This window comes from Pseudomonas sp. FP215, assembly GCF_030687795.1.
Lineage (GTDB): Bacteria > Pseudomonadota > Gammaproteobacteria > Pseudomonadales > Pseudomonadaceae > Aquipseudomonas > Aquipseudomonas salmasensis.
This window is the reverse complement of the sequence record NZ_CP117447.1, coordinates 2922783-3153468: the sequence shown is the minus strand read 5'-3', so window position 1 is coordinate 3153468 and position 230686 is coordinate 2922783. Positions and strand designations below refer to the sequence as shown.

The following is a 230686-nucleotide window of genomic DNA, read 5'->3' as shown; positions in this document are numbered from 1 at the left end:
AAACACCGTGCCGTGGCCCAGGGTGCTGGCCACATCGATATTGCCGCCTGACTGCTTGGCAAAGCCGAATACCTGCGACAGGCCAAGGCCCGTGCCTTTGCCCACGGCCTTGGTGGTGAAGAACGGCTCGAAGATGCGCTCGAAGGTATCGCTGGGAATCCCGGTGCCGGTATCGGCCAGGGAGATCGCGATGTAGGGCATGCACGACTCGGCATCCCCGCGGATACGTGGCAGCGTTTGCTGCCCGGCGACCTTCAGAGTCAGGGTACCCTGGCCGTCCATCGCATCGCGGGCGTTGAGGGCGATGTTGATCAGCGCGGTTTCGAACTGGCTGGGGTCGATGCGCGCATAGCAGGGCTGATCAGGCAATTGCACCTGCACATGAATGCGCGCGCCGGTGACGCTTTCGAGCATCTCGCCGATGTTCTGCACGCGCTGGCCGACATCGAACACCTGCGGGTTCAACGGTTGGCGACGGGCAAAGGCGAGCAGTTGGCTGGTGAGCTTGCTGGCCCGCTCCACGGTGTCGGACACCGCGCACATATAACGTTGCCGACGCTCTTCGGACAGGCCCGGTTGGCGCAGGAAATCCACGGATGAGCGGATAATGGTCAGCAGGTTGTTGAAGTCATGGGCGACGCCACCGGTCAGTTGGCCGATGGCCTCAAGTTTTTGTGACTGGCGCAGTGCAGCTTCGGCTTCGGCCAGCGCACGGGTACGCTCATTCACGCGCTGCTCGAGGTTGGCATTGAGTTCCGCATAGGCGGCCAGGCCCTTACGCACGGCGGCGTCGGCGCGCACGCGCTCGATGTGCGCCCAGGAACGCTCGGTGACTTCGCCCAACAGCGCGATGTCGTAGGACGACCAAAAACGCGGCACTTTGTCGTGTACGGCCATCAGGGCGGTGAGCCGCCCGTCTTTGATCAAGGGCATGCAAATAGTGGCTGTCACACCGAGCGCCTGGAAGCTTGCGGCATCATGGGGCGGCAACTCGATCAGGTTATTGCGTATCACCAGTGGCTCGCCGGCACGCAAGCAGTTGACGGCGCACTCGCCAAACGCCGCCAGGCTGTAATGGCCGATGATGCTCGGCGAGCCTTGCGCCGACCAGTCGCCGCGAATGGAGAAGCCGTCTTGATCTTCGTCCATGTCGGCGTAGGCGCAGATGGATACCTGCAGGTGCTGGGCCAACAAACGGGTGGTCGACGTCATGATGGTTTCGGCGTCGGTGGCGTTGGTCACGCAGTTGCTAATGGCGTCCAGCACTTCAAGACGACGGGCCAGGAACACCGTGGCAGTGGTTTCGGTCACCGTGTCGAGCAGACCGACCACCACGCCCTGGGCGTTGCGAATCGGGCTGTAGCAAAAGGTGAAATAGGCTTGTTCCGGCGCTTCGTTGCGTTGGATCAACAGCGGGAAGTTTTCGATATAGGTGGCGTGCCCGTCGAACGCAGCGTCGGCGATAGGGCTGATATCGTCCCACACCTCGTGCCAGATCTCGTTGAACGGGCGGCCCAAAGCGTCGGGTTTGCTGCCCAGGATCGGCGTGAACGCGTCGTTGTAGAGGGTAATCAACTGAGGCCCCCAGACGATGGCCTGGGGGAAACTTGACGCGAAGGACAGCGCAACGGTTGTCTTCAACACATCGGGCCAGTGCTCAAGCGGCCCCAGGGGCGTATTGGCCCAATCATGCTGACGAACCCGCTCTGCCATTTCGCTGCTGCCTTGCAGCCAATTCATCATTGGGTTCACACCTTGCTTGCCACGCATTGTTTAGCTTTGAAGAGTCACACCGACTAGCAACAGACCGGAATGACCGCATTCAGTTCAGCGCGATTATCTCCCTGATAGCACTTTGATTTCATTGTCTATTTGCACGCCGTCATCATTGGCCGGGTTGGGCCGGCGCCCAACCTTCATTGCGTGCCGAATAACCCCGTCCAATAGATGCCCGCGTCACTCTTGGGGTCCATCGCGTAGGCGGCGCCCAAATCGCGAAATTGCGGGTTCATCAGGGTGGCGCAGTGGCCGGGGCTGGCGAGCCAACCGTCGACGACCTTGCGCGGCGTGTCGAGGCCGGCGGCGATGGTTTCGCCGATGTTCTTCGCGATATACCCGGCCAGTTCGGCGCGGTCACCGGGTGTACGCCCGTCGTGGTCCAGGTGGTCGAAGAAGTTGCCGTTGGCCATGTTGCGCGTGTGGCTGTTGGCCGCGCTGGCCAGCGTGTCGTTCCACGACAGCGGTGTGGTCGCGGTGAACGCCTGGCTGCCGCACTGGCGCGGCTCGGCACGCGCGGTGTTGATCAGGTCGAGCAGTTTTCTCCCTTCGGTCTGCCAGTCGCCCAGGCCACTGGTCAGCAGCGGGCGGGCCAGCACGATGCGCCAGTCCTGGCCGCTGTTGCTGACGCCGATGTCGACAAATTGCGGATCGAGCACTACGCGGCAGAAGCTCTCGCGTACCGCTTTCATCGCAGCCTCGGCGTCTTTGGGCCCGGACAGGCTGATGGCCTGCACGTTCACCATTGGGTACGCAGCCCGCGCCAGCGACTGCTGCAAATCGCCGACATTGGAGGCCGGCAATACCAGCCGTGTGTCGCTGGCCAGCGGTGGCAGCTCCTGGGAGCCCTGGTCACCGCAGCGTTGTACCTGGCTGCGGTATTGGTTGATCTGTTGGACTAACTGACTTTCTTCATTCGCCATCGCGCTGGCGCAGAACACCGTAGTGGCGGCCAGCGTCGTAAGACCCATCATCAATGACAGAACGCGCATGGACGTTACCCTTGAGCTTGAAAGTGCCCATGATGCGCGATCCAGGTGCATCCATGCACCCGTTGGTCCGAACTTTTTTGCTCAGTTCTTGAATGCCGAGTGTTTCGCGCCCTGATCGCAGAGGGCAAACACCACCACCAACAAGGCAGAAATCGCCAGGATCACCACCACACCATCGGTGGAGTGGGTGGCCGAGGCCGCTACCATCGACAGTGCGCCCAGCGGTGCCAGGCCACCAGCAATGGCGGTGCCGATTTCGCGCCCGGTGCCAAAGCCCGAAGACCGCGTTTGCGTCGGGAACTGCCGGCTCAGGAACGAGCCCTGGGGCGCAAACATCATCGGCGCGAGGATCCCGGTGCCCACACCGATGGCGAGGTAGATCATCAGGCTTTCACCACTGTTGAGCAGGGCCAGGAACGGGTAGGCGAACAACAGCGAGCACAGCCCGCCGAGCATCAGTACGGTCTTGCTGCTCCACTTGTCACACAGCCAGCCAAAGCAGGGCACGGCGACGATGGCCACTAGGCTGGCGATGGTCACCGACAGCGAGGTGACATGCACATCCACGCCTTTGAACTGTGTCAGGTACGCCAGGGAGAAGGTCTTGAAGATGTAGCTCAGGGCGTTGTAGCCAATCGCGACAAAAAACACCACGGCGAGGCCCTTGAGGTCGTTCTTGAACAAGGCTTTGAGGGGGGATGGCTTGGCCTTGGCTTTTTCCGTGCTCAGCGCTTCGAACTGCGGAGTTTCGGGAATGCTGTTGCGCACCCACAGGCCGACGCCCACCAGCACGATGCTGCAGATAAACGGAATGCGCCAGCCGCCAGCCAGCAGGAACTCGTTGCCGTTGATGGTCAGCAGGTAAATGGTCAGCGAGGACAGCAACAGGCCCAGGTTCAGGCCCAATGCCGGCCAGGCGCCCTGGCTGCCACGCTTGCCCTGGGAGGCGTGTTCGTAGGAGGTGACCGCCGCGCCCGACAGCTCGGCTCCTGCGCCCAGGCCCTGGATGATGCGGATAAACACCAGCAGGATCGGCGCCCATATGCCGATGGAGGCGTAGCTGGGGATCAAGCCGATTAAGGTGGTGCACACGCCCATCAGGCAGAAGGTCAGCACCAGCACTTGCTTGCGCCCGAACTTGTCGCCCAGGTAACCAAACAGGATGCCGCCGAAAGGGCGGGCGATAAAGCCGATGGCAAAGGTCGAAAAGGCCATCAGCGTGGCAGTCTTCGGGTCGCTGTTATCGAAGAAGATCTTCGAAAACACAATCGCCGCCATGGTGGCGTACAGGTAAAAGTCGTACCACTCCAGCATCGAGCCGAAGATGGTGGCGGCGGCGACTTTGCGCAGGCGCTTGCGGGTTTGTTCGGGCGTTTCGGTACCGGGGATGGAGGCGGATGCCGACATGCTGGACTTCCTTCTGGGTCTTTGTAGTTATTGTTGGGTGAACGGGCGGTGCGGTCTTACTGGGGGTGGAACAGGCGGTCGGCGATCATCGCGCCGATGGGCATGGCTGAGGTGGCGGCCGGCGAGGGCGCATTGCACACATGCAGCATTCGTGAGGTTTGGGCGAACAGAAAGTCGTGCACCAAGCTGCCGTCGCGCATCACTGCCTGGGCACGGATACCGGCCTCGTAGGGCAGCAGGTCATCGAGGGTCAGGGACGGGCAGTACTTGCGGCACTGCTCCAGGTAGCCGGACTTGAATAAGGAGTTCTTCATCTCGGTGGTGCCCGAACCGAGGTTTTGCCAGAGGGTTTTCCAGAAACCCGGGAAGCTGGCGTACTGCGCCACGTCGCGCCAGTTCACCGAGAACTTGCGGTAGTTCTCGCGGCCAAGGCCCAGCACGGCATTCGGGCCGACGGTGACGCTGCCGTCGATCATGCGGGTCAGGTGTACGCCGAGGAAGGGCAGCTCCGGGTCGGGGATCGGGTAGATCAGATGGTTGACGATGTTGTTCTTTGCGGCAGGCAGGCGGAAGTATTCGCCACGAAACGGGATGATCTGATGCTCGATGCGGATACCGGCCAGGCGCGCCAGGCGGTCTGACTGCAGGCCGGCGCACACCACCAAATGGCGGGCCTGCCAGGCCTCGCCCTCGGTGTTGACGGTGACCGTATCGGTGTTTTCGTGGATGGCAGTGACGGTGCGTTCCAGGCAGATCTGCCCACCGTTGCGACGAATCACCTGGGCCATGGTCTCGCACACCTGGCGGTAATCCACAATCCCGGTGGCATCGAGAAACAAGCCGCCGAGGCCGACGATGTTCGGTTCACGCTGGCACAGTTGTTCGGCATTCAAGCGCTCGACCTGCATGCCATTGAGCTGGGCACGGGCGTACAGCGCTTCCATGCGTTGCATTTCCAGCGGGCTTGAGGCCACCAGCAGCTTGCCGCACACCTCGAATTTGATCCCGTGTTCGCGGCAGAACTGCTTGGTGGCTTCGGCGCCGCGCTTGCACAAATCGGCCTTGAGGCTGCCGGGCGCGTAGTAGATGCCGGCATGGATCACGCCGCTGTTGTGGCCGGTCTGGTGTTTGGCCAGCACCGACTCTTTTTCCAGGATCACCAGCGACGCGCCAGGTTGGCGCTCGAGCAGTTCCATGGCGGTGGCCAGGCCGACGATGCCGCCGCCGATAATGCAAAAGTCATGAATCATTGCAGGGTTACCTAAGGCTGAACATTTCAGTCTGCTTATCAGGTTGTCAGACTAATGTTTTTGTTAAAAAAATGGCGTGTCCGGGGACACGCTGCAAACAGAACGGATCAATTCGTGGTCGGTAATTCCAGTTGCAGGCGCCGCGCCGCGGCACGCAGGTGCGCCTCGGCACAGGCAGCAGCACATTGGGCGTCGCCATCGGCAATGGCCTGGTAGAGCTGTTGGTGTTCCTGGGTCGCGTCGGCCGAACCGGTGGCAAAGCGCGAGGCCGAGTTTTCCCACGCGGTTTTACGCGCGCTGGCCAACTGGCTCCTGAGGAAGTCATGGAAGGCCACGAAGTAGTCATTCTTGCTGGCGTCGGCAATGGCGCGGTGGAATTCCACATCGGCCAGGGCTGCGGCTTCAAAGTTGTCGCGCTTGTCCTGCATGGCCTGCAACGCGCTTTTCATGCGTTGCAGGTCGGCGCTGTCGCGGCGCTGGGCGGCAATCGAAGCGGCCTGGGTTTCGATCCACAGGCGCACTTCGAACATCTGCGCCAGGTCAGGTCGTCGACCGTTGGGCTGCGGAAACCGAAACACCGTGCCCGCAGGGGTCTGCGAAATAAACGAGCCCAGGCCACGGCGGGCGGTGAGCACACCGTCGGCCTTGAGCTGGGCAATGGCTTCACGCACCACGGAACGGCTGACGTTGAGTTGTTCGGCCAGTTGCTGTTCGGTCGGCAGGCGCGACTCCGGGGCCAGTTGGCCGGATTCGATTTCTGCGCGAATGGCGCTGACAACCCGTACGACGAGCGAATCGGGGCGCTGGAGTTCAAGCATGGGAAAACCTTGGTGATCAGGTTGTCAGACAATAGTCGTTACGATTTTGGCTTGTCAATATTTGTCTGCTTCGCGCTGCTCGGCCTTTGCGCACGTTTCCAGGCGATCAGTGCGGCCACCAGCAGCAAACCCGTTGCCATGGCGAAGGTCGCGTGCAAGCCGGCAGCCACCGCCTGTGGCGCGGCGTGACTGACATCCGGTGTGGTGCGGGCAAACACTGCGCCGAGGGCCGATGCGCCGAAAATCAGACCCAGGTTGCGCGACAGATTCAGCAGGCCGGACACTGTGCCTCGGCGGGTCGCCTGTATGTCGCTCATCACTGCCGTGTTGTTGGCCGCCTGGAACAGGCTGTAGCCGGCCGTCAACACGATCAGGGCCGCGAGATAAATGCCAAGCCCGGACACCTGCGACAGCAATAAGGCCCCGCAGAGCATCACGCTCAGCCCCATGAGGGTCAGGCGTTGGCTGCCGAGGCGATCGGTCAGGTAACCCGCCGGTACACCGGTAACCGCTGCGACCGCTGGCCCCACGGCCATGGCCAAGCCCATCCAGGCGGGATCGAGGCCCAGGCCACGCGACAGATAGAACGGGCCCACCACAAACGTGGCCATGATCACCGCCGACACCAGCGCACTCATGGCCAAGCCGGCGCGCAATGGCGCATCGCGCAGGGGCGCCCAGAATGTATCGCCTGGCGAAGTTTCGCGGCGGTCAGCATCCACCGGCAAATAACGGTAGGCGAGGGCGGCAGCCACGCCCGCCAAGGGCAGGCCGATCAAAAACAGCGCGCGCCAGCTCCACAGGCTGAGCAATACCCCGCCGACACTCGGCCCCATGGCCGTGCCAAGTGCTGACATGGTGCCGAGCAGGCCCATGACTCGGCCGGTATTTTCTTTAGTGACGGTGTCACCCACCATGCCCAGGGTCATCGCCATCATGATCGCCGCGCCCAGGCCCTGGAATGCCCGTGCGCCGATCAGCCAGGGCAGGGTTGGCGCGGCGGCACACCCGGCGCAGGCCAGGGCAAACACCAGCAAGCCGGCCAGCAGCAAGCGCCGGCGCCCCAGACGGTCGCCCAGGCGCCCGGCGCGGACGATCACGGCGGTGATGGCCAGCAGGTAGGCCAGCACCACCCACTGCACGGCATGAAACGATGCCCCGAAGGCGTGCGCCAGGCTGGGCAGGCCAACATTCGCGATGCTGGTGCCCAGGGCGGCCAGCAACATGGACAACGACAAAGCGACCAGGCCGCCGCGTGTGGAGGTTTGCATGCGCGTTTCCTTGAATGAATGCACCTGTCACAAATCTACGGCGTCGCCTAATATGGCGGAAGACGCATGGGTTGCAGGTTATAGCTGCACCAAACGCCTGATTAAGGAGCGCGCATGCCCGACCTCAATTTACTCATCACCCTGGACGTGCTGCTTGCCGAAGGCAGCGTCGCTCGCGCTGCCCAGCGCTTGCGCCTGAGCCCTTCGGCCATGAGCCGGGCCCTGGCGCGTTTGCGTGCGGCCACTGGCGATCCGTTGCTGGTGCGTGCCGGTCGCGGCCTGGTGCCGACGCCCCGGGCGTTGCAGCTGCGCGAGCAAGTCAGCCAACTGGTGCAGGACGCCCACGCCGTATTGCGCCCGGCGCACTCCTTGGACTTGGGGGCGGTGGTGCGCACCTTCACCCTGCGCACCAGTGAGGAGTTCGTCGAGCGCTTCGGCCCCGCATTGCTGGCGCGTATCGCCCAGGAGGCACCCGGCGTGCGCTTGCGTTTCGTGCACAAGAGCGACAAGCACAGTGCGTTGCTGCGCGACGGTGGTGTCGACCTGGAAACCGGTGTGGTCGATGTCGGCGCCAGCCCCGAGGTGCTGACCCAGGCGCTGTTTCGTGACCGCCTGGTGGGCGTGGTGCGCGAGGGCCATCCTCTGAGTCGCGGCCCTTTGAGCGCCGCGCGTTTCGCCCAGGGACAACACGTCTATGTGTCGCGGCGCGGGCAGGACCGTGGCCAGATCGACGATGCTTTGGAGGCGCAAGGTCTGGTTCGGCAGGTCAGCATCGTGGTCGCCGGTTTCAACACGGCCATCGCCCTGGCGCGGAGCACCGACCTGATCGCCAGTGTGCCTGAGCGCTATATCAGCGTGCCGCCTCGAGGCTTGCACTGCTTTGAGCTGCCGGTGACGTTGCCGCCGTTTACCGTGGCGATGCTGTGGCACCCGCGACAGGACGCCGACCTGGCCCATCGCTGGCTGCGCACCTGTTTGCGCGAGGTGTGCGGGCCATGAGCGGCCCGCAACAGGTACAATCGCCGCTGCCTTGACGCGAAACCCCAGGAATTTGCATGTTCAGCCTTACCCGCTACACCACACCGTGCCCCGAACCGATCAACAGCCAGATCCTGCAGATGGTGGTGGACAACCTCACCGACATCAGCAGCGTGGCGCTGGCACCGAGCAACCTGCTGTACAACATCTACCAGTACGCCATCGGGTTTGAGGTGCACCTGTACCTTGAGGCGTTGAATGGTGAAAAGGGCATCGCGGTGGAGTTGGTCGTGGCGATGGAAGACGACGCCGTGGTGGGCTTTTGCCTGTATCTGCCGGTGAAGGATGATCCGTACGCGTGTGGCATCGCGTTTATGGCGGTGCGGGCCGGCTTTCGTCGCCAGGGTGTGGCGCGCAGCATGCTGGACGAGGTGTTGGTGCGTTATCCCCACGCCGAACTGGCCTGTGCGGTAGAGAAGGTTGCGGTGTTCGAAGCCATGGGTTTCCAGGTGCGCGGTGCGCGGGGTACCCAGGTCGTGATGAACACCCGCAACTACGCCACCGAAGGGCTGATGGGCGTGTTGGATGTGGCCTCGATCTACAGCTCGCTGGAAGTGCGGCAGATCCACACCTACCTGCTGCAAAAACACGGCAAGCGCGCCATGGTCGACGCAGAGAAACAGCGCGATCGGCACCTGGACCAGTTGGCGCGCAAGGCGCAACTGTTCGTCCAGAGCCGTCTGCCTACGGCCTGACCCGCCTGACCATCCCAAGGATAGTCTCCAGCAGCTCCTGCTGAGCTTCCTCGCGGCTGATTTCACCATTGGCCGCCGCGTGGGACAGCGCTTCCGCCGCGCCGAGCATGGCGCGCAACCCAGCCTGGGAAATACTGCCGCCGGCGGTGAAGGGCGACAATGTGTCCCGGCATTTATCGAGGAAGATCGCCTCGTATTCACGCTTGGACGCTTCCAACTCCGGCGAACCGCTCAAGGCGGCAATCACGCCGGGGATTTCCCGACCTTGCAGCAACACACAATCGACATACGACGACGCGATGACCCACGCACGGTCCTCAAGGGTCGCGTTGCTGGTGGAGATGGCATTGGCAAACACCTGGTCCTGGCGCTCGTCGAAGTCTGCATACAGCGCGGCCAGCAACCCCGCACGCGTCGCGAAGTGGTCGTACACCACCGGTTTAGTGACACCCGCCAGCTCGGCCAGGCGGCCCAAGGTCAGGGCGTCGGTGCCTTCGTCACGCACCAATTGCCAGGCCACGTCGAGTAACTGACGCAGGCGACCTTCACGGGACAAACGACGACGTGGGGCAGGGGATTCACTGCTTGACATGCTTATATACCAAAAGTAACTTAATCGACGTAACTTACTAAAAGTAGATTAAGCCGAAACGGAGTCAAAGTCATGCACGCACTGATCGTTGTTGCCCATCACGACCCGCAATCCCTCACCCATAGCGTGGCCGCCGAGGTAGCAGCGGGCTTGAACGCCAATGGCCACACCTTTGAAATGGCCGACCTTGCGGCTGAAGGGTTCGACCCACGCTACACCGCCGCCGACCATCGGGTGCACCGTACTCGGGCGGTGCCACCCGCTGACGTGCTGGCCGAACAGGCCCGTATTGATCGCGCCGACGCACTGGTGCTGGTATTCCCTATCTACTGGTGGTCGATGCCCGCGTTGCTCAAGGGCTGGGTCGACCGCGTATTCGTCAATGGCTGGGCGATTGATTACGGCCCCGATACACCGGTGCAGAAGAAACTCAGGCATTTGCACGTGCATGTGCTGGCCCTGGGAGCGGCTGACGAAAGCGCCTTCGAACGACACGGTTATGCCAAGGCCATGAACACCCAGATCGACTACGGCATCTTTGATTATTGCGGGGCGCGGGTACTCACCTCCGCGTTGTTGCTGGACTCGGAAAGTGGCACGGCCCAGGCGCATTTGCACAAGGCCCGGGCTGTGGGGCAGGGGTTGTTCGAGCGAGAAGCAGTGGCGGGATAATTCAGACGTCGCGAAACAGGTCGTGGGCGTCCAGCAAGCGGTAGGCAATCTCTGGGTTTTTCTCCAGGCCACGGCGAATGGATGCGGGGATGGACTGGCGGGTCTTGCGACACATGCCCGGCAGTTCGTCGATGACGATCTGGATCCCGCGCATGCTCTTGACCTCGGTATGCCCTGGCGCGATGTGTACGCGGATGCCCAACTGGTCGTACATCCGCTGTTGCAGGTGTTCGAGGTCTTGCAGGCTCTTGAGGTTTTCCAGGCGCTCCAGCAGGATTTTTTCCTGCTGGCGCGTCAGTTGGAGAATGCGCAGGTCAGCGCCGGGCGCTTCCAGCAGTTGTTCACGGTTGCAGACACAGGCGCCGGGTGGGCAGGGTTGGCGAAGGGTCATTGACGCTCCCGGCAGGTTGTAGGAGCGAGCTTGCTCGCGAAAAACTCACAGGCGCCGCATTCATTCAGCAAACGCGCGTTTTCGTTAACGTTTTTCGCGAGCAAGCTCGCTCCTACAGGTTTGTGTGTCAGTCGTTTAGGTGGACGCCCAGGCTAGCCAGGGCTTTCCAGTAGTCAGGGTAGGTCTTGGCCACGCAGTCCGGGTCTTGAATGCGAATGCCCGAGACTTTCAGCCCCGCCAGGGCAAAGCACATGGCGATGCGATGGTCGGCATGGGTGTCGATCAGTGCGGTGCAAGCGGTGCCAGCCAGGGCCGGGTCGCTGGCGACCAGCAGGTCATCGCCCTCGATGGTCGCCAGGCCCGGGCGAATTTCGTTGAGGCCATCGTGCAGCGCCTGCACGCGGTCACATTCCTTGACGCGCAGGTTCGCCAGTTCAGTAAAACGCACCGGCGTGCTGTTGAATGCGGCGAGCACCGCCAGGGTCGGGATCGCATCCTGCATTTGCGAGCCCACCACCGTGGCCTGCATGTTCGGGAACTGCGCGATCACGGCCTGGGCCTTGGCGTCGGGCTGGGTGAAGTCCTGCGCGGCTACACCGATGTCGATACGGCCACCGGTCAGTACTTCTGCAGCCCACAAATACGTGGCGGCGGACGCATCGGGTTCGATCAGGTAATCATGGGCGGTATAGCCGGTGGGGGCCACGCGCCAGGTGGTGTCGTCCACGGCGTCCACCTGGGCCCCGAACGCACGCATGCAATCGAGGGTCAGGTCCACGTAGCCACGGGCACCGATGTCCTTGCCGGTCAGCGCCACTTCAATCGGCGCTTCTCCGCACGCGGCGAGCATCAGCAGGGCCGATACGTACTGGCTGGACAAGCCACCATCAATCTCGAAACGCTTGGCCTGGACTTTGCCCACGCCGTGCACGGTTACCGGTGGGCAACCGGTCGGGCTGTCGACCTGAATGCCGTTCTGGCCCAGGGTAGCCAGCAGCGGGCCAATCGGGCGTTTTTGCATGTACTCGTCGCCGTCCAGTACCACGGTGCCTTGCACGGTGGCCACGGCAGCCGTGAGAAAGCGCATGGCGGTGCCAGCGTTGCCGAGGAACAACGGTTGTGTCGGTAACTGCAGCGAGCCTTGGCTGGTGACCACAAAGGTGGTGTCGTCCGGCTCGTCGATGGTGACGCCCATCTGCCGCAGGGCGACCGACATGTGGCGCGTGTCATCGCTTTTGAGCGCACCGCTCAAACGGCTGGTGCCCTTGGCCAATGCCGCCAGCAACAGCGCACGGTTGGTAATGGATTTGGAGCCGGGGGGCGCGACCTTGCCAGTGAGGGGGAAGTTGGGCGGTGTAACGGTCACGGTTTTCTGCGAACTCAAGGTACAAGGCTCCTGGTCAAGGCGAGGTGGCGTGGAGTGGCCGACATGCGGACCCGAATCATCAGGCAAACACGCCATGCTTGTCGAGTGAACGGGTGATCTGCGTGATGTATTGGAGTGCGCTCCGGCCTAAATGTGGGGGGGCCTAACTGTAGGAGCGAGCTTGCTCGCGAAAAACGCCAACGATAAAGCGGGCTTCCTGAATGAACGCGGCGCCTGGAAGTTTTTCGCGAGCAAGCTCGCTCCTACAAAAAAGGTTTGCCTGCCTTAACGCTGGCTCAGCCAGTAGTCATGCAGCGCCCGCGCAGCCGGTTCGATCTCGCTGACCCGCTGTTGATGGGCGTTTACATCCAGGTCTGCCGGCAGTTCGAAGTTGTCCTGCTCGGCGCACCAGGAAATCCGCTCCAGTTGCCCGGCTTGTGCAGCGGGCAATGGCGGCCAGTCGGCGATCGCCACGCCGCGCAAATAACCAAAGCACCATTCCTCGGCAAGGGTCACCGCCTGGTCTTGATGTTCTGTTTCATCGAAACGGGCTTTGAATGCCTGGGCATCAATGGCCAATTGTGCGGCCAGGGTATTCATATGGCGTACACACAGCTCGAGAAAAGCCTGGGCCTCGTCCATGTTGTCCCATTCAGGGTTTTGCCCACCCCAGATCGCCGGGAACCACTCGGCTACATCCACCTTGGCCGGGCTGGAAACCAGGGCGGTGAAATAACCGTCGAGTTCGGCCATGTTCAGCACCGAGTGGTCTTCGCCATATTTGAGCAAGGTGGCATCAATGAATTCGAAATCGGTGGGAGCGAGGGGGTGGGCGTGCATGGCATATCCTTAAAACGTCGAGCGCCGCTGACAGCGCGGCTTAAAGCGCAAAGGATGGCGTGTGCGCGGGGTTTTATCCAGCGGCTTTTCCTGCGCCGGTGCCAGTCCCGCTTTTGGCCGATGCGCCGTGGCGCACCCTTGATATAGTCTGGGCTTTCTCAATCGCCAGTCAGGGACCACTGCCATGTCCGAATACCAAGCCTTCGTTGTCGAACTCAGCGGCAACGTTGCCCATGTGCAGATCAATCGCCCGGAAAAGATCAACGCCATGAACGCGGCGTTCTGGACCGAAATCATCGACATCTTCCAATGGGTCGACGAGACCGACGCCGTGCGTGCCGTGGTACTCAGCGGGGCCGGCAAGCACTTTTCCTCAGGCATCGACCTGATGATGCTGGCCTCGATCGCCAATGATTTTGGCAAGGACGTGGGGCGCAATGCGCGCCTGCTGCGCCGCAAGATCCTCGAGCTGCAAGCCTCGTTCAACGCCGTGGACACTTGCCGCAAGCCCGTGCTGGCGGCGATCCAGGGCTACTGCATCGGCGGCGCCATCGACCTGATCAGTGCCTGCGACATGCGCTATGCCGCCGAGGATGCGCAATTCTCGATCAAGGAAATCGATATCGGCATGGCTGCCGACGTCGGCACCTTGCAACGCCTGCCGCGCATTATCGGCGACGGCATGCTGCGTGAACTGGCCTACACCGGCCGTCAGTTCGGCGCCGAAGAAGCGCGCAGCATCGGCCTGGTCAACCGCGTGTTTGCCGATCATGAAAGCCTGCTGGCGGGCGTCATGGACCTCGCCCAGCAAATCGCCGTCAAGTCGCCGATTGCCGTGACTGGCACCAAGGCCATGATCAGCTACATGCGTGACCACACAGTCAATGACGGCCTGGAATACGTTGCCACCTGGAACTCGGCTATGTTGCAATCCAACGACCTGCGCGTGGCCATCGCGGCCCACATGAGTAAGCAGAAACCCGAATTCGTGGATTGACCGACATGACCCCAGGCTGGATTACGACAACGCTGCTGGACAACGACGCCCCTGGCGGCTGGGCCGTCGCCCGCAGCCGCGAAGGCTTTTTACACGACACCAACGGCCCGCTGTTCCCGCGCGAATGGCTCAAGCGCCAGGACCTGTCGGTGTTTGCCGAACACGGCATCGGCCACCTCGACGGCGAGCCGGTGTACCTGCTGGAACTCAACGCGCCGGCAGAGGTGCCAGGGTGCAGTTGGCAGGGCTTGCGCGGTTTTATGCTGCAAGGCGATCACACCCTGTACAAGGTGCTGGGCTACGCCGCGCAGATCGGTACCTGGGCGCGGGAACATCGTTTTTGTGGCAGTTGCGGCCAGGCGATGACGCAGGTGCCGAGGGAGCGGGCGATGTATTGCCAGGCCTGCGACCTGCGCAGCTACCCGCGTATCTCGCCGAGCATGATCGTGCTGGTGACCCGTGGCGATGAGATCCTGCTGGCGCGTTCGCCGCGTTTCGTCACGGGGGTCTACAGCACCCTGGCCGGTTTTGCCGAACCGGGTGAATCCGCCGAAGACTGCCTGATCCGTGAGGTGCGCGAAGAGGTGCAGGTGGAGGTCAAGAACATCCAGTACATGGGCAGCCAATGCTGGCCGTTCCCTCACTCGATGATGCTGGGCTTTCATGCCGAATACGCCGGGGGCGATATCGTGCCCCAGGCTGATGAAATCGAAGACGCGCAGTGGTTCAATATCCACGAGCTGCCGCCGTTGCCGGCGTCACGCTCGATTGCGCGTTACCTCATCGACCTCTACGTGGCCCGCCGCTTAGGCCACGCTGAACCAGTGCTGCCAGGCTAGGCGCACGGTCAGGCCCAGCACTACGGTGATAAACACCGGGCGAATGAATTTGGCGCCGCCGCTGATCGCGCTGCGTGCGCCAAAGAACGCGCCACACATCACCGACACCCCCATCGCCAGGCCGACAATCCAGTCCACCGAACCATTGATGATGAACACCGTCAGCGCCGCCGCGTTGCTGACGAAGTTCATGCTGCGCGCCACGCCGCTGGCCTTCACCAGGTCGATGGGGTGCAGCAGCATCGTGCTGACCGTCCAGAACGCCCCCGTGCCGGGCCCGGCCACGCCGTCGTAGAAGCCCAGGCCAAAGCCCTGGGTGGCTTGCCATTTCTTCTTGATCGGTGCCTCGGCATCCAGTGGTGCCTTGGGCGTGCCCCCAAACAGCAGGTACACACCGCAGGCGAAGACGATCACCGGGAGCATCTTGTTCAGGGTTTCGGCGGGCAAGTAATGGGCGACGACTGCGCCGGTCAGCGCACCGATCAAGGTACCGACGATGGCGTTCACCCATTGGCGTGGGTGGAACAGCTTGCGGCGGTAGAAGGTAAAGCTGGCGGTGGCCGAGCCGAAGGTGGAGCTGAGTTTGTTGGTGCCCAGTACCAGATGCGGCGGCATGCCAGCGGTGAGCAGGGCAGGCGTGGTCAACAAACCGCCACCGCCAGCGATGGCATCGATAAAACCGGCGATAAAAGCGACAACGGCCAGGATGGCCAGGGTGGTGAGGTCAACGCTGAGTTCGAAAGGCATGGGCAGGGCTTATTGTTGGAGGGCCGCAGAAGGCCAGCATCTTACTGCGATGTGACTCAAATGTGGGAGGGGGCAGGCCTCTCCCACATTTTTTACCGGGCCCGCCTGGTTATTTGTGCGCGCCCAGCCATTCCACGGCCGTGCGCCAGATGCAGATACCCAGGAAGTAGGCCGACATCAGCGACCACAGGCCAAATGTCCAAGGGTTGGTGTTGGGGTAGTCCACCACCATCAGGAAGCTGCACAACAGCCAGATGGTCGTCACTGCGATGTTGATTGGCATGAAGCGCTTGACCCGGAACGGGTGCAAAAACTTCATCGGCGTCACGGTCAACAGCGCCAGGCCGATCACGGTCAGCAAGGTGACCCAGGCATCCGGCTGGATGATATAGACGCACAGGGCAACGACGTTCCAGGCGGCAGGGAAGCCGACGAAGTAGTTGTCCTTGCTCTTCATGTTCACGTTGCAAAAGCAGAACAGTGACGACACCAGGATCACCGACACTGCAAACAGATGGGTGAAATCGGGCAGGTCGATGTAGCGGTAGATAAACAGTGCCGGGATGAATACGTAGGTGAGGTAGTCGATCACCAGGTCCAGCACCGAGCCGTCAAAGCTGGGCAGCACCGTGCTGACATTCACCCGTCGCGCCAGCGAGCCGTCGACGCCATCCACCACCAGCGCCAGGCCCAGCCACAGCAGGCACGCCTTGGGGGAGTTTTCCAGCAGCGCCAGGGTGGCCAAAAAGGCCAGTACCACACCGGTGGCGGTAAAGCCGTGGGCGCCCCAGGCTTTGAGTCTGGCTACATGCAGGGTCGATATCACGGGCGGTTCTCCAAAAGGTCAAACGGGGCAGCCGACGACGTAGCGCCGTCGAGTCTGGCCAGGGAATGCAGGTATCGACCGGGAAGGGGAGGATAAGGTTCACCGCCCGGCGTATCCGTTAGCGTAGCAAGCGTAGGACATTTGGGCATCAGCCCTGACGGAACACCAGTGCCTTTAACCCGCTCTGGGGGTCGATATCAGGAAATTCCGGTGGGTTTTCCAGCCGCTGCACAAAGCGCAGGCCCGGTGCTTCGCGGGTCACGCCGTCGATCAGGAAATCTTCGCCGAAGGCCGGATCGTTCATGCATGCCAGCACGGTGCCTTGGGCACTGAGCAAGTCCGGCAGGCGGCGCAGCACGCGCTGGTAATCCTTGGTCAGTAGGAAACTGCCTTTCTGGAAGGAGGGCGGGTCGATGATCACCAGGTCGTAAGGGCCATTGTTCGTCACCTTGGCCCAGGACTTGAACAGGTCGTGGCCCAGGAAGCTCACCCGGCTCAGGTCATGCCCATTCAGGCGATGGTTGTCGCGGCCACGGCTGAGGGCACCACGGGCCATGTCCAGGTTCACCACATGGTCGGCGCCGCCTTCGATGGCCGCCACGGAAAAACCGCAGGTATAGGCGAACAGGTTGAGCACACGCTGGCCTTTGGCCTGTTCGCGCACCCAGTTGCGCCCGTAACGCATGTCGAGGAACAGCCCACTGTTCTGTTTTTTGCCCAGGTCGATCAGGTAGCGCAGGCCGCCCTCGGTGATGGTCAGCTCGTCGATGGCGTCGCCCACCAGCCATTCGGTGGTGCTTTGCGGCAGGTAGCGGTGTTGCAGGGCCACGGTGTGTACGCCGAAGCGACTCCACTCGATCTGCATCAGGGTGTGCTTGAGGGCTTGCAGGTGCTCGGTTTCTTTGAACAGGGCGACCAGCACGACCCCTTGCAGCCAGTCCACGGTGAGTTGCTCCAGGCCTGGCCAGCAGCGGCCACGGCCATGGAACAGGCGCCGGGTTTCCGCAGGCGCGTCAGCCAGGGCAATGAGCAGGTGGGCGTGCAGGGTAGCGAGGGCGTCTGGGGTCATCGTTAAGCGTCGGTCATCGGGCGGGCGGCATTTTAAACACAATTGGGTGAGAGGGGGCTGGTCTGTGAAGGGGGATGATGCCCTGCGATCCAACTGTGGGAGCTGGCTTGCCTGCGATGGCGGCCTGATTGCCGACGCCTATTTACCTGGCACCCCGCGATCCAAATGTGGGAGCTGGCTTGCCTGCGATAGCGGCCTGACAGCCAACACAGGTGGACAGTGTGCATATCCGTTCCTGCGGTAACGGCCACCTAGGGTTCCGCTCTGACAGCCAGCCCTTTCAAGGTCTTTTCGTTTTGGCAGCCTTGATTACCCTGTCCGTTGAAACATGCGCATTCACCGCCTTGCCTTGCACCCATGTCTTGGGTTTAGGCACCTTGGGGCCGCGGGGGCTTTTCGCAACTTGTTTGGGTTGGATGTTTCTGGCCAGCTCCAACAAACGCTGGGCCAACTTTTCCACAGGGATGGCGGGAAGATATTCCGAGGGCAGTGCAATCTGCATTCCCTCATAACCACTCCTGACCTGGACCGCCAAGTGATAGATCGAGGCTTCCCAGCCATCAGGCTGGGTCTCCCGATGGGCTTGCTCCACGCTTCGCTTGAGTACGGCCAGGACGTTGTAGGCCAACACTGCCGTAGTGAACCCGAGCAAAGCAGCCTTTGGGCTGCCGAGAGTTTCGATTTCACTTTCCAGGATCGCTTCCAGTCGCTGGAACATACCTTCAATGCTCCAGCGGCGGCGATAGAGTTGCGCGATCTGCTCAGCGCTGACGCTTTCAGGCAGGTTGCTCCAGAACATCAAGCTGCTGTCACCCGAGTCTGTTGGCGAATGAAGCGTCAGTTCGACGCGCCGACATTGGTAACCGCCTCTGACCTGGATGATCTGCTCACGCACAGAGCCTGTTTCCACAGGCACGGGTTCTTGCCACTCACCCTCTTGAATCAGGCGTGGATGTTTGGCTTGCTGGCGAATGACAAAGGACGTCTGGACCTGCTCACAAGCTTCCATTACCGGAAGCGTGCAGTAGAGTCGGTCAGCCAGCCACACCTGGCCAGGTTCAGCATTAGCCAACAGAGGCAACACGCAAACACGCTCGCTGGCGTAGGCATCCTCACATGCCTGAAGGTCGATGACCTGATCGAGATCGGGATCGTAGACCACTACCGAAAAACCGGGACGAGCCGCACCTCGCTCCTGGCGTAAAGCCCCCAGACGCTTCTCAGTGGATGCCAGGTGATTGCCGTCTACCACGCGAACCTGCCAGTCCGGCAGCATCGTCGTGCAGCCCAGTTCTTTGATGGTTGGAGTCAGTCGTTGCGCACTACCGGTGACCAGAGCGCGCAATAGCGCGGGTTCTGTACGACTGATTTTGTCGTAAAGCGCCGCCAAGCTGACAGGGAGATCTTCCAGTTGCCGCGCAGCGGCGTGCAGGGATGGCTTCAAGCCCAATGAAACAAGGGACATCAGCTTGATTATGGTCGAGAACAGTAGTTCACGAGAATACTGCCGTTGCCGATGTTCTTCGAAGACCTGATCGACCCACTCAGGGGCAATAGCTTGTTCCAGCGCCAATTTGGCCATGACGCTGGCAGGTGCTTTTTTCTCGAAACGCGCTAGAACATCGGCCCACATCGTTTGGGATCCCTGAATGAAATTTCAGGGGATTTTACCGAAGACCTTGAAAGGGATGGCTCTGACAGCGGGTCACTTTTGGAAAAGAGCCCCAAAAGTAACCAAAAGGGCTCTTGCCCCACCACTCGGCACCTCGCTTAGGCTCGGTGTGCCCGTAATCCGCCAGTGATTTGGGGGGCCGCCGCCACGCGCCATCCATGGCGCGGGGCGGCTAAACCGGCATCCCTGCCGGTTTACCCCCCAAATCCCTGTCGAATTCCGGCCAGCGTGGTTTAACGGGGCGCCTGAGATCAAGATCAAAAGCAGATCAAGATCAAGAGCGGCTCGCTTCGCATCGTGGTTACATCGCAGGCAAGGCACAGCGTTTGCGATGTGGGTCAGCGCGTAGCAATCAGCGCCGGTCCGAATGACTCTTTCAGGAAAACCGGGGCGATATAGCGTTCGTAATGGGCCTCGGACAGCAGAAAGAACTCTCGGTCTATCGCATCGCGCAGGTCCGCCAGGTGGCGTTCGCGAAACTCGGGCAGCAACGCCAAGCCATACGCATCCAGCTTGGAGATCACCCGTGCACCCCGGGCAATCAGTTGGTATGCCCAGCAATACGGCGACTGGTGCGGCACAAAGCGAATCTTGCGCGCTTCCAGTTGCTGACGCAGGCGCTGCGGATCGAAGACTTCCAGCTTGCTGGCCATCACCTGTACCAGCAACTGCTCCAGGCGCAGCCACACCGCTTGTTTTTCTACGGCGCTATAGCCATTCCACTGGATCACTTCATGGTGATAACGCTTGCAGCCCCGGCAGACCAGGTCACCGTAGACGGTGGAGCACAGGCCGACGCAAGGGGTCTTGATGGTTTGGTTGGGCATAAAGGCAATTTGCAAAAGTTTGAAGAACACCGCGGCCCCCATGTAGGAGCGAGCTTGCTCGCGAAGACCCCAAGGGCACCGCGTTCATTCAGGATGCACGCGTTATCGTTGACGTTCTTCGCGAGCAAGCTCGCTCCTACAGAGGTTATGTCAGTCCCAGCTCAGCGCGCCGCCGGTCTGGTATTCGATCACTCGGGTCTCGAAGAAGTTTTTCTCTTTCTTCAAGTCCATGATCTCGCTCATCCAAGGGAACGGGTTGGTGGTCCCTGGGTACTCTTCCTTCAAGCCAATCTGCGACAGGCGACGGTTAGCGATGAACTTGAGGTAATCCTCCATCATCGCCGCATTCATGCCCAGCACCCCACGCGGCATGGTGTCGCGAGCGTATTCGATCTCCAGCTGCGTACCCTGCAGAATCATCTGGGTCGCTTCTTCTTTCATCTCGGCATCCCACAGGTGTGGGTTTTCGATTTTGATCTGGTTGATCACGTCGATACCGAAGTTCAGGTGCATCGACTCATCGCGCAGGATGTACTGGAACTGCTCGGCCACGCCGGTCATTTTGTTGCGGCGGCCCATGGACAAAATCTGGGTGAAGCCACAGTAGAAGAAGATGCCTTCCAGCACGCAGTAGTAGGCGACCAGGTTGCGCAGCAGTTCTTTGTCGGTGTCGACGGTGCCGGTTTCGAACTTTGGATCGGAGATCGAGCGGGTGTACTTCAGGCCCCAGGCGGCTTTTTTAGCGACCGATGGAATCTCGTGGTACATGTTGAAGATCTCGCCTTCATCCATGGCCAGCGATTCGATGCAGTACTGGTAGGCGTGGGTGTGGATCGCCTCTTCGAAGGCCTGGCGCAGGATGTACTGGCGGCACTCGGGGTTGGTGATCAGGCGGTACACGGCCAGCACCAGGTTGTTGGCCACCAGGGAGTCGGCGGTGGAGAAGAAGCCCAGGTTGCGCATGACGATACGGCGTTCGTCGTCGGTCAGGCCTTCGGGGTTTTTCCACAGGGCGATGTCGGCGGTCATGTTGACCTCTTGCGGCATCCAGTGGTTGGCGCAGCCGTCGAGGTACTTCTGCCAGGCCCAGTCGTACTTGAAGGGCACAAGCTGGTTGAGGTCGGCGCGGCAGTTGATCATGCGCTTTTCGTCAACGGCGACGCGGGCGGAGGCGCCTTCGAGTTCGGCGAGGCCTTCGGCGACGTCGAGTTTGTCCAGGGCAGCCTTGGCGCGCACGATGGCGGCGGAGTCGTTGGCGGTGACGGCGCGGGCTTCCACGGCGGCAGCGGCGCCGGCACCGTCGAGGCGGTCCATGTTGGCTTCGGTGGCGTGGCCGGCGTTGGCGCCTTTGATCACCGCTGCACCGGTGTCTTCGTTGTCGACTTCATCCCAACTCAGCATGGAAATACTCCTTCCTGGTACTCGAAAAATAAATGTTTTTGCAGGCTACAAGGCATTGAAATACTGCGCGTAGTGTGGTCGGTAAATACCGATGCTGCACACTATGTAGTGGTCTGATCTGTTTGTGGGCACACTATATGGGGTGTAACAAAGTTGGTCAACGCACAAGATGTGCGGTCATAGGTCGCTGCCACACACAAATTCAGCCGTGGGCGGGTCATGAAACATCACTCTGCATATGTCTTTATCGAATAAATAAATAGATATTTATTCCTTTTAATATTTTATCCGGCAGCGCATTTTGAGGGCCTGCGCATTCGTGCGGATTGACCCAACAGCCAAAAGGAAAGCCGACATGACCATCAAAGCGATCAACGTGCGCAACCAGTTCAAAGGCGTGATCAAGGAGATTCTGCTGGGGGAAGTGGTGTCGGAAATCGACGTGCAGACCGCCTCGGGCATTGTGACGTCGGTGATCACCACGCGCTCGGTGCGTGACCTGGAATTGAAAGTGGGCAGTGAGGTGATTGCCTTTGTGAAGTCCACAGAAGTGTCCATTGCCAAGTTGTGAACGCCCAACAGGGTCAGGGAAAGGCGTGGGGCAGTGCCCTCAGTCAACTCGATTGAAAATTTCCCTGACCTGATCCTCGGGCATGACACCTTTGCCCGTTCCCTCGATCAGCTCGAACGTGCCATCAGCATTCAGCGTGATGCCCAGGGAGCTGGCCAGCGTGACGCTGACGCCGGGCCGTGCTTGAAGCAGTGTCCTGAGCGGTTGTTCGCCCTGCAACGATTGCCCGATGGTGGTGGTCATGCCTTGCAGCGAATCTGAATTGACCCCGCCTACCAGGATGACCCGCCCACCTTTGTTCAGTGATGCGTTCAATCGATCCAGCAACGCTTGGGTATTGCCGCCCCGCAGTCCCAACTCCAGGTTGCTGCCGGTCAGGTGCATCAGCGTACGGGTCTGGTAACGTGCACCGTCCCAGTCGGTGAGCACCGCAATGGCCGAGCAGTCGGTCAGGCTGCGGGTGGAGAGCACGTCGTTGCCGCTCGTGAGTGTCGTGGCTTCACCCATCGCCACCTGCACGGTATTGGCGGCTTTCAGCTTGGCGGTGCGCCGCAACCAGCCCAGGGTAAGCCTGGCCGCGTCGGCCCTGGCCAGGTCTGCGGCCGGATGCACCTGGTTGCCAGGCAACGGTGAAACACGATGGGGGCGCAAGGCCACATCCGGTTTCACGATGGCGTTGGCTTGCTGCAGCCGGTACACCACTTCGCGCTGCTGCTCAGGGTTCATGCCCTTGCAGTGGCGCTTCAATTCGTCGATGTCGGCTTTGCTAAAACCTGAGCGCTGCAGTTGCTTGAAGGCTTTTTTGAGCGGAGCCAGCGCGACGAAGTCGGCCTTAAGGGCCTGTACAGCATGGTTGGTACTCAGAAACTGGCGATACCCTTGCGCAAGGCTCATCTCTAGAGGCCCGCATTTCTTGAACCTGATATCCCGGGTTTGCGTTTTATCCAGTGGTGCGTAATAGAACTCGGCAGTGTCAGCCTCTACCACCAGGTAGCGCTGGCTGGCGCTGGTGACGACCACGCCTCTGAGCTGGCGCTGATCATTGCTGGCGTTGGTGATGCTGCCGAGTTTGACCACCCGAGTATCGTTAGCAAGCGTGCCGGCGCTATCGCTTGTGTAAAAGCCGAAATCGGGGTCGTCAATGAGCTGGCCGTGCACGTGCGCCTTGTAAGTGATGCGTTCGCCGTTGGCGACGGGCACCAATTGGAGCCCGGTGTCGCCTTTGACTATTGTGTGCAGGCGTTTTTCATAGACCACCGTGCGCTCGCGCGTGAACAGCCCGGCCTTGGACGGGAACAACCGCACGTGCTCCAGGGCCTGCAGGCGTTCTTGGGGTTTGGGCAGGTCGGAGATAAGTTTAACGAAACACTCGTCCTGGATGCCGCGTCGCACCCGCCCACTCGCAGCGGGCGCAGGGCAAAGCGCCTCAAAGCCCTCCAAGGGCTTGGCGTGTTCTGCTGCTTGCAGGTCGGTCAGCTCGCCAGGTCTTGTATTGAGGTAGCGATACACCCGACCACGGTCCACCAGGTCATAGCCATTGGCGCGCGGCAGGGTATAGGCACTGGGGCTCAACGGGTGTTCGATGACCATTGCCTGCCGGCCGTCGCTGAACAGCTGCCGGGTCAGGGGGATCGTGGCCGGTTGCTCAAAAGCAGGCTCCTTCACGGTACCGCCCACGATGGCAAACAGCTCATTGAGCGCGCCATCCAGTGCGGCAGTGCTGCCGTGTTTGCGCTCGGCCTGCGTGTCACCCGTGATCGATTGCTCGACACCCACTTCGGCTTCTACAAGGCCGGCGGCGGCCGCGACACCGACCACGACCGGCTCGCCAATCACTGCGAACTTGGCCGCCAGGCCTGCGGCTACGGTCAAATCGTTAAGCCAGGTATCGCGGGTGACCTCGCTGTTGGACTTGATCATGACGTCTGCATCGCGGGACATGCGTTCGCGGGTGGCGTCTTTGATCACGCTGAACACGTCGCCGTGAATGCGCACATTGGCGCTGTCGATAACGGTCCCTTCCAGGGTGTCCCAGTAGCCGCTGGCCAAGTAGCGAATGGCGCTGTCCGCGCCTTTGTTCGAGCGCGAATCGCCAGTGATGAAGGATTTGAAATCGCTCCAGAACCCCAAGTCGCTGTCTTGTCGGTCCCTGAGGGCGAAGTGCGATTGCAGCGCCTTGCGCGTCTCGGCATGTCGGCCTTGCTCGGCCACCCATTGGTCCATCGCGTCCAGGGAATCAAAGCGCAGGAAAGCGGGCTTGTGCCCCGGCATATACAGGACTTGCACGCCGTCTCGACGATCACGTAATTGCCCGTGGCTGCCGTAGTCAGTGGCGGTGAAACGCAGGATGTCGTGAGCGGGGCGCCCGTTGATGTCAAACACGTGAACCCGTGTGCGGCCTTCTACCGGCGCTGTCGCTCGTAGTTGTTCGACGCTCAGGGCTTGGTTTTCATCCAGGGGCAGGTTGGCGGCGGCGCCCATCACCAGGCGGTAATCATCGCGGGTAAAGCGCTGCTCGGCCGGCATGTTCAGGCGTTCGGCGGGTGAGGCGCGCTCGTAGGCCTTGAGCTGTTTACGGGCCTGATAAATGAACTCACCTTTCAAGGCGGTGCGGTAGTCATCGCCATGGTCGCGCCAGAAGCGTTCGAGCTTTTGAGTCATGTGTGCCTGAAAGTCGGTTTTCCAGCTTTCATGCATCAGCTGGGAAGGCGCCAGCGCAAACTGGTTATGGGCGCCATAGCCGCCTTGGGTACTTTGCCCGCGGCCGACCGTGTACAGGCCGGCCTGTTGGTCAAGCACGCCGGGCAGTGCGTCGTGTTCGCTGAAGTTGCTCAACAACGCGTCCGGCAGTGCCTGGGAAACCGTGGGTTCTTCCCCCAGATGTTCCCAGTCGGTGACGGTATTGGCACTTTGTGCTTGCTGGAAGCGATTGAGGAAGATGGTGTCGGCATCGACCTTGCGCCCGGTCAACTTGAACACCAGCGCCTCGGCCCATTGCTTGGCTTCGTCGCGCACCCTGGGCAGCGCAGTGTGCGTGGCCTGCAACAGCTGCCGGTAGAGGGCTTTCTGGTGGTCTACCGATGTACTGCGGTTTTGCCTCAACGCCGGTTTGCGTGGCGGTTGCAGAGGCTCCACCGAGTAGGCCGGCAAGACCTGCGGGGTATCGCCGGCGATGGGTTTGAAATCCCAGGCAATGAGGGGGAGTGGGCGTGGCGGCAGAATCATCGACGGGCGGCTCCGGGAGAATTTCAATGGCACAGCGGGCAGCTAAGCCCGGTATGTGCGGAAAATCTCCCGTGCGGTTCCGACCGACGTCAGCGGTTTTGTAAGCTGATCTGCATGCGCTGCACGCCTTCCTCCAGCATCGCCCGTGGGCAACCGAAGTTCAGGCGCACGAATTGCTGGCTGTCATCGCCAAATTCGATCCCAGCGCTCAGGCCCACCTTGGCCTGCTCCAGAAAGAACTGCTGCGGGTCATCAAGACCCAGGGCGCTGCAATCGAGCCACGCCAGGAAGGTACCCTGTGGCGCATGCATCACCACGCCGGGCAGGCGGGTTTCTACCGCGTCGAGCAGGTAGTCGCGGTTGGCTTGCAGGTACTGCACCAGCGCGCTGAGCCACTCGGTGCATTCGCTGTAGGCGGCGCGGGTAGCTTCCAGGCCCAGGGGGCTGACGCTGTCGACCATGCCGCAGCGCGCCTGATTGAAACGCTCGCGCACCTCGGCGTTCTGGACCACGGCGAAGCAGGTCTTCAAGCCGGCCACGTTATACGCCTTGCTCGCTGACATCAGCGTGATGGTGCGCTGGGCGATCTCGGGGCTGAGGCTGGCGGTGGGGATGTGGCGACGGCCGTCGAAGCACAGCTCGGCGTGGATTTCGTCGCTGATGATCAATGCGCCGGTGTCCAGGCAGGCATTGGCCACCGCCAGCAGCTCTTCACGGGCAAACACCTTGCCGATGGGGTTGTGCGGGTTGCTCAGCAACAGCGCCCCGGCCCCGCTCAAGGCTTGGCGCATGGCCGGCAGCGGTGTGCGGTACTCGCCATCGATCAAGTGGAACGGTACTTCGATGCGTGGCAGGTTCCAGTTGCCGGGCGCCAGGCGAATCGGCCGATAGTTGGGGGTTTGCAGTACCACCGCCTGGCCGGGCTGGACGAAAGCGTGCAGGGCCATATTGAAGCCAGGCTCGACGCCGGGCAGAAACAGCAGTTCTTCAGGCTGTACGCGCCAGGCGTACTTGGCCCACAAGTCGGCAACGATCGCGTCGCGCACGTCCGGGCCGGCCAGGCTGTAGCCGAGAATCTGCTGGTCGAGGCGCGCGTGCAGGGCTTGCAAGATGGCGGGCGGCGCGGCGATGTCCATGTCGGCGATCCACATCGGCAGGACGTCTTGCGGGTAACGGCTCCACTTGGTACTGCCGGTATCGAAGCGTGGGTGGATCGTGTCGAAATCAAAGCTCATGGACAGGCTCGTATCAGGGCGGCGGTAAAAGAATGGCGCCGATTTTAGCGCCATTAATTTTATAGGCCAGAGCTGATTGCCGCCTTGCGCAGCGGTGTGCGTTCCATGACCGACAAGTTCTGTAATAAAAACGCCATTGCGCTGGGGATTGAATCGGCTAGGAGCTATTTTGGTGCATCTCAATAATCAGAGTAGCCATGGATGAAATACCAACCCTTCAGTCACACTTTGATTGCGACCGCGCTGGTCTTGACGGTCAACGGTGTGCACGCAGCTTCCCAAGCCCCGGTTGCGGGTGAAAATGGCATGGTGGTCACGGCCCAGCACCTGGCAACCCACGTGGGTGTCGATGTGCTCAAGGCCGGCGGCAACGCGGTCGATGCGGCGGTGGCGGTAGGTTACGCACTGGCGGTGGTGTATCCGGCGGCGGGCAACCTGGGCGGCGGTGGTTTCATGACCGTGCAACTGGCGGACGGGCGCAAGACCTTCCTCGACTTCCGCGAAAAAGCCCCGCTGGCGGCGACGGCCGACATGTACCTCGACAAGGCCGGCAATGTGGTCGAAGGCCTCAGCGCCAAAGGCCATTTGGCGGTCGGCGTACCGGGCACGGTGTCTGGCATGGAGCTGGCCCTGAGCAAGTACGGCACCCTCAAGCGCGCGCAAGTGATTGCCCCGGCGATCAAGCTGGCGGAAAACGGCTTTGCGCTGGAGCAGGGCGATATCGACCTGTTGCACACCGCCACCGGTGAGTTCGAAAAAGACCAGGACATGCGCGGGATCTTCCTGCATAACGGCAAACCGATGCAGGTGGGCCAGAAGCTGGTGCAGAAGGACCTGGCCAAGACCCTTAAGGAAATCTCGGCCAAGGGCACCGACGGCTTCTATAAAGGCTGGGTCGCCAAGGCGGTGGTCGATTCCAGCCAGGCCGGCAAAGGCATCATCACGCAGGCCGACCTCGACGCCTACAAAACCCGCGAACTGGCCCCCATCGAGTGCGACTACCGTGGCTACCATGTGGTCTCGGCGCCGCCACCCAGCTCGGGCGGTGTGGTGATCTGCCAGATCATGAACATCCTCGAAGGCTACCCGATGGCCGATCTGGGCTATCACTCGGCCCAGGGCCTGCACTACCAGATCGAAGCGATGCGCCATGCCTACGTGGACCGCAACAGCTACCTGGGCGATCCGGACTTCGTTAAGAACCCCATCGAGCATCTGCTGGACAAGAACTACGCGGCCAAGCTACGCGCTGCCATCGAGCCGCAGAAGGCCGGTGACTCCCAGGCGATCAAGCCAGGTGTGTCGCCCCACGAAGGCAATAACACCACCCACTATTCCATCGTCGACAAGTGGGGCAACGCGGTCTCGGTGACCTATACCCTCAACGACTGGTTTGGCGCCGGGGTGATGGCCAGCAAGACCGGGGTGATTCTCAACGATGAAATGGATGACTTCACCGTCAAGGTCGGCGTACCGAATATGTACGGGCTGGTGCAGGGCGAAGCCAACGCCATCGCACCGGGCAAGGCGCCGTTGTCCTCGATGAGCCCGACCATCGTCACCAAGGACGGCAAGGCGGTAATGGTCGTTGGCACACCGGGGGGCAGCCGCATTATCACCGCGACCTTGCTGACCATCCTGAATGTCATCGACTACAAGATGAACATCCAGGAAGCCGTGGACGCACCGCGCTTCCACCAGCAATGGATGCCGGAAACCACCAACCTTGAGACCTTTGCCGTCAGCCCGGACACCCAGAAGATCCTTGAAAGCTGGGGCCACAAATTCGCCGGCCCGCAAGATGCCAACCACCTGGCCGCCATCCTGGTTGGCGCGCCTTCCCTGGAGGGCAAGCCGGTGGGTAACAACCGTTTCTATGGGGCCAATGACCCGCGGCGCAACACGGGCTTGTCGTTGGGTTACTAAGGAACTGGCATTGTCTCTGTAGGAGCGAGCTTGCTCGCGAAGCACTCACAGGCGCCGCGGTTACCCAGAAAACACGCGTTATCGTTGAGGTTTTTCGCGAGCAAGCTCGCTCCTACAGAGGGCAGGGTAGATCAGAAGGTGTGCTGCAGCTCCCCCGACATCGACGCCTGGAGCCGCCGCTCCACAATCGGGCTTTTGCCCGCTTTATCCGCCAGGTATTGCACATCCAGCAAGGTCGAGAACTGCGTGTGTTCGTTGATCGGCACGCTCCATGAAAGGTTTATGCCATTGCTGATATTGCCGGCACTTGCCTTGTATTCCTTGAAGCGGCTGCGGGTGGCCTGGTCGGTAGTCACGCCGTACCAGGTTTGCAGGTAGTTGCGGTCACCGAAGTGGCTGTTGATGGCGGCATCGATGGAGCCGTAGCGGCCTTCATACAGATGGGTACCCAGGCTCAACTCCAGATGGGTAAAAGCCTTGCCGGTTTCCTTGTGTTTATCTTCTTCAAGCGCATGTTCCAGGGTGGCGCCGATGATCACACTGTCGAGGTTGTAGGCGGCACTCACTCCCAATTGCGGACGCGACTTGATCTGGCCCATACCTTTGAGGCGTTTGGAGCCGGCCTGCATGCTTTCATTTTTATCCTTGCGCGAACCGCTTGCGCCAACGTATGCGCTGAAGCTCAGGGCATTACCTTCGTAACCCCAGCCCAGGCCCGTATCAGTATCGAGGAAGACGCCCCAGGGGCTGATGATTTTGCCGCCGAGTACAGGTGCCGTCATACGTTCGTCGCTGCCACTGTAGCGGGGTGCGTTGGCCATGCCGGCCTTGAGGCTGTATTGCCAGTCTTCGGCAAGCGCCGTATCGGCGGCGGCGAGCAGGCACAGTGAGGTCAATGACAGGCACAGGTTTTTTGAGTGCATCAGGGTGTTTTCCTGGTTAGAGGTTCAAGGGTGTGTGGGGGGAATGGGTGCGTTTGAACGAGTAGCCCGAAGCGCTCAGGCCGTTGACCTGGCGGCTGACGGTATCGCCCAGGCCGTAGCCGTTGCCGGCCAGCACCGCATGGGCGTTGTCGATGGGCAGCAGGATGTAGTCGGTCAGCGGCTCGCCGTGCAATTGGCCGCGAATCACCAGGAAGCCGTCCTCCTGACGCACGCTGATGCCACTCAATGGCGCGTCGGGTTCATGGCTGCTGAGCACCTGATAGGTGCCGACCGTGTTGGCCCAGGCGGCGGGCAAGGGTGGTGGCTCGATGCGTTCACCGATGGCAATGCGTTGGCCGTGGCTGCGCGCGGTGAGCATTTGGCGGCCTTGTACCTGGATCACATCCAACTGCACGCGGCCCAACTCGCCCAGGTCCTTGCGCCAGAAGCCGAGGATCTTTTTCTGCGCGCGCAGCCAGCCTTGCTCATCACGTAACAGCTCGAAATCGTAGCCGGCCAGTTCGCCGGTCAAGCGCGCATGCTCATCCCTGATGCGGAACACGCCCCAGGCGGTCGCATAGAAACCAGCCAGGCGCTTGCGATCCACCGCCGCCGGCACATGGCGCAGCTTGAGGCCGTGGCTCGGGGCCTGGCAGTCATCGGCGCACACGGGCTGGCCGGTCTGTGCCTGGAGCATCAGGCGCAGGCTGTCGGTGGTCAGTGACACCACCATGTCTTCGGCGTTGCTGTCGTTGGCCATGATGATCACCGCCAGCTGCTGATTCGGTAGCAGGGTCAATTGGGCGACGAAGTCATCGCCGCCACCGCTGTGCTGGTAGGTACGCACGCCGGGGCCGATGGGCTCGTCACCGCAGGGCGCCAGAAACCAGCCCAGGCCGATCTGGCAGTCGAAATCCAGGGCGTTGCCGGTGTTTTGCTGGGTAAACATGGCGTCGATAGAAGCGCTGCCGAGGACCTGGCTGCCCTTGTAGGTGCCGTTGGCAAACAGCATGCGCACGTAGCGGCTGAGGTCTTTGGGGCTGGTCCACAGGCCACCGGCGGCGAGGTCACGCACTTGGGCGTCGGTGCTGGCCTTGCCGTCTTCGTAACCATGGGCGCGAAAGCCCATTTGCGCACCGGTGCCCACGAAGCTGGACTGGTTCATTCGCAGGGGCGTGAGCAGGCTGCTTTGCAACTGGGCTTCAAAGCTTTTACCGCTGCTGCGCTCGATGGCCGCGCCCACCAGTGAATAACCAAGGTTGGAGTACGCCACCTGGGACCCCGGCAGACTGCTCAGCCACACACCCGACACACGCATCGGCATTTGCCCCATGGCGTAAGTGCTGCGCAGGTCGCGCAGGTGCTCGCTGGGCAAGCCGGATTGATGGCTGAGCAAGCGCCGCAAAGTGATCGCTCGATCCGCCTCGGCCTGGTCGCTGTGAAAGCGTGAACGTACGTAGAACTCACGCAGGGTCTGCTGGATCGGCGCATCCAGCGCCAGGTGGTGCTGCTCCACCAGCTGCAGCGCCGCCGTGGCGCTCAGCAGTTTGGAAATGCCACCGGCGCGAAACGCGGTATTGGGCGTGACCGGCACCCCCTGGTCTTTGTCAGCCAGGCCAAAGCCACGGGCCCAGATCAGCTCCTGGCCATTGACCAGCGCAATCGACAAACCTGCCACATTGTCCCGCGCCATCTCCCGGGGAATGCGGGTTTGCAGGTAGCGGATGATTGCGCCGTAATCGCCTTTTTGAATCGGCGGCGGGACAGGCGGTTGCGAGTGGCAACCGATACTGCCCATCAGGCAACCCAATAGCGGAATACCGCGCAACCTGCGAAACATCAAGAGCACCCGAATGATGATTTGGATGCTGGAATGCTAGGGCGGCGGGGGCTTGGAATCTTTGAGTGCTTTGTCGGGAAACTGTCAAAGACTGTTAACGGCCCACTGTAGGAGCGAGCTCGCTCGCGAAAAACGCACAGGCGCCGCGTTTATCCAGAAAGCACGCGTTATCGTTGACGTTTTTCGCGAGCAAGCTCGCTCCTACAGAATCAGGGCATCAACGTGGCGATCAGCGCGCGAATGGTTCCTGGCAGCGCTTCCAGCTCACGTACCAGAATGCTGCGCTCGCGAATCGCCCAGGGTTCGTCGAGCTTTACGGTCACCAACTGCATGGTGCGGCTGTGGCGCAGGGCGGCGGACTCGGGAATGATGCCGATGCCCACGCCGGCCTCGACCATCCGGCAGATCGCCTCGAAGCTCGAGACCTGGATACGCAGCGACAATTGCTTGCCAAGGCGCTCGACGTGTTCGCGCAGGAAACTCAACAGCGTGCTGCCTTCATGCAGGCCGATATGCTGATACGCCAGGGTCTGCTCAAGGGTCACCGAAGGCTGGTCGGCCAACGGATGCCCGACGGGTACCATCAGCACCAGTTCATCGGTGCTGAAATGCAACACCTGCAGGCCGGAGGCTTCTACGGGGCCGGCGATGATGCCCATGTCACTGGTGCCATCGAGCACACCGCGCACAATGTCCCGGGAGAGGCGTTCCTGCAGGTCGACGGTGACGCCTGGGCGCTGCGACAGAAAGCCAGCCAGGACTTCCGGCAAAAACTCGGTGACCGCCGTGGTGTTGGCGAAGATACGGATATGCCCGGCCGAATCCACGCCGTATTGGGTGAACTCGCTTTTGAGGTAATCCACCTGGCGCATGATCAACCGCGCATGGTGCAACAGGCGCTCGCCTGCCGGGGTGATCTCCACGCCCCGGCTGTCGCGGTACAACAGGCGCGTGTCGAGCTGGCCTTCCAGGGCTTTGATCCGCGCACTGGCGGCAGCCGGCGACAGGAAGGCGCGCTTGGCACCCTGGGTAAGGCTGGGGGATTCGGCGATATGGATAAACAGGCGCAGGTCGGCGAGATCGAAGTGCATGCAAGGCTCCCGAAGAACAGGTTTCCTGTGGGAGCTGGCTTGCCTGCGATAGCGGTGTGTCAGTGAGCATCTTCGTCACTGACACGCCGCTATCGCAAGCAAGCCAGCTCCCACATTGGTTCACGGTGTGGCTGTAAGCGTTCAGCATAACCGAACGCTGGTTTATTGAAATGCAAATTCTCAGAACGGGCAGGCCCTTGCATGATCCACGGCAGTCACCCACTGCCTGAGGACCTGCACCCGATGAGCGCTACTGATTGGATCGGCCGAAGTGAGACCGCCCACGACCACCTGAGCCATAACCTGCTCAAGCGTATCGCCGCCACGTTCGGTGAAGCCGTGCCCGCCGATGGCGACGCGGTGCCTGCGTTGTGGCAATGGTGTTTCTTCCAGGACCCGTTGCCCGAATCGGCCCTGGGCAGCGACGGTCACCCGGCACGCGGCGGGTTCCTGCCGCCGGCCGATAACCGCAATCGCATGTGGGCCGGTGGGCGCCTTGAGTTTTTGCACTCGCTGCGGGCTGGCGAGGCGGCCACGCGCGTATCCACCATCACCCAGGTCGAAGAAAAAACTGGGCGCACCGGTTCACTGTTATTCGTCACCGTGCGCCATGACTATTCCCAGGACGGGCGCCTGGCCATCCGCGAGGAGCAGGACATCGTCTACCGCGAACCCACGCCACCCAAGGTGGGCAGCGGCGACGCGCTGGCCCAAGGCGAATGGACAGAGGCCGTCGAGCCGACGCCAACCCTGTTGTTCCGCTACAGCGCCGTCACGTTCAACGGCCACCGCATCCATTACGACTACCCCTATGTCACCGGCACCGAAGGCTATGCCGGCCTGGTGGTGCATGGCCCGCTGATCGCCACCTTGAGCCTGCGTGCGTTCTGCCGGGCGCACCCCGAAGCGACCCTGCGCCGCTTTGCCTATCGCGGTGTGCGCCCACTGATTGCGCCACAGCCTTTTGAGGTGGGCGGGCGCATCACCGCAACCGGCGTCGCAGACCTCTGGGCCGGCAACACTGAAGGCCTGGCGCAGACCGCTCAGGTGCATTTCGAATAACCCAATAACAACAGGCGGAGAGCCGTTAATGAATGCCCATGACACTGAAGAACTCAACGCCATCCGCGACGGCGTGCGTGCCTTGTGCGCCGAATTCGATGCCGCTTACTGGCGCAAGATCGATGAAGAAAAGGGCTTCCCCGAAGCCTTCGTCAAGGCGCTGACCGACGCTGGTTGGCTGTCGGCGATGATCCCCGAGGAATACGGCGGTTCCGGCCTGGGCCTGGCCGAAGCCTCGGTGATCCTTGAGGAAGTCAACCGCTGCGGCGGCAACTCGGGCACCGTGCATGGCCAGATGTACAACATGTTCACCCTGCTGCGTCACGGCAGCGAGGCGCAAAAACGCTTCTACCTGCCCAAGCTGGCCAGTGGTGAATTGCGCCTGCAGTCGATGGCCGTCACCGAACCCACTACCGGCACCGACACCACCAAGATCAAGACCACGGCGATCAAGCGCGGCGACAAGTACGTGATCAACGGTCAGAAAGTCTGGATCTCGCGGGTGCAGCATTCCGACCTGATGATCCTGCTGGCACGCACCACGCCCTTGGCCCAAGTGCAGAAAAAATCCGAAGGCATGTCGATCTTCCTGGTGGACCTGCGCCAGGCCATCGGCAACGGCCTGACCGTGCAGCCCATTGCCAATATGGTCAACCACGAGACCAACGAGCTGTTCTTCGACAACCTGGAGCTGCCCCTGGACAGCCTGATTGGCGAGGAGGGCAAGGGCTTCAAATACATCCTCGATGGCCTGAATGCCGAGCGCACCCTGATTGCCGCCGAGTGCATCGGTGACGGCCGCTGGTTTATTGAAAAGGCCAGCGCCTATGCCCGCGACCGTGTGGTGTTTGGCCGGCCCATCGGGCAGAACCAGGGCGTGCAGTTCCCGATTGCCGAGGCGCATATCGAGATTGAATCGGCGGACCTGATGCGCTGGCGCGCCTGTGAGGAATACGACAGCGGCAAGAACGCCGGAGCCAGTGCCAACATGGCCAAGTACCTGGCGGCGAAGGCGTCCTGGGAAGCGGCCAACGCCTGCCTGCAAACCCACGGCGGCTTCGGCTTTGCCTGCGAGTACGACGTGGAGCGTAAATTCCGCGAGACCCGCCTGTACCAGGTGGCACCGATCTCCACCAACCTGATCCTGTCCTACGTGGCCGAGCATTTGCTCGAACTGCCGCGCAGCTTCTGAGGGCCTTGAGCATGCATCATACCCAAGCCCTGTGCCGATTCCTGGCTGAGCTGACTTACGCGCAGTTGCCCGAGCACGTACTGGCGCGCACCGAAGAGCTGTACCTGGATTGGCTCGCGTCCGCCTTGGCCAGCCAGGGCGCGCACCCGATTCCCCTGTTTGAACGCTACGCACAGAAGATGGGCCCGAGCAGCGGCCCGGCCGAGGTGATCGTCAACGGCACCGGCACCAGCGCGTATTTTGCCGCCCTGGTCAACGCCGCCTCCTCACATCTGGTGGAGCAGGATGACCTGCACAACAGCTCCGTGCTGCACCCGGCCACCGTGGTGTTTCCCGCCGCGTTGGCCGCTGCCCAGGACCTCGGCAAGTCTGGCCGTGAACTGTTGCTGGCCTCGGTGGCCGGCTATGAGGCGGGGATTCGCATCGGTGAGTTCATGGGCCGTTCCCACTACCGCATCTTCCACACCACGGCCACGGTCGGCACCCTGGCGGCGGCGGTCGCGGTGGGCAAGTTGCTCGACTTCAACGAAGAGCAATTCATCAACCTGCTCGGCAGCGCCGGCACCCAGGCCGCCGGGCTGTGGGAGTTTCTGCGCGATGCCGCCGACTCCAAGCAACTGCACACGGCCAAGGCGGCGGCGGACGGCTTGCTGGCGGCTTACCTGACGGCCGATGGGCTGACCGGCGCGCGCAATATCCTTGAAGGCGACCAGGGTTTGGCGGCGGGCATGTCCAGTGATGCGCAGCCGGGCAAATTGTCTGCCGACCTGGGCAGCCGCTGGGCACTGGTAGAGACCTCGTTCAAGTTCCACGCCTCCTGCCGCCACACCCATCCCGCTGCCGATGCGCTATTGGACGTGATGCAGCGTGAAGGCTTGAGCGCTGCACAGATTTCCCAGGTGCAAACCCACGTGCACCAAGGCGCCATCGACGTACTCGGCCGAGTGACAGTGCCAGCCACGGTGCACCAGGCCAAATTCTCCATGGGCACCGTACTCGGCCTGATCGCCGTGCATGGCAAGGCCGGGTTGCCTGAATTCCATGAGCTGGCGTTGAGCGATCCTGCGGTCGCGGCGTTTCGCGACAAGGTCAGCATGAGCCTGGACCCCGAAGTCGACAGCGCCTACCCACAACGCTGGCTGGGCCGCGTCACCGTCACCACCACCGATGGCCGCACGCTGCACGGTGCCATTGATGAACCCAAGGGCGACCCGGGCAACACCCTGAGCCGTGCCGAGCTGGCGGACAAGTTCCAGCGCCTGGCCCACTTCAGCGGCGCCCGCACCCCGGCCCAGGCCAACCGCCTGATCGAGCAGGTATGGAACCTGCGCACTACCGCGTCAATGGCCCATTGGCTTGGAGGAATTTGTGATGACTGAACAACGACCGCTGGACGGCATCACCGTCGTCAGCCTGGAACACGCGATTGCCGCGCCATTCTGTACGCGCCAACTGGCCGACCTGGGTGCCCGGGTCATCAAGGTGGAGCGCCCCGGCACCGGCGACTTTGCCCGTGGCTATGACGAGCGGGTACGTGGCCTGGCGTCGCATTTCGTCTGGACCAACCGCTCCAAGGAAAGCCTGACCCTGGACCTCAAGCAGGACGAGGCGGGTGCCATTCTGGATGCGCTGCTGGCCGACGCCGATGTGCTGGTGCAGAACCTTGCCCCCGGCGCGGCGGCGCGCATGGGCTTATCGTTCGAGGCGCTGCACGCGCGCTTTCCACGGCTGATCGTCTGCGATATTTCCGGCTACGGCGAAGGCGGGCCCTACGAGAAAAAGAAAGCCTACGACCTGTTGATCCAGAGCGAGGGCGGCTTTCTCTCGGTGACCGGTGGCCCAGGTGAAGAACAGATGGCCAAGGCCGGTTGCTCCATCGCGGACATCTCCGCCGGCATGTACGCCTACAGCGGCATTCTGTCGGCGCTGCTGCTGCGCGGCAAAACCGGCCAGGGCAGCCGCATCGATGTGAGCATGCTCGAAAGCCTGGTGGAGTGGATGGGTTACCCGATGTACTACGCCTTTGACGGCGCGCCGCCGCCACCGCGTGCGGGTGCCGCGCATTCGACGATTTACCCTTACGGGCCGTTTCCCACTGGTGGCGGCGGCACGGTGATGCTCGGCTTGCAGAACGAGCGCGAATGGGCGGCGTTCTGCGACAAAGTGCTGCTCAGCCCGTCGCTGGCCACGGACGAGCGCTTCAGCGCCAACTTCAAGCGCTCGGCCAACCGTGAGGTGCTGCGCCAGATCATCGTGGAGCGCTTTGCCCCTCTGGACGTCGAGGCGGTGATCCAGCGCCTGGAAGACGCGCAGATTGCCAGTGCGCGGGTCAACGACATGCAAGGCGTGTGGGACCACCCACAACTCAAGGCCCGCGACCGCTGGCGCGAAGTCGACAGCCCGGCGGGGCCGTTGCCGTCGCTGCTGCCACCGGCGCGTAACGCTGCGTTTACCCCGCGCATGGACGGCGTGCCAGCGCTGGGGCAACACAGCCAAGGCATCCTCGATCAGCTGGGTTACTCCGTTGAGGCCATTAACAGCCTGCGCGAGCGCGGCGTTATCTAATCAGGAATCAAGTGATGCCAAAGCCATTAGTACGTTCTGCGCTGTTTGTGCCGGGCAGCCGCCCGGAGCGGTTTGCCAAGGCCCTGGCCAGCGGCGCCGACGCAGTGATTGTGGATTTCGAAGACGCGGTGGAAGAGCCGCTCAAGCGTCAGGCTCGGGATAATCTGGGCGTATTTTTGCATGCGCATGCCGAAGCCCAGGTGTGGGTACGCATCAACGCGCCCCAGCATGCCGAGCATTTTGCCGATGTCGCCTTCTGCAAGGCCCATGCAAATGTGGCGGGGGTGTTGCTGCCCAAGGTCGAAAGCGCGGCCCAGGTGGCGGTGGTGGCCGCGACCGGCAAGGCTATCTGGCCGATTATCGAAAGCGCACGCGGTTTGCTGGCACTGGCGCAGATTGCCCAGGCGCCCCAGGTGGAACGCCTGTCGTTCGGCGGCTTGGACCTGGCGCTGGACCTCAACCTGAGCAGTCACTCCCGCGCGGCCGAATTGGCCCTCGACCAGGCGCGCCTGGCGCTGATCGTGCATTCGCGCGCCGCGGGCCTGGCGCCGCCGCTGGACGGCGTGCACCCGGCCATCGACGACCTCGAAGGCCTGCACCGCTCGATCCGGCACGCTTATGAAATGGGCTTTGCCGGGGCGTTGTGCATTCATCCCAAGCAAGTCGCGGTGATCCATGCCGCGCTGGCGCCGAGCGCTGAAGAGCTGGCCTGGGCCAGGCGGGTGGTGGAGGCGGGTGCCCATGGGGCAGGGGCTTATCAGATTGACGGGCAGATGGTGGATGCGCCGGTACTGCTGCGCGCGCAACGGCTGCTGGCCGCGCAACTGTAACTGACAAAACCGGGAACAAAATGTGGGAGCTGGCTTGCCTGCGAAGACGGCCTCACAGTCGACACCGTAATGCCGAGTACATATCCATTCCTGCGGTAACGGCCACTTAGGGTTCCGCCCCAACGGCGGCTCACTTTTGAAAAGCGCAAAAGTAAGCAAAACGCTCTTGCCCCACCACTCGGCACCTCGCTTAGGCTCGGTGTGCCCGAACGCAGGCTTGAATCCGTGGGCCGCCGCCACGCGCCATCCATGGCGCGGGGCGGCTAACCCGGCGTCCTGCCGGGTTACCCACGAATTCAAGCCTGCGTTCGGCCAGCGTGGTTTAACGGGGCGCCTGAGATCAAGATCAAAAGCAGAGCAAGATCAAGAGCGGCTCGCTTCGCATCGTGGTTACCGTCTGCTGTTGCAACCGCCAAAGTTGCGCAGATACCTATGGCTATCGCAGGCAACCCAGCTCCCACACTGGACGCGTTCGGCCAGGCCGAACGCAGGTATCTAAAATTCGAAATTCACGACACGCGTTACATCAGGCACCTTGCCTTACAACACAACAATAAGAAGGTGATTCCCATGCTCAAGCTTTCCCGGGCGCTGCTGTGCGCCGCCACCTTGTTTACCGCGGGCCTGGCCCAGGCGGCAGACCCGATTGTGATCAAGTTCGCCCACGTGGTTGCCGAGAACACCCCTAAAGGCCAGGGCGCGTTGCTGTTTAAAAAACTTGCTGAAGAGCGCCTGCCCGGCAAGGTCAAGGTCGAGGTGTACCCGAACTCGTCGCTGTTTGGCGATGGCAAGGAAATGGAAGCGTTGCTGCTGGGCGACGTGCAAATGCTCGCGCCGTCCCTGGCCAAGTTCGAGCATTACACCAAGCAAGTGCAGATCTACGACTTGCCGTTCCTGTTCAACGATCTGGCCGCCGTCGACCGTTTCCAGGCCGCTGAGGGCAAGCAACTGCTGACCTCGATGCAGGATAAGAACATCCTCGGTCTGGCCTATTGGCACAACGGCCTCAAGCAACTCTCCGCCAACAAGGCCCTGCATGAACCCAAGGACGCCCGTGGCCTGAAGTTCCGCGTGCAGGCTTCCAGTGTGCTCGAAGAGCAGTTCAAGGCGATCCGTGCCAACCCGCGCAAGATGAGCTTTGCCGAGGTTTACCAAGGCCTGCAGACCGGCACCGTGAATGGCACCGAGAACACCTGGTCCAACTATGAAAGCCAGAAGGTCAACGAAGTGCAGAAGTACTTCACCGAGTCCAACCATGGCCTGATCGACTACATGGTGATCACCAACGCAAAATTCTGGAACGGCCTGGCGCCGGATGTGCGCAGCACCCTGGAGCAGATCATGGCCGAGGTCACCGTGGAGGTGAACAAGCAGGCCGAGGCGCTGAACCAGTCGGCTAAGCAGAAAATCATCGACGCCAAGACCAGCGAAATCATCGAACTGACCCCCGCGCAACGTGCGCTGTGGCGCGAAGCCATGCGCCCGGTGTGGCAGAAGTTCGAGGGCGAGATTGGGGCTGACCTGATCAAGGCGGCGGACCAGTCCAACCAGTAATCCCAGGGCACACCGAGATCCAATGTGGGAGCGGGCTTGCTCGCGAAAGCGGTGGGTCAGTCACCAGTGTTATCAACTGACAGACTGTATTCGCGAGCAAGCCCGCTCCCACATGTCGAACCGGTTTTCGCCCTGTGCCTTGCATAACCCATCCCTTTTTCGCGAGGTTTTGCCATGCAAACGCTAAGGCGCGTCTGGGAGCACCTGGAGGAAGGCTTCATTGCGTTCCTGCTGGCCGCCATGACCCTGGTGACATTCGTCTACGTCATGCTCAACAACGTCTACACCCTGTTCTTTGACCTGGCCGACAAATGGGCCTGGAGCAGCCCCTTCTTCAATGCCCTGGGCGACGGCACCATGACGTTGGCCCAAGAGATGACCTGGAGCGTGGCGCTGACCAAGGCCATGTTCGGCTGGTTGATTTTCTTCGGCATTTCCTACGGCGTGCGCACCGCAGGCCACCTGGGCGTGGACGCGCTGGTGCGGCTGACCCGGCGCCCGGTGCAACGCCTGCTCGGCATGCTCGCGTGCCTGTGCTGCCTGGCCTATGCCGGGCTGTTCATGGTGGCCAGCTACAAGTGGGTGAGTGCGGTGATGACCGCGCATATCGGCGCCGAAGACCTCGACCAGTTCGGCATCGATGTCGGCGACATCGTGGTGATCGTGCCCATTGGCTTTGCCTTGGTCTTGATCCGCTACCTGGAAATTTTCTACCGCATTTTTACCCACCGCCAGGTCGGGTTGGGGTTGGCCGACGAGGCCGGTGAGGCCAGCAAGTTGGCCGGCAGCCATGAGGAGCGTCACTGATGGCCGTGCTCTGTCTGTTTCTGCTGTTGTTCGTGTTCATGTTCCTGGGCGTGCCGATTGCGATTGCCCTGGGGCTGTCCGGTGCGGTGTCTATCCTGATGTTCAGCCAGGACTCGGTGAGTTCCCTGGCGATCAAGCTGTTTGAAACCAGCGACGCCTACACCTTCCTGGCGATTCCGTTTTTCCTGTTGTCCGGTGCCTTCATGACCACCGGCGGCGTGGCCCAACGGCTGATCGACTTTGCCAACGCCTGTGTCGGGCATATCCGCGGTGGCCTGGCGATTGCGGCGGTGCTGGCGTGCATGCTGTTTGCGGCGCTGTCCGGCTCGTCACCGGCCACGGTGGCGGCAGTGGGCTCGATTGCCGTGGCAGGCATGGTGCGTTCCGGTTACCCGAAGGAGTTTGGGGCGGGCATCATCTGTAACGCCGGGACCTTGGGCATTCTGATTCCGCCGTCGATCGTGATGGTGGTGTATTCGGCGGCGACCGAAACCTCGGTGGGCAAGCTGTTCATGGCCGGGGTGATTCCGGGCTTGCTGCTGGGCCTGATGTTGATGATTGCGATCTACATTGTCGCCCGCATCAAGAAGCTGCCGGCACAACCCCGGGCGACGTTCCGTGAGTGGCTGAGTTGCGCACGCCGGGCATTCTGGGGTTTGTTGCTGCTGGTGATCATCCTTGGGGGCATTTACAGCGGCATGTTCACCCCGACCGAAGCGGCGGCGGTGGCGGCGGTGTATTCGGCGTTTGTCGCGCTGTTCGTCTACAAGGATATGAAGCTGCGCGACTGCCCCAAGGTGCTGCTGGAATCCGGGCGATTGTCGATCATGCTGATGTTCATCATCGCCAACGCCATGCTGTTTGCCCACGTGCTGACCACCGAGCAGATCCCCCAGCAAATTACTGCTTGGGTGATCTCCGAAGGGCTGACGCCGATTGGCTTTTTGATCATGGTCAACGTGGTGCTGCTGATTGCCGGCAGCTTTATGGAGCCTTCGGCCATTGTGCTGATCCTGGCGCCGATCTTTTTCCCGATTGCGATGAAGCTGGGTATTGATCCGATTCACCTGGGCATCGTGATGGTGGTGAACATGGAAATCGGCCTGGTGCACCCGCCGGTGGGGCTGAACCTGTTCGTGACCTCGGCGGTGACGGGGCTGACCCTGGGGCAGACCATTCGTGCGGCGATGCCGTGGCTGATGATCCTGTTGGTGTTCCTGATCATGGTCACCTACCTGCCGTTCATTTCCCTCGCGCTGCCGCAGTGGCTGGGGATGTGAGGCCGCTGGACGGTGGGAGAGGGCAGCCCTCCCACCGTTGAGGGGCGTCAGACCTTGAACTGACGCAAAAGCCCATCAAGCTGTTCACTCAAGCCACGCAACTGCGCACTCGCCACGCTGGACTGCTCCGCCGCCAGCGCGGTGCTGTGGGACAGCCCGGCCGCTTGGGTGACGTTCTGGTTGATGTCTTCCACCACGTGGGCCTGTTGCAGGGTGGCGCTGGCAATCGAGGCGTTCAGGCCGTTGAGATTGTGCAGCGCCTGGCCGATGGCGGTGAGGCTTGCGCCCGCCTGGCCGGCTTGTTCAATAGTCAGTTGCGAGGCGCTGTGGCTGTCGCTGATCACCTTGACCGCCGCTTCCGAATGGCCTTGCAGGCGCTCGATCATCACCTGGATCTCGGCGGTGGATTTCTGCGTGCGCTGGGCCAGCAGGCGCACCTCGTCGGCGACCACCGCAAACCCACGGCCTTGCTCACCGGCGCGGGCGGCTTCGATGGCGGCATTGAGGGCGAGCAGGTTGGTTTGGTCGGCAATGGAGCGGATCACTTCCAGTACGCCGCCGATCTGCGTGCTTTCGCTGGAGAGCGTGCGGATCACCTCCACAGCCTGGCTGATAGTGGTGGAGAGCTGGTCGATCTGCTGCAAGCTACCGTCGATATTGACCTGGCCCTGTTGTGCCTGGGCCTGGGCATCGCGCATTTCGCTGGCAGCGTGCTCGGCATTCTTGGCCACGTCCTGCACGCCGTAGGTGACTTCGTTGATGGCGGTGGCCACCAGTTCCATCTGCTGCGATTGCTGCTGGCTGCGGTCATGGGCCTGGCTGGCGTTGTGGCCCAGCTCGGTGGACGACTGGCCCAGGGCGTTCGCGCACACCTGCAACTGGCCGACCACCTGGCGCAGCTTGGCGGTGAAGCTATTGAAGTGCTGGGCCAGTTGCGTCAATTCATCACGGCCGTGGGTGTCGAGGCTGTGGGTCAGGTCGCTTTCGCCGCTGGCGATATTGCCCATGGCATTCACCGCCGCCTGCAACGGCTGCACGATGCTGCGGGCAATCAGCACCACCAGCACGGCCATCATCAACGCAATGCCCAGGCCAATGGCCGAGGCTTTCCACACCTGGCCCCTGAATTCGGCCTGCACATCGTCCACGTAGACGCCGGAGCCGATAATCCAGCCCCAGGGTTCGAACAGTTGGATGTACGAGGTTTTCTCTACCGGCGCTTCGGCGCCGGGCTTCGGCCAGCGGTAGTTGACGATGCCGGCGCCCTTGGCCTTGGCCAGGCTCACGAATTCGTTGAACACGGCGAAACCGTCCGGGTCGCGAATCGCCGAAAGGTTCTGGCCGTCGAGCTTGGGGTTGGCCGCGTGCATGATCATCACGGGGGTGAGGTCGTTGATCCAGAAGTAATCATCGTGGTCATAACGCAGGCCGCGCACCGCGCTCAAGGCCTGTTGTTGCGCGGCGTCGCGGGTCAGTACGCCGGTTTTCTCCAGGTTCTGGTAATACCCGAGTACGCCACTGGCGGTCTGCACCACGTGCTGGGTCTGCTGGCGCTTGGCCTGGTAGAGGTCGCCGTGGATCTGGTTGAGCATCAACAGCCCCAAGGCCAGCAGCATCAACACGGCGACTATCAGGATCAGCCAAAGGCGGCGGCTGATCGACATGCTGCGCAAACTGTTCATCGTCCTGTCACTCCCTGCTCTTTATAATTGTGGTGCTGCTTCGAGATTTCCGGCGTGTCTGATAGGCTTTCGGCCCGGAATCGAAAAACCTGAGTACTGCCTGATTTTTCACGGAATTTTTGCAGACCGGCGTTGAGAATCAACCGCGGGCGCTTGTGTGCGCTCGTCGTCAGTGAACTTAAAAAAGACTAAGAGGCATGCCCCGTGCATGACCTTTGGAGACAGCATGGATTTTTGGACCGCCATACAGGCATTGATTCTCGGCATCGTCGAGGGGCTTACGGAGTTCTTGCCGATCTCGAGCACCGGCCACCAGATCATCGTCGCCGACCTGATCAATTTTGGCGGCGAGCGTTTCGAAGCCTTCAATATCATCATCCAGCTGGGCGCGATCCTGGCGGTAGTCTGGGAGTTTCGCCGCAAGATCTTTGACGTGGTCATCGGCCTGCCGACCCAACCCAAAGCCCGGCGTTTCACGGTCAACCTGATCATTGCCGTATTGCCGGCAGTGGTACTTGGGGTGATCTTCGCCGACCTGATCAAGCACTACCTGTTCAACCCGATCACCGTGGCCACGGCGCTGGTGGTGGGCGGCGTGATCATGTTGTGGGCTGAACGCCGCCAACATGCGGTGCGGGCTGAGAGCGTCGATGACATCACCTGGAAAGACGCCCTGAAAGTCGGCCTGGCCCAGTGCCTGGCGATGATCCCCGGCACCTCGCGCTCTGGTGCGACGATCATCGGCGGGCTGTTGTTCGGCCTGTCACGCAAGACCGCCACCGAGTTCTCGTTCTTCCTGGCGATGCCGACCATGGTCGGTGCGGCGGTGTACTCGGGCTATAAATACCGTGACCTGTTCCAGCCGGCGGACCTGCCGGTATTCGCCATTGGCTTTGTCACCTCGTTCATCTTCGCGATGATCGCGGTCAAGGCCCTGCTCAAGTTCATCGCCAGCCACAGCTATGCGGCGTTTGCCTGGTACCGGATTGCCTTCGGCCTGGTGATCCTGGCGACCTGGCAATTCGGCTGGATCGACTGGACTGCGGTCAAGCCATGAGCATCCAGCACCCACGCCTGAAGGCGCTGATCTTTGTGCTGCTGTGTGCCGCGCCGCTGCTGGGCTCGGCCTTGCTGTGGTATCGCGGCGAAACGGTCATCCCATTGATGGCTTACGGCGTGGTCAGTGTAGTGGCGTTCTTCCTGTACTGGAGCGATAAGCGCAAAGCACAGACTGAAGGCTGGCGCACCCCGGAAAACATCCTGCATGCGGTGGAGCTAGCGGGCGGTTGGCCGGGGGCGTTGATCGCCCAGCAGGTGTTCCGGCACAAGACGCGCAAGGTGTCTTACCAGGTGCTGTTCTGGGTGATTGTGCTGTTGCACCAAGTGTTCTGGCTGGACCAGTTGTTCCTCGGTGGCACCTTGCTGTCAATCCTCTAGCCGCAAGCCAATCTGCGTGCGCTTGGGCAGCTTGCTCACCACCAACTGGTGGGAGCGCTGCAACAGGTCGCGCAGTTCCTCTGCGCCCAAAGGGTAGGGCGTGTTCATGATGACCCACTGCGCCCTCGCCAGGTAAGGCGCCGGGTGAATGCCCGGCCGGTCGACGTGGCCCAGGAACAGCTCCTTGTCGACCTTGAAGGCCAGCGATTCACCGCGCAGGTTCTGCAAGGCGAACATCTTGTTGCCGGCAATCGAAAACACCCTCACGCCGCCCCATTTATAGTCTTCCCGTGCGCCTGGCAGGCTCAGGCAGAAACCTGCGACTTGTTCTTCTGTCATGCTCATAACAGCCGATCTCCACAGCCTTTGAAGCCTTCTTCCAGATAGTCGATCCAGGCCCGGATGGCCGGCAGCACACCGCGCCGGTGCGGGTACACCGCCTGCAGCCAGCCGCCCGGCAATGACCATTGCGGCAGCAGTTGCACCAGCCGGCCACTGGCCAATTCTTCTTCGCAGTACATCATCGGCAGTATCGTAAAGCCCACGCCCATGATGGCGCTGGCCTTGCGCACGATAAAGTCTTCGATGCCCAGGCGCGCTTCCATCACCAGCTCATGGGTATTGCCCTGGGGATCAATGATGCGTTGATGCACCATTCGGTCTGCCTCGAGTGCGCCGAGTATGGGCAACTGCTTGAGGTCTTCCAGGGTTTCGACTTGCCGATCACGCATGAACGCGGGGCTGGCCACCAGCACGGTGTGCGCCCGGCGCAGGCGTTTGGTCACCAGCAACGGGTCCTCATCGCCGTGTTCGCGCACGCGCAGTGCCACGTCAATGCCTTCGGCTACCAGGTCGACGCGGCGGTTCACCAGGGTCATGTCCAACTGCACCAACGGGTGGGCGGCCAGAAAACCGGCCACCAACTCCGGCAGGATGTGTTGAGCCAGGCCCACCGGGCAACTGACCCGCAGCCGCCCGCGCGGTTCGCTGGACATGCTGGCCACGGCCTCGTCGGCCATTTCCGCTTCCAGCAACATGGCCTGGCAGTGGCGCAAGTAGCGCTCACCCACGGCGGTAAGGGTCAGTTGCCGGGTGGTGCGTTGCAGCAGGCGTGCACCCAGGCGGTCTTCCAGCTCGGCAATGCGCCGTGACAGCCTGGATTTGGGAATCCCGAGTAGCCGGCCAGCGGCAGCAAAACCGCCGGCTTCGACGACTTTGGCGAAATAGTAGAGGTCGTTGAGGTCTTGCATGGTGGGCCTATTGTCCTGTCAGTGGGACAAACTATCGCATTTCAGATGGCTTATCGATCATTGGTTTCATGCGTAGCATCACCACCATCTGATCGCCACTGTCGATCCCACCTCGGAGATCCATCATGAAACTCTTGCACATCGATTCCAGCATCCTCGGCGACAACTCGGCCTCCCGTCAGCTCAGCGCGGGTGTGGTCAAGGCATGGCGAGCCGCCCAGCCGGGCGTGGAAGTGACTTACCGTGACCTCGCCAGCGAAGGCATCAACCATTTCTCCGGCGCTACCCTGGGTGCATTGGGCACTGCCGCCGAACTGCGCGATGCGGCGCAAAAGCACGAGGCTGAACTGAGTGCATCGTCGCTGGCTGAATTCCTCGCCGCCGATGCCGTGGTAGTCGGTGCGCCGATGTACAACTTCACCATCCCCACCCAGTTGAAAGCCTGGATCGATCGCATCGCGGTAGCCGGCCAGACCTTCCGTTACACCGAAGCCGGCCCTGAAGGCCTGTGCGGCAACAAGAAGGTCATTATTGTCTCCACCGCCGGCGGCCTGCATGCCGACCAAGCTTCGGGCGCTGCCCACGAAGGCTACTTGAAGCTGCTGTTCGGTTTCCTCGGCATCACCGACATCGAGATCGTTCGCGCCGAAGGCCTGGCCTACGGTGATGAAGTGCGCAGCAAAGCCATGAGCGACGCCAACGTGCGCATCAACGAGCAACTGTTCGCCGCTGCGTAAGGCTTATGTAAATTTGCTCTGTCCTCGGTTTCATTCTGAAACCGAGCGCCTAAACTCTGTATTCTGATCGCCTGAGCGCGAGCGGAGTACGGAGTTTTTTCGTTGTGGCCCAGGTTATGCAGACATCCATTCGATACCCTGGGCTTTTTATTCGACAGGCCGGTTCTTGTGCAGCAAAGGTGGACATCCCCATGATGCGTCTTTGTGCTGTTTTGGTTCTTTCGCTGTTGGGCGGCCTGGTTTCAGTGCACGCCGCGCCGGCACCGCACCCCCATTGGAGCGTGGGGTTTCATCGCATGAGTTTTCTCGACCCGCTGGATGCGCAGCCGATGAAAGCCATCGCGTTCTACCCCTCCACCGATGCCGAGCGCTCCACCGCGCTGGGCGCCTACCATGTGGCGGCCAGCGAAGATGCCAAGGTGGCGATCGGGCGATTCCCGATGCTGATGTTGTCCCACGGCAATACCGGCACGCCGCTGGCCCTGCATGACCTGGCCACCGCCTTGGCACGCAAGGGCTTTGTGGTGGTGGCGGTGCTGCATCCCGGGGACAACTACAAGGACCACAGCCGTCTGGGCACTGTGAGCAATTTATATGGTCGGCCGATCCAGATCTCCCAGGCGATCACCGCCGCCTTGGCCGAGCCGATGCTGTCGCCCTTTGTGGATATCGATCAGATCGGCGTCATCGGTTATTCCGCCGGTGGCGAGACGGCATTGATCCTGGCCGGCGCCAAGCCTGATTTCGAACGTCTGCGCCGCTACTGCCAGGAGCGCCCCGAAGACCGCGATGCGTGCACCACCAAGGGCGAACTGGTGGTCGACCGCGACGATTTGCAACCCCAGGCCGACCCGCGCATCCATGCCTTGATGCTGATGGCGCCGCTGAGCTTGATGTTTGGCCGCCACACCCTGGCGGACGTGCATGTGCCGGTGCTGCTTTACAGTGGCGATGGCGACCAGTTGGTGGCCGTGGACAAGAACGCCGCCGCCCTGGCGCGCAAGTTGCCGCAGCCACCGGATTTCAAACTGTTGGCCGGGGCCGGGCACTTCGTGTTCATGGCGCCGTGTGACAGTGATCAATTGGCGAGCATGCCGGCCATTTGCACAGATGCCGATGGCGTCGATCGCGAAGGTATCCACCGTGATCTGGTCTCCGAGGCCGGGCGTTTTTTCAGCCATACCCTGGGTGAGGCCACCCGCGCCGGCTTGCAGACCGCTGATCAGTAGGCGCGACGCCTGAGCAATACGGTCAGGCCGAGCGCGCTGACCGACAGTAAGGCCGCGCAGAAGAAGATCCAGCCATAGCCGAGGTTCAACGCCACGGCGCCCATCAACGGCCCGGCAATCGCCAGGGCCAGGTCGAAAAACACCGCATAGGCGCTCAGCCCCGCGCCGCGGCTGCTGTCCGGCACTTGCTTGATCGCTTCCACGCCGAGCGCCGGGTACACCAACGACAAGCCAAAGCCGGTCAACCCGGCGCCGATCAAGGCCACGCCGGTAGACGGCGCCAGCCACAACAGCGTCAGGCCCAGGGTTTCGATCAGCATGCAGGCGATGGCGGCGGTGAACCCGCCAAACCGGCTGATGGCTGAGATAAACACCAGGCGCGAGAGAATAAAGCACACACCAAATACCGTCAGGCAATACGCCGCACCGGTCCAGCCACGATTGAGGTAATACAGGGTGATGAAGGTCGTCAGCGTGCCGTAGCCAATCGAAGCCAGGCACAGGCTGGCGCCGAATGGCGCGATACGCCCGAACACCGCCCAAAACGGCAGCCGCTCGCCACGCACCACTGGCACCGAGGGTTTATTGCGGATCAGCACCAGGCCCAACGCCGCCAACACCGCCAGGGCGAGACCGAGGCTGGTGTAGCCGTAGTCAGCCACCATCACCACGCCAAGGGGCGCACCAATGGCGATTGCGCCATAAGAGGCGATGCCATTCCAGGAGATCGAGCGAGCGGTGTGCTCAGCGCCCACGGCGCCCATGCACCAACTGATGGTCCCCACGCCAATCAGGCCCTGGGCTACGCCCAGCAGCAGGCGACCGGCGATCAGAATACCCAGGCTCACGCTCGGTAGGCTTTCCAGCAGCGTGGCGATGAAGGTCAGTACACCGCTGATCAGAATGCCGGCCAGGCCCAGTACGATTGCGCGCTTGGTACCGACGTTATCTGACATGCGCCCGGCCATCGGGCGGCTGAGCAGCGTGGCCAGGTATTGCGAGCCGATGGTCACCCCGGCAATCACGGCGCTGAAGCCCAATTGTTCGTGCACATAGCCAGGAATCACCGCGATCGGCAGGCCGATGCAGATAAAGGCAATGAAGGTGTAGAAGACGATGGAAACGATCTGCAGGGTGATCGACAAGGAGGAGGGGGCGGCAGGCATGAATACTCAATCGCTGGCGGGCGGTAAAGCATCATGGCATATCCCGCCTCCCTGTAGGAGCGAGGGACGCCTACCGTAGATCCCTGCGGGAGCGGGCTTGCCCGCTAAGGCGGTGTGTCAGTCAGTGAATCCATAGCTGAACCACCGCTTTCGCAGGCAAGCCAGCTCCCACATGGGTTATGCATGGCCCACAAAATCAGCGCCTGGCACAGTTCCCTGTGGGCTTGCCCGCGAAGGCGGTGTGTCAGTCAGTGAATCTGTAGCTGAACCACCGCTATCGCAGGCAAGCCAGCTCCCACATTGGTTATGTATTGCCCACAGAATCAGAGCCCGGCGCAGATCCCTTGTGGGAGCGGGCTTGCCCGCGAAGGCGGTGTGTCAGTCAGTGAATCTATAGCTGAACCACCGCTTTCGCAGGCAAGCCAGCTCCCACATGGGTTATGTATTGCCCACAGAATCGGAGCCCGGCGCAGATCCCTTGTGGGAGCGGGCTTGCTCGCGAAGGCGGCGTGTCAGTCAGTGAATCTTCAACTGAACCACCGCTTTCGCAGGCAAGCCAGCTCCCACATTGGTTATGTATTGCGTACAGAATCAGAGCCCGGCGCAGATCCCCTGTGGGAGCGGGCTTGCCCGCGAAGGCGGTGTGTCAGTCAGTGAATCTGTAGCTGAACCACCGCTTTCGCAGGCAAGCCAGCTCCCACACTGGTTATGCATGGCCCACAAAATCAGCGTCTGGCACAGTTCCTTGTGGGAGCGGGCTTGCCCGCGAAGGCGGTGTGTCAGTCGGTGAATCTATAGCTGAACCACCACTATCGCAGGCAAGCCAGCTCCCACATTGGTTATGTATTGCCCACAGAATCAGCGCCCGGCACAGTGCGGATGCAAAAAAGCCCTGTCACAGGGACAGGGCTTTTGCTTGCAGCTAAGTGCTGTTCTTAGAACACCACACCCTGGCTGCGCAGGTAGTCGTCATAGGTGCCGCTGAAGTCGATCACGCCGCTAGGGCTTAACTCGATAATGCGGGTGGCCAGGGACGATACGAACTCACGGTCGTGGCTGACGAAGATCAGCGTGCCCGGGTAGTTCTCCAGCGCCAGATTCAGCGCTTCGATGGATTCCATGTCCAAGTGGTTGGTCGGTTCGTCCATGATCAGCACGTTCGGCTTTTGCAGGATCAGCTTGCCGAACAGCATGCGACCTTGTTCACCACCGGAGATCACTTTGACCGACTTCTGGATTTCGTCGTTGGAGAACAACATACGGCCCAGGGTGCCGCGAATCATTTGCTCGCCTTGGGTCCATTGGCCCATCCAGTCGAACAGGCTCACGTCGTCTTCGAAGTCGTGGGCGTGGTCCTGGGCGTAGTAGCCCAGCTCGGCGGCGTCGGTCCACTTGATGCTGCCGGCGTCCGGGGTCAGTTCGTTGACCAGGGTGCGCAGCAGGGTGGTCTTGCCGATACCGTTGGGGCCGATGATCGCCACGCGCTCGCCGGCTTCAACCTGGAAGCTGAAATCCTTGAACAGCGGCTTGCCGTCGAAACCCTTGGCCATCTTCTCGACCATGACCGCCTGGCGGTGCAGCTTTTTGTTCTGCTCGAAACGGATGAACGGGCTCACACGGCTCGACGGCTTGACTTCGGCCAGCTGGATCTTGTCGATCGCCTTGGCACGGGAGGTGGCCTGCTTGGCTTTCGAGGCGTTGGCCGAGAAGCGGCTGACGAAGGATTGCAGTTCGGAGATCTGCGCTTTCTTCTTGGCATTGTCCGACAGCAATTGCTCGCGGGACTGGGTCGCCACGGTCATGTACTCGTCGTAGTTGCCCGGGAACAGGCGCAGCTCGCCGTAGTCCAGGTCAGCCATGTGGGTGCACACGCTGTTCAGGAAGTGACGGTCGTGAGAGATGATGATCATCAGGCTGGAGCGCTGGGTCAGGATGTTTTCCAGCCAGCGGATGGTGTTGATGTCCAAGTGGTTGGTCGGTTCGTCGAGCAACAGCACTTCAGGATCCGAGAACAGCGCCTGGGCCAGCAATACGCGCAGCTTCCAGCCTGGGGACACTTCGCTCATCGGGCCGAAATGCTGTTCCAGGGGAATACCCAGGCCCAGCAGCAGCTCACCGGCGCGGGATTCGGCGGTGTAGCCGTCCATCTCGGCGAACTCGGTTTCCAGCTCGGCCACGGCCATGCCGTCTTCTTCGCTCATTTCCGGCAGCGAGTAGATGCGATCGCGCTCGGCCTTGACCTTCCACAGCTCCTCGTGGCCCATGATCACGGTGTCGAGCACGGTGAATTCTTCGTAGGCGAACTGGTCCTGGCGCAGTTTACCCAGGCGTACATTCGGCTCGAGCATGACCTGGCCGCCGGACGGGTCGAGGTCGCCACCGAGGATTTTCATGAAGGTCGACTTGCCGCAACCGTTGGCACCGATCAAACCATAGCGGTTGCCGGCGCCGAACTTGACCGAGACGTTCTCGAAGAGCGGCTTGGCGCCGAACTGCATGGTGATGTTAGCTGTGGAGATCAATTACTTTACCTATCAATGGGTTGCGAGCGTGACGGCAGGTGCCTTCAGGCATGCGTCAACAGCGACATCAAGGCGCGAAACCCGGTCGCTGAACACAAAATTTGGGATGTGTGTTGGAATTTGGCGCGCATTGTCGCATATGTCAGGCGACAGTTGTATGGCGAGCGAAGGATGGTTTTGCCAAGGTCTCCGGCATGGCCAGCCACAACAGCATCAAGGCAGCGGCTGCAACCGCCGCCAACGTCAGGAACGCCGCGTTGTAGCCAGCCTGCTGCACCACGAAACCGGCCAGGCTGCTACTGAGCGCCGCGCCGAGGCCAAATACGGTGGAGAGGGCGCCCAGGCTGACGTTGAAGCGCCCGGTGCCTTGGGTCAGGTCTTTGACGATCACTGGGAACAGGGCGCCGAAAATGCCGGCGCCGATACCGTCGAGCATCTGCACGGCCACCAGCCAGTAGGGGTCGCTGGACAAGGTATAGAGCACGCCACGCAGCGGCAGTATCAGGAAACCTGCAAGCAACAGCGGCTTGCGCCCCCAGACATCGGCCTTGAGCCCGACCAGCCAGGCCATCGGCACCATCACCAACTGCGCGGCGACAATGCAGGCTGAAGTCAGCGGGGTGGCCATCTGCAGATTGATCTGCGCAAGTTTCTGGCTGACCAGCGGCAGCATCGCGGCGTTGGCCAGGTGAAACAGTGCGCAGCAGATGGCGAACAAAAACAGCGGCTGGTTGGTCAGCAATGCTTTCAGGCCCGAGGGCTGTTCATGGTCGGTGTGATGGGCCGGATCGAAACCACGGGCGACCTCATGATCAATCGCCTTGGCCGGCACGCAACTGACCGCAATGACACTGGCGACCGCCATAAAGGCCATCAGGTAGAACACCACCACCGGCCCGAACAGGTACGCCAACCCGCCGGCCAGCAACGCGGCCACGGCATTACCCGCGTGGTTGAAGGTCTCGTTGCGCCCGGTACGCCGGGTGAAGGCGCGGGGCCCGGTAATCCCCAGCGAGATGGCGGAAATTGCCGGGGCAAAGACAGACGCAGCTACGGCGCTGGCGGCCTGGGTCAACGCCACCCAGCCAAATGAGCTGACGAAGGACAGCATCAGGCAACTGCCCGTCACCAGCAGCGCAGCAATGGCCACCACCGCGCGTTTGCTGCGAGTGCGGTCGATCAGCGCACCAGCGGGGCCTTGGGTCAGCAAGGCCGCGATGCCTGCCAGGGTCATGACCACGCCAATGCTGGCCGGCTCCCATTGATGCACGGCCAGCAGATAGATTGCCAGGTACGGTCCGAGACCGTCGCGCACATCGGCGAGAAAGAAGTTCAGGCTGTCCAGGGATAAAGCGATGCGCAGGTCTGAATGACGGGCCACGGTGCGGACCTTCAAGAGCGGCGCTCAGGGGCTGAACGCGCATTGGGTTAGTGACCTGTGGGCTGGGTGATAAGTTTCGCGGTCGGGGAGGCTTTCCTCCTGCGTGCATTTAACTTACTTTCCAAAGCCCCCTGTAATGAGTTTCTGGAGAAGCAATGGACATGCCCTCAGCGCAAGAGGCGATTACCAGCAACAAAAATGCCTGGGATGAATCTGCCGGGTTACACAAAGATACCGCGACCTGGACGGCACTGCTGACCGCGGTAGCCGAGCCTGATTTTTCCTGCCTTGACCCGACCATTACCACCTTGCTGCAAGAGGTGGGCGTGGTGGGCAAGGACGTGGTGCAGTTGTGCTGCAACAACGGGCGCGAAAGCCTATCGCTGTATGGCTTGGGCGCGCGTTCGGTGGTGGGGGTCGATCAATCCCGGGCGTTTCTTGAACAGGCGCGGGAATTGGCCGAGGTCTCGCCCCATAGCCCTGAGTTCATTGAGACCGATATCCACCATTTGCCCGAGCGTTTGCAGGCACGGTTCGATATTGCCCTGGTGACCATTGGCGTGCTGGGCTGGATGCCGGATGTGGCGCTGTTCATGCGCCAGGTTGCCAGTGTGCTGAAGCCCGGGGGCACGCTGGTCATGTACGAAACCCATCCCTTTCTCGAGGTGTTTGACCCCTGTGGGGCCAACCCGATGCAGCCTGCCAGTTCTTACTTTCAGCGCGAGCCCTTTGTACTGCAGGAGGCAATTGTCTATGAAGGGAAGGATGAACGGCCCGGGCCGACCTCCTATTGGTACGTACATACCCTGGGCAGCGTGGTCAGCGGGGCTATCGCAGCGCAGTTGCAGATCGCCCATTTGCAGGAATACCCGCATTGCAACCGGGAAGAACTTTACGAACAGTATGAGCATCAGGCCGCGCAACTGCCCTTGTGTTTTACCCTGACAGCGACCAAACGTGATGGCTGATCAAGGTTTGCGCAGGCAAAAAAAGGCCCGCGAGGAGAGGGCGGGCCAAGGGATTCACTGGAGTAGGTAGGCTTCACCCTATAGGTGGAAAAGTGAAGGCCTTGTGAAAATGCCGTGATCAAATCGGATGACGTGTAGGAGCGAGCTTGCTCGCGAAGAACGCTAACGATTACGCGTGTTGCCTGAATGAACGCAGCGTCTGTGAGTTTTTCGCGAGCAAGCTCGCTCCTACAGAGGGGCATTCATGAGCGCCGTACGAAGGTGCGCATGGTTTGCCCAGGGCCGGTGCTGAACACGGTGGGCCTGGGCATGCCTTCATCCGCTGCGATAAATACGAAATCATCGCCGTCGAGCCGGTAACTGGCGGGGAGCTGCTTGCCTGCGTCTTCGCCAATGGCATCTGTCCAGGTAATGCTTTTGGGCGTGGTACTGGCGTCCAGCTCGAACCGACCCGCCAATAATAGTTCGCCACTGACCGTGGTCACTTCGAAGCGATCCCCTGCAATGGTCGTGATCGCGCCTGGCGCGCTGTGGGCATCCACGGGGTTACGCACGCCACTGTCTTCAAGGGCTGTTTGTTCCCAAGTGCCTTGCAATGCGTGAAAGTCCGAGGCTGAAAGCGGTGACATGCAAACTCCTTATTGCTGTTCAAAAAAATGTTCAATTGTATTAAGGCTGACACTGTCCCAGAGGTAGGCGAAATTTTTTTCTTTATAAGACAGGTATTTGACAGCTTTTTCATGTTGTATTGACTACGCTTGCAACCAGATCAGTCTGACATGGCTGTGTCATTTGGCTTACTCACCGAAATGAATCCGAAATAATCCCTAAGTCTGTGGGATATTTCAGGGGGCGGAGTGGTCACATCGCCATTGGTCTGCCGTATCCAGGGCGTTGTCCCTGATTTTTGAAGTCTTTTAGACTTCTGAGAATGATGGCCTTTTAGTATTATTTTAAGGTGTTCTTATTTTGAATCGTACTTCCCCGCTTCCGCCTTCCGCAGCGTCTGATGAAATTGATTTGTTTGAATTGTTTCACGCCATCTGGCGACAAAAAAAGCTGGTGGTCGGGTGTACGCTTCTGGCCGGGGTATTAGGCGCAGGTTATGCCTTCCTGGCACCCAAGACGTATGAAGTCAGCAGTGTGTTGCGGCCTGCGGCAATCAACGAGCTAGACGCCTTGAACCGTTCGGAAGTGTATAAGTTGCCGCCTGCCGATGCGTTGCTCAAAGTGGGCGCACAGCTGGACTCTTATGATGCGCGCCTGGGGTTCTTCAAGGACCATGAGGAGTTGTTCAAGGCGTTCAAGAAACCGGGGCAAACCCTTGAGCAGAGCTTTGAGGCGTTCAACCGCAATTCGGTCAATCTGATTTTGCCCGATCCGAAGAAATCCGATTCGTTGAGCAGCTATATTCGTCTGGAGCTGCAATACCCGACCGACGTCGACGGTGTTGCGATTCTCAACGGTTTTGTGGACTACGCCATTGCCGCCGAGCGTCAGCAGGTGGGTGCTGACCTGAAGGTGATCGTCAATAACCGTTTGAGCGAGCTCAAGGGCAAGATCGACGCCGCCCGCGCCAACTACGATACCGATAAAGAATCCAAGATCGCCAAGCTGCTGGAAGCCGACCGGCTCAAGCGTGCTCAACTGCAGGATGAACTGAGCGCTTTGCGCCTGCAGATGAAGATGGAACGCACCAACCGCCTGGCCGAGTTGGCCGAAGCCATCAGCATTGCCAAGTCCATGGGCATCCGTACACCGACAACGCCGTCCTCTATGGCCGACTCCACCCGCACGGGTTCGAGCCAGGTCATGCGTACCGAGGTGAACAACCAGAAGATCCCGCTGTATTTCATGGGGACCGAGGCATTGGAAGCCGAGCGCGCTGCATTGCAACAGCGTACCAGCGATGACTTTACCAACCCGCGCATTGCCGAGATCGGCAAAGAGCTGCAACTGCTGGAAAGCAACCGCGAGGTTGAGGTGCTGCGCAAGCGTGGCAATGAAGACATCTTCTTGCAGGACGTCGAGCCGCTTCGCGCTGAGGTCGCCAGGTTGCGTGGTTTGAACATCGACATGAGCAACCTCAAGCTGGTGACGATTGACCGTCGAGCCCAGGAGCCTCTGTCGCCGATCAAGCCGAAGAAGCCGCTGGTCATCGCGTTGAGCCTCGTCGGCGGCCTGTTGCTGGGCCTGATGATTGCGCTGATCCGCTACTTCGTTCGCAGCCGCACCCAGGCCGTCCCCTATACGGCATTAGGCGATCGCCGCGAGGGTAACGATTCGCCGCTGTAACCCTGCAAACGGCCTCAAACAGGCAGGCTTAAGGGCCTGCCTGCTCCTACCCCCAGCACACTCAGTAGACAGCTTTTCACAATTCTTAGTTAACCTTTGGTTACAAAGTGTGGCTAAATAACTGCCAATGGTGGCACGCAGGCGGTTATCCCGCCGGCCGTGTTGCCTGTATGTGAATTGTGATTTCAGGTGCTGCTTAACCATCCTCGGCCGTTGTGGGCCCGCAGGAGCAGCCTGTTCTCTCCCTGACGTGTGACGAATCCCTTGAAACTCATCATTGTTGCTCTCTACGTTGCTTCCATTGCGTATGTACACCTGCGCGGTCGGGTGCGACACAAGCTGGGTCGCCAGCTTAGCGATCACTCGACGTTCCTGGCGCCGATCAACTGTTTCCTGTACCTGTTCTCCAAGCAGCCCAGCCGTCCCTATCTCTCACCCAGCGACTTTCCGGACCTGAGCCCGTTGCAGGAGCACTGGGAAGAGATCCGCGAAGAAGGCCAGAACCTGATGCGAGCGGGGGAGATCAAGCGCTCGGAGCAATATAACGACGTAGGCTTCAACTCGTTCTTCAAGACTGGCTGGAAGCGCTTCTACCTCAAGTGGTACGGCGACAGTCACCCGTCGGCGATGAAGCTGTGCCCACGCACCACCGAACTGGTGCAGAGCATCGGCTCGATCAAGGCGGCGATGTTCGCCGAGCTGCCTCCGGGCTCCAAGCTGGTGCGTCACCGTGACCCGTACGCAGGCTCCTACCGTTATCACCTGGGGCTGGATACGCCTAATGACCCAGGCTGCTATATCAACGTGGATGGTGAAAACTATTACTGGCGCGACGGTGAGCCGGTGATGTTTGACGAGACTTACATTCACTACGCGGAAAACACCACCCAACAGAACCGCATCATTCTGTTCTGCGACATTGAACGGCCGATGAAATACCGTTGGGCGGCAGCGTTCAACCGTTGGTTCAGCCGCAATGTAATGGCGGCCGCGGGTTCGCCCAACGACGAGGGCGACAAGACCGGCGGCCTCAACCGGGCCTTCACCCGCCTTTACAAGATTCGCTTGCGTGGCAAAGAGCTCAAAAAGCGTAATCGCACGCGCTACTACCTGGAAAAGTGGGCGATCTTTGCCGGTCTGGCGCTGATCTTCATTCTTATCTGACCTGGCTCAGGGCGCGGATCACTCAGGGGGTTGCGCGCTCAGCTTGTCCCACATCTTTTTGCTGATCTTCTGCCGATTGGCATAACCGGCCCACGGGTCGTCCTTCAACGCTTGTAGCCGCTGATGCAGGTTCGCCACTGTCCACTGCTGGGCGCCGCGCAACCCCTTCAACTCCTCTCGACTCACCGGCACCGACACTGGCAAGCCAGGGCGTGCCCGCACTGAATACGCCGCCACAGTACTGGCGCCACGGGCGTTGCGCAGGTAATCGATAAAGATCTTGCCCACGCGGTTCTTGGGGCCGCTGGTGGCGGTAAAGCGTTCGGGCAGTTGGCGGGTCATGAATTGGGCAATGGCTTTGGCAAATGCCTTGACGGTGTCCCAGCCATCGCGTCGGGCCAACGGCACGATCAAATGCAGGCCCTTGCCGCCGCTGGTTTTGACGAAAGCTTGCAAGCCCAGTTCATCGAGTACCGACAGGGTCAGTTGGGCGGCTTCCAGCATGGCTTTCCAGGGCAGGGCCGGGTCCGGGTCGAGATCGAGAACAAACAGGTCAGGCGTTTCGATCTTGTCTGCGGTGGCCCCCCAGGTGTGAAACTCGATCGTACCCATTTGCACGGCGCCGACCAGGGCATCCACGCTGTCTATTTCCATCAGGCGCGCATGACCTGGATCCAGCGCCGGGTCCAATTGCTTGATGTGCGGGATTGCCATGCGCTCTGAGTGCTTCTGGAAGAACTGCTCACCTTCAATACCTTCCGGCGCCCGCAACAATGACACGGCACGTCCACGCAGGAAGGGCAGTATCCATTCACTGATATCGGTGTAGAACTGCGCCAGTTGCTGTTTTTGCGTGCCGCTGTGCTTGTCGATAATGCGATCGGGGTGAGTGATTTTCACGTTCTTCACCGTTGCCTGGGCTTTACCGGCTTTCGATGCCCCGGATGCCTTGACCGACTTGGCCGCACGCGGCTGTTCATGAATGATCTGCGAGGCTGGCTTGTCGGTACGCAGGCCCACAAACGCGGCCTGGCGCACCACGCCTTCACGGGTCCACTCGGCAAATTGCACTTCGCCTACCAGGCTCGGCTCAACCCAGTGCACGCCACGGGCCTGGGCACGGGTCAGCGGCTTTTGCAGTGGCGAGTCCTTGCGCTCAAGCGGGGTGAGCTGGGCATAGATACTTTTCAACGCCGCCTGATCAAAGCCCGTGCCTACGCGCCCGGAATAGACCAGGCCGGTGTCATCGTTGACCGCCAGCAGCAGCGCACCAAAGCCGCTGCGCGAACCTTGGGGGCGGGTGTAGCCGACGATCACGAATTCCTGGCGTAGACGGCATTTGAGCTTGATCCAGTTGTCACTGCGCCGCGACACATAGGGGCTGCCGGCACGCTTGCCGATCACACCTTCGAGCGCCAGGTCACAGGCGCTTTCGAAAATATCGCGCTGGCTGGCGGCAAAGGCTTCGGAAAAGCGCAGCAGTTTGCTTCGGCTGCCGGACAGTGCGGATTTAAGCGCAGCACGACGCTCTTCGACCGGGTCTTCGCGTTGGTCGCGACCGTTCAAGAACGGGGCATCGAACAGGTAATAGACGATGTCCAGGCTGCGGCCGATATCGAACGCGTTTTGCAGCGCCTGGAAATCCGGCAGCCCGTCGCCATTGAGGCTGACCACTTCGCCATCGAGCCAACTGTCCTTGAGCTTGAGGGCTTGCAAGGCTTTGCACTGACGCGGCAGGCGCTCGGTCCAGTCGTGGCCGTTGCGGGTGAACAGCCGTACTTCACCGTCGCGAATGCGCGCCATGATGCGGTAGCCATCGAACTTGATCTCGTAGCGCCAATCACCTTCGGGCGCCCGGTCCACCAGGGTTGCCAATTGAGGGGCGAACTCATCCGGCAGGGCAGCGGTACGCTTGGGCGCTTTGGCTTTTGGCGCGGCCTTGGGTTTGGCCTTGGCCTTGGCCGTGGCTTTTGGCTTACCCACCACCGCATCGCTGAGCACGCTGGCGGGTTCGGCCTCGACAATATCGAATTCAGCCGCCGGGCGCGCTTGCTGATCGTTTTCCTTGATCAACAGCCATTGCTCCTTGTCGCCGCTGCCCTTGAGCCGGGTTCGTACCAGAGCCCAGTCACCGGAGAGCTTCTCACCGATCAGGGTGAATTTGAGTTTGCCCGCCGCATAGGCCTTGCGCGGGTCATCGTGGGGTTGCCAGATGCCTCGGTCCCACACGATTACATCCCCCGCACCGTATTGGCCGGCGGGAATGCTGCCCTCGAAACTGCCGTAGCTCAGTGGGTGGTCTTCCACATGCACCGCGAGGCGTTTCTGGCTCGGGTCCAGGCTCGGGCCCTTGGGCACCGCCCAGCTCAACAGCACGCCATCAAGTTCCAGGCGAAAGTCGTAATGCAGGTTGCGCGCATCGTGCTTTTGAATCACAAAGCTTAGGGCCGAGGCTTTACGTTTGCTGGGTGAGCTGCCGGCGGGTTCGGCGGTGATCTTGAAATCACGCTTGCGGTTGTACTCGCTCAGGGGCTTTGCCATGTTGTGCTCCCGTCAATGGCAGGCTCAAGAGGCCTTGTTATTGGACTTTTTCGCGGTGCTCTTTTTCGCCGCAGGTTTACCCGCCAGGCTGCGTTTGAGCAGTTCGGTCAGGTCGATGACATCGGCGGACTTGCGCTCTTCACCGCCTTCGGCCGTTTCCACGTCTTCGATCTTGCCGGCCTTGGCCTTTTTCGCTACCAGTGCCCGGATCTTGTCCTGGAAGCTGTCACGGTATTCATCGGGCTGCCAGTCGGCGCTCATGTCTTCCACCAGGCGCTTGGCCATGTCCAATTCACCTTTGGCCAGGGTCGGTTTTGTCACATCGCTGCCCAGTTCCAGTTCATCCAGGCTGCGCACTTCGGCGGGCCAGCGCAGCATGACCAGCACCAGGGCCGACTCCAGCGGCATCAACGCAGCCAGGTGTTGCTTGGTGTGCAGCACCACGTTGGCTAGCGCGACCTTGCCGGTTTTTTTCAGCGCTTCGCGCAGCAGGGCATAGACCTTGCCGCCGCGTTTATCCGGAGCGAGGAAGTAGGGGGTGTCGATGTTTTGCAGGGGGATCTGGTCGCTGGCGACGAAGGCGATGATTTCGATGGTCTGGGTGGACTTGGGGTGGGCCGAGCGAATCTCGTCTTCGCTGAGCACCACGTAGCGTCCTTTTTCAAAGGCCACGCCCTTGACGATATTTTCCTTGGTGACTTCCTTGCCGGTGGTTTTATTGATGCGTTTGTAGCCCACCGGGTCCATGCTGCGCTTGTCCAGCCAGTCAAAGTCGACGCCTTGTGAAGAGGTCGCCGAGACCAGCGATACCGGGATGTGAACCAAGCCAAAACTGATGGCGCCTTTCCAGATTGCCCGTGGCATAGGTGTGATTCCTCAACGAAGAGCCTGTGTGCTGGTGACTCGCAGCGCAGGGCAAAAGTTTCGGCGGATAGATGCTCGGACAGATCGTGTTACACCTGATGAGAAACTATTTAGTGTCACAACCCGAACCCACGGCGTAGCGTGTTATCGAAAGCACGTAGTACCTGGCATAGAGAGGTTTGGCCATGAACCCTTGTGTACGTCATCTTGCAGCACTGGCGCTGGGCCTGGCCCTTGCGCCGTTGGCCCAGGCGCAAAACCTGCCGGGCCGCAGCAGCGACCACGGCCCTATTCACCGGGCCAACCCCAATAGCATGCAGGGCACCCAGCCCAATGCACCGGCGGTTCGCAGTATCCAGCCTGTCCCGGCCAACCCGCGGCCGACGCTGGAAAACGGCGGCATCGGCAACCGCTACCCCAAGCAGGAGGCGGCACCCAGCCGTCCGGCCACCGCACCCAAAGCGCCCACCTATGATGCCAACGGCAATCGCCGCTAAGGATTTCGCCTTATGTTCGTACGTAAAACCCTGCTAGCCGCCCTGTGCGCCGCCGCGTTACTGCCGTTGAGCGCGGTGTATGCCGCCGATAGCCAACAGTTCCCCAGCGAGCAAGGCAGCATCACCGCAACACCGATCGCCAAGGGCCTGGACCATCCGTGGGCGTTGGCGTTTCTGCCCGACCAGCAAGGTTTTCTGGTGACCGAACGGCCTGGAAACCTGCGCTTTGTCAGCCCGGACGGCAAGCTGTCTGCACCCTTGAAGGGCGTGCCGCAGGTATGCGCCAAAGGGCAGGGCGGGTTGCTGGATGTGGTGCTGTCACCAGACTTCAAGCAGGACCGCCTGGTGTACCTGTCGTACGCCGAAGGCGGTGGCGAGGGCGGCAAGGCTGGCACTGCCGTAGGGCGTGGGCGCTTGGCAACTGACCTGAGCGGCTTGGAGGACTTTAAGGTGATTCTGCGCCAGGAGCCCAAGCTGTCTACCGGCAACCATTTCGGCTCGCGCCTGGCCTTTGACCGGGACGGCTACCTGTTCGTGACCCTGGGTGAAAACAACGACCGCCCCACGGCCCAGGACCTGGACAAGTTGCAAGGCAAAGTGGTGCGCATCTACCCGGATGGGCGCGTGCCGGATGACAACCCCTTTGTCGGTCAACCCGGCGTGCGTCCCGAGATCTGGTCCTACGGGCAGCGCAACCCGCAAGGGCTGGCCCTGAACCCGTGGAGCGGCACGATCTGGGAAAATGAACACGGGCCCCGTGGCGGCGACGAAGTCAATATCATCGAGCGCGGCAAGAACTACGGCTGGCCGTTGGCGACCCATGGCATCAACTATTCCCTGCTGCCGATTCCCGAAGCCAAGGGCAAAACGGCAGAGGGCACAGTGGCGCCCCATCATGTGTGGGAGAAGTCGCCGGGCATCAGTGGCATGGCGTTCTATGACGGCGACCGGTTCAAGGCCTGGCAGCACAACCTGTTTATCGGTGCGCTAGTCAGCCAGGAGCTGATTCGGTTGCAGTTCGAGGGCGACAAGGTGGTCCACGAAGAACGCTTGCTGGGCGAATTGAAAGCGCGGATTCGCGATGTGCGACAGGGGCCGGATGGGTTTCTGTATGTGCTGACGGATGAGGATGACGGCGTGTTGTATCGGGTGGGGCTGAATCAGGATTAATTGTAGGAGCGAGCTTGCTCGCGAAAAACGTCAACGATAACGCGGGCTTCCTGAATCAACGCGGCGCCTGCGAGTTTTTCGCGAGCAAGCTCGCTCCTACAAATAGGGTTATAGCCCCAGTTCTGACAGGCCCGGATGCCCATCCGGGCGCCGGCCCAGCGGCCAATGGAATTTGCGCTCGCTCTCCTTGATCGGCATATCGTTGATGCAGGCAAAGCGGTTGGCCATCAAGCCGTTCTCATCGAACTCCCAGTTTTCATTGCCGTACGAGCGAAACCAGTTACCCGAATCATCGTGCCATTCATAGGCGTAGCGCACGGCGATGCGGCTATCGGTAAAAGCCCACAGTTCTTTGATCAGTCGATAATCCAGCTCCTTGGCCCATTTACGGGTCAGGAACTGCTTGGCTTCTTCGCGGTTATGGGCAAATTCAGCGCGGTTACGCCAGTTCGTATCCAGGGTGTAGGCCAGGGACACGCGCTGCGGGTCGCGGGAGTTCCAGCCGTCTTCGGCCAGGCGGACTTTTTCGATGGCAGACGTGCGGGTAAACGGCGGCAGGGGCGGACGGACTTCTTTTTGGGCTGACATGGGCTACTCCTCAAAGCAATAAAGGTTGGGTTTAAAGTTGCCTGGGCTGTGGGTTTACAGTTGCAGTAAGGTTTGCGCCATGCATTGCGCATTATCGGCAGCTGTTGAATCACCCATGACCAGGGCAACGGTAATGGCGCCATCGATCAGGATCAGCAGTTGCGCGGCCTGCTGCTCCGGGTCGGGTGTGCCATTTGCTTGGCACAGTTCAAGTGCGTACTCGAACAGTTTGCGTTTATGGGCCTTGGCCAACAGGCGCACCGGGTCTTGGGCGTCGCCAGTTTCGCCACTGGTATTGATAAAAGCGCAGCCGCGAAAGTCTGCCGAGCCGAACCAGCGCTTGAGCGCGCTGAACAGCCCCAGCAGGCGCTCGCCGCTGTCGTCACTGCGTTCCACTTCGCTGCGCAGCCACTGCATCCAGCGTTCGTCGCGGCGTTGCAGGGCGGCCACCACTAACTCATCCTTGTTGGCGAAGTAGCGGTAGATACTTTTTCTCGACACACCGGCGGTTTTCACCAGTAAGTCCATGCCGGTGGCAGCGATGCCGTGGCGATAGATCAACTTCTCGGTGACGTCGAGGATGATGTCGCGGGTTTCATTCTGGGTTATATCGTTCATGTCGGGTACAGTAGAACGATCGTTCTTCATGGTCAACAGGGTTTTTTAAATTACCCACCGCGAGACCTGAGCAGCCTCATGGTGTAAGCTTTGGGCCTCTTCGGATTCGACCCATTGCGAGCCCTATGCCGTCGTTCTTCAAACGCTCCCTGTTGCCCAAGCTGCGCGGTTTTCCGTTGTCCAACGAGGCCATTGAGGTGCTGCCCAGCGCCGACGCCTATCGTCGCTGCCTGCTGGAGAAAATCGCCCAGGCCACGCGGCGTATCTACATCGTTGCCTTGTACTTGCAGCAGGACGAGGCGGGGCAGGAAATCTACGACGCGCTACACGCCGCCAAGGCCGCACGGCCTGAACTGGACATCGTGGTGATGGTGGATTGGCTGCGCGCCCAGCGCGGGTTGATCGGCGCGGGCAAGCAACCGGGCAACAGCGCCTGGTACCAGGCGATGACCCAGCGCCACGCCACCGAAGTGCCGGTGTACGGCGTGCCGGTGCAAACCCGCGAGCTGTTCGGCGTGTTGCACCTCAAGGGTTTCGTGATCGATGACAGTGTGCTCTACAGCGGCGCCAGCCTGAACAATGTGTACCTGCACAAGTTCGACAAATACCGCTTCGACCGTTACCACCTGATCCATAGCCAACCCTTGGCCGATTCGATGCAGCACCTGGTGGAACACGGCCTGGTAGCGTCCAAGGCCGTGCATCGCCTGGACCTGCCGAACCCGCCCACCACCCGCAGCTTGCGCAACGACATCGGCGACCTGCGCAGCCGTCTCAAGCATGCGACCTACGACACCACGGCCGGGCTATTGCCCAACGGCCATCTGTCGGTCAGCCCCTTGCTGGGCGTCGGCAAGAACAACCCGTTGAGCCGGGTGATCCTCGAACTGATCGCCAGCGCCCAGCAGCAACTGACTATTTGCACGCCGTATTTCAACCTGCCATTGCCGGTGACCCGTGAGATCAACCGCGCCCTGGCACGCGGCGTGAAGATCGACATCGTGGTGGGCGACAAGACCGCCAACGACTTCTACATTCCGCCCACCGAGCCTTTCAAGGTGATTGCGGCGTTGCCGTACCTGTACGAGATCAGCCTGCGACGCTTTGCCAAGCGGCACCAGCCGATGATCAACAGCGGCCAGTTGAACCTGCACTTATGGCGCGACGGCGATAACACCTACCACCTCAAGGGCATGTGGGTGGATGAGCGCTACACCTTGCTCACCGGCAACAACCTCAACCCTCGGGCATTTCGCCTTGATCTGGAAAATGGCTTGCTGATCGACGACCCTCAAGGCCAATGGCTGGAGCCGCGAAGCGCCGAGCTTGCGAATATTTTCCAGCACACCACGCGTATCCAGGGTTACCAGCAATTGCAGACGCTGGTGGATTACCCGCCCGCTGTCGGCAAGTTCCTGCGGCGTGTCAGCCGGGTGCGGATCGAGCGCTTGCTGTATCGCATTCTCTAGCTGAGCAACGTGCCCGCAAAAAAACACCCAGCCCCTTCGACAGGGACTGGGTATTTTTTTGTGCGCGGCAGTTAGTTCAAACCCAGCTTGCCGCGCAGGGTCGAGAGGTCTTCGGCCAGGGTGTTGACCGGGCCGACCAACGCCTTGCGGTCGTTGTCCTTGACCTTGTCATAGGTCTCAAAGCCGCCGTCCTTGGTTTTGTACTTGGCCAGGATCTTGTCGACGCTGGCAAAGTTCTTGTCGACTTTGGCCAGGAAGGCCTGGTCCTGCTGCCCGATCTGGCCACGGAACAGGTCGACGATTTTTTTCGCGCCGTCGATGTTGCCCTGGAAGTCGTACAGGTCGGTATGGCTGTAACGGTCTTCCTCACCGGAGATTTTGGTGGCCGCGACTTCTTCCAGCAACGCAGCGGCACCACCGACGACTTTCTCCGGCGGGAAAGTCAGGCCATCGACGCGGGTCTTGAGGTCATTCACATCGGCGTTGAGCTTGGCGGTCAGCGCTTGCAGGCCCTGGGTCGAGTTCTGCGAGAACAGCGCATATTCAATGCGGTGAAAGCCGGTGAAGTCTTCCGCCGTCACGCCTTTTTCATGGTCGTCGACACGCGAATCGATGGACGCGTCGAGGTCGCTGAACAACTCGGCGATCGGCTCGATGGACTCATAGTGCACGCGAGTCGGCGCATAGAGCTTCTTGGCCGTGGCCAGGTCGCCCTTATTGATGGCGTCGGTGAACGCCTGGGTCTGGGTGACCAGTTCGCCGATTTCTTCGGTGACGTAGATCTTGTAATCCGACACCGGGCCCACCAGGTCCAACGGCGCAGTACCGGCGAAGCTTGCCAGTGGCGAAAGGCTGAGTAACAACAACGCGATAGACGACTTCTTCATGGGAGACATTCCGCTCTGGTGTGTTTTAGGTCTTGGCAGGTTCGTGAGGGTGCGTTGCAGCCAGCAGCGTGCGCCCGATGAAATCCTTGGGCCCGGTGACCCCGGGCAAGGTGAAGAAATACCCGCCACCCACGGGCTTGAGGTACTCCTCCAGCGGCTCGCCGTTGAGCCGGGTTTGCACGCTGATAAAGCCTTTCTCCAGGTCAGCCTGGTAGCAGATGAACAACAAGCCCATGTCCAGTTGACCGTTTTTGTTGACGCCGTTGGAGTAGTTGAACGGCCGCCGCAGGATCAGGTTGGCCTGGGTCTGCGGGGTGCGCGGGTTGGCCAGGCGGATGTGGGCATCGAGCTTGGTCAACTTGCCTTCAGGGTCCTTGCTGTAGTCCGGGACCTGGGTTTCATGCTGGCCGTCCATGGGCGCACCCGTGGGTTTGACACGGCCGATGATGCTTTCCTGTTCTTGCAGCGGGGTGCGATCCCAGCGCTCGACAAAGTTACGGATGATGCGCACGGCCTGGTAACTGCCATGGGCGGCCCAGGCCGGTTCGTCGCTGGTGGGCTGTACCCAGACGATCTGGTCCATGGCCTTGTCATCGTTGGAATTGGGGTTGGCCGAGCCATCGCGAAAGCCCAGGAAGTTGCGCGCACTCTGCGCCGGTTCACCGGGTTTAGTCGGTGCCTGGGGCGGCACGCTGCCTTCTTGCTTCCAGCGCACCAGCAGCAGGTCGGGCAGGTTTTTGACGATGTCGCGCAGGGCGTGGATATTGGTGTCCGGCGTGTTGGAGCTGAACTGCAGGCTCAGGTCGCCATGGCACTGCGCGGGCTCCAGCGCATCGTTGGGAAAACCGACCATGCGGCTCAGGCGCTTGGGTTTGGCTGCCGCGAGGCCGAAGCGTTCGTCGAACAATGACTCGCCGACCGACACGGTGATGGTCAGGTTATCTGGCGTGACCACCGGGCCAAGGATGCCGGAATCGGTAGGCGGTAATTTCGGGTCGACCTGGGGCACGGTGCCGCCGGTCATCAGGAACGCGATGCGCTCGTTGAGGGTGCGGAACAGGCGTTCCAGGTCTTCGCGGTCGCTGGCCAGCACATCGAACGCCACGACCATGCCGCAGGCCGGGCGCGGGGTGACGATGCCGCTTTGGTGCTTGCCAAAAAACGCCTGGTGGTCCTGGGTTTTGTCACTGCGCGGTGCGGTGGTGACTTGCTCAGCCGCTGCAGCCATCGCCGGGCAGCTCAGGCTGCTGCCGGCAATCGCAGCGCCGGTGGCCGCCATGCCCAACAGGACGCGGCGACGTTGGAGGTCAAACTGTTCTGTATCACTCATGTATGCGGTCGTCTTCACTGCAGGCCGGAAAGGCCAAGGGCGGGGTCGATTCCATCGAGTGCAACGGCCAGTGCCTTGGCCTTGTCGGCGATCTGCTTGCGCTGATCAGCTGTAATCTTGTCGTAGCTGGGGTAGCGGTCATTCACCTTGAGCCCGTTGAGTTCGGCGTCGAAGGCGCTGAGCGCGCTGTCGATAGTGGGGAGCATGTCGGCGGCGGACTTGCCCAGCAACGGGCGCATCAGGTCGACCACTTTGTGCGCGACCTCCAGGTTGGCGGCAAAGCCGTTCAAGTCGATGTGGCTGTAGCGTTCTTCTTCACCGCTCGCCGCACGCACGTCCGCCAGGCTGTTGAGGTTGCGTACCACAATGCTCACCAGTTGCTCCGGTGGCAGGGACTGGGCCAGTAACTGTTGCTTGAGCGTGGTGACGTCGGTAACCAGGCGTTGGGCGACCGGCGCCAGGCCATCGAGGCTGTGTTGTTGGAACAGGCTGTATTCGAGGCGGTGGAAGCCGCTGAAGGCGGGGTCTTGCTCGCGCTGTTCAAAATAATCGGCGCGGGCGTTGATCGCGTTATCCAATTCGGCCAGGCGCTGGGACGCCGGCGCCAAGCGCTGATACGCCTCGCGAGCCGGTACATACAGCGCCTGTGCCTGGGCCAGGTCACCAGCGGCGATGGCCTGTTGCAGGGCCGTCACGGCCTTGACCAGCGCACCGCCTTGGCCGCTCAGGTACACGCGAAACTCCGACAACGGGCCGATAAAGGCCACCATCGACGGCTTGGCCTTGGCCTGGGCGTCAGACTCTGCCGTGGGCGTGACATGCAAGGTGCCGCGCGGGTTGCTCAGCAGGCCACAGGTAATGGCGTAGTCGCCGGGCAGCAGGTTGGCGTTGATCACCTGGCTCAGGCCCGGGGCAATGTTTTCCCGTTCTTCGACCACCAGCACGCCGTCGAGGATTTCCCACTCCACCGCGCGGTCGGAACGGTTGATGATGCGAAAGCTGGCATGCCCGGCCGGTACCGTCAGGGCGTTAGGCTCGCAGGCGTGGCCGTGGATGGTCACCGCGATTTCATTGTGGTTGGCCTGGCGCTTGCCGGCGGCCAATTGCGAGGCGTAGTAGAACAGGCCACCGGCGGCGATCATCACCACCACCGAGCCGGCCACGCCCCAGCGCAGGGTGCGGGACGGCGGGGCCGATTGAGGGGTTGGGTTGGACAAGAGACGGTCCTTACTGGCTGGAAACGGAAGAAGTGTTGGCAACGGGCTGGGTAGGAGGCGAGGGCAGGAAGAACATCACCAGGGCCACCACCAGGTAAATCAGATAGGCGCCCAGGGTGCTGATGGTCGGCGCCTCCTGGTAACCGAACATGCCGGCCAGTACCGACCCTAGCGGGCCGTCCATGGGCAACGCGGTGCTGAAGTCGAACAGCACGGTCTGCCAGTGATTCCACACGCCGGCTTCATGCAGGGCTTGCACCGAGTTGGCGAGAATGCCGGCAGCGACCACCAGGATGAACAGGCCGGTCCAGCGGAAAAATGCGCCGAGGTTCAGGCGCATGCTGCCGGAATAAATCAGCAAACCCACGACGATGGCCAACATCAGGCCGAGCAGGGCGCCCACCGGAGCACCTGGGCCTTCGCTCTGCTGAAACACGGCCAACAGGAAGAACACCGTCTCCAGCCCTTCGCGGGCCACGGCGAAAAACACCATGGCGATCAGGGCGAACACCTGATGCCTGGAGCCGGCCAGTGCATGGTCTAGGGACTCATGCAGCGAGTGCTTAATCGAGCGCGCCACCTTGCGCATCCAGAACACCATGGAACTGAGGATGCCCACGGCGACCAGCCCGACGACACCTTCAAACAATTCCTGCTGCTTTTGCGGGAATTCCGCACTGACCAACTCCAGGCCACCGCCCACCAGCAGCGCCAGCGCCGCCGCAAGGAACACGCCGATCCACACTGCGGGCATCCACTGGCCACGCCCGGTCTGTTGCAGGTAACTGGCGATAATGCCAACGATCAATGCCGCTTCAATGCCTTCGCGCAGCATGATTAAAAAAGGAACGAGCATCGGGCACCCGGGCGCAACTAGTTAGGGAGCTAAGTTGTAACATAATGATACTCATTGCTAAACAAGAAATATTGACCTTTGCTGAACGTGGGCTGAACAGTGGTGGCGAAGCGCAACCGCCCTTATGATGCAGGCCAACCACACCGCAGCTGGACAGCTCAACGCCCCATGTCGGAAAAAGACACCATCTCCATCCACCTCGTGCGCGAAGCGCTGGTGCACAGTTGCGCGCCGGGAGCGGCCACCGTTGAGGCATTGAGTAAAGTCGGGATTGCCCCGGCGTTGCTTGAGCAGCCCGACGCTCGCGTGGCGGCCACCGCCTATGCACGCCTGTGGCGTTTGCTGGCGCGGCGCAGGGATGATGAATTCTTTGGCATGGACCCGCGCAAGCTCAAATCCGGCAGCCTGGCGTTCCTGTGTCGCGCCGCCATGGCGCAACCCAGCCTGGCGGCCGGCCTGGAAACCGGCTTGGGGTTTCTCTCGCTGATGCTGGAGCACCTGCCAGCCCAGCTGGTGCGCCAACAGAGCCTGGCGGAAATTGTCCTGCTTGAGCCTGATGAGCCCAAGCGTGCGTTTACCTACTTCACCTATTGGATGATCGTCCACGGCGTCGCCTGCTGGCTGGCCGGGCGGCGAATTCCGATCCTCGCCATTGAGCTGCGTTGCGCGCAGCCGGACTTCTGTGACGATTATCAGGTGATGTTTTCTGACAACCTGCGCTTTGATCGGCCACGCACCCGCATGATCTTTTCTGCCGAATGCCTGGACTTGCCGATCAAGCGCAGCCCGCAGGAGCTCCAACGTTTCCTGGCCCATGCACCGGCTAACATCCTGGTCAAATACCGCGACCCCGAAAGCCTCGCCACGCGCATCAAGAACGACCTTCGGCAGATGCCCCCCGACACCTGGCCGGAAACCGAGGGGCTTGCCGCCAGGTTGTGTATTTCTGCGTCCACACTACGCCGCCGTTTGGCGGAAGAAGGGCAGACCTATCAGGGCCTCAAGGACAGCGTGCGCAAGGAACTGGCGATTGTGTGGCTGGCTGAACCGCAAATCAGCTTTGCGGAAATTGCCACGCGGTTGGGGTTTGCCGATGCGAGTTCGTTTTATAAGGCGTTTCGTAAGTGGTCTGGATCGAATCCCGGGCATTATCGGAGTTTGATTTTGAACGAGCCGAGTCGACTCTAACTTCCGTCATGCGGGATTAGGACAGTTCTCACTTATTCCTTCACCCAAGTATGACAGAACGCTCCTTCTATATTTTAGGACGTGGCTGGCATATTTAGCGCTTGATTTCGTGCACCGTAAGCAACGTGTTCCCACCCGCATTAGTGGGTGCTTGATATCTGCTGGGTTGATATCGAGTGTCGTGTGCTGGCAGCCGTTGCTTAACTGTGAGGTGCGCTTATGGGGAAATAAAAGATCAGATATTTCGAGTGGGTATTTATTTACTATTTGCTGATTTGAGGTGAAGTCATGAAAGGTCTTATTGCGTTGCCGTGTCTCGCGTTAATGCTTTTGTCTGCTCAAGTATCGGCCTTGTGTCTGTATATAAGTGATAGCTATAGCGGGCTTTTGCCGCCTGGTGTCGAAACGACAGTGTATGGTCCGTTCACCATAACTTCCGCGAATGAATGTGCGGGTGCGACTATTGACGCCTCAGCTTCCACGGGAGGAGGGCGGGCGCCACAGTTGATTATCCAAAAGCAGTTGGGAGCCTCTTGGCAATCTGTTGCGACAAGCTTTGGGAGCAGCGCTTCATACTCTGGATCGTTTGGTACCTATCGAGTCGCTATGTTCAATTCCGACCCTGATGTGAAATCCTACTCAGGCATCGCCAAATACGGCCGCTGAAGGCCTGCATTGGCAGTGCGTTAAGATCCTCCTTAGCGCACTGCCCAAACGACTTGGATTCAAGCTTGCTCATGAATCTTTAAATCACTTCTGGAAGAATTGACGAAGTAGGTCAATGCACCTATCGCGTGATTGGCATCTATCATGCCCCGCCGCCACCTCAAAGTATCTTCTTTCACGTCTGCAGGATTATTTTCAAGGAAATCATTGTAGTCCTCAAGCCGCTCATTAAACAAAGCAATGGCGTTAAATTTAACGTCTGTGTCTGTAGGAAGACCATCTGCACCACTCGCCAAATTGCCTTCGGCGAATATTACAAATGCATGTATATCTATCATTTCATTGTCGAATAATCGTCGCGCTACTTTTCTGAGGTCATCTGAACTTATGGCTGTCATGTCAAAGCCCTTTAGATATTCTTTCAGGTCGGCGATTTTTTTTGCCTCACCAAGATTTAGTGTGTCAGCTGCTACGGACTCCTCAGTGATCGTGAACTCATTCGTTATTTGCTCAGGGTTTTTAATAACGTAAGCGTTGGTTGCCTTGGTATACCTCATCTGCTCAGCAGTCAACATGATAGCCATGTCGCCTTCCTCCATTAGTAAGTGGCACTTGGTTGTCGACATATGCGCCAATTACTTTAACGTGGGGGTGCCGTTTGCCTACATGAAAATGCACTGTTGTTTCTGAAGTATTTAAAGCTGGAAGCCAGGTATAGCGCAGTACTAGGAAATTACCTACGAAGGACTTCGAAATTGCCTTACAGAAGTAACTTTCAACATTTTAGGAAGTCCTGGCAAAAAAAAGCCCCACGACCGAATGGACCGCAGGGCTAAAAATTGGCTGGATGCGACCAACCAAAGGAGCTCTTTACCTCACTTGTTGCTGGCGACCACCGTATCCGGCTGCCAACCACCACCCAAGGCCTTGTAGATCGCCACAATGCCGCGATACAGATCCACTTCAGCCTGGGCCTGGGAGTCTTCAGCGGCCAGGCGTTCGCGTTGGGCGTCGAGCAGGACCAGGAAGTCCACCGTGCCTTCGCGGTAGCGGATCGCGGCGAGGTCGGCGGCGGCGCGGCTGGATTCGCTTTGGCGGATCAGCGAGACCAGGCGTTGCTGGCGCTTGCCGTAGTCGCTGAAGGCGTTCTCGGACTCTTCCAGCGCCAGCAACACTTGCTGTTCATAGGTTGCCAAGGCGCCGTCGGCTTCGGCATTCGCGCCACGCAGACGCGCGCGCACGCTGCCCAGGTCAAACGCGGCCCAGGTGATGTTCGGGCCCAGGGACCAGGCATTTGCCGCGGCCGAGCCGATCTGCGAACCGCGCCCGGCGGTGAAGCCGAGGAAGCCGCTGAGGCTCACCCGTGGGAACAGGTCGGCCTTGGCCACGCCAATACGTGCGGTGGCGGCGGCCAGTTTGCGTTCGGCGCTGAGGATGTCCGGGCGTCGTTGCAGCAGTTGCCCCGGGTCGCCAATTGGCAACGCCTTGGCAATCGCTGGCAGGTCTTTCGGGCTCAGGTCCACGCTCAGTTTGTCGGGGCGCTGGCCGAGGAGGGTGGCGATGCGGTTGCGCTCACGCACTTGTTCGGCCTGCAGTTGCGGCACGCTGGCTTCAACCGCTGCCAGGCGCGCGTCGGCGCGTTCGACGTCGAGTTGATCACCCACGCCGGCATCGCGCAGGCTGACGGTGATGGTGCGCGACTCCTGCTGGTTCTTCAGGTTGTCCAGGGCGATGCGTTCACGCAGTTGCGCGCCGCGCAGTTGGCCGTAGGCGTCCACCAGTTCGGCAATCATGGTGACTTGCAGTTGGTACAGGTCGGCTTCGGCCACTTGTTGGTCGGCGTCGCTGGCTTCCAGGTTGCGACGGATACGCCCGAACAAATCCACTTCCCAGGCCATGTCCAGGCCCAGGTCGTAGCGCTCGCTGTTGACGCGTTTGGTGGTCTGGCCGGGAATCTGGCCCTTGCCCACATCGCTGCTGGCGCGGGAGGTGACCACCGGCATGATGTCGTTGGCCGCATCATCACGGATGGCCCGTGCCGCCCGCAGACGGGCGAAGGCCACGCGTAAATCACGGTTGCCGCTCAGGGACTGGGTCACCAACTGGTTGAGGGTCGGGTCGTCGAACTGCTGCCACCAGATGCCTTCGTACTTGGCGTGGTCGTAGCTCTTGGTGTCGGCGGCGGCCGTAATGTTGGCCGCCTCCAGTGCCTGGGTCTTGTAGTCCGGGCCTACGGCACAGGCGGCGAGCGCCAGCACCAGCAGGCTCGGCAGGAATATTTTCACACTCATTGCTGTGTCTCCAGCTTCAAGGCCTTGGCCGCTTTGCGCGCTTCACTGCGCTCGACATAGCGACGGATCAGTACGTAGAACACTGGCGTCAGCAACAGACCGAAGAAGGTCACACCGATCATCCCGGAGAACACCGCCACGCCCATGGCATGGCGCATCTCGGCGCCGGCACCGCTGGAGAGTACCAGTGGCACCACACCCATGATGAACGCGAACGAAGTCATCAGGATCGGCCGCAGACGCAGGCGGCAGGCTTCCAGTACCGCGGCGAGCGGGTCGAGGCCTTCCTGCTGTTTATCCTTGGCGAACTCGACGATCAGGATCGCGTTTTTGCACGCCAGGCCCACCAGTACGATCAGGCCGATCTGGGTGAAGATATTGTTGTCGCCGCCCGAGATGATTACCCCGGTGATGGCCGACAGCAGCGTCATCGGTACGATCAGGATCACCGCCAGCGGCAGGCTCCAGCTTTCGTATTGGGCGGCGAGCACCAGGAACGCCAGCAGTACGCAGAGCGGGAACACGAACAGCGCGGTATTGCCCGAGAGGATTTGCTGATAGGTCAGGTCGGTCCACTCGTAGGTCATGCCGTTGGGCAGTTCATCTTTGAGCAGTTTTTCAATCGCGGCCTGGGCCTGGCCAGAGCTGTAGCCCGGCGCGGCGTTGCCGTTGATTTCTGCGGTGATGAAGCCGTTGTAGTGCATCACGCGATCCGGGCCCGAGGTGTCGCTGACCTTGATAAAGGTCGCCAGCGGGATCATCTCGCCTCTGTTATTGCGCACTTTCAGTTGGCCGATCTGGTCGGCGTCCTGGCGGAACTGTTGCTCAGCCTGCACGTTGACCTGATAGGTGCGCCCGAAGCGGTTAAAGTCGTTGGCATACAACGAGCCCAGGTAGACCTGCAGGGTGTCGAAGATGTCGCTGATCGCCACGCCGTGAGTCTTGGCTTTTTCGCGGTCAATGGCCGCGTCCACTTGCGGCACGTTCACCGTGTAGCTGGTGAACAGGCCGAACAGCTCAGGTACGCCGTGGCTCTTGGCAATCACGTTCTGCACTTCTTTATACAGCTCGTCATAGCCGAGGTTGCCACGGTCTTCGATCTGCAGGCGGAAACCACCGATGGTGCCCAGCCCTTGTACTGGCGGCGGTGGGAAGATCGCCATGTAGGCTTCTTCGATATTGGCGTATTGGCCGTTCAGTGCACCGGCAATCGCACCGGCAGACATGCTTGGGTCTTTGCGCTCATCGAAGGGCTTCAAGGTCACGAACACGATGCCGCTGTTCGGGCTGTTGGTGAACCCGTTGATCGACAGGCCCGGGAAGGCAATCGCAGCTTCCACGCCGGGTTGTTTCAGGGCGATCTCCGACATGCGCTTCATCACGTTTTCGGTACGGTCCAGGCTTGCGGCGTCGGGCAGTTGGGCGAAGGCCACCAGGTATTGCTTGTCTTGGGCCGGTACGAAACCGGTCGGCGTGTGGGCAAACCCGAAGAACGTCAGCACCATCAAACCTGCGTAGACGAACAACGCAATACCGCTGCCGCGAATCACTCTGCGCACGGTGCCTACGTAGCCGTGGCTGGCCTTTTCGAAAAAGCGGTTGAAAGGACGGAACAGCCAGCCACCGAAGACCTTGTCGAGGAACTTGGAGAAACGGTCCTTCGGTGCGTCGTGACCGCGCAGCAACACCGCGGCCAGGGCAGGGGACAGGGTCAGGGAGTTGAACGCCGAGATCACGGTTGAGATCGCGATGGTCAAGGCGAACTGCTTGTAGAACTGCCCGGTCAAGCCACTGATAAAGGCGGCCGGAATGAACACCGCACACAGCACCAGCGCCGTGGCGATGATGGGGCCGGTCACTTCACTCATGGCTTTTTCGGTTGCCGGGAAGGGCTCAAGGCCCAGCTCGATATTGCGCTCGACGTTCTCCACCACCACGATGGCGTCGTCCACCACGATACCGATGGCCAGCACCAGGCCGAACAATGACAGGGCGTTGAGTGAAAACCCGAACAGGTGCATCACCGCAAACGTACCGATCAAGGATACCGGCACCGCCACCAAGGGGATGATCGAGGCGCGCCAGGTCTGCAGGAACAGGATCACCACCAGCACCACGAGGATCAGTGCTTCAAACAGGGTATGCACCACCGCTTCGATGGAACCGCGTACAAAGATGGTCGGGTCATAGGCGATGCGGTAATCCATCCCCGCCGGAAAGCTCTTTTTCAGCTCGGCCATCTTGCTGCGCACATCGTTGGAGATGTCGATGGCATTGGAGCCGGGACGCTGGAAAATCGGAATCGCGACGGCGGGCTGGTTATCGATCAGCGAGCGCAGCGCGTATTGGCTGGAGCCCAGTTCGACCCTGGCGATGTCCTTGAGGCGCGTGATTTCACCGTTGGCGCCGGCGCGAATCACGATGTTCTCGAACTCTTCCTCAGTGACCAGGCGGCCCTGGGTATTGACCGACAACTGGAAGCTGGTGTCACTCGGCGCAGGCTGGGCGCCCAGGGCACCGGCTGCCACCTGGCGGTTCTGCTCGCGGATCGCCGTGACCACATCGGTGGCGGTCAGGTTGCGCGAAGCGGTTTTGTTCGGGTCGAGCCACACGCGCAGGGAGTAGTCGCCCATGCCGAACAACTGCACATCACCGACGCCGCCCAGGCGGGCCAGTTCATCCTTGATATTGAGGATCGCGTAGTTGGACAGGTACAGCATGTCGTAACGCTGATCCGGGGAGGTCAAGTGCACCACCATGGTCAGGTCGGGGGAGGCCTTGTCCACGGTAATACCGATACGCGTCACTTCCTCCGGCAGCTTGGGCTGGGTGCGCGTTACGCGGTTTTGCACCTGCACCTGCGCGTTGTCCAGGTCGGTGCCCAGGGCGAAGGTGATGGTCAGGGTCAGCTTGCCGTCGGCAGTGGACTGCGAAGACATGTAGAGCATGTTCTCGACGCCAGTGATGGCTTGCTCCAACGGCGCGGCCACGGTTTCACCGATGACTTTGGGGTTGGCGCCCGGGAAGTTGGCGCGCACCACCACGGTCGGCGGCACCACTTCCGGGTATTCGCTGATCGGCAGTTGGAACAGCGAGATTGCACCGGCGATCAGGATCAACAGCGACAGCACCGCTGCGAAGATCGGCCGTGAAATGAAGAACTTGGAAAAATTCATCTTAAGTATCCCTTAACCGCGTGGAGCCGCGACGCTTGCGAGCTTGGGCGCTGCGGTTTGCGGCGCTACTTGCTCCAGGTTGCTGGCTTCAAGCGCTTGTCGTTGTTGGGCCAAGGCGGCGAGGGTTTCCTTGCTGGCCATCGGGATGGTTTCCGGCGCGACCGGCGAGCCTGGGCGCACACGTTGCAGGCCCTTGACGATCACGGTGTCGTCTTTGGTCAGGCCGCTGCGCACGATGCGCAAGCCTTCGATTTTCGGCCCCAGTTCCACCGCGCGATAAGCCGGCTTGTCGCCGTCCATCACCAGCACGAACTTCTTGCCCAGGTCGGTGCCGACCGCTTCGTCATTGATCAACACGGCCGAATAGGTGCCGCTGCCGACCAGCTTCAAGCGCGCATACAGGCCAGGGGTGTATTCGCCCTTGCTGTTATCGAACACCGCACGGCCACGGATGGTGCCAGTGGCCGGGTTGACCTGGTTGTCGACGAAGTTCATCTGGCCCAGGTGCGGGTTGCCGGTTTCGTTGGACAGGCCCAGGTACACAGGTGTGGTTGCGCCACGCCGGCCTTCACGGGCCAGTTCGGTGTACTTGAGGAATACGCGCTCATCGGCGTCGAAGTAGGCGTAGACCTTGTCGGTGGAGACCACGCTGGTGAGCGCCGTGGTATCGGCGGTCACCAGGTTGCCGGCGGTGATTTCGGCACGGCTGACGCGGCCACTGATGGGCGAGGTCACGCGGGTGAAGCTCAGGTTCAGCTTGGCCAGGTCCAACTGCGCCTGGATCCCGGCCATGGCGGCGCGGGCTTCCTGGGCGGCGGTGGTGCGCGAGTCGGCCAGTTCGGCGGAGATCGCATTGCTCTGGCGCAGGCGCTCGCCACGTTGCGCTTCGTTTTCACTGCGGGTGGCGGCGGCTTTGGTCTGTGCAAGCTGGGCTTCGAGGCGGCGCACTTCGGCCTGGAACGGGCGAGGGTCGATCTGGAACAGCAGGTCGCCTTTCTTCACCAGCGCGCCTTCGGTGAACGCCACCTGGTCAATCTGGCCGGACACTCGCGGACGAATCTGCACGGTTTCCGGCGCTTCAAGGCGCCCGGTGAACTCGTCCCATTCGTTGACCGGTTGTTCCAACACCTTGGCCACGCTGACCTTGGCTGGAGGCATGGCGGCCGCTTGTTCCGGGGTCTTGCCGCACGCGCTCATCACCACCACGGCCAAGATCGCCAGGGGGAAGCGCAAATGTTTGAGTGACTGTTCCATGAGGTGCATCCGCCAATGTATTTGAGATGGGCGGATCATGCGCGGGGAGGCGGTATGTCACGAATCGAATGAAGCAAAGGTAACTATCATTCGGAATGATATAAGCGCGGAGTCAGCCCTCTAGCATGGGGGTTTTGTTAGGGAGCTATCAATGTGATTGATGACAAAAGACTGTTGCTCTGTGTGCAAGGAACTTTACCAGCAACGCGTGGGAGCCTCACGGCGCCTCAAACGCATCGCCCAGAAAGTCGATCAAGGACCGCACCGACGGCATGAGCCCGCGCCTGGAGGGGAACACGGCGGTGATCACGCCTTCAGCGGGTTGCCATTCAGGCAATACGGCAATCAGGCGGCCATCGGCCAACTCGTCTTTCACGACGACTTGGGGCAGGTTGGCGATGCCCACGCCCGCCAGTGCTGCATTTTTCAGGGTCGACATGTCATCACTGACCAGGCGCGGCGTGTGCGCGACCTGGGCCGTCGCGCCGTCCGGCCCGGTCAGGTCCCACAGGTATTGAAGCAACGGGTTGCCCCAATGGATAGTCGCCAGCCCGGCAAGGTCAGCCGGTAGCGAGGGCAGGGGAGCGTCCTGCAAAAAAGTCGCGCTCGCCACCAGCACTTGAGGACTTTTAGCCAGCACTTTCATGACCAGCTCACTGCTTTCCAGCGGCGGGAAACACAGGTTCAAGGCCATGTCATAGCCTTCGCTGATGATGTCGACCTTGCGGTTGAAGCTTTTCACGTTCAGTTCGACGCTGGCGCATTGGGCCATGAATTGGGCGAGCATCGGCGCCACCCAGTAGTTGAGCAGCGCAGTGGTGCAGCTCAAGCGGATCACGCCACGCGGCTCTGATTTGTTGAAGGCAATCACATCTTCGGCCGACTCGGCCTCGCTAATCATCGCTACGCAATGGCGGTAGTAAGCCAAGCCGATATCGGTGACCTGGAACTGGCGCGTCGAACGCTGTATCAGCCGCGCCCCCAGCCTGGCTTCAAGCTGGCTGACTCTGCGGCTCAAGGTCGATTTGGGCAGGTTCAGCGCTCGACCCGCCGCCGCAAAACCGCCGTGCTCGACCACCTTGGCGTAGAGGAAGAGTTCGTTGAGGTCGAACATGGGCAGTGTTCCATTTTTGAGATGGCCAAGCTTAATCCAAATCAGCCCTCACGTTGAACGAATGTCAGCGCACCACAGATCAGCGCGTCAGTTCAGCGTTTGACTGATATCCCGCAGGCGCGCGTCGCTCAGGTTGCCGGTGGATGCCAGCAGGTGCAACTGCGCCATCAGAATCGCATAGCGTTGTTGGGCCAGGCGTTGCTGGGTATCGGTGACTTTCTGTTGGGCATCCAGCACATCGGTGTTGATACGCGAGCCGGCTTCGAAGCCGTGGGTCACGGCGGTAAGGTTGATCTGGCTGGAATTCAACGCCTGCTTGAGTGCCTGGTACTGGCTCATGCCATTGGTGACTTGCAGGTAGGCCTGACGTGCCTTCAGGCCGGCGTTGCGGCGTGCATCTTCGACTTCGTCCGCCGCCTTGCTTTGCAGTGCATGGGCTTCGCGCACGCGGCTGCTGGTGCGGCCACCGCTGTAGAGAGGAACGCTCAGTTTGACCCCGACCACGGTCTGGTTATAGCGGTTTTCCGGCAACGTCACATCGTAGACATCGCCGCCCACAGAGGCGAAGCGGCCATGGGCGGCGATCAGATCCAGGGTCGGCAAATGGCCGGCCCGTTCCTTGTCGATGTCCATTTCGGCCAGGCGCTGGGCAATCTGCGCCGCCTGTACGGCAAGGTTGCCTTGTTGCGCGGTCGTGGCCCAATCATCGATGGCAGCGGGCACCGGGGCGCTGAACTGCGGCTCTTTGCCTGACCACGGGCCCGCCTGTGCGGCAGTCAATTGGGTGAGTGTCTCGTTGGCAATGTCCAGTGCGCCACGGGCGGCAATCTGCTCGGCGAATGCCTGGTCGTACTTGGCCTGCACTTGGGCGAGCGCGTTAGCGGTGGTGGCGCCGTCGGCCAGCAGTCGCTGGCTGCGCGTCTGGCTCTCGCGCAGGGTTTGTAGCTGTTGTGTGCGGGTGTTCAACAGTTCCTGATTGAGTAGTACGTCGAAATAAGCGCGGGCGACGCGCAGCATCAAGGCTTGGCGCGCCTGTTCGGTGTGCAGTTCACTGGCGCTGATCAACAGTTTGCTTTGGTCGTGAGCGATCACATTCTGCCAACGCAGCAGCGGCTGTGTGAGGACCACGGCATAGGCGTTGGTGTTATTGCGAATGCGATGATAGTCGGACGAATCCTCGGCATCGACCCAGGCCGCGCCGCCGGTGACAGACAGGTCCGGCAGCAGGTTGGCACGGCTTTGCGGTTCCTTTTCTGCCGTGGCCAACTGCTGGGCCTGTGCGGCGGCGAACTGCATGTCGTGGGTCAGCGCCTTCTGGTACAGGTGGTACAAGTCATCTGCCGATACCTGGGTGGGCGCGCAGGCGAGTGCCAGCCAATACAGCGGCATGAGCAGCGGGGCGGTGTTGAGATGCAGGCCTGGAATACGCAAGGGGTGTGCTCCACTGAAAGATTTATCGACTGATGTGGCTTCTGCGCATCATCAGCACCATGGGAATCCCGATGGCCATCACCGCTCCCAAGGTGCCGAACAGCATGCTGAACGCCAGCATTTGCCCCTGTTCGCGCGCTTGCAGGTAGGGCATCAGCGCCAGGGCTTGTTGATGGCTCGCCAGGCCCAGGGAAAGAAACAACGGGTCGGTTTCCACACCGCCCCAGCCGCTGGCCACCAGGCTCGATTCGGTGACATGCTCGGAAAGCAGGCGGTAGCGTTCCCACGAGAACCGTGTGAGCAAGGTGGCTGCGATGGCGATGCCAACGCTGCCGCCCAACTGGCGCATCAGGTTGAGTACGCCGGAGGCGCCGGAGATTAATGTCAGCGGCAGGCGACGCATCGCCAGGTTGGTCAGCGGCACGAAGATCATGCCCAGGCCCAGGCCGCGGATCACCAAGGGCCAGTACAGCGAGTCGGGGTTACTGTCGAGGGTGAACTGGGTGTGCAGGAACATCGCATAGCAGTACATGACGATGCCCAGGGTGACGAACACACGCTCGTCGATCTTGTTTTCCTGGGACAGCTTGCCGATCACCAAGGTGCTGATGGCGCTGGCCACCGCCCCGGGGAAAATCACCAACCCGCTCTGGTAAGCGCTCTGCGCCAGCAGGGTCTGCAAGAACAGCGGCACCATGAACAGCGTGCTGTACAGCCCGAAGCCCACGCAAAACGCACAGATGCACCCCATCAGGAACTCGCGGTTCTGGAACAGCGCGACATTGACAATCGGGTTGGCCACACGCCGCTCCCACCAGAAGAAGCCCACCAGGCTGAAGCTGCTGAGCAACAGGCAGGCCACGGTCCAGTTGGACGCCATCCAGTCCCAGTGCTCGCCGCGCTCCAGCAGGATCTGCAGGCTGCCGACGCCCAGGGCCAGCAAGCAGAAGCCGCTGTAGTCGACACTGGAAGGTTTTTGTTCGTTGGGCGAGTCGTTGATACACAGCCAGCACAGCAACAAGGCCACGGCACCGATCGGCAAGTTGATCAAGAAGATCCAATGCCACGACAACGTGTCGATCAGGTAGCCGCCGACGGTCGGACCCAAGGTGGGCCCCATCATTACGCCCACGCCGTAAAGCGCCATGCCGCTGCTGACCTTTTCTTTGGGGAACACGTCGTAGATGATTGCCTGGGAAATCCCCAACAATCCGCCGCCCGCGAGGCCTTGCAGCACCCGGAACGCGACCAGTTGCCAGAGTTCGGCAGACATCGCGCAGCCCAACGATGCCAGTACGAACAGCGCGGTAGAGACGAGGTAATAAGTACGCCGGCCGAACCACGCCGACAGCCAGCCACTGACCGGCAGAATCACCACGTTGGCCACCACATAACCGGTAGAGACCCAGGAGATTTCATCCACCGACGCCCCGTAGGTGCCCATCAGGCTGGGAATCGCTACGTTGACGATGGTGACATCGAGCAACTCCATCATCGAGACCAGCGTGACGGTCAGCGCAATCAGGTAAGGCGACTTCATAGCGTCTGGCCGGTGTCGTCAGGTGCGGCCACTTCGACAAACGCGCTCATGCCCGGGCTCAACAACAACTTGTAGTCATCCGGCACATCGTTGAGCGCGATGCGCACCTGCACGCGCTGCACCACCTTGGTGAAGTTGCCCGTGGCATTCTCCTGGGGCAGCAATGAGAACTTGGCTCCGGTGGCCGGTGCCAGGCTTTCGACGACGCCGTTGAAGGCGTGCCCGGGGAAGGCGTCCACGGTGACGCGGGCATTCTGGCCCACGCGCACGCGCCCCACCTGGGTCTCCTTGAAGTTGGCGGTAATCCATAGTGCGTCGGTGGCGATCAGGCTCATGAGCTTTTGGCCAGCGACCACAAACTGGCCGGGTTCCACCTCTTTTTTCGAGACAATGCTGCGCATCGGCGCGGTCTGGCGGGTGTCGTCGAGCTGGATCCTGGATTGTTCCAACTCAGCTTGCGCGGCCGCGATCCGATAGTCCTGCACCTTGAGTTCGGCCTTGTTGGCCAAGGTACTCTGGGCGGCGGCCTGGGCGTTTTTGCGCGCCACCTCCTGGGCATGACTGAGGGCGTCGAAACGCGCCTTGGCCACTTCCAGGTCCTGGGTGCTCAGCGCGCCTTGGGCGCCGAGGCGACGGGCACGCTGATAGTCATTGCGTGCTTGCTCAAGGTTGGCGCTCGCTTGAGCCAGGGCCGCCTGCGCGGCCTCTCGCATGGCCACCGCGCCGAGCACCTGGCTGTCCAGCGCCCCCGGAACGCCTGCGCGCCCGGCGGCGGCGAGCAGCGCTTGCCACTGTGCTTCACGCTGCTGCAATTGGTAGCGGTACTCGCTGTCACGGATCTGAAACAGCAGGTCGCCGCTTTGTACCCTGACGTTGTCCACCACCGGCACACTGATCACCACGCCCGAAAGCTTGGCCCGTACCGGGATGATCACCCCGTCGAGTTCCGCGTTGTCGGTACTCACGTAGGTGCTGGAATACTGCCAGCGCTGCCAGCCCAGTATCAGCAACCCGCCGACCACGACGGCGCACAGCGTCAGTTTTATCAACTTGCCTTTGGTCATGTGGTACTCCCTTTCGATGCGCGTTTAGGTCAAGCAGGCTCAGAAACGGTGTGGGCCTCCCGCGCAGGGCGACCCACGGTGGGCTGGGCACTTGCGACCAAATAGTCGATTCGCAGACACGGGCGTCCGGGCGAACACTCTTTTATTCACTTTCAGTGGAGCTGAGTGTTCTGCAGGAGGGAGTTGACGTTGTTGCGAATCAGATGCGATGGATGTTGGCGTTTTGCTGTCAGTGCGTCTTGAACGAAACGCTTGTCTTGCGCAAAACCTCAGCGGCAGTGCGCGGCGTCATGCCAATCATGCGGCGCATCATGCGAGCCAGATGCGCCTGGTCGGAGAAACCGCCGTCGGCCGCGGCGTCCGACAACGTCGAACCCCCGGCCAGGGATTTGGAGGCGCGCTCCAATTTGTTCCAGATGATCCACTGAGAGAGGGAAACACCCATCTGGTGGGTGGCGACGCAGCGCAAGCGCGGGCTGGACAACCCCACCGCTTGGGCTGCGCGACTGACGCAACCAGGGCCGTCGCGGTCAAGGCGCAAAATATTCAGCGCTTTGTAGAGCCTGTGGTCGATCGGCGGGGTAATTGCCAGCAGCCGCGAGAGGGCGTCGACAAAGTGCGACAGGGACGTGCTACGGCGAAAACACTCCAGCAGTTCGTCACTGGCCAGGGCGATGCCATCGTCTTGCAGCAACGCATTGAGCGCACGGCCCAACGCCGTGTCCGGGCTGACATACAAAAATGCCACCGGATGACTTTCGGCCACGGCACGGTGTTCGACGTTGGGACCGATGATCACGCCTGCCGCACGGATCACCTTTCCCGGCAGCTCCAGGGTGGCGGGTTGGCCTACGCCGATGCACAGTTGGATGGCGACATGGGAGTGAGCAGTGTTTTGATCCGCACGGCCAATGTAGCCGGCCCATGAGTCGCCAAAGGTAACGCTGCCATCCCACATTTGAAGTCTTCCTTGACGTGTTGGGTGATTGTTCGACGCGTGCAGGGTAGGCCTGGGCGGGTTTGGATTCAAGCGTGGGGCGGGTCGGACGCAAGACAGTCGTCACTCAGAATACGGTTGTGGGCCTCGTCTGCTTTTTTTGACTTTAGTTATCCGACTTAATAGGCGCTGATGCTAATTCTATAATTTTGGGCGCTAACTGGCGCAGAAGGGGATAAGTACAGGTTATGTTGGATTTAAGCTTCAGCAATCCGAGTGAAATCGTCAAGCGCCTCTAGAGCGCTTGGTGCTGGACATGAACACAACTTCAGGATGACGCCGAACCTGTGGCGAGGGAGCTTGCTCCCGCGACGGCCTGACAGCCGACGCCTACCTACCTGACACCCTAACGATCCCACTGTGCGGGCTTGCCCGCGAAGGCGACCTGGCAGTCAACACAGTTGGATTGTGTACATATCCATTGCTGCGGTAACGGCTACTTAGGGTTCCGCCCAACGGCGGGTCACTTTGGAAAAGAGCCGGAATGCCGGCCCAGCCCAAAGTAACCAAAGGGCTCTTGCCCCACCACTCGGCACCTCGCTTAGGCTCGGTGTGCCCGTAATCCGCCAGTGATTTGGGGGGCCGCCGCCACGCGCCATCCATGGCGCGGGGCGGCTAAACCGGCATCCCTGCCGGTTTACCCCCCAAATCCCTGTCGAATTCCGGCCAGCGTGGTTTAACGGGGCGCCTGAGATCAAGATCAAGAGCGGCTCGCTTCGCATCGTGGTTACCGTTGGGTGTGGTCACTCATGGCAGGGAATTTATCGCCTTTATGACCGCATCGGCGATGGTCTTTGTAATAAGCCGACGCTGACGGTGATCAATCTTTGGGCTCAGCCATGTGGGCAGGCTGTTCAGCACGGGCAGAATCGCCGTGAGCGCGCCCTCGCGCAACGGCCCGCCGGGCTGATGGCCCAGTTGGCCGACCACTTTCATGAGTTCCGACTCGTAGGCTAGCCTCAATCGCTCAACGCTCGCCTGCATCGGCGCGCCCAGGCAAGTGGCGTCCATGACCGCCAACTTGAAGTGCCCGGTCATCTGTTCATGCAATTGAAGGTGGCCTTCAATCAGCTTTGCCAGGCGTTGCGCGGGCGTCAATCTACGGGTGTTGATCCGGTCGACGTGCGACAACAGCGCCTGATACAGCTCTGTCAGCCACTCAAACAGCATGGCTTCCTTGCTCTCTACATGGTGATAAATCGCGCCCGGGCTGATGCCGACATGCGCCGCCAATTCGCGCATGCTGACCTGGCTGAAGCTACGCTCCTTGAACAGCTCCAGGGCTCTGCGCTGGAACTCCGAGCGGCTGAGCGCGGGAGCCGTCCTCATGTGTCGAGTGCCTGCTGCTTGGCAATTTCCTGGTTGCGCAGGATGAACCGCTGCAATTTGCCACTGGGGGTCTTGGGCAGTTGCTCAACGAACTCGATTTCCCGTGGGTACGCATGTGCGGCCAGGCGCTGTCGGACATGCAAGCGCAAGACTTCCGCCAACTCGACACTGGGCAGGTACTCGCGGTTGAGCACGACAAACGCTTTGATCAGCTCGGTACGTTGCGGGTCGGGCTTGCCGATCACCGCGGTTTCGACCACTGCCGGGTGTTCGATAAGCGCGCTCTCTACATCGAAAGGCCCCACGCGGTAGCCGGACGTGGTGATCACATCGTCGTTACGGCCGACAAAGCTGATACTGCCGTCCTCATTGAGCTCCACGATATCGCCGCTCAAGTAGTAACGGCCCACAAACGCCTTGGTGGGCATGTGAAGGTAGCCATTGAACCAGCACAGGGGCGAGCGCTCGCGATCCACCGCGAGGACGCCCGGTTGGCCTGTCGGCAACTCCCGCTGCGCATCGTCCAGCACGACAATCCGGTACCCCGGCACCGCATAACCGGCAGAACCCTCACGGACCCGATGGCGTAACCCATGGTGATTGCACAGCACCATGCCGATTTCGGTTTGGCCGTAATGGTCGTGAATGACCACGCCGAGCTGTTCGGCGAACCAACGGATGACTTGCGGGTTGAGCGGTTCGCCGGCGCTGCTGACGATACGCAGTTGGCCACGCACGGCGTCGGCGAACTCGGCCCCGGCATCAATCAGCAGGCGAAAGGCCGTCGGTGAGCCGGCCAGGTTGCTGATCCCGTACTTGGCGATAATCCGGCTGGTGCTTTGTACGGTGAAAGGGCCGTCATGGAACAACGTGGCGCGGCCGCAGGCCAGTGGCCCGGTCACGGCGTAATACAAGCCATAGGCCCAGCCGGGGTCGGCGAGGTTCCAGAAACGGTCGTCTTCGCGCAGGTCGATTGAATCGCGCATATAACTTTTGAAGGCCAGGATGGCGCTCAAAGGCACCTCCAGCGCCTTGGCCGGCCCGGTGGTGCCCGAGGTGCACATCAGCAGGAACGGCGCACGGGCGTCCAGCAGCTCAGGTGTGCAGTCGGGTTGCTGATGCTCCAGCACCTCCCAAAACGCGTAGTCGCTGGGGCGCTGTGGGGTGGCGTCGGTCACGATGACGCGGGGGCAGTCGAGGAGCTCGTCCAGCTTGGGACGGTTGTGGGCGTCGGTCACGATCCAGCGCGCGTTGGAACAGTCCAGTCGCTGTTCAATGGCCTTGGGGCCGAACGCGGTAAAGAGCGGTTGGTAGACCGCCCCGATGCGCCAGGTTCCCAGGAGGGCAATCACCAATTCAACCGTGCGTGGCATCAGGCCGGCAACCCGATCCCCCGGCTGCACGCCATGGGCGCGCAGGAAGTTGCCGAAGCGCGCCGCGTGCGCCTGCAGTTCGCTGAAGGTGTACTGCGTGGCGCGGCCATCGCGCGTTTCGCAATACAACGCCACGGCATTGCCCTGGGCGTGCCGGTCGCAGCATTCAATGCAAGCATTCAAGGCGCCGAGTTCGCCGTGCAAGTCCTGGGCAGCCAGGTGTAGATAATCGAAGGATGAGACTGCTGAGTCGTAATCGCGCATAACGTACCTGATTATTATTGTTGGAATTTGTGCTGTGCCCACGCAGGTTGCGCGGGCGCTTGGATGTTGCTAGTGGTCCATCATTTGGGCCGCTTGCTGGGTCGCGTGGCTGGTCCGCGTGGCCAGCTTGCGCACTTCGTCGGCGACCACCGCAAACCCGCGACCGGCTTCGCCAGCTCGCGCCGCTTCGATGGCGGCATTCAATGCCAACAGGTTGGTCTGGCTGGCAATGCCCTGAATGGTGGCGACAATCTGCGTCAGCTTGGTGAGGGTTTCCTGCATCACCTGGTGTTGTTGCGCCTGCGCCTCGCGCATCGCACTTTCTTCATGGTGGGCATGGATATCGGTGATGGCACCCACCACCCGTTGCGGCGCGCCGTCCGGTGCGCGGCGGGTTTGCCCACGGCCGCGAAACCAGCGGTAAGTGCCATTGGTGTGTTTGAGTCGATACTCCACATCGAACGGAGTTTTGCCGCTGCGGTCGTCCACATGGGCGACGAACGCGCCGATGGCCCGTGCGCTATCCTCGGGATGCAAGCGCGAGGTCCAGCTTTCCAGGGTGTTGGGGAACTCCTCCACCGTGTTGCACCCCAGCAGCCGACGCATCTGCGAAGACCACCAAATGGTGTTGTTCGGGTTCGCTGGGTCACCGGCCACCACCTCGATATCCCAGAGCCCGTCGTGCAGCATTTCTCGAGAAATATCGAAACGTGTGGCCGCCAGTTCGAGCGCCTCGTGGTGCAGGTACTGTTCATGAATGTCACGCACGGTTCCCCCCATGGCAAGCGCTGTGCCCTGCGCATCGCGTCGGGCGGCCCCGTTGATCCGGCACCAGCGATAGTCATTGCCGAATGCCGACTTCATCCGCACGTCGAGCGCAAAGGCTGTACGCCCGCTGCGATCGGCAAGGTGCCGGGCGAGCGCCGCCCGATGCGCGGGCTGGTCATCCGGGTGCAGTTGTTCGCTCCAGCCGCCAAGCTGGTCAATCGCCTGGGCCAGGTTCGACGCAGACCCCGTCCACGTCATCGCAGCACCCGGTGCGGGGGCGGCGGCGCCATCCAGTTCCAGCTCCCAGAACCGTTCACCTGCACCCTGTGTGATCAGCGCCCAGCGCGCCTCCCACTGCAGCACCAGCTGGTCACGGCGGGCCAGGCGCTCTTCCAGTTGGCGGGTGTTCAGCGTCTGTGCGCGGGCCTGCTCCTTGAGGGTTCGCCGTTCTTGCAGCAGTTGCTCGGCGCTTGCCAGGATGCGGCGCAACAACGGGTGGCTTGACGACAGCGGTATACCTGGCTGGTCAGGCTGCTCCAGTCGGTCGGCGAGCGGCGCCAATACGCGGCGGGTGGTTCGGCTGAAAAAGAGCATGGGGCACCTCTACCTCGGTCAAGTGGGGTCAGCCTGCAAGGACGGCGTCTGCGCCGATAAGGCCAGGGAATCAAAGGTTGTCGCCCCCGGCAGGGCCTGCCAGGCCGAGGGGCCGGCGGCGATTTCCTGAGTACTCAGCAGGCAATTGTCGAGTGCGCGCTGCAGCGCTTGGGTGTCCAGGCCCTGGCCGATGAAGACCAGCTCCTGCCGGCAATCGCCGACAATGCTGTCCCACTTGGCCATGATGCTCTGCAACCGATATTCATCCTGTGGCCATTGCGACTGCTCGATGAAGTTCCACCAGTGCCCGACGTAGTCCCACTGGAACTGCCTGCCGCTTTGCACCAGCAGGCCGGTTTCCAAGTGCCTGCTGGCGAGCCAGAAGTAGCCTTTGCTGCGCAACAGGCGCCCGTTGTGCCAGGGCTGCTGGAGAAAATCGAGTAATCGCTGTGGGTGAAACGGGGCACGCTCGCGGTACACCCAGGAGGTCACGCCATAGGTGTCCGATTCAGAGGCCGGCGCGTCGTCGGCCTGCATTTTTTTCATCCAGCCGGGCGAGGCCGCAAGGCTAGGCAAATCAAACAGGTGAGTACCGAGGATGGCGGATAACTCCACGTTACCCTGAGCCATCGGGATGATCCGCGCGCTTGGGTTAAGGCCGGCGAGGATCGCGTGCACGGCCTGGTAGCCGGGCTCGTCGATCAGGTCCAGTTTGTTGACGAGAATGACGTTGGCGTATTCCACTTGCTCGATCAGCAGGTCGGTCAGATGGCGCGTGGGGGCGTCCTCGCGGGCCACCATGCCCGGCGATTCGAGCAATGCTTCAAAGCGACTGCCATCGACCACCGTCACCAAGGTGTCGAGCCGCGCCAGTTCGCTGAGGCTGAAGCCCTGCGCGTCAAGGAAGGCGAACGTCTCGGCTACCGGCATCGGCTCGGAGATCCCCGTGGACTCGATCAGCAAGTAGTCGAAACGTTGCTGGCGCGCCAGGGCGCTGATCTGCTCGAGCAAATCGGCGCGCAGCGTGCAGCAGATGCAGCCATTGCTCATCTCGATCAACTCATCGCGACCCCGGTGCAGCGCCACGTCGCGCTGCACCTGCTCGGCATCGATGTTGACCTCGCTCATATCATTGACGATGACCGCTACGCGCAGGCCGTCGCGATTGCGCAGGATATGGTTGAGCAGGGTGGTTTTGCCGGCGCCGAGGAAGCCGGAAAGCACCGTCACCGGCAGTCGGCCTGTCAGGGCGCCGCCCATCATGCGTTCACCGTGCTATCGGCGTGGTCCAGGTAGCTTTCGAACAGGTCGACCACCACGAACCCCTCATCTGCTGCGTCGCCCCAGAGCTCTTTCACGCGAAACTCGACGTGGTAGGTCGGCTGATGCGCCGCGCTCAGATCACCGTGGCCGATCGCGTCGGGGAAGGGCCACTTTTGCGTGGTGCGGTGCACAACCACGCCTTCTTTGCCGCGCACATAGGCCGGCATGCGGGTATGCCCGGCCACATACTCGTCTCGCACCACCACCCGGTCGCCCACCTCAAAGGGCGCGCGGCCGGTGATTGCTTGGCGCCCACTGGCATGCGCGGGGTTCGCCAGCTTGAAGTGCGAGCCCAGGGCCTGATCGAGTTCCGCCTGGGTGATTACACCGGTTTCGACCAGCAGGGTGGCGGTCGCGATGACATAGCGTTCGTAGTATTGGGTGCCGACATGTTGGCGCACATCCAGGCGCTCCACGGCATGGCGCACTTCGTCCACGCTGAACTTTTTCAAGTGATCGGCGCCGACAAACATCAGGCTGTAGGCCAGGTGCTCCCAGTCCTGCTTGAACACGGGTTGGTAGCTCAGGCTGTTGATGGTGTGAGGGACTTTGCCAAAGCCTTGAAACCCACCGAGATCGTGAAAGCCATCCATTGTGAATACCTCTGAAAAATGCAAAAAACAAAGGGCACCGGTTACGCCACGTAAGGCAGGGCCACGCCGATAAGCACATCCTTGGTGATCAGTTTTCGCAGCGCCTCTTCATCCATGGCTTCGCTGCCCTTGGGCCGTACAGGCAGCACCAGATAGCGGGTTTCGGCGCTGGTGTCCCAGACCTTGACGATGACGTCGGCCGGCAGCTCGGTGCCCAGCTCCCGCAGCACGGTGCGCCCTTCGCGCACCAGTCGGGCGCGGAACTCGAAGCCCTTGTACCACTCCGGCGGCAAGCCGAGGACAGGCCAGTTGGTGCAGGAGCACAGGCTGCACACAATCACGTTTTTCACGCTGGGCGTGTCTGGCAGCGCAACAATGTATTCACCCTGCGGGCCGGTATAGCCAAATTGGGCGCACGCCGCGGTGCCGTCTTTGAGCAGCAGTTCGCGAAACTGCGGGTCTACCCAGGCCTTGGCCACCACCCGAGCTCCGTTCTCCGGGCTCCATTGGTGCGCCATCAGCTGTGTCATGTGTTCGATGTAACCGTCGGGGATCAGATCCTTCTGCTTGAGCACCTGCAGTAGCGCTTGCGCGCGTTCGCCCGGTGTTGATGTGGTTGCTTGATGTGCGCTCATAAGTTGACTCCTCATCGTTGAGCTTCTGGGCAGCGCCTGGCGGCTTGTTCTTTTTGCGCTGCGCGGGATTACCGGCTAACAGTTTTTCCAATCAACCGACGCCTCGAACGCTGCGGCGGCCTGGTAAATCGTGCCTTCGGCGTAGTGCTTGCCAACCAGCATCAGCCCGACAGGTAGACCGTCTACCAGGCCGCAGGGAATCGACATGGCCGGATGGCCGGTGATGTCCTGGGCGGAGGCATTGCCGATCATTTCCAGCGCACGGGCGACGTACTCGGTAACCGAGCAACCCGGCTGCGGGTGGGGCTGGGCGATGATCGGCACGGTGGGCATCACCAGCAGGTCATAGCGCGCCAACGCGGTGTCATACCCGGCGCGCGCCACGCGCCTGAGGTTTTGTGCCTTGGCGTAGAAACGCCCGTTGTAGCGCTCCAGGCCGTATTGCCCGACGAACATGCACAGCTTGAGAGAGGCGGATAGCTCATTGGCTTGAGCGCGCCATCCGGCTTGCTGGTCCAGCAAGCCGAGGTCATACAGCCCTTGCCAGTTAAAGCCGGCCCCATTGCCGTGCATCATCTGCATCATCAAGCCTTCGCAGCCGATGGGGTGCCACAGCGAACCGGCAATGCTGTGCTCAGGCACCGACACCTCCTCGACCTGCGCGCCCAGCCGCGCAAACGCTGCAATGGCCTGGCGTACGCACGAGGCCACACGCGGGTCCTGGTTGGCCAATTCAAAACCTTCGCGCAGGATGCCGATCCTCAGCCCGCTGACACCGCGCTCCAGGTAATCACTGTAAGCGTCGACCTGCGGCGCGGCTTGTCGCGGATCAAGCCCATCGGCGCCGGCCATCACCTCCAGCATCAAGGCGTTGTCGCGTACGTTTGCGGTAATGGGGCCGGCGTGATCGATAGTCGCCTCGATGGCCATGATGCCGGTGTAGGGCACCAGCCCGTGGGTCGGCTTCATGCCGTAAGTGCCGCAGAAGGCGGAAGGGATGCGGATTGAGCCGCCCTGGTCACCGCCGACGGCCAGGTCGACCTCGCCGGCAGCGACCAGCGCTGCGCTGCCGGAAGACGAACCACCCGAGGCAAACCCTTGGCGATAGGGGTTGTGCACCGGTGCAGGATCGGAGGTGTGGCTGCCGCCGGACAGGCAGTAGTGTTCGCACGTTGCCTTGCCGAGAATGGTGGCGCCGGCATCCAGCAAGCGCGTGACAACCGTGGCGTCGAAAGCGGGGACGAAGCCTTCAAGCGGCTTGGCACCATTCATCATGGGCACGCCAGCCAGCGAAATATTGTCCTTGAGGGCGACCGTTTTACCCGCCAGCTTGCCTTCGCGCGCACCGTTGACTTCGGTGCGGAAGTACCAGGCGTTGAGCGGGTTGTGTGCGGCTGAGGGGCGGTAGCCTGAGCTGCGTTCATAACGCACCGGGGGGATGAAGTCCGGCAGCTCGTCAACCAGGTCATAGGCATCGAAGCTTGCCTGCATAAGCGCCAGGTATTCATCGGCTTGCTGCGCATCGAGCTGCATGTGCAGGCTGCTCGAAATAGCCAATAGCTGTTCAAGGGTGGGGCGAGCGATTGCCATGGTTGGCTGTCCTTATCGTAAATGGCCGAAGAGCACTGCATGCTCACTATCAGCGGGCCTGGGGCTCAAGATAGTCCGCGCATCCAGCCGGTGGCTTGGTTGAGAAAGACATCGACTTGGCTGAGCCGGACACCCTGGCGCCAGGGGCGCGCGTTCGCAGTGTCTGGCGTTAAAAAATGTGCGCGTAACGCAGGTTCATGCGGAAGTCTTCGCGGGTGCCGTTGTCCACCGAGAGGTCTTTGCCCAATTGCAGTTGCACCTGGTCGGTGGGGGTGACGAATTTGGTGGCGGTAAGGCGCACGTTGGTGGTGCCCAACTCGTTGTCCTGATTGACATGCTCGATGTTTGTCTCGCCTCCCCAGGTACGCCCAAAGCCGATACCAAAGGTGGTGGTGGCGTCCGGCATGTAACGCCCCATGATCTGCGCTGCGTAGGACACGTCCTGCTTCAGGCGGTCGGCATTGGCACCGTAATCGGTGTTGTCGCCATACCAGGTCGCGCCGCCGACCAGGTCCATCGCCCATTTCTCTGTGAAGTGCTTGACGTAGGCACTCTGCAGTTCGAATTTCCAGCGATTCTCCCCGAGGTTGAGCGCATCGTTCTTGTCATACGTGCCCGAAGGCACATACACATAGGGGGCGATACTGAGGGTGTCGCGGGCTTCGTTGAACCGCCATTTCACCGGCGCGGTGAGGATCAAGTCGCCTACGCCGCGAGTACTGCCCAGTGCCGAGGCGTCACCTGCGCCGGAGACGTGCCCGAAAGGCAAAAGAAATTGCGGGTCGATGGTGACCGTGTCGCTGAGTGCATACACATGGAGCAGACGCAGGATGCCCACGTCGGAGGTCACCCTGAAGTCAGAGCTGGCCTTGTGGCCGTTGGCGTAAGCCGAGTCCGTAGTGGCGTGCTGGTAATAAATCGCCCCGATAGTGGCACCGACCGGATATTGCTCGTAGTCGCCAGGCGCGACTTCACCCGCGTTCGCGTGGAGGGCGGGCAACAGGGTGGAGAGGGTCAGCAGGCGGATCTTATTCATCGTTTATTCCTCGCACAGGGGACCGGGCCACCCGTGAAGAGTGGCAAGGCGGTAGAAGCTGGGGGTTAAACGCCGAGGGCGCTCAGGCTGTGGGCGGCAGGGCGTCGCGCAACATGCCGGTTTGCGCGTGACAGTTGATGTACTCGAAGACCTGGCTCTTGGCGTCGGACACGGACACCTCGTGGTACAGCCTCAACTTCTTCAAGCCCGCGGCCACGCGAAAGAACGTCACGAAAATACGCAGGTGGGTCGGGTGGGATTCGGCCCAGCGTTCGAGTTTCTCCACTGAGCGCCAGTGACCGATGTTGTAGCTCAGGTCGAGCACGTTGCCGTCCAGGTCGATATTGCGCACGAACCTGTTGCTGTAGCAGCCCAACGGTTGGCCGTTGTCCCGCAGGAAATCCATGCCGTCCTGCAACGTCGGTAAAATTTCGTCGAGGTAGAGCGAGCGTTCCTCTGCCTCGGCATCCGCCCAGTCCTGGCCTGAACGAATCAGTGTGAGGTTGTCATGCCCCAGCACCACCACGCGTCCGCCCTTGGCCGGGTCGCCCGCAACCACTTGCAGCTCGCTCGTGGGCTTCATCCAGTCGGTCTGGGAGATGGGGAAACGGTCGCGCATCGAGCCCCAGTAGCCGTGTTCTTCGATCTCGCCACTGGTGGCATCCATGACTGCGCCAACACCCGGCAGGTTCTCCTGGAAGGCGTACAGCGTCTCGAACTGCTCGGCGCGCGGCGCGGTGATTTCGCGGAAGTAACCCAGGCCTTCACCCAGACGATCCGGCGAACTCCACCAGTCATTTACCTGAGGTGAACGCAACCAGCGGCAATGGGCGGCAGGGTCTTTCCAGTATCCCACCACAATCAGATTATCAAAGCCGCTGCTGTCGGTGTGCTGGGTCAAATCGTAGTTCTGCGGGCCGTCGGCCTGGCTGAAACTGCCGACGATGTGACGCATCGCCTGCAATGCAGCCTCGCGCTGGGCATCGCCTTGATACTGCACGCCCAGATAAGCCATCACCACTTGTTGCAGTTGCTCGTCAGCGCGCGCCACCCACATCGGGAACGGCGGTTGATACTCCTCGGGCACGCGGCGGGACAGGGTGCGTGGGCATTTGAGATGTGTGTCGATTGCAGATTCCATCTTGAGCTCCTCGTTATTTTGGTTCAGGCCTACGGGTGGGCGTCAGCGCGTCGGCGGCAGGGGGCGCTTGGCGGCCTGCCGTCGGTGCAGCAGCTGCATGGTTCCCCATTCAATCAACCAATAAGCCGACTCCTCAGGTGCGAGATCGCGCCGTTGCAGAAGCCAGGAGCAGTCAGCCAATCGGGGTGAAGAGTGTCGATGCATGGCGTACCTCATCAGCGGGGTATGAGCTGCTGTGAGGTGGAAATTAGGCCGGCAGAGGAGGACGCGCTTTGTTCGGTGAGACAACCGCTTGGTTGGCAAAGACAGGCCGGCTACGGAGGTTTACCTGTGGTCTGCGTTGGTGCACATGGGCTGATGATGTGATGTGCTGTGCCCTTAAACGGGCCACGACTGCAGTGCGACGCGGGCCAACTGTGGGAGCTGGCTTGCCTGCGATGACGCCCTGCCAGCCGACACTCATCTACCTGACACCCCGCGGTCAAACTTGTGGGAGCGGGCTTGCTCGCGAAGGCGGCCTGGCGGTCAACACAGTTGGATTGTGTGCATATCCATTGCTGCGGTAACGGCCGCTTAGGGTTCCGCCTGACGGCGGGTCACTTTGGAAAAGAGCCCCCTGCCGGTTTACCCCCCAAATCCCTGTCGAATTCCGGCCAGCGTGGTTTGACGGGGCGCCTAAGATCAAAAGCAGATCAAGAGCAAGAGCGGCTCGCTTCGCATCGTGGTTACCGTTGGCTGCAACCTAAGCCGGCCTGCCATTGCGTTTGGCGTGTTAATTGCTTTGATCGCTGACAATTGGCCGCACGTTACAACTTCTCGCGCGCCTATTGCATCGTTGTCGAGGTCAGCGTCATGAACCCGAACACTCAGTATTCGACCCTTGCCGTCCCTGCAACACGTCGGTTTGATTATTGGAAAGAAGTGGTCTGCCGCCATTGCCTGGCGGCCGATAGCAAACCCTTGTCCCAGAGCCGCTTTGATGGCTCGCTCACCCTTAATACAGTCGGTGCGCTGGACATCTGTACGCTGTCGTCACCGTTGCATTACTGGGAGCGTTCCGAGCAGCACCTGCGCAGCGGCCCGGCTGAAGATTTATGGTTGGGTTTCGCTCGAAAGGGCCATGGGCAAATCGAACAAGGCTCAAGAAAAGCCAACCTGGCAACGGGCAATTTGTTTCTTTATGACGCAACACAGGCGTTTCGCTTCAGCCTGGGTGGTACCGAAAACCACTTGATCCGTATTCCAAGAGCGTTGCTCACCGAGCGCCTGCCGCGTATTGCCGAGTACACCGCGATGGTCCTCGACGACCGGCGCCCAGGTGTAGTGCCCTTGCGCGAAATGCTGCACCAGGCCGCGAGCACGCCCGCGTCGCTGCAGGATGAGCGCATCTCCAATCGTTACTCAAGTGCTGTGCTTGATCTGCTGGTGATCAGCCTGGAACTCCAGGACCTGAAAGCCAGCCATCAGGAAATGGACCTCTACGGCCGCATCATGCAGTACATCCAACGCCACCTGACCGAGCCGGATCTGTCGATCGAAGCCATCGCCAAAGCCCACAATGTATCCACCCGCACCGTTACACGGGCCTTCGCCCGCTACCAGAAAACCCCCGTTGCAGAGATCTGGAAAGAGCGCCTGAATGCCAGCCGAGAAGCGATCGAGCGTGGCCAGGTGCGCAGTGTGTCCGAAGCGGCGCTGGACTTTGGGTTCTCTGACTTCTCGCATTTCAGCCATGCGTTTCGTAAGGCGTTTGGGGTGGCACCGAATACGCTTTTGCGCCGGGATTGAGCTTGGCGGGGTATTAAATCGTTGAGAGAAGGGGCGCTTTTGTCGGGTAGCGAGCCTCTGAAAAGCCAGGAATGATCAGCTTTCCCAGCTACGCCTAGAGACTATCGGATCCCCAAAAAACATTTTGACTGGGCTCTAGGACGATGCTTTTAGGTCGATAAAACTTTTGTTTGCCCCCAATTTTGCCCCCATTCGTACCGAGTGAACGGGTGATCGCGAATGGCAATCTCCGACGGACTTCGCTATTCCTGGCCAGTTAGGTCGTTGGGCCAGGTTGCTGATCAACCGTTAGGTAAGTGCAACTGCACTTCCATGGCATCATGAAGGAGTCTGACGACCTCGATCACGTCGTCGTTTGTCACACGATAGAACACGATATGGCGTGGGCTTTTGACTGTTCCATGGGGTTGTTTGGTCTGCTGGCGTGAATAGATGAGGTGATAGCTGCGAAGGCCCGGTGCAAGTTCATCGCGGTCGTGGCTGCCAATGCGATAAGGCGTGTCGGCAAGCGCTTGCAGCGCCGCGAGGATCAGCGCCTGGTAGCGCTGGCGTGCTTGATCGCCGAACTGCGTCTGGGAGAGCCTAAGGATGTCGACAATGTCGGCACGAGCCGGGTTGGAGATCCTATACTGCGGCCTGCTCAGTGTTTCTCTCTCGCAGGGAGGGTTGCCTCCAGGCTCAAGCTCTCGAGGTAGTGCTCCAGATCACCCTCGTTCACCTGAGTAAAGCGCCCGTGCTCAAGATCCATGATGCCGATCGAGGTCGCCTGACGCAGTGCCTCAATTTTGGCGGTGTCTTCGGCGACGCGCTGCTCCAATAAACGTAAACCTTCTCGCATCACTTCGCTGGCATTCTGATAACGGCCGGACTGTACCAAGTCATGGATAACCTGTTCCTGGTGAGGGGTGAGTACAACGTTTCGCGTCGCCATAACTAGCTCCAGTTCTATGCAAAACAAGTACTTTTGATGTTGGCATATTATGCCAATTTCGCTCAGGAGAATAGCTTGGGGCCGACATCCGGCGATCAGGTGACGGCTGACTCGGCGCCAATCAGCAAGGTTCAAAGTCATCTTCCCATAATGAAAGCAACCGGCAGATTGATTTGAAGATTGATATGCCTGACTGTGCGTGGGAGGAGGCGCGCGATGTGTGCTTCTCGATCCGCCCTGAAATCGATCGGCATGTTCGATGCCCATCAATATTTGCGTTTAGAGGCATCAAGAGAGGTTCCAATGCCCTACGAGTTAGAAAATCGCCTAGTGATCGGCGTCGCTTCCAGCGCTGTGTTTGATTTGCTGGCATCGGACGCAGTGTTTCAGCGTCAGGGGGAGGAGGAATACCGCAAGTTTCAGCAAAAAAATCTTCACGTCCCGCTTCCTAAGGGGATAGCGTTCCCCTTCATCAAGCGCTTACTGTCAGTGAATGACCTTAGCGTCGATCCTACGGATCCGCTCGTCGAGGTAATACTTCTTTCGCGTAATGATCCCGACACTGGCCTGCGCGTACTGAAGACTATCGAGCACTACGGGCTTGGGATGACAAGGGCGATTTTCATGCAGGGAAAATCTCCTTATGAATACATACCAGCACTGAATATCGCTTTATTTTTGTCGGGTGACAAAAAAGACGTGGAAGCAGCTATCAGGGCCGGGTACCCGGCTGGCCAGGTTCTCGATTCAAAATTTGAAGACGACGAGACTGATAAAACCCTACGCATCGCATTCGACTTTGACGGCGTGCTTGCCGGCGATGAGTCCGAAACAATCATGCAGGCCTCTGGATTGTCTGAGTTCCATGCGCACGAAGTGAAAAACGTCATGCAGCCCCATAACCCTGGGCCGCTGAAGGAATTCATGGTGCGGATATCCAAAATCCAGTCGGTCGAGGAGAAGCACAAAAAGCTCAATCCTGAATACGAAAACCGCATACGCGTCTCGATCGTTACAGCCCGCAATGCTCCGTCTCATGAGCGTGCGATGAATACACTCAAGAGTTGGGGGGTCATGGCCAATGACGCATTCTTCCTAGGCGGCATCGAGAAAGGAAAAATTTTAGGTGTATTGAAACCACACATCTTTTTCGATGACCAATCAGGGCACCTTAAATCGACTAGCGCAGTTGCTCCATCCGTGCACATTCCTTTCGGCATCACCAACCATGTCGCTACTGTGGATGCGCTAGAGCCTGAAGCGGATCAGGTGCAGCAGGTGGTTTAACACGGTGGCTTGAGCGTAGGTCGGCAATTTTCAATTTCCGCGCTCCAATGACCCTGTGTATGGGATGACTGAAGTTCCTGTCCTATTCCTCGCCACTACGATCGTCGAGTTTCGGATGCGCAACGAGGCGACCGTTGCCAGCCAATCTGAGGTAGTGCAATGGTTGCGGGATGGTTTGGTAACCAGTGACCTAGATGACTCCATCGAGAGCCTTGCGGGCCGCGCGATAGGCAGTCTGTGTGGGCAGAAGCTCATGGTGAAGATTGAGGCCGGAAGTACCGGCTTACCGACTCTCAATAGTCTCGTAAAGGCTGGGGGCATCCTTTTCAAACCATCCAAAGCATGCCCTCAGATATGCCACCAATGTAGCAATCGTCTGGAAATGAATGGGCCTTCATGACCTATGAAAAGCCAGAAATGATCAGCCAAACAGCCTGCCCGACGAAACCTAAAGACTCTCAGGATCCCCAAAAAACATCTGAATCCGCGACCTCAACCACCGCTCCCCCGGATCATTATCCTGCGACCCCCGCCACGCCATATGCAGCTCAAACGAGCGCACCGGCAACGGTGGGTCTTCGGCACGCAACCCACCCGCCGAGGTCAGCGCTTCCGCCGCGTAATCCGGCACCGTTGCCAGAATGTCCGTACCCGCCAGCAATGTACCCAGGCCGTTGAACTGCGGCACCGCGAGTACAACGTGGCGCTTGCGGCCGAGTTTTTCCAGCTCTTCATCGATAAACCCGCTCAAGTCCCCGGCAAAAGACACAAGCGCATGGGGCCGTGAGCAGAAGTCGTCCAGGCTCAGCGAGCCCGGTACGCTGTCGGCGCGCAGCAGTTTGGGCAGGCTGCGGCGCAGTACCTTGCGTTTGGCGTTGGCGGGCAGGTCGGCGGTGTAGCTGACGCCGATGGAGATTTCGCCGGAGGCGAGCAGGTTGGGCATCAGGATGTAGTTGACGCGGCGTACCACCAGCACGATGCCGGGGGCTTCGGAGCGCAGGCGTTTGAGCAGTTGCGGGAGCAGGGCGAATTCCACGTCGTCGGACAGGCCAATGCGAAACACTGCGGTGCTGGTGGCCGGGTCGAATTCGGCGGCGCGGCTGACGGCGGTGGAGATCGAGTCCAGGGCCGGGGAGAGCAGGGCGAAGATTTCCACGGCGCGGGCCGAGGGTTCCATGCTGCGCCCGGTGCGCACGAACAGGGGGTCATCGAACAATCCGCGCAGGCGTGACAGTGCCGCGCTGATGGCCGGCTGGCCGAGGAACAATTTCTCGGCGGCGCGGGTCACACTGCGCTCATGCATCAAGGTTTCGAATACGATCAAGAGGTTAAGGTCGACACGACGCAGGTCGTTACGGTTCATCTTGTGTCCTGGAAGAGTCAGCAAACTTGATGTGAGCGGTCACGTAGCAACCCCTGAGGTTCGATTCAGAAGGATGACCGGCATGAATCTTACGGGGAAAGGCTGGTACTCTGCACCGGCTAATTGATTTTTCCTACGATAGTTGAGGGGTGTTCCTCCTTCGCGGAATCAATGACAGGCATGTCGACTATTAATGGTGACCGGTGGTCTTACCCCCAAAGCCCAGATAAAGTTCATGGCATTAGAGGTTACTTTGACGAGGTTTGCGATGTCCCGCACGATCCGTTTTCACAAGTTTGGTCCGGCCGAGGTGCTCAAATGCGAAGAGCATGCAGCTGCGCAGCCCGCACCGGGCGAAGTGCAGGTGCGTGTCGACGCGATCGGTATCAGCTGGTACGACATTCTGTGGCGCCAGAACCTGGCGTCTTCCCATGCACGCCTGCCTTCTGGCCTGGGCCATGAAATGGCCGGTGTCGTAGTTGCCCTCGGCGACGGCGTGGATGACTTGGCAGTGGGCGATAAGGTGGCCAGTTTTCCGGCCGAGAGCCCCAATGATTACCCGGTGTATGGCGAGCAGATCGTCTTGCCCCGTTCGGCCCTGACCCGCTACCCGGATGTCTTGAGCCCGATTGAAGCCAGCGTGCATTACACGCCGCTGCTGATTGCGTACTTTGCCTACATGGACCTGGCGCGGGTCAAACCCGGCCAGTTTGCCCTGGTGACCGACGCCAGCCACTGTGCCGGCCCTTCGTTTGTGCAGCTGGGCAAGGCCCTGGGTGTGCGGGTGATTGCCGCCACCAAAGACAGTGCTGAACGCGAATACCTGCTGTCTCTCGGGGCGGAAAAAGTCATCGTGACCGAAGAACAAGACCTGCTGATGCAGATCAACAAGTTCACCGACAACCGTGGCGTCGACGTGGTGTTCGATGGCCTGGGTGGCCCGCAGATGTCGCTGCTCGGTGACGTCCTGGCGCCGCGTGGCAGCCTGGTGCTGTATGGCCTGCAAGGTGGCAATCAGACGCCATTCCCGGCCTGTGCGGCGTTCCAGAAGAACATCCAGTTCTTTGTGCACTGTATCGGCAACTTCACCGGCAAGCCGGAGCTGGGCATTATCCAGGACCAGGTGGCGTTGCAGCGTGCGTTGCGCGATATCAACCAGCTGACGGCCGACCGGGTGCTTGTCCCACTGAAAACCACGGTATTTCCGTTCAGTCAGTTCGTCGAAGCGCACCGATACATGGATGAATGCCCGTGCCGCGAACGGGTGGCGTTGCAGGTTGAAGCTGTTTGAGCTGTAGGAGTATTCGCAAATGAATACTCCGGCGCCTGAGCTGATGAGGCAAATGCGCCATTTGACAGGGCTTAACCCGCACCGGGGTTGAGCCGCCGCAGGGGCGTTCTACCCCGCAAACAATACCGTTATTGCCGTGCGCCGCCCTGAAATCCAGTGCGGCGCTCTTGTGTGGGCGTCATTTAAGTTGGGCTGGCAGGTCATCTGAGCTGCTTTTTGACGCCGTTCTGTATCTGTTAATCATTATTTGAGTGCCGATAATTGAGTCTTCATTGTCATCTCAAGGATTGAGCCATGATTGATTACACGGCAGTTGCGTCACGCACCTTCAGCACTAACGAGGCTCGGATTGTTTCTCCCGCAAAGTGCAAAACGAATACCCTGTTGCCTTGCGCGCAGCGAAGGTGCGCAGGTGATTAATATTCGTCGGACGCTTCTCTAATTTCTTAGTTAAAACAGTGTAGGACGTTGTCGGAATATTCCTAAGGCTAACAGCTATTTCGCTGGAGCCCGCGCAGGCGCTGGATTCTCCGGCGGGGCGGCCATGGGCGCCCTCAATGCTCTCACCTGCGCTTTTGTTGCAAGGTGCTAATGTTGACTCAAACTTGTGCTGCGCAATGGAAGACAAGCCTACAGATGTAATAGGTCGAGCAACGCTGTTTGGTAGTTGCTTGAAACTGATATTTCAACTCAGGTAGTAGAACGATGAGCACTATTCATGAACAAGCCATGAGCTATGTTTACCAGCAAGTTCTGCAACGTTTAATCGGGCACTTTACGCGCGCCGAACGAACGTCACTTCAATTGCTCGTTCAGCGAATCGTGGTGGCCGCAGGCGGCATGGAACAAGTGGGCAATTACAAAGTACTGATCGCCCATGGTGGCGGCGAAGTGAGCAGCTACACCCTCGCGCTGCTGCGTGCGGCGCAACTGACCATTGCTGGCCGCTCGCCCAAGACGTTTCAGATACGGGTGGCAACATTGCGGCATGCCGGTATGACTCAGGCAACGCTCGACTCCTTGAATCAAGGCTACGCAGCGCTGTTCTTCCATGACGACCCGCGGGTAGAGCTGTTGATGGTGGAAAACCATGAGGTGCTGCCGTTCAACCATCAGCGCCCGGCGTCCAGTGCCGCTCGGGAAATCAGCCAGCGTAACAAGCTGATGATCGGGCACCTGACGTCCGGGGATATCCGCGCCGCCCTGTGCGACGACACGCTCCTGGCCCTAGGCGATTTCTATCAGCGGGTCGCTACCTGGAACGGCGGCGTGCATGCCCTGGTCAGCGGTGATTCAGCACGCAAGCAAAGCCAATACATCGCGTGGCTGAAAAAAAGCGCGCTGGCGACCGGCCTTGCCTTTGCGCCCGCTAAGCCCTCGTCGCTCAATGCATGGTTTGCACGCATGGAGGAGTGGAGTGTGGGTTGCTATCGCGATCTCTATGGCGAGCACTATGCGGGCAACGAAAGTCCGGGCCGGGGCGGGCATCGTCATTTGGCCTATATCGGCATCGCCGACTTGCTCAAAGACACCGACGTCGGGCATGCGCCACTGCTCACCGGGTTTCTCGCCCACAAGCGGGACCCGTTTGAGTTCCATTTCAGCCATCCTGTCTATCCCAACCCATTGCTCATGGCGCATTTGCACGGCATGCAGGCCCAGTGCCTGCGTGAGCTTTCCTACGAACATGGCGTCGCGGGGTTTGTTCGACGTGCGGCAGACTTCCTGCATCGCAGGCACGTGCCGGTCGCGCTGATCAAAGAAGCGTCCGGGCGGGAAGGGCAGTTGCTGTCCACCGCCTACATCCAGGAGTTCTCGGGTCTGGACGACAGCCAATTGACCTGCCTGTTATTTGCACCCTTTGTTCAGCATGGCGAGCGATTGGAGAGTTTCTTGCGTCAATGCCATCCCGGCATGCTGGTGGCGCTCCCCGAACTCCACAAGGCACTACAGGGCAAACCCGCAGCGGACATCCTGCATCAGTGGCTGGTGGATACCAGTGGGTTGCCGCTGCCGCTGTTGCAGCACCTGTACCGTAAGCGCCCGCTGTTGGAAGGACGCGGCACGCGGGCGCGCAAACGAGCTTTCGCACGGCCCGAGGCGCGCGTCGCCCAAGTGTCGGGGCGTTAGCAACGTGTGTCCGCCAATCAACGCCGGTGAGCAACGATGAACCTTCGGGGGGAGCGGCAAGTAGACTTTGCCTATCAGGCGGTGTACCGCTACATGATCAACCTGATCAACGAAGTCAGCCGGGAAACGCCGGTGAAACTGCCGTCGTTGCGGCAGTTATCGACGCGTATGAATGTGTCGATATCGACGATTCAGTACGCCTATTCGTTGCTGGAAAAGGAAGGTCGAGTGTACTCGGTGGCCAAATCCGGCTACTTCGCCTGGCCCGTGGCTGCAAATGCGCCCCTTATGGCCGGTACTGATCTGCTTGAGCGTTTGTACACGGCTGCACGGCGCCCGGCGATGGTGGTACTCAGTGGTGATGAACCGGCGCTGTTGGGATCGCTCGATGGCGCGTTGCTGGCGCTGGAGCGCCAACTGGTACGCCGGTATCCCCATCACCTGCAACCGTCGCAACCCTGCGGTGTGTGGGAGTTGCGTGCGGCCTTGGCCGCCCGCTATACCTCGTCGCCCACCCGTTGCTGGCAAGCGGACGAGGTGTATGTGGGGGCCGACCTTCAAGGCGTACTGGGCATCCTCATTGATGCCCTGGGCCTCAAAGGCACCGTGGTGGTGGTTGAATCGCCCTGCGATTACCTGGTGTTGCGCCTGCTACAGGCCGCTGGCGTGCGGGTTATTGAATGGCCCTGGCGTGCCGACGGCCGTCCGGACCTGGCCACATTGGAGCACTTGCTGCGCCATGAGCCGGTGCACCTTGTGCTGCTCTCATCCGTGGTCAGCATGCCCTCGGGCAACACCATGACCGAACCCGAGCGGCTGCACGTAGCGCGACTGCTCGACCAGCACGGCTGCTGGTTGCTGGAGAACGATACCTTCGGTGACCTGAGCTTCGCGCCGCCCGGGCCGGCCTTGCGCAGCCTGGTCAACCCAGAGCGGCTGATCGTGTTTTCTTCGTTCGAAAAGGTGTTGGGCCCGGAAGCCCCCTTTGGTTACCTGCTGGCGCGGCAGATGAGCAGTGAATTGCAGCGCCAATTCTTGCTGCGTTCATTTCGACTGTCCGCTATCCGACAACGCGCCATCGCCCGGCTTTATGAGAGTGGGCGGTTTGACCTGCACCTGCAAACGCTGCGTCAGCGCCTTCACGAGCAGGCCCATGCCATGAGTCACCGCTTGGATGTGCGTCTGCAAGGGCGTGTGCATTACCGCATGCCCGTGGCCGGGGCGAGTTTCTGGTTGCAGTCGACGGCGCCGGTGGACATGCGCCTGGTGTTTCAGCGCATGCTCGCCCAGCAGGTGGTGATTGCCCCGGGCGAGCTGTTCAGCCTCAGTGGCTTGCACCACCAGCATATGCGCTTGAGCCATACCTTCAGTGGCCATCCCAACCTGGACATCGCCCTGGATACGCTGGCGCAGTCACTACGGCAGGCGCAGACTGGGTAGGAGCGAACTTGCTCGCGAAAAACGTCAACGATAACGCGCGCTGCCTGAATAAACGCGGCGCCGGTGAGTTTTTCGCGAGCAAGCTCGCTCCTACAACTATCCAATGTGGGATATAGGTATCTACACAACTTTGTGGGCTGTAGCAGCAAACGGTAACCACGATGCGAAGCGAGTCGCTCTTGATCTGCTTGTGATCTTAGGCGCACCGTTAAACCACGCTGGCCGGAATTCGACAGGGATTTGGGGGGTAAACCGGCAGGGATGCCGGTTTAGCCGCCCCGCGCCATGGATGGCGCGTGGCGGCGGCCCCCCAAATCACTGGCGGATTACGGGCACACCGAGCCTAAGCGAGGTGCCGAGTGGTGGGGCAAGAGCGTTTTGCTTACTTTTGCGCTGTTCAAAAGTGAGCCGCCGTCAGGGCGGAACCCTAAGTGGCCGTTACCGCAGCAATGGATATATACACGGTCCAACTGTGTTGACGGTCAGGCCGCCTTCGCAGGCAAGCCAGCTCCCACATTTAGATCTCGGCGCGTCAGTTAGATCAGCGCCGTCTGCAGGGCCGTCACGGGAGCAAGCTCCCTCGCCACAGGTCCGGCGTCGATACTTATGCCGCGATAGAGGCCTGACAGCCGATCGCGCTGTCAGGCCGAGTGCATATCCTCACCTCAATTATCCGAAATTTCTCTTCAGGCTGTCGGATCGATACCGTCGCGCAGTAGTCCAAGTCCCAGTAAACTGTCATTTTTTCCGAATCCTTCTTTTCGAGGTTTATGCATGACTATCAGTCCTTTTGCGGGCAAACCGGCGCCAGCCCAGTTGCTGGTGGATATCCCGCGACTGGTCACGGCCTACTACACCGGCCAGCCTGATGCAGCGATCTCCACTCAGCGCGTGGCTTTTGGTACCTCCGGGCACCGTGGCAGTTCGTTCGAACTGAGTTTCAACGAGTGGCATGTGCTGGCTATCAGCCAGGCCATCTGCCTATACCGCGAAGCGCAGGGCATTACTGGCCCATTGTTTGTCGGCCTGGATACCCATGCATTGTCGACGCCAGCCGGTGCCAGTGCGTTGGAAGTCCTGGCGGCCAACGGCGTGCACGTGATGCTGGCCGAGGGCGACGAGTACACGCCGACACCGGCGATTTCCCACGCCATCATCTGCTACAACCGTGGCCGTACCAGCGGCCTGGCGGACGGCATTGTGATTACACCGTCCCACAACCCGCCGCAAAGTGGCGGCTACAAGTACAACCCGCCTAACGGTGGCCCGGCCGACACCCACGTCACCAAGTGGATCGAAGCCAAGGCTAACGAACTGCTCACCAACAAGTTGGCCGGGGTCAAGCGCATCACTCACGCCCAGGCGCTCAAGGCAGACACCACCCATCGCCATGACTACCTCAACAGCTATGTGGCCGACCTGATCAATGTGATCGACATGGACGCGATCCGCAGCGCTGACCTGCGCTTGGGCGTGGATCCATTGGGCGGAGCAGGGGTGCGCTACTGGTCGGCGATTGCCGAGCATTACCGCTTGAACCTCGACGTGGTGAATACCGAGGTCGACGCAACCTTCCGCTTCATGAGCGTCGACTGGGATGGCCAGATTCGCATGGACCCTTCCTCCAGCTACGCCATGCAAAGCCTGATCGGGCTCAAGGAACGCTTCGACGTTGCCTTTGCCTGTGACCCGGACCACGACCGCCACGGCATCGTCACGCCTTCCGGTGGTTTGCTGGCGCCCAACAACTACCTGGCGGTGTCCATCGACTACCTGTTCCAGAACCGCCCGGACTGGCGTGCCGACGCGGCCGTGGGCAAGACCGTGGTCAGCAGCGGCCTGATCGACCGCGTCGCGGCGCGCATCGGTCGTCGCCTGTACGAAGTGCCGGTGGGCTTCAAGTGGTTTGCCGATGGCTTGTTCGAAGGTTCGTTGGGGTTTGGCGGCGAAGAAAGCGCCGGCGCCTCGTTCCTGCGCAAAGACGGCAGCGTGTGGAGCACCGACAAGGACGGCCTGATCCCGGCCTTGCTGGCCGCGGAAATGACCTCGCGCAAAGGCCAGGACCCGAGCCAGATCTACCGTGGCTTGACCGATGCCCTGGGTGAGCCGTTCGCCATTCGCGTGGATGCCAAGGCCACTCCAGCGCAAAAAGCCCTGCTGGGTAAACTGTCACCGGAGCAGGTCACGTCCACGCAATTGGCTGGGGAGAGCATCCAGCAGATCCTCAGCCATGCGCCGGGCAACAACCAGGCGATTGGCGGTTTGAAAGTCATGACCGAAAACGGCTGGTTTGCCGCACGGCCTTCGGGCACTGAGGACATCTATAAGATCTACGCCGAGAGCTTCATTGGCGAAGAACACCTCAAGCAACTGGTGGAAGAAGCGCAGGTGTTGGTAGACGGCGCAATCAGCCAATAACTGACACTGTATGTAGGAGCGAGCTTGCTCGCGAAAAACGTCAACGATAACGCGTGCTTCCTGAGTGAACGCGGTGCCGGTGAGTTCTTCGCGAGCAAGCTCGCTCCTACATGATCAGGCCAGGTCCACCAGCACGATTTCGCTGTCCTCGATCGCCGTCACCCGCAACACTTGTTCATCCTCAACCGCCACACCGTCTCGTGCCTGTGCCCGCACACCATTGACGTCAATCACGCCCGTGGCAGGCACCAGGTAGGCACGGCGACCGCTGTCCAACCGGTACTCCGCGCTTTCCCCAGCCTTCAGGTTCGCGGCCACCAAGCGTGCATCCGCACGAATCCGCAAGCTTTCACTGTCGCCAGCCTTGCCGCTGGCCAGCGTTACAAAGCCCTCGCGGTTGCCTTGCGGAAACGGCTTGGCGCCCCAGGACGGCGGCAAGCCCGCCTCATTGGGGATGATCCAGATCTGGAAGATCTTGGTCGGCGTGGCCTCCAGGTTGTACTCGCTGTGGGCAATGCCGGTGCCTGCACTCATTACTTGCACATCGCCGGCTTCGGTGCGGCCTTTATTACCCAGGTTGTCGGCATGGCTGATGGCGCCTTCGCGCACATAGGTGATGATTTCCATGTCGCGGTGCGGGTGCTGGGGAAAGCCGCTGCCGGGGGCGATGATGTCGTCGTTCCACACCCGCAGGTTGCCCCAGTGCATGCGCTTGGGGTCGTGGTATTCGGCAAAGGAAAAGTGGTGATGAGCGTCAAGCCAGCCATGGTGGGCGCCGCCCAGGCTGGTGAAAGGTCGAAGTTCAAGCATGATCGTCTCCTGTTGATGGGCCCATCATCCAGCAGCGCATGATCGAGAAAAAGCGTAAAAACTGCCGAATTATTATCTATTTGTTCGATGGTTTACCCCGGTGTTCACTTTCACTTCATCGCCTAACTGCATGACAGCAAAGCATTTGGCTGGAACTGGGCGGCGTTTCCGGCGACCATGACGGCCTGGTCAAAACAAGCTCACCGCAGGAGTCCGCGTGTCGCAACAACAGCCTGATCTACCCCCCGAACTGCGCCCCTTGGCTGAAATGCCGCTGTTGAAGCGGCTTGCCGCTCGCCTGTTCGGCCATGGGCTCACCCGTTTGCGCGCGCAGCATCGGTTTTCCTGGTTGCATGGCCAGGCCGACGGCTTTCGCAGTGGGCATGAGGCGGGCGTTGAATACGGTTATCGCGAGGGCAAGGCCGATGGCATTGAAGAGGGCCGCCAGGTCCTGCTGATTCGTGACTTTCGCCCCGATGAGCACCGTGCGCCAGGCGTAGATGACAGCCTGTTCGACGATTGGCGATTGCCGCTCACCGCAGAGGTGAAGAAACGCATGAAGGCCGATGTCGCGCGCCTGCTGCCAGCCCACGCGCAGCCAAGTGCGGCGCAATGGAAGATGATCTTCAGCGACACACCCTCGACCTCAGTGATTGCGGGCGCAGGCGCCGGCAAGTCGACGTCCTTGGTGCTGCGCATCCTGCTGCTCAGCCATTACCTGGGCTTTGAGCTAAGTTCGATGACGGTGGTGACGTTCACTCGCGAGTCGCGCAAGGACTTCATCAACAAGCTCATGGAGATTCTCAGCCTGTGGGGCCAACCCCTTGGCAGCAAAGAAGCCCAGGCGGTGGTGCGCACCTTTCATTCGCGCATCCTGCCGATGGTGCGCAGCCTGCCGGGCTTTGAGCGGCTGCAGGCCTTTGAGAACCTCAGTGGTGGTTTCGAAGACGCCGACACCAATGCCTTTGACCTGCGTATCAGTGACGCCCAGCGCCAGCAGATGAACGCCTGTTATCACCGCTTGTATGGCCGCCATCAGCGTTTTCGTGAGTTGATTGCGCCCTTGGCCCGCCATGGCCTGCAGCTCAAGGAGCTGGAGCGCGATCATCCGGACGTGCAAAAGCGCATGGCCGTGACTGAATTGGCGGCCAAGCGCGATGAAGAACTCTGTGATGTGATTGAAGACCTGTGGTTTCGCGCCGGCGCCTGGCCGATCAAAGGCATCGAACCCAGCCGTCAGACCTTTGAAATCAACGGCGCGCAATTTCATTGCCACGGCTATATCCCGGAGCTGGATGCCTGGGTGGTGCTGGGGTTCGATGGGCGCGAAAACCCGCAGATCAGTCGGCCGAATTCGAAACTCTCGGTGCGTGCAGAATGGGCGGTGAAGCGCACCTTGTTTCAAGCTTTCTGCAATAAGCCACTGATATGGCTGGATAATTACGAATCTTCCAAGCGCCTTTTGAGCAGCCTGGGCGGCGATGCCACGGCCGGGCCGGGCTTTGATTACAAGGTCAAAGGCGAGCTCGCTTCGGCGCCCCTGTTGGACAGTTTTGTCATGGCAGCCGGGTTTATCGAGAACCTTGGCTTGGATGTGCCTACGGCGGTTGGCCAGATGAGCTTTGCCAAGGACGACCCGGACCGGCTGTTCTTCGAGGCCTTGAGCATTTTCTGGAAGGCCCTGGAAGATCACCTGCTGGAACAGTCGCCGCCGATCATGACCTACAACCGGATGTTCTCGCTGTTTGGTGAAAACACCCCGGAGAACCTCAAGCTGCTGAGTGATCCGCTGTTGCGACCGATGTCGCACTTGATGATCGATGAATTCCAGGACGTGTCGCCGCAGATCGTGTCCTGGATCCGCGCCAGCCTGCGGGAAATCCGCAGCCGCGGGCCGGCCATGCATGTCGGGCGCGGTGCGCAACGTTCATCGTTGCTGTGCGTGGGGGATGACTGGCAATCGATCTATGGCTGGCGCGGCAGTTCGCCCAAGTACTTCATGGAGTTCAACAAGGAGTTTTTTTCGCCCAGCACTACCCGCGTGATGCTGGGGGAGAACTACCGCAGCCACCAGCACATCATCGACGCTGCCGAACATATCGTCCGCAGTGCACCGGCCATTCCGGGCAAGAAGGCCAAGGCCAGTGGCGAGCCCAAGGCATTGGTGCCCGTCACGGTGTTGGAACGTGACGACGCGGCACTGGGGCAGCGGTTGCTGGAGCACTATCAGCGGGGTGATTCGATCCTGATGCTTTATCGAAAAAGTAGCAATAAGTTATTGATTCAAGAGCATATTCAGTCTGTAGTTAATGTGGATTCTAGCTTGGCGCCTCAGGCGCGCAGGCTTAAACAGCTGACTTATCACAGTGCCAAGGGCTTGCAGGCGGATGCGGTGTTTTTGCTGGGGGACTGTCAGCATGTCACCAGTTCGCCGTACAAGAACCAGGTGTATCGCATGGCGGGTTTGGGCAAGGATGGGGACAGCGAGCCTTATGACAATGCGCAGAGAGACGAAGTGTTGCGCCTGGCCTACGTGGGGATTACCCGGGCGGTCAGCCATTGTTATTGGTATGTGGAGAAGCCGGAAGGCCAGGGTGTGAATGTGCCGAGGGCGTCTGAGCGGGTGGATGGCAGGAAGGTGTTTTTTGATGATCAGCGTGCGCCGAAGGGGGCTGGCTGACCTGCGATGGCGGCCTGCCAGCCGGAGTCCATCCACCTGACACCCCGCGACCGAAATTGTGGGAGCTGGCTTGCCTGCGATGACGGCCTACCAGCCGATACCTATCTACCTGAAACCCCACGATCAAAATGTGGGAGCGGGCTTGCTCGCGAAGGCGGCCTGTGGCAGTCAACACAGTGGATTGTGTGCATATCCATTGCTGCGGTAACGGCCGCCTAGGGTTCCGCTCTGACAGCGGCTCACTTTTGAAAAGCGCAAAAGTAAGCAAAACGCTCATGCCCCACCACTCGGCACCTCGCTTAGGCTCGGTGTGCCCGTAATCCGCCAGTGATTTGGGGGGCCGCCGCCACGCGCCATCCATGGCGCGGGGCGGCTAAACCGGCATCCCTGCCGGTTTACCCCCCAAATCCCTGTCGAATTCCGGCCAGCGTGGTTTAACGGGGCGCTTAAGATCAAAAGCAGATCAAGATCAAGAGCGACTCGCTTCGCATCGTGGTTACCGTTGGAGTGGGTCGCTACGGCTTGTTGCTCCGTTTCACGCCCGCAACGAAACCGGTGGCACAAAACTCTCCAATTCATCCTCCACGGCCTCGATGATGCGCTCCACATCAGCCGCGTTCATCACCGTGGCGCACGGGATCCCCGCGATGGCGATCAATGTCTCGCCGCTGGCCCGGTCGAACAGGCGGGCGATCATGCTGCCGGGGGCGTCCATGCTGCCCTCGAAGCCCATCGGGTGAAAATGCCAGCGCATCAGCTGGCAGGCGTTGGGGAATGTCACTTTGTTCATGTTGCCCACCTTGTTCATTGAGCGCTTCCTTTAGCTCGCGGCAGGGGCCAGGACCTTCACTGGTCATGACAGATAAGGGCTTAAAAATAGCATTCGTTCGCAACGGCAAGGTGACTTTTTTGGGCCCGTTCGGCGGTTGTTTCGCCTAATTTTGATATGGATCATGTCCTACAGAGGAATAGGCAAAAGGCCATTAGTCAGGCGCTCGATTTGACTCTTGAAGAGGCGGGTAAACTTCGGCAGTCTCAAGTATTTTTTCCGCGGTAGAGCCCGATATGCCCGACATCGCTCCAGACGATGAGTATCAGAATTCCCACGCTACCGGCGCGCTGGTGCTGCGCCATCACTTGTGCTGGCGCCATCGCGATCTGGATGGAGTGATGGCCTACTATCACCCCGAGATCCAGTACCACGATTTCTTCCAGAACCGTGTGGTGGGCTATGCCCAGTTGCGTGAGTACTTGCAGGCCAGTATGCCCCGTGAGGCAGACGAGGCGATTGAACACACTGATCGCATCCGCGCCGATGGCGATACGGCGTTTATCCAGTACCGCATTACCTTGCGTGGCGGCCAGGGTCTGGTGTCGTTTCGCACCAGTGAGGCCATTACCGTGCGCGACGGGTTGATCTGGCGGGTGAATGAATATGCGTCCCTGGTGCATGAGCAACCGACCCAGGCGCTGCGCCCGACGGTCAGCCGCCTGGGCCTGTCGCCCCAGCAGTTGGGTTATATGGCCAATGACCTGCAACAATATTTCGAGCGTCAGCAACCGTACCTGGACCCGGAGCTGGATCTGCAGCGGGTCGCCAAGGCCTGTGGCTACAGTCGCAACCAGATGTCCTACCTGCTGAACCAGGTGCTGGGGCAGAGCTTCTATCGCTACGTCAACCAGGCGCGACTCCAGCATTTGCTGGCCGCGCTAGAGTGCGCCACACCGCCCATCAAGGTGGATGATCTGGCCTTTGCCGCCGGTTTCAATTCACTTTCGGCGTTCTACAGCGCTTTTCGCCAGCACACCGGGCAATCGCCCAAGGCGTATCTCAAACAAATTTCTCTGCGTGCACGCGCGCAAGACAGCCCCTGACGCGGCGCTCTAGGATCGACCCTATCGAACCGAGGTAGGGGAACCTGGCATGCCGGCATGGCGCAGTATCAGTTTATGGATGGACCAGCTGGACGACCCGCTGGTGGCGCGGCCGTCGCTGGAGCACGACCTAGACGTCAATGTGGCGATTATCGGCGCCGGCTACACCGGCCTGTGGACCGCCTATTACCTGAAGCGCCAGGCCCCCGAGCTGAAAATCGCCATCATCGAGGCACAAACAGCCGGTTTCGGCGCATCGGGTCGCAATGGTGGCTGGTTGATGGGCAACCTCTTGGGGGAAGACCGCCTGCTGGCAGGGCTTGCCCCCCAGCACCGGCGCGCTTCGTTTGACCTGCTGCACAGTATTCCCGATGAAGTGGCCCAGGTGCTGGCCCGTGAAGGCATTGACTGCGACTACCGCAAAGGTGGCGCCTTGTATTGCGCCGCACGCTACCCCGAGCAAGAAGTCAGCCTGCGCCGCTATCTGGACAAGCTGTACGCCCAGGGCCTCACCGAAGACGACTACCGCTGGCTCAGCCCGCAGCAATTGGCCGAGCAGGTCCGTATTGCCAAGCCTTATGGCGGCATCTATGCCCCTCACGTCGCGACCATCAACCCGGCGAAACTGGTGCGTGGCCTGGCGCGGGCCGTTGAGAACCTGGGTGTAGCCATCTACGAGAACAGCCCCGTCACCCATTGGCAGTCCGGCAGCCTGCGCACCGCCAAGGCCAGCGTGCGCGCCGCCTGGGTGGTGCCTGCTGTCGAGGGTTACGCCAATACCTTGCCGCCGTTGGGCCGCTACCAGTTACCGGTGCAGAGTTTGATCGTCGCCACCGAACCGCTGCCGGCCAGCACCTGGGATGACATCGGGCTCAGCCAGGGCCAGGCTTTTGGCGAGAGCAGCCGTCAAGTCACCTACGGCCAGCGTACGGCCGACAATCGCCTGGTGTTCGGCGCCCGTGGCGGCTATCAATTTGCCGGCAAGTTGCGGCACAACTTCGACCTGACGGACAGCGAAGTGGAGTTGCGTCGCTACCTGTTTGGCGAGCTCTTCCCACAGCTGAAGAAGGCCAGGATTACCCATTCCTGGGGCGGCAACCTCGGCATGTCGCGCCGTTTTCGTCCGCACATGCTCTGTGACCCTGCCACTGGCATCGCACTGTCCGGCGGTTATGGCGGGGAGGGCGTGGGTGCCACCAACCTCGGCGGCCGCACCCTGGCCGATTTGATCCTGGGGCGCGACACCTTGCTGACTCAACAACCTTGGGTCATTCGCGAAGGCGGCCTCAAAGCACTCAAACCCTGGGAGCCGGAGCCGTGCCGCTGGCTGGGCTACAACGCGATCATTCGTAGTTTTGTCCACGAAGACCAAGTCTTGGCCAACCCCAATACCCCGCCCTGGCGCCGCAAGCTGGCAACCAGCATTGCCGGTTTCATGGAAGGTTTCATGCACTAACCCATTCCACCCACAGGGGAAGCCCCATGAGCATCACCCAATTCAAAGACACGCTGAACACCCCGCTGCCGGACTCATCACCGGTGGCGGCGCCCCTGGGCGAGCCCATCGCCGTGGCCTCCACACTGAGCGTGGAGCGCAACGACGGCGTCGAGACCGGCATTTGGGCGTGTACGCCGGGGCGCTGGCGTCGGCAGATCACGTCCCAGGAGTTCTGCCATTTCATCGAAGGGCGCTGCACCTTCACGCCCGACAACGGAGAAACCCTGCACATACAAGCCGGTGACGCACTGATGTTGCCAGCCAATAGCACCGGTATCTGGGATATCCAGGAAACCGTGCGCAAGACCTACGTCCTGATTCTGTAACGCTTTGATCCTTGATCGCCTGCCATAAAAACAGCCCTAAAACCGCCAGGAAATCGAACCATGAAAGCCATTGCCCTGTTGCCCTTGATGCTGGTGGCCTCTATCAGCCAGGCCGCCGAGACCGTGAAGATCTATAACTGGTCGGACTACATCGCGCCGGACACCACCCGGAATTTCCAGAAAGACACCGGCATCGGTTTTACTTATGACGTGTACGACAGCAACGAGACCCTCGACGGCAAGCTGATGACCGGTAAATCAGGCTACGACGTGGTGTTCCCCTCCAACCATTTCATGGCGCGGCAGATCCAGGGCGGCGCCCTGAAAAAGCTCGACAAGAGCCAGTTGCCCAACTGGAAAAACCTCAACCCGGTGCTGCTCAAGGCCCTGGAAAATAACGACCCTGGCAACGCCCACGGCTTCCCGTACCTGTGGGGCAGCACCGGCATTGGCTACAACATCGACAAGGTCAAGGCGGTACTCGGCGACAACGCCCCGGTGGATTCCTGGGACTTGATCTTCAAACCGGAAAACATGGCCAAGCTGCAAAAATGTGGGGTCGCCATCCTCGACAACGGCCCCGAACTGCTGCCGGCCGCGCTGAATTACCTGGGCTTGCCGCACCACAGCAAAAAAGCCGAGGACTACAAAAAGGCCGAAGCCCTGCTGATGAAAGTGCGACCTTACGTGGCGTATTTCCATTCCTCGAAATACACCGCCGACCTGGCCAATGGCGATATCTGCGTGGCCGTCGGTTTCTCCGGCGACATCCTGCAGGCCGAAAGCCGCGCCAAGGAAGCCAAGAACGGCGTGAATATCGGCTACAACATTCCCAAGGAAGGCGCGGCGATCTGGTTCGACATGGTGGCTATGCCCGTCGACGCCCCCAATGAAAAAGCCGGCTATGCCTTCATGAACTACCTGCTGCGCCCCGACGTGATGGCGAGTATCACCAACTACGTGCACTACGCTAACGGCAACGCGGCGGCCGACAGCCTGGTAGACCCGGCAATCAAGGCCGATACCAAGGTGTATCCAAGCACGGAAATGATGGGCAAGTTATTTGCTCTGGAAGCCATGCCGTTGAACATCGACCGGGTGCGTACTCGGGTTTGGAACACCATTCGCACGGGGCGCTGAGTAAGAGGAAAACAGTGCTGACGTAAAGAGCGATAAGTCATCGTTACTGGGTGATATAAATAATCACATCATAGTTACGACATTTGGTGTCAATTATTTGGAGTGGAAAGTGTTATTGCCTGCGTGAGAGATTTCGACCCGCAACGCGTAACACTTTCACATACACTCACTCTCTGACAGGTGACTTATATGTCCTCAATAGAAAGCCTTCCCACCGGCGGCACGTGGACCCATCCGGAAAACAGCCCGCCGACCTTGCGCGGCACAGACCAGCGCGAGCGCCTGGAAGCCAGGCGGAGCGAGCCCTCGGTGCTCATCGGCGGCGGTGGTGCCGACCAGTTGGTGGGGCGCCAAGGTGAGAATACATTCAAATATGAAAAAAGCACCGACTCCCTTAGCGATGACCCCGACACGATCCTGAACTTCAACCCCAAGGAGGATGAAATCGATGTATCCGGGATATTAAAAGACAACAACATCTCAGCCATTAATATTCAATCTGGCCCGCCCGTGGACGTGGGGGATGTGCAACTGACCCATGAGTTTGGCGTGAGCACGTTGAATATCAAGGTAAACCCTGAAGAGCCGAACTTTTCTGTACGTGTTGATGGCGTACATTTATTGCCGCAGCATATTAATTTCTTTCATTCGGATTAAGCCTATGGATTCTCCAGATCATGGCCCAACGACTGAATGAACAGGGAAAACAACTCGGGCTGCGACGAGATGTCCAGCTTGGCGTACAAATGCCTGCGGTGCACTTTTACGGTGTCCGGCGAGATCTTCAGGCGTTCGGCCATGGCCTTGGAGGAGAACCCACGCAACACCAGGCGGGCAATTTCCAGCTCGCGGTCCGACAGCACACCGCTGCCGAAGTGACTCAAGGCATCGCGAATCTGACTGTCCATAGCCGGTGCCCGCTGGGTGCTTTGCTGCCAATGCTGCTGCATGAGCGGCAACACCCAGGCCGACAGCGTGGTCAACAGCCCGGTTTCTTCAAAGCTGAAGCGCCGCTGCATGCCCAGTGACAACGACAATGTGCCGGCGCCAGGCAATTGCAGGATCAATTGCACTTCGTCTTCCAGCACGTTGTCGTGGAAGTAATTGAGGAAGTACTCACTTTGGCGAAAATGGTCCGGGGCCACTTCCTCCAGGCGGTATACGCCGCTGGCATAGTGCTCGCGGCAGGCCTGGTAGAACGGGTCGAGCAGGTACAGGCCGTTGAGGTACACCAGCATCGACGCCGGCTTGCTGCTGGGTTGGGCGTCGTACTCTTCCAGGGCCTGAGGCGGGCCATCCAGCGGGTAGAAAATCGCCAGGGCATTATCGAAGGGCAGGCATTGGTGCAACAACAGCACCAGTTGCTTCCAGAACCGCTCGGTGCCGATCTGTGACAGGGTGCGGCCCAACCCCGCATGCATACCCACTTCCCGGAACAGGCTCATCCAACCATCCCCACCCTAAAATAATCGGCCAAGGGTTAGGCTTCTGGCGAGTACCGTCAAGGGGAGTACGCCAATAGGGGAATTGGCCGACAGGCCCGTCAGCCGATAACGTCGCCACTACTCAACGGGAAGCATATCCCGAGCAAATATCATTTTTCGTTTCTGCCTCACACCAAAAACAACGACAGAGGATAACGATATGAGTGCTACCCCCGCGCCCGATGGCGTGCTCAAGCCCACCCTGAGCGTCTTTGATGTAGTGGCCATTACCGTTTCAGCGGTAACGCCGGCCAGTTCCGTCTTTGTGATCGCCCCGTTTGCCATCCAGCAGGCGGGCAGTGGCGTGTTCCTGGCGTTTGTGATGGCGGCGTTACTCGCGTTGATGTTTGCCTTCTGTTACGCCGAACTCGGCCGCGCCCATAACAGCGCTGGTGGCGAGTACGTGTATGCCAAGCGCGTATTTGGCGGCATGGCTGGTTACGCCACCTTCCTGACGGTGCTGGTGATGTTGCTGTTTATCCCGCCGGTATTGGCCACCGGTGCGGCGACTTATCTGAATAACGCCCTGGGCACCCAGTTTGACGCGCAAACGGTCGCCCTGGTGATCGTGGTGTGCAGCTACGCCCTGGGCATCCTCAATATCAAGCTCAACGCCTGGATTACCGGCACCTGCCTGCTATTGGAAGTGGCGGCGTTGCTGGTGATTGTGGTGATCGGCTTCGGTAACCCGGTGCAGCCGGCCAGTGTGTTGTTGCAGCCGCAGATCGTCGAAAACGGCGTGTTGCACCTGGCACCCTGGGCCTTGGTGATCGGCGCCGTCGGCATCGGCCTGTTCTCGTTCAACGGCTACGGCCCGGCGGTGTTGCTGGCCGAAGACATGAAGTGCGGCGGCAAGGGCGTGCACAAGGCGGTGCTGTGGTCCCTGGGGTTGGTGGTGGTCATCGAGTTGGTACCGATCACCGCGCTGTTGATCGGCGCGCCGTCCCTGAGCGAGATGATCAGCAGTCCCGACCCGATCGGCTACCTGTTGACCAGCCATGGCAATGAAACCTTGTCGCGGCTCGTGAGCGCCGGGATTTTCCTGTCGGTGTTCAATGCCATCGTCGCCATCGTGATCCAGATTGGCCGGGTGGTGTTCAGCAGCGGTCGCGATGCGCTGTGGACGCCAAGCATCAACAAGCTGTTCACACGTATTCACCCGCGCTGGGACTCACCGTGGCTGGCGACGCTGTTTCTGGCGATCCCTTCGGCGCTGTTGAGCTTCAGCTCCAACCTGGCCGACCTGACCTCGTTCAGCGTGTTGCTGATCATGCTGGTGTACCTGGTGGTGGCGCTGAGCGCGCTGATGAGCCGGGTGCTGTTGCGTGATCGCGAGCATCCCTATCGCATGCCGTTATGGCCGCTGCCGGCATTGCTGGCGGTGCTCGGTGCCGGTTACCTGCTGGTCACCTTGATCCTGGAGGCCTCGGTACGCGACATCATGATCATCATCGGCTTGCTGGCCCTGTCGGTTATTTTGTATTGCATCAGTGGCCGGTTGAGTCCGGCGTTTCAGAAATTGTAAGGAGTGGGTATGCGTGCACGTCAATTGGGCATCACGTTGGGGCTGGGCCTGCCCGGCGAATTGAATGCCATCACCGATGTTCCCGGGGTTCGCGTCGGCCATGCCACGCTCAAGGCGCAGGTCGACGGCAAGCAGGTGCGCACCGGTGTTACGCTGATCCAGCCGCGTGCCGGGGAAGCGCGGTATCAACCGTGTTTTGCCGGCTACCACGTGCTCAACGGCAATGGCGACGCCACGGGGCTTGAATGGATCAGCGAGGCGGGGCTGTTGACCACGCCGATGGCCATTACCAACACCCACAGTATCGGGGTGGTGCGCGACAGCCTGATCGCCTTGGAGCGCGAGCGCCTGGCGGACCCGGCGGTGTACTGGTGCATGCCGGTGGTCATGGAAACCTACGATGGCCTGCTCAACGATATCTGGGGCCAGCACGTGCGCCCGGAGCATGTGCGCCAGGCCCTGGAGCAGGCTGAAAGCGGGCCGGTGCAGGAAGGCGCGGTGGGCGGTGGCACCGGCATGATTTGCCACGAGTTCAAGGGCGGCATCGGCACCGCGTCACGGCGGTTGCCAGCGGAGCAGGGCGGCTGGACCGTCGGCGTACTGGTGCAGGCCAACCATGGCAAGCGCCAGGAGCTGCGGGTCGATGGCTACCCGGTGGGCCGTCACTTGATGGACATTGCTTCGCCCTTTGCCGAGCGAGGTACCCCCGGCATGGGCTCCATCGTGGTGATCATCGCCACGGACGCCCCCTTGCTGCCCCACCAGTGCCAGCGCCTGGCACAGCGCGCGTCCATCGGCATCGCGCGCACCGGTGGTGGCACCGAGGATTCCAGCGGTGACCTGTTCCTGGCGTTTGCCACCGGTAACCAGGATTTGCCACCAGCGGACTATGGGCGCAAGGACCTGCCGCTCAGCACCGGCTTGCAGATGGTCAACAATGATCATATTTCGCCGCTGTTCAGCGCGGCGGCAGAGGCGGTGGAGGAGGCGATCATCAACGCCATTCTGGCAGGTGAAGACATGACCACCCAGGACGGCGTCAAGGTGCCGGGCCTGGCTGGCGAAACCCTCTTGGCGGCGTTGAAACAGTGTGGCTGGAGTGTCCCGGTAATGGGGGACAGCGCACTTTAATAGTGCCGATAGTGGCTCTTTAATGTTGCTAATGACACCGTGACAATATATTGGATCCATTAATCAAGTAGGCCGCTCACTTAGAGCGGCTTTACTTGTATTTAATATTTAAATAGTGCTGTGCGCCGATTCGGCCACACAAACGCAACGCCCCCCAATAAACACTGCGTGGGACTTCTGCAACTTGAACCTGCGTCACAAGTGTGCGATGGAAATAGATGTAGACGAAAGATTTCAAGTTGTGTCAGTTTTCTTACGCCTTCAAAAGAGGTGAGTGATAGGACTATCCTCGCCCGCGAGGTTCCTATCGAACAAAGACTGATGCACTTGCAAACAAGGAAGTACGTTTATGTCAAAAGTAAAAGACAAAGCTATTGTATCTGCCGCGCAAGCCAGCACTGCTTACTCGCAAATCGATAGCTTCAGCCATTTGTATGACCGTGGCGGCAACCTCACGGTCAATGGCAAACCGTCCTACACCGTAGACCAGGCAGCGACCCAGCTGCTGCGGGATGGTGCTGCGTACCGGGACTTTGATGGCAACGGCAAGATCGATCTGACCTACACCTTCCTCACCTCGGCTACCCAGAGCACCATGAACAAACATGGCATCTCGGGGTTCAGCCAATTCAACACCCAGCAGAAAGCACAGGCCGCACTGGCCATGCAATCCTGGGCGGATGTCGCCAACGTGACCTTTACCGAAAAGGCTTCCGGCGGTGACGGCCACATGACCTTCGGCAACTACAGCAGTGGCCAGGACGGCGCCGCGGCCTTCGCTTACCTGCCCGGTACCGGCGCAGGCTACGACGGCACTTCGTGGTACCTGACCAACAACAGCTACACGCCGAACAAGACCCCGGACCTGAACAACTATGGCCGGCAGACCCTGACCCACGAAATCGGCCACACCCTGGGCCTGGCTCACCCTGGCGACTACAACGCCGGGAACGGCAACCCGACCTATAACGACGCCACCTATGGACAGGACACGCGTGGTTATAGCCTCATGAGTTACTGGAGCGAGAGCAACACCAACCAGAACTTCAGCAAAGGCGGCGTCGAAGCTTACGCTTCCGGCCCGCTGATCGACGACATCGCCGCGATCCAGAAGCTCTACGGTGCCAACCTCAGCACCCGCGCCACGGACACCACCTACGGGTTCAACTCCAACACCGGGCGTGATTTCCTCAGCGCCACGTCCAATGCCGACAAGCTGGTGTTCTCGGTATGGGACGGTGGCGGCAACGACACCCTGGACTTCTCCGGTTTCACCCAGAACCAGAAGATCAACCTCACGGCCACCTCGTTCTCTGATGTGGGCGGCCTGGTGGGCAACGTGTCCATCGCCAAGGGCGTCACCATCGAGAACGCGTTCGGCGGTGCGGGCAACGACCTGATCATTGGTAACCAAGTCGCCAACACCATCAAGGGCGGGGCCGGAAACGACCTCATCTACGGCGGCGGCGGTGCGGACCAGCTGTGGGGCGGCGCTGGCAGCGACACTTTCGTGTACGGTGCCAGTTCCGACTCCAAACCAGGGGCTGCGGACAAGATCTTCGACTTCACCTCCGGTTCGGACAAGATCGACCTGTCTGGCATTACCAAGGGTGCGGGCGTGACCTTCGTCAACGCCTTTACCGGGCATGCCGGCGATGCTGTACTGAGCTATGCCTCAGGTACCAACCTGGGCACTTTGGCCGTGGACTTCTCCGGGCACGGCGTGGCGGATTTCCTCGTCACCACCGTTGGCCAGGCCGCTGCCAGTGACATCGTAGCCTGATGTAAAACGCGCGGTGCTTCGGCGCCGCGCTCCAGGCTGGAGTTGGATATGCCACGTTTTTCCCCTTTGATCGCCTGTGTTGTGCAGGTGTTGTTCGTGTCGGCAGGAGCCCACGCAATGGCTAGCAGTCTTGTATTACCCACCGCCGCGCAGCTTGCCGGGCAATGGGAGTTGAAGCAGCAGGATCAGGTGTGCGCGCTCAAGTTAGTGGAGCAAGCCAATGCTCTGGAAGGCGATATCGCCTGTGCCGAGCAATGGCTGGGCGACAAGCCGCTGACGTGGTCGCCCACGCCGGATGGCATCTGGTTGTTTAACGCTGAAGGCTCAGGGATCACCCATTTGAATCGCCAGAAAGAGGGCGACTATCAAACCCGCACTAAAGCTGGCGAAGTTGTAACGTTGCAACGAAAACCTTAATTAAAAGTTATAAGCATATAACTCGATTTGTTAGGCGGCCGTACCCTACTTGGTAGGGGTGACCCTTTTGCGTAATTCGCTGCAAGGAAAAACAATTAATATGGCGAAGTCCCATGGGGTGGCGCCCTTATTCAGGGCGCTGGGTGAGTACAAGAGTATTTTGATCAGCGTTGGCTGTTTCACGGCATTGATTAACCTATTAATGCTGGTGCCCTCGATTTACATGCTGCAAGTGTATGACCGTGTGCTGTCCTCCCAGAATGAAACCACTCTGGTGATGTTGACGCTGATGGTCGTGGGCTTCTTTGCGTTTATCGGCCTGCTGGAAGTGGTGCGCAGCTTTATCGTGATCCGCATCGGCAGCCAATTGGAACGACGTTTCAACTTGCGCGTGTACAAAGCCGCGTTCGAGCGCAACCTGCAGCGCGGCCAGGGGCATGCCGGGCAATCCTTGGGCGACCTGACCGCTCTGCGCCAATTCATCACGGGGCCGGCGCTGTTCGCGTTTTTCGATGCGCCGTGGTTCCCGATCTACCTGTTCGTGATTTTCCTGTTCAACGTGTGGCTCGGCGTACTGGCCACGGCGGGCGCGGTGCTGTTGATTGGCTTGGCGTGCCTGAATGAATACCTGACCAAAAAGCCATTGGGTGAGGCCAGCGGTTATTCGCAGCAGTCCACCCAACTGGCCACCAGCCATTTGCACAACGCCGAAACCATCCAGGCCATGGGCATGCTCGGCGCGCTGCGCCAACGCTGGTTTGGCGTGCACTCGCGGTTCCTGGGCTTGCAGAACCAAGCCAGCGACACCGGTTCGATCATCACCTCCTTAAGCAAATCCCTGCGCCTGTGCCTGCAATCACTGGTGCTGGGCCTGGGCGCCTACCTGGTGATCAAGGGCGACATGACCGCCGGGATGATGATCGCAGGCTCCATCTTGATGGGCCGCGTACTCAGCCCCATCGACCAGCTGATTGCGGTGTGGAAACAATGGAGCTCGGCCAAGCTGGCCTACCAGCGCCTCGACGAACTGCTGCGTGAATTCCCGCCGGAGGCCGAGCACATGGCTTTGCCTGCGCCCAACGGCCAGGTCAGTTTCGAACAGGTCAGCGCCGGCCCACCGGGGCGGCGCATGGCGACCCTGCACCAGGTCAGCTTCAACCTGGCGGCCGGTGAGGTGCTGGGTGTACTCGGCGCGTCGGGCTCCGGCAAGTCCACCCTGGCTCGCGTGCTGGTCGGCGTGTGGCCGACCCTGGCCGGTACCGTGCGCCTGGACGGCGCGGATATTCATCGCTGGAACCGCGACGACCTCGGCCCGCATATCGGTTATTTGCCCCAGGACATCGAGCTGTTCAGCGGCAGCATTGCCGACAACATCGCGCGCTTTCGCGAAGCCGACCCGGAACGGGTGGTCAAGGCCGCGCAACAGGCCGGCGTGCATGAACTGATCCTGCGCCTGCCCCAAGGCTACGACACCGTGCTGGGCGACAACGGCGGTGGTTTGTCCGGCGGCCAGAAACAACGCGTGGCCCTGGCTCGCGCCCTGTACGGCGGGCCGCGCCTGATCGTGCTGGACGAGCCCAACTCCAACCTCGACACCGTCGGCGAAGCGGCGTTGGCCAGCGCCATCGTGCAGATGAAAGCCCAGGGCAGCAGCGTGGTGCTGGTCACCCACCGTTCTTCGGCGTTGGCCCAGGCCGACAAGCTGTTGGTACTCAACGACGGGCATCTGCAAGCCTTCGGGCCCAGCCAAGACGTGCTGCGCGCATTGTCCGGCCAGCAGGAAGCGCCGAAGGAGAAACCCGGCGTGAGTTTCAGTCGTCAGTATCAAGCCGGAAGGAATCCAGGCGCATGAGCAGCCTTACTGTTGAACCTCGTAGCAAAGAACGTGATGCCGGCTTTTTCGTAAAAATGGGCTGGGTGATGACCATTGTCGGTGCCGGTGGTTTTTTCCTCTGGGCCAGCCTCGCACCGTTGGACCAGGGCATCCCGGTCCAAGGCACCGTGGTGGTGTCTGGCAAGCGCAAGGCCGTACAAACCTTCAGCCCCGGCGTGGTCAGCCGGATCCTGGTGAAGGAGGGCGAACTGGTCAAACAAGGCCAGCCGCTGTTTCGTCTCGACCAGACCCAGAACCAGGCCGATGTGCAATCGCTGCAAGCCCAGTACCGCATGGCCTGGGCCAGCGTGGCGCGTTGGCAGAGCGAACGTGACAACCTTTCCAGCATCACCTTTCCCGCTGAGCTGAGCGCCAATCCCGACCCAGCCCTGATGCTGGTGCTCGAAGGCCAGCGCCAACTGTTCAGCAGCCGCCGCGACGCGTTTGCCCGTGAACAAGCCGGGATTCGCGCCAGCATCGAAGGCGCCACGTCACAGTTGAGCGGCATGCGCCGTGCGCGCAGTGACCTGACCGCCCAGGCCCAATCCCTGCGCGCGCAACTGAGCAACCTGCAACCCTTGGCCGACAACGGCTACATCCCGCGCAACCGGCTGATGGACTACCAGCGCCAGTTGTCTCAGGTGCAGCAGGACCTGGCGCAAAACGCCGGTGAAAGCGGCCGGATAGAGCAGGGCATTGTCGAGTCGCGGCTCAAATTGCAGCAGCACAGCGAGGAATATCAAAAAGAGGTGCGCAGCCAATTGGCCGACGCGCAACTGCGCAGCCTGACCCTGGAGCAGCAACTGACCTCCGCCGGCTTCAACCTGCAGCACAGCGAAATCAACGCGCCGGCTGATGGCATCGCCGTCAACCTGAGCGTGCACACCGAGGGCGCCGTGGTGCGCGCCGGTGAAACCTTGCTGGAGATCGTGCCCCAGGGCACACGCCTGGAAGTGGAAGGGCACCTGCCGGTGCATTTGGTGGACAAGGTCGGCACGCACTTGCCGGTCGACATCCTCTTCACCGCCTTCAACCAAAGCCGCACGCCACGGGTACCGGGCGAAGTCAGCCTGATCTCCGCCGACCAGATGCTCGATGAAAAGACCGGTGCGCCGTATTACGTGCTGCGCACCAGCGTCAGCGAGGCGGCGATGGAAAAACTCAACGGCCTGGTGATCAAACCCGGCATGCCCGCCGAGATGTTCGTGCGCACCGGCGAGCGTTCCTTGCTCAACTATCTGTTCAAGCCGCTGCTGGACCGCGCCGGCTCCGCGTTGACTGAGGAATGAGCATGAAGCCAGTGTTCATTTCGCTGTTGCTGGTGTGTGGCAGTGCCCAGGCGGCCATGGGGCCCTTCGATGTGTACGAGCAGGCGCTGCGCAACGACCCGGTGTTCCTCGGCGCCATCAAGGAACGCGACGCCGGCCTGGAAAACCGCACCATTGGCCGCGCCGGCTTGCTGCCGCGGCTGTCCTACAACTACAACAAGGGCCGCAATAATTCCGAAGCGCACCTGCCTGACGGACGCGGTGGCAGCTATCGCGACGACCGCAACTACAACAGCTACGGTTCGACCTTCAGCCTGCAACAGCCACTGTTCGACTACGAAGCCTATGCCAACTACCGCAAGGGCGTGGCCCAGGCGCTGTTCGCCGATGAAAGCTTTCGCGACAAGAGCCAGGCGTTGCTGGTGCGGGTGTTGAGCTATTACACCCAGGCACTGTTTGCCCAGGACCAGATCGACATCGCCAGGGCCAAGAAGAAGGCCTTCGAACAACAATTCCAGCAGAACCGCCATCTGTTCGAGCAAGGCGAGGGCACCCGCACCGATATCCTTGAAGCCGAGTCGCGCTATGAGTTGGCCACCGCCGAAGAGATCCAGGCCCTGGATGAGCAGGACGCCTCGCTCCGGGAGTTGGGCGCATTGATCGGCGTGCAAAGCGTCAACATCAACGACCTGGCACCGCTGAACCAGAGCTTTGCCGCGTTCACCCTGACCCCGGCCAACTACGACACCTGGCATGAATTGGCGCTGACCAACAACCCGGTGCTGGCTTCGCAACGCCAGTCCCTGGAAGTGGCGCGCTATGAAGTGGAGCGCAACCGCGCCGGGCATTTGCCGCGCATCACCGCGTATGCCACCTCGCGCAAGCAGGAGTCCGACAGCGGCAACACCTATAACCAGCGCTATGACACCAACACCATCGGCGTCGAAGTGAGCATGCCGCTGTATGCCGGTGGCGGTATCTCGGCCTCCACCCGCCAGGCCAGCCGCGCGATGGAGCAGGCGGAGTACGAGCTGGAAGGCAAGACCCGCGAAACCTTGATCGAACTGCGTCGCCAGTTCAGTGCGTGCCTGTCAGGCGTGAGCAAGTTGCGCGCCTATCAGAAAGCGCTGGCATCCGCCGAGGCGCTGGTGGTGTCGACCAAGCAAAGCATTCTTGGCGGCGAGCGCGTCAACCTCGACGCGCTGAACGCCGAACAGCAGCTGTACAGCACCCGCCGCGACCTGGCCCAGGCGCGTTATGACTACTTGATGGCCTGGACCAAATTGCACTACTACGCGGGCAACTTGCGCGATACCGACCTGGCCAAAGTGGACGAAGCCTTCGGCCCGGATGGAAAACTGTAGGAGCGAGCTTGCTCGCGAAAAACGTCAACGATAACGCGGGCAACCTGGATGCACGCGGAGTCTGTGAGTGCTTCGCGAGCAAGCTCGCTCCTACAGGGGGAATAACAATAATAGGGAGTGTGCACATGATCACCGATTCACCGCGTTTCAAACCCTTCACCGCTGGTTCCTTGCTGCTGCTGTCCGTTGCGGCACAGGCGCAATACACCGAGACCGGCCAGCCGGGTAACCCTGCCAGTTGGCGCTCGGCCGAGTACCAGAGCGACTGGGGCCTGGGCCGCATGAAAGCCGATGAAGCCTACGCCGCCGGGATCAGCGGCCAAGGCGTGAAAATCGGCGCACTGGACTCAGGGTTCGATGCCAATCACCCCGAAGCCGCCAAAGACCGTTTCCACCCGGTCACCGCCACCGGCACCTATGTCGATGGCAGCACCTTCAGTACCACCGGCGCGCTCAACCCGAACAATGACTCCCACGGCACCCACGTCACCGGCACCATGGGCGCCGCTCGCGACGGCGTGGGCATGCATGGCGTTGCGTACAACGCGCAAGTCTATGTGGGCAACACCAACGCCAACGACAGCTTCCTGTTCGGCCCCACGCCAGACCCCAAATACTTCAAGACCGTGTACACCGCCCTGGTGGACTCCGGCGTGCGCGCCATCAACAACAGCTGGGGCAGCCAGCCCAAGGACGTCAGCTACCAGACCCTGGACAACATGCATGCGGCGTACGCCCAGCATTACAACCGGGGCACCTGGCTGGACGCGGCTGCGGACGTGGCCAAGGCCGGCGTGATCAACGTGTTCAGCGCCGGCAACAGCGGCTATGCCAACGCCAGCGTGCGCTCGGCCTTGCCGTATTTCCAGCCGGAATTGGAAGGCCACTGGCTGGCCGTATCCGGGCTGGATAAAGCCAATAACCAGAAATACAACAAGTGCGGCGTCGCCAAGTACTGGTGTATTTCTACCCCCGGCGCGCTGATCAACAGCACCATTCCCGACGGCGGCTATGGGGTGAAGTCCGGCACCTCGATGTCGGCGCCCCATGCCACTGGCGCGTTGGCGCTGGTGATGGAACGTTATCCCTACATGACCAACGAGCAAGCCTTGCAGGTGCTGCTGACCACCGCCACCCAGCTCGACGGCTCGATCACCCAGGCGCCTAACGCCATCGTCGGCTGGGGCGTGCCTGACCTGGGCCGGGCGATGCACGGCCCAGGGCAATTGCTCGGCCCAATGGAGGTCAACCTGGCCGCCGGGCAGGGTGACGTGTGGAGCAACGGCATCTCCGACCAGGCGCTACTTCAGCGCCAGGCCGAGGACCGCGCCGAGCACACGGCCTGGCAGCAAACCCTGATCGACAAGGGCTGGCAAAACGGCGTGGGCGCCACTGCCAGCCAGCAGGACCAGACCGATTACGCCATCGGCAACGCCCGCGACCAGGCCGCCGCCAACCGCGTGTACGAAGGCAGCCTGATCAAGGCCGGTGCCGGCAGCCTGGTGCTCAGCGGCGACAGCACCTATCGCGGCGCAACCCTGGTCAACGGCGGTCTGTTGGCCGTCAATGGCTCGCTGACTTCGGCAGTGACGGTGAATGACAGCGGCACCCTGGGTGGTTCCGGACGTATCGCCGCGTTGTCGGTAAACAGTGGCGGCCGTGTGGCGCCGGGCAATTCGGTGGGTACCTTGCAAGTGGCGGGGGATGTAAACCTCGGCGCCGGCTCGACCTATGCCGTGGAACTGACGCCAACCAGCAGCGACCGCATTGTCGCCGGTGGCCAGGCGATTCTGGGCGGCGGCACCGTCACGCTGGCGCTGGAAAACAGCCCCACCTTGCTCAGCCAGAGCGAGGCCCAAAGTCTGATCGGCCGGCAGTACTCGATTCTCGAGGCGGCGGGCGGCATTCAGGGCCAGTTCGGGCAAGTGCTGCCCAACTACCTGTTCCTCGGTGGCACCCTCGACTACGCCGCCAATGCCGTGCAACTGAACGTGGGGCGCAACGACGCCAGCTTCGCCAGCGTCGGCGCCACCCGCAACCAGCGCAACGTCGCAGCCGCCGCCGAGCAATTGGGCGCCGGCAACCCGGTGTATGAAAGCCTGCTGCAGTCGCAATCGGTTGCCGTGGCCCAGCAGGGCTTGCAGCAACTGTCCGGGGAAATCTACCCGGCTGTGGGTGCGATGCTGATCAACGACAGCCTGCAACTGCGCAATGCCGTGGGCGAGCGCCTGCGCCATGTGCCAGTGACCGGTGAAAGCAACCTGTGGTTCAAGGCGCTGGGCGCCTGGGGCAAGACCGATAGCCGCACTGAAACGGCGGGTTCCACCACCTCCATCGGTGGCCTGTTGGCGGGCGTGGATGGCGCGCTGGATGAGCAGACCCGCGTGGGTGTGGTTGCCGGCTACAGCGACAGCTCCTTGAACATGGGCAGCGGTACCCATTCATCGGCGTCCATCGACAGCTACCACTTCGGTGCGTACGCCGGGCGCGAGCTGGGTGATTGGCGCCTGAGCGTCGGCGGTGCCTACAGCTGGCATCGCGGCGATGTGAAGCGCGACCTGCAATGGGGTGATGTCAGCGGCAAGCAAAAAACCAAGCTGGACGCGACCACGGCGCAAGTCTTCACCGAAGCCGCGTACCGCATCCGCCTGCAAGCGGTGGCCCTGGAGCCGTTCGCCAACCTGGCCTATGTGCATCTGAACAGCGAGTCCTTCCACGAAAAAGGCGATGCCGCGGCCCTGGAGCGCGGCAGCGACCGGCGTGATGCGGTGCTCAGCACCCTTGGCGTACGTGCGCTGAAAACCCTGGCTCTCAATGACCACCAGCAACTGGACCTGTCCGGTTCGTTGGGCTGGCAACACAGCCTGACGGCGGTGGAGTCCGAAGAGCACCTGGCGTTTGTTGCAGGCGGGCCTTCATTTGCGGTGCGCAGTGCGCCATTGCTGCGCGATGCCGCGTTGGTGGGCGTGCAGGCCAGCCTGGCGCTGAATGCATCGACACGGGTCAACCTGGATTACAACGGCCAGCTGGGTGGGCGCGCGAAAACCCAGGGCGTGGGTTTGAGCCTGAACTGGCAGTTCTGAAGACACCGCGAGCCTGATCGTTCCCACGCTCCGCGTGGTAACGCCTCTTGTGACGCTCCGCGTCACGCTTTGGGACGCAGAGCGTCCGGGACCGCATTCCCACGCGGAGCGTGGGAACGATCAGCGGCGGTGTTCTGGAGAAAGTGATTTACACACGTGCAATAAGAAAACTAAGGAAGGTCACCGTGAAAAAACGCAAGTCAGGGTTAACTACCGCCATCCACACAGGCCCGGGCTATCCGCTCAAGGCGCTGAGCTGCGTGCCATACGGCGCGTTGCTGTGTTGCCTGGCAAGCCTGGGGACTGCCCAGGCCGCACCCTATGTGGAAACCGGCAAACTGGGCGACGCCGCCAGCTGGCGCAGCAATGAGTTCAAGGCCGACTGGGGCCTGGGCGCCGTGCACGCCGACACCGCCTATGCGGCCGGCTACACCGGCAAGGGCGTCAAGCTGGGGATCTTCGACCAGCCGGTGTACGCCCAGCACCCGGAGTTCGCCAGCCCTAACAAAGTGGTGACGATTGTCACCGAGGGCATTCGCCAATACACCGACCCGTATATCCCGGTGAAGGCCGGCGACGCGTTCCGCTACGACGGCACGCCGTCCAAGGACTCCAACGGCAAACTGGGTAACCACGGCACCCACGTCGGCGGCATTGCGGCCGGTAACCGCGATGGCGGGCCGATGCATGGCGTGGCGTTCAACGCACAGATCCTCACCGCCGAAAACGGTGACCCGGGGCCGGAAGACGGGATTATCCTTGGCAACGACGGCGCCGTGTACAAGGCCGGTTGGGATGGGCTGGTCGCCAGTGGCGCACGCATCATCAACAACAGTTGGGGCATCGGCATCGGTGATCAGTACGCCAAGGGTGGCCGTGATCCGGCGTTCCCCAACTTCACCGTCAACGAGGCCCAGGCGCAGTTCAATACCATCCGGCCGATCCTCGGCACCCTAGCAGGTGGCGCGTACCAAGGCGCCATCGACGCGGCCCGCAGCGGTGTGCTGACCATCTTTGCCGCAGGCAATGACTACAACCTCAACAACCCGGATGCGATTTCCGGCCTTGCGTATTTTGTGCCAGAGATCGCGCCTAACTGGCTGTCTGTCGCGGCCCTTCAGCAGAACCCGAATACCGCCAGCCCCGATCCGTATGTGATCAGTACCTTCTCCTCGCGTTGTGGCTATGCGGCGAGCTTTTGCGTGTCGGCACCCGGCACCAAGATCTACAGTTCGATCATCAACGGCAACAGCCTGGAAAACCTTACTACCGACTGGGCCAACAAAAATGGCACCTCCATGGCCGCACCTCACGTGGCAGGCGCCGCAGCGGTGCTGATGGAACGCTTCCAATACATGAGCGGCGACCAGATCTCCACCGTGCTCAAGACCACCGCCACCGACCTCGGCGCGCCGGGCATCGACTCGCTGTACGGCTGGGGCATGATCAACCTGGGCAAGGCGGTTAACGGCCCCGGGATGTTTATCACCGCCGAGGATATTCCAGCCGAGTTCCGTATCGACGGTGCCTACGGCAGCGGCCAGTTCGTCGCGGACTTGCCGGGTGTCGGCGCGGTGGTGGATGCCGGCAAACCCACCCAGCGTGTGTGCGATGACCTGCACTGCGGCCGGGATGTGTGGAGCAACGACATCTCGGGCCACGGCGGCTTGACCAAGCAGGGCATCGGTACCTTGGTGCTCACCGGCACCAACACCTACAGCGGGCCGACGCGGGTCAACCAGGGTTTGCTGGCGATCAACGGTTCGGTCACCTCCGACGTTACCGTGAGCCAGAGCGGCGTGGTCGGTGGTTCGGGGCGTATCGGTTCGCTGAGCGCGAACAGCGGCGGCACCGTGGCGCCGGGCAATTCCATCGGCACCTTGAACGTCGCGGGCAACGTCAACTTTGAACCGGGCTCGACCTACGCGGTAGAACTGTCGCCCACCAGCAGCGATCGCATCGTCGCGGGCGGCACCGCCACCCTCAATGGCGGCACCGTGACCCTGGCCCTGGAAAACAGTCCGACCTTGCTGAGCGCGACCCAGGCCCAAAGCCTGATCGGCCGCCAGTACAACATCCTACAAGCGGCAGGCGGCGTCACCGGCAGTTTTGCTGCGGTATTGCCCAACTACCTGTTTGTCGGCGGCACCTTGAACTACGCCGCCAACGGTGTGCAGCTGGATGTGGCACGCACCAACAGCTTCGCCAGCGTGGCCGCCACGCCGAACCAGCGTGCCGTGGCCGCCGCCGCCGAGCAATTGGGCGCGGGCAATGGTGTGTATGAAAGCTTGCTGCTGGCACCCACGGCCGCTTCGGCCCAGGGCGCGTTCCAGCAACTGAGCGGCGAGGTTTACCCGGCGCTGGAAACCGCGCTGGTCAATGACAGCCGCTACGTGCGCGAAGCCGTGGGCGAACGCCTGCGCAACGGTGAAATGGGCGCTGCCAGCCAAGCCATCGACAGCCGTGGCAACGTGTGGGTCAAGGCACTGGGCGCATGGGGCAAGACCGACAGCCGCAACGACACGGCGGGCTACACCACCTCTATCGGCGGCATGCTCGCCGGTGTGGACGGCGCCCTCGATGAGGCCACGCGCATTGGCCTGGTGGCCGGCTACAGCGACACGTCGCTGAACATGGGCAGCGGCACCCACAGCCGCGCTTCGGTTGACAGCTACCATTTCGGCGCCTATGCCGGGCATGAAATCGGCGCCTGGCGCTTGAGCGGTGGCGCGACCTACAGCTGGCACCGCGCCGATGTCAAACGTGACCTGCAATACGGCGACGTCAGCGGCAAGCAAAAGGCCAAGGTCGATGCCCACAGCACCCAGGTGTTCACGGAAGCTGCGTACCGCATCAACCTGCAACCGCTGGCCCTGGAGCCGTTCGCCAACCTGGCCTACGTGCACCTGGCAACTGACAGCTTCAAAGAGAAGGGCGACGCCGCCGCGCTGAAAAGTGGCGACGACAGCCGTGACCTGGTGCTCAGCACCCTGGGTATGCGCGCCTTGAAGACCTTCAATATCAACGACCATCAGCAACTGGAAGTCTCCGGCACCCTGGGCTGGCAGCACAACCTGAGCAGCACCGATTCGGAGCAACACCTGGCGTTTGCCTCGGGCGGCCCTTCGTTCACGGTGGAAAGTGCGCCGATGGTGCGCGATGCGGCGTTGGTCGGGGCCCGGGTCAGCCTGGCCTTGAGTAAGGATGCGCGGGTTAACTTCGATTACAACGGCCTGCTGGCCAGCAAAGAGAAGGTGCACGGCGTCGGCTTGAGCCTGGATTGGGCGTTCTAAAGCTTTAAAAATCACTGTAGGAGCGAGCTTGCTCGCGAAGATCATCAACGATGACGCGTTCCACCTGAAGGAACGCGGCGCACTTGAGTTTTTCGCGAGCAAGCTCGCTCCTACAGGTAACGGATAACAGGTGTTTTGGCTTTCTCTACAAATCCAACAACAGAGAGGCACTACCAATGGGTATCTTTGACTATAAAAACCTCGGTATCGAGGACTCCAAGGCGCTGTTCGCCGATGCCATGGCGATCACGCTGTATTCCTACCACAACCTGGATAACGGCTTTGCCGTCGGCTACCAGAACAACGGCCTCGGCCTGGGCTTGCCCGCCACCCTGGTCAGCGCGCTGATTGGCGGCAGCAACGCCCAAGGGGTCATCCCTGGCATCCCCTGGAACCCCGACTCGGAAAAGGCCGTCCTGGAGGCGGTGCAAGCAGCCGGCTGGACGCCCATCAACGCCAGCACCCTGGGCTACAGCGGCAAGGTCGATGCGCGCGGCACCTTCTTTGGCGAAAAATTCGGCTACGGCACGGCGCAGGCCGAGGTGTTGGGCAAGTACGATGACGCCGGCAAGCTGCTGGAACTCGGCATCAGTTTTCGCGGCACTTCGGGGCCTCGGGAAAGCGTGATCACCGACTCCATCGGCGATGTGATCAGCGACCTGCTCGCCGCCTTCGGGCCCAAGGATTACGCCAAGAACTACGCAGGGGAAGCCTTTGGCGGCTTGCTCAAGAACGTGGCGGATTACGCCATTACCCAGGGTCTGAGCGGCAACGACGTCGTGGTCAGCGGCCACAGCCTGGGAGGCCTGGCGGTCAACAGCATGGCCGACTTGAGCGACAGCACCTGGTCGGGGTTTTATAAGAACTCCAACTACGTGGCCTACGCGTCGCCTACCCAGAGCGCCGGCGACAAGGTGCTTAACGTCGGCTATGAAAACGACCCGGTGTTCCGTGCCCTGGATGGCTCGTCATTCAACCTGTCGTCCCTGGGCGTGCACGATAAACCCCACGAATCGAGCACCGACAACATCGTCAGCTTCAACGACCACTACGCCTCATCCCTGTGGAATGTGCTGCCGTTTTCCATCCTCAACCTGCCCACCTGGGTCTCGCACTTGCCCACCGGTTACGGCGACGGCATGACCCGCATCCTCGACTCGGGCTTCTACGAACAGATGACCCGCGACTCCACGGTGATCGTCGCCAACCTGTCCGACCCGGCACGGGCCACCACCTGGGTGCAAGACCTCAACCGCAATGCCGAGGCGCACAAGGGCAATACCTTCATCATCGGCAGTGACGGTGACGACCTGATCAAAGGCGGCAGGGGCGCGGACTTTATCGAAGGCGGCAAGGGCAATGACACGATCCGCGACAGCAGCGGGCACAACACGTTTTTGTTCAGCGGGCAGTTTGGCAATGACCGGGTGATTGGCTACCAGGCGACGGACAAGCTGGTGTTCAACGACGTGGCGGGCAGCACCGATTACCGCGATCACGCCAAGGTGGTGGGCGGGGATACCGTCATTAGCTTTGGTACGGATTCGGTGACGCTGGTGGGTGTGAGCAGTCTGTCGGGGGAGGGGATAGTGATCAGCTGATGCATTCGGTGTGGGAGCAGGCAAGCCAGCTCCCACATTTGATGGGTTTTGCTAGATGATCATTTTTCCTTACGCACCGTGGCCACATCATCGGCCTTGATACGAATACGCTTGCCGGCAATATCGGTGAATTCGTAGAAACCATCGGCCGTCTTGGCGTTGGGCGTGTCCTTGGTCAAATATTGCGTGCCATTTTGCAAGGTCACTACGGTTTGCGTGGAACAACCGGCCAATACCAGAAAAGTGAGTGCAACCAGTGGCAGACCCAAATTCTTCATGTTCATAACCCTTACCTTTAACCCTGAAAAGTCCCGCAGCGTCTGGCTGCGCGGCCATAAATATTACTTGATCAACCCCCTCATCAGATTGTTTTTTTGCAAAAAGTTGCAGGCGCCATTTATCTATTACTGATTGCAACAACCGCTTTGCCCCGGCACTCTGTATGCATAACCAGTATTTGATTGCTCTGCGCCATGGCCAACCCCCTCGAAGACCCCTTGTATTACCTGCATAACTTCCGCCAAGTGCTGGTGTGGTTGGGGCAACGCTATGCCGATTTGCTCGATGCGCACGAACAGCATTTCATTCAGCAATTTGACAGGTTGCCCCAGGCGTCCCAGGCGTTGTTGGTGCGGATGGTAATGCGCAAGGGCGTGCATTTTCGTGCCGCCAAGCTCCATTACCTGGAAATCGGTTGCCCTCATGCGGCGGCGGGGCCTTTGCGTGAGTTGGGATGGGTGGAGGATCAAAGCCCGCTGCCGTTTGCCACGCTGTTTGCGCTGCTGCAAAAAAGTGAACTGCTCGGCGCCTTCAGGCCCTGGATCGATCAACCCAAGGGCAACAAGGCCGATTGGCTTGAACCCTTGGCCGCACAATTTACCGAACCGCGCAGCTTTGCCCAGTGGTGTCCCGACGTGGACGATGTGCTCTATAGCCTGACGGTGATGGAGTTGTGTGATCGCCTGCGCCTGATGTTCTTCGGCAACCTGCACCAGGACTGGTCGGAGTTCGTGCTGGCGGACCTGGGCATCTACACCTATGAAAAAGTCGAGTTCTGCGCCGAGTCTCGCGGTTTACGCAGCCGTGACGACGTGCACGGGTTTGTGTTCCTGCACCAGTGCCAGCAAGCCTTTGAAGCCGGTGAGGCAGTGGATACGGTGTTGGCGCAGGTCGCCACGCTGTGTACCGACAACCCCTGGCTGGAAAAGCGCCGCGCCAAGCTGCTGTTCCAGATCGGCCAGTATTGTGAACGTTGCGCCGAGCTGGCACTGGCCGAACAGATCTACCGCACTTGCACCCATCCCGGAGCGCGGGCGCGGCTGATCCGCGTACTGGAGCGCCAGGAGGATTATGCCCAAGCCATGGCCTTGGCGAGCGAGGCGCAACAGGCCCCGCACAACGCAGCGGAACAACAACACCTGCTGCGCGTCGTGCCGCGCCTGCGGCGCAAACTTGGCGGGCCGGCGCTGCCCAGGGCCAAGCCCCAAGCGATTGCGCGCCTGGACCTGGCGTTGGTGCAGGAGCCGCTGCTGTCGGTGGAGTCCTGTGTGCTGGCGCACCTGAGTGAACCGGATGCGCCGGTGCATTACGTCGAGAATGGCCTGATCAATTCGCTGTTTGGCTTGTTGTGCTGGGAGGCGATTTTTGCGCCGCTGCCGGGGGCGTTCTTCCACCCGTTCCAGCGCGGGCCGGCGGACTTGCACAGCGAGGACTTTTATCAGCGTCGTGAAGCCTTGTTTGCCGCGTGTTTTGCACAACTGGAGGACGGTCGCTACAAGGCCAGCATCCGCCACCGCTACGTGGAAAAATGGGGCATTCAGTCGCCGTTCGTGTTCTGGAACCTGCTCAGCGACGAGTTGCTGGAGCAAGCCCTGGCCTGCCTGCCCGCCGAGCACTTGCGTCATTGGTTTACGCGCCTGTTGCAGGATATCCGTGCCAACCGGGCCGGGATGCCGGACCTCATCCAGTTCTGGCCGGCGCAAAACACCTATCGCATGATCGAGGTCAAGGGCCCCGGCGATCGCCTGCAAGACAACCAGTTGCGCTGGCTGGCGTTCTGCGGTGAATACCAGATGCCGGTCACCGTTTGCTACGTGCGCTGGGCGGAGCAACCCGCTTGAGTTACAGCGTGGCCGTACGGGCGCTGTGTGAGTTCACCGCCAAGGTCGGCGACCTCGACCTGCGCTTTACGCCGTCGCCCAGCGCCCAGGAAGGCATTGTCGGCCATCGTACGGTGGCGTCCCGGCGCAGCGCGCATTATCAGCATGAGGTTGCCCTGGAGGGCGACTACCAGCAGCTCAAGGTGCGGGGCAGGGCGGACGGCTACGACCCGGACGCCAACCGCCTGGAAGAAGTCAAAACCTACCGTGGCGATCTCGCTGCTCAGCCCGCCAACCACCGGCAACTGCACTGGGCCCAGGTCAAGATGTATGGCTGGCTGATGTGCCAGAAGCTCGGGCTCGATCATATCGACCTTGCGCTGGTGTACTTCGATATCGTCGGCGAAGGCGAAACCGTGCTGAACCAGCGATTCGATGCGCCAGACCTCGAGCAGTTCTTCAATCAACAATGCGCGCTGTTCCTGGACTGGGCCCGGCAAGAGATGCAGCATCGCGACGCACGCAACGCCGCTGCGCAGAGCCTGGCGTTTCCCCATGCCGACTTCCGTACCGGGCAGCGCGACCTGGCCGAGTCGGTCTACAAAGCGGTGACTACGGGCCGGTGCCTGATGGCCCAGGCGCCCACCGGCATTGGCAAGACCATCGGCACTATTTTCCCGCTGCTCAAGGCCCTGGCACCGCAGCAACTCGACAAGCTGTTCTTCCTCACCGCCAAGACACCCGGGCGCAAGCTGGCCCTGGATGCCGCCCAAGTGCTGTACGGCAGCAGCCCCGAGCTGTCACTGCGCGTGCTTGAACTGGTGGCTCGGGACAAGGCGTGCGAACAGCTGGACAAAGCCTGCCACGGTAATTCCTGCCCGTTGGCCAAGGGCTTTTACGATCGCCTGCCTGCCGCCCGCCAGGCCGCGTCCCAGGTGCGCTTGCTCGACCAGCGCAGCCTGCGCAACGTGGCGCTGGCTCATCAGGTCTGCCCGTACTACCTGAGCCAGGAAATGGCACGTTGGAGCGACCTGATCGTCGCCGACTACAACTATTATTTCGACTTTGGCGCCATGCTGTTCGGCCTGGCCCAGCTCAACCAATGGCGCGTCGCAGTGCTGGTGGACGAGGCGCACAACCTGGTCGAACGCGCGCGCTCGATGTACAGCGCCAGCCTGGATCAATACAGCCTCAAGACCTTGCGCGATAGCGCGCCCGAGATACTGAAGAAACCCTTGCAGCGCTTGAACCGCGAGTGGAATGCGTTGCACAAGGACCAAGTCGCGCCGTATCAGGCGTACGCGGCTAAACCTGACAAACTGCTCCAGGCCCTGAGCCTGTGCACCAGCGCCATGGGCGACTACTTCAACGACCACCCCGAAGCCCTCAGCGGTGACTTGCAAGCCTTCTACTTCGACGCGCTGCAATGGGCCAAAGTGGCTGAGCTGTTCAACGAACACTTTATCTTCGATATCACTAAACGCCAGTTCAGCGCCAAGCGCAGCAGCTCGACCCTGTGCCTGCGCAACGTGGTGCCCGCCGAGTTCATCCGGCCCAGGCTGACCGCCGCACGCAGCAGCGTGCTGTTTTCCGCGACCCTGAGCCCGCGCCATTATTACGCCGACTTGCTGGGCCTACCGGCGGATACTGCCTGGGTTGATGTGGCGTCACCGTTCAAGGCCGAGCAATTGCAGGTCAGCATCGTTGACCGCATCTCTACGCGGTTTGTGCATCGCCAGGCGTCGCTGGAACCCATTGTAGAACTGCTCGCCCGGCAATTCGCCGCGCAACCGGGTAACTACCTAGCGTTTTTCTCAAGCTTCGATTACCTGCAACAGGTGGCCCAGTTAATGGCCGAACGGCACCCGCAGATTGAGTTGTGGCTGCAGGCGCGGGGCATGGCCGAGGCCGAGCGCCAAGCTTTTTTGGACCAGTTCACCCACCACAGCCAAGGCATTGGCTTTGCGGTGTTGGGCGGTGCGTTTGGGGAAGGTATCGACCTGCCCGGTGCGCGCCTGATCGGTGCCTTTATCGCCACCCTGGGCTTGCCGCAGCTCAACCCGGTGAATGAACAGATCAAGGCACGTATGGGCGCTGTCTTCGGCGCGGGGTATGACTACACCTACCTGTATCCCGGCATTCAGAAAGTTGTGCAGGCAGCGGGGAGGGTGATCCGCAGCCAGCAGGATCGCGGGGTGGTGATGCTGATCGACGACCGCTTCGGCGAGTCGCGGGTACGCCAGTTGCTCCCCCGTTGGTGGGCGATCAACCCCTTGTAGGAGCGAGCTCGCTCGCGAAAAACGTCAACGATAACGCGGATTTTCTGAATAAACGCGGCGCCGGTGAGTTTTCGCGAGCAAGCTCGCTCCTACAGGTGTGTGTTAGACCACTTCCAGGTAGGAGCTTTGTATCTCCCGCGCCAGCTCACGCACGGTGTCGATGAATTCTGTCAGCCGAGTGTGCAGCCCATCTTCCAGAATCTCATCAATCCCCGTGTACCGCAGCCGCGCCTCGAATTCCGCCGCCAGGCGTTGCGCCGTGCGCCCATAACTGCCGGGCAGGTCGGCGAGGATATGGCTCAACTCCTCGATGCAGGCATGCAGCGAGCGCGGCACATCACTGCGCAACAGCAACAATTCGGATACCGAGCGTGCATTCAAGGCATTCGGATACAGCTCGGTATACGCCTCGAACGACGACAACGCGCGCAGCAGGGCGCTCCACTGGTAATAACCGCGTGCCGACAGGTCGCTGACTTCTTCGGACTCTTCGCCGAACATCTCATAGCGCGCGTCCAGCAGGCGCAGGGTGTTGTCTGCACGTTCGACAAAGGTGCCCAGCCGAATGAAGCGGTAGGCGTCATTGCGCATGATGGTGCCCGAGGTTGCGCCACGAAACAGGTGCGAGCGTTGTTTGACCCAATCACAGAAGTGGCTGATGCCGTGTCGCGCCAGGCCGCCGGCGGCGATGCTGCGCATTTCCAGCCAGGTGGCGTTGAGGTTTTCCCACATATCGGCGGTGATGCGCCCGCGTACCGCATGGGCATTGCCTCGGGCGGCTCGCAGGCAGTTGTAGATGCTCGCGGGGTTTTCTGCATCGAGGGCAAAGAAGTGCAACATGCGCTCGGCATCCAGGGTCTGGTGACGTTCCAGGTAGTTGTCCAGGGTTCCGCTGCTGAGCAACGACATCGCCAATTCGTCCAAGCCATCGCTGCGCCCGGCTTGGGGCATCAACGATAGCGAATAGCTGACTTCCAGCATGCGTGCCAGGTTCTCGGCGCGCTCCAGGTAGCGCGACATCCAATACAGATCTGCAGCCGTTCTACTCAGCATACTCAGCCCTCCACCACCCAGGTGTCCTTGGTTCCACCGCCTTGCGACGAGTTGACGACCAGCGAGCCTTCCTTCAGCGCCACGCGGGTCAAGCCACCGGGCACCAGGCGGGTTTCCTTGCCCGAGAGCACGAAGGGCCGCAGGTCGATGTGCCGGGGCGCGATGCCGTTTTCGACAAAGGTCGGGCAGGTGGACAGGCTCAGGGTCGGTTGGGCGATATACGCGTGGGGACGGGCCTTGATGCGCTGGCGGAAGTCTTCGATCTCGGCGGCCGTCGACGCCGGGCCCACCAGCATGCCGTAGCCGCCGGAGCCCTGGGTTTCCTTGACCACCAACTGCTCGAGGTTGGCCAGCACATGGGACAGTTCATCGGGCTTGCGGCATTGGAAGGTCGGCACGTTCTGCAGGATCGGTTCCTCGTCCAGGTAGAAGCGGATCATGGCCGGTACGTAGGGGTAAATCGACTTGTCGTCAGCCACCCCGGTGCCGATAGCGTTGGCCAGCACCACATTGCCGGCGCAGTAAGCCGCCACCAGCCCGGGCACGCCGAGCATCGACTCGGGGTTGAACGCCTGGGGGTCGAGGAAAGCGTCGTCGATGCGCCGGTAGATCACGTCCACGGCCTTGGGGCCGTCGGTGGTGCGCATGAACACCTTGAGGTCCTGCACGAACAGGTCGGCGCCTTCCACCAGTTCCACGCCCATTTCCCGGGCAAGGAACGCGTGTTCGAAGAAGGCGCTGTTGAAGCGCCCTGGAGTCAGGACGACCACGTTGGGATTGTCCAGGCGGCTGGAACTCTTCAAGGTCTTGAGCAGCAGGTTAGGGTAATGATCCACCGGCGCAATGCGCTGCTTGGCGAACACTTCCGGGAACAGGCGCATCATCATCTTGCGGTCTTCGAGCATGTAGCTCACGCCGCTGGGGGTGCGCAGGTTGTCTTCCAGCACGTAGTAGGTACCGTCGCCGTCGCGTACCAGGTCGACGCCGGAGATGTGCGAATAGATGCCGCGGTGCAGGTCAAGACCGACCATGGCCTTCTGATAGCCCTCATTGCCCAGGACCTGGTCGGCGGGAATGATCCCGGCCTTGATAATGCGCTGGTCGTGGTAGATGTCGGCGAGGAACATGTTCAATGCATTGACCCGCTGGATGCAGCCGCGCTCGATCAGGCTCCATTCACTGGCGGGGATGCTGCGGGGAATGATGTCGAAGGGAATCAAGCGTTCGGTGTCTTGCTCGTCGCCATACAGGGTGAAGGTGATCCCGGCGCGATGGAACAGTAAGTCTGCTTCACGGCGACGCTGGGCCAGCAGTTCCGGCGGCGTATTGGCCAGCCAGCGAGAGAAGTCCTGATAGTGCGCACGGCATACGCCGTTTGCGTCATTCATTTCATCAAAGAAAGATCGAGCCATTCCAGTACCTTGTCAGTGCCCAGTGTGGCTTTGGGTGGCACTGCCGCTTAAAAAAACGCATGTTTTTATGAGCCCGTGGCTGAAGGTGCCAACAGACCTGGTCCTTACTTTCTTATGGGGGCGGCTCTGGGTCGGGGGGTAACGCATGCTCCTGTTTTCGGGGTGGTGAATGGATAAAGCAATGCCTGTGCCGGAATGCCAATAATTCTCTGTAGGAGCGAGCTTGCTCGCGAAAAACTCACCGGCGCCGCGTTTATTCGGAAAACCCGCGTTATCGTTGACGTTTTTCGCGAGCAAGCTCGCTCCTACAGAGGGCGGTGGGCGCCCTGAATTGGTGCGCGAACCGACTTGAACTTCACCAGGCCCCGATTCTTCTAAGGGGTTTCGTCACCTTGTGGAGCACCGTCGTGTCCAGAATCATCTCCCCCCACACTCCGGAAGCGGCCCTGAACGACCACAGCGAACACAACGCAAAGATTTTCGGCTCGCCCAAGGACCGCCTCGACTTTTACCGGCGCGAGATCCAGTACGAAACCAGCATCCTGGCCAACCGCACCGACGCCTACTTGACCGCGCAATCCTTCCTGGTGATTGCCTTTGTTTCCGGCATGGGTAACCTCAACCCGGAATGGGGCAAATTATTCACCCTGGTGGTGCCGATCTTCCTGGTTTCGCTGGGTATTCTCAGCTCGCTGAACGCTTGGCCCGGTATCCGTGCGGCGTATGAAATTATCGACCACTGGCACTACAAGCAAAGCGAATTGCTGCGCAGCGAGCCGGTGATGGGCATGGCCTACGATGAATCGCCGCTGTTTTCCGAGGTGGAGTCGAGCCACAAGGGCTATCGCAAATCGTTGTTGTTTTCCATGCGTGCGCCATGGCTGTTCATGGTGTTCTGGCTGGTGTTGGGCATCTATGCGTTTTATATCCAGGTGGACAACCCACTGCGCTGAGCAAGCGAACGGAACTTCAGCCGTGGCCATGACGCCTTACCTCTATGCGGTACAGATTTTTCACCGGCCTGCAAAGAGGTGCCTCATGACCCAACCTAACGATCCCCAGACGAGCAATCGCAACGACCCTGCGATCGACGGCGGCGAGCCCGCCCCTGGCACCGCCGCCGATGCGCCCAAGGACCCGACGCCTGCGAGCGACCCGAAGGCCAAGGAAAACGACTACAGTCCAGACTTCAAGCCTGAACGCGAGCACAAGCCTGAAACCGATGCCGATATCGATACCCAAGGCGGTTAGAGGAGACGCACATGTCAAAAGAACTGGAAGAAGAACCCAACGACCCGGGCAACGAAGACCCGGGTTCGCTGATGGACGATGCCCAAGTGCCGCTGAGCGACCCGGATGAAGAAGTGGCAGACGTCGGCAACACTGAAAATCAGGACTGATCCGGCGGCGGGCCCGAGGGGTTACTGAGCTTGAAGTAGACGTCTTCCTCGGCCCCGCCGTCCAGCGACACCTCCTGGCCCACCACGCGGTTATCGATCAGCGTCTGCGCCTGATCGCGGCTGATATTGACCACCGTGCTGCGCTTGCCGGTAATCACATACACCACATCCACCCCATGCTCGGCCAAGGCTGCCAGGTAGTCGGCATGGGGCAGGTCTTCGCCCAGTTCATATTGACGTTGCTCGCGTGTGGTCACGCCGCCTGCCTGTGCCAGGTATTGCTGCGAGTATCCCAGGCGTTGGCGTTCTTCAAGCAAGCGTTGGGCGATCTTTTTCATTGGCTGACTCGTACTGTGGGTCCTGACTGTTTGAAACCCCGGCGCGGTGCAGGATTCAATTTTTTTGCGCAGCCTGACGCTCATACCACGCCAGCATCGGCTGAGTACTCAGGCCATGGACCAGGATGCTCAACGCGATGACCGACAGCGTCAGGTTGACCGCAACCTCGCTGCTGGTGCCCACCAGCCCATGGTTGAGCGCATAGAACAGGTAGTAAATGCTGCCGATACCACGAATGCCGAACCAACTGACCAGGCTGCGTTGCCGCCGGTCCAGCAGGCGGCCCCACGGCATGGCGAATACGCTGGCGGGGCGAATCACACAGAATAGCAGCGGCGCTACCGCCAACGCGCGCCACTCCCAGTGGCTGACCAGCACGATGCCCAAGACTGTTACCAGGAACACTTCCATGGCCCGCTCCACCAGGCTGCCGAAGGCCAGCATGTCGCCCATCATCACCCCTGCCGCGATCTGGGTGTCTTTCAGGTGGCTGACGTCGCCATGCAAGGCTTGCTCGGGCTCGATTTCAAGGTGGCCCACCACCGGTTGCGCCAGGTGCTCGGCGGGTGTCTGGGCGTTACCGGTGGACTTCACCTCGGCCTGACGCAACCCCAGGCCCGCCGCGAATACCGACAGGAAGCCATAGCCGCCCACGGCTTCGGCGCTCACATAGGCGAGGGCGATCAAGGCCAGTGTCAGGTAATCATTGGGCGAGAGGGTGCTGTCGGCATTGATCAGGCGCAGGCGCAGCGTTACACGGCCGATACCTCGGCCCATCCAGTAGCCGATCAATAGCCCGACCGGCACCGCCCACACCAGGTTTTTCAGCACCCAACCGCCGACCCAGTCGCCATCAAAACCGCCGTGTTGCATGAACAGCAGGCCGAAGATCACAAACGGAAAGGCGCTGCCGTCGTTCAGGCCTGCTTCGCCCGACAAGCCGAAACGCAGCGCATCGTAGTCCTGGGCATTGTTGACCTGAACCAGGCCCGCCAGCACCGGGTCGGTCGGCGCCAAAATCGCGCCCACCAGCAATGACACGCCCCACGACAGATCCAGCAGGTAATGCAGCAACAGCCCGGTGCCGAGGATGGTCAGCAGCATGACCGGGCCGGCCAGGCCGAAGGCGATGCGCCAGGTGCGATGCCTGAGTGGCAGGCGCAGTTTCAGGCCGCTGACGAACAGCGAAAACAGCACCGCCACTTCGGTCAGGTGCTCCATCCAGCGCGCCGAACCCTTGATGTCCAGGTGCAGCAGGTCCACGCCCAACGGGCCGATGGCGATACCCAGCAGCAGGCACACCGCCGAGGTGGTGACTGGCATCCAGCGCAGGTAGGAGGAGGTGAGCGCGAGCGTCAGCAGCACCGCGCCCAATACGGCCAACCATAAAATGAACGTCATTGTGCGTGTACCCGGCCGTGGTTCATTCAGGTTGGAGGGCCGTGGCCAAGTGCGGGTTCAAACAATCAACGGGTTGAAGTGGCTTCTGTGGGAGCGGGCTTGCCCGCGAATGCGGCGTGTCAGTCACTGAATATTCAACTGAACCATCGCTATCGCAGGCAAGCCAGCTCCCACACTGGTTATGTATTGCCCACAGAATCAGCGCCCGGCGCAGATCCCCTGTGGGAGCGGGCTTGCCCGCGAATGCGGTATACCCGTCAACATAGTCGGTGACTGACACCCTGTATTCGCGAGCAAGCCCGCTCCCACACTTGACTGTGTTTGGCCTGGAAGATCGTAAAGGGTCACAAGTTGCGATCGAGAAAGGCGCTCAGATCGGTTTTTGCAAAAATGCCTTCCTTGGTTGCGTCATGTTCCCCCTTCTTGAAAAGAAATACGGTTGGTAGGGCACGTACGCCATATTTATTGGGTGTTTGTGTGTTTTCGTTCGTATTCAGCTTGGTAACGGTTAACCTGCCCGCGTAGTCAGGTGCTAAGCCTTCAAGAATAGGTTCCAGCAACTTACAGGACTGACTTAACTCATGCCAAAAGAACACCAGAACTGGGCCGTTTGCTTTGAGAACATCCGCGTCAAATGAATCATCTGTAACAACTTGAATATAGCTCATGAAAATCTTCCTTTTATCTTTAATGAGCATCAGAACCGGCACTTTGCCTGCCTTGTACTGCGAGGCATCACCGGAAGGCATTTAAAATTAACAACTGCCACAAGCACACGCGCCTGTGAAAACTGACAGTTTTTTAGATTGATCGGCGATAGAGCTGGCCGAGTTCACCTGCCGCCATGACGTGCCCTTGGCATGGCGCTAATCACAAACCTCAGCGATCCCCCAACGGCGGCAAGCGCCGTTTCACCGGGGTTTTCTTCACAATCGCCGTGTTGGTTTCGGCATAGCCATTGATCCGGTCCAGCAGGCTGTCCAACTGGTCCATGGTGCGCACATGCAGGCGGGCGATGAAGCAGTCCTCGCCGGTGACCTTGTCGCATTCGGTGAACTCGGGGATCGCCTGGATCTGGCGCTCCACTTCCTGCAATTTGCCGGGCAGGGGGCGGATGCGCACGATGGCTTGCAGCAGGTAGCCGAAGTGCTTGGGGTCGATGTCGACGGTGTAGTGGGTCAGCACGCCGCGTTCCTCCAGGCGCCGCAGGCGTTCGCTGACGCTGGGCGAGGACAGCCCGGTGATGCCTGCCAGGGCTTTGAGGGACAGCCGCGAGTCGTCCATCAAGGCGGCGATGAGTTGCTGGTCGATGGTGTCGATCATGGTCTGTGCCTAATAAGAAAAGGTGAATTCGGGGTTTTGCCTTTTTTAGACGCTGTAGCCGTCGCGGACAGATTGCCATACTGGTGCTTCACTTGAGGAGCTTCAATCATGGATTCATCCATCCGTCGCGGGTCGTGGGAAATGGTCGCCGCCATGCTGATCTCGGGCAGCATTGGCTGGTTTGTGCTGGTGTCTGGCGTGTCGGTGATCGAGGTGGTGTTCTGGCGCTGCGTGATCGGCGCGCTGACGCTGTTACTGGTGTGCGCCTGGCTGGGTTACCTGCGTGTAGACCTGCTCAGTTGGGCAAAACTGGGGCTGGCCGTGCTCAGCGGCGTGGCCATTGTCGGCAACTGGCTGTTGCTGTTCGAATCCTATTCCCGGGCCTCCATCGCTATCAGCACGGCGGTGTACAACGTGCAGCCGTTTATGTTGGTGGTGCTGGCGGCGGTGTTTCTTGGTGAAAAAATCACCGTGCAGAAACTGGCGTGGTTGAGCGTGGCGTTCCTGGGCATGTTGGCGATTGTCACCGCCCATGGCGAGCAGACGGGTGGCGGTGATTATCTGGTAGGCATCGCGCTGGCCCTGGGGGCGGCATTTTTGTATGCGATCGCTGCGCTGATCATCAAGCGCCTCAAGGAAATACCGCCACATTTGATGGCATTGATTCAGGTGGCCACTGGCGCTGTATTGTTGGCGCCGCTGGTGCCGTGGGATGGCCTGCCTGCGTCCACAAATGCCTGGGCTGCGCTGCTGACCTTGGGGGTGGTGCACACGGGTTTGATGTATGTGCTGCTGTATGGCGCGATCCAGAAATTACCGACGGCCATTACCGGCGCACTGTCGTTCATCTACCCGATTGCGGCGATCTTTGTGGATTGGATTGCGTTCGGGCATCGCCTGGGGTGGCTGCAATGGCTGGGCGTGGCGGCGATTCTGCTGGCAGCGGCGGGGTTGCAGCGGGGCTGGTGGTGGCCCCGCAACCTGGGTAGGAGCGAGCTTGCTCGCGAAGAAGGTTAACGATGACGCAGCGCATCGGGGTGAAACGCGGCGTCAGATGAGGGTTAGTGCGTGCCTTGGTAGATAAGGTTTTCCGGGTTGAAATGCTCCACCGCACTGCCAGGCTGCGGCAGGCCGAGGATATGCCCCTTGATCTTGCCCACCACGTGCATCTCGCAGGGTTTGCAGTCGAACTTCAGGGTCAGCACTTCGTCGCCGTGGATCAACTGCATCGGCGCCACCTTGGTCTTCACCCCGGTCACGCCCTTGGCCTGTTTAGGGCACAGGTTGAATGAGAAACGCAGGCAGTGCTTGGTGATCATCACCGGCACTTCGCCGGTTTCTTCGTGGGCTTCGAAGGCCGCGTCGATCAGCTTTACGCCGTGACGATGGTAGAAGTCCCGGGCCTTCTGGTTGTAAACGTTGGCCAGGAACGACAGATGCGCCTCAGGGTAAACCGGCGGCGGCGAGGTTTCAGCCTTGCGCCCACCCCGTGGGTGCGCGGCGACGCGTGCGGCAGTCAGCGCTTCGATCACTTCACGGCGCAAGGCCTTGAGCTGCGAGTTGGGGATGAAGAACGCCTGCGGCGCATCCAGCTCGATGCGGGTGGCATGGTATTCGGTGGTGCCGAGCTGGCCCAGCAGGTCGCGCAGGGTGTCCAGCGCCTGTTCCGGCTTGTTGGCCACGCCAAACGGGCCGGGCAGGGTGACGCTGGCGCTGATGCCTTCTTCGCTGGTCGCGGTGATTTGCAGCTGCTCTTCACGCAGGCGTGCGACCCATGACAAGCCGATACGCCGCTCGGCCGAGGTCTTGAGCAGGGCCTGTTGCCAGTTGTGGTCCAGGTTGCGATTGAGCGGGTGATGCGGGCGCAGTTGATGCAGGCCGGCCGGCATTTCGTTGGGCTCGACGCGGTAGCGGTAGCGCTTCTCACCGTCTTCCTCGAACTCACCCTTGGGCTCGGCGATATTGGCACGAAAGCCCACCACTTCACGCTTGATCAGCACATTCAGGCCGTCGCCGTTGGACAGCGGCTCATGGGTGACCACCTGCAAGTCGCGCTTGCCGGCTTTTTCCACGGTGCCCACGGGCAGGCCGGTGAAGGTCGGGGTGTCAAAGGCGCCGATGTCGATCTTGCGGTCGCTGACAAAGTAATCGGTGCTGCCACGGTGGAAGGTTTTTTCCGGGTCGGGCAGGAAGAAGTGCGCGGTACGGCCGCTGGAAGCGCGTGCCAGGTCCGGGCGGTCTTCGAGGATCTCGTCGAGGCGCTGGCGGTAGTAGGCGGTGATGTTCTTCACATAGCCCATGTCCTTGTAGCGGCCTTCGATCTTGAACGAACGCACACCTGCTTCCACCAGGGCGCGCAGGTTGGCGCTCTGGTTGTTGTCTTTCATCGACAGCAGGTGCTTTTCAAAGGCTACAACGCGGCCTTGGTCATCTTTTAAGGTGTACGGCAGGCGGCAGGCCTGGGAGCAGTCGCCACGGTTGGCGCTGCGGCCATTTTGCGCGTGGGAGATATTGCACTGGCCGGAGAACGCTACACATAGGGCGCCGTGGATAAAGAACTCGATGGCGGCATCGGTCTCGTCGGCAATGGCGCGGATCTCTTGCAGGTTCAACTCGCGGGCCAATACCAACTGCGAGAACCCGGCCTGGTCGAGAAACCTGGCTCGGCCCAGGGTGCGGATGTCGGTCTGGGTGCTGGCGTGCAGCTCGATCGGTGGAATATCCAGCTCCATCACGCCCAGGTCTTGCACGATCAGCGCATCGACACCGGCATCGTAGAGCTGATGGATCAGCTTGCGTGCGGGCTCCAGCTCGTTGTCATGCAAGATGGTGTTGATGGTGGTGAAGACGCGGGCGTGGTAACGGCGGGCGAATTCCACCAGTTGAGCGATATCGCTCACCTCGTTACACGCATTATGGCGGGCGCCGAAGCTCGGCCCGCCGATATAAACGGCGTCGGCGCCGTGCAGGATAGCCTCGCGCGCAATGGCGACATCGCGGGCAGGGCTGAGCAATTCCAGGTGATGCTTGGGCAAGGACATAGTTTTTTTAGTCAGGCTTGTCACGGTTGAGGCGCGCATTGTAGCCGTGAAATGCCTGGGCGGCATCTACCGCAGGGCTGTCGGGCCTAATGCGAGTCCGTTTAAGCGAACGCAATGCTCAACGCAACGAAGGCCCAATGTGGGAGCTGGCTTGCCTGCGATGGCGGCCCCACAGCCGACGCCTATCTACCTGACGCCCAGCGAGCAAACTGTGGGAGCGGGCTTGCTCGCGAAGGCGGCTTGGCAGGCGACACAGTTGTATTGTGTACATATCCATTGCTGCGGTAACGGCCGCTTAGGGTTCCGCCCTGACGGCGGCTCACTTTTGAAAAGCGCAAAAGTAAGCAAAACGCTCTTGCCCCACCACTCGGCACCTCGCTTAGGCTCGGTGTGCCCGTAATCCGCCAGTGATTTGGGGGGCCGCCGCCACGCGCCATCCATGGCGCGGGGCGGCTAAACCGGCATCCCTGCCGGTTTACCCCCCAAATCCCTGTCGAATTCCGGCCAGCGTGGTTTGACGGGGCGCCTGAGATCAAAAGCAGATCAAGAGCAGATCAAGATCAAGAGCGGCTCGCTTCGCATCGCGGTTACCGTCTGCTGCTACAGCCCAAAAGTTGTGTAGATACCTATGGCTATCGCCGGCAAGCCGGCTCCCAGCTTTCTGACCGCGTTCGACATTCCGATCAGCCGGCGCTAACGGCGCCGCAGATTCAAGCCTTGGCAGCCATCGCCGTCACTTCCACGCGCATACCTTCCACCGCCAAGGCGGCAACGCCCACGGCCGCCCGCACTGGCCAGGGCTTGGCGAAAAAGCGCTTGTAGACCTCGTTGAACGCGGCACGGTCGGCCATGTCGGTGAGGTAAATAGTCAAGTGCATAACCCGGTCCATGGAGCTGCCGGCTTTTTCCAGCGCGACTTTCAGCGCTTGCAGGGTGCACTCGCTTTGCTGGGTGATATCGCCCAGCTCCAGGCTGCCATCGGCACGGGTGGGAATCTGGGTGGAGACCAGGATGCCGTTGAAGCCGATCACGTCAGAGGAGATGGAATCGGCGTCCGGATCAGGGGTATAGGACAGGTCGTGGTTGGCCATGGGCACCTCGTGTTGGCAGGAACAGAAAGGTGCCATGGTCGGTGAAATTCACCCCTGGGGCAAACCCTGGCTCATCTCCAGCGTCGGAACAGCACGCTGGCGTTCACGCCGCCAAAGCCGAAGCCATTGGACAGCGCATATTCAATCGCCATGGGCCGCGCCTCACCACGCACCATGTCCAGGCCGTCGGCGAGGGTGTCCGGGTTTTCCAGGTTGAGTGTTATTGGCGCGATCTGGTCACGCAGGGCAAGCACGGTGAAGACCGCTTCGATGCCCCCCGCAGCACCGAGCAAGTGGCCGGTGGCGGATTTCGTCGAGCTGATCGCCGGGCTGCCGCCGGTACCAAATACCGTCTTGATCGCCGCCAGCTCGCCTTTGTCTCCCACAGGTGTGGAGGTTGCGTGGGCATTCAGGTATTGCACCTGCGACGCCTCGATACCCGCCTGGCGCAACGCTTGGGTCATTGCCCGGCGCGCACCGTCGCCGTCTTCAGGCCCTGCGGTCATGTGATAGGCGTCTGCGCTGGTGCCATAGCCCACCAGTTCAGCAATCGGCTGCGCGCCCCGCGCCAGGGCATGCTCCAGTTCTTCAATCACCAGAATGCCGGCGCCTTCGCCCATCACAAAGCCGTCGCGCGCCTGATCGAAGGGTCGCGAAGCACGCTGCGGGCTGTCATTGAAATCGCTGGACAGCGCTCGCGCTGCGGCGAAGCCGGCAAGGCTGACCCGATGAATTGCCGCTTCGGCACCGCCGCATACCGCGACGTCGACTTCTCCGGCGCGGATCATTCGCGCTGCGTCGCCGATGGCCTGAACCCCGGCCGCACAGGCGGTCACCGGCGCGCCCAGAGGGCCTTTCAAGCCATAGTTGATCGACACATGCCCGGCAGCCATGTTGCTCAGAAACGATGGAATGGTGAAGGGCGACAAACGACGCGGGCCCTTGCTGTCGGTGGTGCGCACCGCATCGGCAATGGCCGGGAAACCACCGACACCGGAAGCGATGATGGTCGCCGTGCGTTCCTGCTCATCGAGCGTTTTGGGGGCCCACTTGGCCTGTTTCAGAGCTTCATCTGCCGCCGCTAGGGCGAACAGGATAAAGCGGTCCATCTTGCGCTGTTCCTTGGCGGCCAGCAGTCGATCAGGATCAAACCCGGCTTCGGGGTCTTGCAGCACGCTTTGCACCTGGCCGCCGATGCTGACCGCCAGATCACCGATCAATTCTTGCGGCAAACGACGGATGCCCGACTGCCCGTCCAGCAAGCGCTGCCAAGTGGATTCCACGCTCGACCCCAGCGGCGTCAGCGCGCCCAGGCCCGTCACGACGATACGTTTACTCATATTCAATCGACTCCTGTTGCTTGAAGGATACACAGCGTATGGACGTCACTATCATCATGAAAGTAACATGGCATCCTTCAAGTTTGTACTCGCACACAGGAATACTTATGCAGCGCAAATCCCTCATCAGTGCCGAATGCCCCATTGCCCGTAGCCTTGAACGGGTAGGGGAGTGGTGGAGCATGCTGATCATGCGCGACGCCTTGCACGGCCTGCGCCGTTTCGACGAGTTTTCGCGCAGCCTGGGCATCGCGCCCAACATGTTGACGCGCCGCCTTAATGGCTTGGTGGACGCGGGGATGCTGGAGCGCCGCGCCTACAGCGAGCGCCCGCCACGCTACGAATACGTGCCGACGGCCAGGGGCGAAGACTTTCGTATGGTGCTGATGGCGTTGGTGGCGTGGGGCAACCGGCATTACGCCGAGGAGGGCATCAGTGTCGAGGTGGTGGAACGCGAGACGGGGCTACCGGTGCAGCCGGTGATGGCGACGGCTGAAGGTGCGTTGGTGGAGATGGATCAGTGCGTGGTACAGCCCGGCCCGGCCGCCAGCGCAGGGATGCGCCAACGGCTGAACCGTGAGTGATTGATTACTCTTTTACATCCATGAACTCTTCAGCCCACGCCACATAGCTCTCAGGCAAGGTGTAGGTGTGGGTCAATTCCGTAGCACTGAGGTTCGAGGTGCTGTGGGTCAGCTGACGCTGGGCACGCAGGCTGTCGTAAGTAGCCTTGATCGCGGCGAAGTAGGCGCCATGCCCGGCCACCACGATGCGCACGCCCAGGCTTGCCAGGCGCTCGCTGTCGTGCAGTTGCGGGTTGCCGTAGGTCACCAGCATCAGCGGAACGCTGAGGTTCTCTGCGATCTGCTCCAGGTGGTCGAAGTCCTTGACGCCGACCATGCAGATGCCGTCAGCGCCGGCCTTTTCATAGGCCTTGGTCCGCGCAATCACGTCGCTGGTGGGCAGCACGCCGGCGTTGGTGCGGGCAATGATCGACAGCGCCGGGTCGACACGCGCCTCTAAGGCGGCTTTGACCTTGCCGATGCCTTCTTCGACGGAAATCAGGTCCGTTGATTTACGCCCGAATTGCGCGGGCAAGAGCGTGTCTTCGATGGTCAGCGCCGCGACGCCGGCGCGTTCCAGTTCTTCGACGGTGCGCATCACGTTCAGGGCGTTGCCGTAGCCATGGTCGGCGTCGGCAATGAACGGCAACTGGGCCACACGGCCGATACGGGTGGCTTGCTCGACGAACTCACTCAGGGTAATCAACGCAAAATCGGGGGCCGCCAGCACCTGCAGGGAGGCGACCGAGCCGCCCAGGATTCCCACTTCAAACCCCAGGTCGGCCGCGATGCGGGCAGACATGGGGTCGAATACGGAGGCGGTTTCAACGCAGATGGGCGTTGCCAGCAGGTCACGGAAGTTACGGCGTAGCGCTGAGTGAGAAATCTTGGGCATGGTCTTTCCTGGCTTTGGTCATCGTCAAGTGACGATCAATGTCTATTCGTGGTGCCGGGAGATTACCACGCAGATGCCCCTGTGATTATGACGTTTGAGCGGGGCAGGCTAACGAGCGACGACGCTGTATGTCTGGCCCAGGTCGCGGGCCCAGCCGTCGAGCACCGCCTTGACGTTGTCGACGGTCACCACTTGCCGGTCGTTGTCCAGCGGCGTGCCGGTGCCTTTGCGTACCATTGCGGCCACGACATCACCGGTCGAACCGTCTTCCAGGGACAACTCCGTGGCGATCTCACTGTCTTGGTCGCGGATGCCGGTGGCGGTGCTCACGCCTGCAGCGACCAGGGTGATCGGCAGCCATTCATAAAACCGCAGGCCTTGGGTGCTGGTGGCAATGCGCGTGATGGCGGGCCGTACCGTCAGGATATCTGGCCCTGGTTTGGCGGCCAGGTACACGACCTTGCCCAGTTCCGAGCGCAGTACCAGGTCGTAGTAACCCGTCACGTGGGCGAGGGTGCTTTGGGGGATGCGAGCGCTGGGGGCAACGGCCGGGTAGAACTGGCTGGGCGCCAGGTAGACCTGCTTGTAGCGACCGCGCTTCAAGGCCGGGCTGATCCAACTCAAGATGGCCTCGCCCGAAGGGCTTTGTTGTGCTTGGAGCAGGCTGTAATCGTGTAGAAATCCGGTGTATCGCTCCGGTTCCACCGTTTTGCTGCTGCAGGCCGTGAGGCCCAGGGCGGCCGCCATCAAGAGCGACAGTGAGCACATGCGGGTCATCAATGGGTGGCCTGTTCGTTCAAGGTGTCGTGGGAAGACTCGATGTGCAACTGGCCATGGGTCATGATCCAGTGGACAAGCTCGGCGACGGGAATGGAATGGGCGTACTCGACCCAGCGCCCGGCGTCCGGGCTGTAGTGTTCGAAGTAGCGACGCAGCACGATACGGTCCAGGTCCGCGTTCAGCCCCAGGCACGACTCCTGAAACAACATCGGGCTATCCTGAGCGGGGGACGAGGTGCGCTGGCTCAGTACCAGTGGCCGTACGTCGCCCGCGGCCTGCTCGGTGTACCTGCTGCTCGAAACTTTCATAGGCATCTCCTTGAATGGAAGGCGTGCAGAATGCCGGACAGGTTTTGCCCAAAGATGTCCGGGTTGTGTCCGTGGCGAAGGAATGTTGCTCGATTGAAATAAATGACCAAGGCGCCGGAATGGTTTTAGATGTCTTTCTTTTTTTGGCTTGGGAACCTGTGAACGTGAGCAGACTGCTGATCGTCGATGACGACGTGGAAGTGCTGGCATTGCTGAAGAAGTTTTTCGTCCAGCACGCCTATGAAGTCGACGTGGCCGCCGACGGCGAGGCCATGTGGGCGGCCATCGCGCAGCAGCGGCCAGACACGATCATCCTCGACCTCATGTTGCCCGGCGAAGGCGGCCTCAGCCTCTGCCAGAAGGTACGGGCGCAGTTCGGCATTCCTATCATCATGCTCACGGCCATGGGCGAGCTGAGCGACCGCATTGTTGGCCTGGAACTGGGCGCCGACGACTACCTGACCAAACCCTTCGCCCCGCGCGAATTGCTGGCCCGCCTGCGTGCCGTGCAACGGCGTGCGGGGCAGGCAGTCAGTGCGGCCGACGAGCGTTCACGCCCGGTGATTGCCTTTGCCGGTTGGCACCTGGATATCACCTGTCGCGAACTGCGTTCGCCCGAGGGCGTCATGATCCCGCTGTCCGGTGGTGAGTTCGATTTGTTGGTGGTGTTTCTCGAACACCCCCAGCGCATCCTCACCCGCGACCAATTGATCGACCTGACCCACGGCCAGGGCCACGACGCCTTCGACCGCAGTATCGATGTGCAGGTCAGCCGGCTGCGCCGCAAGATCGAGCCCGACTGCAAGCGCCCGGACCTGATCCGCACCGTGCGCAATGGCGGCTATCTGTTTACCGCCCCGGTGACCCGCTCATGATCCGCCGCCTGTTGCGCCGCGACACCCTGAACCGGCGCATCGCCCTGACCATCCTCGCTGCAATGCTCGCCTCGCTGGCCCTCAACGCCTTGTTCGTGCAGGTGGCCGGGGTGTGGGCGCGTCCGCCCATCGACCGTACGGGGTTGCTTGAGCAGATGGCCGCGACACTGAAAGTGATCGAGGCCGCGCCTGCGCCGTTGCGCTCGCAGCTGGCGACAGCGGCCAGCGATACCCGCCTGCATGTGGCATGGCATACCGACCCTGCTGATTTCGGCCTGCCCAGCGGCGGCAACGTGCTACAAGCCGGCGAAGTCCCCGGGATACAGGCATTGTTTGGCACCGGGCGCACCATTCAGGTGTACAGCCCGGACGATTGGCCGCGTGGAAGCCCCGACGCGCATTATGTGGCGCTGGTGCAGCTACTTGATGGCAGCTGGTTGTCTTTCATCCCGCCCGAACGCAGTTGGGGCCTGAGCGCACCCACGCGGATCGCGGTGATCATCATCCTGGGGTTGATCGCCACCTTGCTGGTCGCCTGGGTCGCCACCCGGCAATTGGCTAAGCCGTTGCAGCGTTTCGCCAGCGCTGCCCGACGCTTCGGTGGCGATCTGCGCGCACCGCCCATCGACATCGAAGGCCCCGACGAGATACGCCAGGCCACCATCGCCTTCAACGCCATGCAGGCGCAGATCCAGCACTTTATCGGCGAGCGCACCCAGATGCTGGCAGCCATTTCCCATGACTTGCGCGCGCCCTTGACGCGTATACGCCTGCGCTGTGAGTTCATGGAAGACCTGGACCATCAACACAAGCTGATTCGCGATGTCGAGGAAATGCAGTCGATGATCAACGCCGCATTGGCGTTTTTCCGCGACGATACGGTGCTGGAGCACAGCACGGCGTTCGATCTGTCTGAACTGCTGCAAACCATCATCGACGACTATCGCGACCAGCAACTGGTGGTCGACTTCCGAGGGCCGCCCCATCTGGTCTATCACGGCCGGCCACTGGGGCTTAAACGGGTGGTGGTCAACCTGCTGGAAAATGCTGCCAAGTACGCCCGGCACCCCAGCATTGCACTGAGTATTAATGACCAGAGCGTGTGCATCGAGGTCTGCGACGAGGGCCCGGGGATTCCCGAAGCGGACCTGGAGCGTGTATTCGACCCGTTCTTTCGCCTTGAGACCTCACGCAACCGCAATACCGGTGGGGTGGGGCTTGGGCTCTCGGCGGCACGGGCGATTGTGCGCGAGCAGGGCGGTGAACTGAGCCTGAGCAATCGACGTGGTTCGGGGTTGGTGGCCCGGGTTGAATTGCCGTGCTAGCGTGATGCGATATGCGCATTATTATTGAATTAGGTTATGCGTTATAAGTATTTTACATCCCGCCTTCAACACCGCAAAAATACCCCACACAACAAATGACCTTATAAAACCGAGACCGTGCGCGCGGATCGACTTGAATGCCCCACACGGCATCTGGAGACGAACGTGCGTTACCTCAAAACCCTGGCGGCCGGGTTGGCCGCCTCTTTGCTGTGCCTGACGGCGCAGGCGCAAACCCTGGTGGTCGGCGACCAGAGCTACAACGCCCAGGCCGTGATGGAGGCGGCGGGGGTACTCGATGACCTGCCCTACACGCTGGACTGGAAGCAGTTCACGGCCGGCTCACCGGTGGCCGAAGCGCTCAATGTCGGCAGCCTGGACCTGGGCCTGCTCGGGGATGCGCCGGTGTTGTTCCTGGGCGCCCTGGGTGCACCGATCAAGGTGATCGCCGTTAGCCGGCAAAATCTCGACGGCGTGGCCATCCTGGTGAAAAAGGACTCGTCGATCCACAGCCTGGCCGATCTGGCAGGCAAGCGCGCCGCAATCTGGAAGGGTTCCTGGAGCCAGCAACTGTTGCTGACCGCGCTGGACAAGGCCGGAGTGGCGCGGGATTCGCTGCAATGGCGCTACCTCAGCGCCCTGGATGCCTCCCACGCGCTGGAAGGCGGTGCGGTTGACGTGATCGCCACCTGGGAGCCCTACGTCACGCAACAGGAACGCCAAGGTGCGCGGGTGTTGGCAACCGCTGAAGACTTGATCCCGGCCCAGAGTTTCATTGCCGCCAACGCCAGTGCTGTGGAGGCCAAGCGTGAACTCATCAGCGACTTTCTCCAGCGCCTGAAAAAAGCCCGCGACTGGGCCCGCCACAGCCCGGCCAACGCCAACGCGTATGCCGATGCCTGGGCCAAGCGCACCCGCGCGGATGCCGACATTGCCCGCGTCTGGTTTGCCCGCGCACGCACCACCGTCGAGCCGCTGACGCCCCAGGCGCCCATCGAGGCGCAAAAGACCGTGGACTTTTTTGCCGGCCTGGGCCTGGTCAAGTCTTACTCAGCCGCCACGTTGTTCGACCCTTCATTCGCGGCCGCCTTGCAGCCCGCCGTCGCCACCACCCAGCCCTGAACGCTTGAAGGACTACTGCGCAATGACTAAACGACAGCTCAAACTGGGCGCCTTGACCATGGGCTGCGGTGGGCCGGGCCGCCATAACCTGTGGCTTGACCCGCAATTGCCGGCCGATGCCAGCGTCAACGTCGACTGGTACATCCAGATAGCACGCCAGGCCGAGGCGGCATTGTTCGACCTGATGTTTATCGTCGACAGCCAGTTCATCACCGAAGGTTCGCCGTCCCATTACCTCAATCGCCTGGAGCCGCTGACATTGCTGTCGGCACTGGCCGTGAGCACGCGGCATATCGGCCTGGTCGGTACACTGACCACCTCGTATAACTCGCCGTATAACGTCGCCCGGCGCCTGGCCTCCCTGGATCTGATCAGCAAAGGCCGCGCCGGCTGGAACGTGGTGACCAGCGGCGATGCCGGTACCGCCGGCAATTACAGCCGCGACGAACATTACGACTACGCCACCCGCTATGGTCGCGCCGCCGAACACGTTCAGGTGGTACAGGGGTTGTGGAACTCCTACGAAGACGATGCGTTTGTGCGCAACCGTGCCACTGGGCAGTTTCTCGACCCGAGCAAGCTGCACAGCCTGAATCACCAGGGCGAACATTTCTCGGTGGTGGGCCCGCTGAATATCCAGCGCTCGCCCCAAGGCCAGCCGGTGATTTTCCAGGCCGGTGACTCCGAACAAGGCCGCGAGCTGGGCGCCGCCACCGCCGATGTGATCTTCACCCACGCGGCCAGTCTCGAGCAGGGCCAGGCGTTTTACCGGGATATCAAGGGCAGGGCGGTACAACGGGGGCGTGATCCTGAGCAGTTACTGATCATGCCCGGTGCGGAAATCTATGTGGGCGACACCGATGCCCATGCCCGGGAAATCGAACAGCACTACCATCAGGTGGACCATAGTTTTGCGTTGGCACTCAAGGAGTTCGGGCGCAATTTTGGCTGGCATGATTTCAGCCAATACGACCTGGACGCGCCGTTCCCGCAAGAGAGCCTGGAGGCCGCGCGCAGCAGTTTTTTCACCGCAGCCAAACGCATCGCCGACCAGGCCCGGGAAAAGGGCTTTACCCTACGCCAGGCCGTCGAATTTGGCCGGCAATTGCGCCCAGGCGCGTTCGTCGGCAGCGCCGCCACGGTGGCGCAGAAGATGGCGGATTGGTTCGAGGCCCGGGCCGTGGATGGGTTCAATATCTACATCGGGCACCCTGGGCAATTTGATCGTTTTACTCAGGAGGTGATTCCGCTGCTGCAAGAGCGCGGTGTTTATCGTACGGCCTACGAGGGCTCGACCTTGCGTGAAAGCCTGGGCTTGGCGATTCCGAGGTTCCAGCGCTACCCCTCATCCTAAGGGCTGGTTTTGCGGGGTTGCGTTAACTGCCCCATTTCGCATAACTGCTGTGCCGTCACAGGCATTAATCCGCCTGCGAGCTGTGCCTATAGTCCACTCACCCCGTGCAGCCCGTTCAACGGCGTTGCGCGATCCAGCCCAAGACTGAGGTGAGCCTGATGAACCGTGAATTCGACCCCGCACTGACGGATATCAACCAAGTCGACGCCGAGTACTTCGAGTACAGCAAGGCGGCGAACCCCATCAGTGCCAATCTGATTTCCCGCATTCCCTACCACAGCTTTCCCGCCTCGCTGTATGACAGTGGCCCCTCGCGCGTGGTACCGCTGGACCTCAGCGAGGCCTTGGGCTGCGAAGGCCCTGCGACAGGTCCCGGGTTATGCGCGAACTTCATGCGCCTTAACCGTGGCGACACGCTGACGCAGCAACCCAACGCCACCTCCCAGGTGCTCTACGTGATCGCCGGGGAGGGCAGCGTGGTTCAGGGCGAATATGAGATTCAATGGTCCAAGGGCTGCTTTATTGCCCTGCCTGGGTTACAGCAGGCGCACTTCAGTGCCCGCGAGGATGCGCGTCTTTACTATGTGCACGATGAGCCGTTGCTGCGTTACCTGGGGGTGACACCCAGCGCCGACCGCTTTGCGCCAACCCTGTACCCGGCAGCACTGGCCAACGCGAAGTTGCGTGAAGCGGCCGATGATCCCAGGGCCCAGGACCGCAGCCGCATCAGTATTCTGCTGGGCAACAGCCATTTCCCGCAGACACGCACGGTGACCCACGTATTGTGGGCCATGTACGGGATTCTGCCGGCAGGATCGGTGCAGAAACCCCATCGGCATCAGTCGATTGCACTGGACTTCATTATCGATTGCCCCAAGGGCTGTTATTCCCTAGTGGGCACTGAGCTTGAGGCGGATGGGCAAATCCGTAACCCGCAACGGGTCGACTGGTCACCCGGCCTGGCGTTTGTCACGCCACCGGGTTATTGGCATGCGCATTTTAATGAATCAGATAGCGAGGCGTTCCTGATCCCGATTCAGGATGCCGGGCTGCAAACTTACTTGCGCGCGTTGGATATTCGCTTCAGTTGAGTCATTTCCAGTCCGGGGTCTCGCCCAGTCGTTCAACGATAAAGTCGATAAAACACCGGACCTTGGACGACACAATGCGCTTGGGCGGGTAGACAAACCACACCGCAAACGCCCGCTCCACGCCCTGGATCTGCCATTCCGGTAGCCACACTACCAAGTCGCCGGTCTCGATACTTCGTTCCACCAGCCAGTCTGGCAAGAGCGCAAAGCCCAGGCCTTGGCGCGCGGCGATCAGTTGCGCGTCCAAGTCATTGATTCGAATAACGCTGTCATGCAACAACGGGAACGCGCGGCCGGCGGATACAAAACTGATATCGCCCGTAATAGCCGTGCCCAACACCGCAGGCACACCGGCCAGGTCCGTGGGCGTGGACGGAGGAGGGTGCTGCATGCCAAACGCCGGGCTGACCACCAAGCGGTAATGGCCGTCGCTGAGCTTGCGTGCCTTGAGCGTCGAATCGGCCAGCTCGCCAATGCGGATGGCTAAATCGACGCCGGCATGAATCAAGTTGACCTGGGTGTTATCCAGCACCAGTTCCACGCTGATTTGCGGGTAACGCACCAGAAAGTCATTCAACGCCGGCAGGATGTGATGGCGAGCAAACGCCGGTGGCAGGTTGAGTTTCAGCATGCCCCGAGGATGCTGGTTCAGCGCAGACGTGGCGGCCTTGGCGTGTTCCAGTTCATCCAGCACCCTGCGTGCGTGTATCAGGAAGGTCTGGCCGCCTTCGGTCAGATGCAGCGTGCGTGTGGAGCGGTTGAACAGCGCGATGCCCAAGTCCTGCTCAAGGTCCTTCACGTAGCGCGAGACCGTTGAGGCCTTGATGCCCAAGCGCTCGGCGGCGCGGGAGAAGTTGTTGCCTTCGGCGGCTTCGATAAAGGCGGTGAGGGCGGTGAAATAGTCCAAGGGCAGCCTCAGGGCAGGGCGGTGAGAGGTGCAGGTTGTTGAGTTTTGGCGGGGGCTGTCAACTCGAACAGGCAGCGCGCTTTGCTGACACAAGATTGATCTCGATCAGGTGACCCCGCTGGCCCGCTCTATAACCTTGGGCGCTTATCGATGGCCAGGGACGGCTCAACGAGCAGCTCTGGTCGCACATTCTCAAGGAAGAGTCAGCCATGCGATCACTGAAGATCCTGTTGTTATCATCGGCATTCAACGGTTTAACCCAACGGGCCTGGCTGGATCTGCGCCAAGCGGATCATGACCCCAGCGTTGTGGTGTTCACCGATCAAGCCACCGTGTGCCAGCAGGTGGAGGCGTCCGGCGCCGACCTGGTGATCTGCCCGTTTCTGAAGGACCGTGTGCCGCACCAACTGTGGAGCCACCCCCAGCGCCCGGTGATGATCATCCATCCGGGCATCGTCGGCGACCGCGGCGCCAGTGCGCTGGATTGGGCCATCACCCAGCAGGCCAGCCGCTGGGGCGTCACCGCCTTGCAAGCGGTGGAGGAAATGGACGCCGGGCCAATCTGGTCGACCTGTGAGTTCGACATGCCCGCCCAGGTGCGTAAATCCGAGCTGTACAACGGCCTGGTGAGCGACGCCGCGATGGTTTGCATCCGTGACGTCGTGGCGAAATTCGCCAAAGGCTTCGTCCCGACACCGCTCGATTACACCCAACCCAGTGTCATCGGACGCTTGCAGCCGAACATGACCCAGGCTGACCGCACCTTCAGTTGGTTCGATTGCGCAGCCTTTATCAAGCGCAGCATCGACGCTGCCGATGGCCAGCCCGGCGTGCTGGCGAGCCTGTTGGGCGGTCAGTATTACGTCTACGACGCGCACTTGGACGCCCGCCAGGGCACCCCGGGAGAAATCCTCGCGGTACAGGACGACGCCGTGTTGGTGGCGGCTGGAGATCACAGCCTGTGGATCGGCTCGCTCAAGCCCAAAGGCCCAGAGACCTTCAAGCTGCCAGCACGGCATGTTCTGGCGCAACGGCTGGCCGGCGTTCCAGTGCTGGACAGTTCAATCGCCCGCCAGGCGTTCAACGAGCGGGTCTATCAACCGATTCGCTACCAAGAGTTCGGCCACATCGGCGAACTGACGTTCGAGTTCTACAACGGCGCCATGAGCACCGAACAATGCCAGCGGCTGGTGGCTGCGTTACGCTGGGCCAAGGCGCGAGACACCCACGTGTTGCTGATCAAGGGCGGGCGCGGCAGCTTTTCCAATGGCGTTCACCTCAACGTCATCCAGGCCGCCGACATGCCAGGGCTGGAAGCCTGGGCCAACATCCAAGCCATCGACGATGTATGCCTGGAGCTGCTCACCGCCCGGCAACTGGTGATCAGCGGCCTGACCGGCAGCGCAGGCGCAGGCGGCGTCATGCTGGCGCTGGCCGCCGACATTGTATTGGCCCGCGAAGGTGTGGTGCTCAACCCGCACTACAAAACCATGGGGCTCTACGGTTCCGAATACTGGACCTATAGCCTGCCACGGGCCGTGGGCAGTGAAATCGCGCATAAACTCACTGAAGAATGCTTGCCCATCAGTGCCATTCAGGCCCAGCAATACGGCATGGTCCAGGCCATCGGCCCGCGTTGCCCACAGGCATTTGGCTTGTGGCTTTTGCAACAGGCCGACAGTGCGTTGACCGATGATAAGTACCTTCACGCACGCACACGCAAAGCCACGCTGGAGACTCAGCAAGTTGAACGCTGTCGCGAGCAGGAGCTGGCACAGATGCGATTGGATATGGTGGAAAATCGCCAGCAGTTTGCCGAAAAATGCCGCAACTTCGTGTTTAAACGCAAAACCTGCCAGACCCCGCAGCGGTTGATTGCGCCGTGGGCGTTGAAGTACGAGGCTGGCGTGCCGCAAAGCCGGATGCTGAATGACTGACTGTCAACGCGGGGAGGGCACGGCGGCCAGCCCAGCCTCGCATTGGGCAATAGGGTTGCCCATAATGGAGGCCCACTCGCCCAACCGCACAGACCCCGAGGCCCCATGGAACTGCACAACCTGAACGATAACGCAGCGCTCGTATGACTCGGGCGCTGCTTATTTCGTTGGATGGCCCCAAGGGCACCGGCAAAACCACGCTGTTGGAGGCGGTTACGACAGCATTGAGGGCCGACAATAAAAAGGTCGTCCGACTGTGCGAGCGCAAGAGCGATCCCTATCGAGCGCAAACGATGGCGTTGGTTAACAAATTCGCCAGAGACCCCAGTCGGGATCTGGAACTTGAGGTGTGTGAGCGCTTCGCTGACAGCCGCAGCTGGATTACCCAGCACGTACTGGCCGCACAGCCACCTGACAGCATCATCCTGATGGATCGCTGGTACCCGTCTGATGCCGCGTTTCGTCGATTGATACCCTTTGCAGAGATTCTTGAGCTGAACATTGATCGACAGGTGCAAGTGCCGGATCTGCATGTGGGGGTTGTCACCGCGGCGCAAATATCCTGGGCGCGGGCGGCAGCACGACGGCGCGGGCTGAGCAGTACGGTGATGTCTAAGCTGGAAGAGCAAGTTGCGTGTACCGAGGCGTTTGAGCGAGCGGCTGTGGGGCAGGGGTGGGTGATGTGTCGCAATGAAGGGACGATTGAAGAGGCGATGAGACGGGTGGTTTCGCAGATATATAAAGTCCTTTGATCTACTTTGATCTGGACCAAGTGAGGTTCATCAATTTGAACTAATCACTAAGCCTGTCCACCTAACGCTTTGCACGTTGCCTCAAGCCCAGGTTTTCCTGGGCTACCCGATGACACACGAAGGTTGGTTAATCATGAAGAGCGAACAGGTAGAAGGCGTTGTTGAAAAGGTTGCTGGCAAAGCGCAGAGCGCAGTGGGGAAGCTTTTTGGTGATTCGAAGTTGGAAGCTGAGGGCGCTGGACGCCAAGCTGCCGGTCAGCTGACGCAAACTTATGGCGACGCACTGGACAGCGTTTCTACATTCGTTAAAGAGAAGCCGGTTGCTGCACTGGCAATCGGAGCGGTTGCTCTATTGGTGCTGAAGAAATTGCTTAGTCGCTGAACATCAGTAGCTTCAATAAGATTTGCCTCGTACTCCTTGGAGTTCCGCGCCGGGAGGTACGAGGGGGGTAAGCCGTAACCCTTAAACCAAAGCCCTTATATTTTTAATGTCCCAGAAAAGCCAATGCCCCGACAAATCGGGGCATTGGCTTTTTTATGAGCGAGTGGTCGGTTTGTATCGTTTTGTATCTGCGCTTTGGATAGATACACAGCGATTCCTTTAAGTCGGTTGATGACACATACGGGATACCTGCGGGGCTTTAAATGAACCCATCGAGAGGCGCAAATCTTCTCCAATGGATGACTCATTTAACTCGCGGCTATCTCTGCGCGTTTCGCGACGTTGTCGACCAATGACTTATAGGAAATTCAAAATGCCTGCAGCTACGTTCGGTTTCACCTGGCGCCATTGTCTGGCTTCTTCCGTGAGAATGGGCGTTTTGGGGTTGGCCCTGATAGGCGGCAGCGGTGGTGCCTGGGCTGCTGGCCCGGCCGCCGATGCGTCAGTTGCCAGCTCGGCCTCGACCCATCCCGAATCGATTAGACCTTATCGAATTCACGTCGATGAAGCTCAATTGACCGATCTGAAAAAGCGTATTGCGGCGACCCGCTGGCCGGACAAAGAGACCGTCCATGACGTGTCCCAAGGCGTGCAGTTGGCCCAGGTCCAGGCACTGGTGAAGTATTGGGGCAGCGGCTATGACTGGCGCAAGGCCGAAGCGAAGCTCAATGCGCTGCCTGAATTCATCACGACAATCGACGGCGTCGATATTCAATTCATCCATGTTCGCTCGCCAAACCCCAACGCGATGCCGCTACTTCTGACACACGGATGGCCTGGCTCACAGTTTGAGTTCCTGAAGACGATCGGCCCGCTGACGGATCCCGTTGCTTACGGCGGTAAGGTTGAAGATTCGTTCGACGTGATCATTCCATCGATTCCGGGACACGGTTTTTCCGGTAAGCCAACTGAATTGGGCTGGGGGCCGGATCGAGTCGCGAAGGCTTGGGATGTGCTCATCAAGCGTCTGGGTTATACCCACTATGTTTCCCAGGGCGGAGATCACGGTTCGGTCATATCGGATGCATTGGGCCGCCTGAATCCGCCGGGGCTGTTGGGCATTCACTTGAACATGCCGGCCACCATCCCGCCCGAATTGGTCAAGCCGATCAATAGTGGTGACCCGGCCCCTGACGGGCTCACTGAGCCTGAACGCAAGGCGTTTGATTCCTTGAGCACCTTCTTCGGCCGCAATGCAGCATACGGCGCGATGATGGTGACGCGCCCGCAGACTATCGGTTACCTGCTGGCCGATTCGCCTGCCGGAACTGCGGCGTGGATGTACGAAAAAATCGCCGCGTGGACGGACAGTGATGGCCAGCCTGAACGGGTATTGACCCGTGACGAGATGCTGGACGATATCAGCCTGTACTGGCTGACGAACGCAGGCGCATCGTCATCGCGTTTCTACTGGGAAAACAACAACAACAATTTCAGCGCTGCCGCGCAGAACACCGTAAGCATCAAGGTGCCGGTGGCGATCACGGTCTTCCCGCACGAGATCTATCAGGCGCCAAAAAGCTGGGCGCAGCGCGCTTACCTATCACTTTCCTACTACAGCCAGGTTAACAAGGGCGGCCACTTCGCCTCCTGGGAGCAACCTCAATTGTTCTGCGAAGAATTGCGGGAGGCCTTCCGGCCGCTGCGCGCCAAGCTGAGCGTAACCAAGACAGCCCAGTAGCTCACACCCAATCCAGTCAACACACCGGGCCGCTATTCGGCCGCTCGCTACGGAGAAACACCATGGAGATGACCTTGCTGAACAATCAAAATAAATCCAGCCGCCTGCGGGGTCTTGCCCCATCGCTGTTGGCAGCAGCGGTGCTGCAATTCGCAGCGGTGGCTGTCGGTTTTTCCCAAGCCAGCGCGGCTGATGTACCCGCGTCCACCATTGGGGCTATCACTCCGGGAGCTCACACCTCTTTCGGTGCTCTTAAGCATGTGAAAGCGGGGCTGCTGGACGTTTCTTACGCGGAACTCGGCCCAGCCGATGGCCCTGTGGTCATTTTGTTGCACGGCTGGCCCTACGATATCAACGCATACGCTGATGTTGCTCCTGCTTTGGCGGACAAGGGATATCGAGTGTTGATCCCTTCTGCGCGTGGTTATGGCGATACGCATTTTCTCTCGGCCAAGACAGTTCGCAATGGTCAACCTGCTGCGCTGGCGACCGACCTGATCGACTTCATGGACGCGCTGAAAATCAAGACGGCGGTGCTGGGTGGGTTTGACTGGGGCGCCCGCACTGCAGATATCGTTGCCGCACTGTGGCCGGAAAGAGTGAAAGCCCTGGTCGCTGTGAGCGGTTACCTGATAGGCAGCCAAGAGGCGGGCAAGGCGCCATTGCCGCCAGCCGCCGAACTGCAGTGGTGGTACCAGTTCTACTTTGCGACCGAGCGCGGGCGCCTGGGCTACGAGAAAAACACCCATGACTTCGCCAAGCTCATCTGGAAGCTGGCGTCGCCACAGTGGAATTTCGACGACACCACTTATGAGCGCAGCGCGGCGTCCTTGCAAAACCCTGATCACGTGGCCGTGTCGATTTTCAACTATCGCTGGCGCCTGGGGTTGGTCAAGGGCGAGGCCAGATACGACGCGCTGGAGAAGAAACTCGCGGCATTTCCATCCATCAGCGTGCCCACCATCACCCTGGAAGGTGATGCCAACGGCGCACCGCACCCACCTGCCGAAGCGTACGCCAAGCGCTTCACTGGCAAGTATGAGTACCGATTGATCACCGGTGGTGTAGGTCACAACTTGCCGCAGGAAGCGCCGAAAGCCTTCGCCCAGGCGGTGATCGACGCCGATCATCTTTGAAAACCGGCTGAGAGGAGGGCGATGATGAAGCTGAAATTTCTGGCCGTGATGTCGGCTGCCATTGCAATCGCAGCGTTGACCGCTACCGGTGTCGCCTCGGGCGACGCCCATACTGGCGAGGCCTCACCGATCTATGGCGTGAAATTGCCTGAACACTACCGCCTCTGGCCGCTGATTGCGCCGGCGCAGGAAGCGGCCCCCCTGAACGAACTGCGAGCCGTGGTGGGCAATGACTTGGCCATCAAGGCTTATCAGGATTCAACGCTGCCATTCCCTGATGGCACGGTGCTGGTAAAGCTGGCCTGGAAACATGTGCGGTCCCCGGAATTCGAGGCGGCGTCCATCCCGGGGCCCGCCACGACCGTGCAGGTGATGGTCAAGGACTCGAAAAGATATGCAGCCACCGGTGGCTGGGGATTCGGGCGGTTTATCAACGGTAAACCGGCCGATGAAGCCCAACACCAAACCTGCTTCGCCTGTCACCAGGCGCGAGTGCGTAATCACGACTTAGTCTTCACGCGCTTCGCTCCCTGATTCCCTTCAAACCTGGAGTTAACAATGAAAAAAGTATTAACCGCACTGGCCGTCGCCGTCAGCCTGAGCATGGCGACACACGCCTGGTCGCAAACTGAAAAACCCACGATTGTGCTCGTACATGGTGCCTTTGCCGATGCGTCGAGTTGGAATGGCGTGGTGAAGATTCTCGAGAAGGACGGTTACCCGGTGGTTGCCGCTGCCAACCCATTGCGCGGTGTAAAGAGCGATGGGTCGGCAATCTCGGCATTGCTGACGAGCATTCATTCGCCGGTGGTGTTGGTCGGCCATTCCTATGGCGGCAACGTTATCAGTGATGCGGCCAACGATCATGCAAACGTCAAAGCCCTGGTTTACGTCAGTGCGTTTGCACCTGAGGCCGGGGAAACCGTCGCCGGGCTGGCCGGCAAATTCCCGGGCAGCACGCTGGGCCCAACGCTGGCTGCGCCTGTACCGCTGGCCGATGGGGGCAAGGACTTGTACATCCAGCAGGACAAGTTTCACAACCAGTTCGCCGCTGACGTCCCCGCGAAAGAGGCGGCATTGATGGCCGCCACCCAACGCCCGGTAACGGAAGCGGCGCTCAATGAAGCGTCCGGCAGCCCTGCCTGGAAGCATATTCCGTCTTGGTACATCTACGGCGACAAGGACAAGAACATTCCTCCGCAAGCCATGGCATTCATGGCCAAGCGCGCCGCTGCCAAAGCCGTGGAAGTGGTCAAGGGCGCTTCCCATGTCGTGATGGTTTCGAACCCGGAACCGGTTGCCCGCCTCATCGAAAAAGCCGCCACGGCGAAATGACACGCCAAGGGCGAAGCGGCGTTTTCAGCGCTCTACGCCGGCTCGGTGTTGATCAACAGAGTTTCGCCAGAGCTGCTGGCGCCGTTCGGCGGGGTAAAACAGTCCGGTGGCGGCAGGAGAGGGTGGTCGCGCAACCCAGGCCGCAGGAATAAAAGCTAATGGCCCACAGCGCGCTGCCTGTGGGCCATTGATTTTCAAGGGTTACGCGGCTCGGGCTTTCGCCTCCTGCAGCAGTTGCTGAATCATCTTTTCCTGAGTCTCGTAGCGACCTTCTCCAAAGTGGGTGAAACGCACTTGCCCTTTAGCGTCGATCAGGTAGTGCGCGGGCCAGTACTGGTTATCGAAGTTGCGCCAGATCGCGTAGTTGTTATCGATGGCTACCGGGTAAGTGATGCCGAGCTTTTTCACCTCATCCCTGACATTGCTGATGATGCGTTCAAAACCGTATTCCGGGGTGTGGACGCCGATTACCACCAAGCCATCCTTCTCGTACTTCTGCGCCCAGTCCTTCACGTACGGCAGGGTGTGCTGGCAATTGATGCAGTCGTAGGTCCAGAAATCGACGAACACCACTTTGCCTCTGAGCGACTCACTGGTCAGTGCGGGCGAATTGAGCCATTCCACCGCGCCGGACAGCGACGGCATCGGGCCTTGGGCGTTGTCGAGGGTGGGTTCGGCCTTGGCCTTGCTTACCAGGTACTCGACGACTTTGGGGACGCTTTGCAGCACGCCTTTTTCCAGCACGCTGACGCCTTCGGACGACGCCCCGGCCAACAGCGTCTTGTCGGCACCGGTAGAAATCATCAGCGCTGCGGCCAGGACCGCAAAACCGGTGCCGCGCCGCAGCCAACCAGTGACCGGAATCGAGGCCTTCAGGCGATTGACTAAACCATGTCCGGCGAAAATCAGCGTACCCAACGACAGTGCACTGCCCAGGCCGTAGGCCACCAGCAGCAGGCTGGTTTGCGCATTGGCGCCTTGCAGCATGGCGCCGGTAAGGATCACCCCGAGGATAGGCCCGGCGCACGGCGCCCAGAGCAGGCCGGTGGCGACGCCGATCATCAGCGAACCCAACGGCCCGGACATTTTGCGCGTTTGGGGGTCGAGGCGATTGCCCAATAACACGAACGGGCTGGCCAGCCAGCCACTGATTCGCGCCGAGATCAGCGACAAGGCAAACAGCGCCATCACCACCAGTGCCACATGACGCCCGGCGTTGTTGGCCTGAATCACCCATTCACTGCTGACCACGGCCAGGCTGGAAATCAGCGCGAAGGTCAGGACCATGCCGCCAAGGGTGAGCAGGATCGAGGAGCGTGTGCGGTCGATACCGGCGAACAGAAATGGCACGACCGGCAGGATACAAGGGCTGAGGACGGTCAATAAGCCGCCCAGGAATGCGATGAGGAACATAAGGGTCTCCTGATGAAATGTGGGCGGGGCTCAGTTATCGCTATGGCACTCGGCAAATTTGCGGTAGTTCAGGATCTCGGTCTTGCCCTGCGAATTCAGGTAGGTCAGTTGGGCATCGACAATGCCGCAGGCAGCCCCGGCATCCTGTGTCAATGCCACCACTTTCTGGATGTCCAGGTGCGTGCCGTAGGTGTAGGCCTGCGGCGTGACGTCGGCTTCGGCGCGGGCCGAGAAGGTGCAGATATTCAGGACGGCAAACAGGCAAGTGGCATAGAGGGTATTGGTGTTCATGGTCGTTTCCTCAAGGCTTCAATGGTTGGGTCGTTCAGTTGAGCCGAGGCGCTTGGGTTGGCCTCGATGTGGCTCATTAGAAGCGCGCGAGGTATCTCGTCTGTGTCAAAAACAGGCGCGGATAAATCGGTTCGTATCAGGACTCCGTCCCGATACACAGCCATACAAAACCCCGGAAATTGTTGTTTTTGCCTCTGCATGTATCCTTCGCCACAGCAGATACACTGCAATACAAACCGCCGCGGGCGAACGGGCTCAGCCTCTATAGACTGAGCCGCAATTCCCATTGACAGAGGCTTGGCCCATGGAACACGTTGATCACATCCTCATCGTGGACGATGACCGTGAGATTCGAGAGATGGTAGGCAACTACCTGAAGAAGAACGGCCTGCGCACCACCGTGGTTGCGGATGGCCGCCAGATGCGCTCGTTTCTCGAGGCCACGCCGGTAGACCTGATCGTGCTGGACATCATGATGCCCGGCGACGATGGCCTGGTGCTCTGCCGCGACATTCGCGCCGGCAAACACAAGGCCACGCCGGTGCTGATGCTGACCGCCCGCAACGACGAAACCGATCGCATCATCGGCTTGGAAATGGGCGCCGACGATTACCTGGTCAAGCCGTTCGCCGCCCGTGAATTGCTGGCGCGCATCAACGCTGTGCTGCGCCGTACGCGCATGCTGCCGCCCAACCTGGTCGTTACCGAAACCGGGAGGTTGCTGGGGTTCGGGCGCTGGCGCCTGGACACCTCCGCCCGCCATCTGCTTGATGAAGACGGCACCATGGTCGCCCTCAGCGGCGCTGAATATCGCCTGCTGCGGGTGTTCCTCGACCATCCGCAACGGGTACTCAATCGCGACCAGTTGCTCAACCTGACCCAGGGCCGTGACGCCGACCTGTTCGACCGTTCCATTGATCTGCTGGTCAGCCGCCTGCGCCAACGCCTGCTTGACGATGCCCGCGAGCCGGCTTACATCAAAACCGTACGCAGCGAGGGGTATGTCTTCTCGCTGCCGGTGCAAGTGCTTGGAGCACCGGCATGAAGCCTTCGCTGCATTGGCCTCGTACCCTCATCTCCCGGCTGTCGCTGATCTTTCTGGTAGGGCTGACCCTGGCGCAGGCCTTGTCTTTCGGCGTGCAGTATTACGAGCGTTACGAAACCGCGAAAAACACCATGCTCGGTAACCTGCAAACCGATGTGTCGACGTCCATTGCCATCCTTGACCGCTTGCCCGCCGAGGAGCGCATGAGCTGGTTGAAACGGCTGGATCGACGCAATTACCGCTATTTGCTCGACGAAGGCTCGCCAGGCGTCGCTCTGCGTGACACGCCGATTGCAGTGACCTCGATCAAGGAGGCCATCGGCAAGGATTACCCGATGACCGTGACAGACATTCCCGGGCCTATCAAACATTTCCAGGTCCATCTGAAACTGGCCGACGGCAGCCCGGTGACCATCGACGTGCGCCCCTCGATGGTGCCGTTGTCGCCGTGGCTGCCGGTGGTTTTGCTGGGCCAGTTGGCCTTGATGATTCTATGCGCGTGGCTGGCCGTGCGCATTGCCATACGCCCGCTGACTCGCCTGGCCCAGGCCGTGGAAAACCTCGATCCCAATACTCACCCGGTGCATCTGGATGAACAAGGCCCGACCGAAGTCGCACACGCGGCCATCGCCTTCAATGCCATGCAGGCGCGCATTGCGGCCTATCTGAAAGAACGCATGCAACTGTTGGCGGCGATTTCCCACGACCTGCAAACCCCAATCACGCGCATGAAGCTGCGTGCCGAATTGATGGACGACTGCGGCGACAAAGACAAATTGTGGAATGACCTCGGCGAGATGGAACACCTGGTGCGTGAAGGCGTTGCCTATGCCCGCAGCGTGCATGGCGCCACCGAGGAAAGCCGCCGTACCGATCTTGATTCATTCCTCGACAGCCTCGTGTTCGACTACCAGGACATGGGCAAGGACGTGCAGCTGAGCGGCAAAAGCAACGCAGTGATTCACACGCGGCCCCACGCGCTGCGCCGAGTGCTGGTAAACCTCACGGATAACGCGCTCAAATTTGCCGGTGCAGCGCAGCTGCGGGTGGAGCCGAAGGAGGGCGACAGCCTCTCGGTGACCGTAATGGATCGTGGCCCCGGCATCGCCGAAGAGGAGCTGGCCCGGGTGATTGAGCCATTTTACCGCGTGGAAAATTCGCGCAACCGCAGCACCGGCGGCACGGGCCTGGGCCTGGCTATCGCCCAGCAACTGGCACAAGCCCTTGGCGGATCCCTGACCTTGAGAAATCGCGAAGGCGGTGGACTGTGTGCTGAACTTAGATTACCGACGCGCTTATCGTAGGAGGAGCGAATCACGCAGGAGTGGGTCAGTGCAGCAGCGGTCGCGCCGCTGCGCTGAGCTTTTGCCGGTCCTCTTCGAGTACAAGCGCAGTGTTTGCGTGCTTGAGCAATCGTTCTGCGTGCAGGGTACAGGCTCCCCTGAACATCGCCGGGTTTATCTGTGCCAGGCTTACAAGGGCCTTCATCATGCGCAGGTCGACTTCCACTAGACCCGCGCCATCTCTGGCAATCGGTGCGAAGAAGTCATCGAACAGGTCATCTACTGTCAAGCCGCGCAGGTAAACGTGCTGGCAATCAGCGTCGGCTTTCGCGGTGGGTTCTTTGGGTGTACCCCAGCATGTCAAGCTTCTGACGCCGCGCCCAATCACGTCAATGGCGGTGCCGGGGTCATTGACGGCCGGCGACAAGGCGCGGGAGGCGATCTCTGACAACACTGACAAGCCGAACCGGGGGTCGTGTTCGAACGTTCGACGCACTCCCATAGCCAGGGTTGTGATGATTTTTTCGTTGCTCGACGCCAGTTCCTCACCGCGTGCGTTGCTCAAGCTGACGGTTCTTGCGAGCGGCATGCCGACATGCACGAAGCTTCCCGGCAGGACATCCATAAATATCTGTATCTCATCTGCTTTGGCGATCGCGCCTAACGCCTGAACGTCAATGTGCTGGACGTACCCCGTGTGCTGGCTTGTGATGATCAGCGCCGAACTGGGGATCACTGACTCGCAAGGGTAGGGGGATGCCCCCAAATGCGGCCATTGGACTCGATGGTTAATGGCATCAATGGCTGCCTGCTCGACACGGTCAATGGTTTCTCCCACCCGCCCAAGCTTGGACAAATGATCGATCCAGCGCAGCAGCGTGTAGACAATCAGAATGACCACCGCGATGGTTACCGCAAATAGCAAAACCCTCCCTTGTGTACCGTAGGCGCCGGTACTCAAAGCAATGATCCCAACCAGGCTGAACAGGAATGAGCCAATAAAGGTGGCCAGGGCATTTTGTGTCGTGGTGTCTTCCATCACCAGGGTTGTGGCACGGGGCGTCACGCCGCTGCTCGCCGCACCGTAGGCGCTGACCATGGTGCTTAAAGAAAAGGTCGTCACCGCGAGCATGCTTGAGGCAATGATGCCCAATATCTTATCGACGGCGTCGGCACCGATGCGGGCGGGCAACGACTCGGGAATGTAGTCCTTGAAGACAACGGCGAGTAACGCGGTCGCAATACCCAGCAAGGAAAACAGACTCGCCCTGAACCACAGCCGTTTGGTCAATTGGTGTAGCACCCAGCGCCAGCGTGCGAGCATTTTTTATACCTTCTGCAAATAACACGACGGAACCCACCGCAAGGATTCAGGGAAACGAAGGCGGTGAGTAGATTATCCTTAATGGAGTCTTTGGTCTGGCCGAGGGTTCATCCAGCGTCTTTGGTTACCGCACACGGAATGACTCGCTTGAACATATCTGACATAGCACATGATTTAACATAATATACATTATGCGAACCTTCGTATTGGGGTGTCAGGGTCAGTGGAGGCTGCTTTTCAACAGGCAGACAGGCATTATCGACCTCTGACCATCTTGGGATCAAAACCATGAGCTGTGTACCAGGTACTGAAAACCAACGCTGGATTGTGACCTGCCAAGACGCCGCTGATGGATCTGGCGACATGATCGTACTGTTGCCAGATGAGCTGCTCAACGAAATCGGCCTTGTCATTGGTGACACGCTGACTGTTGAGAAACAGCCTGACGGCACAATAACCCTGACACCAGTGGATGCCATCCTATAGCCATCAATTCTCGTGATAACCTTGGAGCCGTTCGCTTCAACGAAGGACCCTAAACGCCCAGCCCAAGGAGCTACCAATGTCGAAAAAATTCATTACCACCTGGTTCTACAGCGCGCTTAAAACTAAAAAGGTATCCAGCGGCATTTTGGGAATGTCGACTAAAGACGTCTACGACCCAAGAACCGTGGATGTCGAAGAAATGGCAAACCAGCTCGAAAATATCTACAACGAATACGATGCCGAAGGTTATGACGTAGTAAACATCCTTCCGATTTCCCTAGGCACATCGGAAAGCTCTATAGCATCGAACGGCACCTACTTAGGTGATGTAGGATTCTCCATCAGCCGTGGCGCTATAGTTGTAGGAAAACGCAGAGATTAAGGCTCAACTTGAAAGTAAAATTTGCCCACTGCTCTGCCCTGCGAAAGCAATGAAATATATAACTAAACTAAACATCTATTTAGTTTAGTTATAACAAAGTTAGCGAGTTTGCATGACTTCAGCAACATCCTCAGCAGGAATCAGAGTCGGCGTGATGAAAAGTATAAGCTCAGCCGTTGACATAGATTGTGTTTCGTAGCGGAAAATTCGCCCAAGAAACGGTATCGAAGCAAGACCAGGAACTCGATGCTCCTGGGTTGTCTCGATAGTCGAATACACACCACCAAGCGCAACCGTGTCACCAAGTTTAACTCGGACATTTGAGGAAAGAGAGACCGTTTTAATCGGCGGAACACCATTCAGCGCGTTAGAAAAATCAGGCTCATCCTTAGCAAGCTTGATGTCGAGCCTTACACCAGTATCATCGATGAACGGAGTGACATCGAGAGAAAGCGCAGCCTCCTTAAATGAGGTAGAAGTAGCCCCCTGCCCTGCAGTCTGCTGATAAGGAACCTCAGTACCTTTTACGATTCGGGCTTGTTGTTTATCACGAGCAAAAACATTTGGTCGAGAGATCACCTTTCCATGACCACCCTTCTCCATCGCAGCTAACTCCATGTCCAGCATCGCGGAGCTAGAAACAAAGCCAATACCCCCGGTGAGAGGCAATGCACCTACATCAACAAAAGTACCAGCAGTTTTGCCTACAAAATTGCCGGCCTTAATGGTGCCAGCCCAGTTAACACCAAGTTGTTTTGAAAATGAACGATCTACCTCAACTATCCTGGCTTCAATCATTACCTGAGACCGAGGGAAATCAACGGCATGTAAATACATGGCCAGCTCTTCGAGCCGGGATGGGGAAAGGCGTGCCAAAACAACGCCGGAGGCGTCATTTGCGGAGAGAGACTCTTGATTCAAATCCCTAGAGAAAAGCGGAAACCCTGCAATGGCCTCAGAAGCAAGCATATGTTTTACATTGAAGATGCTATTTTTATTGTCGTCCCTTCCCAGCGGCAAAGGAGAGTCAAGTCCCTCAAAGTACTTGGCGTCATGAGAAATATATAAGACATCACCCTGAACATTATAATGAAGGCCCTTACTGCGAGATACGTATTTTAATGCATCCTCCCACGTCACAGCCTTCATACGCATAGTCACAGAGCCCTGAAGATCATCAGCGCCAATAAGATTAAGACGCGCAGAATCAGCAATAAGCTGTACAGCCGTTTTGGTAGAGACGTCATCAAAGTCGAAGTTGATTTTTGATAAGTCATCGGCAAAACAGCCGAAGACAATAAAAAAAGAGAAAAAAACAGCCGCTATGGACTTCATCATAATTCCCGTAATGTTGGTCTTAGCCGCCAGTCCCGCTTACGCTACGCTCAGCAGTCCCGCCGCCCAAGCCCCCAATAAAAGGAATTTGTGAGGAACTTCCACCAGCAGTCCAGGTTGTGATGCGCTCTCCATCGATGTCGCAATAAGCCTCCTTGAAGTCAGAAAAATACCGACAACCAGAAAACGCTATGTAACGAGTACGACCATAAGGCGAAACAAGAACAGCAACAGAAGAATCACGAACACTATTTGTATTAGGTTGTGAAGGGTGAATAAAGCCTGAAAGGCGCCAATTAGATGAATAAATAACCTGAGGTTTCACAGGTTTAGCCTGAGTTTGTGGGTTTTTTAAAGCGCTAGACCCAGTGTCTTTAGGTTGCTCGGTTTTTGAAGGAACAGGCCCCTTAAAAAAAGAAGTAACGGCAGGAATACCAAAAGAAAGGCCCACTACAAAAAGCACAATAAACGCCCAAAGTGTATATGAGCGCAGAAAAGAACCCGTCTTATCAGCAACAGATTCATCACCCACATCACCGGTTTGTGATTTGGTCGCTGACTTATAGTAACGATAAATATCAGAATTATATTTGCCAGCAGCTTGCCTAATAAGTCTTGATTTCGGAGGACTGTCGCCAGTTACAACGCCAGAATATGAATTGACCCTATATGCTTTCTTTGAAAATTTCTTAATTACAAAGGTGGTTTCGATTAGAGTTCGAGCCCAGCTACCCAGCTGAGAAAGATCCTGAGTGACAAGAACAATACGCATAGAATTGCCCTTCTCATCAACCATGTGACGATGTTCAGCCAATAACGACTTATCGACCATATTGGCTTTTTGACCACTAGGCCACCTGCGCCAAAGTTCATCAAGGATTAGAACACAGCCATTTCTTGTAAACGCACCGAGATCAGGCCGTTCCCACCAATCATGGGGTAATATTTCAATAGTCCCACCGAAATCAGCAAGAAGTTCATCAACATTTAATTCAATGTTAGTGACAACATGTCGACCCTGTTTCAATGATGGAATAACAACACGCTCAACCACACCATAGCTTTTTCCTGAGCCAGGTTTACCAACATAAGCATGAATAGCCATTACACATTCCTCGGAAAACGAAGCTTGAAAGCAAAAGGGATATTTTGTTTATGCGCTAGGATAATAGCCTTGATAAAAATAAAGGACATACCATGCCCTGGCTTACCTGGACGAACAGAAATATTCATTAGCCAATCACCGGAAGTCGACGAATCATAAACCTAATGAGATAGGCAATAAGAACAGCACCTAAACCAAACTGAATTTGAAATATGTTCATGAAGTACCATACACCATCAGGCATGGAATCAAACAAGGTAGCAGACGCTTTAATCTGGTCAGCAATACCAAGTAACTCAAGAATATAAAGCAAAGCATCCCAGAACCACGAAAGGATCATTAACAGAACATTAATTATCCAAGCTGCAATCTGTTCAATTATGGATTTGAGCCATCCCGCAAAAGCAGAAATCATATTAACCTCACGCCGATAAAACGATGCGAATAGCAACAAAAGACCATAGCGCCAAGAATATGGAAGCTAAAATCGGTCTAATAATTTCAAACAAGGTGCAATGACTATCAAAAACGATATCTTTACCAAACAGTTGAACAGTGGCAATTGGGCAAACCGCTGAAGTATGAGAGGAACCACCAAAGCCGTTTTTTGCCGCAATAAAAGCATCTGAACTTACAAATTTGTTGTGCATAGAGGCAAATTGAGCTTTGACCTGGTCACCTTTACCAGCTGTGGCAGCATCAAGGTTAAGAGGGCCGGGGGTAGAGAAATCACCACCGTCACCACCACCCGTACCACCGCCAGTGCCGCCATCACCACCCGTACCACCACCAGTGTCGCCATCGCCGCCCGTACCACCGCCAGTGCCGCCATCGCCGCCCGTACCACCGCCAGTGCCGCCATCACCACCCGTACCACCGCCAGTCCCGCCATCGCCGCCGCTACCACCACCAGTGCCGCCGCCAGGTTGAGTAGGAATTAATGAGCAAGATTCACTACCAGGTAAGCGCTCAAAACCCTCAATACAAGGAATCAAACTGCATTGCCTACTGCCATTAGCAAATTCATAGCCTTCAGGACATTTATCTTGTAATTCATCACCAATCTCAGCGAGCTTAAGACTAGGATCAGTAGCACAAGAAGATTCAAGACCATCTACAAGTTTAATGTCATAGTGATAATTGCAAAAACCCTCATTATCAGAACCAATTGACAAATAACACTTTTCTGTAGTGCGCACACTATAATTACAAGAGGCTGCACAAACGGTTTCACCTGGAGACTGTGAAAGAACGTAACGCTTTCCATCCGTCTCGGAAGTTATTACAGTGCCAACTGAACCTTTGAGGACTGTGGATGGCTGGCAGGAATGCTGAGCAGTGACAACTTCGTAATGAGTTATAAAGCCGCTATAAACCATATCACCATTATTATCTAGATGGCTTTCCTGTGCGTTGTAAGTACAGCTATATGCGTAGTGTGGCTGGGAAAGCTTAATGCACTCAGGAAATTGGCTAGAAAACGAATAAAATTTATTGCCCCAAACGGACTTCCAATAAGCCTTCTTTTCTTTAGCAAGTGCCTCAGCAGCCTCCTCTGGAGTTGAATAAATAAACCCATGATCTTTACACATGTCTTGTCCCATGTATGCGCGGGGGTCAACATCATAAAAGCAACTAAACTTGGCATTAGAAGCAATAGCTGAAGCACTATAAAAAAAAGACATGGATGCGAATAACAAAAATAGACAAACAATTTTTTTCATAATTACCAGCCTGTAAAAACGGCAAAGGCGCAACCGGAACCAATCACGAACATTGCAAAATAATAAAGCTGGTCCATAAAAACCCCTAAAAAAAGGAGGCTCAAAGAGCCCCCTAAGAAAGTAAGCTCAATGGCTTACGAGCGGATGGCTGACAAAACCATTTTAACGCCACGGAACATGGCATAAAGGCCAGCAATCAACGCAGCAACAGCCATGATGGCAACGCCGACAGCAGAGAAATCAACTGCACCCGAAAGAGCCGTGTAGTCATACGCGTCGGCGGCCATAACATTGGCCGATACAGCAGTAAAAACAGAAGCAACAGCGAACAACTTAATCAACTTTTTCAAAATATCTACCTCAGTCAGATTTAATAAAGCTCAGGAGAGTACGAATGCCAATAGACATAATTATAAATGTCGCAGGCAGGGTAAAACCCACTCCGAAGGCAGAAGCCAATAAAGCAGGGTCCAGCTGTGAAGGATCAAAAGGAGGTTGAACTTGAACAACCTCCCAAAGCCCAGAGCACTGAGGAAAACCACCCTCAGTTTTTAGCTCGCCAGTGCAGCGAACAAAATCATACATTAGGGCTCAACCCCTCAGACGGTCTTAGCAGCACCCACTTGTGGAGCGCCAGTACTAACACGACGTCCTTGTCGAGGATCGACTTCAAAGATAAGACGATCATCACGTACTTGCGCAATCACATCACACTCATACTTACCAGGCTGAGGTACCTGCTGAGGAGTCTCTGCATAGAAAGTACATTTCTGCGGATACGGAATATTTGGCAAGTGAGCATACGCTTCAAACATGCAGTATGGCTTGCCCGACTTGGCAGCAGTGCCGCTACGATGGTTGCCGGTAACTTCGACTACGATAACATTAGACATGTGTTGCCCCTTTTTCTATGTTGGAAAGCTTGGTTCATTGCCAAGCTTAAGCGTTGCCCAACCGGGCCAGGTTTAATTAGTTGCAGATCGACGAAATACTTTGACGCGAAATCCAGCTTCATCAAAATCGGCTTTGTCATATATTTTTCGATAGTGTGATTTTTTTGATTTACTGAAATAAATCTCAAGAAGGACGCCTGCTTTATCAAAATAACAGACCGTATTAGAAGTTTTTTTCATATCAGACTGCCCCTATCTTAGCGTTTGAAAAACAGAAATAATGCCGGGCTTACGGTATGCCCAACTGGGCGCAATGACTTCAGGGTTGCGCCTGAAGGTTAGAAACTGACGTTTACTACGGTGCCGAGCTACTGCCTGATTAGAAAAGTCGATGAGGACAGTTCGCATAACATCATTTGCGATACTCTTTACTAGCGACTCATCTGAGATGTGATTGCGAATATCCGCTTCGATATTCCAGCGCAGAACTTGAAACTGTTTTTTATCCATTAATAACCCATCCATTCAACAACAGAGGTTGTTCCAATTTCTTGGCGCTCTACAAACCAGATGCGCTCAGGCTTAATGCCTTGTTCTTTCCTAGACTCAACATCCTTGAGCGTTTGTTCTACCTGGTGAGCAAGAACTGGGTTAATAAATGCGCCGCGTAATTGCTGCTGTAGTGCCAAACGTCGTTGCTGACCACTTGTAAGCTGAATGCCTTGAAAACTTACAGTTCTCACGCTGCAATCTGCTGGAGATGATTAGGGCGTTGATACCACGTTGGCACGGCCAAATTGCTTTTCGTCACTTCGCGGCACTGGCGAACAAAAACAGGTGCAAAACGACTTGTATCACAAGCATTTCGGATGTTAATGCCAATTCTATTAAGGCGAGCAGCATGAGTTTGCACCTGCTTTTTAGCGAAATCGAACCGCTGACCAGTCATCCATTGAATGGCGTACATAGCCGTTGTATTTGCAGAACGAGTGGAATCAACAATATTTTCTGCCAAGAGTTGTTCGCTAATGCTAACGATGTCCATCGCTGTCACCTTCAACTTTTCATCTATCTTAAGAAACTCACTGTGGAGTTCGGCTAAACGCCTTTCGTCAAATAAACCCCAATAGCAAAGGGCTTCACGCTGTAAGAATTCACTTTTTAGTTCTTGTTCCATGCGGACCACGCCTTCTTGTGCGCAGTAATCTCTAACCCGCTTAACGTATTTATACTCTTCCGAAGTTTCACCGAAAGCTCGTTTAACCTTGGAGAGAGAGTTTTGTTCCATTTCAAAAGCCTTGTCATAAGCTTTACGATATTGAAGGCGTCCGCCTTTTCCATTGCCCTTTGGGGTCCATGCAACAGTTCGGCCATTCGGGTATAGGAATCCGATAGAGTGGCCTATACGCTGACTAGAAACGCCACGCAAATACGCGATTACGTTCCCCTCCCCCAACGCAACATTTGTGGTTAGATCGATGCGCTCAATCTTTGCGCCATCCGCAATGCGATCACCAGTTTTGGCACCAGACATGCCTTGTCGAATATCAATACGCGTACAACGAGTGAAGCCAGGAAGGCCGTACTCTCGTAACAATGCGTTGTATACCGAGACACATTGCTCAATCGTCTGGTGTCCAAATAAGTTATCGAGCCGCCCTACTCTGCTGGGATTCCCTTCAACCCGAATTTTACGGCCCTGGACGTGGATTGTTACGGACGTAGAAAAACTGCCTTCGTGCTTGAAACGTGGCTGACGAGTGCTCAAAACCTCGTTGGTGTTCGCGTCAATCGTCAGGTGCACGATGTCGCCAACGATCGGTAGATCGTGGTCATGCTCCTGCGAAATAGTGAGCCAATCGATGAACATCAGAAATCCTGTCAAGCCACCAAATAATGATGGAAAGACTACAGGATGCCGAGGGATGATGGCAATAGGGTATTTGAGGGTTGTGCCACCAAATAATGAGGCTGTACGAATATACAGGAAGTAAATTAATGGATCAAAACAGCTTGGATGAAATTCAGATGAGCATTGGCGACAACATCCGGATACAGCGAGAGCGATCTAGGCTCTCCCAAAAAGCTGTGGCCGAGGCGTTGGGTAGTGGTGAGAACACCGTGGCAGGCTGGGAAAAAGGACGAAGCATCCCGCCAGGGGACAAGGTGGCAGCCCTGGCAAAGCTGTTCAAGTGCTCGACGGATGAGATTTTATTAGAAGAAAGCGACAGAAATGTCAGTGAAGACATGAAAGCTTTATTCCGTAGATACAATGAGTTAGATGAACACATCAAGCCGATGGCACGTAATATCATCAACGGCATGCTCGGAAGCCTAGAGATGTCGAATGCTTGGGAGATGATGGAAACTGTGATTAATCGCAATCCTTTGCAACATACACCACGGGAAGAATTTACTCTGCCTCAACCCGGCAACCGTGGGAAACCACGGTAAAGTGGGGGTGTAACAGCACCCCCACTCGCTTCGCTCGAAAATCGGTGCAGCCAAGCATCAAAAGTTCCACGCTGGAACTTTCAACCGGCAGCACCTGGGGACGATGCAGAAGAGAAAAAACGATGCCAGATAAGCCAGTTGAGGGAAAAGAGATCGAAATACCTATCAATAGCTTGGATGCCAAGCTGTTGGAATCTCTTAGGAACCCTAAAAAGAGTTTGGAACCGCTAGGGCCACTGGCAGGAAACCCAAACCACTGGCTTAGTGAGGAAAAGCAGAAAAGTTCCAGCCTGGAACTTTTTGCAGATCTGAAGAAAAAGCCGTAAGGCTGCGCCCTACCACCCGCTCTTCGCCCGAGAGCGCGGGACGAAAAAGCTGTCCCACCCTCACGAACAAAGACTGACCTAATCGGTTACCTGGTTAACAGGATGGCCTCTGCAAACAAATCCAACGTCGCATAGCCGGCATCACCGTTGCGATCCAAATAGAAACCCTGGATACCCAAGATCTCCGGTGTATCGCAATCAAAAATTTGCGAATCACCAATCATGCAGGCTTCGTTCGGGGTGGCAGAAACCGAACTCAACGCATGGTGATAGATCTCAACAGAAGGCTTAACAGCACCAACAGCAAAGCTGTAAGTGTAGCCATCCAAATATGGATAAAGCCGCTCAATGGCTGAAGCATATGGCTTCGCGAGATTTGAACACACGACAACACTCAGCCCCGCGGACTGAAGCTTTTTGACCGCAGAAACCCCGTCGCAATAAGCCTCAATGCTGGCCAGCTCGCTCTTCAGATCCGATTCGAGCTGAAGCATCATAGAAGGCTCCACCCTAATGCCAAAATGCTCAGCGGCCTCCCTCAGATCCAAAGGATTGGTTAGCAAGTCCTGCGAGTCTCGACTACCAGGTCGCCGTCCTTGTTCAATTCCCAGCCTGATGATTTTACGGTACGGATGAAAGCCTTCACGAATTTTAAGCAAGGTGCCAAAGGCATCAAAAATAACTAAAGAAACAGGCATAGTCAGGATTAGACGGCACAAAGCGCTAAGAGATTTTCAGAAGTTTGCCAGCATGGTCCCAAAGCTGGTGAGCGTTATCCACCCAAGTTGGAACATGATCGATTCCACCACCAGCGCCATGCGACATTTGCCATTCGGAGGTTTGGGGGGAATTGCCGAACAAGGCACCGGCATCAGCCAAGCGCTGACCTAGAGTGTTTTCAACGCGATAAATGCTCTGAAGAGCTGGATGCCCTCTAACATTATCAAGGGTGCTGACAGGTAAAACAGATACGAAAAGTGTGTGACTGCCGGAGCATTCTGAGTGACCACAAGGGAACGAAACTCTGTAGTCAGGCTTCCAGTTTTGTACGGCCGTAATGCCTCTATCCCATTCCCACCCTGCAAGATCAAAAAAAGCAGCCCATTGGGCAAGCAGCTCGGTTTCAAACTCCAATCCGTTGTAGCTGACTGACATGGCATTCACTTTAGATAGGCAGATAATGGAGGCTCGCGCACATAGCTGAAACTGTCAACTGCCTCGCATAATGGACGTTATGGCTAAATTCAGCGCCGGGGCTTCGCAATTTTCCCGGCGCTAAATTCGTCGATAACGACGGCAAAGCTACCATAACGTCACAGAAATTATGCGTACCGCCATATACGGAGCTGGGGGGCTCTGGAGGCTGCTTTTCACCAAGTGATCAGCGTTAAGGTGTTGCTACTAGCAACACCCGTTCAGGACGATGACTCCTGGGCTTGGCCATCTGCCTCGATACGAATCTTGGCGCGTGCAACAACGGCCATCGCTTCGGCAATGAAAGCCGCGTCACCGGTGTCGTGTACATCAGCCAAAAATACAGATATGGCCTCTGAATCAACCAGCGCGTCTGCTGGGTCATAATCATGAATGGGCTCTGTCATCTGATCACCTGGAGAAAATAATGAACCCGAAACCCAAGGCTAATGGGACTGGCGATTTAATCATACCGCTGACTGACGATCTCCTGTCGGTCGTCAAGTTGGCCAACGGCGACAAACTCGACCTGGAAGTGAAACCTAACGGCACGATAACCCTGACGCCAGTTCGTGCGTAAGATCTATTCAGCCATCCACGCGCTTGATGGTTGAAGCCCATAAACGACGTAACTTGTTGCCGATTACACGTGATTTTACAGGGTGCTAATTTCTCATCCTTGAGAGATAGCGTTCAAATTTGGAAGATAACGAGCAAGGAATTGAGCTACCCTCCTCTTTTTTAATAACCAGTTCGCATAACTATACTAAATGACTATTTAGTTGAGTTATATGCAGGCTACTTATCGCCTCTTCTGGAACCCGGGCCTGGTTCTTCTTAGGCTCCTACATCTTAAACCGATCAACCGACTGCGACAGCTGCCCTGCCAGGCTGGATAGCTCATCGGTGGTCGACGCTGTGCCCGCAATCACCCGACTGTTACTTTCCGACATTCCCGCAATCCTCTCCACCTGATGAGCAATCTCATTACTGGCCAGGCTCTGTTCACTGATAGTGCGGGAAATATCATTGACCAATTCAGTGGTACTCAGCGTGGCCTGGAGGATCTCGCGAATGGCGCGCTCCACTTCGGCAGTCACTGCCATGCCCTTGTCCACTTGAGCAACGCCCTCCTCCATGCTGATCACCGCTGCTCGGGTGTTCTGCTGGATACTCCCGACCATGCTGGCGATTTCCTGGGTGGAGGCGCTGGTGCGTCCGGCCAGGCTGCGCACTTCGTCGGCCACGACCGCAAAGCCGCGGCCTTGTTCACCGGCGCGGGCGGCTTCGATGGCGGCGTTCAGGGCCAGCAGGTTGGTCTGGTCGGCAATCCCCTTGATCACTTGGATAATGCTGTAGATCGCTTCGGACTCCTTGTCCAGCGTGCGAATCACTTGGGCTGACTGTTGGGCTGAACGGGCTATGCCGTCCATGTCGCTGACCACCTGGTGAATGACGCGGCCGCCGTCCTTGGCCAGGGTTTCAGCCTGGCTGGCCATGTCCAGAGCACGTTGGGCGTGACGGGTGATTTCTTCGATGCTGGCGGTCATTTCGCTTGCGGCGGCGGCCATGGTGCTGGCGGCGACGCTTTGTTGCTGGCTGCTGCCTGCCACTTCATGGCAGCCCTGGCTGAGGCGTTCGCTCATGCCATTCACGCCATGGGCATTGCTGCGAACCACTTCGATCATGCCGCGCAAATCCCGCTGCATCGTCGCCAGGCTACGAATCAGCGCACTGGCTTCGTCCTGGTTCTTGGGCTCGACAATCGGCTCGCTCAAGTTGCCATGGGCAATGCTCTGGGCAATACGGCTGGCGGTGCGCAACGGCACCATGATGCTCAAGGTCACCCAGCGTCCTTGTGCCAGCAGCAATAGCAGGCTGGCGCCCAATACGATGGCCAAGGTCAAGTTGGCGTTACTGATGGTTTGCCGGGTACCGGTGCTGGTGAGTTGGGTATTGTTTTCGATCAGTTCGCTCAACGCCGCCAGTTGTTCTTCCAACTGGCTGAACGCGGCATTGAAGGTCTGCAGTTCCCCCCGTGCGGCCTCGGGGTTATCCAGGGCCAGGGCGACGATGCGCTCCCCGGCGCTGATGTAGGTGTCCAGGCTGGGTTTGATTTTTTCCAGGCTGGCCTTGATCGAGGCGTCCAGCGGCAGCTTGAGATTGTCCGCCAGCACCTCGCGAAAGTGCTCGGCATGTTCCTTGATCGAGCTGTTGACCTCGGCCGGCGTACTGGTGCTTTTGCCCAGCCCGACCAACATGGCCGACAACACATCCGCACGCAGGGCGTCGTGCATCATGTCGGCTTCCATGTGGTTGCGCAGTACCGTCATGCTGACGTCGTTGTCCTGCACGGCATCGGCCATCCGGGTATTACCCAGGTAACCGGCCAGGCTCATGATCAAGGCGGTGAGCAACCCCGTCGCAATCAACAGCACCAAGCGTAATTTGATCGTCATAGTGGTACCCCGTGCCAGGCCTGCCGGTTGGGAACCCAACCGTTTGAGTGTCGCTGCTAGCTGTATCGGCAGCTGTTGCCTGTTAGTGAAGCCTAAGTTTGCGGATCTGCGCGGTTCCCTTAAGCTGACCGTCCATTGCTCTACCTGGATCTGCCTAATGCCTCAACGTATCGCCCGTCTCGCCCTGCTGTTGGGCTTGATCACCGCCGTCGGCCCCTTTGCCATCGACATCTACCTGCCAGCGTTGCCCACCCTGGGCGCCAGCCTCCAGGCCACGCCGGCGACGGTGCAGATGAGTTTGACGGTGTTCTTCATGATTATCGGTGTGTGCCAGCTGTTCTACGGCCCCCTCAGCGATGTGTTCGGGCGTAAACCACCGATTTACGCGGGTCTGGTGATCTTTGCCATTGGCAGCGTCGGCTGTGCGCTGGCCCCGACTATCGAAGTGTTGATCGGCTTTCGTGCGGTGCAGGCGTTCGGTGCCTGTGCGGGGATGGTGATCCCCCGGGCGATCGTCCGCGACCTGTACACCGGCCATGAAGCGGCGCGTCTTATGGCTTTGTTGATGCTGGTGATGAGTGTTTCACCGATCCTCGCGCCACTGGCTGGCAGCCTGGTGATTTCGATCTGGAGCTGGCGCGAAGTGTTTGCCGTGTTGGCGGTGGTGGCCGTGCTGTGTCTTCTGATGACCGCCGTACAACTGCCAGAAACCCACCCGGCCGAGCGCCGCCTGGGCAAGACCCTGGGCCAGGCGTTCGGCAGTTATGGCGCCCTGCTCCGCGACCCGGTTTTCACGGGCTTGTCGGTGGTGTGCGGGTTTGGCCTGGCTACCTTCTTTGTGTTCATCGGTAGCGCGCCTTTCGTGTACATCGAGTTTTTTGGCCTGACACCAACCCAGTTCAGCCTGTGCTTTGCCCTCAACGCAGCTTCGTTTTTCGCCATGAGCCAACTGACCGCACGCCTCAGCGCCCGCTTTGGCCTGGCGCCGTTGATTCGCTGGTCGGTGGTGGGCGTGGCGGCGGTCATGAGCTTGCTGGCGGCGACTACGCTGTGGGGCGACAGCCTGGCCCTGATGATGGGGCTGTTGTTTATTGGTTTTGGCTTTCTTGGCCTGCTATTGCCGGCGGCCGGGGTGTTGTCGTTAGAGGATCACGGTGCAGTGGCCGGTTCTGCGTCTGCACTGCTGGGCGCGATCCAGATGGTCACGGCGGCTGTGGCGATGACCTTGGTGGGCGTGTTTGCCGATCATACCCCGGCGCCAATGTTGATCGGTATCGCGCTATGTGCGCTCGCCGCGATGCTGACCACCTGGTGGACGCTGCGGCGCTTACCGGCTCATTTGGCTTCAAGCGCCCCGCCCTCCTCCTGAGTATGGTTGTAGCAGCCAACGGTAACCACGATGCGAAGCGAGTCGCTCTTGATCTTGCCGTTGCTCTGCTTTTGATCTTGATCTCAGGCGCCCCGTTAAACCACGCTGGCCGAACGCAGGCTTGAATTCGTGGGTAACCCGGCAGGACGCCGGGTTAGCCGTCCTGGGCCAAGGATGGCCCATGACGGCGGCCCACGGATTCAAGCCGGAGTGAGGGCACACCGAGCCCAGGCGAGGTGCCGAGTGGTGGGGCAAGAGCGTTTTGCTTACTTTTGCGCTTTTCAAAAGTGAGCCGCCGTCAGGGCGGAACCCTAAGTAGCCGTTACCGCAGCAATGGATATATACCCAATCCAACTGTGTCGCCTGCCAGGCCGCCTTCGCGAGCAAGCCCGCTCCCACAGTTGGATCGCGGGGTGTCAGATAGGCGTCGGCTGGCAGGCCGTCATCGCAGGCAAGCCAGCTCCCACATGTCCCCGCCGCCTACAAATCAAACCGATCCACCGCCCGCCGCCGCTCATTGTCGTCACGCACGTCATAGCTGGCAGTGGTCTGGATATTGGTGTGATGCGCCAACTTCTGCGCAATCGACAAATCATGCTCCTCGATCACCCGCGTGATAAACGAACGACGGAAATCATGGGGCATGATCTTGACACCCACCTGATCACCACGCTGGCGCGCGATGTAGTAAATCGCATGCTTGGTAATGCGTTCCCGGGTGATATGGCTGCCTCGACGGATGCGGTTGAACAGGAAGCTATCGTCCTGCTCACCTTCCTTGAGCTGCTCGCGACGAAACGCCAGCCAGGCCTGAAGTTTGGCAAACGCCCAGTCCGGCGCGTACTTGACGAGTTCTTTGTTGCCCTTGCCGATCACGCGCAAGCTGCGCTCGTCAAAGTTGATCTGCGCCAAGTCCAGGTTGACCGACTCCGACTTGCGCATGCCCGAGCCATATAACAGGCCGATCACTGCGGCATCCCGCAGGCCCTGGGGCCGAGGGTCGGCGGCGCAGACGTCGAGCATCTCGCGGATCAAGGTGCGGCGCAGGTTGCGGCCCTGGCCCAGGCGCGTGCCTGGTGTGGCCTTGACCGAGCGCATCTTCAACAGGTGGTCCTGGCTGATCAAGCTCATGCGCCACGCTTCATTCATCACCCCGCGCACCGCATTCACATACAGCGACGAGGTGTTCGGCGCAAAGCCGTCCTCGCGCAAGGCAGCCACCAGTGCGATAACGTGTTCGGGCTGCAGCAGGTGCCAGTCAATCTCTTCGAGATTGAGGTCTTCGAAACCCAGGCGGTCGGCGGCATCCTGCAGCACGTAGCGCATGGTCAGTTGGCTGGAAGGCGCCAGGCGGGTGAGATAAAGGGTCAGCGGGTTGCAAATGGACTCGGTCAAGGTAGATCAGCCTTTGGATTAAATACACCGACCAACTATTTGATTAGTCGATGTATTTAGTGGGTTGGCGAAGGCCGAGTCTAACCCAGGACCGGCCCTGGCACAAAATCACGGGGCTGTATCGTCGTCCTCGCTGGCTGCCTGGGGTTGGGCCAGGGACTGGCTCCAGTCGGCGTCCTGTTGCTGCATCAGCGCGAACCACTGCTGGCGCATAAAGGAAAGGTAACTGTCCGGTGCCTTGGCAAAGTCCTTCTCGTCGCCATAGCAGCCCGGCAGTGGCAGTTCGGTGCCCTGCTCCTTGTATTGGCTGACCAACGCTTGCTGCGCAGTGACGCTGCAGTCAGTAGGCAGTGGCATACCGCGCAAGGCGCCCGCGTCCTCGTCCCACCAACTGGCGCCCACGCGGTCAAGGCCACGCAGACGATACTTCTCGGACTTGCCGACATGCATGATCAGCTTGAATTCGTTGGGACTGACGTCACTGGTGCAAGCGCGTGAATAGCCGACGGTAGCCTGGGTATTGCCATCGCCCAGCAGGTCGGTGACCTTGGTTGCTGCCCGGTCAAAGCGCAGCCCGGCGTCGAACTCGCAGTGCTGCACATCGTCATACAGCATCCACACGCGCTTGGGGCGCTCGCCACTCAGCACGTACTGCGCCGCGTAGACAAAGGCCGATTGGGTACCATCGTCATCGCGCTCACCGACTTGCTCGGCGAGTACCAGCAGGTTTTTGCCCTGGCGGTCATCCCAGGTATACGCGGCGACTTGCTTGCCGCGCACTTCCACCCCTTCCGGCACCTGCGCCAGAGGCGTCAGCGCAACGCCCTGATCGGCCCGCACGCTGGTGACACAGGCCACCGTCATCAACAATCCCATCAGCACGGGCCGCAATGGGCCGCGCAAAAGCTGCACGCTATTCATCCGAGTACCCTGGCAAGAGAGGGCTTACTTTACCGGCACTTGAGCGCCAATGCAGAGAAGATTGTTGAAGGGCGCGCATTGGCCTGATCGCCTCGCTCAAATTGAACCAAGCGCCCTGCACGAAGCTCCGATATCGCCCTGTGAGGCTTACCTGTAACGCCTTGATTACTTAGCTGAACCCTAGCTGTCTGCCTGTCAAATAAACGAGTTTTTCATCCGCCTTTCATATTCGTTGCACATTTTTGCGCTTAACCTTGTAGGCAACACTTAAGAGCAATCCGTGGATTATCGACTAACCTATTGAAAACGCATCATCTTTGGCCCCGTTTTGTAACCTGCGGGCTGTAGTTTTGCCCAATGAACGCTGCTGTTTTCACGCTTGAAGTCGCTTTAGCCCGAGGTCATGAATCTTTGAAACCCTACCCTATTCATTGCGTGTCGATCGTTATCCCGGTCTACAACGAACAAGAAAGCCTGCCTGAGTTGCTGCGTCGCACCACGGCAGCCTGCAAGCAACTGGCTTACGAATACGAAATCATCCTGGTGGATGACGGTAGCCGCGACAATTCGGCCCAACTGCTCGAAGACGCCGCCGCCGAAGACGGCAGCAATGTGGTGGCGGTGATCCTTAACCGCAACTACGGCCAGCACGCGGCGATCATGGCCGGCTTTGAACAGTGCCGTGGCGAAGTGGTGATCACCCTCGACGCCGACCTGCAGAACCCGCCGGAAGAAATCCCGCGCCTGGTCGAACAAGCCGCCCTGGGCTACGACGTGGTCGCCACCGTGCGCAATAACCGCCAGGACTCGGCCTTCCGCCGCTGGCCGTCGCGCTTGATCAACCTCGCCGTGCAGCGCTCTACCGGCGTGGCCATGACCGACTACGGCTGCATGTTGCGCGCCTACCGCCGCACCATCGTCGACGCCATGCTCGCCTGCCGTGAGCGCAGCACGTTCATTCCTATCCTGGCCAACGGCTTTGCCCGCCACACCACGGAAATCCTGGTGCACCACGCCGAACGTGAACATGGCGAATCCAAATACAGCGCCATGCGCCTGATCAGCCTGATGTTCGACCTGCTGACGTGCATGACCACCACGCCCTTGCGCCTGCTGTCCATCGTCGGCTTTAGCCTCGCGGCGCTCGGCGTGCTGTTTGCCTTTGCCCTGATTGTCATGCGCCTGGCGTTCGGCGCCGACTGGGCGGGTGATGGCCTGTTCGTGCTGTTTGCGGTGCTGTTCGTGTTCACCGGTGGCCAGTTCATCGGCATGGGCCTGCTGGGCGAATACCTGGGCCGCATGTACAGCGATGTACGCGCCCGCCCACGCTTCTTTATTGAAAAAGTGCTGCGCAACCAACCGGCAGCACCGGCTCCAGTCGTCGTGGTTGACGGCCTGGTGTCTTCCCATACGTCTACTTCTTCTTCGGATCAGGTCCAGTCATGAGTTCAAAAGCTGTTGTATTCGCCTACCACGATATTGGCTGCGCAGGCATTGAAGCGCTGCTCAGCGCCGGTTACGACATTGCCGCCGTGTTCACCCATGCCGATGACCCCAAGGAAAACAACTTCTACGGTTCCGTCGCCCAACTCTGCGCACGCAACGGCATCCCGGTACATGCACCGGAAGACGCCAACCACCCGCTGTGGATCGAACGCATTGCCAAGCTGAACCCGGAGTACATCTTCTCGTTCTACTACCGCAACCTGCTGAGCGAACCGCTATTGGCCACCGCTCGCAAAGGCGCGTTCAACCTGCACGGCTCGTTGCTGCCTAAATACCGTGGCCGCGCCCCGGCCAACTGGGTGCTGGTCAACGGCGAAACCGAAACCGGCGTGACCCTGCATCGCATGGTCAAGCGTGCCGATGCCGGCGCCATCCTGGCCCAGCAGCAAGTCACCATCGAACGCAGCGATACCGGCCTGAGCCTGCACGCCAAGCTGCGTGATGCAGCCGCTGCCCTGCTACGCGATGCCCTGCCACAGCTGGCCCAGGGCAAGCTGAGCGAAACCGCCCAGGACGAGAGCAAAGCCACCTACTTCGGTCGTCGCACCGCCGCCGATGGCAAGCTGGACTGGAAACAGCCCGCCGAGCAACTGTTCAACCTGGTGCGCGCAGTGACCCAGCCGTATCCGGGCGCCTTCTGCGCCGTGGGCGAGCACAAGCTGATCGTGTGGCAAGCCGATGTGGTCAAGGGCAACGAAGGTCTGGCGCCTGGCCGTGTAATCAGCGTCAACCCGCTGCGCATTGCCTGCGGTGAAGACTCCCTGGTGGTCAAGTTCGGCCAGCGCAACGAAAACGGCCTGTACCTGGCGGGCCCGTCCCTGGCCGATGAGCTGGGCCTGGTGGATGGCTCCGTACTGCGCGGCGCCGAGTCGGGCCGCAAGCCGCGCCGCACTCGCGTGCTGATTCTGGGCGTCAACGGTTTTATCGGTAACCACTTGTCCGAGCGCCTGCTGCGTGACGACCGCTACGAAGTCTATGGCCTGGACATCGGCTCCGACGCCATCGAGCGCCTGCGCAGCCACCCGAATTTCCATTATGTGGAAGGCGATATCAGCATCCACACTGAGTGGATCGAGTACCACATCAAGAAATGCGACGTGGTGCTGCCGCTGGTGGCCATCGCCACGCCGATCGAATACACCCGTAACCCGCTGCGCGTGTTCGAACTGGATTTTGAAGAAAACCTCAAGCTGGTGCGCTACTGCGTCAAGTACAACAAGCGCGTGATTTTCCCGTCGACCTCCGAAGTCTATGGCATGTGCCAAGACCAGTACTTCGACGAAGACACCTCCAACCTGGTGGTGGGCCCGGTCAACAAGCAGCGCTGGATCTACTCTGTCTCCAAGCAACTGCTGGACCGCGTGATCTGGGCCTACGGCGACAAGGGTCTGAAGTTCACCCTGTTCCGTCCGTTCAACTGGATGGGCCCGCGCCTGGACCGCCTAGACTCGGCGCGCATCGGCAGCTCCCGCGCCATTACCCAGCTGATCCTGAACCTGGTGGAAGGCACGCCGATCCGTCTGTTCGACGGTGGTGAGCAGAAGCGTTGCTTCACCGACATTGCCGACGGCATCGAAGCCCTGGCGCGCATCATTGATAACGACAATGGCGTGTGCGACGGCCAGATCATCAACATCGGCAACCCCGAAAACGAAGCCAGCATCCGCCAGTTGGGCGAAGAGCTGCTGCGTCAGTTCGAGGCTCACCCGCTGCGCCACAACTTCCCGCCGTTCGCTGGGTTCCGCGACGTCGAGAGCAAGGCGTTCTACGGCACCGGCTACCAGGACGTGGCGCACCGCAAGCCAAGCATCGAAAACGCCAAGCGCCTGCTGAACTGGGAGCCGAGCGTGCAGATGAGCGAAACCATCGGCAACACGCTCGATTTCTTCCTGCGTGAAGCCATGCTTGAAATTGCGGACAAAAAGTAATGCAGGCAGGTCTTCGCATCGACGTCGACACCTACCGCGGCACCCGTGAAGGTGTGCCACGGTTGCTCGACTCCCTGGCCGAAGCCGGGGTCAAAGCGACGTTCTTCTTCAGTGTCGGGCCGGACAACATGGGGCGCCACTTGTGGCGCCTGATCCGCCCGCAGTTTTTGTGGAAGATGCTGCGTTCCAACGCTGCCGGCCTGTATGGCTGGGATATCTTGCTGGCCGGTACCGCCTGGCCAGGCAAGCCGATTGGCCGCGACCTGGGGCATTTGATGCGCCAGGCCAAGGCCGCCGGGCATGAAGTCGGCCTGCACGCCTGGGACCACCATGGCTGGCAGGCCAACACCGGGCGCTGGAGCGAGGCACAGCTGGTCGAGCAGATTCGACGCGGCGTAGACACCTTGAGCGACATCCTCGGCGAGCGCGTCGACTGTTCAGCGGCCGCCGGCTGGCGTGCCGATGAGCGCGTGGTGCAAGCCAAGCAAAGCTTCAACTTTCGCTACAACAGCGATTGCCGGGGCACCAGCCTGTTTCGACCAACCTTGGCCGATGGCAGCGCGGGCACCCCACAAATTCCGGTAGACCTGCCGACCTTCGACGAAGTCGTCGGGCCGGTGGTGGCTGCCAACGATTTCAACCGCTTCATTCTTGATCGGTTCAGCGCGTCAAAGCTGAACGTCTATACGATCCACGCAGAAGTAGAAGGGATTCTGATGGCCAATGATTTTCGCCAGTTGCTCGCCCAGGCCGGGCAGCGCGGCATTGATTTCAAACCCTTGGGCGAGCTGTTGCCTGCGGATGCGACCACCCTGCCCCAGCAACAGCTGGTGCGCGGCGCCTTGAGCGGCCGCGAGGGTTGGCTGGGAGTGCAGCAGGCATGATCCGCCGCTGGGCGTTGCCCCTGCTCCTGCTGGCGTTCGCCGTGTTCTACCTGCTGCCGTTGGCCACCCATGGCCTGTGGATTCCCGATGAAACCCGCTATGCGCAAATCAGCCAGGAAATGCTGCTGACCGGCAAGTGGGCTGCGCCGCACTTCATGGGCATTCGCTACTTCGAGAAGCCCGCCGCAGGCTATTGGATGATTGCGCTGGGCCAGGCGATCTTCGGGCAGAACCTGTTTGGCGTACGGTTTGCCTCGGCCTTGAGTACCGGTTTGAGCATTCTGCTGGTGTATCTGGTGTCTCGCCGGTTGTGGAACGACCCGCAAAAGAGCCTGGTCAGCACGCTGCTCTACATGAGCTTCGTCAGCGTGGCCGCGCTGGGCGGCTATGCCAACCTGGACCCGCAGTTCACCTTCTGGGTCAACCTGACGGGCGTGGCCTTGTGGTTTTGTTTCGACAGCACCACCCGGCGTGCGCGCTTGTGGTCTTGGGCCTTGCTGGGCCTGGCGTGCGGCATGGGCTTCATGACCAAGGGCTTCCTGGCCTGGTTGCTGCCGGTGCTGGTCGCCCTGCCCTACGCCGTCTGGCAAAAACGTTTTGGTGAGTTGTGCAAGTTTGGCCCTGTTGCCGTGGTGGTAGCGATTGCTGTCAGCCTGCCGTGGGCGTTAGCTGTGCACCTGCAAGAGCCGGACTACTGGCATTTCTTTTTCTGGCACGAGCACATTCAACGCTTTGCCGGTGAAGACGCCCAGCACGCCGAACCCTTCTGGTATTACCTGCCGCTGCTGGTCGCGTTCGCGCTGCCGTGGGTCGCCGTTCTGCCGTCCGCGTTCAACCAGGCCTGGCTGCAACGGCGCGTGCCGAAAACCGCGTTCCTGCTGCTGTGGTTGTTGATGCCCCTGGCCTTTTTCAGCCTGGCCAAAGGCAAGCTGCCCTCCTACATCATGCCGTGCATGTTGCCCTTGGCCTTGCTGATGGGCTCGGCCTTGAGTGACAAACTGGCTCAAGGTCGCGGCCGCGTGCTACGCATCAATGGTTGGTTGAACCTGGCGATCGGTGTGCTGGTATTGCTGGCCCTCAGCTGGTTCCAGTTGAAGAAGCCGGTATACGAACCGGGTGAAGAGACCCTCAGCTTGGTGCTGGTGTTCATCTTCTTGTTCGGTTGGATCGTGGTCAATCTGCTGCAAGCGGCACGCCCGCTGAAATTGTGGGCCGCGCCGCTGATCGGCAGTGGCTTACTGGTGCTGCTGGTGCCTGCGGCGTTGCCTCATTCGGTGGTTTACAACAAGACCCCGGACCAATTCATCATCGATCACATCGACGAGTTGCAGCCCAGCGTTGCCCTGCTGAGCAACGACCTGGGCGCCGCCTCGGCGTTGTCCTGGCGCCTCAAACGCCCCGATATCACGCTGTACAACACCTCGGGTGAGGTCAAGTACGGCCTGGCTTACGAGGACACGGCGCCGCGCCTGGTCGACCGTAACCGCATCCAGTCATGGATGGCCGAAACCCGTCGTACCGGCGCGGTGGGCGTGGTGATGCGCGTCAATAGCACCGGTGAAAAGGAAGAACTCGCCCTGCTGCCTACCGACGGCAAGCGTTATGCGCAGGGCAAGATCGTGATCCTGATTTTCCCGCAGGTCGCGCCATGATCACCCTGCTGCTACTGCTCACGGCCTGCCTGCTCACGTGCATGGGCCAGGTCTCGCAAAAGTTTGCTGTGGAAAGCTGGCGCGGCGTGCCGGATGGCTGGACCTTGAAACTGCGCTCGCCGTGGTTGTGGTCGGCGCTGGTGTGCCTGGGCCTGGGCTTGCTGGTGTGGCTGCTGGTGTTGCAGCGTCTGGAAGTGGGCATTGCCTACCCCATGCTCAGCCTGAATTTTGTGCTGGTCACGCTGATGGCGCGCTTTGTGTTCCACGAGCCCATTGATGGCCGTCACTGGCTGGGTGTGGGGCTGGTGATTGCTGGCGTGGTCTTGCTGGGGCGTCAGGTATGAGCCGCGTGCGGGGTTTCGCCCTGGCCTTGGGCAGTGTCGGCCTGGTGAGTGGTGCCCAACTGGGCATGCGCTGGAGCATGACGCGCCTGCCCCTCCCCTCTGAATGGCTGGCCGCCTTCACGGATAACAGCGTCGACCTGGGTGCCCTTGGCGTGGTGATCCTGGCGATCATCGCCTATGCGCTGTCGATGCTGTGCTGGCTCGGCGCACTGAAGCACTTACCCCTGGGCCGAGCCTATTCGCTGCTCAGCATCAGTTACGCGTTGGTGTATTTGCTGGCCGCCAGCCTGCCAGTGTTCAACGAAAATTTCTCGCTTTCAAAAACCCTGGGGGTGGCCTTGGTCATCCTCGGTGTACTGGTTATCAACTCTCGTCGTGCTAGCACCTCAAGTCCCAGGAATACCCCATGAAAATCAGTGTATTTGGTAGTGGTTACGTTGGTCTGGTCCAGGCCACTGTATTAGCCGAAGTCGGTCACGATGTCATTTGCATGGACGTTGACAAGCACAAGGTCGAATCGCTGCAGAAGGGTCATGTGACCATCTTCGAGCCGGGCTTGGCAGCCATGGTCAAGGACAACCTGGAAAGCGGACGCCTGCGCTTTACCCACGATGAGAAACTCGCCGTCGAACACGGTGAAGTGCTGTTTATTGCCGTGGGCACGCCGTCGGATGAAGACGGTTCGGCCGACTTGAAATACGTGCTGTCGGTGGGTGATGCAGTTGCCCGCCACCGCGTGGCGCCGGTAATCCTGGTGGAGAAATCCACCGTACCGGTCGGCACCGGCGACACGTTGCGCGATCACATCCTCAATAACCTGCGCGCCGCCGGCCGTGAGCTGCAGTTCGATATCGTCTCCAACCCGGAATTCCTCAAGGAAGGCTCCGCCGTTGCCGACTGCCGCCGCCCGGACCGGATCATCATCGGCTGTGAGCGTGAAGAAGTACGTGACGTGATGCGCGACCTGTACGCGCCCTTCAACCGCAACCACGACCGCATCATCTTCATGGACCTGCGCAGCGCCGAACTGACCAAGTACGCCGCCAACTGCATGCTGGCCACCAAGATCAGCTTCATCAACCAGATCGCCGAACTGGCCGAACACCTGGGCGCCGACATTGAGTCGGTGCGCCTGGGCATTGGTGCCGACTCGCGCATCGGCTACCACTTTATCTACCCCGGCTGCGGTTATGGCGGCTCGTGCTTCCCCAAAGACATGCGCGCCCTGATCCATAGCGCCAAGCAGGCCAACTGCTCCAGCGACCTGCTCGAAGCGGTGGAAGCCATCAACCAGCGCCAGAAGAGCAAGCTGTTCGAGCGCATCAACGCGTTCTTCCAGGGCAACCTCAAGGGCAAGACGTTCGCCCTGTGGGGCCTGGCCTTCAAGCCCAACACCGATGACATGCGTGACGCCCCCAGCCGTGTGCTGATGGAAGCCCTGTGGGCCGCCGGCGCCAATGTGCGTGCCTTCGACCCGGAAGCCATGCAGGAAACCCAACGCATCTACGGCGACGACCCGCGCTTGATGCTGATGGGCACCCCGGAATCCACCTTGGGCGGCGCCGATGCGTTGATCGTGTGTACCGAGTGGCAGCAATTCAAGGCGCCGGACTTTGACCTGATTCACCAGCGCCTGAAAACCCCGGTGATCTTCGACGGCCGTAACCTGTACGACGGCGAACGCCTGGCGCGCAAAGGCTTCAAGTACTTCCCCATCGGCCGCGGCGACTCCTGCGAGTTACCGATCCCCCAGCAAAACTGGGTGGAACAGGTCAAGGACGCTTGCTAGGTGAACATCGCCTTACCGTCCGCGCAGCGTGCAACGATCCGTCATCAGTCGCTGGGGCTTGGGCTCTTGGCGCTGGTGCTGTTTATCGCCGGCAACTGGCACCAGGCGATCATCGGCTTCGATTCGCGCTTCGTGCTGTTTGCCCAGGAAATGTTGCGCCATGGGCCAAGCTTCTTCCCCACCACCTATGGCCAGCCGTACGCCGATTACCTGGCGACGTCGACCCTGCTGACGTGGCTGCTGTCGTTGCCCTTGGGCCAGGTCACCAGCCTGACGGCGTGGCTGCCCACGGCGGCGGCGTCGGCGCTGATCGTGGTGCTGGTCTATCGCCTCACCGCGCCCTACTCGCCGCGTTGGGGCCTGCTGAGCATTGCGATGCTGCTGCTCAGCAGTACCTTCATCAGCGAAACCCGCGCAGTATCCCTGGATCAGATGCTCGCCGCCGTGGCGTTGGCGGTGTTCTACCTGGGCTATGCCCATGACCATTTCGCCGCTGCAAAGCGCCTGCATTGGGTGTTTTTGCTGCTGCTGTTGGGGTTTGCCATTCGTGGGCCGATTGGCCTGGTGATCCCTACGGGCGTGTTGTGCAGCTACTACCTGATCAACCGCCAGTGGCGCCAGCTGTTCAGCTTCGGGCTGCTGGCACTGGCGCTGCTGGCGGCGTGCGTCGGCCTGTTGCTGCTGCTGGCCAAGCTCAGCGGTGGCGAAGACTTCATGCATGACGTGATTCGCATGCAGTTCCTGGGGCGCATGGATGGCAGTGAAGGCTCCGGCGGCGTGCTGTATTACTTCACCAGCTCTTTGGGCAATTACGCCCTGGCCTATCCACTGGCATTGTTAGTGCTGCTGGCGGTGCTGATGGGCGGTCGACGCGCGCCGGACCCGGCCTTGAAGCTGGTGCTCTACTGCGCAGCAGCGGGTGTGCTGGTGATGCTGGGGCTGTCGGTGCCCCAAGCCAAGAAAGCGCGTTATATCCTGCCGATGTTGCCGATGGCTGCGATCATTGCCGCTTACCCCTTCCAGGCCACGCAAGGGCGGCTGTTTGCCTGGCTGCGCGCCTTGATGCTGGGCATCTGGACGCTCTTGCCAACGCTGCTGGTCATTGGCCTGGTGGTGGCGCGGCGGCGTTACCCGGAGCCGCTGGCCGACCTGGTGCTGATCTTCGTCGTGCTGGGTGTGCTGCAGGTGCTGGCCCTACTGGCATTGTTCCGCTCGCGGCTGCGCACCTACGGGCCCGCCCTGGCCGCCGTGCTCGCCCTGTGGAGCACCTACATCATGGTGGTCGAACCGCTGGAACGTCAGGTGTACGACACCCGCACCTTCAGCCTCGCCGTCAAGGCGCACGTTCAGCAGCAACCGGCGCCGCTGGTGTTGCATGCACTGGGCAAAGACGCGAAAGCCATCAAGTTCATGGTCAACTTCGATTGCGACAAGGTGCCGTTGTTTACTCAGCTGCCCGCCGAATTGAAACCCGTCCAGGCGCCGGCATGGATAGTGATGAGCCAGGCCGACTTCCAGGCGCTGGACGATCCGCGCCTGCGCTCAATCACGCCGACGCTCACGGCAGCGTTCGACAAAACCCCCTATGTGTTGCTGCATTTGGCAAAAACCTCGACGCCCTGAGTGCTTTTCCGGCTGCATTGTAAGAAAGAACGCCCACTCCTCCACGAGTGGGCGGCTTTCATCATAGGTACCAAGAAAGTGCCTACATTTGTTTGCGTAATGGCTGGTGCACTTTCCCTTCCGGTGCTCGGAGCCCAACTGTAGACTCGCTGCCACGTGCACTCACTATCTACCACCCGACCGTCAGGACCAACCTGTAGCGCTTGGGTCAGGGCACTTCACAACAACAAGGACGTTGTAGGCTGCCCGCGCGCGATGGCTTACTTCATTGAGAGGACAATGCCGTGCGAGATGACCTGTTAACCGTACCTTTACCCAGGCTGGATCGTTTGATGGCGTTGCGTGACGCACTGGTGGCGTTGAAGGGGCCGCTGGCCGACGATCCCAGGCTGCGCGAAGACCTGCAAGAGCGCCTGTTCAATGAAGAAACCCACAGTCGCGTGCTGGGCAAGATCAACCCAACGACGGCCACAGCCACCGGGCCGATCACCTACGGCGACGCCTTTTAACTGCATTTGTTTTGCATTTAACCTTCATTAATATGCAGTAGCGCCCCTGGATCAAGCGCGGCACACTGCACAGGTTCCTTCCCCCAATGTTGGAACCTTCAAAGGGCTGTTCCGGGAAACCAGGCAGGCCTTTTTTTTCGCCCGCCGTTTATGGACCGTCTTTCAATGCTCGCTCGCTGGTTACCCGCTGCAATCAACACCCGTCCCGCCGAATGGAGCCGTGCAGCCATCGGCATGGCCCTGGGCACGCTATTGAGTGTCTGGGCTTGTGCCCAAGTATTCGGCATGGAGGTGGCCCTGCACCTGCTCGGCCCTCTGGGTGCCTCGGCGGTGCTGTTGTTTGCCGTGTCATCGGGTGCGCTGGCCCAACCCTGGTCGATCATCGGCAGTTACCTGTGTGCAGGCGTCGTGGCGCTGCTGGTCGCCCGCGTCCTGGGGCGCACCTTGGGCAGCGCGTGCCTGGCGGCGGGTATGACAGTGGTCCTCATCTGCTGGCTACGCTGCCTGCACCCGCCGGCCGGTGGGCTGGCCATGACCCTGGTGCTGGCCGATCCGGCATCTGTCGCCCTTGGCTGGTACGAACTGGCGCCGGTGATGCTCGGCGCTGGCGCCCTGCTCGCCTGTGCGCTGGCCTATAACAACGCCACGCGTACGCGTTACCCCAAGGGGCTTGCCGAGCCTGCACCGGTTATCCTGGGCACTGCCACCGCCGTCAGCGAGCCGAGCATCACGGCAGCCGACCTCAAGCTGGCGCTGGCCGAGATGGAGCAGTTCTACGACGTCGAACCGACAGAGCTGGAGCAACTGATCCACGCCGCCGAGGGCCATGCCCGGCGTCGCAGTATCGGCGAGGTTCTGGCCAGCCGGGTGGTTTGACCGGCACTGCATAAATGCAACAACGACCTGCACGATTCCGGGTTGTACGGGGCAAATTTGCACTGGTACGATCACAAGAGAGTTCACCCGTGAACATCTTGATAAAGACAATAAAAGCAGGGAGTTAGAGATGACTGCTCAGGTTTCATCCCAAGCAAGCCACGCCGAGGTCCAGCAGGACGCTGTTCTGGCACAGGTGCGTAACCATATCGGCCACCTCACCCTCAACCGCCCCGCCGGCTTGAACGCCATCACCTTGGACATGGTCCGCCAGTTAACCGCGCGCTTGCAGGCCTGGGCCGTCGACCCCGAGGTCTACGCCGTGGTACTGCGCGGCGCCGGCGAGAAAGCATTTTGCGCTGGCGGCGACATCCGTTCGCTGTACGACAGCTTCAAGCAAGGCGACACCCTCCACCAGGATTTCTTCGTCGAGGAATATGCCCTCGACTTGGCCATTCACCACTACCGTAAACCCGTACTGGCATTGATGGACGGCTTCGTCCTCGGCGGTGGCATGGGCCTGGTGCAAGGCGCAGACCTGCGGGTGGTTACCGAACGCAGCCGCCTGGCGATGCCGGAAGTGGCCATCGGGTACTTCCCGGATGTGGGCGGCAGCTATTTTCTCTCGCGTATTGCTGGCGAGCTGGGCACTTATCTTGGGGTGACCGGGGTGCAGATTCGCGCAGCGGATGCCTTGTATTGTGGGCTGGCAGACTGGTACATCGACAGCGCCAAGCTGGTTGAGCTGGACCAGAAACTCGACGGCCTGCAATGGCACGACTCGCCGCTCAAGGACTTGCAAGGCGCACTCGCCAAGCTCGCCGTACAGCAACTGCCCGACGCCCCGTTGGCGGCCTTGCGCCCGGCCATTGACCATTTCTTCGGGTTGCCGGACGTGCCCAGCATCGTCGAGCAACTGCAACAAGTCACCGTGGCCGATAGCCATGACTGGGCGTTGACCACCGCCAACCTCATGCAGACCCGCTCGCCCCTGGCCATGGCCGTGACCCTGGAGATGCTGCGCCGTGGCCGCCACTTGCCACTGGAACAGTGCTTTGCCCTCGAACTGCACCTGGATCGCCAATGGTTCGAGCGCGGCGACCTGATCGAAGGGGTTCGCGCCCTGATCATCGACAAGGACAAGACTCCGAAGTGGAACCCACCCACCCTCCATTTGCTGGATGCCAGCCATGTCGAGAGCTTCTTCCGCGACTTCGTGCAGATTGGGAAATAAGCCATGCAAGATCTTGAATACACTGAAGAACAAGTGATGATCCGCGACATGGCCCGCGATTTTGCCCGTGGCGAAATCGCCCCCCATGCCCAAGCCTGGGAGAAAGCCGGCTGGATCGACGACGCCCTGGTGGCGAAGATGGGCGAGCTGGGCCTGCTGGGCATGGTGGTGCCGGAAGAATGGGGCGGCACCTATGTCGACTACGTCGCCTACGCCCTGGCCGTGGAGGAAATCTCCGCCGGTGACGCTGCGACGGGCGCGCTGATGAGTATCCATAATTCAGTGGGTTGTGGGCCGATCCTCAACTACGGCACAACCGAGCAGAAAAACACCTGGCTGGCAGAACTCGCCAGTGGCCAAGCCATCGGTTGCTTCTGCCTGACCGAACCCCAGGCCGGTTCCGAGGCCCATAACCTACGCACCCGTGCCGAGTTGCGTGACGGGCAATGGGTCATCAATGGCGCCAAGCAGTTCGTCAGCAATGGCAAGCGCGCCAAGCTGGCCATCGTGTTCGCCGTGACCGACCCGGAACTGGGCAAGAAAGGCATTTCGGCGTTCCTGGTACCGACTGATACCCCAGGTTTCGTGGTCGACCGCACCGAGCACAAGATGGGCATCCGTGCGTCAGACACCTGCGCGGTCACGCTCAACCAATGCAAGGTTCCTGAAGCCAACCTGCTGGGTGAGCGCGGCAAGGGCCTGGCCATCGCCCTCTCCAACCTGGAAGGCGGACGCATCGGCATCGCCGCCCAGGCCCTAGGCATTGCCCGCGCCGCGTTTGAAGCCGCGCTGGCCTACGCCCGTGATCGGGTGCAGTTCGACAAAGCGATCATCGAACACCAGAGCGTGGCCAACCTGCTGGCCGACATGCAAACCCAACTCAACGCTGCGCGCCTGCTGATCCTCCACGCCGCACGCCTGCGCACCGCCGGCAAACCCTGCTTGTCCGAAGCCTCCCAGGCCAAGCTGTTCGCCTCGGAAATGGCCGAACGAGTCTGCTCCAAGGCAATGCAGATCCATGGTGGGTATGGGTATTTGGAGGATTACCCGGTGGAGCGCTACTACCGGGATGCACGGATCACGCAGATTTACGAAGGCACCAGCGAGATTCAGCGGATGGTGATTGCCAGGGAGTTGAAAAACTACCAGCTCTGACGGACACCACACCATCGCCTTCTGTAGGAGCGAGCTTGCTCGCGAAAAACGTCAGCGATAACGCGTGCTTGCTGACTGACCGCGGCGTCTGTGAGCTTTTCGCGAGCAAGCTCGCTCCTACAAAAATGCCTTGACCGTCTGGCATTATGGCTTGCCTGCGATGCAGACACCTCGGTACATCAGGGTACCAATCAACGGTAACCACGATGCGAAGCGAGCCGCTCTTGCTCTTGCTCTGCTTTTGATCTGCTCTTGATCTTAGGCGCCCCGTCAAACCACGCTGGCCGGAATTCGACAGGGATTTGGGGGGTAAACCGGCAGGGATGCCGGTTTAGCCGCCCCGCGCCATGGATGGCGCGTGGCGGCGGCCCCCCAAATCACTGGCGGATTACGGGCACACCGAGCCTAGGCGAGGTGCCGAGTGGTGGGGCAAGAGCGTTTTGCTTACTTTTGCGCTTTTCAAAAGTAAGACGCCGTCAGGGCGGAACCCTAAGTGGCCGTTACCTAAATAACGGATATGTACTCAGTCCAACTGTGTTGACTGCCAGGCCACCTTCGCGAGCAAGCCCGCTCCCACAGTAGGATCGCGGGGGTATCAGGTAGATAGGTGTCGGCTGGCAGGCCGCCATCGCAGGCAAGCCAGCTCCCACAGTTGGATCGTTGGGGTGTCAGGTAGCTAGGTGTCGGCTGGGAGACCCCCATCGCAGGCAGGCCACACCCCCCACCAGGTTACTTATCCTTGAATTCCGGCGCCCGCTTGGCCACAAACGCGGCCATGCCTTCCTTCTGGTCCTGGGTCGCAAACGCCGCATGAAACACCCGACGCTCAAAACGCACGCCTTCAGACAGGCTGACTTCAAACGCACGGTTCACACTTTCCTTGACCATCATGCTGATCGGCACGGATTTACCGGCGATCAGGGTAGCTACTTTCAGCGCCTCGTCCAGCAGCTCATCGGCGGGCACGATGCGCGCCACAATCCCGCAGCGCTCGGCCTCTACCGCGTCGATAAAGCGCCCGGTCAGGCACATCTCCATGGCCTTGGCCTTGCCCACCGCACGGGTCAGGCGCTGGGTGCCGCCCATGCCTGGCAGCACGCCCAGGTTGATTTCCGGCTGGCCGAACTTGGCGGTGTCGCCGGCAAGGATAAAGTCACACATCAGGGCCAGCTCGCAGCCGCCGCCCAGAGCGAAACCATTCACGGCGGCAATGATCGGCTTGCGGCGGTTGGCCACACGGTCGCTGTCGCTGAACAGGTCGTCCATATAGATCTGCGGGTAGGTCAGCTCGGCCATTTCCTTGATGTCGGCACCGGCCGCGAAGGCTTTTTTCGAACCAGTCAGCACGATGCAGCCAATTTCCGGGTTGGCTTCCAGGCTGTCCAGCGCCTGGTTCAGCTCGCTGACCAGTTGCGCATTCAAGGCGTTCAGTGCGCTGGGGCGGTTAAGCGTGATCAGCCCGACACGGCCCTGAACGTCAAGCAGGATGGTTTCGTAACTCATGTCTCGGCTCCTTAAAGATTGCGTGAGATGACCATGCGTTGAATATCGCTGGTGCCTTCGTAAATCTGGCAGACCCGCACATCACGGTAGATCCGCTCCAGGGGGAAGTCGTTCAGGTAACCGTAACCGCCCAAGGTTTGCAAGGCGGCCGAGCAGACTTTCTCGGCCATTTCCGAGGCAAACAACTTGGCCATGGACGCCTCCACCAGCGCCGGCTTGCCGCTGTCACGCAGGGCGGCGGCGTAATGCACCATCTGCCGGGCGACGGCGATCTGGGTGGCCATGTCGGCCAGGCGAAAGGCGACGGCTTGGTGTTCGATCAGCGGCTTGCCAAAGCTTTCACGTTCACGGGCATAGTCGCGGGCCGCTTCGAAGGCGGCGCGGGCCATGCCCACCGACTGGGAGGCAATGCCCACGCGGCCGCCTTCCAGGTTGGCCAGGGCGATTTTATAACCTTCGCCCTCCTCGCCCAGGCGGTTGGCCACCGGCACTTTCACGTCTTCAAACAGGATCTGGCAAGTGTCCGAGGCATGTTGCCCCAGCTTGTCTTCCACCCGCGCCACGGTGTAGCCCGGCGAATCGGTGGGCACGATAAACGCGCTGATTCCGCGCTTGCCCGCAGCCGGGTCGGTGACCGCAAACACAATCACGATCCCGGCGTTTTGCCCGGAGGTGATGAACTGTTTGCAGCCGTTGAGTACATAGTGGTCGCCTTCAAGGCGTGCACGGGTTTTCAGGCTGCTGGCATCGGAACCGGCCTGGGGTTCGGTCAGCGCAAAAGCACCCAGCATAGCGCCGCTGGCCAAGGGTGTGAGGAACTGATCTTTCTGCTGGTCATTGCCAAACTTGAGGATCGGCACGCAACCCACCGAGTTGTGCACGCTCATGATCGTGGAGCAGGCGCCGTCGCCCGCGGCGATTTCTTCCAGGGCCATGGCGTAGGCCAGGTAGCCGGTGTCGCAACCGCCCCACTGTTCTGGCACCAGCATGCCGAAAAAGCCCAGTTCGGCCATTTCCGCGATGGCCTCCTTGGGAAAGCGATGCTCGCGGTCCCACTCGGCGGCGAAGGGTTTCAAACGTTCCTGGGCAAATTGCCGGGCGGCGTCGCTGATTTGCAGTTGTTCGTCATTGGGCAACATAGGTCATCCTCAATACAGGCATTCAACGGCCATCGCCGTGGCTTCACCGCCGCCAATGCAGATGGCGGCGACACCACGCTTGAGCCCCTTCTGGCGCAGGGCCGCGAGCAATGTCACCAGGATGCGTGCGCCAGAGGCACCAATGGGGTGGCCCAATGCACAGGCGCCGCCGTGCACGTTGACCTTGTCGTGGGGAATCTCCAGCTTGCTCATGGTCACCAGGCTGACCACGGCGAAGGCCTCGTTGATTTCGAACAGGTCCACTTCGTCGAGGCTCCAGCCGGTCTTGCTCATCAGCTTGCGGATCGCTCCCACCGGCGCCACCGGAAACAGCCCAGGCTCATCGGCAAACGCGGCATGCCCGTGGATCACCGCCAAAGGCTTGAGGCCGCGCTTGAGCGCCTCGGACTCACGCATCAACAACAACGCCGCGGCGCCATCGGAAATCGAGCTGGAGTTGGCCGCTGTCACTGTACCGCCGTCGCGGAACGCCGGTTTCAGGCTGGCAATCTTGTCCAGCTTGGCTTTCGGCGGTTGCTCATCGTGCAGGATGGTTTTTTGTTCCTTGCCCACGGTGACCTGCACCGGGACGATTTCGCTGGCAAAGCTGCCGTGGGTGATGGCCTCCTGTGCGCGGGTCAGGGAGGCAATGGCGAACGCGTCCTGGGCTTCACGGGTAAAACCGTTGTGCTCGGCGCAGTCCTCGGCAAAGGTGCCCATCAGGCGGCCCTTGTCGTAGGCGTCTTCGAGGCCGTCGAGGAACATATGGTCAAGCACCTTGCCGTGGCCCATGCGGTAACCGCTGCGCGCGCGGTCCAGCAGGTACGGGGCGTTGGACATGCTTTCCATGCCGCCGGCGATTACCACATCGACGCTGCCAGCGCGCAGCGAATCGTGGGCCAGAATCGTCGCTTCCATGCCGGATCCGCACATTTTGTTGAGGGTGGTGCAGCGCGTGCCCTTGTCCAACCCGGCGCCCAGGGCGGCCTGGCGGGCAGGCGCTTGCCCAAGCCCGGCGGGCAGTACACAGCCAAACAGGACTTCGTCGACGGCATCGGTGGCGATACCGGCACGCTCGACCGCCGCACGAATGGCGGCAGCGCCCAGCTGCGGCGCGGTCAGGCTTTTAAGGTCGCCCTGAAACCCGCCCATGGGCGTGCGCACGGCGCTGACAATCACAATAGGGTCGTTCATAGCCATTGCTCCTTATTTGGCCGCCATGCGCAAGGCACCGTCGAGACGGATCACCTCGCCATTGAGCATGCTGTTTTCAATAATGTGGCGTACCAGCGCGGCATATTCGGCGGGTTTGCCCAGGCGTGGTGGGAACGGCACACCGGCAGCCAGGGACTCACGCACCTCTGGGGTCATGCCGGCCATCATTGGCGTTTCGAAAATGCCCGGTGCGATGGTCATCACGCGGATGCCAAAGCGCGCCAGTTCCCGTGCGGCAGGCAAGGTGAGGCTGGCAATCGCGCCCTTGGAGGCGGCATACGCAGCCTGGCCAATCTGCCCATCGAAGGCCGCCACCGAGGCGGTATTGATGATCACGCCGCGTTCGCCGTCGGCATTCGCCTCGGTTTCAGCGATCGCCGCAGCGGCCAGGCGCAGCAGGTTGAAGCTGCCGATCAGGTTGACGTTGATCACCTGGGCAAAGTTTGCCAGGCCATGCGGGCCATTCTTTCCGAGGATCTTCTCGCCACGCACCACACCCGCGCAGTTGACCAGGCCATGCAAGCCACCAAATGCGTCTACCGCTGCCTTCACCGCTGCTTCTGCAGCGGCTTCCTGGCTGATGTCCGCCACGGCACTGCGGGCGTTGTCGCCCAGTTGCTGGGCCTTGGCGGCCACGGCGTCGGCGTTCAAGTCCACCAGCATCACCTTGGCACCCGCGGCAATCAGCATTTCAGCGGTGGCCGCGCCGAGGCCCGACGCGCCGCCGCTGACCAGGAATACTTTGTTTTCAATCTGCATCGTTGTTTCCTTTTAAAGAGATCAAGCCACGGCCGCCTGGGCCTTGGCTATTTCCTGATTGCGCAAAATAAAGCGTTGCAGCTTGCCGCTCGGGGTCTTGGGCAAGTCGCTGACAAATTCGATTTCCCGTGGGTAGGCATGGGCGGCCAGGCGCTGGCGCACATGCAGGCGCAGCTCTTCGGCCAACTCGGGGGTGGCGCGGTATTGCTCGCTGATCACCACAAAGGCTTTGACCAGCTCGGTGCGCTCCGGGCAAGGCTTGCCGACCACCGCCGCCTCGACCACCGCAGGGTGTTCGACCAACGCGCTTTCCACGTCGAAGGGGCCCACGCGATAGCCGGACGTAGTGATCACGTCGTCGCTGCGCCCGACAAAGCTGATGCTGCCGTCCGGGTTCAGCTCCACGGTGTCGCCGCTGAGGTAGTACTTGCCAACAAACGCCTTGGTCTTCACGCCGTCGTATCCGGCGAACCAGCACATCGGCGATTGCTCACGGTCGATGGCCAGAATGCCAGGCTGGCCGGCCGGCAGCTCCTGGTGGTTGTCATCCAGCACCACGATGCGATGCCCAGGCGAGGCAAAACCCGCCGAACCCACGTGCACCGGATGCGCCAGGCCGTGGTGGTTGCACAGCACCATACCCAGTTCGGTCTGGCCGTAATGGTCGTGGATGGTCACGCCCAGGTTGTCGGCGAACCAGCGAATCACCTCCGGGTTCAACGGCTCGCCGGCGCTGCTGACGATGCGCAGCTTGCCCTTGATCGAACGCGCGAACTGTTCGCCACCGGCAATCAGCAGGCGATACGCCGTGGGCGAACCGGTCAGGTTGGTGATTGCGTATTTATTGATCACCCGGCAGGTGCTTTCCAGGGTGAACGGGCCATCGTAGAAGGTGATCGGGTGCCCCATGGACAACGGCCCGGTCACGCCGAAATAGATGCCATAGGCCCAGCCAGGGTCTGCGACGTTCCAGAACGCGTCTTCGGGGCGCAAGTCCATGGCGTCGCGCATGTAGCCCTGGAACGCGACGATGGCCTTGAGCGGCACCGACAGCGCCTTGGACGGGCCGGTGGTGCCCGAGGTGAACATCAGCAGGAACGGCTCCTCTGCGCCCAGCAGCACCGGCTCGCAGTAAGAAGAGTAATTGGGCAGTTCGGCCCAGAAGCTGTAATCGCCACGCACGATGCCTTCGCCCTTGGCCCCGGCCACCGTGACGATGGTCGGGCAGTCGGCGACTTCAGCCAGCTTTGCGCGGTTCACTGCATCGGTGACCACCAGCGCTGCACCGGAACTGTTCAAGCGGTGTTCAATCGCCTTGGGACCGAACGCGGTAAACAGTGGCTGATAGACCGCGCCGATGCGCCACGTCGCCAACACCACCACCAGCAATTCGGCGGTACGCGGCAGCAGGCCCGCCACCTTGTCACCGCGCTTGACGCCCCGGGCCAGCAGGAAGTTGGCAAAACGCGCGGCCTGCTCCTGCAGTTCGGTAAAGGTCGAGGTGGCGCTACGCCCGTCCTTGCCTTCCCAGAACAACGCGATACGCCCCGGCAGTGCGTGACGGTCACAACACTCCACACAGGCATTGAGCGCTTGCAGATCGCCGGCCAGTGCGGCGTCGACGGTGTGCTGGTAATCAAACTCGGTGGTGGCAGCCAAATACTCACGCATCGCTTTCTATCCTTCTGTGTTTTTATTTTCAGGACATTTTCAACTTGATAAAACTGCTGAAATAGTCGCTCCAGAGCGGCGCAGCGGCAATGGTCAAAGCTTTCAACTTGGCTGACTGGTTTGGCCATGGCTATCTGTAGGAGCGAGCTTGCTCGCGAAAAACTCACAGGCGCCGCGTTTAATCAGAATGCGCGCGTTATCGTTGCCGTTTTTCGCGAGCAAGCTCGCTCCTACAAAGAGTCATTGAGTCGACTGATCAGACGGTCGATCCAAGTGATTGGACGCTCCGGGTGCCAGCTTCTACCCTGATGATCTGCGCCGCCACAGAAGCCCGCCATGATCGTTCGCCCCAAACCCAACGTACTGGGTATCCTGTTCTCCCTCAAAGGCTCCATTGCCAAGCGCATTGCCTGGCGCAGTCTGCTGGTCACGCTGTTGGCCTCGGTCATCGTGCTGGTGGAAACCCTGCACCCCGCCTATTTTTCCAAGGTCAACGCTACGCCCTTCACCTTGTTGGGCTTGTCGCTGTCGATCTTCATGAGTTTTCGTAACAACGCCTGTTATGACCGTTGGTGGGAGGGCCGCAAGCAACTGGGGCAAATGGTCATTGACGTGCGTTCGCTGATTCGCGAGACCCAGGTGCTGGGGGACACCGCCGAGCGTGCTGGCCTGCTGCGCGGCCTATGTGGTTTTGCCCATGGTTTGGTCGCGCATTTGCGTCATGAAGATCAAGCCCGGGCGATACACCCTTGGATCACCGTGCCAGCCAGCCACCCCAACCTGTCGGACAGCGTGCTGCAAACGGTCGGTGCGCGCTTTTCGGTCCTGGCCCAACAGGGTGTGATCAGCGAATGGCGCTACACCCAGCTGGAAAGCCGGTTGGTCAGCCTGAGCCAGGTGCAGGCGGCGTGTGAGCGGATCAAGACCACGCCACTGCCCTTCCCCTACACCCTGCTGTTGCACCGCACCATCTACCTGTTCTGCATCCTGCTGCCGTTCGCCATGGCCGAGCCACTGGGCTGGTTGACGCCGGTGTTCACTGCGATCGTCAGCTACACCTTCTTTGGCCTGGATGCTATTGGCGACGAATTGGAGGACCCTTTTGGCTTCGACGAAAACGACTTGCCGTGTGACGCCATCCTGCGGACATTGGAGCGTGAGATTCTCGCAGCCCTGGGTGAAGTCAACCTGCCGCCTGCGTTGGAACCAGCGGACTACGTGCTGACCTGACGCAAGTTTGACACTCGCCGTGCGCTGACCGAAGCTGTCCACTTTTAGCTGCCCAAGCTTTCGGACGCCTGCATGTCAAAGTCACGCCGTTACTCCATCATCGGCCTGTGCGCCCTGTTGCTGATCGTACTGATCATCTGGTTTTTCTCCCGCACCCCGACAGTGGCCGTACCCCCAGCCATCGCCCATGGCTATTCCAAGGCCTTGAAGCAAGCGCATAACGGCGAGCCCGGCGCCGCACGTGTGTTGTACCAACAGTTGGGCCGGCCGGACCTGTCGCCCGAACGCCGCGCCGCCTTGCATGCTGAATTGCCCAATTACCCCAGCCCCCAGGCGCTTAAGCTGGCCGATAAAGACCTGGCCAATGAATCGGCGCTGGTGCGCGAAGCCGCGATTCACAGCATCGTCGGCCTGGTGCCCACCGGCCAACGCACCCTTCTGCTCGGCCCGGTGCTGGACGACCCCGAACAACCGGTGCGCTTTGCCGCCGCCAACGCCTTGCTCGGCCTGTCGCCCGACACCCTGGGCCTGTACTTTGGCCCGCTGCAGCAGGTACTCGACGAATTCGTGAAAACCCTCAAGGCCCAACCCGAAACCGCCGAAGGCTGGATTCAATTGGCGCGCCTGTACATCCACAGTGCCCTGCTGCCGGAGGCGCAAAACGCCCTGGAGCAGGCAATGCGTTTACAGCCGGACAACCTGCAAGCGGTGGTATCGCAAATCGAACTGCTGGATAAACAAGGCAAGACCGACGACTCGCGCCAACTGTTGGCCCGGCAACTGGCGGCGCATCCGGAATCGGCCTACCTGCAACATGCCTTGGGCATGTGGCTGCTGCACCATGGCGAGCGCCCCTACGCCCTGCTCGGCCTGTCCAAGGCGGTGGAGCTTGAACCGGACAATCCGGATTATCGCTACGACCTGGCCACCACCCTGCACGCCCAGGACGAAGTAGAGGCGGCCCAGCGCCAGTTGGAAGAAATCGTCCAGCGTGATCCCGCCAACCGCAAAGCCCGCGTGTTGCTGGTCAATTACTGGAAAGAGACCGGGCAGTTGCAGAACGTCCAGGTGCTGCTCGCCCAACTGGAGCAACAAAACCCCGATGATCCGGCGCTACAGCAGGGCCTGTAGGAGCGAGCTTGCTCGCGAAGATCGTTAACGATAACGCGGGCTGCCTGGTTCACAGCGGCGCCCTCCGGCTCTTCGCGAGCAAGCTCGCTCCTCCCTTCGTACAATTCATCCAAAACGTTGAACCGCTACGTGCCACTACGGTCAAGTGAATATGGCGCGTCCTAGCGGGCGTGCACCTCTACTTGTACGTGACCTGAGGGCACTTCTTGAGTACATCCAATCAGCTGTTGAGTGAAAAGGCGGCCACCGGCATCGAAGGTCTTGATGACATTCTTGCCGGCGGGCTATCGCGTAGCCACGTGTTTTTGCTTGAGGGCGAACCCGGCACCGGTAAAACCACCGTGGCCCTGCACTTCCTGCAGGCCGGCGCGCAGAACGGCGAACGTTGCTTGTATATCACCCTGTCCGAAACCGAGCACGAATTGCGCCAGGGCGCTAAATCCCATGGCTGGGACCTGGATGACCATATTCATATCTTCGAACTGACCCCACCCGAAAGCCTGCTCAACGCCGAACACCAGCAAAGCCTGCTGTACTCCTCCGACCTGGAGCTGGGCGAAGCCACCCGCCAGATCTTTGAAGTGGTGGAACGGGTCAAGCCAACCCGCGTGGTGGTCGACAGCCTGTCTGAGATCCGCCTATTGGCGCAAAGCTCGTTGCGCTATCGCCGGCAGATCCTGGCGATCAAGCACTATTTCGTGCGCTATGACGCTACCGTATTACTGCTCGATGACCTGACCACCGAATCCCTGGATAAGACCGTGCACAGCGTGGCCCACGGGGTGATTCGCCTGGAGGAACTGACGCCCAACTACGGTGCCGAGCGTCGTCGCATCCGGGTGGTGAAATACCGTGGCCAGAAATACCGTGGCGGCTTTCACGACTTCACCATCATGGGCGACGGCATTCACGTATTCCCGCGCCTGGTAGCGGCCGAGCATCGCGGCGGTTACAACCGTCAAACCTTAAGCAGCGGGATCGAGGAATTGGACTCTCTGCTCGGCGGGGGAATCGAGACCGGCTCCAGCAGCCTGATTCTCGGCCCGGCCGGTACCGGCAAGTCGCTGATCTCGATGATCTTCGCCGCTGCTGCCGTGGCCCGTGGCGAAAAGGCTGCGCTGTTTATCTTCGATGAAGAGCTGGGCCTGCTGTTCGAGCGTATGAAGAACATGGGCATCGACCTCGCCGCGTTGCGAGACACCGGCAACCTGCTGATCGAGCAGGTCGACGCCGCCGAACTCTCCCCCGGCGAATTTTCGCACCGGGTGCGCCGCTGCGTGGATGAGCGCGGTATCAAGACGGTGGTCATCGACAGTATCAACGGTTACCAGGCGGCCATGCCCGAAGAGAACGCGCTGATCCTGCATATGCATGAGCTGCTGCTGTACCTCAACCGCCGTGGTGCCGCGACCTTCATGACGGTGGCCCAGCACGGCCTGGTCGGCGACATGCAGACGCCAGTCGACATCACCTACCTGGCTGACACCGTGATCCTGCTGCGTTATTTCGAGGCGCTGGGCAAAGTTCGCCGGGCCATTTCGATCATCAAGAAAAGAACCGGCTCCCATGAGTCCACCATTCGCGAATACCGCATCGGCAGCCGCGGCATGACGGTGGGTGTGCCCCTGGATAACTTCCAGGGTGTGCTGCGCGGCATTCCGACCTATATGGGCGCCGGCTCACCCCTGCTCAAGGATGAGGGCTAGTGCCGGCCCTTTCTCCTGTCTCCGAGCGCGCCATCGTGCTGGCGCCCATGGGCCGCGATGGGTCATTGGCGCTGATGATGCTAAACGAAGCCGGCTACAGCGGGATCGTCGCCAATAGCCTGGCCGCGCTTTGCGAAGAGCTGACCCAAGGCGCCGGCCTGCTCATCATTGCGGCTGAGGCGCTGCGTGGCGTCGACCTGGAGCCGTTACTTGAGCTGTTGCATCAGCAGCCGGCCTGGTCCGACCTGCCGATCGTGCTGATGACCCAGCATGGCGGCAAAGAGCAGAACGGCTCGACCCGGCTGAGCGGCTTGCTGGGTAACGTCACGTTTCTGGAGCGGCCATTCCATCCCATCACCCTGATCAGCCTGGTCAGCGCCGCCCTGCGCGGTCGCCGGCGCCAATACGAGGCGCGGGACCGCTTGATTGACTTGAGCGAGAGCGAGCTGCGGCTGCAGCGCACCCTGGAAACCCTCGAGCAGCAAGTGGAAGAACGCACCGCCCAACTGCGCCACAACGAAGAAGCCCTGCGCCAGTCGCAGAAAATGGAAGCCGTTGGCCAGTTGACCGGCGGTATCGCCCATGACTTCAACAACATGCTTACCGGCATTATCGGGAGCCTGGAACTGCTGCGCCGACGTGTGGCGCGAGGCAAACTGGATGACCTGGACGGCCTGATCGACCTGGGCGTGACCTCCGCGAACCGCGCGGCCAGCCTTACCCACCGACTGTTGGCGTTCTCCCGTCGACAATCGCTGGACTCCAAACCCGTGCAGATCAACCAGTTGGTCGCGGCCATGGGCGAATTGTTGCAACGCAGCATCAACGAAAGCATCAGCCTGGACATGCGCTTGAGCGACGCCTTGTGGACGGCCGAAGCCGACCCGAACCAGCTCGAAAGCGCCCTGCTCAACCTGGTGATCAACGCGCGCGACGCCATGCCCACCGGTGGCACGCTCAGGGTGGAAACCACCAACCGCCACCTCGACAGCGTCTTCACCGCCGCCTACGGCACCCTGACACCGGGCGATTACGTAGAGCTGAGTGTCAGCGACAACGGTTGCGGCATACCGCAGCACCTGATGGGTCGCGTGTTCGATCCGTTTTTCACCACCAAACCCATCGGCCAGGGCACAGGGCTGGGGTTGTCGATGATCTACGGCTTCGCTCGCCAGTCTCGCGGGCATGTGACCATCCACAGCGAAGTCAACAAAGGCACGACGGTCAGCTTGTTCCTGCCGCGTTTTATCGGCGAGCCCCAAGCTCAGGAGCCGCTCAATCCGACATTGCTGCCGTTTGCCAACGCAGGGGAAACGGTGTTGATCGTCGAGGATGACCCCGCTGTACGAGTATTGGTCAGCGCCGTGCTCAAAGAGCTGGGTTATGGGTTTATCGAGGCTGGGGACGCGAATACGGCAGTGCCGATCATTGAATCCGAGCAGCGCATTGACCTGATGATCAGCGATGTCGGGTTACCTGGTATGAATGGCCGGCAACTGGCGGAAATCGGCCGGCAAATTCGCCCTGAACTCAAGGTGTTGTTCATTACAGGGTATGCCGAGCATGCGGCGGTGCGTGGTGGTTTCCTGGACCCGGGGATGCAGTTGATCACCAAGCCTTTCACCTTTGACTTACTCACAGCGAAGGTCCGAGAAATGATCCGCGCATAAATACGAAACCTCTGTACGGCTCCGTACCCTGGCTGCGGTGTAACAAATGGTCATTCATTTATAAATAAAAGATGGAATCGACGCCTGTTTTTTTCCAACGAAACGTTAACGCGCTACGTATGAAAAAACACTTCAATCGGCATCGACCAGGAAACTCCATCAATGATCACAGCCGCTTTCGCTGCTCCTCAATCCCCTCCTGTAGGACTCACCCCCTCGGAGGACATAGCAGTCGCGCCGCCAGCCCCAATAGCTCTCACCCAGCCCCCAACAACAAGTACAGCGCCGCTGACAGAGGACACTCCAGCGGCCAACGCGGACAGCGAGTTGGCCACGCTGTTTGCGCAAACGGTGAAAAAGCACATATCCAGCAATCAAGACCCACGCAAAGTAATCGTTGAGAATATCCCTGCGACCTCAACCTACGGAAAATGGCGAACACATCTTCACAACATTCTCCAAAGCCCCGAGATGAAGCGGTGGGCAGCCGAGAAAAATATTGTGCTATCAAAGCGAACCATGATCGATGTCAATAACGGTACTCTCCTCGTCCCGGGAGCGTTTGGCTTTGGAACCGTTGATTTAAGTGACTTTGCTGGCCGCGATGTGCTCATGAACGCCGCTAAAACACTCGCCCCCTTTGGCGGCTTTATTTCGGTCGGAACAGAGACCTCAGCGAGCATGTCAGAAATTGCCAGGTTTCACGGCAAACCTATCCCTATCAATGATTCCCTCCCCCTGGCTGAGCAAACAGCAAGCATCACGGCGTACGCCGAAGGATTATTGCAAACCTCCTTCACGTATGCAGAGGCGCATAGCCCTTTCAAAGAAGACTTGATTCTCCAAAAGTCGCAACTGGGGGACTTGAACAATCGAAGCGCCTTGAGTGCACAACTCGTTGGACATTTGGTTGCAAAGCTTGAAACAGCATCCAATAGCACGAATACCTTCAGCTCTGACGTACAACGCCGCGCCCCTTTTACTGACGCCCAACTAGAGGTTTTCAAACAAATCGCATTCCCCGTGGATCCCGAGTCATCCTATGCTCGCGAACACAACCTGAGCCCCAACGACACTGTCAGCCTCCACCAATACATGGTTGATAACGGTATAACAATTGCGACGAACTATGATGAATTGATGAGGCTGGCAAAAGCCCTGCGCCGAGCGCCGCCGGTCAAGCCAGCCCTGGGGGATCTGGGCGGAGCGCTTTCATCGCCCACGTTGTTGAGCACTGAGGATCAGCGCAAGCTTCACGCCATAATTCGTCATGTATTGAAAGACGAATTGGACGACAACTTGTTGGCGCATTGGACCCGTAACTTGACCAACGTCAATGACGATCCTCACAGCATGCTCGCCGATATTCTCAAGACAACTCGGGCGCGATGGATGGGGTTTTCTGCCGAGGCCAATCTGGGTGAACTGGCTTCGCCTAACTCGCTGGAGGAGTGGATGCTTGCGGCGCTGTCGCTCTCACTGGAACAGGACCCGCACCGTTTTTCGCCCACCTCGGCGAGAACCACAGCCGCTGGATACAACTTCGCCGACGCAGAACTCTCGGGCAAGAGCGCGTCCTTTATAAGAAACGCGATGGCTGATCACCTGATCAAGATGAAAAAAGCCACGCCTCGGACCGCTGCACTCGCCGTGGCCGTGCTGTTATCTCGCAAGGCGCCACATCTCTTGGTCAAAGATATACCTGAGCAAGTGACGTTCGGCTCCCACACATGGGTGAGTTTTACCACGGCAGTGGCGCGACTTGAAGCCCAGGCGCCTGGCTCAACCAGCAAGATGACGTTTGCTCAGGTCATGAGCCGGGCTGACGAGTTGCCGCTTACTCAAGAAGAACGGCTCGTTGAGCACCATGCCCAAAACGAGGCACTGAAAGACTGGGGCGTCGCTCAGGGAATCATCGGCGCAAAGCACGACGATGCCTATACAGAGGCGCAGATGGAGGAAGTGCGCAGCGCATATAAAGAGCAAGTGACAGAGTTGAGCGCAGCCTCCACAACCTTTGCAACGCAGATGCCAGAATTTCACAAGAATGTCCTGGAAAAGCTGCAGTCGTATTTGCCGCACTTATCCTTGGCAGATCTTCAAGAAAAATGCATAACACGCGACAGTGCCGGGTATGACTTTCCTGGGCCTTACTCGATATTGGATTTATTCCTTACGAATCGGCTCGGGCCTAGCGATTCACAATGGCGGTCAAGCAATAGCAAAATAAGCCTACCTGCTATTCGTGCCAAATTGAGCACGGAGCCCTCGTTATTAGCAGATCTAAAGGTTGAGTTTGAACGGGAATTTTCCGCTTATGTCGATAGCTACGAGGCGGCCATCGCTGCGCAAACCAAGCACTTGATCGCCTCATTGCCCATTGCTGATCGTGAGATGATTGAGTACGGCCAACTTACTGTTGCTCAACAATTCACCGTTCATCGACCCCATACGACAGGGGTATTAACTAGCGTACCCAGGAATGAATCAAAGATTTTTTTACGCAGCACCCTCAACGGAAAAACACAGACTTATGAAATAGACTGGCAGAAAAACACTGTCTTGAAACGGGATGACATGAATGATTTTGAAGTGGGTCCCGTGCCCAGCAAGAGAGCTCCCATACCCAAAGGAATGGAACTTGGAGACGCCTTTGAACTCCTGGCGCCAGTGAGCCCTCCTGATGGGTATACAGAAGAATTACTCGACCAGAAAAACGCCGCGCACCCGCCAAAAAGTTACTTTAGCGAGAGGACACGCTACATCGCTGGCGCCAAATTAAAACTTGTCGACGCTCAGTCGTATAAAAAGATGGCTCAAGGCATGACAACGTTCGAGACCGAAGCGTCTATCAACAAGAAAGTAGGCGAATTCTTCCTCAACCTTGTTCCTTTTTACTCGGCCATCGATAACTTTTCCAAAGGCAATATCGGCGCCGGCATCACCGACTTGGCCCTTGATGCCCTGGGCTTTTTTGTCGCCCTCGGCGCTGCCGCGAAAGGCGTAAAAGCGCTGAAAACTGGCGCATCCGCGTTTCGGCACCTCACACGTGGGGCAAAAATCCTGACGAATGCCGTCGTCAGCTCGCTCAACCCACTGGACGGTGCAGGCGCGTTGCTGAAGACCCTGGGGACCGGCGGAAAACAATTTGCATCACTCGGCGCCAGAAAATTCACCGAATGGGCCATGTCCGGGGCTGACAAATACGATGTGATAAAAAAGATCTTCGGCAACTTCGATGCCGGAGCGATAGGTACCGCCAAGATTAATGGAGAAATTGCAGAGGTCGCAGCGGTGACATGGAACGGCCACTGGTATGCCTTGGACCCTGTCACCCTTAAACCTCATGGCCTGCCGCTAAAGGACTTCCTGCCCTCCCCCCGAATAGAGGTGGATGATTTTAAAAAATGGGCGACCGCCACGTCTTCACCCTCAGTGCGCACCATCAGCGATGATGTGATCAAACAATGGCATAAAACTGTTAATGCTCATCGGGGCAAGACAGACTTTGACGATGGTTACCGCATTGGCGACGCGAACAATGTTCCGGGCTTGTCAAAAGCAAAAAAGCCGGCTGACTTTATGTCATTAGTCAATAACGGCAACTTCACAGCTGAGCAAGTAGGAATCATTGTCAGAAAATACGATGACTATGCCTACGAGTTTGGCAGGCGTGGTGCTGCCCGCTTTACAGACAATATAGAACCGCGCTTCGGGACTGTATTTCCCATACCGCAATCTTCTTATATAGGCATGACACACCAGTTATCTGAAGGCCAATGCGCTGCTATCTCGCGCTTAATGGCGACGGCCATGGAGGAAGGAAAGGACATCACCTTCATTAAAAACCTGTACACGGCGGCGGCGTTTCCCTCGGACCCTGCGTGCAGAGGTTTCATCGAAAAGCTGAATAAGCTTCAGCAAAGAATTCAACCCCAAAGCGCCTTCTATGCCGGAAAAACCGCGGAGCTACTGTCCATAGAGGACATGGTAAAAAAACTGGACGGTTTTACGCCTCCAAAATCGATCATGATTGACACCCCGGGGCATGCAGTGGCCGCCGGTGTTACGATCGAAGATGGCAAAAAAGTTTTTTGGTTTAATGACCCTAATTATGGTCTGGCAAAATTCGAGAACTCAAACTTGATGCACGCCGGACTGGACAAACACTTTCGCGACAAAAAACTTGACGTGCCCTATAAAACTCACGGCATCGATCGAAACACATTAGAGTTCAATATTTTTGAACACGACAACGAGTGGCGAAAAAAGAACGACATATTCGACTCCGAGTTTGTCGAACTGTATGACACCCCCTTGATCCCCTCGGGCCAGCCACGTGTGCTTTCCAGCCGAGCGCTGCAATTGAACTGGGAGAAACTGCACGCAAACCCAGACAATCAAGGGCTGATCTGTTACGAGGCATCTATGCGTGTAGGGGAAGCTGAAAAAACCCTTTCGCCTGAAGTATACGATACCGTCAAAGCTGCCACAGGCCGCAGCGGTGGTACCAACTACACACCCCGTTATCTCGAACTCATGGGTATCAAGCCCGACGGCATAAAAAAAACCTTCAACCCCGCTGAGATTACCGAGTCCGGGTTTCTCAACTTCAAGTATGCCAATGAGGGGGGCGAGTTTGGCCATACTGTCTATATACAAAAAACCAATAACAACGAATTGATCCTTTTCAATACCAATAGTCCGGACCTCGATGTGGCGATGCTCAGGAGCGGCCATTCTCTTAAGCAAAGCGGCGGAATGACGGTCTACAAAATCAGCGGTGGCGACCACAAAGGTCTTCAAGATTTTCTCGATGGACTCGCAGGACAAGCCGGTTGGCAGTATGCGTACACGCCAGCCAGCCAGCTAAACGCAAATGTTCAGAAGGCAAAACGCTAAGTCTCTGAAGTACGGGGCGCCCTGATTGGGCGCCGCACTCTTCATGCGAGCAGACGCTGAATATGCTCCTGCAACGTATCCAAATCAAACGGCTTTGCCAGGATAGGCGCATTGCGCGTTATCGGGCTGTGGCAGTCGAGAATCTCCTGCGGGTAACCGCTGATAAAGATCACTTTCAGTTCCGGACGCAACTTGATTGCAGGCTCGGCAATCTGCACGCCGGAAATCCCACCCGGCAGGCGATAATCGGTGACCATCAAGTCCAGGTGCGGCTTGGTCGCAAGGATTTCGAAGGCCTGCTCCCCGTCGATCGCCTTCAAGACCCGGTAGCCCAAGCCTGCCAGGTACTCGCCCAGCACAAACATAATGGATTCGTCGTCCTCGACGATCAGTACGACATCTTGTGCATCTTCACTCATGGGAAGCCTTTGTCCGGTCAATTGCTGCAGTTACGACCATGGGGTCACGCAGAGGTTGCGTTGGGGTGACGATTGATTTCACTCGGCCACTTCCAGGGGCAGGCACACCCGGAACAGGGCGCCCTCACCTATCTGGCTCTCGACCTCAATCGTGCCGCCATGGGCCGCCACAATCTGTTCGGAAATAAACAGGCCCAGGCCCAGGCCGGCGGCGGAATGGTTGGCCGAAACCCGTTCGAACTGCTGGAAAATACGCTTCTGGTTTTCCTCGCTGATACCAATGCCATGGTCGCGCACCTCTACCCGCGCTTCGCCATGCTCGGTGTACACCCGCACCTGCACCGGGCTCTTGGCCCCGTAGCGCAAGGCGTTGGTCAACAGGTTGGTGATCACCTGCTCGATACGGAACTCATCCCAATAACCTTCCACAGGGCTCTCGGCCTGCAATTGCATGGACGACTCGGCGGCGGCCACTTGCGGCGCGAAGTTATCGACCAGGTTGCGCACCAGTTGCGCCAGGTCGATGTGTGCCGGGCGAATCGACAACTTGCCGGTGCGGATGCGCGAAACGTCGAGCATGTCTTCGATCAGGCGGATCAGGCTCTGGATCTGGCGCTCATCGCGGTCAACCATGGCGTGCATCTTGTCCAGGGTGAACGCCGCGGCGTTGTCTCGGGCCAGGTGCATCTTGCGCAATTGGGTCTCCAGGATCAGCCCGTTGAGGGGCGTACGCACTTCGTGGGCGACAATCGACATGAAGTCGTCACGCATGCGCACCGCTTGTTCCAGCTCGGCCTGGGTGGCTTGCAGGCGCGTGAGCAACAGCTCCTGCTCACGACGGCTGCGCTCCAGTTCCTCGACTTGCAGCTTCATCGCCTTGCTTTGGCGATACAGGTCGACGAACACATTGACCTTGCTCTTGACCGCATGGATATCCAGGGGCTTGTGCAGGAAGTCCACGGCGCCGCTTTCGTAGCCTTTGAAGGCGTAGTTGAGTTCGCGGCCAGCGGCGCTGACGAACACGATGGGGATGTTCTTGGTCTTTTCGGTGCCGCGCATCAGTTCGGCCAGTTCGAAACCGTTCATGCCAGGCATCTGCACGTCGAGGATCGCCATGGCGAATTCATGTTCCAGCAACAGGGACAACGCCTCGTCGGCACTCAATGCCTTGAAGACCTGGCGATCCTCACGCTTGATCAGCGCCTCGAGGGCCAGCAGGTTTTCCGGCAGATCATCAACGATCAGCAGTTTGGCCTGGACAGTACTTAACATGGGAAAGGTTCCAGGGAAGCCAGCAATGAGCCGATTCGGCTCAAGGAAAGAATATAGTCAGGTGTGTGCAAGGCCAGGGCCGCCAGGGGCATGACGGCAATGCGTGCCTCTTGTGGGTCCTGCACGATGGTAATGCCACCCGATTGCTTGACGTGGGCCAGGCCGCTTGCGCCGTCCTGGTTGGCACCGGTCAACAAAATGGCGAGCAGGCGGGGCCCATACACATCGGCCGCCGAGGAAAACAGGTAGTCGATGGCGGGTCGGGAATGGTGCACCCGGTCTTCCTGGCTCAGGGACAGGCTGCGGTCCTGCTCGACCGACAGGTGATAACCAGGCCCGGCAAAGTACAAGGTACCCGCCTCTACGGCTTCTTTGTCCCGGGCCTCCTTGACCGGGATGTTCAGCCGCCGCGCAAAGACTTCCGCCAGTTGGCTGCGGCGCTCATCCGGCAGGTGCAGCACGGCAATGATCGGCAGGCCGAAGCTGCTCGGCAGCTGGCCGAAAATACTCAGCAACGCCTCAACGCCGCCAGCGGAAGCGCCGACGACGATGGCTTCGATCCCGCGAATCGGGGTGTCTGGCGCGTCGCTCATGATTTGCGGTAGATCCGTTCCTGCTTGACCAAGGGCTCGAATTGCTTGCTGTAGGCGGAAAAATCCAGGGTTTCCTTGCTGCCCAGCACCAAAAAGCCGCGATGACACAGCGACTCATGAAACAAGCCAAACGCTCGATCTTGCAATTTTTTGTTGAAATAAATCAACACGTTACGACATGAAATTAATTGAGTTTCTGAGAATACGCTGTCGGTTGCCAGGCTGTGGTCGGCAAAGGTCACGTTCTCGCGCAATGTCTTGTCGAAGATCGCGTAATCGTAAGCCGCTGTGTAGTAGTCGGCAAATGAACGTTGCCCGCCGGCCTGCTGATAATTGGCGGTATAGGCACGCACGTTCTCCAGGGAAAAGATGCCTTGCTTGGCTTTTTCCAGCGACGCCGGGTTGATGTCGGTGGCGTAGATGATGGTGCGTTCCAGCAAGCCTTCTTCACGCAGCAGGATGGCCATGGAGTACACCTCCTCGCCCGTGCTGCAGCCGGCGATCCAGATCTTGATCGACGGGTAGGTCTTGAGCAACGGCACCACTTCCTGGCGAATCGCCAAAAAGTGCGACGGGTCGCGAAACATCTCGCTCACCGGGATGGTCAAGAACTGCAGCAACTGCATGAACGCCGACGGGTCGTGCAACACGCGCTCTTGCAGTGCAGAAATGGTCGCGCAGTCGAACTGGCGCAAGGCATGGGCCACCCGGCGTTTGACCGACGCGCCCGAGTAGTCGCGAAAGTCATAGCTGTACTTGAGGTAAATCGCCTCGATCAACAGGCGCAGCTCAATATCGCTGCTCTTATCCAAGAAACACTGCTCCACTTAAATGCGTTCCATCTTCGGTAGCCATACGCGAATCAGTGAGAACAGGCGGTCCAGGTCAATCGGCTTGGCCAGGTAATCGTTTGAGCCTGCTGCCAGGCAACGTTCCTGATCGTCCTTCATGGCCTTGGCCGTCACGGCAATGATTGGCAGTTTTTTCCAGCGTGGGTCCTGACGGATCAAGGCCGTGGCCTCGTAACCGTCCATCTCCGGCATCATTACGTCCATCAGCACCAGGTCGATATCGTCCACTTCATTGAGTTTGTCGATGGCCTCCTGGCCGTTACGCCCGATCACCACCACGGCGCCTTTGTGCTCCAGGGCGCTGGTCAGGGCGAAGATATTGCGCACATCGTCGTCCACCAGCAGGATTTTGCGCCCTTCGAAGACCTTGTCGCGGCTGCGGGCGGTCTTGAGCATCTTCTGGCGGTCATGGGACAACTGCGATTCGACTTTGTGCAGAAACAGCGTGACTTCATCGAGCAGGCGCTCGGGCGAGCGCGCGCCCTTGATGATGATCGAGCGTGAATACTTGCGCAGTTCGGCCTCTTCGTCCCGGGTCAGGTTGCGCCCGGTGTAGACGATCACCGGCGGGAACGAGCAGATATCCTCGGTGGCCATGCGCTTGAGCAACTCGTTGCCGAGCATGTCTGGCAGCTTGAGGTCGATGATCATGCAGTCGTAGATAGTGCTGCGCAGCAGGTCGAGCGCCTCTTGGGCAAAACCTACGGCGGTGATCTCGATGTCATCGTCGCCGATCAGGCGGGCAATGCTGTCGCGCTGCAGGTCATCGTCCTCCACCAGCAGGATGCGCTTGACCTTCTGGGTCAGCTTGGCTTCCAGGCGCGCGAACACGTCCTTGAGCTCTTCGCGGGTGGTGGGCTTGACTGCATAACCGATGGCGCCCATGTGCATGGCGGCTTCGACGCGGTCTTCCACGGAAATCACGTGCACCGGGATGTGGCGCGTGTTGGCGTGTTCCTTGAGGCGCTGCAGCACGGTCAGCCCGGAATGGTCGGGCAGGCGCATGTCCAGCAGGATGGCATCGGGGATGTACTGCTCGGCAAGGCTGTAACCCTCGTCGGCGCCGTGGGCGACCAGGCAGTGGTAACCCAGCTCGTGGGCGAGGTCGAACAGGATGCGCGCAAAATTCGGCTCGTCTTCCACCACCAGGATGCAACGGGTGCTGAACGGCGCCTTTTCGCGGTCGTCGGCAAAGCGTGGGATCAGCTTGGCGTCGGCCACCGGCAATGGCGACACCTTGACGGGCGCCGGTGACGGCGCGACCACCACTTGGCGCGGGGGCTCGATCGGCGCTGCGTCCTCGTCGCGTTCAACATACTGTTCCGGCAACACCAGCGTGAAAATGCTGCCCTTGCCCGGTTCGCTGGTCACGCTGATATAGCCGCCCAGCAAGGTGGCCAGGTCACGGGAGATCGACAAGCCCAAACCCGTACCGCCGTAACGGCGATTGGTGGTGCCATCGGCCTGGCGGAAGGCTTCGAAGATGCTTTCCTGTTGGTCCGGGGCGATACCAATGCCGGAATCGCGCACCGTAAAGGCAATGCCCTCCCCCGGTGCACGGGACACCGACAGGCTGACCTCGCCCTGTTCAGTGAACTTGATGGCGTTGGACAACAGGTTCTTGAGGATCTGCTCCAGACGCTGGCGATCGGTAAACAGCAGGGTTGGCGAGCCTTGCTGCACGTCCACCTGGAAGCCCAGTTTGCGGTCCATTGCCAGCGGCTCGAACATGCCGCGCAGGCCATCCACCAGGCGCTCGACGCTGGCGTTTTCCGGGCGTACTTCCAGCTTGCCGGCTTCGACCTTGGAAATATCCAGGATGTCGTTGATCAGGTTGAGCAAGTCATTGCCGGCCGAATAGATCGACTCTGCAAACTTGACCTGCTCGGCACTGAGGTTTTCCTGGGGGTTATCTGCCAGCAGTTTGGCCAGGATCAGCGAGCTGTTCAGCGGTGTGCGCAGCTCGTGGGACATGTTGGCGAGGAATTCGGACTTGTACTTGCTGGAACGCTGCAACTCATCGGCGCGGTCTTCCAGCTCCAGTTGGGCCTGGTTCAGCTCGATGTTCTTGCGGTCCATGGCGTCGCGCTGTTCGGCCAGGGTCTGGGTCTGTTCGGCCAGTTGCTCGTTGGTCTGCTCAAGTTCAGCCTGCTGGGTTTCCAGGTGGGCCTGGGACTCCTTGAGGATGCGCGACTGTTCTTCCAGCTCTTCGTTGGCGGTCTTGAGCTCTTCCTGCTGCACTTGCAGCTCTTCGTTGAGCTGCTGGGTCTCGGCCAGCACTTCCTGCAAGCGCTGGCGATAGCGTGCGGCTTCGATGGAGGTGCCGATATTGCCGGCGATCAGTTCAAGCAGTTCAATATCACGCTCATCCAGTGGGCGCAGGAAACCCAACTCGACCACGCCATTGACACGGTCGTCATCGCTGGTAGGCACTACCAATACGCTACGGGTCGCGCCCTCGCCCAGTCCCGAGCTGACCTTGAAGTAATCCACCGGCACATCGTCCAGGCGAATCAGGCGATCGTGCTGGGCGGCCTGGCCAACGATGCCTTCGTCGCTGTAGATCGACTGTTCCTGTTGTTCCTGCTCGCGGGAGAAGCCGTAGGTGGCCACGCGCTTGAGGCCGCCGTGTTCTTCGCGCACGTACAGCGCCGCGACGGCCGAGCCCATGTATTGGGCGAAGAACTGCAGGATATTGCGCCCCAGCAAGTTCAGGGTCAGTTGGCCCAGCACTTGCTCGGCCAGCTCGGTCTGGCCATTGCGCAGCCAGGCGGTTTGCTCCAGGCGCCGTGCAATCTTCTGTTGTGACGCGAGGTTTGCACTGTAACTCTTTGAAAGTGAAATTAAATTCTTCCTGCCGATGTAAGCCAGAACGCCACTCAACCCCAGTACAAATACCAGGTACAACGTGACACTGATCACCGTCGTGCGGGTGACCTCGGCGTTACGGGTGATTCGGAACTGCTGTTCCATCGCCACCGCGTCTTCGTATTCCTTGCGAATCTCATCGGTAAGCCGCTTGCCCCGGCCCGCCTTGACAGCGCCCCGGAAATCGCCGCTGTTGCGCTGCAGTTCAATCATCGACTGCGCGTAGTTGTTCCATTCGGTCTGCAAGGTTTCCAAGCGCTTGAGCCGGTCAACCTGCTGCGGGTTGTCGGCTACCAGGTCCTGCAGATTGCGCAGGTCGGCAATGATCCGCGGCTTGGCCACTTCGTACGGATCAAGGAAATGCTCGTCACCGGTGATCAGGAAGCCGCGCATACCTGTTTCCAGGTCAACCGTCAGTTTGGACGTCTCATTGAGGTTGTTAATGACGCGGTCGGTGTGCTCCACCCACTGGATCACCGAAAGCAAATAGGTAATCAGGCAGACGAAAAACACCGCGCTGAGCACGCCCACGCCCAAAGGCAGGGCCACGTTTCGGCTCAGCAGGGTACGAAAGCTTTTTTCATCGACGGACGACGCGGGTGTCATGGGCATGCCTTGGCCAAATGCGGAAAAGCCGCAAGTTTGCCCGAACAACCTGGCTAAAAGCTATGTTTGTGCGTTGATTGGCTGCGGATGCGGTCAAGCGCATGGCGCCGGCCCCTTTGTGAGTCAGCACGCAAGCTGACGGGACTTTTTGCGCCGCTAAGGTCACAATGCCAGCAATTGCTTCGGAACTTGCTGGCATTGTTATCACTCACAATCTTGTTGCCTTTAAGCCCAGCGCCCTCACTGTTCAGGAAAGTTCACTATGTCCCACGCCTCCACCATCCTTGTAGTCGAAGACGACGCCATCGTGCGCATGCTGATCGTCGATGTCCTCGAAGAGTTGGAGTTCAGGGTGCTCGAAGCCGCAGACGCTGAGCAAGCGTTGGAAGTGGTGAAAGATACTGCCCAGATCATCGACCTGATGATGACCGACGTCGGCCTGCCCGACATGGACGGTAAACAACTGGCAACCAAAGCCCGCGAACTGCGCGCCACCCTGCCGATTCTGTTTGCCAGCGGCTATGCCGAAAATATTGATGTACCCGCCGGTATGCAGGTGATTGGCAAACCGTTCTCGATCGATCAATTGCGTGACAAAGTCAAATCCATGCTGTAACGCCCCTCCCCCCGTTGTCCTTTGCAGAGATTAACGTGACGTCCGGCCAATAAAACAGGAAACTCAGCGCCTTCACGCCACGCTCTCAGATAGCATTCAGGAAGGACGCAACAACATGATTGGAAAACCGACGCGCCTGCTGTTGGCGAGCCTCTCGATTTTCATGAGCTCCGGCGCCTGGGCTGACTTCACCGCAAGCCCCAGCGAAGCCCGGGCCATCGCCAAGGAAGCCTACCTGTACGGCTTCCCCGTGGTGCAGATGTACAAGACGCTCTACACCCAGGCCGTTGATAAAGGCGGTGCCCACTTCAAGGCCCCCTTCAACCGTATCGACAACAGCGCCCAGGTGCTTACCCCCAAGGACAACGCAGTTACCACCCCGAACGTCGACACGCCCTACTCGTTCGTATGGATGGACCTGCGCAAAGAACCTTTGGTGCTGACCCTGCCCAAGATTGAAGACAACCGTTACTACTCAGTGCAGTTGATCGACCTCTATACGCAGAATTTCGCTTACCTGGGTACCCGCAGTACCGGCAATAACGGCGGTCACTACATGATCGCCGGGCCTGACTGGAAAGGTCAGCAGCCGGTGGACATCGACCGTGTGGTCTACAGCGAAAGCAACATCGCCTACGCCCTTTACCGTACGCAGCTGTTTGATGACAAAGACTTGGGCAAGCTCAAGCAGATCCAGAGTGGCTACAAGGTCCAGACGCTGAGCAGTTATGTGAAGCAACCCGCGCCTGCCAATGTGCCGAAGATCCAATGGCCCAAGCCAATGGCAACCATGACCGAAGGCCCGCAACTGTTTCGCTACCTGAATTTCATGCTGGCCTTTGCCGCGCCCCAGGACAGTGAAAAAGACCTGCTGGCGCGCTTTGCCAAGATCGGTATTGCGCCGGGCGCGCCGTTCAAGGTCAACCTGTTGACTGCCGAGCAGCGCAAGGCCCTGGAGGACGGCATCGCCGATGGCCGCGCCGAATTCGCAGCGTTCAAGAAAGCCAAGGTCGATACCCACCAAGTGACCGGCGCAGACCTGTACGGCAGCCGCGACCACCTGCAAAACAACTACCTGTACCGCTACGCCGGTGCCGAGCTGGGAATGTTCGGCAACTCCAGTGATGAAGCTGCGCACTTGAGCTACGTCATCGACAGCGAGGGCAAGCCGGCCAATGGTGCGCGCCACAGCTACACCGTGCATTTTGCCAAGGACCAGTTACCGCCGGCCGATGCGTTCTGGTCGCTGACGATGTACGACGCCAAGACTAAATCGCTGGTGCCCAACCACAAGAAGCGCTACCTGATCAATTCGCAGATGCTGCCAACCCTCAAGCTCGACGCCGATGGTGGCTTGACCCTGGCGTTGCAACACCACGAGCCCCCCAAGGCTGAGCAGAGCAACTGGTTGCCGGCCCCGCCCGGCCCGTTTTATGCGGTATTGCGCATTTACCTGCCCAAGCCTGAAGTCGCCAGCGGCCAGTGGAAGCTTCCAGCGTTGACGCCGCTTAAATAATCACGGCGAATAAAAAAAGCGCGGCGGGCGATAACCCGCCGCGCTTTTTTTGACTCAGTGTTTTTTCAGTTTCACGTAAGACTGGTGCAGGTCCGATGCCCAACCGTCGATGACGCTTTTCACATCGTCGGCCTTCATTACCTGGGAGTCATTGGCCAGCGGCTTGCCGGTGCCTTTGCGCACCACTTGGGCCAGCACTTTATTGGTAGCGCCATCGAGGAACTGCGCCTCGGTGCCCAGGGTGGTTTCCTGGTCGCGAATGCCGGTGCCGGTGCTCACTGCCGCGGCCACCAGGGCGACGGGAATAAACTCATAAGGCTTGAGGCTTTCGGTCTTGCTGCTCACGGCGGTAATCGCCGCCCTTACCACGATCACCCCTGGGCCTGGGGCATTGGCCACGGGCAGTGACTGGGCCAGCTCGCGCTTGAGCGCCTGGTTGTAATAGTCGTTGATGCCGCGCAACGTGCTCTCGGGAATCCGGGAGGTGGCCTGGGGCTTGGGGTAGAACTGGGTAGGCTCGATGTACACCGCCGTGTAGCGGCTCAAGTCCAGTTGTGGATCAACCCAGCGCATCACCTCTGCCCCCGACGGTGACTTGGCTTCCTTGAGCTGGCTGTAGTTGGAGAGGAACCCTGAGTATTCATTCGGTTGCACCACCTTGCTCGCGCAACCGGCCAAACCGAGCGAGGCAACGCACAGTGTGCCGATCATTAGCCTTAACTTCATTAGTGAACTCCCTGGCGACCATCATTGTAAGAATGAGTTATAGGTATAGCCAATACTTGGGCAGTACACCTAATTTCGCTCGGAGCACGCCAATACATGCGTCAACACATTCAGGTCAAGGATGGAAATCGGAACGCACGATTCGCCCACTTATACTCATCATGAAGTCGTCTTTTTTGTCGCCATCGAAATCGAAACGCAGCAAGGTGAGGTTATGACTGGGATAATATTTCTGGGTGACGGTGAGTTGAGGGTGGGCTGCGCGCAGGGCTGAAATATCCAATTTATCCTTGCCGCTGACAAAGTCCGTTATAGCTGTGTTTTCAAAGCTGGCGGATGAGTCGTTTGCGCCGATAACGAAGGTATTTTTACCAGGCCCGCCTGACAGCCGGTTAAAGCCAGAGTTCGCCTTGACATAGAGAGTGTCATCGCCTTCGCCGCCCTCCAGTTCGTTATCCGAGTCATTCCCAATAAGAATGTCGTTGCCAGCACCGCCAATAGCCCGTTCGATGGTGACGCCGTTGGCGATCGAGACGTTGCCTATGCCTCCCCCTACATTAGAGAAGCTGCCCGATCTCAAATTGATAACCTGATCTTGCTTGAATGCGGAGAAATCGAATGTGTCTCTACCACCGGCGTCCCACACGCAAAATACCGGTAAATCATCGACTGATTCCAATTTGAATACTTCACGGTCGGCATTTGAGTTGAATCCATACGTCGTATCTCCCGTACGCGTTTGGAGGTTCGCCCCGAATTTATCTTGCATGATGGCGATATCATCCATCATCGGTGTACTTGAATATTGATTGTCTTCGCCATGGGTTTTATTAAAGCGATGGTCTGAGCGGGTTTCCAGAAAAGGACTCCTTACCGTGTAAGCCAGCGTATTTTCCGCATACTTATTTTCCGGTGTTGCGGACGTCGGGTCAGGAAGCCCCAATTTAAAGGCCGCAGCTTTTGCAATGACGTGACGGCCAAAATTATTGGGTTTTTCCAGCCCATCGGCATGGCTCTGGGTCAGCGTTACCTGCACCCTGCCGGGCTCGTCATCGGACACCGGTGCATACCAAGGGGCTTGCCACTTAAAGCTGCTATCAACCTTAAACTGCATATGATGGGATTGTGCATTGGCAGACTCTTTGAACCGGATATTTGCAGCATCGCTGAAATTATTCAGGGTCTCACGGATGACGCCTTTTTGTGTTTCTGTGAACTGGCTGGTGGTGGCGCCCGTTTCGGGACGATTGGAGAAGTCATAGGTTACCTCTGCGGAGTCCCCGGAACGCAGTGAACCCGCAAATCCGTCTGCACGTTGTGACCTCTCTAATACTTGGTCCGTGGACAATGAAACGTGGCGATGTTTAATTTGATTGCCGCGGTCGCCTGAATGAGCAATCTCGACGACGGTCCTGTGTGCATCGCTGGTGGCGTATGCCCTTGCCAACGCAGTGTTCGGATCAATATTCATGAGGTAGTCCTAAGGGAACTG

The 230686-nt window shown here is 59.8% G+C and carries 198 protein-coding genes and 3 pseudogenes (1 of these 201 running past the window's edge); 95 read left to right on the top strand and 106 right to left on the bottom strand.

What is annotated here, in order from left to right:
* From PSH76_RS14320 to PSH76_RS14295, 6 genes are all read right to left on the bottom strand, one after another.
* A protein-coding gene (locus PSH76_RS14320) for an ATP-binding protein (RefSeq protein ID WP_032892031.1) crosses the window boundary here: on the bottom strand, window positions 1-1743 show its 5' portion. It extends 462 nt beyond the left edge of the window; 1743 of the gene's 2205 nt are visible here — the first part of the coding sequence; it begins with the start codon at window positions 1741-1743; its stop codon lies beyond the left edge, outside the window.
* A 173-nt stretch (window positions 1744-1916) separates the two neighbouring features.
* On the bottom strand, window positions 1917-2768 hold the full coding sequence (locus PSH76_RS14315) for a CAP domain-containing protein (protein WP_032892030.1): 852 nt from the start codon (window positions 2766-2768) through the stop codon (window positions 1917-1919).
* 81 nt (window positions 2769-2849) lie between these two features.
* On the bottom strand, window positions 2850-4175 hold the full coding sequence (locus tag PSH76_RS14310; protein ID WP_047710754.1) for an MFS transporter: 1326 nt from the start codon (window positions 4173-4175) through the stop codon (window positions 2850-2852).
* Between the two features lie 56 nt (window positions 4176-4231).
* Window positions 4232-5425 carry an L-2-hydroxyglutarate oxidase gene (lhgO, locus tag PSH76_RS14305; protein ID WP_305494361.1) on the bottom strand — a complete coding sequence of 398 codons (1194 nt, stop codon included), beginning with the start codon at window positions 5423-5425 and terminating at the stop codon, window positions 4232-4234.
* 107 nt (window positions 5426-5532) lie between these two features.
* Window positions 5533-6243 (bottom strand): FadR/GntR family transcriptional regulator, encoded by a 711-nt coding sequence (locus PSH76_RS14300; protein ID WP_305494360.1) that lies wholly within the window; start codon window positions 6241-6243, stop codon window positions 5533-5535.
* Between the two features lie 38 nt (window positions 6244-6281).
* Entirely contained in the window at window positions 6282-7514 is a 1233-nt protein-coding gene (locus tag PSH76_RS14295; RefSeq protein WP_305494359.1) for an MFS transporter, read from the bottom strand.
* A 114-nt stretch (window positions 7515-7628) separates the two neighbouring features.
* On the opposite strand from PSH76_RS14295, the gene PSH76_RS14290 reads away from it, so the two are divergent.
* Together PSH76_RS14290 and PSH76_RS14285 are read left to right on the top strand one after the other, a co-directional pair.
* A complete protein-coding gene (locus tag PSH76_RS14290; protein WP_200582837.1) occupies window positions 7629-8513 on the top strand; it encodes a LysR family transcriptional regulator in 885 nt (294 codons plus the stop codon).
* Window positions 8514-8569: 56 nt separating this feature from the next.
* Window positions 8570-9247: a GNAT family N-acetyltransferase gene (locus PSH76_RS14285; RefSeq protein WP_305494358.1), complete on the top strand. Its 678-nt coding sequence runs from the start codon at window positions 8570-8572 to the stop codon at window positions 9245-9247.
* Here PSH76_RS14285 and PSH76_RS14280 read toward each other — a convergent pair.
* Window positions 9237-9839 (bottom strand): TetR/AcrR family transcriptional regulator, encoded by a 603-nt coding sequence (locus tag PSH76_RS14280; protein WP_305494357.1) that lies wholly within the window; start codon window positions 9837-9839, stop codon window positions 9237-9239. The two genes, PSH76_RS14285 and PSH76_RS14280, sit on opposite strands and share 11 nt — an antisense overlap.
* 72 nt (window positions 9840-9911) lie before the next feature.
* Here PSH76_RS14280 and PSH76_RS14275 point away from each other — a divergent pair, with 72 nt between their 5' ends.
* Window positions 9912-10511: an NAD(P)H-dependent oxidoreductase gene (locus PSH76_RS14275; RefSeq protein ID WP_305494356.1), complete on the top strand. Its 600-nt coding sequence runs from the start codon at window positions 9912-9914 to the stop codon at window positions 10509-10511.
* Between the two features lies 1 nt (window position 10512).
* On the opposite strand, the gene PSH76_RS14270 is transcribed toward PSH76_RS14275, so the two are convergent.
* From PSH76_RS14270 to PSH76_RS14260, 3 genes are all read right to left on the bottom strand, one after another.
* The gene (locus PSH76_RS14270) at window positions 10513-10902 is read right to left on the bottom strand and encodes a hypothetical protein (protein WP_305494355.1); all 390 of its coding nucleotides are present in this window, start codon (window positions 10900-10902) and stop codon (window positions 10513-10515) included.
* Window positions 10903-11029: 127 nt separating this feature from the next.
* Window positions 11030-12286 carry a 3-phosphoshikimate 1-carboxyvinyltransferase gene (locus PSH76_RS14265; RefSeq protein WP_305494354.1) on the bottom strand — a complete coding sequence of 419 codons (1257 nt, stop codon included), beginning with the start codon at window positions 12284-12286 and terminating at the stop codon, window positions 11030-11032.
* A 267-nt stretch (window positions 12287-12553) separates the two neighbouring features.
* Window positions 12554-13108, bottom strand: coding sequence for a UPF0149 family protein (locus tag PSH76_RS14260; protein ID WP_032892024.1), 555 nt, complete (start codon window positions 13106-13108; stop codon window positions 12554-12556).
* A 184-nt stretch (window positions 13109-13292) separates the two neighbouring features.
* On the opposite strand from PSH76_RS14260, the gene PSH76_RS14255 reads away from it, so the two are divergent.
* A complete protein-coding gene (locus PSH76_RS14255; RefSeq protein ID WP_305494353.1) occupies window positions 13293-14105 on the top strand; it encodes a crotonase/enoyl-CoA hydratase family protein in 813 nt (270 codons plus the stop codon).
* A 5-nt stretch (window positions 14106-14110) separates the two neighbouring features.
* Window positions 14111-14944, top strand: a complete 834-nt coding sequence (gene nudC / locus PSH76_RS14250) for an NAD(+) diphosphatase (RefSeq protein ID WP_047710765.1) — start codon at window positions 14111-14113, stop codon at window positions 14942-14944.
* Here the strand turns inward: nudC and PSH76_RS14245 are convergent.
* The 6 genes from PSH76_RS14245 to PSH76_RS14220 all read right to left on the bottom strand — a co-directional run bounded on the left by PSH76_RS14245 (window position 14912) and on the right by PSH76_RS14220 (window position 21486).
* The gene (locus PSH76_RS14245) at window positions 14912-15691 is read right to left on the bottom strand and encodes a TSUP family transporter (RefSeq protein WP_305494352.1); all 780 of its coding nucleotides are present in this window, start codon (window positions 15689-15691) and stop codon (window positions 14912-14914) included. The two genes, nudC and PSH76_RS14245, sit on opposite strands and share 33 nt — an antisense overlap.
* Window positions 15692-15800: 109 nt before the next feature.
* Complete coding sequence (gene pcsA, locus PSH76_RS14240; protein WP_003191017.1) at window positions 15801-16517, bottom strand: phosphatidylcholine synthase; 717 nt, start codon at window positions 16515-16517, stop codon at window positions 15801-15803.
* A 148-nt stretch (window positions 16518-16665) separates the two neighbouring features.
* Window positions 16666-17586: a class I SAM-dependent methyltransferase gene (locus tag PSH76_RS14235; RefSeq protein ID WP_305494351.1), complete on the bottom strand. Its 921-nt coding sequence runs from the start codon at window positions 17584-17586 to the stop codon at window positions 16666-16668.
* A gap of 280 nt (window positions 17587-17866) precedes the next feature.
* Entirely contained in the window at window positions 17867-19168 is a 1302-nt protein-coding gene (locus PSH76_RS14230; RefSeq protein WP_098952559.1) for an IS4 family transposase, read from the bottom strand.
* Between the two features lie 428 nt (window positions 19169-19596).
* Complete coding sequence (locus tag PSH76_RS14225; protein ID WP_138762631.1) at window positions 19597-20085, bottom strand: DUF1289 domain-containing protein; 489 nt, start codon at window positions 20083-20085, stop codon at window positions 19597-19599.
* Window positions 20086-20235: 150 nt separating this feature from the next.
* Entirely contained in the window at window positions 20236-21486 is a 1251-nt protein-coding gene (locus tag PSH76_RS14220; RefSeq protein ID WP_032892020.1) for a ribonucleotide-diphosphate reductase subunit beta, read from the bottom strand.
* Between the two features lie 355 nt (window positions 21487-21841).
* Between PSH76_RS14220 and PSH76_RS14215 the strand changes: the two genes are divergently transcribed.
* On the top strand, window positions 21842-22057 hold the full coding sequence (locus PSH76_RS14215) for a molybdopterin-binding protein (protein WP_003173733.1): 216 nt from the start codon (window positions 21842-21844) through the stop codon (window positions 22055-22057).
* A gap of 39 nt (window positions 22058-22096) precedes the next feature.
* On the opposite strand, the gene PSH76_RS14210 is transcribed toward PSH76_RS14215, so the two are convergent.
* Entirely contained in the window at window positions 22097-25282 is a 3186-nt protein-coding gene (locus PSH76_RS14210; RefSeq protein WP_305494350.1) for a dermonecrotic toxin domain-containing protein, read from the bottom strand.
* A gap of 89 nt (window positions 25283-25371) precedes the next feature.
* On the bottom strand, window positions 25372-26517 hold the full coding sequence (locus PSH76_RS14205) for a MalY/PatB family protein (RefSeq protein ID WP_305494349.1): 1146 nt from the start codon (window positions 26515-26517) through the stop codon (window positions 25372-25374).
* 201 nt (window positions 26518-26718) lie between these two features.
* Here PSH76_RS14205 and ggt point away from each other — a divergent pair, with 201 nt between their 5' ends.
* Window positions 26719-28443, top strand: a complete 1725-nt coding sequence (ggt, locus tag PSH76_RS14200; RefSeq protein WP_032892018.1) for a gamma-glutamyltransferase — start codon at window positions 26719-26721, stop codon at window positions 28441-28443.
* A 131-nt stretch (window positions 28444-28574) separates the two neighbouring features.
* Here ggt and PSH76_RS14195 read toward each other — a convergent pair whose 3' ends face one another.
* The 3 genes from PSH76_RS14195 to PSH76_RS14185 form a co-directional block, all read right to left on the bottom strand.
* Window positions 28575-29366, bottom strand: a complete 792-nt coding sequence (locus PSH76_RS14195; protein ID WP_305494348.1) for a MipA/OmpV family protein — start codon at window positions 29364-29366, stop codon at window positions 28575-28577.
* A 16-nt stretch (window positions 29367-29382) separates the two neighbouring features.
* Window positions 29383-31206, bottom strand: a complete 1824-nt coding sequence (locus PSH76_RS14190) for a serine hydrolase (RefSeq protein WP_305494347.1) — start codon at window positions 31204-31206, stop codon at window positions 29383-29385.
* 209 nt (window positions 31207-31415) lie between these two features.
* Complete coding sequence (locus tag PSH76_RS14185; RefSeq protein WP_057012704.1) at window positions 31416-32297, bottom strand: LysR family transcriptional regulator; 882 nt, start codon at window positions 32295-32297, stop codon at window positions 31416-31418.
* Window positions 32298-32540: 243 nt separating this feature from the next.
* Here PSH76_RS14185 and PSH76_RS14180 point away from each other — a divergent pair, with 243 nt between their 5' ends.
* The 8 genes from PSH76_RS14180 to dctM all read left to right on the top strand — a co-directional run bounded on the left by PSH76_RS14180 (window position 32541) and on the right by dctM (window position 41587).
* Complete coding sequence (locus PSH76_RS14180; RefSeq protein WP_032897449.1) at window positions 32541-33359, top strand: MaoC family dehydratase N-terminal domain-containing protein; 819 nt, start codon at window positions 32541-32543, stop codon at window positions 33357-33359.
* Window positions 33360-33387: 28 nt separating this feature from the next.
* Complete coding sequence (locus PSH76_RS14175; protein WP_305494346.1) at window positions 33388-34551, top strand: acyl-CoA dehydrogenase family protein; 1164 nt, start codon at window positions 33388-33390, stop codon at window positions 34549-34551.
* Between the two features lie 11 nt (window positions 34552-34562).
* Window positions 34563-35930 carry an MmgE/PrpD family protein gene (locus PSH76_RS14170; protein WP_305494345.1) on the top strand — a complete coding sequence of 456 codons (1368 nt, stop codon included), beginning with the start codon at window positions 34563-34565 and terminating at the stop codon, window positions 35928-35930.
* Window positions 35923-37116, top strand: a complete 1194-nt coding sequence (locus tag PSH76_RS14165; RefSeq protein ID WP_305494344.1) for a CaiB/BaiF CoA-transferase family protein — start codon at window positions 35923-35925, stop codon at window positions 37114-37116. The genes PSH76_RS14170 and PSH76_RS14165 overlap by 8 nt, the downstream gene beginning before the upstream one ends.
* A 14-nt stretch (window positions 37117-37130) precedes the next feature.
* Window positions 37131-37946 (top strand): CoA ester lyase, encoded by an 816-nt coding sequence (locus PSH76_RS14160; RefSeq protein ID WP_305494343.1) that lies wholly within the window; start codon window positions 37131-37133, stop codon window positions 37944-37946.
* A 570-nt stretch (window positions 37947-38516) separates the two neighbouring features.
* Window positions 38517-39500, top strand: a complete 984-nt coding sequence (locus PSH76_RS14155; protein ID WP_003191039.1) for a TRAP transporter substrate-binding protein — start codon at window positions 38517-38519, stop codon at window positions 39498-39500.
* 174 nt (window positions 39501-39674) lie between these two features.
* The gene (locus PSH76_RS14150; protein WP_032892011.1) at window positions 39675-40307 is read left to right on the top strand and encodes a TRAP transporter small permease; all 633 of its coding nucleotides are present in this window, start codon (window positions 39675-39677) and stop codon (window positions 40305-40307) included.
* The gene (gene dctM, locus PSH76_RS14145; RefSeq protein ID WP_032892010.1) at window positions 40307-41587 is read left to right on the top strand and encodes a C4-dicarboxylate TRAP transporter large permease protein DctM; all 1281 of its coding nucleotides are present in this window, start codon (window positions 40307-40309) and stop codon (window positions 41585-41587) included. Before PSH76_RS14150 ends, dctM begins: the two co-directional genes overlap by 1 nt.
* A gap of 47 nt (window positions 41588-41634) precedes the next feature.
* Here the strand turns inward: dctM and PSH76_RS14140 are convergent, their stop codons facing one another.
* A complete protein-coding gene (locus PSH76_RS14140) occupies window positions 41635-43269 on the bottom strand; it encodes a methyl-accepting chemotaxis protein (protein WP_032892009.1) in 1635 nt (544 codons plus the stop codon).
* A gap of 226 nt (window positions 43270-43495) precedes the next feature.
* Between PSH76_RS14140 and PSH76_RS14135 the strand changes: the two genes are divergently transcribed.
* Both PSH76_RS14135 and PSH76_RS14130 read left to right on the top strand, forming a co-directional pair.
* Window positions 43496-44326, top strand: a complete 831-nt coding sequence (locus tag PSH76_RS14135) for an undecaprenyl-diphosphate phosphatase (RefSeq protein ID WP_003191045.1) — start codon at window positions 43496-43498, stop codon at window positions 44324-44326.
* Entirely contained in the window at window positions 44323-44706 is a 384-nt protein-coding gene (locus PSH76_RS14130) for a DUF1294 domain-containing protein (protein WP_032892008.1), read from the top strand. Before PSH76_RS14135 ends, PSH76_RS14130 begins: the two co-directional genes overlap by 4 nt.
* On the opposite strand, the gene PSH76_RS14125 is transcribed toward PSH76_RS14130, so the two are convergent.
* Both PSH76_RS14125 and PSH76_RS14120 read right to left on the bottom strand, forming a co-directional pair.
* Entirely contained in the window at window positions 44695-45051 is a 357-nt protein-coding gene (locus tag PSH76_RS14125) for an MmcQ/YjbR family DNA-binding protein (RefSeq protein WP_305494342.1), read from the bottom strand. The two genes, PSH76_RS14130 and PSH76_RS14125, sit on opposite strands and share 12 nt — an antisense overlap.
* The gene (locus tag PSH76_RS14120; RefSeq protein ID WP_044273644.1) at window positions 45048-45956 is read right to left on the bottom strand and encodes a LysR substrate-binding domain-containing protein; all 909 of its coding nucleotides are present in this window, start codon (window positions 45954-45956) and stop codon (window positions 45048-45050) included. The genes PSH76_RS14125 and PSH76_RS14120 overlap by 4 nt, the downstream gene beginning before the upstream one ends.
* A gap of 125 nt (window positions 45957-46081) precedes the next feature.
* On the opposite strand from PSH76_RS14120, the gene PSH76_RS14115 reads away from it, so the two are divergent.
* Window positions 46082-46693, top strand: coding sequence for an FMN-dependent NADH-azoreductase (locus PSH76_RS14115; RefSeq protein ID WP_305494341.1), 612 nt, complete (start codon window positions 46082-46084; stop codon window positions 46691-46693).
* A 191-nt stretch (window positions 46694-46884) separates the two neighbouring features.
* Complete coding sequence (locus PSH76_RS14110) at window positions 46885-47922, top strand: dienelactone hydrolase (protein ID WP_098951605.1); 1038 nt, start codon at window positions 46885-46887, stop codon at window positions 47920-47922.
* On the opposite strand, the gene PSH76_RS14105 is transcribed toward PSH76_RS14110, so the two are convergent.
* The 3 genes from PSH76_RS14105 to PSH76_RS14095 all read right to left on the bottom strand — a co-directional run bounded on the left by PSH76_RS14105 (window position 47916) and on the right by PSH76_RS14095 (window position 52991).
* The gene (locus tag PSH76_RS14105) at window positions 47916-49088 is read right to left on the bottom strand and encodes an MFS transporter (RefSeq protein WP_305494340.1); all 1173 of its coding nucleotides are present in this window, start codon (window positions 49086-49088) and stop codon (window positions 47916-47918) included. The two genes, PSH76_RS14110 and PSH76_RS14105, sit on opposite strands and share 7 nt — an antisense overlap.
* A gap of 935 nt (window positions 49089-50023) precedes the next feature.
* Window positions 50024-51610: an ABC-F family ATPase gene (locus tag PSH76_RS14100; protein ID WP_003191057.1), complete on the bottom strand. Its 1587-nt coding sequence runs from the start codon at window positions 51608-51610 to the stop codon at window positions 50024-50026.
* Between the two features lie 142 nt (window positions 51611-51752).
* Window positions 51753-52991, bottom strand: coding sequence for an MFS transporter (locus tag PSH76_RS14095; protein WP_305494339.1), 1239 nt, complete (start codon window positions 52989-52991; stop codon window positions 51753-51755).
* Window positions 52992-53146: 155 nt separating this feature from the next.
* Here PSH76_RS14095 and PSH76_RS14090 point away from each other — a divergent pair, with 155 nt between their 5' ends.
* Window positions 53147-53959: a bifunctional 2-polyprenyl-6-hydroxyphenol methylase/3-demethylubiquinol 3-O-methyltransferase UbiG gene (locus tag PSH76_RS14090; RefSeq protein ID WP_305494338.1), complete on the top strand. Its 813-nt coding sequence runs from the start codon at window positions 53147-53149 to the stop codon at window positions 53957-53959.
* 242 nt (window positions 53960-54201) lie between these two features.
* Here PSH76_RS14090 and PSH76_RS14085 read toward each other — a convergent pair whose 3' ends face one another.
* Window positions 54202-54588 carry a TIGR03067 domain-containing protein gene (locus tag PSH76_RS14085; RefSeq protein ID WP_032892003.1) on the bottom strand — a complete coding sequence of 129 codons (387 nt, stop codon included), beginning with the start codon at window positions 54586-54588 and terminating at the stop codon, window positions 54202-54204.
* 340 nt (window positions 54589-54928) lie between these two features.
* On the opposite strand from PSH76_RS14085, the gene PSH76_RS14080 reads away from it, so the two are divergent.
* Complete coding sequence (locus PSH76_RS14080) at window positions 54929-56254, top strand: Wzz/FepE/Etk N-terminal domain-containing protein (RefSeq protein WP_169856816.1); 1326 nt, start codon at window positions 54929-54931, stop codon at window positions 56252-56254.
* Between the two features lie 264 nt (window positions 56255-56518).
* Complete coding sequence (gene lpxO / locus PSH76_RS14075; protein ID WP_003191066.1) at window positions 56519-57418, top strand: lipid A hydroxylase LpxO; 900 nt, start codon at window positions 56519-56521, stop codon at window positions 57416-57418.
* An 18-nt stretch (window positions 57419-57436) separates the two neighbouring features.
* On the opposite strand, the gene ligD is transcribed toward lpxO, so the two are convergent.
* Window positions 57437-59959: a DNA ligase D gene (ligD, locus tag PSH76_RS14070; RefSeq protein ID WP_305494337.1), complete on the bottom strand. Its 2523-nt coding sequence runs from the start codon at window positions 59957-59959 to the stop codon at window positions 57437-57439.
* Window positions 59960-59983: 24 nt separating this feature from the next.
* Window positions 59984-60823, bottom strand: coding sequence for a Ku protein (locus tag PSH76_RS14065; protein WP_003191069.1), 840 nt, complete (start codon window positions 60821-60823; stop codon window positions 59984-59986).
* A gap of 185 nt (window positions 60824-61008) precedes the next feature.
* Between PSH76_RS14065 and PSH76_RS14060 the strand changes: the two genes are divergently transcribed.
* Entirely contained in the window at window positions 61009-61320 is a 312-nt protein-coding gene (locus PSH76_RS14060; RefSeq protein WP_032892000.1) for a hypothetical protein, read from the top strand.
* Between the two features lie 12 nt (window positions 61321-61332).
* Complete coding sequence (locus tag PSH76_RS14055) at window positions 61333-62490, top strand: PQQ-dependent sugar dehydrogenase (protein WP_305494336.1); 1158 nt, start codon at window positions 61333-61335, stop codon at window positions 62488-62490.
* 108 nt (window positions 62491-62598) lie between these two features.
* Here the strand turns inward: PSH76_RS14055 and PSH76_RS14045 are convergent, their stop codons facing one another.
* Both PSH76_RS14045 and PSH76_RS14040 read right to left on the bottom strand, forming a co-directional pair.
* On the bottom strand, window positions 62599-63078 hold the full coding sequence (locus PSH76_RS14045) for a nuclear transport factor 2 family protein (protein WP_305494335.1): 480 nt from the start codon (window positions 63076-63078) through the stop codon (window positions 62599-62601).
* A 54-nt stretch (window positions 63079-63132) separates the two neighbouring features.
* The gene (locus PSH76_RS14040) at window positions 63133-63696 is read right to left on the bottom strand and encodes a TetR/AcrR family transcriptional regulator (protein ID WP_305494334.1); all 564 of its coding nucleotides are present in this window, start codon (window positions 63694-63696) and stop codon (window positions 63133-63135) included.
* Window positions 63697-63821: 125 nt separating this feature from the next.
* Here PSH76_RS14040 and pssA point away from each other — a divergent pair, with 125 nt between their 5' ends.
* On the top strand, window positions 63822-65165 hold the full coding sequence (pssA, locus tag PSH76_RS14035; protein WP_305494333.1) for a CDP-diacylglycerol--serine O-phosphatidyltransferase: 1344 nt from the start codon (window positions 63822-63824) through the stop codon (window positions 65163-65165).
* A gap of 71 nt (window positions 65166-65236) precedes the next feature.
* Here pssA and efeO (PSH76_RS14030) read toward each other — a convergent pair whose 3' ends face one another.
* The 4 genes from efeO (PSH76_RS14030) to efeU are packed head-to-tail and all read right to left on the bottom strand — an operon-like array spanning window position 65237 to window position 69455.
* Entirely contained in the window at window positions 65237-66052 is an 816-nt protein-coding gene (efeO, locus tag PSH76_RS14030; protein WP_098951590.1) for an iron uptake system protein EfeO, read from the bottom strand.
* Window positions 66053-66077: 25 nt separating this feature from the next.
* Window positions 66078-67382: an iron uptake transporter deferrochelatase/peroxidase subunit gene (gene efeB, locus PSH76_RS14025; protein WP_305494332.1), complete on the bottom strand. Its 1305-nt coding sequence runs from the start codon at window positions 67380-67382 to the stop codon at window positions 66078-66080.
* Between the two features lie 14 nt (window positions 67383-67396).
* Window positions 67397-68599 carry an iron uptake system protein EfeO gene (gene efeO, locus PSH76_RS14020; protein ID WP_305494331.1) on the bottom strand — a complete coding sequence of 401 codons (1203 nt, stop codon included), beginning with the start codon at window positions 68597-68599 and terminating at the stop codon, window positions 67397-67399.
* 10 nt (window positions 68600-68609) lie between these two features.
* A complete protein-coding gene (gene efeU / locus PSH76_RS14015) occupies window positions 68610-69455 on the bottom strand; it encodes an iron uptake transporter permease EfeU (protein ID WP_305494330.1) in 846 nt (281 codons plus the stop codon).
* Between the two features lie 168 nt (window positions 69456-69623).
* On the opposite strand from efeU, the gene PSH76_RS14010 reads away from it, so the two are divergent.
* The gene (locus PSH76_RS14010) at window positions 69624-70643 is read left to right on the top strand and encodes an AraC family transcriptional regulator (RefSeq protein ID WP_032891992.1); all 1020 of its coding nucleotides are present in this window, start codon (window positions 69624-69626) and stop codon (window positions 70641-70643) included.
* Between the two features lie 725 nt (window positions 70644-71368).
* Here the strand turns inward: PSH76_RS14010 and PSH76_RS14005 are convergent.
* The 19 genes and pseudogenes from PSH76_RS14005 to PSH76_RS13920 form a co-directional block, all read right to left on the bottom strand.
* Window positions 71369-71893, bottom strand: coding sequence for a hypothetical protein (locus tag PSH76_RS14005; RefSeq protein WP_305494329.1), 525 nt, complete (start codon window positions 71891-71893; stop codon window positions 71369-71371).
* A gap of 291 nt (window positions 71894-72184) precedes the next feature.
* Entirely contained in the window at window positions 72185-73600 is a 1416-nt protein-coding gene (locus PSH76_RS14000; protein ID WP_305494328.1) for an efflux transporter outer membrane subunit, read from the bottom strand.
* Entirely contained in the window at window positions 73597-76776 is a 3180-nt protein-coding gene (locus tag PSH76_RS13995; protein WP_044273664.1) for an efflux RND transporter permease subunit, read from the bottom strand. The genes PSH76_RS14000 and PSH76_RS13995 overlap by 4 nt, the downstream gene beginning before the upstream one ends.
* Before the next feature lie 12 nt (window positions 76777-76788).
* Window positions 76789-78030: a multidrug efflux RND transporter periplasmic adaptor subunit MexE gene (mexE, locus tag PSH76_RS13990; protein ID WP_098952677.1), complete on the bottom strand. Its 1242-nt coding sequence runs from the start codon at window positions 78028-78030 to the stop codon at window positions 76789-76791.
* Between the two features lie 217 nt (window positions 78031-78247).
* Window positions 78248-79144: a LysR substrate-binding domain-containing protein gene (locus PSH76_RS13985; protein WP_305494327.1), complete on the bottom strand. Its 897-nt coding sequence runs from the start codon at window positions 79142-79144 to the stop codon at window positions 78248-78250.
* 87 nt (window positions 79145-79231) lie between these two features.
* Window positions 79232-80575: a TolC family outer membrane protein gene (locus tag PSH76_RS13980; RefSeq protein WP_305494326.1), complete on the bottom strand. Its 1344-nt coding sequence runs from the start codon at window positions 80573-80575 to the stop codon at window positions 79232-79234.
* Window positions 80576-80597: 22 nt separating this feature from the next.
* Window positions 80598-82115: a DHA2 family efflux MFS transporter permease subunit gene (locus PSH76_RS13975; RefSeq protein WP_014718379.1), complete on the bottom strand. Its 1518-nt coding sequence runs from the start codon at window positions 82113-82115 to the stop codon at window positions 80598-80600.
* Entirely contained in the window at window positions 82112-83179 is a 1068-nt protein-coding gene (locus PSH76_RS13970) for an HlyD family secretion protein (RefSeq protein WP_305494325.1), read from the bottom strand. The genes PSH76_RS13975 and PSH76_RS13970 overlap by 4 nt, the downstream gene beginning before the upstream one ends.
* Window positions 83180-83408: 229 nt before the next feature.
* Window positions 83409-84137: an AraC family transcriptional regulator gene (locus PSH76_RS13965; protein ID WP_305494324.1), complete on the bottom strand. Its 729-nt coding sequence runs from the start codon at window positions 84135-84137 to the stop codon at window positions 83409-83411.
* 786 nt (window positions 84138-84923) lie between these two features.
* Window positions 84924-85505: a TetR/AcrR family transcriptional regulator gene (locus PSH76_RS13960; protein WP_032891985.1), complete on the bottom strand. Its 582-nt coding sequence runs from the start codon at window positions 85503-85505 to the stop codon at window positions 84924-84926.
* Window positions 85502-87142, bottom strand: coding sequence for an AMP-binding protein (locus PSH76_RS13955; protein WP_305494323.1), 1641 nt, complete (start codon window positions 87140-87142; stop codon window positions 85502-85504). Before PSH76_RS13955 ends, PSH76_RS13960 begins: the two co-directional genes overlap by 4 nt.
* Before the next feature lie 93 nt (window positions 87143-87235).
* Window positions 87236-87427: pseudogene (locus tag PSH76_RS30755) on the bottom strand (methyl-accepting chemotaxis protein); the annotation flags it as partial.
* 126 nt (window positions 87428-87553) lie between these two features.
* Window positions 87554-88168: pseudogene (locus tag PSH76_RS30750) on the bottom strand (PAS domain-containing protein); the annotation flags it as partial.
* Between the two features lie 354 nt (window positions 88169-88522).
* Entirely contained in the window at window positions 88523-89767 is a 1245-nt protein-coding gene (locus PSH76_RS13945) for a GTP-binding protein (protein ID WP_305494321.1), read from the bottom strand.
* Window positions 89764-90420 carry a nitrile hydratase subunit beta gene (nthB, locus tag PSH76_RS13940; RefSeq protein WP_305494320.1) on the bottom strand — a complete coding sequence of 219 codons (657 nt, stop codon included), beginning with the start codon at window positions 90418-90420 and terminating at the stop codon, window positions 89764-89766. The genes PSH76_RS13945 and nthB overlap by 4 nt, the downstream gene beginning before the upstream one ends.
* A 41-nt stretch (window positions 90421-90461) precedes the next feature.
* Entirely contained in the window at window positions 90462-91055 is a 594-nt protein-coding gene (gene nthA / locus PSH76_RS13935; protein ID WP_138763031.1) for a nitrile hydratase subunit alpha, read from the bottom strand.
* 75 nt (window positions 91056-91130) lie between these two features.
* Entirely contained in the window at window positions 91131-92645 is a 1515-nt protein-coding gene (locus PSH76_RS13930) for an amidase (RefSeq protein WP_305494319.1), read from the bottom strand.
* Window positions 92646-92814: 169 nt separating this feature from the next.
* Window positions 92815-93681 (bottom strand): transporter, encoded by an 867-nt coding sequence (locus PSH76_RS13925; RefSeq protein ID WP_032891978.1) that lies wholly within the window; start codon window positions 93679-93681, stop codon window positions 92815-92817.
* An 82-nt stretch (window positions 93682-93763) separates the two neighbouring features.
* Window positions 93764-94822: a phenylacetaldoxime dehydratase family protein gene (locus PSH76_RS13920; protein WP_032891977.1), complete on the bottom strand. Its 1059-nt coding sequence runs from the start codon at window positions 94820-94822 to the stop codon at window positions 93764-93766.
* A gap of 852 nt (window positions 94823-95674) precedes the next feature.
* Here PSH76_RS13920 and PSH76_RS13915 point away from each other — a divergent pair.
* The gene (locus PSH76_RS13915; protein ID WP_032897442.1) at window positions 95675-96610 is read left to right on the top strand and encodes a helix-turn-helix domain-containing protein; all 936 of its coding nucleotides are present in this window, start codon (window positions 95675-95677) and stop codon (window positions 96608-96610) included.
* A gap of 281 nt (window positions 96611-96891) precedes the next feature.
* Here PSH76_RS13915 and PSH76_RS13910 read toward each other — a convergent pair whose 3' ends face one another.
* On the bottom strand, window positions 96892-97254 hold the full coding sequence (locus PSH76_RS13910; RefSeq protein ID WP_305494464.1) for a type II toxin-antitoxin system RelE/ParE family toxin: 363 nt from the start codon (window positions 97252-97254) through the stop codon (window positions 96892-96894).
* Window positions 97251-97541, bottom strand: coding sequence for a type II toxin-antitoxin system ParD family antitoxin (locus tag PSH76_RS13905; RefSeq protein ID WP_032891975.1), 291 nt, complete (start codon window positions 97539-97541; stop codon window positions 97251-97253). The genes PSH76_RS13910 and PSH76_RS13905 overlap by 4 nt, the downstream gene beginning before the upstream one ends.
* A 303-nt stretch (window positions 97542-97844) precedes the next feature.
* On the opposite strand from PSH76_RS13905, the gene PSH76_RS13900 reads away from it, so the two are divergent.
* Complete coding sequence (locus PSH76_RS13900) at window positions 97845-98828, top strand: 5'-nucleotidase (protein ID WP_305494463.1); 984 nt, start codon at window positions 97845-97847, stop codon at window positions 98826-98828.
* Between the two features lie 448 nt (window positions 98829-99276).
* Here the strand turns inward: PSH76_RS13900 and PSH76_RS13895 are convergent, their stop codons facing one another.
* Window positions 99277-100191 (bottom strand): LysR family transcriptional regulator, encoded by a 915-nt coding sequence (locus tag PSH76_RS13895; protein WP_305494318.1) that lies wholly within the window; start codon window positions 100189-100191, stop codon window positions 99277-99279.
* Between the two features lie 268 nt (window positions 100192-100459).
* On the opposite strand from PSH76_RS13895, the gene PSH76_RS13890 reads away from it, so the two are divergent.
* The 4 genes from PSH76_RS13890 (at window position 100460) to pgm (ending at window position 107470) form a co-directional block, all read left to right on the top strand.
* Entirely contained in the window at window positions 100460-101482 is a 1023-nt protein-coding gene (locus tag PSH76_RS13890) for a zinc-dependent alcohol dehydrogenase family protein (RefSeq protein WP_032891964.1), read from the top strand.
* 705 nt (window positions 101483-102187) lie between these two features.
* The gene (locus PSH76_RS13885; RefSeq protein ID WP_305494317.1) at window positions 102188-103612 is read left to right on the top strand and encodes a hypothetical protein; all 1425 of its coding nucleotides are present in this window, start codon (window positions 102188-102190) and stop codon (window positions 103610-103612) included.
* A 36-nt stretch (window positions 103613-103648) separates the two neighbouring features.
* Window positions 103649-105052, top strand: coding sequence for a PLP-dependent aminotransferase family protein (locus PSH76_RS13880; RefSeq protein ID WP_305494316.1), 1404 nt, complete (start codon window positions 103649-103651; stop codon window positions 105050-105052).
* 774 nt (window positions 105053-105826) lie between these two features.
* Entirely contained in the window at window positions 105827-107470 is a 1644-nt protein-coding gene (pgm, locus tag PSH76_RS13875; RefSeq protein ID WP_305494315.1) for a phosphoglucomutase (alpha-D-glucose-1,6-bisphosphate-dependent), read from the top strand.
* Window positions 107471-107584: 114 nt separating this feature from the next.
* Here pgm and PSH76_RS13870 read toward each other — a convergent pair whose 3' ends face one another.
* On the bottom strand, window positions 107585-108280 hold the full coding sequence (locus PSH76_RS13870) for a pirin family protein (protein ID WP_305494314.1): 696 nt from the start codon (window positions 108278-108280) through the stop codon (window positions 107585-107587).
* Between the two features lie 217 nt (window positions 108281-108497).
* Here PSH76_RS13870 and PSH76_RS13865 point away from each other — a divergent pair, with 217 nt between their 5' ends.
* Window positions 108498-110960 carry a UvrD-helicase domain-containing protein gene (locus tag PSH76_RS13865; protein WP_305494313.1) on the top strand — a complete coding sequence of 821 codons (2463 nt, stop codon included), beginning with the start codon at window positions 108498-108500 and terminating at the stop codon, window positions 110958-110960.
* A 535-nt stretch (window positions 110961-111495) separates the two neighbouring features.
* Here the strand turns inward: PSH76_RS13865 and PSH76_RS13860 are convergent.
* Complete coding sequence (locus PSH76_RS13860) at window positions 111496-111768, bottom strand: DUF1652 domain-containing protein (RefSeq protein ID WP_014718395.1); 273 nt, start codon at window positions 111766-111768, stop codon at window positions 111496-111498.
* A gap of 257 nt (window positions 111769-112025) precedes the next feature.
* Here PSH76_RS13860 and PSH76_RS13855 point away from each other — a divergent pair, with 257 nt between their 5' ends.
* The 5 genes from PSH76_RS13855 (at window position 112026) to PSH76_RS13835 (ending at window position 116456) form a co-directional block, all read left to right on the top strand.
* On the top strand, window positions 112026-112835 hold the full coding sequence (locus PSH76_RS13855) for an AraC family transcriptional regulator (RefSeq protein WP_305494312.1): 810 nt from the start codon (window positions 112026-112028) through the stop codon (window positions 112833-112835).
* Window positions 112836-112884: 49 nt separating this feature from the next.
* On the top strand, window positions 112885-114291 hold the full coding sequence (locus PSH76_RS13850) for an FAD-binding oxidoreductase (RefSeq protein ID WP_305494311.1): 1407 nt from the start codon (window positions 112885-112887) through the stop codon (window positions 114289-114291).
* 26 nt (window positions 114292-114317) lie between these two features.
* The gene (locus PSH76_RS13845; RefSeq protein ID WP_098951546.1) at window positions 114318-114659 is read left to right on the top strand and encodes a cupin domain-containing protein; all 342 of its coding nucleotides are present in this window, start codon (window positions 114318-114320) and stop codon (window positions 114657-114659) included.
* 60 nt (window positions 114660-114719) lie between these two features.
* Window positions 114720-115799, top strand: coding sequence for a polyamine ABC transporter substrate-binding protein (locus PSH76_RS13840; RefSeq protein ID WP_098951544.1), 1080 nt, complete (start codon window positions 114720-114722; stop codon window positions 115797-115799).
* A 189-nt stretch (window positions 115800-115988) separates the two neighbouring features.
* Window positions 115989-116456: a M10 family metallopeptidase C-terminal domain-containing protein gene (locus PSH76_RS13835; RefSeq protein ID WP_305494310.1), complete on the top strand. Its 468-nt coding sequence runs from the start codon at window positions 115989-115991 to the stop codon at window positions 116454-116456.
* A gap of 2 nt (window positions 116457-116458) precedes the next feature.
* Here the strand turns inward: PSH76_RS13835 and PSH76_RS13830 are convergent, their stop codons facing one another.
* Window positions 116459-117244: a helix-turn-helix transcriptional regulator gene (locus tag PSH76_RS13830; protein WP_003191146.1), complete on the bottom strand. Its 786-nt coding sequence runs from the start codon at window positions 117242-117244 to the stop codon at window positions 116459-116461.
* Between the two features lie 199 nt (window positions 117245-117443).
* On the opposite strand from PSH76_RS13830, the gene PSH76_RS13825 reads away from it, so the two are divergent.
* The 10 genes from PSH76_RS13825 to PSH76_RS13780 all read left to right on the top strand — a co-directional run bounded on the left by PSH76_RS13825 (window position 117444) and on the right by PSH76_RS13780 (window position 134621).
* Entirely contained in the window at window positions 117444-118808 is a 1365-nt protein-coding gene (locus PSH76_RS13825; RefSeq protein WP_032897426.1) for an APC family permease, read from the top strand.
* 9 nt (window positions 118809-118817) lie between these two features.
* Window positions 118818-119939, top strand: a complete 1122-nt coding sequence (locus PSH76_RS13820) for a P1 family peptidase (protein WP_305494309.1) — start codon at window positions 118818-118820, stop codon at window positions 119937-119939.
* Window positions 119940-120288: 349 nt separating this feature from the next.
* A complete protein-coding gene (locus PSH76_RS13815; RefSeq protein ID WP_003191149.1) occupies window positions 120289-121722 on the top strand; it encodes a serralysin family metalloprotease in 1434 nt (477 codons plus the stop codon).
* A 48-nt stretch (window positions 121723-121770) separates the two neighbouring features.
* A complete protein-coding gene (locus PSH76_RS13810) occupies window positions 121771-122139 on the top strand; it encodes a protease inhibitor Inh/omp19 family protein (RefSeq protein WP_305494308.1) in 369 nt (122 codons plus the stop codon).
* Window positions 122140-122239: 100 nt separating this feature from the next.
* Window positions 122240-123991, top strand: a complete 1752-nt coding sequence (locus PSH76_RS13805; protein WP_138763009.1) for a type I secretion system permease/ATPase — start codon at window positions 122240-122242, stop codon at window positions 123989-123991.
* Window positions 123988-125301, top strand: coding sequence for an HlyD family type I secretion periplasmic adaptor subunit (locus PSH76_RS13800; protein WP_032897414.1), 1314 nt, complete (start codon window positions 123988-123990; stop codon window positions 125299-125301). The genes PSH76_RS13805 and PSH76_RS13800 overlap by 4 nt, the downstream gene beginning before the upstream one ends.
* A 2-nt stretch (window positions 125302-125303) precedes the next feature.
* Complete coding sequence (locus PSH76_RS13795; RefSeq protein WP_032897411.1) at window positions 125304-126644, top strand: TolC family outer membrane protein; 1341 nt, start codon at window positions 125304-125306, stop codon at window positions 126642-126644.
* Between the two features lie 125 nt (window positions 126645-126769).
* Window positions 126770-129727 carry an autotransporter serine protease gene (locus PSH76_RS13790; RefSeq protein WP_305494307.1) on the top strand — a complete coding sequence of 986 codons (2958 nt, stop codon included), beginning with the start codon at window positions 126770-126772 and terminating at the stop codon, window positions 129725-129727.
* 185 nt (window positions 129728-129912) lie between these two features.
* Window positions 129913-133020, top strand: coding sequence for an autotransporter domain-containing protein (locus PSH76_RS13785; RefSeq protein ID WP_305494306.1), 3108 nt, complete (start codon window positions 129913-129915; stop codon window positions 133018-133020).
* Between the two features lie 176 nt (window positions 133021-133196).
* Window positions 133197-134621 carry a lipase gene (locus tag PSH76_RS13780; protein ID WP_305494305.1) on the top strand — a complete coding sequence of 475 codons (1425 nt, stop codon included), beginning with the start codon at window positions 133197-133199 and terminating at the stop codon, window positions 134619-134621.
* Between the two features lie 59 nt (window positions 134622-134680).
* Here the strand turns inward: PSH76_RS13780 and PSH76_RS13775 are convergent, their stop codons facing one another.
* A complete protein-coding gene (locus PSH76_RS13775; RefSeq protein WP_003191162.1) occupies window positions 134681-134905 on the bottom strand; it encodes a YgdI/YgdR family lipoprotein in 225 nt (74 codons plus the stop codon).
* A 189-nt stretch (window positions 134906-135094) separates the two neighbouring features.
* Here PSH76_RS13775 and PSH76_RS13770 point away from each other — a divergent pair, with 189 nt between their 5' ends.
* Entirely contained in the window at window positions 135095-136741 is a 1647-nt protein-coding gene (locus PSH76_RS13770) for a VRR-NUC domain-containing protein (protein WP_098951528.1), read from the top strand.
* Window positions 136738-138999 (top strand): ATP-dependent DNA helicase, encoded by a 2262-nt coding sequence (locus tag PSH76_RS13765; protein ID WP_305494304.1) that lies wholly within the window; start codon window positions 136738-136740, stop codon window positions 138997-138999. The genes PSH76_RS13770 and PSH76_RS13765 overlap by 4 nt, the downstream gene beginning before the upstream one ends.
* Before the next feature lie 102 nt (window positions 139000-139101).
* Here PSH76_RS13765 and PSH76_RS13760 read toward each other — a convergent pair whose 3' ends face one another.
* Together PSH76_RS13760 and PSH76_RS13755 are read right to left on the bottom strand one after the other, a co-directional pair.
* Window positions 139102-140052 carry an alpha-E domain-containing protein gene (locus PSH76_RS13760; RefSeq protein WP_044273752.1) on the bottom strand — a complete coding sequence of 317 codons (951 nt, stop codon included), beginning with the start codon at window positions 140050-140052 and terminating at the stop codon, window positions 139102-139104.
* A 2-nt stretch (window positions 140053-140054) separates the two neighbouring features.
* Window positions 140055-141464: a circularly permuted type 2 ATP-grasp protein gene (locus PSH76_RS13755; protein WP_032897394.1), complete on the bottom strand. Its 1410-nt coding sequence runs from the start codon at window positions 141462-141464 to the stop codon at window positions 140055-140057.
* 407 nt (window positions 141465-141871) lie between these two features.
* Here PSH76_RS13755 and PSH76_RS13750 point away from each other — a divergent pair, with 407 nt between their 5' ends.
* From PSH76_RS13750 to PSH76_RS13740, 3 genes are all read left to right on the top strand, one after another.
* Window positions 141872-142417, top strand: a complete 546-nt coding sequence (locus PSH76_RS13750; protein ID WP_014718415.1) for a hypothetical protein — start codon at window positions 141872-141874, stop codon at window positions 142415-142417.
* Between the two features lie 85 nt (window positions 142418-142502).
* On the top strand, window positions 142503-142715 hold the full coding sequence (locus tag PSH76_RS13745) for a hypothetical protein (RefSeq protein WP_186608134.1): 213 nt from the start codon (window positions 142503-142505) through the stop codon (window positions 142713-142715).
* Between the two features lie 11 nt (window positions 142716-142726).
* Window positions 142727-142864, top strand: a complete 138-nt coding sequence (locus PSH76_RS13740) for a hypothetical protein (protein WP_169918350.1) — start codon at window positions 142727-142729, stop codon at window positions 142862-142864.
* Here PSH76_RS13740 and PSH76_RS13735 read toward each other — a convergent pair.
* The 4 genes from PSH76_RS13735 to PSH76_RS13720 all read right to left on the bottom strand — a co-directional run bounded on the left by PSH76_RS13735 (window position 142855) and on the right by PSH76_RS13720 (window position 145927).
* Window positions 142855-143202, bottom strand: coding sequence for a helix-turn-helix domain-containing protein (locus tag PSH76_RS13735; protein ID WP_032897389.1), 348 nt, complete (start codon window positions 143200-143202; stop codon window positions 142855-142857). The genes PSH76_RS13740 and PSH76_RS13735 overlap by 10 nt on opposite strands.
* 55 nt (window positions 143203-143257) lie before the next feature.
* Window positions 143258-144604, bottom strand: a complete 1347-nt coding sequence (locus tag PSH76_RS13730) for a sodium:proton antiporter (protein ID WP_032897387.1) — start codon at window positions 144602-144604, stop codon at window positions 143258-143260.
* 344 nt (window positions 144605-144948) lie between these two features.
* Window positions 144949-145272: a co-chaperone YbbN gene (locus PSH76_RS13725; protein ID WP_275623535.1), complete on the bottom strand. Its 324-nt coding sequence runs from the start codon at window positions 145270-145272 to the stop codon at window positions 144949-144951.
* 211 nt (window positions 145273-145483) lie between these two features.
* The gene (locus PSH76_RS13720; protein WP_032897385.1) at window positions 145484-145927 is read right to left on the bottom strand and encodes an Lrp/AsnC family transcriptional regulator; all 444 of its coding nucleotides are present in this window, start codon (window positions 145925-145927) and stop codon (window positions 145484-145486) included.
* A 108-nt stretch (window positions 145928-146035) separates the two neighbouring features.
* On the opposite strand from PSH76_RS13720, the gene PSH76_RS13715 reads away from it, so the two are divergent.
* Complete coding sequence (locus PSH76_RS13715) at window positions 146036-146944, top strand: DMT family transporter (RefSeq protein WP_305494303.1); 909 nt, start codon at window positions 146036-146038, stop codon at window positions 146942-146944.
* A gap of 44 nt (window positions 146945-146988) precedes the next feature.
* Here the strand turns inward: PSH76_RS13715 and PSH76_RS13710 are convergent, their stop codons facing one another.
* The 3 genes from PSH76_RS13710 to fabF all read right to left on the bottom strand — a co-directional run bounded on the left by PSH76_RS13710 (window position 146989) and on the right by fabF (window position 151399).
* Complete coding sequence (locus PSH76_RS13710) at window positions 146989-148968, bottom strand: U32 family peptidase (protein WP_019820074.1); 1980 nt, start codon at window positions 148966-148968, stop codon at window positions 146989-146991.
* A gap of 710 nt (window positions 148969-149678) precedes the next feature.
* Window positions 149679-150059 carry a RidA family protein gene (locus PSH76_RS13705; protein WP_003191178.1) on the bottom strand — a complete coding sequence of 127 codons (381 nt, stop codon included), beginning with the start codon at window positions 150057-150059 and terminating at the stop codon, window positions 149679-149681.
* A gap of 71 nt (window positions 150060-150130) precedes the next feature.
* Complete coding sequence (gene fabF, locus PSH76_RS13700) at window positions 150131-151399, bottom strand: beta-ketoacyl-ACP synthase II (protein ID WP_305494302.1); 1269 nt, start codon at window positions 151397-151399, stop codon at window positions 150131-150133.
* Between the two features lie 107 nt (window positions 151400-151506).
* Here fabF and PSH76_RS13695 point away from each other — a divergent pair, with 107 nt between their 5' ends.
* Entirely contained in the window at window positions 151507-151983 is a 477-nt protein-coding gene (locus PSH76_RS13695; RefSeq protein WP_305494301.1) for a helix-turn-helix domain-containing protein, read from the top strand.
* A gap of 4 nt (window positions 151984-151987) precedes the next feature.
* On the opposite strand, the gene PSH76_RS13690 is transcribed toward PSH76_RS13695, so the two are convergent.
* From PSH76_RS13690 to PSH76_RS13680, 3 genes are all read right to left on the bottom strand, one after another.
* The gene (locus PSH76_RS13690) at window positions 151988-152857 is read right to left on the bottom strand and encodes an oxaloacetate decarboxylase (RefSeq protein ID WP_003191182.1); all 870 of its coding nucleotides are present in this window, start codon (window positions 152855-152857) and stop codon (window positions 151988-151990) included.
* Between the two features lie 108 nt (window positions 152858-152965).
* The gene (locus PSH76_RS13685) at window positions 152966-153634 is read right to left on the bottom strand and encodes a DUF3313 domain-containing protein (protein ID WP_032897368.1); all 669 of its coding nucleotides are present in this window, start codon (window positions 153632-153634) and stop codon (window positions 152966-152968) included.
* Window positions 153634-153945 carry a hypothetical protein gene (locus tag PSH76_RS13680; protein WP_032897365.1) on the bottom strand — a complete coding sequence of 104 codons (312 nt, stop codon included), beginning with the start codon at window positions 153943-153945 and terminating at the stop codon, window positions 153634-153636. The genes PSH76_RS13685 and PSH76_RS13680 overlap by 1 nt, the downstream gene beginning before the upstream one ends.
* Before the next feature lie 119 nt (window positions 153946-154064).
* Between PSH76_RS13680 and PSH76_RS13675 the strand changes: the two genes are divergently transcribed.
* The 5 genes from PSH76_RS13675 to PSH76_RS13655 all read left to right on the top strand — a co-directional run bounded on the left by PSH76_RS13675 (window position 154065) and on the right by PSH76_RS13655 (window position 159712).
* A complete protein-coding gene (locus PSH76_RS13675; RefSeq protein WP_278918351.1) occupies window positions 154065-154820 on the top strand; it encodes a response regulator in 756 nt (251 codons plus the stop codon).
* Entirely contained in the window at window positions 154817-156145 is a 1329-nt protein-coding gene (locus PSH76_RS13670) for an ATP-binding protein (RefSeq protein ID WP_305494300.1), read from the top strand. Before PSH76_RS13675 ends, PSH76_RS13670 begins: the two co-directional genes overlap by 4 nt.
* 165 nt (window positions 156146-156310) lie before the next feature.
* Window positions 156311-157267 carry an ABC transporter substrate-binding protein gene (locus PSH76_RS13665; RefSeq protein WP_032897360.1) on the top strand — a complete coding sequence of 319 codons (957 nt, stop codon included), beginning with the start codon at window positions 156311-156313 and terminating at the stop codon, window positions 157265-157267.
* Window positions 157268-157289: 22 nt separating this feature from the next.
* Window positions 157290-158621 (top strand): LLM class flavin-dependent oxidoreductase, encoded by a 1332-nt coding sequence (locus PSH76_RS13660; RefSeq protein WP_305494299.1) that lies wholly within the window; start codon window positions 157290-157292, stop codon window positions 158619-158621.
* Between the two features lie 158 nt (window positions 158622-158779).
* Complete coding sequence (locus PSH76_RS13655) at window positions 158780-159712, top strand: cupin (RefSeq protein ID WP_305494298.1); 933 nt, start codon at window positions 158780-158782, stop codon at window positions 159710-159712.
* A 1-nt stretch (window position 159713) separates the two neighbouring features.
* On the opposite strand, the gene PSH76_RS13650 is transcribed toward PSH76_RS13655, so the two are convergent.
* Complete coding sequence (locus PSH76_RS13650; RefSeq protein ID WP_305494297.1) at window positions 159714-160619, bottom strand: LysR family transcriptional regulator; 906 nt, start codon at window positions 160617-160619, stop codon at window positions 159714-159716.
* Window positions 160620-160828: 209 nt separating this feature from the next.
* Here PSH76_RS13650 and PSH76_RS13645 point away from each other — a divergent pair, with 209 nt between their 5' ends.
* The 8 genes from PSH76_RS13645 (at window position 160829) to PSH76_RS30745 (ending at window position 168061) form a co-directional block, all read left to right on the top strand.
* The gene (locus PSH76_RS13645) at window positions 160829-162556 is read left to right on the top strand and encodes a hydrogenase maturation protein (RefSeq protein WP_305494296.1); all 1728 of its coding nucleotides are present in this window, start codon (window positions 160829-160831) and stop codon (window positions 162554-162556) included.
* A gap of 143 nt (window positions 162557-162699) precedes the next feature.
* Window positions 162700-163308, top strand: a complete 609-nt coding sequence (locus tag PSH76_RS13640; RefSeq protein ID WP_305494295.1) for a dTMP kinase — start codon at window positions 162700-162702, stop codon at window positions 163306-163308.
* A 133-nt stretch (window positions 163309-163441) separates the two neighbouring features.
* Complete coding sequence (locus PSH76_RS13635; protein WP_032897344.1) at window positions 163442-163690, top strand: CsbD family protein; 249 nt, start codon at window positions 163442-163444, stop codon at window positions 163688-163690.
* Window positions 163691-164063: 373 nt separating this feature from the next.
* Window positions 164064-165431: an epoxide hydrolase family protein gene (locus PSH76_RS13630; RefSeq protein WP_305494294.1), complete on the top strand. Its 1368-nt coding sequence runs from the start codon at window positions 164064-164066 to the stop codon at window positions 165429-165431.
* Window positions 165432-165493: 62 nt separating this feature from the next.
* Window positions 165494-166567 carry an alpha/beta fold hydrolase gene (locus tag PSH76_RS13625; protein ID WP_305494293.1) on the top strand — a complete coding sequence of 358 codons (1074 nt, stop codon included), beginning with the start codon at window positions 165494-165496 and terminating at the stop codon, window positions 166565-166567.
* 24 nt (window positions 166568-166591) lie between these two features.
* Window positions 166592-167101, top strand: coding sequence for a cytochrome P460 family protein (locus PSH76_RS13620; protein ID WP_305494292.1), 510 nt, complete (start codon window positions 166592-166594; stop codon window positions 167099-167101).
* A gap of 24 nt (window positions 167102-167125) precedes the next feature.
* On the top strand, window positions 167126-167902 hold the full coding sequence (locus PSH76_RS13615) for an alpha/beta fold hydrolase (protein WP_054918943.1): 777 nt from the start codon (window positions 167126-167128) through the stop codon (window positions 167900-167902).
* 45 nt (window positions 167903-167947) lie between these two features.
* Window positions 167948-168061, top strand: coding sequence for a hypothetical protein (locus PSH76_RS30745; protein ID WP_370874653.1), 114 nt, complete (start codon window positions 167948-167950; stop codon window positions 168059-168061).
* Window positions 168062-168103: 42 nt separating this feature from the next.
* On the opposite strand, the gene PSH76_RS13610 is transcribed toward PSH76_RS30745, so the two are convergent.
* Entirely contained in the window at window positions 168104-169315 is a 1212-nt protein-coding gene (locus tag PSH76_RS13610; protein WP_305494291.1) for a cytochrome c biogenesis protein DipZ, read from the bottom strand.
* A gap of 30 nt (window positions 169316-169345) precedes the next feature.
* On the bottom strand, window positions 169346-169606 hold the full coding sequence (locus PSH76_RS13605) for a DUF2790 domain-containing protein (RefSeq protein WP_098951493.1): 261 nt from the start codon (window positions 169604-169606) through the stop codon (window positions 169346-169348).
* Window positions 169607-169910: 304 nt separating this feature from the next.
* On the opposite strand from PSH76_RS13605, the gene PSH76_RS13600 reads away from it, so the two are divergent.
* Window positions 169911-170651 (top strand): response regulator, encoded by a 741-nt coding sequence (locus PSH76_RS13600; protein WP_032897330.1) that lies wholly within the window; start codon window positions 169911-169913, stop codon window positions 170649-170651.
* A complete protein-coding gene (locus tag PSH76_RS13595) occupies window positions 170648-171955 on the top strand; it encodes an ATP-binding protein (RefSeq protein ID WP_032897328.1) in 1308 nt (435 codons plus the stop codon). The genes PSH76_RS13600 and PSH76_RS13595 overlap by 4 nt, the downstream gene beginning before the upstream one ends.
* A 25-nt stretch (window positions 171956-171980) precedes the next feature.
* Here PSH76_RS13595 and PSH76_RS13590 read toward each other — a convergent pair whose 3' ends face one another.
* Window positions 171981-173258 (bottom strand): DUF2254 domain-containing protein, encoded by a 1278-nt coding sequence (locus tag PSH76_RS13590; RefSeq protein WP_305494290.1) that lies wholly within the window; start codon window positions 173256-173258, stop codon window positions 171981-171983.
* A gap of 363 nt (window positions 173259-173621) precedes the next feature.
* Between PSH76_RS13590 and PSH76_RS13585 the strand changes: the two genes are divergently transcribed.
* Both PSH76_RS13585 and PSH76_RS13580 read left to right on the top strand, forming a co-directional pair.
* Entirely contained in the window at window positions 173622-173744 is a 123-nt protein-coding gene (locus PSH76_RS13585) for a hypothetical protein (RefSeq protein ID WP_305494289.1), read from the top strand.
* Window positions 173745-173820: 76 nt separating this feature from the next.
* The gene (locus tag PSH76_RS13580; RefSeq protein ID WP_305494288.1) at window positions 173821-174126 is read left to right on the top strand and encodes a hypothetical protein; all 306 of its coding nucleotides are present in this window, start codon (window positions 173821-173823) and stop codon (window positions 174124-174126) included.
* Between the two features lie 99 nt (window positions 174127-174225).
* On the opposite strand, the gene PSH76_RS13575 is transcribed toward PSH76_RS13580, so the two are convergent.
* The 9 genes from PSH76_RS13575 to PSH76_RS13535 form a co-directional block, all read right to left on the bottom strand.
* A complete protein-coding gene (locus PSH76_RS13575; RefSeq protein ID WP_305494287.1) occupies window positions 174226-175461 on the bottom strand; it encodes a hypothetical protein in 1236 nt (411 codons plus the stop codon).
* Window positions 175462-175483: 22 nt separating this feature from the next.
* On the bottom strand, window positions 175484-176566 hold the full coding sequence (locus tag PSH76_RS13570; RefSeq protein WP_305494286.1) for a zonular occludens toxin domain-containing protein: 1083 nt from the start codon (window positions 176564-176566) through the stop codon (window positions 175484-175486).
* Window positions 176567-176693: 127 nt separating this feature from the next.
* A complete protein-coding gene (locus tag PSH76_RS13565; protein WP_305494285.1) occupies window positions 176694-176981 on the bottom strand; it encodes a hypothetical protein in 288 nt (95 codons plus the stop codon).
* A gap of 7 nt (window positions 176982-176988) precedes the next feature.
* A complete protein-coding gene (locus tag PSH76_RS13560; protein ID WP_305494284.1) occupies window positions 176989-178290 on the bottom strand; it encodes a hypothetical protein in 1302 nt (433 codons plus the stop codon).
* Between the two features lie 134 nt (window positions 178291-178424).
* On the bottom strand, window positions 178425-178640 hold the full coding sequence (locus PSH76_RS13555; RefSeq protein WP_305494283.1) for a hypothetical protein: 216 nt from the start codon (window positions 178638-178640) through the stop codon (window positions 178425-178427).
* A 249-nt stretch (window positions 178641-178889) separates the two neighbouring features.
* Window positions 178890-179183, bottom strand: a complete 294-nt coding sequence (locus PSH76_RS13550; RefSeq protein WP_305494282.1) for a propanediol utilization protein — start codon at window positions 179181-179183, stop codon at window positions 178890-178892.
* Window positions 179184-179435: 252 nt separating this feature from the next.
* A complete protein-coding gene (locus PSH76_RS13545; RefSeq protein WP_305494281.1) occupies window positions 179436-179693 on the bottom strand; it encodes a hypothetical protein in 258 nt (85 codons plus the stop codon).
* Window positions 179693-179926 (bottom strand): hypothetical protein, encoded by a 234-nt coding sequence (locus PSH76_RS13540; RefSeq protein ID WP_305494280.1) that lies wholly within the window; start codon window positions 179924-179926, stop codon window positions 179693-179695. Before PSH76_RS13540 ends, PSH76_RS13545 begins: the two co-directional genes overlap by 1 nt.
* A complete protein-coding gene (locus tag PSH76_RS13535) occupies window positions 179923-181053 on the bottom strand; it encodes a phage/plasmid replication protein (protein WP_305494279.1) in 1131 nt (376 codons plus the stop codon). Before PSH76_RS13535 ends, PSH76_RS13540 begins: the two co-directional genes overlap by 4 nt.
* A gap of 128 nt (window positions 181054-181181) precedes the next feature.
* Here PSH76_RS13535 and PSH76_RS13530 point away from each other — a divergent pair, with 128 nt between their 5' ends.
* Window positions 181182-181637, top strand: coding sequence for a helix-turn-helix domain-containing protein (locus PSH76_RS13530; RefSeq protein ID WP_305494278.1), 456 nt, complete (start codon window positions 181182-181184; stop codon window positions 181635-181637).
* A gap of 122 nt (window positions 181638-181759) precedes the next feature.
* Window positions 181760-181963, top strand: coding sequence for a hypothetical protein (locus PSH76_RS13525; RefSeq protein ID WP_305494277.1), 204 nt, complete (start codon window positions 181760-181762; stop codon window positions 181961-181963).
* A gap of 86 nt (window positions 181964-182049) precedes the next feature.
* Here the strand turns inward: PSH76_RS13525 and PSH76_RS13520 are convergent, their stop codons facing one another.
* The 3 genes from PSH76_RS13520 to PSH76_RS13510 form a co-directional block, all read right to left on the bottom strand.
* Window positions 182050-182661 (bottom strand): HAD family hydrolase, encoded by a 612-nt coding sequence (locus PSH76_RS13520; RefSeq protein ID WP_305494276.1) that lies wholly within the window; start codon window positions 182659-182661, stop codon window positions 182050-182052.
* Between the two features lie 25 nt (window positions 182662-182686).
* Window positions 182687-183118 (bottom strand): hypothetical protein, encoded by a 432-nt coding sequence (locus PSH76_RS13515; RefSeq protein ID WP_305494275.1) that lies wholly within the window; start codon window positions 183116-183118, stop codon window positions 182687-182689.
* 260 nt (window positions 183119-183378) lie between these two features.
* A complete protein-coding gene (locus PSH76_RS13510) occupies window positions 183379-183564 on the bottom strand; it encodes a hypothetical protein (protein ID WP_032897323.1) in 186 nt (61 codons plus the stop codon).
* A gap of 20 nt (window positions 183565-183584) precedes the next feature.
* On the opposite strand from PSH76_RS13510, the gene PSH76_RS13505 reads away from it, so the two are divergent.
* Window positions 183585-183737, top strand: a complete 153-nt coding sequence (locus PSH76_RS13505) for a hypothetical protein (RefSeq protein ID WP_305494274.1) — start codon at window positions 183585-183587, stop codon at window positions 183735-183737.
* Between the two features lie 265 nt (window positions 183738-184002).
* On the opposite strand, the gene PSH76_RS30740 is transcribed toward PSH76_RS13505, so the two are convergent.
* Window positions 184003-184728, bottom strand: a complete 726-nt coding sequence (locus tag PSH76_RS30740; RefSeq protein ID WP_370874661.1) for a methyl-accepting chemotaxis protein — start codon at window positions 184726-184728, stop codon at window positions 184003-184005.
* A gap of 132 nt (window positions 184729-184860) precedes the next feature.
* Window positions 184861-185616 (bottom strand): annotated as a pseudogene (locus PSH76_RS30735) (MCP four helix bundle domain-containing protein); the annotation flags it as partial.
* A gap of 157 nt (window positions 185617-185773) precedes the next feature.
* Here PSH76_RS30735 and PSH76_RS13495 point away from each other — a divergent pair.
* A complete protein-coding gene (locus PSH76_RS13495) occupies window positions 185774-186985 on the top strand; it encodes a multidrug effflux MFS transporter (RefSeq protein WP_305494272.1) in 1212 nt (403 codons plus the stop codon).
* A 480-nt stretch (window positions 186986-187465) separates the two neighbouring features.
* Here PSH76_RS13495 and xerC read toward each other — a convergent pair whose 3' ends face one another.
* Together xerC and PSH76_RS13485 are read right to left on the bottom strand one after the other, a co-directional pair.
* The gene (gene xerC, locus PSH76_RS13490) at window positions 187466-188380 is read right to left on the bottom strand and encodes a tyrosine recombinase XerC (protein WP_056783188.1); all 915 of its coding nucleotides are present in this window, start codon (window positions 188378-188380) and stop codon (window positions 187466-187468) included.
* 108 nt (window positions 188381-188488) lie between these two features.
* Window positions 188489-189301: a M949_RS01915 family surface polysaccharide biosynthesis protein gene (locus PSH76_RS13485; RefSeq protein ID WP_305494271.1), complete on the bottom strand. Its 813-nt coding sequence runs from the start codon at window positions 189299-189301 to the stop codon at window positions 188489-188491.
* Between the two features lie 411 nt (window positions 189302-189712).
* Here PSH76_RS13485 and arnC point away from each other — a divergent pair, with 411 nt between their 5' ends.
* From arnC to PSH76_RS13425, 12 genes are all read left to right on the top strand, one after another.
* Window positions 189713-190747 (top strand): undecaprenyl-phosphate 4-deoxy-4-formamido-L-arabinose transferase, encoded by a 1035-nt coding sequence (gene arnC, locus PSH76_RS13480; RefSeq protein WP_003191219.1) that lies wholly within the window; start codon window positions 189713-189715, stop codon window positions 190745-190747.
* The gene (gene arnA, locus PSH76_RS13475) at window positions 190744-192735 is read left to right on the top strand and encodes a bifunctional UDP-4-amino-4-deoxy-L-arabinose formyltransferase/UDP-glucuronic acid oxidase ArnA (protein WP_305494270.1); all 1992 of its coding nucleotides are present in this window, start codon (window positions 190744-190746) and stop codon (window positions 192733-192735) included. The genes arnC and arnA overlap by 4 nt, the downstream gene beginning before the upstream one ends.
* Window positions 192735-193619 carry a 4-deoxy-4-formamido-L-arabinose-phosphoundecaprenol deformylase gene (gene arnD / locus PSH76_RS13470; RefSeq protein ID WP_305494269.1) on the top strand — a complete coding sequence of 295 codons (885 nt, stop codon included), beginning with the start codon at window positions 192735-192737 and terminating at the stop codon, window positions 193617-193619. The genes arnA and arnD overlap by 1 nt, the downstream gene beginning before the upstream one ends.
* Complete coding sequence (arnT, locus tag PSH76_RS13465; RefSeq protein WP_305494268.1) at window positions 193616-195271, top strand: lipid IV(A) 4-amino-4-deoxy-L-arabinosyltransferase; 1656 nt, start codon at window positions 193616-193618, stop codon at window positions 195269-195271. Before arnD ends, arnT begins: the two co-directional genes overlap by 4 nt.
* Window positions 195268-195615 carry a 4-amino-4-deoxy-L-arabinose-phosphoundecaprenol flippase subunit ArnE gene (gene arnE / locus PSH76_RS13460; protein WP_098951475.1) on the top strand — a complete coding sequence of 116 codons (348 nt, stop codon included), beginning with the start codon at window positions 195268-195270 and terminating at the stop codon, window positions 195613-195615. The genes arnT and arnE overlap by 4 nt, the downstream gene beginning before the upstream one ends.
* Window positions 195612-196025, top strand: coding sequence for a 4-amino-4-deoxy-L-arabinose-phosphoundecaprenol flippase subunit ArnF (gene arnF / locus PSH76_RS13455; RefSeq protein WP_032897300.1), 414 nt, complete (start codon window positions 195612-195614; stop codon window positions 196023-196025). The genes arnE and arnF overlap by 4 nt, the downstream gene beginning before the upstream one ends.
* Window positions 196022-197404 (top strand): UDP-glucose/GDP-mannose dehydrogenase family protein, encoded by a 1383-nt coding sequence (locus PSH76_RS13450; RefSeq protein WP_014718468.1) that lies wholly within the window; start codon window positions 196022-196024, stop codon window positions 197402-197404. The genes arnF and PSH76_RS13450 overlap by 4 nt, the downstream gene beginning before the upstream one ends.
* Window positions 197405-199027 carry a glycosyltransferase family 39 protein gene (locus tag PSH76_RS13445; protein WP_305494267.1) on the top strand — a complete coding sequence of 541 codons (1623 nt, stop codon included), beginning with the start codon at window positions 197405-197407 and terminating at the stop codon, window positions 199025-199027. It abuts the gene before it with no gap.
* Between the two features lie 332 nt (window positions 199028-199359).
* Complete coding sequence (locus PSH76_RS13440) at window positions 199360-199536, top strand: hypothetical protein (RefSeq protein ID WP_078467354.1); 177 nt, start codon at window positions 199360-199362, stop codon at window positions 199534-199536.
* A gap of 165 nt (window positions 199537-199701) precedes the next feature.
* The gene (locus PSH76_RS13435; protein ID WP_003191232.1) at window positions 199702-200412 is read left to right on the top strand and encodes an HPP family protein; all 711 of its coding nucleotides are present in this window, start codon (window positions 199702-199704) and stop codon (window positions 200410-200412) included.
* 130 nt (window positions 200413-200542) lie between these two features.
* Window positions 200543-201646 (top strand): enoyl-CoA hydratase/isomerase family protein, encoded by a 1104-nt coding sequence (locus PSH76_RS13430; RefSeq protein ID WP_305494266.1) that lies wholly within the window; start codon window positions 200543-200545, stop codon window positions 201644-201646.
* Between the two features lie 3 nt (window positions 201647-201649).
* Window positions 201650-202801 carry an acyl-CoA dehydrogenase family protein gene (locus PSH76_RS13425; protein WP_034135655.1) on the top strand — a complete coding sequence of 384 codons (1152 nt, stop codon included), beginning with the start codon at window positions 201650-201652 and terminating at the stop codon, window positions 202799-202801.
* Between the two features lie 729 nt (window positions 202802-203530).
* On the opposite strand, the gene PSH76_RS13420 is transcribed toward PSH76_RS13425, so the two are convergent.
* Genes PSH76_RS13420 through PSH76_RS13400 form a run of 5 tightly spaced genes read right to left on the bottom strand, consistent with a single transcriptional unit; the run spans window position 203531 to window position 209088 of the window.
* Window positions 203531-204304 carry an enoyl-CoA hydratase gene (locus PSH76_RS13420; protein WP_169918347.1) on the bottom strand — a complete coding sequence of 258 codons (774 nt, stop codon included), beginning with the start codon at window positions 204302-204304 and terminating at the stop codon, window positions 203531-203533.
* Window positions 204305-204315: 11 nt separating this feature from the next.
* The gene (locus tag PSH76_RS13415) at window positions 204316-205443 is read right to left on the bottom strand and encodes an acyl-CoA dehydrogenase (protein WP_305494265.1); all 1128 of its coding nucleotides are present in this window, start codon (window positions 205441-205443) and stop codon (window positions 204316-204318) included.
* 9 nt (window positions 205444-205452) lie between these two features.
* The gene (locus PSH76_RS13410) at window positions 205453-206637 is read right to left on the bottom strand and encodes an acetyl-CoA C-acyltransferase (protein WP_047710882.1); all 1185 of its coding nucleotides are present in this window, start codon (window positions 206635-206637) and stop codon (window positions 205453-205455) included.
* Window positions 206638-206649: 12 nt separating this feature from the next.
* Window positions 206650-207417 (bottom strand): SDR family NAD(P)-dependent oxidoreductase, encoded by a 768-nt coding sequence (locus tag PSH76_RS13405; protein WP_138762751.1) that lies wholly within the window; start codon window positions 207415-207417, stop codon window positions 206650-206652.
* A 21-nt stretch (window positions 207418-207438) separates the two neighbouring features.
* On the bottom strand, window positions 207439-209088 hold the full coding sequence (locus tag PSH76_RS13400; RefSeq protein WP_305494264.1) for an AMP-binding protein: 1650 nt from the start codon (window positions 209086-209088) through the stop codon (window positions 207439-207441).
* A gap of 336 nt (window positions 209089-209424) precedes the next feature.
* Here PSH76_RS13400 and PSH76_RS13395 point away from each other — a divergent pair, with 336 nt between their 5' ends.
* From PSH76_RS13395 to PSH76_RS13370, 5 genes are all read left to right on the top strand, one after another.
* Complete coding sequence (locus PSH76_RS13395; protein WP_098951462.1) at window positions 209425-210318, top strand: bestrophin family protein; 894 nt, start codon at window positions 209425-209427, stop codon at window positions 210316-210318.
* A gap of 72 nt (window positions 210319-210390) precedes the next feature.
* Window positions 210391-211449, top strand: a complete 1059-nt coding sequence (locus PSH76_RS13390; RefSeq protein ID WP_098951460.1) for a tetratricopeptide repeat protein — start codon at window positions 210391-210393, stop codon at window positions 211447-211449.
* Between the two features lie 206 nt (window positions 211450-211655).
* Window positions 211656-213155 carry an ATPase domain-containing protein gene (locus PSH76_RS13380; RefSeq protein ID WP_032897276.1) on the top strand — a complete coding sequence of 500 codons (1500 nt, stop codon included), beginning with the start codon at window positions 211656-211658 and terminating at the stop codon, window positions 213153-213155.
* Entirely contained in the window at window positions 213155-214825 is a 1671-nt protein-coding gene (locus PSH76_RS13375; protein WP_032897274.1) for an ATP-binding protein, read from the top strand. The genes PSH76_RS13380 and PSH76_RS13375 overlap by 1 nt, the downstream gene beginning before the upstream one ends.
* Before the next feature lie 327 nt (window positions 214826-215152).
* Window positions 215153-219727: a hypothetical protein gene (locus PSH76_RS13370; protein WP_305494263.1), complete on the top strand. Its 4575-nt coding sequence runs from the start codon at window positions 215153-215155 to the stop codon at window positions 219725-219727.
* 41 nt (window positions 219728-219768) lie between these two features.
* Here PSH76_RS13370 and PSH76_RS13365 read toward each other — a convergent pair whose 3' ends face one another.
* The 5 genes from PSH76_RS13365 to PSH76_RS13345 form a co-directional block, all read right to left on the bottom strand.
* Window positions 219769-220146: a response regulator gene (locus PSH76_RS13365; RefSeq protein WP_032897270.1), complete on the bottom strand. Its 378-nt coding sequence runs from the start codon at window positions 220144-220146 to the stop codon at window positions 219769-219771.
* A 78-nt stretch (window positions 220147-220224) separates the two neighbouring features.
* On the bottom strand, window positions 220225-221418 hold the full coding sequence (locus PSH76_RS13360) for a hybrid sensor histidine kinase/response regulator (protein WP_032897268.1): 1194 nt from the start codon (window positions 221416-221418) through the stop codon (window positions 220225-220227).
* Window positions 221412-222011: a chemotaxis protein CheB gene (locus PSH76_RS13355; RefSeq protein ID WP_032897266.1), complete on the bottom strand. Its 600-nt coding sequence runs from the start codon at window positions 222009-222011 to the stop codon at window positions 221412-221414. Before PSH76_RS13355 ends, PSH76_RS13360 begins: the two co-directional genes overlap by 7 nt.
* Window positions 222008-222838: a protein-glutamate O-methyltransferase CheR gene (locus PSH76_RS13350; protein ID WP_178088130.1), complete on the bottom strand. Its 831-nt coding sequence runs from the start codon at window positions 222836-222838 to the stop codon at window positions 222008-222010. The genes PSH76_RS13355 and PSH76_RS13350 overlap by 4 nt, the downstream gene beginning before the upstream one ends.
* Window positions 222839-226336: a response regulator gene (locus PSH76_RS13345; RefSeq protein ID WP_305494262.1), complete on the bottom strand. Its 3498-nt coding sequence runs from the start codon at window positions 226334-226336 to the stop codon at window positions 222839-222841. It abuts the gene before it with no gap.
* A 262-nt stretch (window positions 226337-226598) separates the two neighbouring features.
* On the opposite strand from PSH76_RS13345, the gene PSH76_RS13340 reads away from it, so the two are divergent.
* Both PSH76_RS13340 and PSH76_RS13335 read left to right on the top strand, forming a co-directional pair.
* Window positions 226599-226952 (top strand): response regulator, encoded by a 354-nt coding sequence (locus PSH76_RS13340; RefSeq protein WP_032897262.1) that lies wholly within the window; start codon window positions 226599-226601, stop codon window positions 226950-226952.
* A 115-nt stretch (window positions 226953-227067) separates the two neighbouring features.
* Entirely contained in the window at window positions 227068-228468 is a 1401-nt protein-coding gene (locus PSH76_RS13335) for a DUF1254 domain-containing protein (protein ID WP_032897260.1), read from the top strand.
* A gap of 54 nt (window positions 228469-228522) precedes the next feature.
* Here the strand turns inward: PSH76_RS13335 and PSH76_RS13330 are convergent, their stop codons facing one another.
* On the bottom strand, window positions 228523-229194 hold the full coding sequence (locus PSH76_RS13330) for a DUF3313 domain-containing protein (protein ID WP_032897258.1): 672 nt from the start codon (window positions 229192-229194) through the stop codon (window positions 228523-228525).
* Between the two features lie 115 nt (window positions 229195-229309).
* A complete protein-coding gene (locus PSH76_RS13325) occupies window positions 229310-230665 on the bottom strand; it encodes a M10 family metallopeptidase C-terminal domain-containing protein (protein ID WP_050499524.1) in 1356 nt (451 codons plus the stop codon).
* Between the last annotated feature and the right edge of the window lie 21 nt (window positions 230666-230686).

What these genes read in the sequence shown, in the direction of transcription:
- PSH76_RS14315 (WP_032892030.1), bottom strand. Translation starts at nt 2,768, where the DNA reads ATGCGCGTTCTGTCATTGATGATGGGTCTTACGACGCTGGCCGCCACT.
- PSH76_RS14310 (WP_047710754.1), bottom strand. Translation starts at nt 4,175, where the DNA reads ATGTCGGCATCCGCCTCCATCCCCGGTACCGAAACGCCCGAACAAACC.
- lhgO (WP_305494361.1), bottom strand. Translation starts at nt 5,425, where the DNA reads ATGATTCATGACTTTTGCATTATCGGCGGCGGCATCGTCGGCCTGGCC.
- PSH76_RS14300 (WP_305494360.1), bottom strand. Translation starts at nt 6,243, where the DNA reads ATGCTTGAACTCCAGCGCCCCGATTCGCTCGTCGTACGGGTTGTCAGC.
- PSH76_RS14295 (WP_305494359.1), bottom strand. Translation starts at nt 7,514, where the DNA reads ATGCAAACCTCCACACGCGGCGGCCTGGTCGCTTTGTCGTTGTCCATG.
- PSH76_RS14290 (WP_200582837.1), top strand. Translation starts at nt 7,629, where the DNA reads ATGCCCGACCTCAATTTACTCATCACCCTGGACGTGCTGCTTGCCGAA.
- PSH76_RS14285 (WP_305494358.1), top strand. Translation starts at nt 8,570, where the DNA reads ATGTTCAGCCTTACCCGCTACACCACACCGTGCCCCGAACCGATCAAC.
- PSH76_RS14280 (WP_305494357.1), bottom strand. Translation starts at nt 9,839, where the DNA reads ATGTCAAGCAGTGAATCCCCTGCCCCACGTCGTCGTTTGTCCCGTGAA.
- PSH76_RS14275 (WP_305494356.1), top strand. Translation starts at nt 9,912, where the DNA reads ATGCACGCACTGATCGTTGTTGCCCATCACGACCCGCAATCCCTCACC.
- PSH76_RS14270 (WP_305494355.1), bottom strand. Translation starts at nt 10,902, where the DNA reads ATGACCCTTCGCCAACCCTGCCCACCCGGCGCCTGTGTCTGCAACCGT.
- PSH76_RS14260 (WP_032892024.1), bottom strand. Translation starts at nt 13,108, where the DNA reads ATGCACGCCCACCCCCTCGCTCCCACCGATTTCGAATTCATTGATGCC.
- PSH76_RS14255 (WP_305494353.1), top strand. Translation starts at nt 13,293, where the DNA reads ATGTCCGAATACCAAGCCTTCGTTGTCGAACTCAGCGGCAACGTTGCC.
- nudC (WP_047710765.1), top strand. Translation starts at nt 14,111, where the DNA reads ATGACCCCAGGCTGGATTACGACAACGCTGCTGGACAACGACGCCCCT.
- PSH76_RS14245 (WP_305494352.1), bottom strand. Translation starts at nt 15,691, where the DNA reads ATGCCTTTCGAACTCAGCGTTGACCTCACCACCCTGGCCATCCTGGCC.
- PSH76_RS14235 (WP_305494351.1), bottom strand. Translation starts at nt 17,586, where the DNA reads ATGACCCCAGACGCCCTCGCTACCCTGCACGCCCACCTGCTCATTGCC.
- PSH76_RS14230 (WP_098952559.1), bottom strand. Translation starts at nt 19,168, where the DNA reads ATGGCCAAATTGGCGCTGGAACAAGCTATTGCCCCTGAGTGGGTCGAT.
- PSH76_RS14225 (WP_138762631.1), bottom strand. Translation starts at nt 20,085, where the DNA reads ATGCCCAACCAAACCATCAAGACCCCTTGCGTCGGCCTGTGCTCCACC.
- PSH76_RS14220 (WP_032892020.1), bottom strand. Translation starts at nt 21,486, where the DNA reads ATGCTGAGTTGGGATGAAGTCGACAACGAAGACACCGGTGCAGCGGTG.
- PSH76_RS14215 (WP_003173733.1), top strand. Translation starts at nt 21,842, where the DNA reads ATGACCATCAAAGCGATCAACGTGCGCAACCAGTTCAAAGGCGTGATC.
- PSH76_RS14210 (WP_305494350.1), bottom strand. Translation starts at nt 25,282, where the DNA reads ATGATTCTGCCGCCACGCCCACTCCCCCTCATTGCCTGGGATTTCAAA.
- PSH76_RS14205 (WP_305494349.1), bottom strand. Translation starts at nt 26,517, where the DNA reads ATGAGCTTTGATTTCGACACGATCCACCCACGCTTCGATACCGGCAGT.
- ggt (WP_032892018.1), top strand. Translation starts at nt 26,719, where the DNA reads ATGAAATACCAACCCTTCAGTCACACTTTGATTGCGACCGCGCTGGTC.
- PSH76_RS14195 (WP_305494348.1), bottom strand. Translation starts at nt 29,366, where the DNA reads ATGCACTCAAAAAACCTGTGCCTGTCATTGACCTCACTGTGCCTGCTC.
- PSH76_RS14190 (WP_305494347.1), bottom strand. Translation starts at nt 31,206, where the DNA reads ATGTTTCGCAGGTTGCGCGGTATTCCGCTATTGGGTTGCCTGATGGGC.
- PSH76_RS14185 (WP_057012704.1), bottom strand. Translation starts at nt 32,297, where the DNA reads ATGCACTTCGATCTCGCCGACCTGCGCCTGTTTATCCATATCGCCGAA.
- PSH76_RS14180 (WP_032897449.1), top strand. Translation starts at nt 32,541, where the DNA reads ATGAGCGCTACTGATTGGATCGGCCGAAGTGAGACCGCCCACGACCAC.
- PSH76_RS14175 (WP_305494346.1), top strand. Translation starts at nt 33,388, where the DNA reads ATGAATGCCCATGACACTGAAGAACTCAACGCCATCCGCGACGGCGTG.
- PSH76_RS14170 (WP_305494345.1), top strand. Translation starts at nt 34,563, where the DNA reads ATGCATCATACCCAAGCCCTGTGCCGATTCCTGGCTGAGCTGACTTAC.
- PSH76_RS14165 (WP_305494344.1), top strand. Translation starts at nt 35,923, where the DNA reads ATGACTGAACAACGACCGCTGGACGGCATCACCGTCGTCAGCCTGGAA.
- PSH76_RS14160 (WP_305494343.1), top strand. Translation starts at nt 37,131, where the DNA reads ATGCCAAAGCCATTAGTACGTTCTGCGCTGTTTGTGCCGGGCAGCCGC.
- PSH76_RS14155 (WP_003191039.1), top strand. Translation starts at nt 38,517, where the DNA reads ATGCTCAAGCTTTCCCGGGCGCTGCTGTGCGCCGCCACCTTGTTTACC.
- PSH76_RS14150 (WP_032892011.1), top strand. Translation starts at nt 39,675, where the DNA reads ATGCAAACGCTAAGGCGCGTCTGGGAGCACCTGGAGGAAGGCTTCATT.
- dctM (WP_032892010.1), top strand. Translation starts at nt 40,307, where the DNA reads ATGGCCGTGCTCTGTCTGTTTCTGCTGTTGTTCGTGTTCATGTTCCTG.
- PSH76_RS14140 (WP_032892009.1), bottom strand. Translation starts at nt 43,269, where the DNA reads ATGAACAGTTTGCGCAGCATGTCGATCAGCCGCCGCCTTTGGCTGATC.
- PSH76_RS14135 (WP_003191045.1), top strand. Translation starts at nt 43,496, where the DNA reads ATGGATTTTTGGACCGCCATACAGGCATTGATTCTCGGCATCGTCGAG.
- PSH76_RS14130 (WP_032892008.1), top strand. Translation starts at nt 44,323, where the DNA reads ATGAGCATCCAGCACCCACGCCTGAAGGCGCTGATCTTTGTGCTGCTG.
- PSH76_RS14125 (WP_305494342.1), bottom strand. Translation starts at nt 45,051, where the DNA reads ATGAGCATGACAGAAGAACAAGTCGCAGGTTTCTGCCTGAGCCTGCCA.
- PSH76_RS14120 (WP_044273644.1), bottom strand. Translation starts at nt 45,956, where the DNA reads ATGCAAGACCTCAACGACCTCTACTATTTCGCCAAAGTCGTCGAAGCC.
- PSH76_RS14115 (WP_305494341.1), top strand. Translation starts at nt 46,082, where the DNA reads ATGAAACTCTTGCACATCGATTCCAGCATCCTCGGCGACAACTCGGCC.
- PSH76_RS14110 (WP_098951605.1), top strand. Translation starts at nt 46,885, where the DNA reads ATGATGCGTCTTTGTGCTGTTTTGGTTCTTTCGCTGTTGGGCGGCCTG.
- PSH76_RS14105 (WP_305494340.1), bottom strand. Translation starts at nt 49,088, where the DNA reads ATGCCTGCCGCCCCCTCCTCCTTGTCGATCACCCTGCAGATCGTTTCC.
- PSH76_RS14090 (WP_305494338.1), top strand. Translation starts at nt 53,147, where the DNA reads ATGGACATGCCCTCAGCGCAAGAGGCGATTACCAGCAACAAAAATGCC.
- PSH76_RS14085 (WP_032892003.1), bottom strand. Translation starts at nt 54,588, where the DNA reads ATGTCACCGCTTTCAGCCTCGGACTTTCACGCATTGCAAGGCACTTGG.
- ligD (WP_305494337.1), bottom strand. Translation starts at nt 59,959, where the DNA reads ATGGCAAAGCCCCTGAGCGAGTACAACCGCAAGCGTGATTTCAAGATC.
- PSH76_RS14065 (WP_003191069.1), bottom strand. Translation starts at nt 60,823, where the DNA reads ATGCCACGGGCAATCTGGAAAGGCGCCATCAGTTTTGGCTTGGTTCAC.
- PSH76_RS14060 (WP_032892000.1), top strand. Translation starts at nt 61,009, where the DNA reads ATGAACCCTTGTGTACGTCATCTTGCAGCACTGGCGCTGGGCCTGGCC.
- PSH76_RS14055 (WP_305494336.1), top strand. Translation starts at nt 61,333, where the DNA reads ATGTTCGTACGTAAAACCCTGCTAGCCGCCCTGTGCGCCGCCGCGTTA.
- PSH76_RS14045 (WP_305494335.1), bottom strand. Translation starts at nt 63,078, where the DNA reads ATGTCAGCCCAAAAAGAAGTCCGTCCGCCCCTGCCGCCGTTTACCCGC.
- PSH76_RS14040 (WP_305494334.1), bottom strand. Translation starts at nt 63,696, where the DNA reads ATGAACGATATAACCCAGAATGAAACCCGCGACATCATCCTCGACGTC.
- pssA (WP_305494333.1), top strand. Translation starts at nt 63,822, where the DNA reads ATGCCGTCGTTCTTCAAACGCTCCCTGTTGCCCAAGCTGCGCGGTTTT.
- efeO (WP_098951590.1), bottom strand. Translation starts at nt 66,052, where the DNA reads ATGAAGAAGTCGTCTATCGCGTTGTTGTTACTCAGCCTTTCGCCACTG.
- efeB (WP_305494332.1), bottom strand. Translation starts at nt 67,382, where the DNA reads ATGAGTGATACAGAACAGTTTGACCTCCAACGTCGCCGCGTCCTGTTG.
- efeU (WP_305494330.1), bottom strand. Translation starts at nt 69,455, where the DNA reads ATGCTCGTTCCTTTTTTAATCATGCTGCGCGAAGGCATTGAAGCGGCA.
- PSH76_RS14010 (WP_032891992.1), top strand. Translation starts at nt 69,624, where the DNA reads ATGTCGGAAAAAGACACCATCTCCATCCACCTCGTGCGCGAAGCGCTG.
- PSH76_RS14005 (WP_305494329.1), bottom strand. Translation starts at nt 71,893, where the DNA reads ATGGCTATCATGTTGACTGCTGAGCAGATGAGGTATACCAAGGCAACC.
- PSH76_RS14000 (WP_305494328.1), bottom strand. Translation starts at nt 73,600, where the DNA reads ATGAGTGTGAAAATATTCCTGCCGAGCCTGCTGGTGCTGGCGCTCGCC.
- PSH76_RS13995 (WP_044273664.1), bottom strand. Translation starts at nt 76,776, where the DNA reads ATGAATTTTTCCAAGTTCTTCATTTCACGGCCGATCTTCGCAGCGGTG.
- mexE (WP_098952677.1), bottom strand. Translation starts at nt 78,030, where the DNA reads ATGGAACAGTCACTCAAACATTTGCGCTTCCCCCTGGCGATCTTGGCC.
- PSH76_RS13985 (WP_305494327.1), bottom strand. Translation starts at nt 79,144, where the DNA reads ATGTTCGACCTCAACGAACTCTTCCTCTACGCCAAGGTGGTCGAGCAC.
- PSH76_RS13975 (WP_014718379.1), bottom strand. Translation starts at nt 82,115, where the DNA reads ATGAAGTCGCCTTACCTGATTGCGCTGACCGTCACGCTGGTCTCGATG.
- PSH76_RS13970 (WP_305494325.1), bottom strand. Translation starts at nt 83,179, where the DNA reads ATGACCAAAGGCAAGTTGATAAAACTGACGCTGTGCGCCGTCGTGGTC.
- PSH76_RS13965 (WP_305494324.1), bottom strand. Translation starts at nt 84,137, where the DNA reads ATGTGGGATGGCAGCGTTACCTTTGGCGACTCATGGGCCGGCTACATT.
- PSH76_RS13960 (WP_032891985.1), bottom strand. Translation starts at nt 85,505, where the DNA reads ATGAGGACGGCTCCCGCGCTCAGCCGCTCGGAGTTCCAGCGCAGAGCC.
- PSH76_RS13955 (WP_305494323.1), bottom strand. Translation starts at nt 87,142, where the DNA reads ATGCGCGATTACGACTCAGCAGTCTCATCCTTCGATTATCTACACCTG.
- PSH76_RS13945 (WP_305494321.1), bottom strand. Translation starts at nt 89,767, where the DNA reads ATGATGGGCGGCGCCCTGACAGGCCGACTGCCGGTGACGGTGCTTTCC.
- nthB (WP_305494320.1), bottom strand. Translation starts at nt 90,420, where the DNA reads ATGGATGGCTTTCACGATCTCGGTGGGTTTCAAGGCTTTGGCAAAGTC.
- nthA (WP_138763031.1), bottom strand. Translation starts at nt 91,055, where the DNA reads ATGAGCGCACATCAAGCAACCACATCAACACCGGGCGAACGCGCGCAA.
- PSH76_RS13930 (WP_305494319.1), bottom strand. Translation starts at nt 92,645, where the DNA reads ATGGCAATCGCTCGCCCCACCCTTGAACAGCTATTGGCTATTTCGAGC.
- PSH76_RS13925 (WP_032891978.1), bottom strand. Translation starts at nt 93,681, where the DNA reads ATGAATAAGATCCGCCTGCTGACCCTCTCCACCCTGTTGCCCGCCCTC.
- PSH76_RS13920 (WP_032891977.1), bottom strand. Translation starts at nt 94,822, where the DNA reads ATGGAATCTGCAATCGACACACATCTCAAATGCCCACGCACCCTGTCC.
- PSH76_RS13915 (WP_032897442.1), top strand. Translation starts at nt 95,675, where the DNA reads ATGAACCCGAACACTCAGTATTCGACCCTTGCCGTCCCTGCAACACGT.
- PSH76_RS13905 (WP_032891975.1), bottom strand. Translation starts at nt 97,541, where the DNA reads ATGGCGACGCGAAACGTTGTACTCACCCCTCACCAGGAACAGGTTATC.
- PSH76_RS13900 (WP_305494463.1), top strand. Translation starts at nt 97,845, where the DNA reads ATGCCCTACGAGTTAGAAAATCGCCTAGTGATCGGCGTCGCTTCCAGC.
- PSH76_RS13895 (WP_305494318.1), bottom strand. Translation starts at nt 100,191, where the DNA reads ATGAACCGTAACGACCTGCGTCGTGTCGACCTTAACCTCTTGATCGTA.
- PSH76_RS13890 (WP_032891964.1), top strand. Translation starts at nt 100,460, where the DNA reads ATGTCCCGCACGATCCGTTTTCACAAGTTTGGTCCGGCCGAGGTGCTC.
- PSH76_RS13885 (WP_305494317.1), top strand. Translation starts at nt 102,188, where the DNA reads ATGAGCACTATTCATGAACAAGCCATGAGCTATGTTTACCAGCAAGTT.
- PSH76_RS13880 (WP_305494316.1), top strand. Translation starts at nt 103,649, where the DNA reads ATGAACCTTCGGGGGGAGCGGCAAGTAGACTTTGCCTATCAGGCGGTG.
- pgm (WP_305494315.1), top strand. Translation starts at nt 105,827, where the DNA reads ATGACTATCAGTCCTTTTGCGGGCAAACCGGCGCCAGCCCAGTTGCTG.
- PSH76_RS13870 (WP_305494314.1), bottom strand. Translation starts at nt 108,280, where the DNA reads ATGCTTGAACTTCGACCTTTCACCAGCCTGGGCGGCGCCCACCATGGC.
- PSH76_RS13860 (WP_014718395.1), bottom strand. Translation starts at nt 111,768, where the DNA reads ATGAACAAGGTGGGCAACATGAACAAAGTGACATTCCCCAACGCCTGC.
- PSH76_RS13855 (WP_305494312.1), top strand. Translation starts at nt 112,026, where the DNA reads ATGCCCGACATCGCTCCAGACGATGAGTATCAGAATTCCCACGCTACC.
- PSH76_RS13850 (WP_305494311.1), top strand. Translation starts at nt 112,885, where the DNA reads ATGCCGGCATGGCGCAGTATCAGTTTATGGATGGACCAGCTGGACGAC.
- PSH76_RS13845 (WP_098951546.1), top strand. Translation starts at nt 114,318, where the DNA reads ATGAGCATCACCCAATTCAAAGACACGCTGAACACCCCGCTGCCGGAC.
- PSH76_RS13840 (WP_098951544.1), top strand. Translation starts at nt 114,720, where the DNA reads ATGAAAGCCATTGCCCTGTTGCCCTTGATGCTGGTGGCCTCTATCAGC.
- PSH76_RS13835 (WP_305494310.1), top strand. Translation starts at nt 115,989, where the DNA reads ATGTCCTCAATAGAAAGCCTTCCCACCGGCGGCACGTGGACCCATCCG.
- PSH76_RS13830 (WP_003191146.1), bottom strand. Translation starts at nt 117,244, where the DNA reads ATGAGCCTGTTCCGGGAAGTGGGTATGCATGCGGGGTTGGGCCGCACC.
- PSH76_RS13825 (WP_032897426.1), top strand. Translation starts at nt 117,444, where the DNA reads ATGAGTGCTACCCCCGCGCCCGATGGCGTGCTCAAGCCCACCCTGAGC.
- PSH76_RS13820 (WP_305494309.1), top strand. Translation starts at nt 118,818, where the DNA reads ATGCGTGCACGTCAATTGGGCATCACGTTGGGGCTGGGCCTGCCCGGC.
- PSH76_RS13815 (WP_003191149.1), top strand. Translation starts at nt 120,289, where the DNA reads ATGTCAAAAGTAAAAGACAAAGCTATTGTATCTGCCGCGCAAGCCAGC.
- PSH76_RS13810 (WP_305494308.1), top strand. Translation starts at nt 121,771, where the DNA reads ATGCCACGTTTTTCCCCTTTGATCGCCTGTGTTGTGCAGGTGTTGTTC.
- PSH76_RS13805 (WP_138763009.1), top strand. Translation starts at nt 122,240, where the DNA reads ATGGCGAAGTCCCATGGGGTGGCGCCCTTATTCAGGGCGCTGGGTGAG.
- PSH76_RS13800 (WP_032897414.1), top strand. Translation starts at nt 123,988, where the DNA reads ATGAGCAGCCTTACTGTTGAACCTCGTAGCAAAGAACGTGATGCCGGC.
- PSH76_RS13795 (WP_032897411.1), top strand. Translation starts at nt 125,304, where the DNA reads ATGAAGCCAGTGTTCATTTCGCTGTTGCTGGTGTGTGGCAGTGCCCAG.
- PSH76_RS13790 (WP_305494307.1), top strand. Translation starts at nt 126,770, where the DNA reads ATGATCACCGATTCACCGCGTTTCAAACCCTTCACCGCTGGTTCCTTG.
- PSH76_RS13780 (WP_305494305.1), top strand. Translation starts at nt 133,197, where the DNA reads ATGGGTATCTTTGACTATAAAAACCTCGGTATCGAGGACTCCAAGGCG.
- PSH76_RS13775 (WP_003191162.1), bottom strand. Translation starts at nt 134,905, where the DNA reads ATGAACATGAAGAATTTGGGTCTGCCACTGGTTGCACTCACTTTTCTG.
- PSH76_RS13770 (WP_098951528.1), top strand. Translation starts at nt 135,095, where the DNA reads ATGGCCAACCCCCTCGAAGACCCCTTGTATTACCTGCATAACTTCCGC.
- PSH76_RS13760 (WP_044273752.1), bottom strand. Translation starts at nt 140,052, where the DNA reads ATGCTGAGTAGAACGGCTGCAGATCTGTATTGGATGTCGCGCTACCTG.
- PSH76_RS13755 (WP_032897394.1), bottom strand. Translation starts at nt 141,464, where the DNA reads ATGGCTCGATCTTTCTTTGATGAAATGAATGACGCAAACGGCGTATGC.
- PSH76_RS13745 (WP_186608134.1), top strand. Translation starts at nt 142,503, where the DNA reads ATGACCCAACCTAACGATCCCCAGACGAGCAATCGCAACGACCCTGCG.
- PSH76_RS13740 (WP_169918350.1), top strand. Translation starts at nt 142,727, where the DNA reads ATGTCAAAAGAACTGGAAGAAGAACCCAACGACCCGGGCAACGAAGAC.
- PSH76_RS13735 (WP_032897389.1), bottom strand. Translation starts at nt 143,202, where the DNA reads ATGAAAAAGATCGCCCAACGCTTGCTTGAAGAACGCCAACGCCTGGGA.
- PSH76_RS13730 (WP_032897387.1), bottom strand. Translation starts at nt 144,604, where the DNA reads ATGACGTTCATTTTATGGTTGGCCGTATTGGGCGCGGTGCTGCTGACG.
- PSH76_RS13725 (WP_275623535.1), bottom strand. Translation starts at nt 145,272, where the DNA reads ATGAGCTATATTCAAGTTGTTACAGATGATTCATTTGACGCGGATGTT.
- PSH76_RS13720 (WP_032897385.1), bottom strand. Translation starts at nt 145,927, where the DNA reads ATGATCGACACCATCGACCAGCAACTCATCGCCGCCTTGATGGACGAC.
- PSH76_RS13715 (WP_305494303.1), top strand. Translation starts at nt 146,036, where the DNA reads ATGGATTCATCCATCCGTCGCGGGTCGTGGGAAATGGTCGCCGCCATG.
- PSH76_RS13710 (WP_019820074.1), bottom strand. Translation starts at nt 148,968, where the DNA reads ATGTCCTTGCCCAAGCATCACCTGGAATTGCTCAGCCCTGCCCGCGAT.
- PSH76_RS13705 (WP_003191178.1), bottom strand. Translation starts at nt 150,059, where the DNA reads ATGGCCAACCACGACCTGTCCTATACCCCTGATCCGGACGCCGATTCC.
- fabF (WP_305494302.1), bottom strand. Translation starts at nt 151,399, where the DNA reads ATGAGTAAACGTATCGTCGTGACGGGCCTGGGCGCGCTGACGCCGCTG.
- PSH76_RS13695 (WP_305494301.1), top strand. Translation starts at nt 151,507, where the DNA reads ATGCAGCGCAAATCCCTCATCAGTGCCGAATGCCCCATTGCCCGTAGC.
- PSH76_RS13690 (WP_003191182.1), bottom strand. Translation starts at nt 152,857, where the DNA reads ATGCCCAAGATTTCTCACTCAGCGCTACGCCGTAACTTCCGTGACCTG.
- PSH76_RS13685 (WP_032897368.1), bottom strand. Translation starts at nt 153,634, where the DNA reads ATGACCCGCATGTGCTCACTGTCGCTCTTGATGGCGGCCGCCCTGGGC.
- PSH76_RS13680 (WP_032897365.1), bottom strand. Translation starts at nt 153,945, where the DNA reads ATGAAAGTTTCGAGCAGCAGGTACACCGAGCAGGCCGCGGGCGACGTA.
- PSH76_RS13675 (WP_278918351.1), top strand. Translation starts at nt 154,065, where the DNA reads ATGGTTTTAGATGTCTTTCTTTTTTTGGCTTGGGAACCTGTGAACGTG.
- PSH76_RS13670 (WP_305494300.1), top strand. Translation starts at nt 154,817, where the DNA reads ATGATCCGCCGCCTGTTGCGCCGCGACACCCTGAACCGGCGCATCGCC.
- PSH76_RS13660 (WP_305494299.1), top strand. Translation starts at nt 157,290, where the DNA reads ATGACTAAACGACAGCTCAAACTGGGCGCCTTGACCATGGGCTGCGGT.
- PSH76_RS13655 (WP_305494298.1), top strand. Translation starts at nt 158,780, where the DNA reads ATGAACCGTGAATTCGACCCCGCACTGACGGATATCAACCAAGTCGAC.
- PSH76_RS13645 (WP_305494296.1), top strand. Translation starts at nt 160,829, where the DNA reads ATGCGATCACTGAAGATCCTGTTGTTATCATCGGCATTCAACGGTTTA.
- PSH76_RS13640 (WP_305494295.1), top strand. Translation starts at nt 162,700, where the DNA reads ATGACTCGGGCGCTGCTTATTTCGTTGGATGGCCCCAAGGGCACCGGC.
- PSH76_RS13635 (WP_032897344.1), top strand. Translation starts at nt 163,442, where the DNA reads ATGAAGAGCGAACAGGTAGAAGGCGTTGTTGAAAAGGTTGCTGGCAAA.
- PSH76_RS13630 (WP_305494294.1), top strand. Translation starts at nt 164,064, where the DNA reads ATGCCTGCAGCTACGTTCGGTTTCACCTGGCGCCATTGTCTGGCTTCT.
- PSH76_RS13625 (WP_305494293.1), top strand. Translation starts at nt 165,494, where the DNA reads ATGGAGATGACCTTGCTGAACAATCAAAATAAATCCAGCCGCCTGCGG.
- PSH76_RS13620 (WP_305494292.1), top strand. Translation starts at nt 166,592, where the DNA reads ATGAAGCTGAAATTTCTGGCCGTGATGTCGGCTGCCATTGCAATCGCA.
- PSH76_RS13615 (WP_054918943.1), top strand. Translation starts at nt 167,126, where the DNA reads ATGAAAAAAGTATTAACCGCACTGGCCGTCGCCGTCAGCCTGAGCATG.
- PSH76_RS13610 (WP_305494291.1), bottom strand. Translation starts at nt 169,315, where the DNA reads ATGTTCCTCATCGCATTCCTGGGCGGCTTATTGACCGTCCTCAGCCCT.
- PSH76_RS13605 (WP_098951493.1), bottom strand. Translation starts at nt 169,606, where the DNA reads ATGAACACCAATACCCTCTATGCCACTTGCCTGTTTGCCGTCCTGAAT.
- PSH76_RS13600 (WP_032897330.1), top strand. Translation starts at nt 169,911, where the DNA reads ATGGAACACGTTGATCACATCCTCATCGTGGACGATGACCGTGAGATT.
- PSH76_RS13595 (WP_032897328.1), top strand. Translation starts at nt 170,648, where the DNA reads ATGAAGCCTTCGCTGCATTGGCCTCGTACCCTCATCTCCCGGCTGTCG.
- PSH76_RS13590 (WP_305494290.1), bottom strand. Translation starts at nt 173,258, where the DNA reads ATGCTCGCACGCTGGCGCTGGGTGCTACACCAATTGACCAAACGGCTG.
- PSH76_RS13585 (WP_305494289.1), top strand. Translation starts at nt 173,622, where the DNA reads ATGATCGTACTGTTGCCAGATGAGCTGCTCAACGAAATCGGCCTTGTC.
- PSH76_RS13580 (WP_305494288.1), top strand. Translation starts at nt 173,821, where the DNA reads ATGTCGAAAAAATTCATTACCACCTGGTTCTACAGCGCGCTTAAAACT.
- PSH76_RS13575 (WP_305494287.1), bottom strand. Translation starts at nt 175,461, where the DNA reads ATGAAGTCCATAGCGGCTGTTTTTTTCTCTTTTTTTATTGTCTTCGGC.
- PSH76_RS13570 (WP_305494286.1), bottom strand. Translation starts at nt 176,566, where the DNA reads ATGGCTATTCATGCTTATGTTGGTAAACCTGGCTCAGGAAAAAGCTAT.
- PSH76_RS13565 (WP_305494285.1), bottom strand. Translation starts at nt 176,981, where the DNA reads ATGATTTCTGCTTTTGCGGGATGGCTCAAATCCATAATTGAACAGATT.
- PSH76_RS13560 (WP_305494284.1), bottom strand. Translation starts at nt 178,290, where the DNA reads ATGAAAAAAATTGTTTGTCTATTTTTGTTATTCGCATCCATGTCTTTT.
- PSH76_RS13550 (WP_305494282.1), bottom strand. Translation starts at nt 179,183, where the DNA reads ATGTCTAATGTTATCGTAGTCGAAGTTACCGGCAACCATCGTAGCGGC.
- PSH76_RS13545 (WP_305494281.1), bottom strand. Translation starts at nt 179,693, where the DNA reads ATGGATAAAAAACAGTTTCAAGTTCTGCGCTGGAATATCGAAGCGGAT.
- PSH76_RS13535 (WP_305494279.1), bottom strand. Translation starts at nt 181,053, where the DNA reads ATGTTCATCGATTGGCTCACTATTTCGCAGGAGCATGACCACGATCTA.
- PSH76_RS13530 (WP_305494278.1), top strand. Translation starts at nt 181,182, where the DNA reads ATGGATCAAAACAGCTTGGATGAAATTCAGATGAGCATTGGCGACAAC.
- PSH76_RS13525 (WP_305494277.1), top strand. Translation starts at nt 181,760, where the DNA reads ATGCCAGATAAGCCAGTTGAGGGAAAAGAGATCGAAATACCTATCAAT.
- PSH76_RS13520 (WP_305494276.1), bottom strand. Translation starts at nt 182,661, where the DNA reads ATGCCTGTTTCTTTAGTTATTTTTGATGCCTTTGGCACCTTGCTTAAA.
- PSH76_RS13515 (WP_305494275.1), bottom strand. Translation starts at nt 183,118, where the DNA reads ATGTCAGTCAGCTACAACGGATTGGAGTTTGAAACCGAGCTGCTTGCC.
- PSH76_RS13510 (WP_032897323.1), bottom strand. Translation starts at nt 183,564, where the DNA reads ATGACAGAGCCCATTCATGATTATGACCCAGCAGACGCGCTGGTTGAT.
- PSH76_RS13505 (WP_305494274.1), top strand. Translation starts at nt 183,585, where the DNA reads ATGAACCCGAAACCCAAGGCTAATGGGACTGGCGATTTAATCATACCG.
- PSH76_RS30740 (WP_370874661.1), bottom strand. Translation starts at nt 184,728, where the DNA reads ATGGCCGCCGCCGCAAGCGAAATGACCGCCAGCATCGAAGAAATCACC.
- PSH76_RS13495 (WP_305494272.1), top strand. Translation starts at nt 185,774, where the DNA reads ATGCCTCAACGTATCGCCCGTCTCGCCCTGCTGTTGGGCTTGATCACC.
- PSH76_RS13485 (WP_305494271.1), bottom strand. Translation starts at nt 189,301, where the DNA reads ATGAATAGCGTGCAGCTTTTGCGCGGCCCATTGCGGCCCGTGCTGATG.
- arnA (WP_305494270.1), top strand. Translation starts at nt 190,744, where the DNA reads ATGAGTTCAAAAGCTGTTGTATTCGCCTACCACGATATTGGCTGCGCA.
- arnD (WP_305494269.1), top strand. Translation starts at nt 192,735, where the DNA reads ATGCAGGCAGGTCTTCGCATCGACGTCGACACCTACCGCGGCACCCGT.
- arnT (WP_305494268.1), top strand. Translation starts at nt 193,616, where the DNA reads ATGATCCGCCGCTGGGCGTTGCCCCTGCTCCTGCTGGCGTTCGCCGTG.
- arnE (WP_098951475.1), top strand. Translation starts at nt 195,268, where the DNA reads ATGATCACCCTGCTGCTACTGCTCACGGCCTGCCTGCTCACGTGCATG.
- arnF (WP_032897300.1), top strand. Translation starts at nt 195,612, where the DNA reads ATGAGCCGCGTGCGGGGTTTCGCCCTGGCCTTGGGCAGTGTCGGCCTG.
- PSH76_RS13450 (WP_014718468.1), top strand. Translation starts at nt 196,022, where the DNA reads ATGAAAATCAGTGTATTTGGTAGTGGTTACGTTGGTCTGGTCCAGGCC.
- PSH76_RS13440 (WP_078467354.1), top strand. Translation starts at nt 199,360, where the DNA reads ATGGCGTTGCGTGACGCACTGGTGGCGTTGAAGGGGCCGCTGGCCGAC.
- PSH76_RS13435 (WP_003191232.1), top strand. Translation starts at nt 199,702, where the DNA reads ATGCTCGCTCGCTGGTTACCCGCTGCAATCAACACCCGTCCCGCCGAA.
- PSH76_RS13430 (WP_305494266.1), top strand. Translation starts at nt 200,543, where the DNA reads ATGACTGCTCAGGTTTCATCCCAAGCAAGCCACGCCGAGGTCCAGCAG.
- PSH76_RS13425 (WP_034135655.1), top strand. Translation starts at nt 201,650, where the DNA reads ATGCAAGATCTTGAATACACTGAAGAACAAGTGATGATCCGCGACATG.
- PSH76_RS13420 (WP_169918347.1), bottom strand. Translation starts at nt 204,304, where the DNA reads ATGAGTTACGAAACCATCCTGCTTGACGTTCAGGGCCGTGTCGGGCTG.
- PSH76_RS13415 (WP_305494265.1), bottom strand. Translation starts at nt 205,443, where the DNA reads ATGTTGCCCAATGACGAACAACTGCAAATCAGCGACGCCGCCCGGCAA.
- PSH76_RS13410 (WP_047710882.1), bottom strand. Translation starts at nt 206,637, where the DNA reads ATGAACGACCCTATTGTGATTGTCAGCGCCGTGCGCACGCCCATGGGC.
- PSH76_RS13405 (WP_138762751.1), bottom strand. Translation starts at nt 207,417, where the DNA reads ATGCAGATTGAAAACAAAGTATTCCTGGTCAGCGGCGGCGCGTCGGGC.
- PSH76_RS13400 (WP_305494264.1), bottom strand. Translation starts at nt 209,088, where the DNA reads ATGCGTGAGTATTTGGCTGCCACCACCGAGTTTGATTACCAGCACACC.
- PSH76_RS13395 (WP_098951462.1), top strand. Translation starts at nt 209,425, where the DNA reads ATGATCGTTCGCCCCAAACCCAACGTACTGGGTATCCTGTTCTCCCTC.
- PSH76_RS13390 (WP_098951460.1), top strand. Translation starts at nt 210,391, where the DNA reads ATGTCAAAGTCACGCCGTTACTCCATCATCGGCCTGTGCGCCCTGTTG.
- PSH76_RS13365 (WP_032897270.1), bottom strand. Translation starts at nt 220,146, where the DNA reads ATGAGTGAAGATGCACAAGATGTCGTACTGATCGTCGAGGACGACGAA.
- PSH76_RS13360 (WP_032897268.1), bottom strand. Translation starts at nt 221,418, where the DNA reads ATGTTAAGTACTGTCCAGGCCAAACTGCTGATCGTTGATGATCTGCCG.
- PSH76_RS13355 (WP_032897266.1), bottom strand. Translation starts at nt 222,011, where the DNA reads ATGAGCGACGCGCCAGACACCCCGATTCGCGGGATCGAAGCCATCGTC.
- PSH76_RS13345 (WP_305494262.1), bottom strand. Translation starts at nt 226,336, where the DNA reads ATGACACCCGCGTCGTCCGTCGATGAAAAAAGCTTTCGTACCCTGCTG.
- PSH76_RS13340 (WP_032897262.1), top strand. Translation starts at nt 226,599, where the DNA reads ATGTCCCACGCCTCCACCATCCTTGTAGTCGAAGACGACGCCATCGTG.
- PSH76_RS13335 (WP_032897260.1), top strand. Translation starts at nt 227,068, where the DNA reads ATGATTGGAAAACCGACGCGCCTGCTGTTGGCGAGCCTCTCGATTTTC.
- PSH76_RS13330 (WP_032897258.1), bottom strand. Translation starts at nt 229,194, where the DNA reads ATGAAGTTAAGGCTAATGATCGGCACACTGTGCGTTGCCTCGCTCGGT.
- PSH76_RS13325 (WP_050499524.1), bottom strand. Translation starts at nt 230,665, where the DNA reads ATGAATATTGATCCGAACACTGCGTTGGCAAGGGCATACGCCACCAGC.